We start from the raw sequence: 228,945 nt of genomic DNA, 5'->3' as shown, positions 1-228,945 counted from the left end.
TCGGCGGTGTGCCGGGTCGCCTCGCGCAGGAAACGAAGGTGTGAAATGAGCAGTATTGAATCGGATCAACTCGCGAAACAATTCGGCAAAGTAGCAGTGCTGCTCGGCGGTGATTCCGCCGAGCGTGAAGTGTCGCTCAACTCCGGCCGCCTGGTGCTGCAAGGTCTGCGCGACGCCGGCGTCGACGCGCATGCGTTCGATCCGGCCGAGCGTCCGCTCGCCGCATTGAAGGAAGAAGGTTTCGTGCGCGCGTTCAACGCGCTGCATGGCGGCTACGGCGAGAACGGCCAGATTCAGGGCGCGCTCGACTTTTACGGCATCAAGTACACGGGTAGCGGCGTGCTGGGTTCGGCGCTCGGTCTGGATAAATTCCGCACCAAGCTCGTGTGGCAGCAACTCGGCATTCCCACGCCGCCGTTCGAAGCGGTGCTGCGCGGCGACGACTATGCGGCGCGTTCGAAAGAGATCGTCGCGAAGCTCGGCTTGCCGCTCTTCGTGAAGCCGGCGAGCGAAGGTTCGAGCGTCGCGGTGATCAAGGTGAAGAGCGCCGACGCACTGCCCGCTGCGCTGATCGAAGCGGTCAAGTACGACAAGATCGTGGTGGTCGAAAAGAGCATTGAAGGCGGCGGCGAATACACCGCGTGCATCGCCGGGAATCTGGACCTGCCGGTGATCCGCATCGTGCCGGCCGGCGAGTTTTACGACTACCACGCGAAGTACATCGCGAACGACACGCAGTACCTGATCCCGTGCGGTCTGGCGGCGGACGAGGAAGCGCGACTGAAGGTGTTGGCGCGCCGTGCCTTCGACGTGCTCGGCTGCACTGACTGGGGTCGCGCGGATTTCATGCTCGACGCCGACGGCAACCCGTATTTCCTCGAAGTGAACACGGCGCCTGGCATGACCGATCACTCGCTGCCGCCGAAAGCGGCGCGCGCGGTGGGCATCAGCTATCAGGAACTGGTTGTCGGCGTGTTGGCGCTGACGCTGCAGGACTAACCGGGGCGACCCGAAAGCAACACCATGTGGAACAACGTTCGCCAGCTCAATTTCGCCGCCAACGCATTGCATGCGTTGCTGGTGCTCGTGCTGCTGGCGGCGGGCGGTTACTGGCTGATCCAGCGCCCGAATTTCGCGCTGCGCGAAATCCAGATCGACGGCGACACCGAGCACATCAATTCGCCGACAGTGCGCGCGGGTGTGGTGGGGCGCTTGAAGGGCAACTTTTTTACGGTGGATCTCGACGTGGCGCGTCAGGCGTTCGAGCAGATGCCATGGGTGCGTCATGCGAGCGTGCGGCGTGTCTGGCCGAATGCACTGGCTGTCACGCTCGAGGAGTACAAACCGCTGGGAACGTGGGGCAGCGATCAACTGGTGAGTACCGACGGCGAACTGTTCACCGCGAACCAGGGCGAGCTCGAAGAAGACCTGCCCGCGTTCGACGGTCCTGACGGTACGGCAAAAGAGGTGGTCGCGCGTTATCACGACTTCCAGAAATGGTTTGCGCCGTTGGGCGCGACGCCTGAAGAAGTGACGCTGTCGCCGCGCTACGCGTGGACGGTGAAGCTCTCGAACGGCACGCAGGTGGAACTTGGACGCGAACGCAATCAGGACACGCTGCTGGACCGGAGCAAACGTCTGAGCGCGGCGTGGAGCGCGGTGACGCAACGTTGGGGAAAGGATATCGAGTATGCGGACTTGCGCTATCCGAACGGTTTCGCGATTCGCGCGGCAGGGATGCGCTTTATCACCGAACCCGACAAGGGCAAGAAGTAAACGGACATCACACGCAATGAGCACGCTATGAGTAAAGACTATAAAGATCTGCTGGTCGCCCTCGACATTGGGACGTCGAAGGTCGTGGCCATCGTCGCCGAGTTGAAGGGCGAAGGTCACTACGAGGTGATCGGCCTCGGCCAGAGCGAATCAAAGGGGCTCAAGAAAGGCGTGGTGGTGAATATCGAGGCCACCGTGCAGTCCATTCAGCGCGCGCTCGAAGAAGCCGAACTGATGGCCGACTGCAAGATCACCAACGTATTTACCGGGATTGCCGGCAGCCATATCCGCAGCTTCAATTCAAGCGGCATGGTGGCGATCAAGGAGAAGGAAGTCACTCAGACGGACGTGGCGCGCGTGATCGAAACGGCGAAGGCAATCAACATCCCGACCGATCAGCAGGTGCTGCACATCCTGACGCAGGAATTCATCATCGACGGTCAGGAAGATGTGCGCGAGCCGATCGGCATGAGCGGCATTCGCCTCGAAGTGAAGGTGCATATCGTCACCGGCGCGGTGAGCGCGGCGCAGAACATCGTCAAGTGCGTGCGCCGCTGCGGGCTCGAAGTGAACGATCTGATCTTGCAGCCGCTGGCGTCGTCGCTGGCGGTGCTGACGGAAGATGAAAAAGAACTCGGCGTGGTGCTGGTCGATATCGGCGGCGGCACGACGGACATTGCGATTTTCAGCGAAGGCGCGATCCGCCATACGGCGGTGATTCCGATCGCCGGCGACCAGATCACGAGCGACATCGCCATGGCGCTGCGCACGCCGACGCCGGACGCGGAAGACATCAAGGTGGACTACGGCATCGCCAAGCAGGCGCTCGCCGATCCGGACGAGATGATCGAAGTGCCGGGCCTCGGCGAGCGCGGCCCGCGCACGCTGTCGCGCCAGGCGCTGGCGGCGGTGGTCGAGCCGCGTGTCGAAGAACTGTTTTCGCTCGTGCAGCAGGTGGTGCGCGAGTCGGGTTACGAGGAACTGCTGAGCTCCGGCGTGGTGCTGACAGGCGGCGCGTCGATGATGCTCGGCATGGTCGAACTGGGTGAGGACATTTTCCTGAAGCCGGTGCGCATCGGCGTGCCGGAATACGCGGGCGGTCTTGCTGATGTCGTGCGCAATCCGCGCTTCTCGACGGCGATGGGCCTGCTCGTCGAAGGACGCTCGCAGCGTATGCGCGGCCGCAAGGTCGCCGTGCAGTCGGGGTCGATGGGACAGGTGTTCACGCGCATGAAGGACTGGTTCCTCGGCAACTTCTAACGCATTCGCTGTACTGAACGGTTTTTTAAAATACGCGCCGGTGCCGGCGGCCGGCGCGCGACAGGGGGTTGCCCGATCTCCTGCCGAATAACGGCCGAGTGGCTGTAAATTTTTTATCTTGACGGAGGCATCATGGATTTCCAAATGCTGGAAACCGAAACGAACGGCACCATCATCAAGGTGGTCGGAGTAGGTGGCGCTGGCGGCAATGCTGTCCAGCACATGATCAACAAAGGCGTGCAAGGCGTCGACTTCATCGTGATGAACACGGACGCGCAGGCTTTGTCGCGTTCACGCGCCACCGCGGTGATCCAACTCGGCAACACGGGGCTGGGCGCTGGCGCCAAGCCGGAAATGGGCCGCGCCGCAGCGGAAGAAGCCCGTGAGCGTATCGCCGACGCACTGCGCGGCGCGCACATGGTCTTCATCACGGCCGGCATGGGCGGCGGCACGGGTACGGGCGCAGCACCCGTGGTCGCGCAGATCGCCAAGGAAATGGGTATCTTGACCGTTGGCGTGGTCAGCAAGCCGTTCGAATTCGAAGGCGGCAAGCGCATGCGCGTCGCCGAAGCCGGTTCGCAGCAACTGGAGGATCACGTCGACTCGCTGATCGTCGTTCTGAACGACAAGCTGTTCGAGGTGATGGGCGACGACGCCGAGATGGACAAGTGCTTCCAGTGCGCAGACGACGTTCTGAACAACGCAGTTGCCGGCATCGCGGAAATCATCAACGTCGACGGTCTGGTGAACGTCGACTTCGAAGACGTGAAGACGGTGATGGGCGAGCAGGGCAAGGCGATGATGGGCACGGCGACGGTTGCCGGCGTCGATCGCGCGCGTCTGGCCGCTGAGCAGGCTGTTGCCAGCCCGCTGCTGGAAGGAGTGGATCTGTCGGGTGCGCGTGGCGTGCTGGTCAACATCACGTCGAGCCGTTCGCTGCGTCTGTCGGAAACGCGCGAAGTGATGAACACCATCAAGAGCTACGCCGCGGAAGACGCGACCGTGATCTTCGGCGCGGTGTACGACGATGCGATGGGCGACGCGCTGCGCGTGACGGTCGTGGCAACGGGTCTGGGCCGTGCGGCGAAGAAGCAGCAATCGGCACCGATGACGCTGCTGCGCACCGGTACCGACAACCAGCCGATCAGCACGATGCAACACGTTGCTTACGCGCCGTCGCACGCCAGCACCGCCGACTACGGCGCGCTGGACACGCCGGCAGTGTGGCGCACGTCGCGCGATACGGCCGCGTCGCATGTGCAGGCGCTGCAGGAAAAGGGCGTCGACACGTACGACATTCCGGCATTCCTGCGCAAGCAGGCGGACTGAGCGTACGGGCAGGCTTTCGTTGCGGCGCTGCGAGTTGGACAGCAGTGCAGCGCTGGCGGACGAATGCACGAGCGTGGCGGGTGAACGGCAAACAAGTCGCGTATCGTCAGATCCGCGGCAAGGACAACTGCCCTCTTCGGGTTCGCGAAGCGGATTGGGCGACTGTCGCCGGGCGGCGGAGCATGTAGTGAGGCTCACGCCGGATTTTTCACTGCGACACGACGACGTGCGAGTGTGCTTCGCATCGATGCAAAGGACTGAGCATGATTCAAGCAGGTGACAAGCTGCCCGACGCAACGCTCTTCGAATTGATCGAAGACGAGCGGGCGGGCTGCACGATCGGGCCTAACAGCTTCGACGTGCGCGAGCAGACGGCGGGCAAGCGCGTGGTGATCTTCGGATTGCCGGGCGCGTTCACACCGACCTGTTCGGCCAAACATGTACCGGGCTATGTCGAGCACGCCGAGCAGTTGCGCGCTCTTGGCATCGACGAAATCTGGTGCGTGTCCGTCAACGACGCGTTCGTAATGGGCGCGTGGGGACGCGATCAGCACGCCTCGGGCAAGGTGCGCATGATGGCGGACGGCAGTGCGGCTTTCACGCGAGCGCTCGGTCTCGAGCAGGATTTGTCGGCGCGCGGCATGGGAATCCGTTCCCAGCGCTACGCGATGGTGGTCGACGACGGCGTGGTCAAGACGTTGAACGTCGAGGCTGCCGGCAAATTCGAAGTCAGCGATGCAGGGAGTATTCTCGCTACGTTGAGCTAGGCACGTGGGCGTCGTGGCCTTCGCCTCGGGCAGCGCGCGTTGTGCGTTGTGCGAGGGCAACGGTCGATAAGACGCTTTTGTGACAGGCCGTTACGCGGGCCGATGACCGGAAACGCCTCCGTTCCGGGGCATCGGCCCGTCACGCTTTCCTGACGGGCGCCCCAGGGTAATGCAGCGAAACAGATTGATACGTTCCGCGAAAAGACGCTCCTTAGGGTATTGGAGTATACTTCGTGCTATGGAATAAAAAGTCCCGATTGGGATTTTCAATCGAATAGAAGACCACCATGTTGAAGCAGCGCACTATCAAGCAAATCGTCAAGACAGTCGGCATCGGCCTGCACTCCGGCCGTAAAGTCCAACTGACGCTCCGTCCGGCCGGTCCGGACACGGGCATCGTGTTTTCGCGCGTGGATCTGGCCACGCCGGTGGACATTCCTGCGTCGGCGATGGCGATTGGCGATACGCGTCTGGCTTCCGTGTTGCAGAAAGACGGCGCGCGCGTCTCGACCATCGAGCATCTGATGTCCGCTTGCGCCGGTCTCGGCATCGACAACCTGTATGTCGACGTCACCGCCGAAGAAATCCCGATCATGGACGGCAGCGCCGGTTCATTCGTGTTTCTGATTCAGTCCGCGGGTATTGAAGAGCAGAACGCGGCGAAGAAATTCATCAAGGTCACCAAGCCGGTCGAAATTCGTGACGGCGATAAGTTCGCGCGTCTCGATCCGTATTTCGGTTTCAAGCTCAAATTTACGATCGATTTTCGTCACCCGGCTGTGGATAAGACCGGCCAGGCGCTGGAAGTGGATTTTGCCAATACGTCGTATGTGCGTGAAATCGCGCGTGCCCGCACCTTCGGTTTTGCGCATGAAGTGGAAATGATGCGCGAACTGGGTCTGGCGCGTGGCGGCAGCATGGACAACGCGATCGTGCTCGACGAGTACCGCATTCTGAACAACGACGGCCTGCGCTACGACGACGAGTTCGTGAAGCACAAAATGCTCGACGCGATCGGCGACCTGTATGTGATCGGCCATCCATTGCTGGCGGCGTACGATGCGTACAAGTCGGGCCACGGCCTGAACAATGCGCTGCTGCGCGAACTGCTGGCGCACGAAGATTCGTACGAAATCGTCACTTTCGACGACACACAGAAGGCGCCGCGCGGATTTGCCTACGAGACGCAGACGGCTTTTGCCTGACGCCTTCGGGTGAAATTTCCGAAGCAAGCGCATGAAAAGTAAGCGGCCCAGTCGGGCCGCTTTTTTTCTGCTCAGCGATTTCTCCGATGCCGGGCCGCCATTTTCGCCAGGGCTTCCTGAAGCGGCGAAGGCGCCAGCGACTCGCTCAGTGCGTGGAGGGCGTCCGCGCCAGCTGGCGTCATGCGCGCCTGTTTGACCGGCGGCGGTTCCTTGACAGCCTGCGGCCGCACGCGAATCCGCAGGGAATTCACGGGCCAGCCGCGCTGCTGCAAATCCGACAGCAGCCGAGGCTCCAGATGCCGCAGCCGCGCCGCCAGCGCGTTATGGCCGGCGAACAGGGCCAGCACGCCTTCCTTGATAAAGCTGGGCTCGACGCTCGTCGCCAGATAGTCGGGCAGCAGCGCGCGCAGATCCTTCTCCAATGCCGCAATCTGCTCGACGCCCGCGCGCAGGGCGGCGAACGCGTCCGTGCGATTGAGCACCTCGGCGACCGGCTGCGGGCGGCGCGCCTTGAACTGCTGGGGCGGCGGCCTTGAAAAGGAAGGAAAACGGCTCATGTTGGATGGGTAACGGCGTGTCCGCACCCTATGCGCGTTCACGCCGCGATTGTACCGCGCAGGACGCACGCGGGCCCGCCTCAATGCGGGCTGTCAGAGCTCGCTGCGGCGGCCTTCTGATGCCCTGCCGCCGTCTCGCTGCCGACATAAGCGTGGGCGGGGGCGCGTGCTAAAATGCGCGATTCGAATTCACTCTTGGACTAAGCCGCCGAGGCCCTTCCGACCCCGGAGCGCACGTGCACGACCTGCACGCCGCGACCCAGCCGAAGCCGCGACGCAGACACCGATCCGATGACCACCGGTTTTCTACAGAAGATTTTTGGCAGCCGCAACCAGCGGCTAGTCAAGCAATATCAAAAGACCGTCACGGCGATCAATGCGCTCGAACCGCAGATCGAGCAATTGACGGACGATCAACTGCGCGCCAAAACGGGTGAATTCCGCCAGCGCGTCGCGAGCGGCGAATCGCTCGACAAGCTCCTGCCAGAAGCCTTCGCGGTGTGCCGCGAGGCCAGCAAGCGGGTGCTGAAAATGCGCCACTTCGACGTGCAGCTGATCGGCGGCATGGTTCTGCACTACGGCAAGATCGGCGAAATGCGCACGGGCGAGGGCAAGACGCTCGTCGCTACGCTGCCGGTGTACCTGAACGCGCTGTCGGGCCGCGGCGTCCACGTGGTCACGGTCAACGACTACCTCGCCCAGCGCGACGCCGAATGGATGGCGCGCCTGTACAACTTCCTCGGTCTGTCGGTGGGCATCAACCTGTCGCAGATGGATCACGACGCGAAGCAGGAAGCCTACGCGGCGGACATCACGTACGGCACCAACAACGAATTCGGTTTCGACTACCTGCGCGACAACATGGTCTACGAGACCGACGCGCGCGTGCAGCGAGCCCTGAATTTCGCGGTGGTCGACGAGGTCGACTCGATCCTGATCGACGAAGCCCGTACGCCGCTGATCATCTCCGGCCAAGCCGAAGATCACACCGACCTGTACGTGCGCATGAATGCGCTGCCGCCGCTGCTCGAACGCCAGATCGGCGAAGAGAAAGCGGACGGCACCGGCGTCGAAAAACCGGGCGACTACACGCTGGACGAGAAGGGCCGCCAGGTGTTCCTGACGGAATCGGGCCACGAAAAGGCCGAGCGCCTGCTCGCCGAGTGGGGCCTGATCGGTGAGGGCGAAAGCCTGTACGCGCCGCAGAACATCACGCTGATGCACCACGTGTACGCCGCGCTGCGCGCGCACACGCTGTTCTTCAAGGACCAGCATTACGTCGTGCAGAACGCCGAAGTGGTGATCGTCGACGAATTCACCGGCCGTCTGATGTCGGGCCGCCGCTGGTCGGACGGTCTTCATCAGGCTGTCGAGGCGAAGGAACACGTCAAGATTCAGAGCGAGAACCAGACGCTCGCGTCGATCACGTTCCAGAACTACTTCCGCATGTACGCGAAGCTGTCCGGCATGACCGGCACGGCGGATACGGAAGCGTTCGAATTCAACGAGATCTACGGTCTCGAAACGGTCGTGATCCCGACCAACCGTCCACCCAAACGGATCGACAAGCAGGATCAGATCTACAAGACCGCCAAGGAACGTTACGACGCGGTGATCCGTGACATCCGCGATTGCTACGAGCGCGGTCAGCCGGTGCTGGTCGGCACGACGTCGATCGAAAACTCCGAGTTGCTGTCGCATCTGCTGAAGCAGACCGGCCTGCCGCACGAAGTGCTGAACGCCAAGCAGCACGCGCGTGAAGCCGAGATCGTCGCCGAAGCCGGCCGTCCGAAGCGCATCACGATCGCCACCAACATGGCCGGTCGCGGTACCGACATCGTGCTCGGCGGCAACGCGGAAAAGCAGGCGTCGTTCCTTGAACTGGACGAAACGCTGGCTGAAGACGACAAGCAGCGCCGCATCCACAAGCTGCACGACGAATGGCAAGCGCTGCACGATCAGGTGAAGGCCGCGGGCGGCCTGCACATCATCGGCACCGAGCGTCACGAATCGCGCCGGATCGACAACCAGTTGCGCGGCCGTGCCGGCCGTCAGGGTGACCCGGGTTCGTCGCGCTTCTATCTGTCGCTGGAAGACCCGCTGCTGCGCATTTTCGCCGGCGATCGCGTGCGCGCGATCATGGACCGCCTGAAGATGCCTGAAGGCGAAGCAATCGAGGCGGGCATCGTCTCGCGCTCGATCGAATCGGCGCAGCGCAAGGTGGAAGCGCGCAACTTCGACGTACGCAAGCAATTGCTCGAATACGACGATGTGTCGAACGATCAGCGCAAGGTGATCTACCAGCAGCGCAATGAATTGCTCGAAGCGAATGACATCACGGAAACGATCGGCGCGATGCGCCAGAGCGTGATCGCCGATATCGTTCACCAGTTCGTGCCGGCAGGCAGCATTGAAGAGCAGTGGGACGTGCCCGAGCTGGAAGAAGTGCTGCGCAACGAATGGCAGCTCGACCTCGCGATCCAGGAAATGATCAACGAGTCGAACTCGATCAGCGCGGACGAGATTCTCGAAGCGGTCGAAGCCGCCGCGAATGAAGCCTACGAGTCGAAGGTCGAACTGGTCGGCCGCGAATCGTTCAGCGCGTTCGAGCGCTCGATCATGCTGCAAACGCTGGATCGCAGCTGGCGCGAACATCTGGCCGCGCTCGATCACTTGCGTCAGGGCATCCATCTGCGCGGCTATGCGCAGAAGAATCCGAAGCAGGAATACAAGCGTGAGGCATTCGAACTGTTTGCCGCCATGCTCGACGCTGTGAAGCTCGAAGTCACCCGCGTGGTGATGAACGTGCAGATCCAGTCGCCGGAACAGTTGGAACAGGCTGCCGAACAGCTCGAAGAGCAGGGCGGCCACCTTGAAAACGTCGAATTCCGCCATGCCGAATTCGCCGAAGCGGCTGCCGCGGCACCTGTTGCCGCGGAAGCAGCCACCGCCGCCATGATCGGCGATGCAATGAGCCACGGCTCGTCGCATACGGCTGCAGCGAATATGAGCGCGGACAACGTGCCGAAGGTCGGCCGTAACGACCCGTGCCCGTGCGGCAGCGGCAAGAAGTACAAGCAGTGCCACGGCAAGATCGTGTAATGCCGAATGCGGCGCGCTGAGAGGCGCGCCGCGTCGTTTTACGCAGTACATTGCCTTGATTTCGCGGTGGTCCGGCAGCACGCCCGGGCCACCAGTTTCCGTTTCCCCGATGCCGGCGCCTGCCGGCATTTTCTTCGACAGGTCGCGACCATGGCTGTCAATTTCCCCTCGATCGATCCCGCTCAACTCCATCCCGTCGCCGGCGTTTCGCTCGGCTGGGCGGAGGCGAATATCCGCAAGCCGAACCGCAAGGATGTGCTCGTCATTTCCGTGGGTGAAGGCGCCACGGTGGGCGGCGTCTTCACGCAGAACCGTTTTTGCGCGGCGCCCGTCACGGTGTGCCGTGAGAATCTGGAACGTGTGCGCGCCGGCGGCAAGCCGATTCGCGCGCTGGTGATCAACACCGGCAACGCGAACGCGGGCACGGGTGAGCCGGGCCTCGTGGCGGCGCGCGAAACCTGCGCGGAACTCGCGCGTCTGGCGGACATCACGCCGGAACAGGTGCTGCCGTTTTCGACGGGCGTGATTCTGGAGCCGCTGCCGGTCGATCGGCTGAAGGCGGGTTTGCCGGCCGCTCTGGCGAACCGCAAGGAAGCGAACTGGTACGACGCCGCGCAGGCCATCATGACCACGGACACGCTGCCCAAGGCCACGTCGCGCCAGGTCACGATCGACGGCCACACGGTCACGCTGACCGGCATCAGCAAGGGCGCGGGCATGATCAAGCCGAACATGGCAACCATGCTCGGCTTCCTCGCGTTCGACGCCGCCGTCGCCCAGCCGGTGCTCGACGCGCTGGTCAAGCACGTGGCGGACCGCTCGTTCAACTGCATCACGATCGATGGCGATACGTCGACCAACGATTCCTTCATCCTGATCGCGTCGGGCAAATCGAGCCTGCCGGCGATCACGTCCACCGACTCGCCCGCTTATGTAGCGCTGCGCGACGCGGTGACCGAAGTCGCCCAGAGCCTCGCGCAACTGATCGTGCGCGACGGCGAAGGCGCGACCAAATTCATGACCGTGCAGGTGGAAGGCGGCTCGAGCGTCGGCGAATGCCGCCAGATCGCTTATGCGATCGGCCACTCGCCGCTCGTGAAGACGGCCTTCTATGCATCGGATCCGAATCTCGGCCGCATCCTCGCGGCCATCGGCTATGCCGGCGTGGACGATCTCGACGTCGGCAAGATCGATCTGTATCTGGACGACGTGCTGGTTGCGACTGCCGGCGGCCGCAATCCGGCCTACCGTGAAGAAGACGGCCAGCGCGTCATGAAAAAGAGCGAGATCGGCATTCGTGTCGTACTCGGCCGCGGCGATGCGCAAGCCACAATCTGGACTTGCGATCTGTCGCACGACTACGTGAGCATCAACGCCGACTATCGTTCGTAACCAGGTTTATTACGCGGCCTGTGGGCCGCTTACTTCCCAGCCATGGACAAACTCGAACAGTTTCTGACCCGAGCCGAAGCCGTGCTCGTCCGCCTCGAAGCGATGCTTCCGCCCGCCACGCCGAATATCGACTGGTCGGCGGCAATCGCTTTCCGCTGGCGCAAGCGCCAGGGGCGCGGCTACCTGCAGCCGGTGCCGGCCATCTCAACGATCACGCTCGACGATCTGCAAAACATCGATCGCCAAAAAGGGTTGATCGAGCAGAACACGCGTCAATTCGTGCACAAACAGCCGGCCAACAACGTGCTGCTGACGGGCGCGCGCGGCACCGGCAAGTCGTCGCTGATCAAGGCGTGCCTGAACGCGTACGCGAAAGACGGGCTGCGTCTGATCGAAGTGGATAAGGACGATCTGCACGATCTCGGCGATATCGTCGACCTGATCGCGCAGCGGCCGGAGCGCTTCGTGGTGTTCTGCGACGACCTGTCGTTCGAAGACGGCGAGTCGGGCTACAAGGCGCTGAAGGTCGCGCTCGACGGTTCGATCGCCGCGCAGTCGGACAACGTGCTGATCTACGCGACGTCGAACCGCCGCCATCTGTTGCCCGAGTACATGAGCGACAACGAGACGTACAAGCACACGTCCGACGGCGAGATTCACCCCGGCGAACTGGTCGAAGAAAAGATCTCGCTGTCCGAGCGGTTCGGCTTGTGGGTCAGCTTCTATCCGTTCAAACAGGACGACTACCTGTCGATCATCGGCCACTGGTTGCGGCATTTCGGCTGCGATGACGCCGAAGTCGAAGCGGCGCGCGGCGATGCGCTGGTATGGGCGCTGGAGCGCGGCTCGCGTTCGGGACGCGTTGCGTGGCAGTTCGCGCGCGACTGGTCCGGCCGCAAAACCTCAGCGTGAGTGACGGCATGAGCGACGACGTCGAGAAGAACGCCAACGGTCGAAAGGTGACGGAGGTTGCCGTCGGCGTGATGGTCCAGCCGGATGGACGCTATCTGCTGGCGCAGCGCCCGGCTGGCAAGCCGTACGAGGGTTATTGGGAGTTTCCCGGCGGCAAGCTGGAAGCGGGCGAGTCGGTCGAAGCCGCGCTCGCCCGTGAGTTACACGAGGAACTGGGTATCGACGTCGAGGCAAGCCATCTTTGGCATACGCTCGAGCACGATTACCCGCATGCGTATGTGCGGCTCTTTTTCTGCAAGGTGACTCAGTGGTCCGGCGAGCCGCACGGCCGCGAAGGCCAGGCTTTTGTCTGGCAGACGCTGCCCGCGGATGTCGAGCCGCTGTTGCCGGCGACCATTCCCGTGCTGGAATGGCTCGCAGCTGAAAAGAACTAAAACGGAAGAAGACGGGCGGGAGGTAGCGGGCGCTGCGTTAGCAGCGCCGGTCCGCGTGACCCGGACCGCAGGCCGCGTTTAATGCGGGGTGTAATCCCCACCGGGCGTCTCGTCCGACGACGCTTCCTGATCGGTCCCGCCGATCTTGTACTTCTCAGCGGCCCAAGCGCCGAGATCGCTCTGCTTGCAGCGATCGGAACAGAAGGGGCGGAAGCGGTTCTCAGGTGTCCAGCGGACGTCCTTACCGCAAGTGGGGCATTTGACGACGGTAGGCATACGGTCAGGCAATCAATCGCAAACGGAAGAAGTAACGAATATAGGGGCATTTCTCGCCGCTTTAAAGGCGTGCCCCTTCGCTTTGGATTTACCAGGTAAACGTGACAGGCTTACGAGCGTGGCTTAAAGGCTGCAAAGCGTAAGCTGGAAAGGCACGTCGACGTCGACGGAACGCGGACGCAGATCGCCGTCCTGCACGGTGAAGCGCACCCACAGCATGTACTTGTTCGCACTGGCTTCGGGGATCACGCGCAATTCCGGTGCCACTCGTACCTGCATCAATTGATATGAACGGCCGGACAGCATCTGCTGATAGCTGCCCTGCATGGCCATGACTTTGGACGCCTGGCCGGATTCGCGCGCGAGTCGCAAGACGATGATGGCCGCGTCGCGCAGCGGCAGCATCGGCGTCACCCACTTCGCGATGTCCTGGCGGCGCTGATCAGGATGAATCTGCTGCCACGCGTAGTAAGACGGTAAATCGAACTTGCAGGTGCCGCCTGGAATGATCGCGCGGCTGCGGATGCTAGCGAGCCATTCGTTGTCTGCAAGATGCTGGCCGGTCTTGCCCTGCATCTGCGAAAGCCCCGCGAGCGTTTGCTCGATCTCGCCGAGTACGGCCTCAAGCGCGTTCTGTTCGATTCCCGGATTGCCGCGAAACGGCGCCAGCGTTTGCCGTTGGCGTTCGAGTTCTTTCATCAGATCCGACTTCAGATCCGCGCGGCCCGCAACCTCTGAGATTTCGAACAACGTTGTCAGTGCGACGTGATGTTCCCTGGCGTCTTCCTGAGTCAGAAAGAACGTGAAGCGCTCGAACAGATCTTCGAGGCGCAATAGCGTCCGGATTCGCTCGTTGAAGGGATACTCGTAAAGGATCAAGCGGGCTCGCCTCGGGCGTGGTCGGTGACTGGAATGCAGAACATTCTAATGCCGTGAGACTACCCTAGCAATCACGCACTTTGTCAGCACGCATTTGCAACTTTTTTCACGTGTTTCGGGCCGTTTTCAACGCACTTTTGGCATGCGCATCGCTGCGAAGTTCAACCGGGATTTCCCGAGGTGCCACGTCGGCGTCATGTGCCGGCGAGCGTCAGATACACGCGATGCTGCGCGTCGACTTGCGACTTGAGCGCCTCGAGCGGCGCGTTGTCGTTGTCGATCACGTCGTCGGCCGCGGCGAGGCGCGCTTCGCGTGTGGCCTGACGAGCGATGATCGCCAGCACCTGTTCGCGACTGAAATTGTTGCGGCTCATCACGCGCGAGATCTGCATTTCGACGCTGCAGTCCACCGTCAGCACACGATTCACGCGCGTCTTCCACTTGCCGGATTCGACCAGCAGCGGCACCACGACGATCACATAAGGCCCTTGAGCCTCACGCTGCTCGCGTTCGGTCTCCGCGCGAATCAAGGGATGCGTGATGCCTTCGAGGCGTTTGCGCGCGCTGTCGTCGCTGAATACGAGCGTGCGCATGCGGGCGCGGTCGAGTGAGCCGTCAGGGGCGACGAACGCCTCGCCGAACTCTGCAGCGATTGGCGGCATGGCGATGCCGTGCGGTGCGGTGATGCGGTGCGCGATCAGGTCGGTGTCGACGAGCGGCACGCCGTGCGCGGCAAACAGGTCGGCGACAGTCGATTTGCCGCTGCCGATGCCGCCGGTCAATCCCACAGCAAACATGCGTCAGCCTCCCAAAGCCAGATAAAGCGGTGTGCCGAGAAACAGCGTCAGTGCGCCGCCTGCCGCGAGGAACGGCCCGAAGGGCAGCGGCTCTTCGAAGCGCATGCGGCCACGCCATGTTGCCAGCAGACCGACGACCGCGCCGGTCACCGCTGCAATCAGCACGATCTGCGGCAGCGCCGCCCAGCCGAGCCACGCGCCGAGCGCCGCCAGCAGTTTGAAATCACCATAACCCATGCCTTCGACGCCGCGAATGAGGAGAAATAACCAGTGCACGGCCCACAGCACCAGATAGCCGAAGATCGCGCCGAGCACCGCATCGTGCAAGTTCGTAAACATGCCGTTGAAGTTGACGATGATGCCCGCCCACAGCAACGGCAGCGTCATGGAGTCGGGCAGCAGATGCGTGTCGATGTCGATCGCGCTCATGGCGAGCAGCGCGGCGCACAGTCCGAAGGCGGCGAGCGCCGTGAAGGTCGGGCCGAACAACGCGAGTGCGCCTGCCGCGAACGCTGCACTGGCGATTTCGAGCAGCGGATAGCGCAGGCTCACACGCGCCTTGCATGCGGAGCAGCGACCGCGCAGCAATAGGTAACTCAGCACCGGCAGGTTCTCCCATGCGCTCAACACATGGCCGCAGTGAGGACACGCGCTGCGCGGCACCCACAGGTTGTAGCGTGCCGGCAGGCCGTCTTCTTCCAACGGTTGATCGGCGGCCTCGCTGACTTCCGCGCGCCAGGCGCGATCGAGCATGATCGGCAGCCGATGCACGACCACGTTCAGGAAGCTGCCGATCACGAGGCCGAACACGATGGCGAACGTCATCTGCAGGGTTGCGGGCAAGCTGCCGAACGCCTGGCCGAGACCGGTCGCGAAATGATCGGGCAGCAAGCCCGACAGCAGGCTGGAAGAAGTGTCTGGCACGAGTGGAAGAGTGGCCCGCATAGATTAAGGATGGATTCGGCTGCGATCCTACACCACGTTGCCGAGTTGAATAATGGGAAGATACATCGCGATCACGAGGCCGCCGACCAGCGCGCCGAGCACGACGATGACGAGCGGCTCGCACAGGCTCGACAGCGTGCCGATCTTTTCGTCTACCTGACGATCAGCGAGCGACGCCACGTCGATCAGCATGGTGTCGAGTGCTCCGGACTCCTCCGCAACCGCAATCGGTTGCACGACTTCGGGCGGAAAGCAGCGAGCCGCGCGCATCGCGGCGGCGAGCCGCTCCCCCCGCCGCAGACGCGCTGCGATTTCCACGGTGGCGCGGTCGAAGAAGGCGTTGCCGGTGGCGTGAGTCAGCGAATCGAACGCGTCGGCCAGCGGTGTGCCGGCCGACAGCAAGGTGCCGAGCGCGCGGCTCCAGCGCGCCGCGCACAACGTGCGCAGCAGCGGACCAGCGATCGGTATTGTCAGCGATACGCGCGCAAAGCGGATGCGCGCGGCTTCGGAGCGTCGCAGTAGAAACGTCGCTGCTGAACCGGCGGCGAAGATCAGGGCACATACCGGTATGCTCCATCGCGCCACACCGGACGACAATGCCAGCACGAACTGCGTCGGTGCGGGCAGTCTGGCGCCGAAGCCGTCGAAGATCTGTTTGAAGGTCGGTACGACCCACACGAGCAATGCCGCGGTGATTGCCATCGCCAGTACGAGGATCGCGACCGGATAGGTCAGTGCCGCGCGCACTTTGGCGCGCTGCGCGGCGGCGCGCTCGCGGTCATCGGCGATGCGGGCGAGGACGGCCGCGAGTGCGCCGGCCGCCTCGCCGACTTCGACGAGCTGGCAGTAAAGCGCGTTGAATTGCGCCGGATGCCGCTGCAGTGCCGCGGAAAAACGCAGGCCGCCGGTGATGTCGCGCGCGAGGGCGCCGACGATCCGCGGCATGCCGTGGCGGCGCGAAGTCTGGGCTTGCGCGAGCAGGTCCAGCGCGGGCGCGAGTGGGAGGCCCGCGCGCAGCAGGCTGGCCAGTTGCCGCGTGAATAGCGTGATGTCCGCGGCGCGCGTGGTGGGACGCGGTGCCGGTCCGTACGCCGTCAGTTCGAGGATGAACAGATTGTCGCGCCTGAGCACTGAGCGTGCGATGGCTGCGTCCGGCGCGATGAGTGCGCCGTTTTTCCGCTCGCCGTCGGCATCGACGCCGCGCCATTTGAAACGCATGTCGGAGGCCAGAGGTCGTCGGGTCGTGGCCGTGTTCATGCGACCTCGGTGGCGGCGAGCGCTTCGGCGAGACTGGTGGTGCCGTCGCGCACACGCGTCAACGCCGCATCGCGCAAGGTGCCCACCTGTTCAGTTTGCGAGAGCCGCGCGAGTTCATGCGTGCCGGCGCTCGCGACGATCAACTCGCGCATCGCATCGGACACGGGCATCACCTGATGAACGCCGACGCGGCCGCGATAGCCGATGCCGTGACAGGTCGCGCAACCGACGGCGGCGTAGGGCTGCCAGCCGTCGAGTTGATGCTCGCTGAAACCCGCCGCTCGGAGCGCCGCGACCGACTGCGGCGCCGACACGCGGCACGCGACACAGAGCCGCCGCACCAGCCGCTGCGCGGTGACCATCCGCAACGCGGCCGCGAGGTTATACGGCTCGACGCCGATATCGATCAAACGCGCGACGGCCGCCGGCGCGTCGTTCGTATGCAGGGTCGACAGGACGAGGTGGCCCGTTTGCGCGGCTTTCACGGCGACGTCGGCGGTCTCTTCGTCGCGAATTTCGCCGACCATGATCACGTCGGGATCCTGGCGAAGAAATGCGCGCAGCGCGACCGCGAAGGTGAGCCCGGCTTTTTCGCGCACACTGACCTGGTTGATGCCGGCCAACTGGATCTCCGCGGGATCTTCCACTGAACAGAGATTGCGCGCCTCGCCGTTGAGCAGATTGAGGAAACAGTACAGCGACAACGTCTTGCCGCTCCCGGTGGGTCCGGTGACAAGCATGAGGCCGTGCGGCGCGCGAATCGCGGCGTCCACTGTTTCGCGTTGACGCGAATCGAGGCCGAGCGAGTCGAGTGAGAGATTGGCGGGCAGCGCGTCGAGTCGGCGCAGCACGAGTTTTTCTCCGAATAGCGTGGGCAGCGAGTTGACGCGATAGTCCTCAACGCGTCCCGGCGAAGTGGAAATGCGCAACCGGCCGTCTTGCGGCACGCGACGCTCGGCGATATCCATGCGTGCCAGCACCTTCACCCGAGTAATGAATGCATCGCGCAGATGCGCGGGCGGCGGCGGGATTTCGTGCAGCACGCCGTCGATTCGCAAGCGGACGCGCCAGCCGTGTTCCATTGGCTCGATGTGAAGGTCCGACGCGTTGCGGCGGGTCGCTTCCTGCAATGTGTCGGTCAAGAGACGCACGGCGGGAGCGTTGTCGGGGTCAGTGAGATTTGCTGCGCTGACGTCGGGTGCGAATGGTTTCAGCTTCGCTTTGACGGCGCTTTGGTTGCTGTGAGCGATGGGATGCGACGATGCCGCCGCGGGTTGGAAAGAGGCTTGCATGAGAGACCGGTGACGAACCGCCTGTAGAACACGACGGCTTCATCTTCCGGTAAGGCGGCGGGCGCCGCTATTCGGCCATTCGGCTAATGGCGCGCACTGCGTCTGTGTGCGATGCTGGTGCGTGTCGTGTCGTGTCTGGCTGCAGTGCTCGGCGTTGTCGCGCGGCTGCCTCCCGTGCTTGGCAACGATGCTTGGCTGCGTCGCGCCCTGCGTGTGGTACTGACTGTGGCGCGCGGCCGCGTCGCCCAGTTGCGTGTCGAGCGTGGCTGTGGCGCACGCCGCGTCCTGCAGTTGCGTCGACTAACCTAGCCGCGCAATACCTTGCCGGCTTTCGCACGCGTCGGCGGTCTGAACAGCTTGACCGTACGAATCGCCTGATCGTCGCTGCGCATCACCTCGAGTTTGACTTCGCCGATCTGCACGCACACGTCGCCGTCGGGAATATCTTCGAGAATTTCGAGGATCAGACCGTTGAGCGTTTTCGGCCCGTCGGTGGGCAGCGTCAGATGCAGCCAGCGGTTCAACTCGCGCAGCGGCATGCTGCCGGCCACGATGCATTCGCCGTTCTCGTTCCAGCCGCCGCGCGAATTGGCGCCGCGCGGAATGGACGTGGTGAACTCGCCGATCAATTCCTCGATGATGTCTTCCGGCGTGACGAGGCCCTGCAATTCGCCGTATTCGTTGACGACCAGCGCCGTGCGGTGGCGGCTCTCCTGGAAGAATTGCAATTGCTGGAAAACCGGCGTGCCGCTCGGTACGAAGTACGGCTCGGCCAGCAGCTCGCGCAGCGTCTCGCGTTCAAGCTCCTGGTTGTGCAGCGCCGCCAGTGTCTTGCGTACGTGCAGCACACCGAGCACCCGGTCGATGTCGCCTTGATAGACGATCAGCTTGTTGTGATAGCAGGTTTCGAGTTGATGCAGGATCTGTTCGAACGGCGCGTCGAAGTCCAGCGCCTCGATGCGGCGGCGCGGGATCATCACGTCGTCGACGGAAATGTTTTCCAGGTCGAACAGGTTCAGCAGAATACTGCGGTGTTTGGTCGGCATGAAACTGCCGGACTCGAGCACGATGGTGCGCAGTTCTTCGGTCGAAAGTCGCTGATCGTGCGCGCCTTTCGTATTGATGTGCAGCACGCGCAGAATGCCGTTTGCAAAAAGATTGACGAACCACACCAGCGGTTTGGCGACGCGCATCATCGGTGCAATCAGCAGGCTGGCCGGCAGCGCGACTTTTTCAGGGAACGTAGCGCCGACGATCTTTGGCGTTATTTCCGCGAAAACGATGATCAGAAACGCGACGATACCGGTCGCGATCGACAGCACCAGGTTGTTCCGGCCGAACGTGTGCAGGGCGATAGAGGTGGTGAGCACCGGGATGATGGTGTTGAACAGGTTGTTGCCGATCAGCACGACGCTCAAAAGCTGATCCGTCTGCGCGAGGAGACCTTGAGTGGTCTTTGCGCCGAGCGCATTCTGATTGGCCAGATGTTTCAGGCGATGGCGGTTGATCGCCATCATCGCCGTTTCGGAAATCGAAAAGAAGCTCGAGCAGACAAGCAGCAGAAAGACGGCGCCAATCTGCGCCCATAAGGGAAGTTGTTCCACGCGTCGTGAAGGATAGGGCAAAGGATGAAGAGAATATAGCAGAGGGGCTTGCGCGCGCCGTTTGGGCTGGCGGCAAAAGACAGGGCGGTAATGGCGGTGCGGGGCGCGCGAGGGAAATAACACGCCGTACGTGACCCAAAAACAAAAAAACCGCCGAGCAAGCTAGGCGGTTTTTCGAGCCTTGAATTAACAAGGCAAATCTGGTCGGGGTGAGAGGATTCGAACCTCCGGCCTCTACGTCCCGAACGTCAATTCAGCGCCTTACACGAGGTTCATTAGTATAGTCACTTCATTAGAAATCAACAACTTGCGCTTGGTTTCGCTTAGTTTCGCTCGCGTGCGCACAGGGGGGAATCCGAGTCTTTTCACGCAGGTTTAACGCAGATTTTTGGGAGCCAGGCGGGGCCGAGGTCGGCCGGCGCGCCGGCTCACTCGAAATCTAACTATGCGTCGCTATACGGAGAATTCTCCCTCCAGAAGAGCTATTCAATGACCGTTGAGCCGTTTCAACCCTTGACCAAACAGGATGTTGCCCAGCTACTGCACGTTTCAGTTCGCACCGTCGAGAACCTCGTGAGCGGCGGCAGTATGCCTGCTCCCGCTCGTATTGGCGGACGGGTGTTTTGGCACCCAGATGTTCTTTATGGATGGCTTTCGGAGGCACTTCTAAAGCCGGATGAGCCGAGTGCGGGCTCACCCGGCGCGCAGATTGGCGAAGGAAACGTTGCGCCGGAGCCATCCATTTTGAGAGCGGCTCCAGTGACCGTTCGGACACCGGCGAAGTCGAGCGACGTAACGCGGGCGAAGGCCCGCCAGGCCTGCAAGCTAGCAACTTAGGTCTAACGTCAGGCCGGTCACGGCGCCGAATCATCGACTCGAAAACGCCGGAGAATTCTTTACGCCTCGGGATGTCGTGCGACTCGTGACTACCCTAGTATTTCGCCAGTGACCACAACGCCCTGACGGACGAAGGCGTCGTCCGCACCGTTTGCGATTGCGCAGCCGGAACTGGCGGCTTACGAACATGCTCGCCTGGTTGAGACTTCCGTGCAGTTCCAGCTCATGACCGGCGCACGGCGCAGTGAAACGCTTATGCTGACCTGGTCGCAATGTTGCGCCAGTTGCCTCGCAGCGGAGAACTCGTTTTTCCGATGAGCATCGACGGCCTGCGCAAGACCTGGCAGCGAATGTGTCAGCGGGCGCGTCTGACCGGCGATAGCGAATTGCACATTCACGACCTGCGGCATGAGGCCTTCCCGGGTGGCAGAAGCGAGCAGCAATACTCCGGGCGGATTTTCACTGGTGGACCTCCCGCACTTCGGCGGCCATTGCGATGTCCGCATGCTGCTGCGTTATGCCCATCTGTGCACCCAAAGCCTCGCCAGGCGCCTGGACGCAGCTTTTGCTTCCGACTCGCAGTCCGTCACTCATCACTGACGACGCGAGCTCACGGTCAGAGCGTCGATTAAGCTCAATGAGATTCTGAACGAATCGACGGGCGCGGCCGCTGGCGAACTCGCCGATAACAACGACATTGACGAGGTGCGTCCGACCACCCACGGCAACGTCGTTCACGTTAACTTCGGTCGCAAGGTTGCGTGATTGCGGTCGGCCCGCCAGCAAGGCGCGGCGACGTAAAGGGTAAAGACCGGGCATCGAGCATTGACGCTCGGTCTTGGGTTTGAAGTGCCTGCACGATGCTGCCTCGTCTCGCTGTCCGACCTGCCAAGGTCAGCGTTCGTTCTTCCCGCCATCAAGCGGGAAGAACGGCACTTCACTGCAACGGGCCGCCAAGCCCAACCACACACTTTGGCAAACGCTCCAACTTTTCGGAACACGGTGCCAGCCGTGCCGCCACGTTTGTGGCTTCCCATAGGCTCCGGTCGTATCGCCCAATGAATCAAACCCTACTCAGTCAGTCCCCCTCCCTGCCATCAACCCGTGCGGCGCCCCGCCTGAGCTGGCTAGGCTATGAAATCGTCCGCCCCGCCGCACAGGGACGCTGCCTGGACCTGGCGACGCCCCCGGCAGGAGATGGCCGACCTCCATGCCTTGCTGGCCTTTCAGGCTGGCAAGCGGCATCATACGGCCTTGGCTGAAACGCGCGAGCGTATGCCCGGCAACCGGGCTTTCACGGCGTACGGACGCAATCCTGGGCACTGTTTCAGGACACGCGCCGGCGCGGCTATGCCGGGCCGCTACCCCAGCTCCCATATTTTCAGAAAATCAGTCATGGGCAGCGACTGCTCTTAGCCCCATGAAAGAGTCTCTCTGATGGCGTGGACAGAGTTGTGGCAAAACTGAGGCTCCGTAGTTAACTGTTGTGTATCGAGTAAAGTCTCCATGAGCAATAAACTATCCCTCGAAGCGCTGGAAAGCTGGCTTTGGGAATCCGCTAACATTCTGCGCGGCTCTATCGACTCGTCCGACTTCAAAAACTACATCTTCGGCCTGCTGTTTCTGAAGCGCTTCAACGACGTGTTTGAAGAGCGCGGGGCCCAGTTGACGCAGAATGAGGGACTGAATGGCCGGGAGGCCGAGGAAGAAATCGAAGACAAGTGGGGCAAATTCCCCACCAGTGCCCGCTGGCCGACGCTGATTTCGCAAACCGAAAACATCGGCGAAGCACTGGACAAGGCTTTTGCCACCATCGAAGCCAACAACCCCGAACTGCAGCACGTGCTCACCGCCACCCAGTATGGCGACAAGCGCGTCCTGTCCGATGCCACCCTGCAGCGGCTGTTGCGCCACTTCAACCAGTACAGGCTGGGCAATGCCGACATGTACAAGGCCGACATGCTGGGCGATGCCTACGAATACCTCATCAAGCAGTTCGCCGACGATGCCGGCAAGAAGGGTGGCGAGTTCTACACCCCCAAGGCGGTGGTGCAACTGGTGGTGGAACTCATCGACCCGCAACCGGGCCACGCGGTGTACGACCCCACCTGTGGTAGCGGCGGCATGCTGGTCGAGAGCGCGCATCACGTTGCCAGACTGCCCAACGGTACTTTGCTTGGCGACAAGCCGAACGTGCTGCTCTACGGACAGGAAAAGAACCTCGGCACTTGGGCCATTGCCAAACTGAACCTCTACCTGCACAACATGCGGGCCGAGATACAACGCGGCGATACGCTGGTCGAACCCAAGCATCTCGATGGTGACTACCTCAAGACTTTCGACCGGGTGATTGCCAACCCGCCGTTCTCGGCCAAGTCATGGTGGTCGCCGCTCGAATTGGCGGCCGAGGCCGAGCAGGACAGTGACAAAAAACCCAAGGCCCCCAATTACAGACAGGTCAACGACCCCTATGGTCGCTTCGTGTACGGCATTCCGCCCCGTGGTTATGCCGACCTTGCCTTTGCCCAGCACATGCTGGCCAGCCTGAAGGCCGATGGCCGCATGGGAATTATCCTGCCGCATGGTGTGCTGTTCCGTAGCGGTGAAGAAGGCAGGATTCGTGAAGGGCTGCTGTTTGGTACCGGCGCCGCCAGTGGCAACCAGCCGGGTGACCTGATTGAAGCCGTTATCGGACTGCCCTCGGCCCTGTTCTACAATACTGGCATCCCGGCCTGCGTGCTGATACTGAACAAACAGAAACCGGCCGCCCTCAAGGGCAAAGTCGTCATCATCGATTCCAGCCGCGACTACCTAGAAGGCAAGGCCCATAACAGCCTGCGCCCCGGGGACATTGCGCGTATCGTCAACACCCACAAGGCTGCGGTCGACAAGCAGACCGAGGTGGCCAACTTCTGCCGGGTGGTGACGCTGGGCGAAATCCGCGACAACGATGGCAATCTGAACATTGCGCGGTACATCGACGACGGCGAGACAGAAGCAACCGTCGATGTGGCCGCCACCTTGTCGCGACTGAGAACGCTTGCCGATGAAGAAGCTGAGATTGATGCTCGGCTGAATGGCTATCTGGCGGAGTTGGGGCTGACCAAATGACAGCAGAGCGTATCGAAACGATTGTTGGTCGGGTACCTGTCTCTTGGAAAATCAAAACTCTCGAAGAAATTTCGAATTTCATTACGAAGGGCGGGACACCGACGACCTATGGATTTGAGTGGGCTGACGAAGGCGATGGGATTCCGTTCCTTCGAAGCGAGTGCGTAACGGATGCTGGGTTCAATCCTAAGGGGATGAACTACATTTCTGCCGAGGCACACGTTCAAATGAGCCGCTCCGAGATAAAACCCGGCGACCTGTTAATGTCCATCACGGGCAACATCGGTCGTGTGGCCAAAGCCCCAAAACAGTTTAAGACAGCCAATATTAATCAACATATCGCTCGCATCCGCATATTGGAGGAGGCAGGCGTATGCACTGAATATGTCCATCAATGTCTAAAGCATGATGGATATTCGACTTATTATCGAACCATCCTTACCGGCCAGGCTTACCCCCAAATCAGTCTTCAGCAAGTTCGAGAAACCCGTATTGCACTCCCCTTACTTCCCGAACAAAAGAAAATCGCCGCCATCCTCACGGCAGTGGACGACAAGCTGGACGTGATTGCCCGCCAGATTGAGGCCACCCAGACCCTGAAGCAAGGGTTGATGCAGACGCTGTTCAGCCAGGGGGTGGGTTCCCAACATGCAGACGGTCGCTGGCAGCCACATACTGAGTTCAAAGACAGTGAACTCGGGAAGATTCCTGTGGAGTGGCAAACTGGCACCTTGGAGCAAATATCTGAGTTCATCACGAAAGGTGGGACGCCCACCACATATGGGTTTGACTGGGCCTCTCCGGACGACGGGATTCCATTTTTTCGAAGTGAATGCGTCACTAACAATGGGTTCAATCCAAAGGGCATGAACTACATTCATGTTGAAGCCCACAATCAGATGAATCGCTCCCAGGTTGAGCCGGGCGATTTGCTCATGACCATCACGGGAAATATTGGCAGAGTGGCGCGAGCGCCAGCTGATTTCCCCACCGCAAACATTAATCAGCACATTGCGCGCATACGAATTAGAGAAGGCTGGAGCGCAGACTTTGTGTACCAAAGCTTAAGGCAAGACTTTTATGCGAAACATTACGGCTCCATTTTGACTGGGCAAGCATATCCACAAATAAGTCTCAAGCAGGTCCGAGAGACTCTCGTTGCGTTGCCGCCAAGCGCGGAGCAGCAAAGAATGGCGGAGATACTGGCAGACTTCGACGCAAAAATAGCCTCGTTATCTGCAAAGCGAAGCAATTATCGGGCCCTCAAACGCGGCCTTATGCAAAAGCTGCTGACCGGCGAATGGCGGGTTAATTTTGAAGCCACCGCAGCGGTGATAGAAATGGCAGCGATAGCATGAGTTTCGCGGCCGGCGGCGCCCTGAAATCTGCGGTCCCTGCACGAAGAGCGGGTGCTGCGCCGGAGGTAATCGCTTATATGCCGCTTAAATGCAACGTGCAATGCGCCGACCCTGATAGAGACCAAGGTGGTGCTCGACGTGGAGAATGCATGCTTGGGCGGAAGTTTTCCAGCTAGTTGTCGCCTCGACGTTTTGAATTCAGGCTGCTTTTAATTCCTGGTTACGGGGTCGTCGAATGTTGACCGTCGGCTCAGCACGATCGGGATTCAGATGCACGACATGAACGCGCTGCCAGTCCCGCGTGGCACCTTTCCATCGTAGCGGATGACGTTCGCGCGCACCCTCGTAGAGCGCCTTGCGGCGCTCGAGGATGTCCTGATCAAGATTCGCATGGCGCTGGGCCGGCGTCACGAAACGGATCGCACTGTGGCGGTGTTCGTGGTTGTACCAGCGCACCAGTTCTGCAACCCAGGTGCGGGCGGCGAACAGGGTATCGAATGCCTCTAACGGATAAGCGGGCCGGTACTTCAGCGTTTTGAACAACGATTCCGAATAGGGGTTGTCGTTGCTCACGCCGGGGCGACTCAACGACGGCATCACGCCCAAGGCCTGCAAGGTGGCAAGCATCGTGGCGCCCTTCATTGGGCCGCCGTTGTCGGAGTGCAAAATTACCTGGTTGGGCTGTATCGCCTCACGCGCGCATAGATCCTTGAGCACCTCGCTGGCCTGGGCGCTACTCTCTTCGGCGTAGACCTGCCAGCCGACGATCTTGCGGCTGAACACGTCCATAAACAGATACAGATAAAAGTACTGCCCGCGGATCGTCGCCGGCAAGTACGTGATGTCCCAACTGTAAAGCTGATTCGGCGCGTCCGCGCGAACCGCTCGTGGTTTGCCGCATGATTTGACCGGCCGTTCACTGCGCCGATGGGCAAGCTGCTTCTCGGCTTTCAGCACCCGATAGAACGTCGACTCCGAGGCGATATAGCGTTGCTGGTCAGCCAGCCGAGGCACGATCTGGCTCGGCGGCAAATGACCAAACTCGGCCGAGTTCGCAACTGCCAGCAGCTCGGTGCGTTCCTCGGCGCTCAGCTTGTGAGATGGCTCATGGTGTCGTAACGAGCGCCCGTCCACCGCGTCAGGTTCGCCACCTTGCCAACGCTGAACCGTCCGTGCGCTCAGCCCCAGCATCTCACACGCGGGCGCCTGGCGAGCCCCCGCCAGGGTCGCCTCGCTGATCAGGCCGATCAATGTCTTGCGCTCTTCAAGGGCTGTCATTCGGCCTCGCCCTCGAACAGCGCACGATACTTTTTTTGCAGCACCAACAGCGCCGCCGCCTCCGCCAGCGCTTTCTCCTTGCGGTTCAATTCGCGCTGTAATTGGACATTGGCTTGCTTCAGATCCCGTACTTCCTGGCCGTTCTCACGCCGACCGCCGGTCCCGCCGACGGCGCAAAAATCCATGCGCCACTGCGTGAGATGATGAGCGAACAGCCCCCGCTCACGACACCACGCGTTCAGTGCTTCGTCGACCAGGCCGTGGCTCTCATGCAAAGCCAGCAGCCGTTCTTCCGGCGACCAGTCTTCTGGACGTTTTGCTAGTCCGGAGCCTGAGCTCCGACCCGCAGCGGCGCTACCTCTCATCCACTTCCTTAATGTCAGTAAATTCATGTTCAATTCGTCGGCCACCGATCCAACCGTGCGGCTCCCGCGCTGCAAAACTTTCGACAGCGCTTGCTCTTTGAACTCGACAGAATACGTTTGTTTCGCCTTCAACCTGCACCTCTGACTCTTCAATTTAAGAAAATTCAGAGGCGACAACTATTGTGACACCGGGGGTGGGCGAGCATAGTGGACTGAATAACCAAAAAAGCAGACGGAAGCGTAATGCAGAGAGATGCCGAAAAGGTTGGCGTAGAGCGCCCAGCCATCGAAACACTGGTCAAGCTGGGTTACAGCTATTTACCGGGGAACATGGTGGAGGTCGAACACCGCCATCTCGCACCGGTGCTGGACAACATCCTGCGCCCAAGACTGCTGACCTTGAACCCATGGTTGGGTAATGCTCCCGGTGGTCTGGACGCTGTCTTGATTGAGTTACGGAAACGGGTGAACGACGACCTGCTGCCGGCGAACAAGGCATTCTGGGAGCAGGTGGTCCATCGTTCCGACATCCAGGTTAAGGATGTCGACGGCAAGCTGCGCAGCGTGCGTTTCTTCGATACAGTAGCACCCGCCAATAACGACTTCCATGTTGTTGACCAGTACGTCGGCAAGAACACCGACGGTGACCTGTTCCGCCCCGACCTGCTGCTGTTCGTGAATGGTCTGCCGCTGGCCATCATTGAATGCAAGGCCAGCCACCACCGGCTGGATGAAGCGTTAGCGCAACTGGACGGCTACCAAGCCAGTTTTCCGACCCAGTTCGTGTACAACCAGGTCTGTGTGGGGTTGAACAGGCGGGAGGGAATATATGCGGCCATTCTGACCGCGCCGGCTTTCTATGCGCGATTCCGGCTGCAGGAAGCCGAACTGGCGACGGTGTCCGGCTTATTGGGTGCAGACCCGAGCGACCAGGACCAGCTGTTGTGGGCGCTGTTTGAACAGGGTCGGCTTTTGGAATTTATCACCCACTTCATCCTGTTCGAAACCCGCGACGGCAAGACCGTGAAGAAACTGCCGCGTTATCAGCAGTGGCGTGCAGTGCGCAAAACCATAGCCCGTCTGACTGCCACCAAGCCCATCGGCGGCGTGGTGTGGCATACCCAGGGAAGTGGCAAATCACTGACCATGGCGCTGCTGGCCAGAATGCTGCGGGCCGATAGCACCGGCCTGAACAACCCGACCGTGCTGGTACTGACCGACCGCAAAGACCTCGACAAGCAAATCTTTGACACCTTCCACGCGGTGGGCATCAGAGCCGTTCAGGCCGTTTCGGTTGATGGTTTGATGAAGCTGCTGGGCAACGACTACGGCAGCGTGCTTACCAGCACGGTGCAGAAGTTTCAGGAAAACGAGCAGCTGGACGACGACGCCAAAACCACGCCGGATGAGGCGGACGACACCTTGCAGGCTACCCGGTATAGAAGGGTGCACGAGGGTAAGGACTTCTTCATGGTCGAAGAGCGCAATGTCCACTACAGGCAGCACGATGCCGACGGGGTATTGCTCGATGCCAGGTGGGAAGAGCTCAGTCGCGAAAAAGTCAACTTCCTGGTACTGAGCGCCAAAACGAACTTCTATGTGCTGGTCGATGAAGCTCACCGCAGCCAGTACGACTTCCTGGCCGCCTTCATGCGCGCCAGTCTGCCCAACGCGAAGTTCATCGCGTTTACCGGCACTCCGCTGCTGAACGACGACAAGCACACGCTGGCCGAGTTTGGCGGTGACACCTACATAGACGAATACCGGCTGCACGAGGCGGTGGCTGACGGCGCTACCCTGCCCATCAAGTACCAGGACGCATGGGTAGCGCTGTCGGCCGATGCCAAGCTCGACCAAGCCTTCAAAGACCAGTTCGCGAGTGAGGATGAAGCCCGGCAGCAAGCGCTGAAGAAAGAGCTACTCTCACGTTGGCGACAGGCCGGCGACCGTATGGAACAGGTGGCGGCGCATCTGGTTGAGCACTTCCTCGCGAACGTACGAGCCAAGGGCCTCAAAGCCATGCTTGTCTGCGACGGCCGTGACATGGCCGTGCGATACAAGGATTTGCTCGATGGGCTGATGCAGGAACGCCAGGCGAAGGGCCTGCATACGTTTGAAAGCCGGGTGGTCATCTCCCTGGCCAGTGCCACTGCGTCCCGTACCGGGGCGTCGGAGCAGCAAGAAGCGGCCGAGAAGAATGTCGAGAAAGACCGCATCCAGACCATCGAGGAGCGTGTCCGCGCTGAACTGAAGGCCGGAAAACAGCCTGTCGCGCTACCGTCCGAACAGATTGCCAATTTTGTCGGCAAGCTGTTTCCGCTGCCGTATGGTGATGAGGTCAAGGGCCGGGATGGTCAGCCTCATGCCAATAACGTGGGCCTCATCATCGTCTCGGACATGCTGCTGACTGGCTGGGATGCACCTATCGTCGGCACCATGTACCTTGACAAGCCGCTGAAAGAACACACGCTGTTACAGGCGATTGCGCGAGTAAACCGCGCCATGACCGGCAAGAACGCCGGTTACATCGTCGACTACCACGGCGTTGTCGAACACCTCGACCACGCCCTGAAGATTTACGGCGGCGAAGTGCAACCTGCACAGGTCTGGCAAGGTGTGGAAAGCGAACTGCCCAAACTGCAAAGCACGCTCGACCGCATCCTCAAGCTGCTGCCGAGGAAGCACGACCCGGTATCCCGGCGCGAGGATTACAAGGACGACGCTGAACGCTTCCTTGACCCGGCCAGCCGCTTGGATGCAGTGGAAGACTTCCTGGAACTGCTGAAGCAGTTCAACCGCAGTATCGACATCATCCTGCCTGATGTGCGCGGCGTGCCGTTCAAGTCTTACTTCACCCTGTTTGCAGAAATACGGCTGATGCTGCGCGACAAGCTGCCTGGCGGCACCTACCGGGAGCGCATCACCAAGCTGGAATCGGTCCTGTTGCAGCAGCTGCTGGATGAATACATCGCCGCCAGCCCGGCCAAGAGTCTGTTGGGACGCGAGGTGTCGATACTGGACGCCAGTGATATGGCCCGGCTGAAAAAGCTGGCCAGCCCCGGCAGTCAAGCGTTGGTGATGAAGAACCAACTGAAGTACACCATCGTTACCGGCCGGGACAAAGACCCCGCGTTCTTCGACAAGCTGGCCGAAGAACTGGAAAAGCTACTCGAAGAAGAGAAGGCTGGCCGCATCAGCCAAGCCCAGTTTTTAGAACAGCTCGAGTTGTTTGGGCAGCGTGTCAAGGACAAAGACAATACCGGTTTCGAACATCCGGCTCATTCAGCCGTCTACCACTACCTGGCTGCCTTGCTGGCCGAAGACACCGCCCGGGTGGCCGCCACCAAGCTGTTTGAAGACGCCGAGCTGAGCCGCACTATGGCGGCGACTAGCTGGAAGCAGATGCACGACCTGCACCCGGAAATTCGCGACCTGTTGCGCAAGCTGCTGATGCCGTTGGCGGGATGGGAACGCTCGGTGGCCCGTGACCATGCCGCCCGTATCCTGGACATCCTGCTGAAGAACTGACCATGCCCATTCTGCAGTACGGCCAAACCGCCATTGAATGGCGATTTCAGCCTGATGCCAAGCTCAGACGGCACTATGTGAGTGTGGAGCGAGGGCGGCCGGTGCTGCTGCGCGGGCCGCTGGTGAGTAAGGCCGAACAGGAAGCCTTGGTGCGCCGTCGTGCCCGCTGGATACGCGACAAGCTGGCGCTGGTCAATCAGCCGCTGCGCAATGACGCCATCGTTACCGGCAGCCGCCTACGCTATTGCGGGCGGACGTATTTCACGGAGGTGCGCCACACACCGGGCATCACGCGACCTAAGCTAGCCTTCACCGCGTCTCGCTTTATCGTCGAGCACCCTGATGGGCCGAGCATCCTGCCCGATGCGATTGCCTTGCTGTTGGAGAGCTTCTACCGGGAGCGTGCCCACGAGAAACTGCTCCAGCGCGTTCGTCACTGGGAACGCCAAACCGGACTGCAATCCAGCGGTGCTCGCATCCGCCACTTCCAGAGCCGTTGGGCCAGTTGCGATACCCACAACGTGCTGGAGTTCCACCCAAGGGTGATGGAGCTGGCGACCACCGTACAGGACTACGTCATCGTTCACGAGCTATGCCATACGGTTGAGAAGAATCATACGAAGGCATTCTGGTCCTTGGTCGCTCAACATTTGCCAGATTGGCGTCGGCAGCATGCGATGTTGGAACAGGCTGCGTTTGGAGGCGCCGTTTAGCCGCAAAACCCCGACCGCAATCTTGGTGAATGATTTACACGAGCGGGGCACGCTACCGCCGAGCAAGAACCCACTGAGCAGGCGTGACTTCCGGACTGACCCGTGCCGGATTAAGCTTCATTCATGGCACCGATGCTAGAAACGGCGAGGGGCGACGTGGAAATATCGGTCCGGCGACATCCGCTCGTCCTAGAAAGTCAAGTCCGCGACGAGCGAAGGTATCTGTCTTTGCGGCAAGCGTGTGTCAAAGGCGAGGACCGAATAATTTCCTTTGGCGATGACCTTTGTTTGCGGCCCTTCGACAGCGGCCCTGATACGTAAAAAAATCGCTAGACAAAAGAGCTTTTCAAAAGGCCTTGTCCAGCATGAAGAATCCTAATCTATCTTCCCATTTCGCTACCGACGAAGGCGCACTCGCGGCCAGACGCTTGTTCGAAGTTTGTCGTTACGACGATAGCGACGTCGAAATCATCGCCAATTTCTTGGTGAGCCTGCACAACCACCAGGTCGCCGCCCCGGACCTATATCTCATCTGCCGCAGCACCGACGACAACTGTTTCCGTGACGTTGTAAAGGTCATGAAATTGTTTCGTGAAGTTGATGAGCGATGCGACCTGCACGAAATTCTCGGTGCTGCGGGCAAAGCGGTGCTAGCGGACTTGATACTTCGTTTTGGCTTGGCAGAGCAACCGACATTTTTACCGAGCAACAAATGCGAGCGGATACCGGCCATCCGGCGAGGGCGACTGCTGCAAGAGCAGGCAGCCCAACAATTGGCCATCTTGCTTAGCTACACGTTTTGCACGCGGCCGGTGGGTGCCGAGTTCGTACCATTGACGGGAGGGCTTGTGTTTGAGATGACGTATAGCGACTGCGCTGTAGTGGTGACGCTTGTATTTTTCGCTGGCGTCGCGTTGGGACGCCTCCGGGGGTTGGTCAGGGACGGTCGGCGGTGACTATACATGAGATGCGGCCCGAAACCGTTATTCCCAAGACCATCTAACAGAGGACTATTCAAAATGAACGAGAAGCCATATCTGTTTATCACGACCCACGAAAGGCAGGAGTTCCATGTTGTCGGTGTACGGGCGCAGTATCTTGACGACGCGATTTCACGGCTTCTCGAGATACCCGAACTGGCGGGGCATCATGTGACTAAAGCCATCGTGGCGACCGATGAGGTTTTGAACGCGCTCAGGCATGTACTTGTGTCACGAGCCTGAACCGTAGGTCACATTCATAGGTTGTCGGCGGCAGCAGGACACGACAAGACAACCATAAAATGCCGGGCGGTCCATGCGCCCATGATTGCCCTCCGCTTAAACGGAGGGTTTTTTTATGGCAATTGCAGTTGCGCTTACGAAATCGCTTATTGCAGCCTCAAGCGACTGAGGAAGCGCAGATATTTACTGCAGTACTTAACATATATATAGTCGACCTGAAAACATCATGTGAGGAGGTCGTTATGCGTGCGCTAGGAATTTTTCTTCGGGTTAACGTTGCGGCCGCTTTGGTCGGTGGAGTCGTGACGCTACTCCTTGTTTGGCTCAACAACCACCCCTCAGAGCCGAGGACGTGGTATGCCGGCTTGGTCGAGTGGCAGGGGTATTTCTGGTGTTGCTTAGGTTTTGTTTGGTTCGTTATGTGTTGCGCAGCGGTCAATGGCACGAGCGTGTCAGCAGGCGACTCCTGTTCGGATGAGATGGATTTATTTGCAACGCCAACGACCCCATCGTCGTTCGGGGTGCATCCGACGACTGGCAACATAACTTGCAACGGCGTGGATTGCGACGGAAATATGTCTGGCAGCTTCCTGTCGTCGTTCGACTGATGCTTTCGCTGTTGCCGCAGAAGCCGACCGCGCGGACCACCGACTTCATTTCGCTGAACAGTCTCCCGGTGTCGGACTTCTTGCTTGCTGGAATTCGAAGCTTACTTCGGAAAAGCTAATGCAGTTTATGGGCTCGTGCCTGATGGCGCGTTGTCCGGACCATCCTGCCGGTTCTGCGCTTCACGATTTTGGCGTAATTCAATCGAAGGAGCCTGTACGTTGGAAGCGATAGTGCCTGAATAAGCCGCGTTTGGCATTGCCGCGATGAGTGCGTTCATTTGCTGTAGGCGCGCGTCATCGAACAGCAGCGCGTTATTCACGGCACCAGCCTGCGCGAGTCGCGTCTGAAGTTCAAGACCCGTGCGCGGGTCCATGCCGAGTAAAGCCATTCTTTCGAATGCCCACCTATCAGCTTCGTCAAATGCCGTTGAAGCGGCCCAGTCGAGCCCCCAGAGCTTCGCCTTGCTGGCTGCTGCCGCCACGGTCGCTTGAGCAGCAGTTTTGGCTGCTCGCTCCTCGACCATTTGAGTAGCAGCAGACCTTACGGCGGCACCGGTTACCGCGACGGCGCTGGTCGAAGCAGTGGCAACCGACGGACCCACTCCGAACGTTGCAACGCTGATGGCTTGATTCACGATAGCTTTCGCGGCAAAAATTGAATAGGAGTAGCTTTTCATTCGCGTGCCGCCTTGCTCCGAAAGGCCTTGCGTCCACAGCACCACCCATTCTGCCTCAGCCGGTGTGAGCCCAATGCGAGCGATTTCCTCCGGGTGCGCGGATGCTTCCCAATGGTAGACATGGGCGTTGGCGTATTTGCCAGGAATGGCGAAGGAGACGCGACCACGGCATATTCGTAGCGGGGTAACATTTACGACGACGCCGCTATCGAGAGTCATGTCGAACGGCGCCCCCTTGTTGGTCAGGTCGGCCAGCCTTGCAACCATTTTTCGGGCGTTATTGCTTCGATAGCCGTTTAGTTCGGCCACGATGTCTCCGGGCGCCGCAGCGAGGCCCGGAGAAGTCGCGGTAATACGTAGGTGCTCGTCGACGCCCATGCCGCGAACCCATGCAATCTTGGCTTCTGCCGATTGCCCGTCAGAGGTTCCGAATGCAAATGGGAGTTCCCACTGGGTTGAGCAATTCTTGTCGTGGAGTTCGGCGGATTTCACAATAGCCGGACGTAGCGCTCGCGTCCCCTCGCCATATGTGCGGATTTGCGCAAGCAGGGTATCGTCCACCTTTCGACCGTCATCAACTGTGTACGTTGTCGAGCAGCCGGCCAGAATCGCCAGCGTAGTGACAATAGCAGCGAGTTTGACCCTGCTGAACGCGGAATGTTCGCCCCCGTGGATGGCAGCCGGTATTTTATCGACGATAGTCATAGAAAGTTTTTAGAACGGGACGAAAAGTAACGTCATTCACCTGCACGAATTAAGGAGGTAGGTATCCTGATAAGCTATGCGCGCTCACACGGGCCGTCGCGGGAAAATGGCTGCGAAGTAGTGTCAACTGCTCCTTGGCGGCCCGACCACTTTGATTATTCGCCCAGCACGAGACGTTGGTCGAGCGTCGGTCTTTGTGCTTCTCCGTTGTAGAATGCTGCGGACGCCACGCCAGCCGGGTAGATGTATTCGATGGGTACCCACTGCTCGTTGCCGAACCCTTGGACAGCGACAGCGACTTTCACCGACGTTCCACGTACCTCGAGAACCCGTCCGAAATTTGTCTCTGAGCCGCTGCGGAGGGACCTGCGGAGAGTGTTTGCTTGCTGCTCGATGCGCGCGGTGTTTGTCCTCGTGCGAGAGAGCACAAATTCGCGAGCTTTGGCCGCATAGCCCATGGGGTCGTACGTACCAAATGAGCCGAGGCCGCCATAGGCCAATGCAAACTCGTAGTAGCACGTGATACTCGGACTGCTCGTGCACTTGGCCCAGCGCACTTCATACTCTCGTTCGGCGCGGATTTTCTGGAACGACTGGTAATTCCGAGGCGAAGTAAATAAATCGGAATGTAGAACGATTTCGCGAATGGCATTCGGGTCGATTTCATAACGCTCAAGCCCATTAGGTCCCGTTTTTGAGGCTGCACCGAGTGTAATTGCATCGGTTACGCCGTCCGCGATTTCCCCATGACGCGGCTTGACTATCCGACTAGCGCAGCCATTAGTGACCCGGATGTCACCTCTCCAAGCGGGATTGCATGAGCCAGTGCCGCTGCTGTCGAATCCGCCGCGCACTCCCGCGACGTGATAATCCCTAACGCGAGGAAATCCTCCCGATATTTGTACTGGACTGCCCGGCCCCGCTTCGGAGGCGAGGAACAAGACCTCTTGGTGGCTGTTTTGCGGATACAGCCTGTCGGTATATTCATCCACCTTCGTCCAGTCGCCGGTAGCCTGCTGTTCGAGCAATACATAGGTGCCAACGTCGGATGGTTCATACGCGACGGCGCGAAATTTCTGCGCCTTGCCCGATGTACCGACAGGAATTGAGTCGGTGACACTCACGCTCGCGCAACCGGCGAAGACTAGGGAGCCCATTGCTGCCACGATTGTTGCGCGAACAGCGAACCATGCACGAATTGACGCTGGCATATGTAGTTTTATTTTAGTTGTGTAGTTGGCCTTCCGCCGAACGCGGACACCCGAAAACCGTCGACAATTGTAGACGTAAAGTATGTAGATGTAAAAGCTGTCGATTAATTGGCTGTAGACGCTTACGCGTCAACTACGGATGCTTGCCGCACTATGGCAACTACTCCGAGCACGGCCGCCCACATCCGCCAGCGCTTGGCAGCGAACATACGTGAGCAGCGGCAGCGTCAAAAACTTTCCCAGGAAGCGCTGGCGGACTTGGCTGGATTGCATCGCACTTACGTCAGTCAGGTCGAGCGCACGGTGACGAACGTCTCGCTAGATAACATCGTCCGGCTCGCCGAGGCGTTAAATCTGGATGTGCACCTACTGCTGTTGCCCCGCAGTGATGCGCAGAGCCAATCAAACGAAGGAGTGTCGCTGGCACATGACCGGAAGGCGCGGCCGCGTAAATAAGTCATCGGCGACGGTCTAAGGACGATGCTCTACCGGGGACGAGACAACTTTCAGGCGAGCGTCGCTGAGCGGGTACAGCTACCGGACTCTGGGCAGGCGTGCCGAACCGCGCCACTCATCGAAGTTTGCATGGCGCCAAAACTTGCTCCCTCGACTACTAATCGATGTTCCTACTCGACACTCGGTTGTTGCCCAACAGAGGAATTTCGGTTTCTAGCGAGTAGCGCATTGACCACGTCAGCGGCGGTCGGGTGACCCCCCCAATCTGCGTCTTCGGCCTTCTATCTGCTTGATATCGCAAATATTTTCTGTCTCGAGCTTTTGCCGGAGTGTGCTTGGCCGCATCGTTCAAGGCACGAATTTCATTAGGTTTGACTCACGTAACGATTCGCTATTGTCTCCTTCACGCCCTTAGCGCCTCGTCGGCCGTGCCGCCAGACTCTTAACTACTGCGAGTCCGGACTTTCGATGTTCGAGCGAGCCGCTGGTTGCTGCGTGGTGCGCTAAGAACCGTCGTCAAACCTTGTGAGAAAACTACGTGACAGAAATTAACGGGCTTTACATCAAGACGCTGAATAGTCTACGGCTGTCGGCTTTACGTGCTACATGCATAAACGAATCAATTGATTGGGCAATAAGGTCTCTTGAAAGATGGATTCAGTCCACAGAGCCTGGAAAGGCGACCGAATGGACCCGTTATGGCAACCCGGACTTCCGAGGAGAGGCGAATTGAAAAAACTCTCTGTACTAACTCAGCCAGTCGATTTCATTCGAAACCTGAAGGAGCGTGAGGTCAGAAATCTCCGCCACGAGGGTGTCTCCTGCTCGACGCGGTGGGTGGTGTCTCCTGCAGGAGATGGCCATTGCGGATATCTTTTCCGACCGTGCGCAACGGGCGGTTGGAACAATGCCGATGTGTTTGCGTTTCCGGTCTGACAAAATTGCGGAGCTGATTGTCAGCTAGTTGCTGCATTCATTCGAGCGCGCTTAACTGGCGTAAATCCCGTCGGTTAGACGGCTAAACATCTCTCGCTACTCATATGTGCAAGGTCTGCCCACGCGGTATCAGTTCACCGATGGCGCGTGTTTCAAATGACAATCACATGGAGTAGCAGATGGAGTTAGTCAGTCCCGAAACCGCCCAGCCGCAGTCGTTGGCGAACGCGACATCCGACGTACAGCTGCGGTCGCCGGCGGTATTTGCGATGTATGACCCGGTGTTGGCCAGCATGCCTGTATTTCGGCCGGTCCCGAAGGGCGGGGCACGTGCCCCGCTCGAACTGAGCCGGCGTTTCGGTGCCGACGAGCGAATTCTGACAATCACGCGAGCGGTTCAGAGCGTGCAGACACAAACAACGTTGCTGACTACCTTGGCTCTCGCGCGGATGCAAGGAATCATGGTGAGTAGCAGCAAAGGGGACCGATGGTCAATCGGTCAGGAACTAAAGGCCACTGGACCTTGGGCAACCGCGCCATTCTCGGTTGTCGAAATTGACTGGACCGATTTGGCACTTGCGCATGGATACGCCCAAGCTAGCGGCAAGACTAAAAAATTGATAAGCGAGAATTTGACGCAACTGTCCGATATGTGGGTTTTCGAGACTCAAGACGAATGCATCGAATCGACGCGCCTGCTGGCCTATCAGACGCCGGACAGGCACCGCGTGGTCATCGCGTTGAACGCTAGGTTCCACCAAACGCTATTTGGCGGTCCGTATGCGTATATCTCGCTAGCTGAGCGCCGGCAACTGCCATCGGACACAGCGAAGGCTCTGCATGTCTATCTCTCTACCGGGGTTAGGAGCATCGAGCGTCGCGCGTTTCTTATCGACCGATTGGTTGAGCGGATTTATGGAGAAGGGCCGAAAGGTGGCATTGCACGCGGCCGCCGAGCGGCGGTCAAGGACGCACTTTGGGCTATCGGCAGGTTGGCGGGGTGGCGTTGCGAACTTGATGACACTCGAGTTTGGGTATCGAGGCAAACGGTCGTCGGCGCGCATGGCGGCACGAATTCATCGACTACGAGACGGGTGCCTGCAGCACCGCTCGAACTATCGGGCGCACAGAAAGAACGAACGTCAACGTTTGACGAACCATCGTCGACGCTTTGCGAACTATCGAATTCTGCCGTGCTAGAAAACCTGGGAATTTCAAAGAAAAACGAGGGAAGCGCAGCCGCCTCTATCAACTGTGCCATTAGAGAGGGTTCAATTAAAAATGCATTCTCTATTGCTAGTCAGGAAGCCACCGACGGCGGCATCGATTCGCTAACTGCGGGGCGCAGTCTAATGGACCTATTTGACCACGCGCCCCCCGTGGGGGAGAGAATCGGCGGAATGACGCAGAAACCGATGAAGCAATGCGATGCGCAGCTTGACTGGCTGCGTCGAGCCGGCATAGGAACGTTTGACTTTATGGTCCGACGTTCGACAGGGGAGGCCATACCGCGCCTGAACGTCGACGGTTCGAGTGTCGATGAACTGCTGGCGTGGTTTCGCCATGAAAATGCTGGAAATGTCGCAGACATCTACGTTCGCGCCGCGCGAGGTCATTCCTGGCCAGTGGTATTTCTCGATGACGTCCGGCCCGAAACTGCGCTCCGCATCGCAGCCAGCTACAACGCTGCCGTTGTCGAGACGTCTCTCAAGAGTTGTCATGTTTTTTTGCAGGTCGATTCAAACTTGGACGAGGATATGCGTTGCCAGGTACAAAAGCGTCTCGCCGGTCTCGTGGACGGAAACGGGGTGCTGGGCGACCCTGCTTCCGTTAGCGGGGAGCATTTTGGGCGCCTTGCCGGATTCAAAAACCGGAAGCCAAAGCGCGACAATTGGGTCAACCTCATTTGGACAAGTACGAATTTGCGTCCTCTCCCGCTCGCGGTGCTGAATTTGGAGCGCGGGACCTCTTGGGATTCGAAGCGCAGAACACCCGCCGGTTTCACTGCTACGTCCGTCCGCGAAGGCAGGGATACGAGCGCATCAGGGCAGGACTGGCGACGAACAATGTCGGACTTGGAAGCTGGGAACTCCGCTGCTGAAGCGACGGCGAAACTGGAGCGTAGCGCGGCAGTGCGAGGGAAGACTGGTGCGGCTTCTTATGCGCGCCGTACTGTGTCAAAGGCGCGGGCCAAGATTCAAGGGCGAACATCGTCGCACTGAAAAGTGATAATGCATGCTGCGCGGCGCCAGGAAAAAAGGAAGCCCCTCACGAAGAGGGGCTTGAATGTCGTTTTTTTATACCGGCTGACGTCCGGTTCCTTTAATGCCTATAACATCGCTGAGAGGTACGCGCACGGCGCTATACCTCGTTTGCCATTGACCCGCCAAGGCCACCAGCGTATGCAGCGGTTCGCCAAAACCGCTGCCATATGAGCCACCCGCAGCCAAGCGCGGTGGCCGTCCCTTCGTTTCCACTTTTCTGCTTTGTCGTCGCCACAACTCCGTCCAGGATTGACCCCGGATTTCATAGTCGAAGCGACACGCTCATACACTCTCGAGGTTATCGGGTTCGTTAGACCCGCCCCGCCATGTGCCGCATGGCGAGCTTCCGAGTGCATTTTGCTCCACTTAGTCTAAATTCTTGCGTTCATGCAGACCGCGCTTGCCTCAATCTATACAACGATGTCACGGGCTAATACCGTCTTTCGGCAGGTCGAACCGGGAGAAGCACCTTGCCTACTAGTTAGAGTCGTTTTGCGTATAAATTTTCCAGCATGTCCAGGCACTGATGGCCCTATAGCGCACTTGCACTTTCCGAATAGCACCCCGAAGGGCGCATTTACAGGTTTGAGCTCTCAGCCCGCCTGCAGGCCTCCAGGAAGCTACTCCTGGTCACCATTGGGTCGGCCGACCGGTCTATTGCACTCGCAATATCCAGCCGAGACACGCCTCGCGACGTGAGATTTCGCAGCCATCCTGTTCGGCATAGGTTGCGCGCGTTTCGCGCACCTCCCTAGTCGAGACTCGCACTCGATTATCAAATAGACAGGGTATCCGGGGCATTTCCTACCCGGGCCCGTTTCGCGTTCGCACCTGTTCACCGGCAATGAGCCGAGTGCATGGGATAAGGCGACGGGATTACTCCAACTCCGAAGAGTTGGGATTAGTCCGCCGCCTCCCCCTCGCACGTGACGAGCTCCATTACGAGCATCACGCGCCACAAAGCATATCCGGCTGGCAGGCCGAACTCGGTCACGGACCGAAGTGGATAAGGGGGCGTTGGCGCGCCCCCAATACGAAATACGTTGGGTGTTGGCGCACCTTGGCCGATGCTGACGATGCTATTCGTCATGGCCTCTGACAGAGTATAGATAGCCGAGCGGACCATCGCCGCGAACCGCCGCGTGAATGAGAATATATCGATTGTTCCGGCGTACTTGAGCTTTTCGCCAATCGAGCATTCGCGAATACGGCCACCCGCAAGCGAGCGGCGCAACTAAACAGCTTGGGGAGCGGCGAACAGTTACTAAAGTAGCGGACCGTTTCTGCCGTTATCCAAACGAGACGCGTGCTAGCGCACATTGTGCGGCCGGCTCCAGTGAGCGGAGAGAGTGCAAGGGCTTCAGCTATACTGCGCGTCCATATCACCCTGACGAGGGATATGCTTGCCGCCCTCGGTTCTGCGCGAGGCGCGAACACGGATTAGCGCCATGCCGGAGAGCGAAGTGCGAACAATCGGAATACGCGTAGCGCCGAAACGGGTCACCTTTGTTGTGTACGACACGGACGAAGCGGCAATCGTCAACATCGAAGGAATCAACGTTCCAAAAGCGATGGACACGCCTGAGCAATTGAAGTTCGTGCGCAATACCATTTTAGATGTCATTCGAGAATATGGCGCCAAGCGGGCCGGTATCAGGGTTACTGAAGGTATCGCGCGAAATCCATCAATCGAGCGATTCGAACTTGAAGGGGTCATCCAAGAGGCTTTTGCGAGTAGCGATTTGGAAGGCTACTTTTGCGGTCGAATCGCAAGCATTGCTGGCAAGCTTGGCATACCTCGTGAGCAACTGAAATTGCACCTCGACGGTGAGGTGGATTACGAGGAGGTGGAGAATTGGATGCGGCATAGCCGGGAGGAGCGCGAGGCTATCGTTACTGCGATTGGAGCGGCACATGCTTAAGCCGAATACGGAAGCAAAATTGTGTTTCGAGCTCGGCGATGAAATAGGTTCGGAGGGCAAGAACTCGAAGGTATTCCGCGCTCGCGACCTGCAATTGGACGCCGAGCTTGCGATAAAGCAGGTCAAAAAAGCATCGATTAAAGACGCAGCCGATTATTATCGTGAGGCGAGCGTTCTATATCTTGGCGACCACGCTAACGTGGTGCCGATTCACTACGCGTGTGAGGACACGGAGCACATTTATCTCGCGATGCCCTACTACCCGCGCGGGTCGCTTAATCGCGTTCTCGAGCAGCGCTTTCTGACCGTCAGGGAAATAATCCGCTATGGCATCCAGTTCCTTAGCGGACTGCACAACATCCACTCGAAGAAGTTGATTCATTTCGACATCAAGCCCGACAACATCATGTTATCGAGTCGCGACGAGGCCCTTATATCCGATTTCGGTCTTGCCCAACGAATGAGGAACGACGGTAAGGCAGAGCCGCAGGCGAGTTACTTGAAGAATATCCCGCCCGAAGCGCTAGTAGACTCGGACCATACGGTCGCTTTTGATATTTACCAGGTCGGTCTGACCTTGTACAAAATGTGCTGTGGGAACGATGCCTTCTATGACCAGTTGAAGGCATTCCAAGCGTTTCCAGAGTTCGCCACGGCGGTCGAGAAGGGCATTTTTCCGAACCGAACAGCTTTTCCCGCGCACATTCCCGCTCCGCTTCGCACACTCGTGAAGAAATGTCTGGCCGTCGATGTCGCCGACCGCTATGTCGCAGTGATTGAGGTAACAAACGCGCTGGGCAACATTGATGGCCATGAACTAGACTGGCAATACGAAGTCTTCCCCGATGGCGTCCGGGAGTGGGCCAAGGCCAGTGATGGCCGCGTGTTAACGCTTTCGGTGACGGCGGAAGGAAAATCCAGTGCGACCAAGCGCACGGACAAGACGACATCGCGAATTAGAGACTTCTGTGTGCAAGAGATTGATGAAAGAACCATACGCAACTTCTTGAAGGAGCATTGAGTGTCCGCTATCAAGAATCGTGAAACGTCGTACTTAACGCGTGCGAAGTTGGCGTCTCCAAAGCCCGCTGGCTCGGCTAAGGCTTCGGCGTCCCGCGTTCAGGACCGTCCTCGCCGTCCCATCGACTACATCGATGCTGCGGGTTATGTGCATTGGAAACTCGTGACCAAGCGCTCAGCGTAAGAAACTTGCACGACCATGCGCAGCCTGACCAAGCAATTTTAGGGGCAAGGTCAAGGTCTCATCGCTACGGAATTTGCATGAAATTACGCAGTGCCAGGCCTCACGGAAACGGTCTCGACGACAAGCTTTCACATCTCATCGTAGGCGTATGTCTGACTTACCTCGGCTGGCAGACAGCGATTGACGGATAGCGACACGCGTATGTGCGTTCTCGGTCACTTTCTGTCTTTCTTCCGGAGGCTAATGTAGGCAGCCTTCATCATTTCCTCAAGCGCGTCCTTCGAGCTTTCACTCAAGTCTGGGTCAGACCTGAGCTGAGCGGTTGCCAGTGCTAGGGGTTCACCTTTCTGCGGTTTGTTGTTTAGGCTGACAAAGTCCGACAGACTCAAGCCAGCCCATGTCGCCAAAATGGCCAAGCTCGAAGCGTCGGGCTTTCGACCCTTGGCCATCCGTGTCAACGTCGTCGCGCTGACACCGGTTTCTAGACTCGCCTGCTTCCACGTAATCTCCCGCGCTTCGACCGTAGTCGCGATGGCTCGGTAGAACGCATCGCTATCGAACACTCGCTCTATTTCATTCATGAAAATTCATCTCAAATAATTGCTAATAAGCAATTGACAGCCGAATTGGCAATGGTCTACACTTCGCAGCAAGATTGCTAAGTAGCAATTTTAACCATTCTAGCAACTTCTGACGAGGTGACCAATGAAAGTTGAAGATAACAACGGGCCGGCCTGCGAATCCCGGGAATCGCCTTCTAGCACTGACGGTCGCGGTGACGCCGTCGGAAGTCCGCCGGGATGCGAGGTCGTACGCGAAATGGAAATTCACGCTGAGATTCGCTTTCCCGACGGTCGAGACGAAATCATCGATTTGCAAATCGAGGAGTTGGGTGGGGCGAGGCCGCCCGAGCATGTTCATCACCATCACCACCATGGGGGCGGTGGGACGCATCCGCATTTGGTCGTGGTGGAAGTCGATAACCGCAAAGTGGAGGTGACGGCAGGGGACTACGTCGTTGCCGCATTCAAGGTGCAGGTCGGCGTAGCCGCCGACCGGCTGCTGGACCGCGTGCTGGGACCGGGCAAATTCGAAGAGCTGGCTGACGACCAGACCATTCAGGTGTGCGCGGGAGAAGTCTTCATTAGCCACGTTAAGCAAGGCAGTTCGTCATGAGCATCGACGCTCCTCAACTCGAGCCGCTCTTGGCCGTCTATCCCGACGCGAAGGTTGTGATAGACGGCGGACGAGGGTTCGTCGCTCTACCGTCCTTGCATATTGCGGTGGACGAACGCGTGTACGTGCTCGATGCGCTTTTGTCGCCGAAGGACGGTCCCGGATATCCAACAAGACTGTACCTCTCACAGCAAATAGCGGAGCGACAGACGATTGGCGCGATGGCGGCGAACTGGACCTGCGAAACCATCGGCGGTCGGCCGTGGCATACATGGTCGTGGAGGGATGTGCCGCAAGGCCTGCCGTTGCTCGAAATATTGTTGGCTCACATGAGAGCGTTGCGATGACGGCAAGCATAACAATCGATTCTGAGCTCTTGCGGAAAATTCACGAGGATTTGCATCGGCCTCACGCATTTGCTGCGGAGCGTGTCGGCTTCATCACGTGCAGCGCGGAACGCATCGACGCGACCTGGAGACTTGCCGCCTTGTCGTATGAGGGCGTACCCGACGCTGAATATATTGATGACCCTTCGGTGGGCGCGGCCGTTTCCGGAACGGCCTTCCGACGGCAAATGATGCGAGCACATGCCGAGCCGGTGAGCATCGTCCACGTTCATCGCCATGACCATCGAGGGCGACCTAATTTCAGTTCAGTCGACAGGCGAGAAAACCTGCGATTCATTCCTGATTTCCTTGTCGTTCGACCGGAAATTCCCCATGGAGCCATCGTGCTTAGCTATGACGAAGGGCACGCGTTGCTGTGGGACCCCTTAGTGCGCGAGCGGCCTACCGTCGCTCATATTTGCGTCGCCAGCGTGAGTCATCAACCGGAGTTGAAGCATGACCAATCGACACAGCAGACAGGGCTTTCTGGGGACGGACTCGGAGCTGAAAATTCAGTCGGCCACGGTCGCCGTCATCGGATTGTGCGGTGGTGGCTCGCATGTGTCGCAGCAATTAGCGCACATTGGCGTCGGTAATATTTTGTTGGTCGACCCGGACCACGCGGATGACACGAACATCAACCGCATGGTCGGCCTGACCCAGCACGAGGCTGCTGAGGAATCACCTAAGGCACAGGTTATTGGAGAAAAGTTGCGTTTGATTAATCCGGCAGCCAACATCGTAGCTATCCCAAAACAGTGGCAGGAAGTGCCGGATGCTTTGAAGACTTGCGCGGCAATTTTCGGATGCGTCGACTCCATCTCGGCACGTGAGCAACTGGAGCGCTTCAGCAGACGGTATGGCATTCCCTATATCGACGTGGGAATGGATGTGCATGGTGCGGACGGCCGATATTTCGTCACTGGTCAGGTAATCGCATCTTTGCCGCACCGACCCTGCATGCGCTGCATGGGATTCATCACCGACGAAAATCTGGCAGCGGAAGAGGCACGCTATGGTGCTGCAGGCGGGCGTGCGCAAGTGGTCTGGCCCAACGGCGTCCTGGCCTCGACGGCGGTCGGCATTTTCATGGCTTTGCACACTCCATGGAATACCGACCTCGACCCTACGCTCTACACCGAATACGACGGCAACCGAAACGTCCTTGCACCGAGCAATCGGCTTCAATACCTGCGAGGCGCCAAATGCCAGCACTTTGTTGGCACAGAATGCGTTGGAGATATTTTCTGACTCGTAAAGGGGTCAAGCGGCGTTTGACTCCCGGCTTCATTTTGCGTCATACGGCGTCTGCCGGAGGGGATTCGAGTAGATGTAGCTGTCGGTCTGCGTCGGAACGCAGCGCGTTGTATTTGCCGTAAATGTGCGCGTCTGGACCTCAACGAGGGGATTGCGCAAAGCTCTCGCTTATAACGGCCAGCTCAAAGTTCCGCCGTCGACCTTACCGTAGCCAAGAGCGAGCGGCAACACGAGCTGCGTTCCGCAACGGTCTTAGGACCAGTGTCCTTGTGGCAAGGCGATAAAAATCATCGCTAGACTTTTCATCTTCAACTCTCCGATGAGATGTCAGCATGAAAACTCCAGAACTTTCTCCCCGCTTCTCTGACAAACCGGGCGCTCAGGCCGCGTGGCGTCTTTTCGAGGTTTGCCGTTGCGCCAGCGGAGGCACCAAGCCAATAGCCGCATTTTTGACCAGCATGTACAACAACTGTTACGCGCAGCCCGACGCCTACCTGCTCTGCCGTCGGATTGACGATGAACATTTCGACGACGTTCTCACGGTGATGACGTGGTTCCGTGAGCAAGAGACCGGTTTTTTTGACATCCATGAAATATTCGGTCCGACCGGAGCGACTGTCATGGAGGACCTTATGTCGAGATTCGGCTTTTGGGATGCCGAGCCCTGCTGACTGAGCGCCCGGTCGGAAGGCCGGTCCTCGAGCAGACCGCCCATGCTCGGGGACACCGAGCCACAGACCGACGGCGACCATACTTCGCGATGGGACTCGGTCATTCAAGTTTCGGAAATGTGTGCCGATAATCCTAAGTGGTGTCGCATTGGCACAAGAATTTCTGAGCGAGGATGTCCGAATTGATAGCACAAGTAATATCGCTGGCCGCTTACAGGATAGAACGCCAACAACGACTCGAGCAATTGTTTGCCGCGACTCCAGGCGGTGACCGACTCGACGGTATAAGGAACAACCAGAAATCCACCTCCGCGCTTGTTCAAGCCATGTCCTTTGACTATCCGGAGGAACTTTGGCTCGCGGCTGATGGTTATCGATGGATGGGGTCTGACGATGCACAGCACGCTCAAGGGCGGGCATTCTATGAAGCGTTCGGTCTCGACTACGACCGATATGCAGCTTTTGTGAGCGAGGACGCCTTCGTCTCCAGCTTCAATGCGTTGTATGACGAAGCGGCCCTTCACGTACTCATCTATCTCGACAATCCCGCTGCATTCGAGATAGCGTCTGCGAACCGCGCGGACGCTTACCGTGAGTGGGCTCGCGCCGTCGCCAATGAGGACTTGGGCGCTGCGCGCGAGCGTGCGGATGCAGGCATGGCCGAACTGCTGAAAGGGCCGGCGACCGCACCGTCAAAACACGCAACTGAGTTGTTAGGTCGTGCTGCTCGCGTGCGAATGCATGGGGTAACGCGGCCGACGTCGCCGCGTTACCTGATTTCGAACGTTCTCAAATGGCGGCATACGCATTTTGTTGTCGACCGTTTTGGGGCGGTCTATATCCCGGACGCTGAGACGCATGCCCAGTTCGTCAGCTACCTTCAGCTATTTGGATACGAATACGCCGAAGTTAGTCACAACAAGCCGATGGTCCAAGACCTTTCAACGATTCTGCTACAAGAATTCGCGAAAGCGTTCTATGCATGCGCCTTCACGATGGAGGCGTTCGCATACAATTTTCCTGAGGCATCTCGCGACCTAGAACGTTACGTGAAAGCGTTGCTTTCGAATCGTCGCTCGACTGTTCGAAAGTTGCATAGCAAAGTCTGGCCCGAAATCGTCGCATGGGCAAAAACGCAACCTGCCAGGGAGGCTGGCTCCATGCGTTAGACAGCATCGTTTCCAAGCGTTGCAAGTTTCGATAGTCGTGACGAAAACGGCATTTTTCCAAAAGCACCGGGTGTTCAAAACTCCCGATTCATTTGTGGCGATTTTCGGGAGCAGGCACAAAAGCGCTGATGCGAGCGCGTCTAGCCCCATGCGCCGGCGATAACGAGAGGTGTGTTGTTGTTCCTGCTCTATTGACGGCTCGAAAGGCCTGCGCGGGCTCGAACTCGACGAAGGCGTTAGCATCGCCGAGCTTCTGCGCGGCCAGCGCGACTTGACCGACGAGGATGCACTTTAAACCAACGATACGGCTGTCCAGCGCTCGGTATGCTGAAATATGTGCAGACCGTTCATACGTCCGCATTCCAGGATGCTTCATTCGCGTCTAACTTCCGCGCGGTGCACAGAACGGGTGCCGCGCGGACCTGCGGTAATGCTAGCTTTGGTTCAAGATAGAAACAGAGTCATATGGCGGTACATCGAAAAGCGACTTATCTGCTGACTCGAACGTGTGTGTCAATTCTTCGTCCGTCAAATCTACGTAACGTTTGGTCCACAATTTTGGTTGGACGAATTTGGGAGCCGGTAGTGTCAATCTGGCATAAGAACAAAAAACATCATTACGTGCGAATGCAAGAAAAGATTCTAGGCCAATCGCCGCCTTAGATTCGTGAAGATAAAAATCGTAATTTGAAAGTAGAAAATCTTGTAATTGTTCCACGTTAACTAGTGCACGATAGGAATTGCAATCCTTGGTAAAGTACATTGCCAATTCATAAGCCTTTTTTGGGTTATCGAATGCTTCGCTCATCATAGATATGCCTCGACCACGCAGCACGGTCGAAGCTTCTAGAGCAAAATTCTTTAAAAAGAAAATCTCTTGAGAACGAAACACCAGGTCGGCACCATTAAGGGTGATGGTGTTTGTCGTTTTGTGTTGGTACGGTAATACATAGGTAATTGATTTCATTGTTTAATGTTTGTATCTATTTTTTGTGGAGGAAATTTTTTTAAGTGATAGGTTGACTATCTTTGATATCAGTAACTGGGTGAATCACCGCAGCAGTGTCACTCTATTCTGCCTGTCCATCGTGTATGCCCAAGATGTTCGTCAAGTTATCATTGGTCGGAGTTGAGCTTGTCTTTTCGGTTTGGATGAATTTGAGTCATTTTAAGACTGGCTTTTTTGCACTGTCAACGTATAAAATCATTGACATAGGGGTCAAGCGAGGTTTTCATAGTAAAATAAAAGCGAAATCAGTTTTTATACCGAACTAAATCTTTTTTAATGGCACGATTAACCATAACAAGATTAATGGTATAAAAATTTCAAGTGCAACGACGGGCGGTCGTCCACCCAGAGGCGATAAAAACGGCGGCTACACATTTCACCCTAATCACGTGATGAGACTGTTAGCATGAAAAAAAACAAAACCCCGCCCCTCGCTCCCGAGTTTCCCAACGCACCCGGCGCCCAGGCCGCCTGGCGTCTTTTCGAGGCATGCCAGCACATCGGCAGTACCTATCCTATAGCGAGCTTTCTTACCAGCCTCTACAACGCTCATTACGCTCGACCCGATGCGTTTCTGCTCTGTCGCCGAATCGGTGATGACGAATTTGACGACGTGATGGCCGTGATGAAGTGGTTCCGGGAGGCCCGACCCGGTGGGTTCGACTTGCATTACATCTTTGGCTCAACCGGCGACGCGGTCATGTTTGACCTGATGGACAGGTTTGGCTATTGGCCTTTGTCAAACAGTGACTAGACGGCGTAGGCCTTCGATTTCGCCGTCTCGCGACGCGGACGACCTGAAGGTCGGCGCCGAACTTCCGTCGCGCATCCTCGGGGTGCGGCTGAGACGTCATCACGCGCCCTAGGGCCGCCCATGTTTAGTTGAGACGTTACAGATGTAGCGCGCGTCACGCGTGGGACGTTGTCTCCACTCGAGCGCGCGTAAATACTCGGTGTCCTGCTGCAAACAGCAGGTTGCTCATCACCGGCAAGCGGGGTTATCACCTGGGCCCAATACAAATTTCGCTGTTCCCGTCAGCGAATCGGCGGATTTAGAATTCCCGTCTATTTACACCTAGCTTCTAACTAAGCGATTAGAAAATCTGCTCGCAATCCGAAGTTGTCGCAGGCTTAGCGTCGTTGCCCGTTCCCTTGTGGCGCATCTTCAATAGAAAAGGAAATCTCAGCCACCACGCCTGATTCATGAACTTTTGCCACGCGATTGAGAGGGAAAACTTCGTAGTGGCCTTCGAATGGGGTCTTGTCTATCGTTATTGTCTGCTGGCTAACACAGCGCTCGATTTGTCCGCTTATCCTATCGCGACTCTCCATCTCGAAACGAATTTCATACTCGTCGGCTCGCGGTAATCTGAACGACTCATGCGTTATTGGCCCGCCATTCGGGTCAACACCCATCCACTCAACACCTGCCACAGTGGGGTAGCGGAATTGCATTCCGTTCACAAACGCAGTGACGCGAACATCGGCATTTCTGAGCTCCTGAGAGAAAGGCAGAACGCCCTCAATAACCAGTAAGTACGCTTTCGTTGAAGAAATTGCAAACGCCTCAACCGGAGCATCCTCACCAGAGCGTGGAGCGTAAATCAGCGTGCCGCTGATTACGCCAATACATCCTACGATAAGCAACTTTGCCCATCGCGGATATAACGACAGGAACTTGATTATGTTTTCAACGGTTTCCATCCAGGTCTCCAGTCCCATAACCTGTCAACGGGGTTGCTCGCTGAAGTTACACGGTGAAGCGTCCTTTATCAACACCGGCTTGAAGTTGTGCCTCGCGAGCCGTCGTTGTGGACAGCAACGCTCAACCGCATGATGCGGGCGCTCAATTGCTTGCAGTGTGTCAGGTTGGTTTTGGAAACAGAAACGCATGGTCGAACTGATGACGAGCAGAACGGCTGGGGGAGATATGCTAATACCACAGCCGCCGGAGCACGAACTGCAACCGGCTACCACTGCGGGCCAATTCCTGTCTACATTGAAAGACACCTTACGGAGGAGCTAATCCGTGAGGTTTTTCTATCCAGCACAGACCTGCCCGCCTGACCAGTTAACCGGCTCGCTCACTATATGCTTCCCAAAATCTCACCGTATGGTTCCCGCTACACTGCCGCTTGGGTGACTCGCTGTGCCCGGAGGGGCGGGGGGCGGCTAATGCCTTCGCCTCGCAGTCGTGATGGTCGTTTTGCTGACGTATGCATCGAACCTTTGAGTGGTTTGCGCGCGATGCCACCGCAAAACTCCCAGTTCATTCGTGTGGTGAGGCGTTAGCCTCATCGCACACTCATCGGTTGCTATACGAGGAAATAAACTCGTGGAGCAACCGATGTCGGACCTGGATATTCTCGCCCGGATAAAAATCCCCAGAAACAATACTGCCGCGATGCAGTTGATGATGCTGTACGCGCAGTCGGGTCATTTCGCGTGGACGAGTGACACCGTGAAGCCAGACTACGTGCACAAACTTTCGCAGAAGTTTCACGACACCTTGCACATCGGCCGCGCGGCGCATCAACGCGTCTACTACAAGAAGAAGAACGAGGCCTCGGTGCATCTCGTCGCGTTGCCCGATGGCGCGTATGTACGGTGGGTGCTGATGTCGACGCGCGGTAAAGCGGGGCTGCTGGACCGCTCGATTTCGGCGCCGGGGGTAGTGCGAGACCTGCGCGCTCGAGGAGAGCACTTGCGCTGGCGGCACTACGAGATGTTCCGCATGCAGAAGCGGTTTCATATCGGGGGCTCGGATATATCGACGGATGAAACTTGGTCATGGCGGATTGTCCAGAGCGACTACCGGGCGCACGAAGCATGGCTGGTCGAACACGCGAAACGGCATGACCGTCCCGCTATCGTCAGGCAGTTGGAGGCATTGCGCGCAATGCCGATGTTTGCGGGCATCCGGACGCAGGTCGGCCGGCTGCATAGGGAGGCCGAAAAAATCTGGCGCAAGTGCAATCCCGCTGCTCAACCGCTGGAACCGCCTGGGCGTCTTCCCATCATGACCAAGTTGCCGATTTACGCGGTTCCCCCAGAAACTGTATTGACGTTCTCACGTGACTATACAAAGAAGACCGACTCGTGCAATCGGCACGAGCGGGCCATTTAACTCACTGTCGAGGACATAACAATGGGCATGAACGGCGTAGTGGAAGAACTATTGGCGATGGACTGGGTAGTAGCCGCCGAGGTCACACGGATTTCGGAGAGTTCAGAGTTCGTTCTACACGGTCTCTTTTTTCCTGTCGACTATGCGATGGGTGACGAGTGGGCGAACGACTTTGGCCTGGACGAGGTCGAGGCTGCAACTCTCGCGTCACCGGCGGACTGGATGTCGCAGCAGGAGCGTAATGGCATTTTCGTACCGGGAACCTATCCAGTCGAGCCTTGCGACCTGCGATTCTGGCGGCAAACGGCACCGGAGCGCTATTTCGTTACGCTCGAGGTCAACGCACGGGAGTTCTCCATCGTACGCCATATTGCATCTTGCGCCCGCTCACTGGGTCTGGGACGTTTAATCGGCGAAGATGGCGGCATCACGTCCGCGCAGACTGAGCATTGATTCGCAGCTCGCACCGCTGGTGCGAGCTGCTCGACTTTTACTGCGCTTCTTCAACGTTCTGTCCGTAACACTGAGAGCGGAATCGGCCCACGTCACACATTGCGGCCGCAAGTCCGGCCTCCAGTCCCTCTCGCGAGACGCCCCCTCTCTTGCGGAATGCCGAGACCTCCGCGTCAGTACCGAATCGCTCGCCGTGATAGTGACGTCGAAGCCCAAAGCGGTACGCATAAAGATATTCGGATTCTTCCGTACTTTCGCAATTATCGAGCCATAACTCGGCAGCCGACATCCGCTTGATGAACTGTTGGTTGGTAATCACTTTGCTCATGTTTTTAAATATTATAAATTTAGAAGACGTATCAATAAATCTGCCGCGTGTGTCAGCGCTTGTTTGCCAATCCACAATCCCGTGCCCGCGCCATTGGTGAGACAGAGTATTGTGCGGGGACAACGGGTGAAACGGCCTCGGTTGAAATCTGTCCGCGCAATTCCGCAAGCACGACCAGGTTATGGACCGCACTTCGTCGTGGCTTGCCCGATGCGTCATTGAGATTAATTCTAGTGCAGAAAGGACAATTTGTGGATTAATCCACGAGGTGACTAGTGGTATATAAATTTATACGTTAATTATTTATACCGTGCTTACTGGAATTTGAAATTCGGGATTAAATGAGGTGCGCAGAATTGCTCGGAAAGGACTCGCCCGCCGAAATGGCGGGCTTTAAATCAAAAAATCTACCCAAGGATTAGAACAGGAACCCGGCTTAACCCGACCAAATAATGTCCTGCAGCAACCAACTGTCCAAGCAACCGGTTGGCTGCCACTTCTGTGTCGCAGTATTCGACGTGCGACTCTGCAACATCGGTGTCCTTCGACCGGGTCTCGAGGCGCCACTGCGCGTCGATTCGAATTGACGGGACGTTGCCGCCGGGGCGTACCACCCTGACGTCGGGGTCGACGGCTTTCAAGGCATCCAGTAAATGCCCAACATGCATGACGGTTCTCCGGAAAGCAGGCGGTTTGCCTGCAGTGACGTATAGCGACGGCTCGAAGTTGGGTGCTTAACCCTTGTTCCTGGACGTCTGGTCGCCTTGTCCACGAAGAAGGGCGGGGACGCTAATGTCCTCGTCGAGTTCGGGCCAATGGAGTCCTAAGCCCGAACTGCTGATACGAACAACGCGGAGTTGCGCGGCAGTCGCATTCAGCAACACTGGGAACCAGCTTAACGGCACAGTGAGTAATCGGCCGTCCGAAAGTGTGACGGTGAAGGTATCTGCATCAACGGAAATTTCGATAGCGCTGGTCATGGGGCCTTGATGCGCTTTAACAGATGAGTGGGGCGCAGTGAGGAAGTGGTTGAGCAGGAAAGCGCCGGAAGCGGACCGGCGCTGCCCTCATCTCCCAACAATAGACGAGAGACGGGGTGCTCGGCGGCTGAGACGGCTTGTAGTGCTGCCGAGAGCGTTGGTCTCGGTACGAGGAAGCAGGACCGGTCGCAACTATGCTCTACCGTGAAACCATCTCATGGCGCGTGCGCCGCTCCGACGCGTCGGCGGGCTTACTCTCGCGTGTTCTGAACGGGATAACATTCTGGGCAGTGGGTATAGGAAGTGATACCACGTCGGCCCCAGAGTTTGCGGCGACGGCATGCGCGAGCGTTACGCCGGCCGCCGGATTCAGGCGCCGGCGTCCTCGGTGACTCAAGGTGTCAGGAGCGCCAGGGGCGCCGAGTGCCTCGTCGAGGCGCTCCGCGAGTTGTTTCGCACAAAGGTGCGCGTACCGCAGCAGCATCCGCGTATCCCGATGTCCGCTGAACGCTTGCAAATCGACTAGTGAGAACTTCCCGGTCTCTGCGACGCGCGAAATGCCTTCGTGGCGCAGGTCATGAATGTGAAGGTCGGCCAGACCGGCGCGCTCCGTCATTCGGCTCCACGCATGCTTGAGCGCATCCTCGCCGAGCGGAAACACGCGGGCGTCGTTGCGTGGCAGTGTCTTGAGGATGTTGACTAGGTCGAGGCGCAGGGGCAGCTTACGGGGTTTACCATTTTTGGTTTCCGGCAGGTACGCGGTGCGTTCGTCGAAATCGACGTTGTTCCAAAGCAGGCCGAGTGACTCTCCCCGACGGGCAGCGGTCATCAATTGGAACGACACGAATGCCTCGAAGAACGCGACGTGAGTGTAGTCCTGTTCGGCTTCAGCCCGGCAGGCCGCGAGCGCAGCCTTGATGTAGTTTTTTTTCTGATAGATGGTCGGGTGATGCGCAGCTGCGGAGCGGGCGTTGACCATCAACTCCTCGGCGCGCAACTCGATGGAACGCTGCCGGTCTTCGTCCCGCGCTGCCGCCAGCAGTCGCGCTTCTTCGCCCGCCTTCAGTCGGCGGTCGCGTTCGTTAAAGTAGCGCGGCCGACGCACGCCGGTCATCGGATTTTCGCCGACCCGATATTTCCAGACCTTTGTCGCCACACTGCAGATGGACGACAGCACGTCGATTTCGCGGTCGACGGTGGCAGGGGCGACCACGTCGAGTCGGTCGCGGATGTATTCCTCGATGTCGGTGGTCTGGACCTGCGGGAACGGCTTTAGCATCCACTGCAGGCCAGTTGCCGGCTTGCGCATTGCGCCGCGCGCGGTGGTGGCGCTCCCAGCCTGCGCGATTTCCGCATCGCGCTGCGCGAGACGCTTCACCAGTCCGCCGTTGACGTCCTCAAGCCAGCCGGAGCATTTGTACTTCTCGACTTTCTCCCAGCCTTTGTGCTTCGGGCCTTCCTCCCTCACGTAGCGCTCAATCAGGTCGACAAATGTGACCTGATGGGCCTTCGTATAGTCGATGAACAGCCCGCTCTCGCGCTCGCCCTCGACGCGGTTGACTACGCGGTCGGCTTCGGCAAACGAGGAGGCGGTATAACTGAAATTCGGGTAACCCTTCTGCAGGATGCGTACCTCTATCCTGTTCTCGTGCTGTCCGAGAAGGGGTTTGTACTTCCGGGCGACCAGTTCAGCGCAGTAAGCTTGCGCCTTGGCGAGATGGTTGTGCGGGAATTCGCGGTATAGGTCGTTTTTGTTTTTGACGCTAACGAAGAGCCGGCTGCGGTTATTGATGGTGGCCATACGGTGGAGTTCTCCTGTTGAGAGTGGAAAACTCGTATAAGGACCAGGTTTAGCCTTCACGACAGAAAGTCGCGAAAGCAGCCAACCGTAACGCAGATTTAACGCAGAATTTCCAAAAACAAAAAACCGCCGAGCAAGCTGGGCGGTTTTGACCTTGATTTACAAGGGAATTCTGGTCGGGGTGAGAGGATTCGAACCTCCGGCCTCTACGTCCCGAACGTAGCGCTCTACCAGGCTAAGCTACACCCCGATGTGTACTGCAGACTCGATTCAGACTAAGTCGGCGTTTCAGTCTCGTTCAAGACTGCCTTGCCGTCGAGTAAGAACATAATTCTAGCAGGCTCTCTTTAAAAATGGAATCGGGAAATGAAGAAATTGCTGCTGCGGCGGCCTGTGCTTCCTGTTTCGCGCATTCGAGCGTGTGATCCAGCGCGCCGGAGCGCGTGATCGCCTCGAAAATGGTGTCGAAACGGTCCGTGCCGCCTTGCTCGATCACTTCCCGCGCGAGCGCCGACTGCTCCGGCGTGCCGCGTTCAATCAGATAGATCAGCGGAAGGGTGGGTTTGCCTTCGCGAAGGTCGTCGCCGGCGTTCTTGCCCATCGATTCGGCCGTGCCCGTGTAGTCGAGCCAGTCGTCCATGATCTGGAACGCGGTGCCGATGCGCCGGCCGAATTCGGCCGCGGCGGCTTCCGTTTTCGCGTCCGAGCCGGCCAGCACCGCGCCCAATTGGGCGGCTGCTTCGAACAGCTTGGCGGTCTTGTAGCGGATCACCTGCATGTAGCGGGCTTCGTCCACGTCGGCGTCGTGCATGTTCAGGAGCTGCAGCACTTCGCCCTCGGAGATGATGTTGGTCGCCTCCGACAGAATCTCCATTACGCGCATCTTGCCCACGCCGACCATCATCTGGAACGAGCGTGAGTACAGGAAGTCGCCCACCAGCACGCTCGCGGCGTTGCCGAACAGCGCGTTGGCGGTCTGGCGGCCGCGCCGCAGGTCGGATTCGTCGACCACGTCGTCGTGCAGCAGCGTGGCCGTATGGATGAATTCGACGACCGCGGCCAGTTCATGCCGGTGCCCCGTGGTTTCGCCCAGGGCGCCCGCCACCAGCAGCAGCAGCGCGGGCCGCAGCCGCTTGCCGCCGGCGCTGATGATGTACTCGGAAATCTGATTGATCAGCATCACGTCGGACGCAAGACGGTGCCGTATGACGCGATTGACCTGCTGCATGTCTTCGGCGATCGGAGCGAGCAGGCTGGCGGCGTTGGAGGAGGGGGTGGCAGTCGACGACATGATGGCTGAATTGGGTAGTGCCGCGAATTATAAGGCGAATCGCGACAGTTCCGGGTCGCAGGCTGCGGCGCGGCTGTTCCGGGCGGCGGCAGAACCGCGCGTCAGGGCTGTGCGGCAAGGCGCCGACCGCCACGCGCGGCGCCACTCAATGAGTTTTGACCGAGTAGCTAACTCTATGTATAATCACGGGTTTCCGCGCGCGGTGCGTGGGAAAAATGAACACAGAGTGAGGTTCTCAATGTACGCGGTCATAAAAACCGGTGGCAAGCAGTATAAAGTTGCCGTCGGCGAAAAACTTAAAGTAGAACAGATACCGGCAGACATTGACGCTGAAATCACGCTCGACCAGGTTCTCGCAGTGGGCGAAGGCGAATCGATTAAGTTCGGTGCGCCGCTGGTCAGTGGGGCTTCCGTCAAGGCTACCGTCGTGTCGCAAGGTCGTCACAAGAAAGTGACCATCTTTAAAATGCGTCGCCGGAAGCACTACCAGAAGCATGGCGGCCACCGCCAGAACTATACCGAACTGCGCATCGACGCGATCAACGCGTAAGCGCACCGGTTAAGGAGCAAATCAAATGGCACACAAAAAGGCAGGCGGATCATCCCGCAACGGCCGCGACTCCGAATCGAAGCGCCTTGGCGTGAAGGTTTACGGCGGTCAGGCTATCAACGCTGGCGGCATCATCGTTCGTCAACGTGGCACGCGTATGCACCCGGGCGAAAACGTTGGCATCGGCAAGGATCACACCTTGTTCGCGCTGACGGACGGCCACGTCAATTTCTCGACGAAGGGCGCAGCGAAGAAGCACATGGTCAACGTCGTCCCGGCAGCAGTCTGAGTTTACTCAGGCACGGGCTTCAGGACCGGAAAAAGGCCCCGCGAAGTTAGCGGGGCCTTTTTTATTCCGGCGGTTTTCGCCGGATGAATGGGCAGGAATGCCCTTCATGCCGATATGCCCTATGCCGTTCGGTCGATTGATCGGCTCGCGGCGGGCGCGGCAAAATAGCAGCATCCAGTAGCATCAAATTTAGCAGCACCATCTGGCAGCACACCACGGGACGGAGTTACGCATGAAGTTCATTGACGAAGCGAGGATTGAAGTCATCGCCGGCGACGGAGGGGATGGCAGCGCGTCGATGCGCCGCGAGAAATTCGTTCCGTTCGGCGGCCCGGATGGCGGCGACGGCGGCCGGGGCGGCAGCGTGATCGCGGTCGCGGACCGCAACATCAATACGCTGATCGACTACCGCTATGCGAAGAAACACCTGGCGCGCAACGGCGAAAACGGCCGCGGCGCGGACTGCTACGGCAAGGGCGGCGACGACATCACGTTGCGCATGCCGGTCGGCACCACCATCACCGACATGGAGACCGGCGAACTGATCGCCGATCTGACCGAGCACAACCAGAGCGTGCAGATCGCTCAGGGCGGCGCGGGCGGTCTCGGTAACCTGCATTTCAAATCCAGTACGAACCGCGCGCCGCGTCAGAAAACGGACGGCAAACCGGGCGAGCGCCGCATGGTGCGCCTCGAGCTGAAGGTGCTGGCGGACGTCGGTCTGCTCGGCATGCCGAACGCCGGCAAATCGACCTTCATCTCGTCGGTATCGAACGCGAGGCCGAAGATCGCCGACTACCCGTTCACGACGCTTGCGCCGAATCTCGGTGTGGTGCGCGTCGGGCCGAGCCGCAGCTTCGTGATCGCCGACATTCCTGGCTTGATTGAAGGCGCAGCGGAAGGCGCGGGCCTTGGCCACCAGTTCCTGCGTCACTTGCAGCGCACGGGCTTGTTGCTGCATATCGTCGACCTCGCACCGTTCGACGATGCGGTCGATCCGGTCGCGGAAGCCAAGGCGATCGTCAACGAACTGCGCAAGTACGACGAGCTGTTGTATGAAAAGCCGCGCTGGCTGGTGCTGAACAAGTTGGACATGGTGCCCGAAGACGAGCGCGAAGCGCGTGTCTCGGCGTTCCTCGAAGGCTACGGCTGGGACGGTCCGGTGTTCGAAATCTCGGCGCTGACTGGCCAAGGCTGCGAAAACCTCTGCTACGCGGTGTTCGACCACATCGCCGCGCATTCGGATGCACAGCGCGCAGCGGAAGCCGAAGATCTCGCGGCGGACGTGCGTTTTCGAGAGAAGCCGGAAGCCCCGGCCGCCGCGGACGACGTCGGCATCGACCCGCAGGCATAAAAAGCTCCAGCGCCGGCGCCCGAGCGGGCTGCCGGTAAGCACACGCGTCATCTTGGGAGACCGCGCACAATGCGTTCCGTCATCGCAGATTCACGGCGATTGGTAGTGAAAGTCGGTTCGAGCCTCGTCACGAATGACGGGCGCGGCCTCGATCATGCCGCTATCGGCCGCTGGGCCGCGCAGATTGCCGCGCTGCGCGCGCAAGGCAAGGAAGTGGTGCTCGTCAGTTCGGGCGCCATTGCCGAAGGAATGCAACGGCTCGGTTGGACCAAACGGCCACGCGAGATCGACGAACTGCAAGCGGCCGCGGCCGTCGGTCAAATGGGTCTCGCGCAGGTCTACGAAAGCCGCTTTGCCGAGCATTCCATTCAGACCGCGCAGATTCTGCTGACGCACGCCGATCTGGCCGATCGCGAACGCTATCTGAATGCGCGCTCCACACTGCTCACGCTTCTGCGCTTGGGTGTGGTGCCGATCATCAACGAGAACGACACGGTCGTCACCGACGAAATCAAATTCGGCGACAACGATACGTTGGGTGCGCTCGTCGCGAACCTGATCGAAGGCGACGCACTCGTCATCCTCACTGATCAGCAAGGGCTTTTCACCGCCGACCCACGCAAGGATCCGACTGCCACGCTGGTCCAGCAAGCCGATGCCGGCGCGCCGGATCTCGAAGCGATGGCGGGCGGCGCGGGTTCGAGTCTCGGTCGTGGCGGCATGCTGACCAAGATTCTCGCCGCCAAGCGCGCGGCGCACAGTGGCGCCAATACGGTGATCGCAAGCGGGCGCGAAGCGGATGTGTTGTCGCGGCTGGCCTCGGGCGAGGCGATCGGCACGCAGTTGATCGCGCGCACGGCGCGGATGGCGGCGCGCAAGCAATGGATGGCGGATCACTTGCAGGTGCGCGGGCATGTGGTGATCGACGACGGCGCCGTCGAAAAACTGACCGAAGGCGGCAAGAGCCTGCTGCCTATCGGTATCGTCGGCGTTCAGGGTGCGTTTGCGCGCGGTGAAGTGATCGCTTGTCTGAGCGCCGCAGGGCGCGAAGTGGCGCGCGGCCTGACGAACTACAGCAGCGCGGAAACCAAGCTGATTCAGCGGCGCCCAAGTGGCGAGATTGAATCGGTGCTTGGCTATATGCTCGAACCGGAGCTGATTCACCGCGACAACCTGGTGCTGATCTAAGTCACTGATAGTCGCCAAGCGCGGGGACACGGATACGGCAAACAAAAAGCCGTTTCAGCGGGAGCTGGAACGGCTTTTTTCACGCCCGCAACCTGCGTCGATCCAAAGCTCAGTGAATCGACGAACTCGCTGTGCGCTTATAGCGGATGTTCTCCAGAATCGAGGCCGCGTTCCCCATGGGTATCTTGTTCGCGCACAGGTAGTCCTGATACAGCGCCGCCTGATAGGCGTTCAGCGCGCCATTCTCGATGCGCGTGAAGTCGTTCGCGACGGTTGTATCCCAGCCGTCGTGATCAGAATTCAGGCCCGCATACTGGCGCCATTCATACGTGTCGCAGCGAATCCCTTCATAGATTACGTTACGAGCGCCGCTCGGGCTTGCCACGACGACGGTAAAGCGAACCACTCCGTCCGTACCCACGGTCAGGGAATTCCGGTCGACCGCGAACTGCAGCGGCGTATTGCCAGACACTTCGAAGGGCAGCAGATTCGACTCTTGCGGCAGCGGCGGCAGAGTGTCGACCTTGTTCTCTACCCAGTTGCTCTGGCGGTCCAGCAAATAGGTAAACGCGCTGTCGTCTTTATTAGTAGGTTTGCCGGCACTCGAACAACCAGCCAGCAGGGCGCCGGTGGCGACGCACGCCACGACGAGAGCAAGTGCTTTCAATATGATTTCCTCGAAACACTGGCGCGGCTCGACCAGCCGCGCCAGAGAGAGGCGGCGTGGACAGCCGCACAGAGTTGTTAATTGCGCACGCCCGGGCGGAACAGCGAGCCGGCCGTTTCGCCTGCCGATTCGTCTTCGTGTTCCGGCGCGGCGTCGACTTCTGCCGTTGAGCCGGACCCCGGACCGCAATCGGCCGCGATCGTTACGTGAAGCGATGTTTCGATGCTGACGGTGGTCACAGAAGTCACCGTCATTACCGTGGAATCCGGCGGACTTTCCATTGACGACGCTATCCGGGGATAACGCGGCCCATGGTGCCCGCCAGGTTTTTCCGCACGCGGCGCAGCCCGGCGCATGAAACGGGATAGCTCCGTCAGCGCCAACTGATATACATCCCGCTTGAACTCGATCACACAGTCGAGCGGCACCCAGTACTCGTTCCAGCGCCACGCATCGAACTCAGGGTGGTCGGTGGCGCGCAAGCAGATGTCGCAATCGCGTCCAACCATCCGGAGCAAAAACCAGATTTGTTTCTGGCCGCGGTAATGACCGCGTACTTCGCGCTTGATGAACTTGTCAGGCACCTCGTAACGCAACCAGTCGCGCGTGCGACCAATCACCTTGACGTGCTCAGGAAGCAGCCCGGTTTCTTCGTGTAACTCCCGATACATCGCTTGCACGGGGGTCTCTCCGTACTTGATGCCCCCTTGCGGAAACTGCCAGGAATGTTCACGGAGCCGTTTGCCCCAAAACACCTCGTTGTGCGCGTTCAAGAGGATGATGCCGACGTTCGGGCGAAAGCCTTCACGATCCAGCATACAACCACCTTCGAATCCTTTAAAATTGCTTTGATTATAAACAGATAACGCGCCTGACGCACCGATTCGCGCCAGATTGGAACGATTCGCCGCCAAAGACCCGCGTTTGCGGTAGCCTGTCAGTCTTTCCGCGCCTTATCCCTTGTGCAAAGGCTTTGCGCGGCGGCTTCGGCGCTGCGGTCGGGTTGCGCTGTGCCGGTGTCAGTGTCATTGTCAGGCGAGCCGTGCCGGCCCAGAGCCGGATCTGTGTCGATTTCCCCACCGTTTTCACCTTTCGGGCGGTCCCTCCGGAGCCGCCGCTTTTGGATAATCTGAATGAAAGCTTCCCGTTTCTTTATCGGTACCCTCAAAGAAGCTCCCGCTGACGCAGAGATCGTCAGCCACAAGCTCATGGTGCGCGCCGGCATGATCCGGCGCGTCGCCGGCGGTATCTATAACTACCTGCCGGTCGGCCTGCGTTCGATCCGCAAGGTGGAAGCCATCGTGCGTGAAGAAATGAACCGGGCGGGCGGCATTGAGTTGCTGATGCCGGCGGTGCAGCCGGCCGAGTTGTGGCAGGAATCGGGCCGCTGGGAAAAATACGGTCCCGAGCTGCTGCGCTTCAAGGATCGCAGGCAGTCCGATTTCGTGATCGGACCGACCCACGAAGAAGTGGTTACTGATATTGCGCGCAATCAGATCAAGAGCTATCGCCAGTTGCCGGTGAACTTCTACCAGATCCAGACCAAGTTCCGCGACGAGATCCGTCCGCGTTTCGGCGTGATGCGCGGCCGCGAATTCATCATGAAAGACGCGTACTCGTTCGACAAGGATATGGATGGCCTGCGCGAGTCGTATCGCAAGATGTACGACGCGTACGTGCGCATTTTCACGCGCCTCGGTCTGGACTTCCGCGCGGTGGCGGCGGACAACGGTTCGATCGGCGGCAGCGGCTCGCACGAATTCCACGTGATCGCCGAGACCGGCGAAGACGCGATCGCCTATTGCCCGACCTCCGAGTTCGCGGCGAACGTCGAAGCGGCCGAAGCGCTGCCGCTCTACGCGGAACGCGCGGCACCCGCCGAAGAGATGAAGAAGACCGCCACGCCGGGCAAGGCGAAGTGCGAGGCGGTGGCTGAGCTGCTGAACATTCCGCTCGAGCGCACGATCAAGTCGATCATCCTCGCCACCGAAAATGAAGGCGCCGAGCCGACCATCTGGTTGCTGATGCTGCGCGGCGACCACGATCTGAACGAGATCAAGGCGAGCAAGCTGCCGGGTCTGGTCGACTTCCGCATGGCGACCGAGGCTGAAATTATCGAAACCTTCGGTACGCCGCCGGGTTACCTCGGTCCGATCGACACGAAGAAGCCGATCAAGGTGGTCGCGGATCGCACGGTCGCGAACATGAGCGACTTCGTGGTCGGCTCGAACGAGGTGGATTACCACACCACCGGTGTGAACTGGGGCCGCGATCTGCCGGAACCGGTCGTCGCCGACATTCGCAACGTGCAGAAGGGCGACCCGTCGCCGGACGGCAAGGGCGTGATCGACATCTGCCGCGGTATCGAAGTGGGCCACGTGTTCCAGCTCGGCACCAAGTATTCCGAAGCGATGAACGCAACCTGCCTCGACGAAACCGGCAAGCCGCGGCCGATGGAAATGGGCTGCTACGGGATTGGCGTCACGCGTATCCTGGGCGCCGCGATCGAACAGAATTTCGACGACAAGGGCATCATCTGGCCGGAATCGATCGCGCCGTTCGAAGTCGTGCTGTGCCCGATGGGTTACGACCGCAGCGAAGCCGTGCGCGAGCAGGCCGACAAGCTGTATGCGGCACTGGTCGAAGCCGGCATCGACGTGATCCTCGACGACCGCGGCGAGCGCCCGGGCGTGATGTTCGCCGACTGGGAGCTGATCGGCGTGCCGCATCGTCTCGTGATCGGCGACCGTGGCCTGAAGGAAGGCAAGCTCGAATACCAGGGCCGCCGCGACGCTGAAGCGACGCTGCTGCCGGTCGAAGACGCCGCGCAAACGGTGATCGGGAAAGTTCGCGCAGCGTTGGCGCGCTAAGCGGAGCGGACGGTGGAGTACACCTTCCTGTCTGCGACCGTCCTGCTGATTCTGATCACCGATCCGCTCGGCAACATTCCGCTCTTCATCAGTTGTCTGCGCGGTGTGTCGCCGAAGCGGCGCACGATCGTCATTCTCCGCGAGGTGGCGATCGCGTTTGCGATCCTGCTGATCTTCATGGTGGTCGGCGACGGTTTTCTGCGCATGATGAGCCTGACCGACCAGTCGTTGCGTATCGGCGGCGGGATCGTGCTGTTTCTCATCGCGCTCAGAATGGTGTTTCCGCATCCGGACGGTCCCTTCGGCGGCGACACGCGCGGCGGCGAACCGTTGATCGTGCCGCTCGCCATTCCGGCGCTGGCGGGTCCGTCGGCGCTGGCTACCGTGATGCTGCTGACGTCGCAGGCGCCCGGCAAGATGTTCGAGTGGATCGGCGCGCTGACTGTCACGATGGTCGTCTGCGCGATCGTGCTGATGCTGGCCGAGCGCATTCAGGCGTGGCTGGGCGAGCGCGCAATGATGGCGTTCGAACGGCTGATGGGCCTCGTGCTGGTGGCGATTTCAGTGGAGATGATGCTTGGCGGGATCAGGTCGTTCGTACATCAACTGTGAGGTCGGAGCCCGCGGCGCATCCAGGCCCGTGCAGTACCATGCAGCGCAAAAAAAGCGGCTCACAGGAGCCGCTTTTCTTATACCGATTCGCCGCCCGCAGGCGGCTGCTTCAAACAAGCATCAAGCGCCTTCAGTCAGCGCGCGAATCGTGGGCAGGTTGCGCCAGTAACCCTTCGCATCCATGCCGCAGCCGAACACGTAACGGTCCGGCACTTCGAACCCGCAATAATCCGGACGCAGCGGTTTGGCTTTCGGAATGATCTTCTCGCACAGCACCGCGCTCAGGAAGCGCTTCGCGCCCATCGCGAGAATACGGTCGCGGATCGCGGCCATCGTCTCGCCTTCGTCGAGGATATCGTCGAGCACCAGCACGACGCGATCCTTCACCGACTCCGCCGGCGCCACGCGCCACTGCATCTCGTTGCCGCCCTTGGTGGTGTTTCGGTAGCGGGTCAGGTGGATGTAGTCGAATTCGAGCGGGAAATCGAGGTGCGGCAGCAGCATGCCGGTGAACACCGCCGCGCCGCCCATGACCGACAGCACGAGCGGGAAGTCCTCGCTCATCTCATTGCGGATGGCGGTTGCCATGCCGCTGATCGACGCGTTCACGTCGTCGGCCGAAACGATTTCTTCGGAGTGGCTAAAAATGTGGAGAGCTTCTTCGCGGTTCATGACGTCTGACGGGCGGTAACTGTATACATAGTGTGGGTGAGATCGGCGGCGCGCGGTACAGAATAAACCCGCACGAATCCGGAGTCAGCCGCGTGTTCCGTGGTCCATGCGCGGAACGCGCGCGCCACCATCTTGCTAAAGCTTAGCGCATGCCGGGCAACATGCCCTTCATGCCGCGCATCATCTTTTGCAGATTGCCGCCCTTGAGCTTTTTCATCATGGTGCGCATCTGGTCGTACTGATTCAGCATGCGGTTGACTTCCTGCACCTGCACGCCCGCGCCCGCGGCAATGCGGCGCTTGCGCGTGGCCTTGATCAGATCGGGCTTGGCACGCTCCTGCGGCGTCATGGAATTGATGATGCCTTCCATGCGGCGCATCTGCTTTTCGGCTTGGCTCATGTTGGCGCCGGCAGCGGCCTGCTGGAATTGCGCGGGCAGTTTGTCCATCAGCGACGACAGGCCGCCCATGCCCTTCATTTGCGTCAGCTGCGCGCGGAAATCGTTCAGATCGAAGTCGCCGCCCTTCTTGACCTTGTCGGCGAGCTTCTGCGCGGCCTGCACGTCCACACCGCGTTGCGCTTCTTCGACGAGGGCGAGAATGTCGCCCATGCCGAGAATCCGGTTCGCCATGCGATCCGGGTAGAAGACTTCGAGGCCGTCGAGCTTTTCCGCGACGCCGACGAACTTGATCGGCTTGCCGGTGACATGACGCACGGAGAGCGCCGCGCCACCGCGCGAGTCGCCGTCGAGCTTGGTGAGGACCACGCCGGTCAGCGGCAGCGCGTCGCTAAACGCCTTGGCGGTGTTCACCGCGTCCTGGCCGAGCATCGCGTCGACCACGAACAGCGTTTCCGCCGGCTTCAGCGTGCTGTGCAGCGCGGTGATTTCCTGCATCATCACTTCGTCGATACCGAGACGACCGGCCGTGTCGACCAGCAGCACGTCGTGATAGTGGCGCTTGGCCCAATCTACGGCGGCACGCGCGATGTCGACCGGTTTCTGATCCGGTTCCGACGGGAAGAAATCCGCGCCGACCTGCTCGGTCACCGTCTTCAACTGCGCGATAGCGGCAGGGCGGTAAACGTCGCACGACACGGTCAGTACTTTTTTCTTGTACTTCTCGCGCAGCAGCTTGGCGAGCTTGCCGACGGTGGTCGTCTTACCGGCGCCCTGCAGGCCCGCCATCAGGATGACGGCCGGCGGCGTGACGGCGAGGTTGAGCTCGACCGCCTTGCCTTCGTAGTCGCCGCCGATGATCGCGGTCAGCTCGCGCTGCACCACGGCGACCAGCGCCTGGCCCGGCGAGAGGCTGCTGATGACTTCCTCGCCGAGCGCCTTTTCCTTCACCTTGGCGATGAACTCGCGCACGACGGGCAGCGCCACGTCGGCCTCGAGCAGCGCAAGACGCACCTCGCGCAGCATTTCCTGGGTGTTCGCCTCGGTGAGCCGGGCTTCGCCGCGCAGCGTCTTGACGACGCGCGCCATCCGTTGAGTCAGATTGTCGAGCATGGGGAGCGATGAACAGAGCGGCCCGGGCGGCGCGCGAAGTGGAAGACGTCGCGGAGTAGGGGCCTAGTGTAAACTTCGAATATGGATATTGTACTGTATGCCCTCACTGCGCTCCTCTACGGCGGTCTAGCCGTGGCCGGCTGGCGCTCGCACCGGCACGCCGCGCTGCGCCCTATGCTCGAGAGCGTGCCGCCCGTGCCTGCCGCCGCGGCGCCTTTGTCGACGCCGTCGGCCGCTTCGGGCATGAGCACCTCGGGACGCGCGCTGCTGTTCGTGGCGCTGCTCGCTCACGGCGTGCTGCTGCATACCACCATCTTCCCGCAGAACGCGATGGTGTTCGGTTTCGCGTTCGCGCTGTCGGCCATGTTCTGGCTTGGCGCCGGCATCTACTGGATCGAGAGCTTTTTCTTTCCGCTCGACGGTTTGCGCCTGCTGGTCTTGCCGCTCGCGTGCGTCGCCTCGTTGTTGCCGCTGGCGTTCAACGGCGTGCGCGTGCTGCCGTATTCGGCCGCGCCGATGTTCAAGCTGCACTTCCTGATCGCCAACATCGCCTACGGTCTGTTCGCGATCGCGGCGCTGCACGCCATTCTGATGCTGCTGGTCGAGCGGCGTCTGCATGCCATGCGCGGCGGCATCGCGCAGCGGCACGCGGCCGCGGCGGGCAACGGCTGGCTGTCGAGCTGGCTCGACACGCTGCCGCCGCTGCTTACGCTGGAGAAGCTGCTGTTCCGTTTGATCGGCGCGGGTTTCGTCCTGCTGACGCTAACGTTGGTGTCGGGCATTCTGTTCAGCGAGCAACTGGTCGACCGCGCGTTGCGGCTCGATCACAAGACCGTGTTTGCGATTCTTTCGTGGGTGATGTTCGGCGCGCTGCTGACCGCGCGCAAGGTTTCCGGCTGGCGCGGCCGTGCGGCATTGCGCTGGGTGCTGGCGTCGTTCGTCGCGCTGTTGCTGGCGTACGTCGGCAGCCGTTTTGTTTTCGAGGTGCTGTTGCACCGTGCTGTAGTGTGAGCGTGTCCCATGCGACAAATATTTCTGCTGATCCTGTTGTTCATCGTCGGCCAGTGGCTGGTGAAGGCGCTGCGTCGTCATGACGCGCAGGCGTCCCAACGCAACGGCACCGGCGCGAATGGCGCCGCGGGTGCGAAGGGTGCGAATGGTCCGAACGGCGGCGCGCGCGCTGCCGCGCCGGCGCAACTCGCCGAGCCGATGATCCGGTGCGTCGAATGCGGCGTGCACGCGCCGAAGAGCGATTCCGTGGTGGTGGCGGGGCAGCCGTTCTGCAGCGCCGCGCACGCGCAGCGCCACGGCGCGCGACCCACTGGCCGCGACGCTCGATGAGCGTCGCGTTCACCGTCGATGCCGACGGTTGGGTCGCGGCCGCACGCAAACTGCCATCGCCGAATTTCGAAGCGCGGCCCGAAGCGGCCGTGCCGACGCTGATCGTGGTTCACAACATCAGCCTGCCGCCCAACGAATTCGGCGGCACCGCGATCGCCGATCTGTTCCTCAACACGCTCGATTGCGACGCCCACCCATACTACGACTCGCACCTGCGCGGCGTGCGGGTGTCGGCGCATTTCGTGATCCATCGCGACGGCGCGCTCGAGCAGTTCGTGTCGTGCAACGAACGCGCGTGGCACGCCGGGCCATCGAATTTTTTCGGCCGCGAACGCTGCAATGACTTCTCGATCGGCATCGAGTTGGAGGGCAGCGACACCACGCCTTTCGAAGCGGCTCAATACCGCACGCTCAGCGCCCTGGTGAGCGCGCTCAAGGCTCGCTATCCGGTCGAAGCGCTCGCCGGTCACTCGGACATCGCCCCCGGTCGCAAGACCGATCCAGGGCCGCATTTCGAGTGGCAGCGTCTGCAGCGCGACACCTCGCTCGACGCTCAGTACTTCCCCTATCTCAAGTTTTCCAAAACGCTGTAACGACCCTTCGCGCGACTTCGCGTGATGCGAGGAAAACAAGGCGCTGCCTTGTTCTCCGGGGAGTCGGCTTCGCGCCGCGCTAAGCAAAAGTCAAGACTTCGAAAGCAAATAAATCGATTTGACCTGTCTCGAATCTCCACTATACTTGGTGCCACAAATCCAGTTGTGCACTATATCTTGTGTTGTTCTGTGTATAACCATGTGAATAACCAAGTGCACAACTGGGTGAATAAGTCAGCGGCGTCCGCTCTTCGAGCATGGCGCCGCAAGCATTTCAGGCAGCGAAAAAATATTCCTGTGGCGTGGCCGGAGAGACCACCGGCGGCATCCAGAAGCATTCAGGAAAGGGGCTTAGCAAGTGATCGCGACACACACGATGAAGACCGTTATCAATTCGAACCAGGCTTCATCGCAGTCGCATCCCGCTAACCGGCTCAGCCGGTCCCTTTCCTGCACCCCATCGCTTGCGCACGCGGCGGCGCAGCGTTCGTTTTAATCCGCGGATCTTCCCGCAACATTTCCAGGACCAGGAGCTTTGCACATGCAAACCACCGACAACGTGACGACCCGGTATGAGGGCTCACCGACTGGCCAGGCCTTCGGCCAGGCACAAGGCGCACAAGCGCTCGCGCCGCAAGCGACCTTCGCCGACTACAAGGTGATCCGTCGTAACGGCAGCGTCGTGTCGTTCGAACCGTCGAAAATCGCCATCGCCGTGACGAAGGCATTTCTGGCCGTCAACGGTGGTCAAGGCGCCGCTTCGGCGCGTGTGCGCGAACTGGTCGAGCAACTCACGCAGAACGTGGTGCGCGCACTCGTGCGCAGCCGCCCGAACGGCGGCACGTTCCATATCGAAGACATTCAGGATCAGGTCGAACTCGCGCTGATGCGCGGCGGCGAGCACAACGTGGCGCGTGCCTACGTGCTGTATCGCGAGAAGCGCACTCAGGCGCGCGGTCATGACGACCTGGTCGCCGCCAGCGCGCCCGGCCTGAACGTCACGGACAATGGCGTGACGCGTCCGCTCGATCTGGCTGCGCTGCGCGGCATCATCGAACTGGCTTGCTCGAACCTGGGCGACGCCGTGAGCGCCGATCCGATCATCGCGGAAACGGTCAAGAATCTGTACGAAGGCGTGCCGATGAGCCAGGTCTACGACTCGGCAATCCTGGCTGCCCGCACGATGATCGAAAAAGACCCGGCATACAGCCAGGCCACCGCCCGCATCCTGCTGCACACCATCCGCCGCGAGATCCTCGAAGAGGAAGTCACGCAAACGGAAATGGGTGAGCGTTACGCCGAATACTTCCCGCAGTTCATCAAGCGCGGCGTGCAAGCCGAGTTGCTCGACGACAAGCTGCTGCAGTTCGACCTGAAGCGCCTCGGCGCCGCGCTCGACAACAACCGCGACTTGCAATTCGGCTACCTCGGCCTGCAGACGCTGTACGACCGCTACTTCCTGCATCACGACGGCGTGCGCATCGAAATGCCGCAGGCATTCTTTATGCGTGTCGCGATGGGCCTGTCGTTGAACGAGATCGACCGTGAAGCGCGCGCGATCGAGTTTTACAACGTGCTGTCGAGCTTCGATTTCATGTCGTCCACGCCGACTCTGTTCAACTCGGGCACGCGCCGTTCGCAACTGTCGTCGTGCTACCTGACGACGGTCGACGACGACCTCGACGGCATCTACGAAGCACTGAAGGAAAACGCGCTGCTGTCGAAATTCGCCGGCGGCCTGGGCAACGACTGGACGCGCGTGCGTGCGCTCGGCTCGCACATCAAGGGCACCAATGGCAAGTCGCAAGGCGTCGTGCCGTTCCTGAAGGTGGTCAACGACACGGCCGTTGCTGTGAACCAGGGCGGCAAGCGCAAGGGCGCAGTGTGCGCCTACCTGGAAACGTGGCACCTGGACATCGAGGAATTCCTCGAACTGCGTAAGAACACCGGCGACGACCGCCGCCGTACCCACGACATGAACACGGCGAACTGGATTCCCGACCTGTTCATGAAGCGCGTGATGGAAGGCGGCGACTGGACGCTGTTCTCGCCGTCCACCTGCCCGGACCTGCACGACAAGTTCGGCGCCGAGTTCGAAACGGCTTACACGGCTTACGAAGACAAGGTCGCGCGCGGCGAGATCAAGCTGTTCAAGCGGATTCCGGCGGCGCAACTGTGGCGCAAGATGCTGGGCATGCTGTTCGAAACCGGTCACCCGTGGATCACGTTCAAGGATCCGTGCAATGTGCGTTCGCCGCAACAGCACGTCGGCGTCGTCCACTCATCGAACCTGTGCACGGAAATCACGCTGAACACCAGCGACGCCGAAATCGCCGTCTGCAACCTGGGCTCGGTGAACCTCGTCGCTCACCTGAAGGAACAGGCCGACGGCACCCTGGTGCTCGACCACGACAAGTTGAAGCGCACCGTCAGCGTGGCCATGCGCATGCTCGACAACGTGATCGACATCAACTACTACGCGGTCGCCAAGGCGCGTAATTCGAACCTGAAGCACCGTCCGGTCGGCATGGGCATCATGGGCTTCCAGGACTGCCTGCATCTGCTGCGCACGCCGTACGCATCGGAAGAAGCGGTCAAGTTCGCCGACACGTCGATGGAAGCGGTCTGCTACTACGCTTACTACGCGTCGACGGAACTGGCGCAGGAGCGCGGCCGCTACTCGAGCTACCGCGGCTCGCTGTGGGATCGCGGCATCCTCCCGCAAGACTCGGTGAAGCTGCTGGCCGACGCGCGCGGCGGTTACGTGGAAGTCGATTCGAGCGAGTCGATGGACTGGACCGAACTGCGTTCGCGCATCGCCACCTACGGCATGCGCAACTCGAACTGCGTCGCGATCGCGCCGACGGCGACGATCTCGAACATCATCGGCGTGTCGGCTTGCATCGAACCGACCTTCCAGAACCTGTATGTGAAGTCGAATCTGTCGGGCGAATTCACGGTGGTCAACGACTACCTGGTGCGCGACCTGAAGGCGCGCGGCCTGTGGGACGAAGTGATGGTCGCCGACCTGAAGTATTTCGACGGCACGCTGTCGCGCATCGACCGGATTCCGGCCGACCTGCGCGCGATCTACGCGACCGCGTTCGAACTCGATCCGGTGTGGCTGGTCGAGGCGGCTTCGCGTCGTCAGAAGTGGATCGACCAGGCACAGTCGCTGAACATTTACATGGGCGGCGCGTCGGGTAAGAAGCTCGACGAGATCTACAAGCTCGCCTGGGTGCGCGGTCTGAAGACGACCTACTACCTCCGCACAATGGCGGCGACCCACGTCGAGAAATCGACGGTGGCGCACGGCGCGCTGAACGCGGTGAGCTCGGGTGGCGGCGAAGGTTCGGGCGGTGCTGCGGGTGGCGCGGCCGGTGGCTTCGGCGCGAACAACAGCGCGGCTGGTGGTGCCGCAGGTGGCTTTCAGGCTGCAGCGGCCACGCCAGCAGTCGCGGTTGAAGCAGCGCCGGAAGCGGATGGTCCGGTGTGCATGATGCGTCCGGGCGACGCTGGCTTCGACGAGTGCGAGGCTTGCCAATAAGGCAGTCGGTAAGCAGCAGGATCGCTGCTTGCTGACATGTCATAGGTAATCACCCGCATGCAGCGAGCAGCGAAGCTGAAGGAAGTGAAGTAGACGTGACGTAGAAGTGAAGTCGATGAGCGGCGCGGCGAGTGAAATTCAAAGCGCGTCGTTCATCGCAACGCAGCGAAGCGACGCAGTGAAGCAGGGCAGGTCACTGACGCCGTGACGCGGTCGATCAGCAGTCAGCAGTCGGCAGCACCCGACGAAGCGCGCGACACAGTGCGCGCAGCAAACGCTTCGATCGATGGGTCGATCAACGCAGCCGACCCGATGCATCGCTCGACATGGCATTGAACTTCGCCTCGCCGGCACTGACGAACAGGCAAACGCGAGGCAACGCGAAGCACACGCAGGGCAAGCGCGGACCACCGCGACGAGCAACGCGAGTGAGCAGTCAGCAGTCGCAAGACGCTACAAGCACGCTCCGCAATACAGATAGATAGAGCAGCGAAACGTCGCATCGACACGTTGCTCTTCGGGCTCGCGAAGCACCTCGACGACACACGTTCAACACGCTTCACATGAGGTGATGCACACACTCTGTTGAACAAAGTGTTGTATGAACGTAGCAACGCGAATCGAAAACAGGATTTTTCATCAGCGAACTCTTTTATCGCTCGTGAAAAGATGGTACAAACCGTTCTAAATTGATGGTGACATTTATGCTCAACTGGGATGACGAGATCACTGCCGTAACTCCCTCGAGCGCTACGCAACAGAATGTGTTGCGCAACGCTGCGGGATCGGCTGTCGGTTCGCAAGTCGGAACGCGTTCCGCTCCTCATGCTCCCTCGGCTCAAGACGTCTTCGCGAACGACATTGCTGTCGCTCCCGTCGCTCATGTGACCCACGCTGCTGCTGAAACGGCTGCCGTTTCGGAAGCGCGGGTCAACGTCGCCGACAAGCGCATCATCAACGGCCAGACAGACGTCAATCAGTTGGTGCCGTTCAAATACAAGTGGGCGTGGGAAAAGTATCTGGCTGGTTGTGCCAACCACTGGATGCCGCAAGAAGTGAACATGTCGCGCGACATCGCCCTCTGGAAAGACCCGAACGGTCTGACCGAAGACGAGCGCCGCATCGTCAAGCGCAACCTGGGCTTCTTCGTCACGGCCGATTCCCTCGCCGCCAACAATATCGTGCTGGGTACCTACCGCCACATCACGGCGCCCGAATGCCGCCAGTTCCTGCTGCGCCAGGCGTTCGAAGAGGCGATCCACACGCACGCCTACCAGTACATCGTCGAGTCCCTGGGCCTCGACGAAGGCGAAATCTTCAACGCGTATCACGAGGTCTCCTCGATCCGCGCGAAAGACGAATTCCTGATTCCGTACATCCACGTGCTGACCGATCCGGCCTTCAAGACCGGCACGCTCGAGGCAGACCAGACGCTGCTGCGCTCGCTGATCGTGTTCGCCTGTGTGATGGAAGGGCTGTTCTTCTACGTCGGCTTTACCCAAATCCTGGCGCTGGGTCGCCAGAACAAGATGACGGGCGCGGCGGAACAGTACCAGTACATCCTGCGCGACGAGTCGATGCACTGCAATTTCGGCATCGACCTGATCAACCAGATCAAACTCGAAAACCCGCAACTCTGGACGGCTGAGTTCCGCGCGGAAATCCGTGAGATCTTCCAGCAAGCGGTCGAACTTGAATATCGTTACGCAGAAGACACGATGCCGCGCGGGGTGCTCGGCCTCAACGCGTCGATGTTCAAGAGCTATCTGCGCTTCATCTGCAACCGCCGTTGCCAGCAGATCGGTCTCGATCCGCTGTACCCGAACGAGGAAAACCCGTTCCCGTGGATGAGCGAGATGATCGACCTGAAGAAGGAACGCAACTTCTTCGAGACGCGAGTGATCGAATATCAGACTGGCGGCGCGCTGACCTGGGAGTGATCCGGGTTCGTGCTGCAGATGCATTCATCGATGGGGATGCCGTCGGCTTGGGCCGCGGCAATTTTGGCTAGGAGCAGAACCGCCTGATGCAAAGCATGCCCGGTGCGCCGCGTGCCTTCGCGGCCCACAACTATGACAGGCACTTTGTGAACCCTTCAGTGGGATGGGCAAACTTCCCCCCGGAAAAAGCCGCTGGCGTCGTTGCCGGCGGCTCGATCAAGCAATTGCCGGCGTTGAGCTTCAACGCCGATCAGATCTGGCGCGCGGTGCCTTTTGGCACGGCGCGCCTTACCGCATTCATTAGCGTAAGCGCGCAGCACCTGCGTACGCCGATGAATAGCCCGCTTCGTAGCGCGCGCCCTGAGAAGCGTCCGCGGGAAGCGGGTTTTGACGAAGGGTGTAGTTTGAACTGACTCTCATCTGAAAACCTGAAGGAGAAAATGATGGCAACTGCAAAAAAAGCCGCCGCTAAGAAACCCGCAGCCAAGAAGGTCGCAGCAAAGAAGGCTGCTCCGGCTAAGAAAGCTGCTCCGGCAAAGAAAGTCGCTGCCAAGAAAGTGGCAGTGAAGAAGGTTGCAGCGAAGAAGGCAGCACCGGCCAAGAAGGTTGCAGCGAAGAAAGCTGCTCCGGCCAAGAAGGCTGCAGCCAAGAAAGTGGCAGTGAAGAAGGTTGCGGCGAAGAAGGCTGCACCGGCTAAGAAAGCCGCTGTGAAGAAGGTTGCAGCAAAGAAGGCAGCACCGGCCAAGAAGGCTGCAGCGAAGAAGGCTGCACCGGCTAAGAAGGCTGCTGCCAAGAAGGCTGCGCCTGCGAAAAAGGCTGCTGCTAAAAAGGCTGCGCCCGCGAAAAAGGCTGCCGCTAAAAAGGCTGCGCCTGCCAAGAAGGCTGCCGCGAAGAAGGCCGCTGCTCCTGCCAAGAAGGCTGCCCCTGCGAAGAAGGCTGTCGCCAAGAAGGCGGCTCCTGCACCCGCAGCGACTTCTGTCTCGAGCGCACCGGCGGCGACGGTGAAGACCGCGCTGAACCCGGCAGCGGCATGGCCGTTCCCGACGGGCAGCCGTCCGTAACCTGGACGACAAGCGGTAGAAGCACTTCGACACGTCGCATGATGTGTTCGATGATCGAGTAGCGCTTGAGTAGCGTGGCGAGCGCTACTCGGTCAGTCCCGTTGCCGGTTTCCGGCGACGGGATTTTTTTCGCCCGGCGAAATCATCCAGCGAAAAACGGACCGGCAAAAAAAACGCATGCACAGGGGAGGGCATGCGTGTGAGGTCGTCGCGGCGGCAGACAGCCTCGCCGCGCGAGAGGGGAAACTTAGTGCGTGACGCGCGTGACGCCGCCACTGGAGAGCAACCGCACGCGCTCACCGGCACGGAAGATCTCGCCGGTGGCGCTTTGCGTGATGGCGCGCATGTCGCCGTTGTCGAGCCGCACGGTGATCTCGAGACCGTCGTGCACCGCGACGCCGTTTTCCACGGCATTGCCCGCCACCGCGCCCGCCAGACCGCCAATAATGCCCGTAATGATCGCGCCGGTGCCACCACCGATCCTGCTGCCAGCTACCGCACCCAACGCGCCACCGCCGATCGCGCCGAGACCGCTCGGCTGGCCGTTGTTCGAACTGATCTTCACGGCGCGCACGCTGTCCACCGTGCCCATGCGAACCGTTTCTTCACGCTGTGCCTGCGACGCCGTGTACACGTCTGCAGAGCTGCTGTTATACGCACACCCCGAGATGGCCAGCGAACCTGCAATCAAGGCGGCCACGACCAGACGACTCGTTATTCTCATTCCCTAAACTCCAATAGCTCTCGGTATTACGGCAGGTCGTATCCGAACGCCTGCTTGAACCGCTCGTTGATCTCGGCCCGGCTGGGCGCGTAGTTTTGCGGGCCCTGGTGTTCGATCTTCAGCGCGCCCATCAGGCTCGCCAGACGCCCGGTGGTGGCCCAGCCGAGCGTGTTCTCGATGCCGTACAGCAAGCCGCCGCGGAACGCGTCGCCGCAACCTGTCGGATCGAGCACTTGCTGTGCCTTGACCGCCGGAATCTCTTCGATGCCGCCCGCATGATGGATCTGCGCGCCTTGCTCGCCGAGCGTGACGATCAGCGCCTCGACCTTGCCGGCGATCTCTTCGGTCGACCAACCCGTTTTATTGCTCACCAGTTTGGCTTCGTAGTCATTGACCGCTACGTAAGTGGCGAGTTCAATCATGCGCCGCAGCGACGCGCCGTCGAAGAGCGGCAGGCCTTGGCCCGGATCGAAGATGAACGGCACGCCGGCAGCCGCCAGATGCTCGGAGTGCTGGATCATGCCGTCGTAACCGTCGGGCCCGACGATGCCGAGCGTGATGCCCTTGGCCTCGTCGGCGCGATTCAGATGCGACTGCATCATCGCGCCTGGATGGAATGCGGTGATCTGATTGTTTTCCAGGTCCGTGGTGATCATGGCCTGCGCCGTATAGGCGTCCTGCACCACCAGCACGCTCTCCGTCGACAGCCCGAGTTGCTTGAACCGGTCCATGTAGAGCTGCGCGTCGACCGAGCCGAGCGTGCCCATGATGCGCGCGTCGCCGCCCAGCAGATGCAGCGAATACGCGATGTTGCCCGCACAGCCGCCGAACTCGCGGCGCATGGTCGGCACGAGAAAGCTCACGTTCAGGATGTGGACCTGCTCCGGCAGGATGTGCTCCCGGAACCGGCCTTCGAAGGTCATGATGTTGTCGTAGGCGAGCGAGCCGCAAATCAGCGTAGCCAAGGCGAGCGTTCCTGTAAAAACGATAAAGAGAATGGGCGCGACGATGTGACAGCGCCGCGCATGAAGCGCGGCGCCGGGTTCGTGCGCGAAGGTGTTACTTCAGCGCGGCGAGGGCAGCGTCGTAGTTCGGTTCGTTCTTGATTTCGCCGACGAGTTCAGCGTGAACGACCTTGTCGTTCTCGTCGACCACCACCACGGCGCGTGCCGTCAGGCCGGTCAGCGGGCCGCTCGTCACGTCGACGCCGTAGGCTTGCGCGAACTCATGGCCGCGGAACGTGGACGCCGTGACGACGTTCTCGATGCCTTCGGTCGTGCAGAAGCGCGATGCGGCGAACGGCAGGTCGCCCGACACGACGATCACGGCCGTGTTGGTCAGCTTGGCAGCGGCTTCGTTGAACTTGCGGGTCGAGGTGGCGCAAGTCGGCGTGTCGAGGCTCGGGACAATGTTCAGCACTTTGCGCTTGCCGGCGAAATCGGCGAGCGACACCGGCTTCAGATCCTTGCCGACCAGCGAAAAAGCGGGAGCGGCCTGGCCCACTGACGGGAACGTGCCGGCTACTTCGATTGGGTTGCCACCCAGCGTAACTTGACTCATGTTGTCGTGCTCCGAAAATTCGTCAGGATTGACGGTGAATGCGCCCGGCCAGTGCCAGGCGCGCAAGGATGCGTTACGGATAAAAAATCTGTACGCGGAAATTGGAAGCGACCGCATTGCCCGTGTCGAGATGCACGATCATGGTCTGCGTCGTATGCGCGGGCAGGCCGGCCGCGATCTGCGTGCCGGGCGGGACGTAGTCTTGCGGCCACAGCACGCGGCGTACCGCGACGTTGTTCTGATCGTCGAGCAGCGTGAGTTCGATGGCCGGAAAGGCGAGCGCGATATTGAAGCGGTTGCGCAGCGGCATCTTCAGTTCGAGCTTGTGCGGACCGTCGATCTGCCGCAGATCGGACGGTTCGACCTGCAAGCCGTCGATGTCGTGCGGCGGCGTGACCTGGCAGCCGAGCGTCAAGCAGGCCTTCGCATAGAGCGTCTGCGAGCGCGGGAAATACACCATCACCGTTTCGCGTTGCCACCAGGCGAGTTGCGCGAGCAGCGCGATGATCAACAGCGCCGCCACCACCGAGCCGGCGATGACCCAGCCCATGCGCCGCGGTTCCGCCGGGCGGGTTTCGCGCACCACGGGGAAGGGATCGGGGCCGTCGTTGACTGGCTGCACGGAGAACGGTTCGCCACTGGCGGAGACCGGGCCGGCGGCGGCGCGGCTGGCAGCGGCAAAGCTTGCCGCGCCTGCGCCCGTAGCCGCGCCTGCTGCACCTAGTGCGGCCGTCCCTGCGCCGGCCGCGCCTAAGCTAGCCGCGCCGAAACGCGGCTCATGGTCAGGAATGCCATACAAGGTAGCCGGCTCGTCCAGAACCGGCTCTTCGAGCGGTTCGTCCAGTGCTGCGTCGGAAGCGCGCTCGGTCTTGTGCCAGACGCGCGGCGCTTCGCTTTCTTCCTCGGGCGGATCCAGGTGATACGCGAACGGGTCGAGCGGCGCGTCCGCCAGCAGCGGTTCGTCATCGGGCGGAGTCGGTGCGGTCAAGGCGCCGGGCGGCAGTTCGGGCTCCGTAGCTTGGCGCGGCGTGACCGCGACGCCCGCGCCGGTGGAGACCGGTGAGAGCGGCACATTGCCGGCGTTATGGCGCAGACGGTTGTCGATGGCGGCGTCGGGCGCCGGCGCCCACGGGTCCCATGCTTCGGCGCTGAAGTCGGGGCCCTTGGGGCGCACGCCCGAGAGCGCTTCTATCGCCGCAGCCGCGGCGACCGGTTTGGCGGTGGAAAAATCACCGCCTTCGCTGATGTCGAACAGGCTGCTCGACGCGTCGAATACTTCGTGGCAATGCCCGCAGCGCACGAGGCCGCGGCGCAGCGCAAGCTGTTCCGTTTGCAGACGAAAGACGGTTTCGCAGAAGGGGCAACGCGTTGCCAGGAGCATATTGAGCCGATGAGCCAGAAGGCCGTTGGTTGGACAATACGCCTTATTCTAATGGCTTTCGCGACGCGTTCCCGACAGGCACACCCAACCTTCGTGTTCGCGCCATACGCTGATGTCGATCCACCGTGAGTAGACCTGCGCGACCTCGTCCGCTTGCCGCGCCAGAATGCCGGACAGCGCGATCTTGCCACCCGGCTTGACCTTCGACGTGAGCATCGAGGCCATCAGCTTGAGCGGGTTGGAGAGGATATTGGCGACCACGATATCGAACTCGCCGGTGGGGCATTCGTCGGGCAAAGCGTAGGTGACTTCCGCGCGGTTGCGCTCGCTGTTGTGACGCGCCGACTCGACCGCTTGCGGGTCGATGTCGATGCCGTACACGGGATTCGCGCCACACTTTTTCGCAAGGATCGCGAGGATGCCGGAGCCGCAGCCGTAATCGAGTACGGACTGCTCGGGCTGCACCGATTGCTCCAGCCATTCCATGCAAAGCCGCGTGGTGGGATGGCTGCCGGTGCCGAAGGCGAGCCCCGGATCCAGTTCCAGCACCAGTGCTTCGGGGTCCGGCGCATCGTGCCATGACGGCACGACCCAGATGCGTTCGCCGATCTTAATCGGATCGAACTGCGACTGCGTGAGCCGCACCCAATCCTGATCCTCGACTTCACGCACGGTGAACGACGGCGCTGCCTCCAAGCCAATTTCATTGGCTGCGGCGGTGAGCAACACCGCCGGCTCATGTTCCGGCGCAAGCAGCGCGATCACGCGCGAACGCTGCCACGCCGTGCGATCCGGCGTGAGACCGGGTTCGCCGAACAGCGGCTGCTCGTCGGGCGTGTCGGCGTCCGCATCTTCAACCGACACGGACAACGCGCCCAACTCGAGCAGCGCGTCGGAGAATTCCTCCGCGTGCTCGCGTGCCAGCTCGGCGATCAGTTCCCGGTAGCTCATGAGTTACGCTTCTTCCGGCGCGGCCTGCTGCTTCGCGGCCAACCGGTTTTCGAGGTAGTGAATGCTGGTGCCGCCTTCGACGAACTTCGCGTCCAGCATCAACTCGCGGTGCAACGGGATGTTGGTCAGAATGCCTTCCACCACCATCTCCGACAACGCGATGCGCATGCGCTTGATCGCCTGTTCGCGCGTCGCGCCGTAAGCGATTAGCTTGCCGATCATCGAATCATAGTTCGGCGGCACGAAATAGCCATTGTAGGCATGCGAGTCGACGCGGATGCCGGGGCCGCCCGGCATATGCCACGACGTCAGGCGTCCCGGCGACGGAGTGAACTTGAACGGATCTTCCGCATTGATCCGGCATTCGATCGCGTGACCCTTGAACACGATATCGCGCTGACGGAAGGCGAGCTTTTCGCCAGCCGCGATACGGATCTGTTCCTGCACGATGTCGACGCCCGTGATCAGCTCGGTCACCGGATGCTCGACCTGCACGCGCGTGTTCATTTCGATGAAGTAGAACTCGCCGTTTTCGTACAGGAACTCGAATGTACCCGCGCCGAGGTAGCCCATCTTCTTGCAGGCGTCCGCGCAACGATCGCCGATGCGGTCGATCAGGCGGCGTGCGATACCCGGCGCCGGCGCTTCTTCGATCACCTTCTGGTGACGACGCTGCATCGAGCAATCACGCTCGCCCAGCCAGACTGCGTTCTTGAACGAGTCGGACAGGATCTGAATTTCGATGTGCCGCGGGTTCTCCAGGAATTTCTCCATGTAGACCTGCGGATTGCCAAACGCTCGGCCGGCTTCTTCGCGCGTCATGTTGACCGCGTTGACCAGCGCCGCTTCCGTGTGGACCACGCGCATGCCGCGGCCACCACCGCCGCCGGCGGCCTTGATGATGACCGGATAGCCGACCTGGCGAGCAATCTTCACGATCTCTTTCGGATCTTCCGGCAACGCGCCTTCTGAACCCGGCACGCAAGGCACGCCGGTCTTGATCATGGTCTGCTTGGCCATGACCTTGTCGCCCATCATCCGGATCGTTTCCGGGCGCGGGCCGATGAAGGTGAAGCCGGACTGTTCGACACGTTCGGCGAAGTCGGCGTTTTCCGAGAGGAAGCCGTAGCCGGGGTGAATCGCTTCGGCGTCGGTGACTTCCGCCGCGCTGATCAGCGCGGGCATGTTCAGATAGCTCAGATTCGAAGGCGCCGGGCCGATACAGACCGCCTCGTCGGCGAGCTTCACGTACTTGGCTTCCTTGTCGGCTTCGGAATAAACGACGACCGTCTTGACACCGAGTTCGCGGCAGGCGCGCTGGATACGAAGCGCGATCTCGCCACGATTGGCAATGAGGATTTTTTCAAACATAGCGTTTTTTCGACTCATCAATGGGCGCCGGGTTGCTCGCAACGCCGGCTGCCTCAGAGGATCGGTCGCGCGCCTTAAGACAGCGGCGCGCGGGCGGCATGCGCAAAGCGTGCCGCGTTAGCCGACCACGAACAGCGGTTGGCCGTACTCGACCGCCTGACCGTTTTCGACGAGGATTTCCTTCACCACGCCGGACTTGTCCGACTCGATTTCGTTGAGCAACTTCATCGCTTCGATGATGCAGATCGTCTGGCCTTCCTTGACCGTGTCGCCCACCTGGACGAACGGCTCGGCGCCCGGGGACGGCGCGCGGTAGAAGGTGCCGACCATCGGCGAGGTCACCACATGGCCTTGCGGCGCGACGGCGGCCGGCGTAGCCGGCGCGACTGCGGCAGCCGGCGCTTCGCCACCGATTGCCGGTGCCGGCTGCGCGTATTGCGGCGCATACGAGGCGGACGGCTGCACGTAAACCGGCGGCGCATTCTTGACGATGCGCACCTTGCCTTCGCCCTCGGTCACTTCGAGTTCGGAAATACCGGACTCCGAGACGAGGTCGATCAGAGTTTTCAGTTTACGTAAGTCCATCAGGCAGCCCCTTTAATGCGTAAAGTGCCGGCGCATACGCAGCCGGCGCAAATTAGACGTGTTTGGAATCAGCCGCGCGACGAGCCGGCGGATAGCCGGTCGAGCGCGAATTCGAGCGCGTACAGATATCCCTTCCAGCCGAGGCCGCAAATCACGCCCTCAGCCTGGTCGGAGAAATACGAGTGATGCCGGAACGGTTCGCGACGATGCACGTTCGACAGATGAATCTCGACGAACGGGATGCCGACCCCCGCCAGTGCGTCCCGAATGGCCACGCTGGTGTGCGTGTACGCGGCGGGATTGATCAGTATGAAATCGGTTTTTTCAGTCCGCGCGGATTGAATGCGGTCCACCAGAGCGCCTTCGTGATTGCTCTGGAACGACGCGAGCTCGACGCTTGCGTCCGCTGCGCGGTCCGCCAGCGCCTGATCGATCTGCGGCAAGGTCACGCGACCGTAGACCTCGGGTTCCCGGGTGCCGAGAAGGTTGAGGTTGGGTCCGTGCAGTACCAGCAGTCGCGTCATGGTCGCTTCTTTTTCCGTGGAATTGGGCGCACTTTAGCGCTGATTAGAGAAACTTGTCTAGTTTCGCGCACGTACGGATCGATGCCGGCGGCGCTTTGCCGCCGCGCCGGGCGCCCATCTTCTCTCAAATCCGCGCGATTTGCGCGTAATTTCGCGCCTTCCGCGGGTAATCGAGCGTCAAAAGAATGTGAAATTTAAAGCGCGTCGAGCGTCTGTTTCAGCGCTTGCGGGTCGATTTGTCCCAATTTTGTCGAGCGAATGTTGCCTTTTGCGTCGATTACGACGGTAAACGGCAACCCGCCCGCAGTATTGCCGAACGCACGCGCGAGGTCGGCGCCACCGAAGCCTGTGATGTAGACCGGGTACGCCACCTTCACTTTCTGCAGGAACGCCTGAACGTTTTTCTCCGAATCGACGCCAAGTCCGACGAACTGGATGCCTTTTTTCGCGTAATCGCGCTGAAGCTGCGACAAAGCCGGCATTTCTTCAACGCACGGCCCACACCACGAGGCCCAGAAGTTGACGACGATTGGGTGTCCTTTAAGCAAACTTAGCGTTTGCGGCTTGCCGTCCACCGTGGTCACGGGGGCAGTCCAGAGTTGCGCGACCGCGCTTTGGGAAGAGGCCGGTTGCGCTGCGTGCGCGACTTGTTCAACGCCGCCGTTCAGCCAATGGTTGGCCAGTACACCGCCGCCCGCGGCGACGATGGCGACACACGCGCCCGCCAGAATCCGTCTCGTATTCATCTTGGTCAGTCTAGTTGGTTGAAGGAGCGACGTCGCTGCCGTCGAGCAGCGTCTGCACGGCCTGCAGATTCGCGCGCGCCGTGCGGCCGCGCGCGTCGGCGCGTACCGCGCCGCGCAGGTCGTCCGTTTCGTAGAGCGCCACGTGCACGCCGACCGGCTCCGCTTCGCGCCCTTCATTCGTGGGGCGCCACAGGAAGCTGAGCGTCTCGACATAGCCGCGGCCGGCGAAATGCCGCGTTTCCGAGACGTCGTACTGAATGTCGGCGTTAAGAAAATAGATCGCGACTTCTTTCGGGTTGTCGCAGAACGCCTGAAGGTGAATATCCGAGTGTTCGCCGGCTGTGCCGCTCAGGACCGCGCCGGTCAAATAAGGATTGAACGGCGCGAGCCGCTCCATCCAGTCGACCGCGATACGGCGCAGCCGGCGCAGTAGCGCGGGCTGGCTGTCGCCCTGGAACAGCGACTGATACTCGCGGATTTCTTCTTCAATCTGGTCGTTATCCGGCAGCCATTCGCCGGCAACACGGCTCTCGCCGACCACTTGCCGGGCTGCTTTGCGCTTCGCCGTGGCGTAGTCCAGACCGTCTTCGGCGATCATGCGGGCAGCCGCGATGGCGATTTCCTCGCGCACGCGCTGCGGATCGAAGTGTGATTTGCGAACCATCCCTCGATCATACTAGAGAATGACGACGGCCTTTCCTGGCGGGTCGCGCAGCGCGCCGGGCGCGGCGGCGCGGGCGAGCGCGCATAGGGCGATCGAAAGGCGTCGGTTACAATAGCGTCCTTTGCAGACGGTCGTTTCGGCCGCTCTTCTGCGCTCCCATCCCTCTCAGGAAAACGCCGGGCCGCGCCCGGTTTTCTTGCCCCCTCGGGGGACTGGCGCGAAGCGCCAGATTAGTAGGGGCCCTTCCAGGAAAACGCCCGCGCGGCACGACAGGCTTATGCACATCCACATCCTCGGTATCTGCGGCACGTTCATGGGCGGTCTCGCGGTCCTCGCGCGCGGCGCGGGCCACACCGTGACGGGTTGCGACGCCGGCGTCTATCCGCCCATGAGCACGCAGCTCGAGGCACAAGGCATTGGCCTGATAGAAGGTTACGACGCGGACCAGTTGAACGGCCTGAACGCGGATCTGTTCGTGATCGGCAATGTGGTTTCGCGCGGCAACCCGCTGATGGAAGCCATTCTCGACCGCGGCCTGCCGTATGTCTCCGGCCCACAATGGCTCGGCGAGCATGTGCTGAACGGCAAATGGGTGCTGGCGGTGGCCGGCACGCACGGCAAGACGACCACGAGTTCCATGCTGACGTGGCTGCTCGAAGACGCCGGCCTCAATCCGGGCTTCCTGATCGGCGGCGTGCCGCTGAATTTCGGCGTGTCCGCGCGGCTGACCGATTCCAGCTTCTTCGTGATCGAAGCCGACGAGTACGACACGGCCTTCTTCGACAAGCGTTCGAAGTTCGTCCACTACCGGCCCAAGACCGCGGTTCTGAACAACCTGGAATTCGATCACGCGGACATTTTCCCGGACCTGGCCGCGATCGAAACGCAGTTCCATCATCTGATCCGCACCGTGCCGGGCATCGGCCGCGTGGTCACGAACGGCCGTGAAGACGCGCTCGAGCGCGTGCTGACGCGCGGTTGCTGGAGCGAAGTGGAGCGTTTCGGCGTGCAGGGCGGCTGGGAAACCTTGCCGGCGGAAGACGGCGTGCCGGTCGACGAGCGATTTGCCGCCTATCACAACAGCGAGCGCGTCGGCGTGGTCGAGTGGCAGGTGCAAGGCGAGCACAACCGCATGAACGCGCTGGCCGCGATCGCCGCCGCGCGCCATGTCGGCGTGCCGCCGGCGCAGGCCGCCCGGTCGCTGGCGAGCTTTCGCAACGTCAAGCGGCGCATGGAAGTGCGCGGCAGCGTCGACGGCGTGACCGTCTACGACGACTTCGCGCATCACCCGACCGCTATCGACACGACCGTCGCCGGCCTGCGCGCCCGGGTGGGCCGCGACAACACGCGGATTCTCGCCGTGCTGGAACCGCGCTCGAACACCATGAAGCTTGGCGTAATGAAGGCGCAATTGCCGGCCAGTCTCGCCGACGCCGACCTCGTATTCGGCTACGGCGCGCCAGCCGGCCGTGACGCGCTCGGCTGGAATCTCGGCGAGGCGCTCGCGCCGCTCGGCGGCAAAGCGCAGGCTTTCGACAATCTCGACGCGCTGGTCAAAGCGGTAGTCCACGCAGCGCGCCCCGGCGATCAGATTCTGGTGATGAGCAACGGCGGCTTCGGCGGCGTGCATCACAAACTGCTCGATGCCCTTTCCGCGCGAGGCGCTTCGTGATCCTTTATCTGCACGGTTTCCGCTCGTCACCCAATTCGTTCAAGGCGCGCGTGCTGGCGGCGCGGCTCGTCGATCTCGGCCGCAGCGACGAATGGTGCTGTCCGATGTTGCCGGTTTCGCCGTTCGAGACCGTGGCGCTCGCCGAATCGCTGGTGGCCGCGGCCCAGCCGGCAAACGTCACGCTGATTGGTAGTTCGCTCGGCGGCTATTTCGCCACCTATCTGGCCGAGAAGCACGGCTGGCCGGCGGTGCTGCTGAATCCGGCGGTCGTGCCGCAGCGCGATCTGAGCGCCTATCTCGGCGAGCAGCCGTTGTGGCACGGCGTCGGCAGCATCGTCGTCGAGCCGCATCATCTGGATGAGTTGCGCGCGCTCGGCGTCGCCTCGATCACGCAGCCCGAGCGCTATTATTTGATGGCCGCCACCGGCGACGAAGTGCTCGACTATCGCGAAATGCTCGCGCACTATCCCGGCGCACGCACTACGCTGATCGAAGGGAGCGACCACGCAATCAGCGAGTTCGCGCAATACGTCGACGACGTGCTGGCCTTTTGCGACGCCGAAGACGTCGAGCCGCCGGCGCCGCGCGAGGCTGCCTGAATGCTGGGCGTTCCAGCAGCGAGGCGATTGCCGCGCACCAGATTCATACCGCCGCCGGCGCGCGCGTATCGCGCCGCGGATCCACTACCACGAACACGTTGCCGTGCCGCGCACGCAGTGACCGATCGCTGAACCAGATCGGGCGCGCCGGCAGATGCAAGTCAGAACGAGAGTATTGAGTGAACGTTTTCTTCGAGGAATCGGGCAGTTTCAAGGCAGGCAGCGTGCTGTCGCGCCAGGGCGATGCTTTTCAGGTCGAGTTGCCGGGCGGCCGGCGCGCCAAGGTGCGCGCGAAAGATGTGCTGATCGAATTCGAAAAGCCGAGTGCGGCCGAGCTGATGCAACAGGCCGACGCCGCCGCGCAGGAGATCGATCTGGACTTCCTGTGGGAGTGCGCGCCTGAGGACGAATTTCCGTTCGCGACGCTCGGCGCCGAGTATTTCGGCGAAAGCTTCGGGTCGATCGAGCGCGCCGCGCTGGTGCTGCGCATGCATGGCTCGCCGGTGTACTTCCGCCGCAAAGGCCGTGGCATGTACCAGCGCGCGCCGCAGGAGCAACTGAAGATGGCGCTCGCCGGGCTCGAGCGTAAGCGTCAGCAAGCGCTGGTGCAGGCCGGCTACGAAGACGAGCTGAAAGCCGGCCGTCTGCCGGAAGCCTTCACCGGCAGCAACGCGCTGGGACTGTTGACCAAGCCGGACAAGAACACGATCGAATACAAGGCGCTCGAAGGCGCCGCGGCGGCGCGCGGTATTTCGCAGGCGCGTCTGATGCTGGAGAACGGCGCCATTCCGTCGGCGCGCGCGTTGCACGAAGCGAAATTCCTCTCCGAATTTTTCCCGCACGGCACCGGCTTTCCGCCGGTTACCGTCGGCACCTTGCCGGAGGATTTGCCGGAAGCGAACGTGCAGGCGTTCTCAATCGACGACATCACCACGACTGAAATCGACGATGCCTTCTCCGTCGAGCATCTGGCCGATGGCCGCGTGCGGATCGGCGTGCACATCGCCGCGCCGGCGCTCGGCATTCAGCGTGGCGACGAGGTCGATGCAATCGCGCGCACGCGTCTGTCGACCGTGTATATGCCTGGCGACAAGATCACCATGCTGCCCGACAGCGTCGTCGAAGCGTTCACGCTGGCCGAAGGCGGCTTGCGTCCGGCGCTTTCGCTGTATGTGATCATCAACCGCGAGACGCAGGAGATCGTCGCGAGCGAAACGCGCGCCGAGCGCGTGTTCGTGAAGAACAACCTGCGCCACAACACGCTCGACGAGTTGGTGACCGAAGAGGCGCTCGCCGCCGGCACTGGCGACTATCCGCACAAGGACGACATTGCCGTGCTGTGGCCGTTCGCGCAGGCGCTGTTCGAAAAGCGCCAGGCCGCGCGTGCCGGGTACGGTCTGCGTCGCGAAGTGCAGCGCAACACCGACTTCAACTTCTACGTGGAAGGCGAGCACATCACGATCACGCCGCGCCGGCGCGGTTCGCCGCTCGACACGATCGTTGCTGAACTGGCGATTCTCGCGAACTCGTCGTGGGGCGGATTCCTGCACGACCACGGCGTGCCGGGCATTTATCGCACGCAACGCGCATTCGGCGCGCCGACCGGTCCGAAGCGCACGCGCATGCAGACCAATGCCGCGCCGCACGAAGGCCTCGGCGTCACGCAATACGCGTGGAGCACGTCGCCGCTGCGCCGTTACGTCGACCTGGTGAACCAGTGGCAGTTGATCGCCTGCGTGCAGCATGGCGTGACCGCGAAGCTGGCCGCGCCGTTCAAGCCGAAGGACGCCGATCTGTTCGCCGTCGTGCAAGGTTTCGACGATACGTACACCGCGTATGCCGATCATCAGCGTCGCATGGAGTACTTCTGGTGTCTGCGCTGGCTGAAGCAGGAGAACAGGAAGCAGGTGGTGGCGTCGGTGGTGAAGGGCGATCTGGTGCGCCTCGAAGAGATTCCGCTGCTGCTGCATGTGCCGGGCCTCGGCGTGCACGCGCGTGGCACGCGTTTGCAGATGGAAGTGATGTCGATCGATGAGCTGACCGTCGAAGCGTCCGTGCGTCTCCTGCATGTGCTCGACGCGCCGACCGTGACGAGCGGCAGCGAGGCTGAAGAAGCGGACGAGGGCGAAGAGGAGATAATCGACGCCCCGGACGAGACCGCCGAAGGCGAAGCCGAGGCGCAGGCCGAAGCCGAACTCGACGGCAACGACGCGGCTGCGCCAGGCGACGCCGAAAGCAGCGATGGCGCGGGCGATGCCGCCACGCATCAGCACATTGCGGAGCCGGGACGATGAGCACCCAGGATTCACGCGACCGCTATGCGGTCATCGGCAACCCGGTCGGCCACAGCAAGTCGCCGTTCATTCATGGGCGCTTTGCCGTGCAGACCGGCGAGCCCGTCGAGTACGGCCATCTGCTCGCGCCGGTGGATGGGTTCGTGCCGCACGTGCGGGCCTTTATCGATGCCGGCGGGCGCGGGCTGAACGTGACCGTGCCGTTCAAGCTCGACGCGCATGCGTTCGCCGATACGCTCTCGCCGCGTGCGGCGGCGGCGGGCGCGGTGAATACGTTGCGCATCGACGCGAACGGTATTTACGGCGACAACACGGACGGCTTCGGTCTCGTGCGCGACATCGAGGTGAATCTCGGCGTGGCCCTGAAGGGCGCGCGCATTCTGTTGCTGGGCGCGGGCGGTGCCGCGCGCGGCGTGGTGCTGCCGCTGCTGGACCGCGCGCCGCATACGCTGACCATCGTCAATCGCACGGCGGAAAAGGCCGAGGCGCTGGTCGACCAGTTCGCGCAAGCCGCGCGCGATGCCGCTTGCCATCTGAGCGGCGGCAGCGCGCGGGCGATCGAAGCGGGCACGTACGACGTGATCGTCAACGCGACGGCGGGAAGTCTGGACGCGTCGTTGCCCGAGTGCGACGACCGCGCGTTCGGCAACGGCACGCTCGCCTACGACATGATGTACGGCGCGCATCCGACAGTCTTCATGGAGCACGCGCGGAAGCTGGGCGCGCGCGGCGCCGATGGTCTGGGCATGCTGGTCGAGCAGGCAGCCGAATCGTTCTACGTGTGGCGCGGCGTGCGGCCTGACGGCGCGCCGGTGCTGGCCGAATTGCGCGTGCTGTTGACGGCGCCGTCGCACGCCTAAGGCGGCGTTTACTTTGCAGCGGCCATTGACACGAGGATTCGACGCACGATGACAGCAACGCGGCGCGTGAGCCGGCCCGGTCCGGTGCGATGGATGGTCTATCTGGGCGCCGTGGTGGCGATTGCGTGGCTGGCGACGCAGGCGTTTTACTTCGCACAGATCGCGGTGTGGAATTACGTCAATCCGCGGAGTACCGCGTTTATGCGGTCGGACGCGTGGCGGTTGTCGCAGGATCGGCCGGATCTTTCGTTGCAGCATACGTGGGTGTCGTATGACCAGATTTCGCGGAATCTGAAGCGGGCGATTATTGCTTCTGAGGATGCGAATTTTGTTAATAACAATGGGTATGAGACTGACGCTATTTTGCAGGCCTGGGAGAGGAATAAGGCTAAGGGCAAGATTGTGCGCGGTGGGTCGACCATTACTCAGCAGTTGGCGCGGAATCTGTTTTTGTCGCGGGAGAAGAGTTATATCCGGAAGGGGCAGGAGCTCATCATTACCTGGATGCTCGAGACCTTGATGGATAAGGAACGGATCTTTGAGATTTATCTCAACTCCGTTGAGTGGGGGAATGGGGTTTATGGGGCTGAGGCGGCGGCTCATTATTATTACAAGACGTCGGCGAGTAAGTTGACTGCTGCGCAGTCGGCTCGTTTGGCCGTTATGCTGCCGCAGCCTAAGTATTTCGATGAGCATCGGGGGTCGCCGTATCTGGCGCAGCGGTCGCGGGTTATTGCTCGGAGGATGGGGGCGGCTGAGTTGCCCGATTAAGCTTTTTTTGCCTGATCGGCGGTTTGGTTGTGTGTCTTGAGGTGTTGGCCTTTCCTTGTCTTGTTAGTGGTCTATTAGCGTCGCCCCTGTGCGGGGCAGGCACCTACTTTCTTTGCCGCGGCAAAGAAAGTAGGCAAAGAAAGCCGCTTCACACCGCCAGCTTATAAGCGGGTCCATCGCGCAGTCGCGGTAGTGGTGCATCTGGAATCTGTGTCCTCGCACATTTGGCGCTCGTGACACAGCAGTCATACTTCCCGCCTCGCGCTGCGCGCTCGCCGGAAAGGTCTGCCTCCTCCGGTGGGTTTGTTTTGTGTGCGGTGGGGCCGTCGGCTTCGCCTCGGCGTTGTGCCGTAACGGCTTTCGGTCTTTGGTGCGCCTCAGTTCGACGCTTCCTCGAAGCGCCGCTATCGACGCGGCGCTTTGTCAATGCGCCGTTGCCGTCGCTCGCGTGATGGTTCTAAAGCGAGGTGGCCTGTTCTGCATCATTCTTCTTGCGCCAATACGCTCACGGTCTTCTGACGCTGTCTTCGTGGCCTTTGCCAGAAGGTCCGCTGCGTGGCGCGCTGTGATGCGGCTCTGCGGAATTCCTTTCGCGTCGAGCGCGATCACCTGGTACAACTCGCGGTCGATCTCGACTTCTTGTTGGTAATCCTCGCCCGTGTCGAGCAGCAGTTCCAGCAATTTCCGCTGGCGATGTCTCTCCTCTCGCGTCACCGACGGACTCCTAACTATTGAGGCCGCAAGTGTGACCAGCTTCTCTAGTTGACTCAATTGCCGTTCAATCAGCCCGAAAGCCGACAGGGCAAGTTTTTCGTATTGAAGTGCGTCAACGGGTGGGCGCGACGTGGTTCGTGAATGCTTGACGGATTTACTCATGGCGCGATCTCCCTGAAACTTACCTGGATCGCCCGACACTCGCTTGCAAGGTGGTGAGCGGGCACAGTGACGGGGTTAACAGACCGGAGCGTAGTACCAAAAACCGGCGAGCCGTGAGGCTCCCCCGCCAAGGCCCGCCCATTGAGAACAGACGTGCAAAGGCAGCCGCACAGTTGCTTGAGCAATCGTACGGGGTACTACGCTAATAGGCTGTTAAACCTGTATGTCGTGGAGTACACGACAAAAGAATTTTAAAACGTGTCTTCCCGCGAGCGAGCACTTGCGCAGGCTAAAAGGTGCGTGTCGCTATCAATTCCGAAATTTCGCAAGCCCGAGTTCGCGTTCTCAACGGCCGTGCTGAGAAGAGGAAGTACGGGCAACTGCTGGAGAGAAAGCGGTGTCACGCGGTTGCAAGACCTCGCGAAACTGTCGGCGATTCCATCCCCGGCGCCGCTCTTCAAACACCGGCACTTTGGCGCTGCGCCGAGGCGAAGCCGACGGCCCCACCGCGCACAGAGAAACCCACTGGTTAGAAGCAGACCCTTCCGGCGAGTGCGCAGCGCGAGGCGGGAAGTATGACGGCCTTGTCACTTGCGTCGAATGTGCGAGAGCACTGATTCCAGATGCACCACTATCTCCTCCGAGCTAGGGGCGCCGCTTATGAGTTGGCGGTGTAAAGCGGCTTTCTTTGCCTACTTTCTTTGCCGCGGCAAAGAAAGTAGGTGCCTGCCCCGCACAGGGGCGACGCCAATAGACCACTAAGAAATCAAGGAAAGGCCAAGGCCCAATGAACACCCAAAAAAACCCAGCCCACGGCAAAAAATCCCATTATATGAATCCAACACTCACATATTGGAGCTTTCTCAAAAACCGCCCTACAATCCAACCCAACACGCAAAAGCGCCGCATCGGCAAGGGACACCACCCCACCGCGAGGCGCCAAATGCGACAGCAAAAAAAACCGGAGACAACGCCCAACCATGCCTAAACCGCAAAGGCAGCAGCACCACGCCCGCGGCACCGCGGGCAACCCAGGCCTAATCTCCGGCCCCGCGCTGTAAGCGCAAAAAACCACCGAAAAGCGAATCGCCATGAACAAAGCGATGCCTACTCACGCCGCGAGCGAGTCCCAAGCCGATCTGTCGCCATCAGCCGACCACGCGACCAGCGCCACGCCGCCGCGCCCGTCGGCGCCCGCCGCCAAAGCAGCGCGCGCGAACGCCAGCATCCACCCGGCCCCGGTGGACGGAATCGCGCTACCCAGCACGCTGCTCGACATCACCCCGCAGCAAGCCGGCACCCAAACGCTCCTGCGCGGCCTGGCGATCCTCGAAGCGGCAGCAGCAGGCGTCCGCGACCTGCGCACCTTCGGCGCCGCACTCGGCACGACCCGCAGCACCACGCATCGTCTGGTGAGCAGCCTCGTGCAAGCCCGCTACCTGCGGCAAGTCCAAGGCGGCTACCTGCTCGGCCCGAAGCTGATCGAACTCGGCACCATCGCGCTCGAACAGATGCCGCTCACCGCAGTCGCCCGCCAGCATCTCGAATCGCTCGCGGAACAGACGCTCGACACGATCCACCTCGGCGTGCGCGACGGCGACGACGTCCTGTACATCGACAAAATCCCCGGCACCCGCGGCCTCGAAATGCGCTCGCGCGTTGGCCACCGCATGCCGCTGGCGTCGACGGGGATCGGCAAAGCCATGATGCTCGACCTCACGCCGGACTTCTGGCAGTCGCTTTTCGACGCATCGCGCCGCGCGCTCGCCAGCGTCAGCTTCAAGCCGGATAACCGCCCCGACGCGCAGACCTTCATGCAGCGCATGACCAACTACGCCGCCGGTGGCTACACCTTCGACCTCGAAGAAAACGAAGCGTCGATCCGCTGCGTCGCGGCGCCCGTGCGCGATGCGTCGGGCGCGGTGGTGGCGGCGCTGTCGGTGGCGAGCACGATTCCGTACATGTCGCTCGAACGCATGGACGAACTGATTCCGGTCGTGCAGCGCGAAGCGCGCGCGATCTCGGAAGAACTCGGCTGGCGCGCCCCGCAACCGGCAACCCGCAGGATCAAGCGATGAAGCGAGCGGGTTCTCCCTCCCAGGCAGCCGGCCACGCCGCAGCCGTTGCGGTCGACGCCAGCCATGAGCACGCCGCGCTGATCGCGCTCGACTGGGGCACGACGTCGCTGCGCGCCTATCTGTACGACGCGTCCGGCAACGTGCTGGCGACGCGCGCATCGACGGCGGGCATCATGAATCTGCCGCGCAGCGCCGAACAGGGCGGCTTCGACGCGGCCTTCGACGACGCCTGCGGCGCCTGGATCGAACACGCACCCACAGCGCCGGTGATCGCGGCAGGCATGGTCGGCAGCGCGCAAGGCTGGCTGGAAGCGCCGTATGTGGACACGCCGGCGAGCGCCGATGCGCTGGTGGCCGGCATCGTCCGCGTGAAGGCGGCGTGCGGCGTGACGCTGCATATCGTGCCGGGCGTCCTGCAACGCGGCGAACTGCCCAACGTGATGCGGGGCGAAGAAACGCAGATCTTCGGCGCACTCGGCGAGGAAACGAACACCGCGAACACCGTCGACAGCGGCAAGCGCTCGCTGATCGGCCTCCCCGGCACCCACGCGAAATGGGCGGTGGTGCAGGCGGACCGCATCGAACGTTTTCACACTTTCATGACCGGCGAAGTGTTCGCGGCATTGCGCGAACACACGATTCTCGGCCGCACGATGCTCACGCCCGATCTTCCGGACACCGGCGCGTTCCTGCATGGCGTGAACATCGCCCGGGAAAAAGGCCAGGCAGGTGTGCTCGCGACCGTGTTCAGTTCGCGCACGCTCGGCCTCACCGGACAACTTTCGCGCGAACAACAACCCGACTATCTGTCGGGATTGCTGATCGGACACGAACTGGCCGGTCTCGACGCGGTGCTCGCGCAGCAGCAGAGCGCGCTCGCCGGGCAGAGCCTGCGACTGATCGGCAACGAAGCGCTGTGCGAGCGCTATCGCCTCGCGCTGGCGCAATTCGGCTGCACCCAGGCGGAATTGGTCAAGCACGCTACCGAGCGCGGCCTGTGGCGCGTCGCCTCGCAGGCGGGGCTCGTCAAACCGGCCGCCAAGACGGCGCGTGCCTGACCGGCAGCGCCGCCGCCCACGAAACAAGGAACCGACATGCAACCTCACATCAATCTGCCCGCTCCGTACATGCCGCACGCGGGTTTGATCGCGGCATTCGAGGCGTGTCCGCTGATCGCGATCATGCGCGGCGTGACGCCCGCCGACGCCGCCGAGCACGGCCAGGCGCTGTACGAAGCCGGCTTCCGGATCGTCGAAGTGCCGCTGAATTCGCCGCAGCCGTTCGACAGCATCGCCGCGATCCGCAAGGTGTTGCCGGCCGATGCGATCGTCGGCGCGGGCACGGTGCTGCACCCGAGTTTCGTCAACGACGTGAAGTCGGCAGGCGGCGAACTGATCGTCATGCCGCATAGCGATCCTGAAGTCGTCAGCGCCGCGAAGGCGCAAGGCATGGCCTGCGCGCCGGGCGTCGCGACACCCAACGAAGCGTTCATTGCGTTGAAGAACGGCGCGGACGTGCTGAAGATGTTCCCCGCCGAACAACTCGGCTGCCAGGTCGTGAAGGCATGGCGCGCGGTGATCGCGGCAGAAGTGCCGCTGGTGCCGGTCGGCGGCGTCACGCCCGACAACATGGGCCCGTTTCTCAGCGCGGGCGCGAACGGCTTCGGCCTCGGCTCGGCGCTGTACAAGCCGGGTCAGAGTGCGGCCGTGACCGCTTCGCACGCGAAGGCGTTCATCAACGGTTTGCGCATCGCCCGCGCGGGTGTGAAGAAATGAAACGGCTCGCCGGTAAAGTCGCTCTCGTCACTGGCGCCGGACGCGGCATCGGCGCGGCGATCGCGCATGCGTTCGCACGCGAGGGCGCGGCGGTCGTGCTGGCCGAACTGGATATCGACACGGCGCAGCAGACGGCGGAGCACATCAAGGCGCAGACCGGCGCGCGGGTGCTCGCGGTGCACACGGACGTGACGCAATCCGCGTCGGTTCAGCACGCGGTGAGCGAAGCCGAACGCGCATTCGGCGCGCTCGACGTGTTGGTGAACAACGCCGGCATCAACGTGTTCTGCGACCCGCTCACCATGACCGACGACGACTGGCGCCGCTGCTTCGCGGTCGATCTCGACGGCGTGTGGAACGGTTGCCGCGCGGCGTTGCCGGGCATGGTCGAACGCGGCGCGGGGAGCATCGTGAATATCGCGTCGACGCATTCGTTCAAGATCATTCCGGGCTGTTTTCCGTACCCGGTAGCGAAGCACGGCGTGATCGGCCTGACGCGCGCGCTCGGCATCGAATACGCGCCGCGCAATGTGCGGGTCAACGCGATCGCGCCGGGTTACATCGAAACGCAATTGACGCATGACTGGTGGAACGAACAAGCCGATCCGGCCGCCGCGCAGCAGGCGACGCTCGATCTGCAGCCGATGAAACGCATTGGCCGCCCGGAAGAAGTGGCGATGACGGCGGTGTTTCTCGCTTCGGATGAAGCGCCGTTCATCAACGCCACCTGCATCACCGTGGATGGCGGCCGCTCGGCGCTGTATCACGACTGATTTACAGAACTCGGATTGCGCAGGGGCGCAAGGAGTACACCGGACGACGCGCTGGCCGCGTGTGTCAGACCCGGTACAAGAAGACGCGGCCGATACCTTCTCGTTATCAATTAGTCAGGAGACACGCATCATGAAACGTAGAATTTTCCTCACGCTGGCAGCAGCGGCGACGGGTGTGCTCTTCAACGCACCGGTCGCGCAAGCCGCCGATCCGGTCAAGATCGGCTTCCTCGTGAAGCAGCCGGAAGAACCGTGGTTCCAGGACGAGTGGAAGTTCGCCGAAATCGCCGCCAAGGAAAAGGGCTTCACGCTGGTGAAGATCGGCGCGCCGTCGGGCGAGAAGGTGATGAGCGCAATCGACAACCTGTCGGCGCAAAAGGCGCAAGGCTTCGTGATCTGCACGCCTGACGTCAAGCTCGGACCGGGCATCGTCGCGAAGGCAAAGGCTGACGGCCTGAAGATGATGACGGTGGACGATCGTCTGGTCGACGGCGCGGGCAAGCCGATCGCATCGGTGCCGCATATGGGCATCTCGGCGTACAACATCGGCAAGCAGGTCGGCGACGGCCTGGCCGCGGAAATCAAGAAACGCGGCTGGGACATGAAGGACGTGGGCGCGATCGACGTGACCTACGAACAACTGCCGACCGCGCATGACCGCACCAGCGGCGCAACCGATGCGCTGATCGCCGCCGGCTTCCCGAAGGCGAACATCATCGCCGCGCCGCAAGCGAAGACCGACACGGAAAACGCGTTCAACGCCGCCAACATCGCGCTGACGAAGAATCCGAATTTCAAGCACTGGGTGGCTTACGCGTTGAACGACGAAGGTGTGCTCGGTGCGGTGCGCGCAGCGGAAGGCCGCGGCTTCAAGGCGGACAACATGATCGGTATCGGCATCGGTGGCTCGGAGTCGGCACTCAACGAGTTCAAGAAGCCGTCGCCGACGGGTTTCTACGGCACGGTCATCATCAGCCCGAAGCGCCACGGCGAAGAAACCTCGACGCTGATGTACGACTGGATCACGCAAGGCAAGGCACCGCCGGCACTGACGCTGACCAGCGGTATGCTGGCCACGCGTGACAACGTCGCCGACGTGCGCCAGAAGATGGGCCTCGCGGCGAATTAAGCGGTTTGATTCAGCCCGCGGTGACATGAAGTGAACTGCCGGCGCGTCTTTCTCCACGGATTCGCGCGCCGGCGTCAGCAATAAAAGATCAGCAGTAGAGACAGGCCGTGCTTTGCGTTGCTGCCCATGAGGCAGATTGAAGCGCGGTGTACATGAAGCATTAGGAGGCGAAGTGTCAGCGACGCTACGTTTTGACAATATCGGTAAAGTCTTTCCAGGCGTGCGCGCGCTCGACGGTGTGTCCTTCGACGTCAACGTCGGCCAGGTGCACGGCCTGATGGGCGAAAACGGCGCAGGGAAATCGACCCTGCTGAAGATTCTCGGTGGTGAATATCAGCCCGACTCGGGCCGCGTGATGATCGACGGCAACGAGGTGCGCTTCTCGAGCGCGGCGTCGTCGATCGCGGCGGGCATCGCGGTGATTCACCAGGAACTGCAATACGTGCCCGATCTGACGGTCGCGGAAAACCTGCTGCTCGGCCAACTGCCGAACTCATTCGGCTGGGTCAACAAGCGCGAAGGACGGCGCTTCGTGCGTGAACGTCTCGAAGCGATGGGCGTGGCGCTCGACCCGAACGCGAAGCTGCGCAAGCTCTCGATCGCGCAACGCCAGATGGTCGAAATCTGCAAGGCACTGCTGCGCAACGCGCGCGTGATCGCACTGGACGAGCCGACCAGTTCGCTGTCGCATCGTGAGACCGAGGTGCTGTTCAAGCTGGTGCGCGACCTGCGCGCCGACAACCGCGCGATGATCTACATCTCGCACCGCATGGACGAGATCTACGAGTTGTGCGACGCCTGCACGATCTTCCGCGACGGCCGCAAGATCGCCTCGCATCCGACGCTCAAAGGCGTGTCGCGCGACACCATCGTCAGCGAGATGGTGGGGCGCGAAATCTCGGACATCTATAACTACTCGGCGCGGCCGCTCGGCGAAGTGCGCTTCGCGGCGAAAGCGATCGAGGGCCATGCGCTCACGCAACCGGCCAGCTTCGAAGTGCGGCGCGGCGAGATCGTCGGCTTTTTCGGCCTGGTGGGTGCGGGCCGCAGCGAACTGATGCATCTGGTGTACGGCGCCGATCACAAGAAGGGCGGCGAGCTGATGCTCGACGGCAAGCCGATCAAGGTGCGCAGCGCGGGCGAAGCGATTAGACACGGCATCGTGCTGTGCCCGGAAGACCGCAAGGAAGAGGGCATCGTCGCGATGGCGACCGTGTCGGAGAACATCAATATCAGTTGCCGCCGCCACTATCTGCGCGCGGGGATGTTCCTCGATCGCAAGAAAGAAGCGGCAACCGCGGACCGTTTCATCAAGCTGCTGAAGATCAAGACGCCGAGCCGTCGCCAGAAGATCCGTTTTCTGTCGGGCGGCAACCAGCAGAAGGCGATTCTGTCGCGCTGGTTGGCCGAGCCGGATCTGAAAGTCGTGATTCTCGACGAGCCGACCCGCGGTATCGACGTCGGCGCGAAGCATGAAATCTACAACGTGATCTATCAGCTTGCCGAACGCGGCTGCGCGATCGTGATGATTTCGTCGGAGTTGCCGGAAGTGCTCGGCGTGTCCGACCGGATCGTCGTGATGCGCCAGGGCCGGATTTCCGGCGAGCTGGCGCGCAAGGATGCCACGGAACAATCGGTCTTGAGCCTCGCGTTGCCGCAAAGCTCGACCGCGTTGCCCGGAACGGAAACCGCTGCCCAACAGGCGGCCTGAACATCATTCGGACGAAAGTCCGGCAACCCGTGGGGAACGGGAGGAGTCTTCAACATGCAAGCCAGAGAAAACCTCGCGCAACAGGCCGCCAAGAGCGCCGCCGATGCGCTGATTCCGCAGTCCAACGACAAGGCGAAATGGTGGCAACAGATCACCGAGTACAGCCTGATCGTGATCTTCATCTTGATGTTCGTCACGATGTCGCTAACCGTCGATCACTTCTTCTCGATCGAGAACATGCTCGGCCTCGCGCTGTCGATCTCGCAGATCGGCATGGTCTCGTGCACGATGATGTTCTGTCTGGCCTCGCGCGACTTCGACTTGTCGGTCGGCTCGACGGTCGCGTTCGCCGGCGTCCTGTGCGCGATGGTGCTCAACGCCACCGGTAACACCTTCATCGCGATCATCGCGGCGGTGGCGGCGGGCGGCGTGATCGGTTTCGTCAACGGCGCGGTGATCGCGTATCTGCGCATCAATGCGCTGATCACGACACTCGCCACGATGGAAATCGTCCGCGGTCTCGGCTTTATCGTGTCGCACGGTCAGGCGGTGGGTGTGTCGTCGGATACGTTTATCGCGCTGGGCGGGTTGAGCTTCTTCGGCGTGTCGTTGCCGATCTGGGTCACGCTGCTGTGCTTCATCGTGTTCGGCGTGATGCTCAACCAGACCGTGTATGGCCGCAATACGCTGGCGATCGGCGGCAATCCGGAAGCGTCGCGTCTAGCCGGTATCAATGTGGAACGCACGCGCGTCTACATCTTCCTGATTCAGGGCGCCGTGACCGCGCTGGCCGGTGTGATTCTGGCTTCGCGTATCACGTCGGGTCAGCCGAATGCCGCGGAAGGCTTCGAGCTGAACGTGATCTCGGCGTGCGTGCTGGGCGGCGTGTCGCTGCTCGGTGGACGTGCGACGATTTCCGGCGTCGTGATCGGCGTGCTGATCATGGGCACGGTCGAGAACGTGATGAACCTGATGAACATCGACGCGTTCTACCAGTACCTCGTGCGTGGCGCGATCCTGCTCGCCGCCGTGTTGCTCGACCAGTTGAAGAACCGCGGCTCACGGGACTAAACCCGCGACCCACTCACTTGCTCTAAAAGGAATCGAACGATGTCGTCTCCGGCCAATGCAAACGTCCGTCTCGCGGACAGCGCCTTCGCGCGCTATCCGAGCCTCGTCGACCGCACGGTGTTGATCACGGGCGGCGCGACCGGCATCGGCGCATCGTTCGTCGAGCATTTCGCGGCGCAAGGCGCGCTCGTCGCGTTCTTCGATATCGACGCAAGCGCCGGTGAAGCGCTCGCCGACGAGCTTGGCGATTCGAAACACAAGCCGCTGTTCCTGCCATGCGATCTGACCGACGTCGACGCGCTGCAAAAAACGATCGCCGACGTGAAGGCCGCGCTGGGTCCGATCCAGGTGCTGGTGAACAACGCCGCGAACGACAAGCGCCATACGATCGGCGAAGTCACGCGCGAGTCGTTCGACGCGGGCATCGCGGTGAACATCCGTCACCAGTTCTTTGCGGCGCAAGCGGTGATGGAAGACATGAAGGCGGCCAACAGCGGCTCGATCATCAACCTCGGTTCGATCAGCTGGATGCTGAAGAACGGCGGCTATCCGGTCTATGTGATGTCGAAATCCGCGGTGCAGGGTTTGACGCGCGGTCTCGCACGCGACCTCGGCCACTTCAATATCCGCGTCAATACGCTGGTGCCGGGCTGGGTGATGACCGACAAGCAGAAGCGGTTGTGGCTCGACGACGCGGGCCGTCGTTCGATCAAGGAAGGGCAGTGCATCGACGCCGAGCTGGAACCGGCCGACCTCGCCCGTATGGCGCTCTTCCTCGCCGCCGACGACAGCAAAATGATCACCGCGCAGGACCTCATCGTCGACGGAGGTTGGGCGTGAACGCGAGCGGTTCACCAGGCACGGCCGCGCTGCTGCTCGACACGAAATGCACGCTCGGCGAAGGCGCGACATGGTGCGCGCAAACCGGCCGTTTCTACTGGACGGATATCGAAGGCGCGCGCCTGTGGCGCTATGACCCGAGGGACAGTAGCAGCATGTCCTGGCGCATGCCCGAGCGTCTCGCCACGTTTGCGCTATGCGCGGACCCGCGTTACCTGTTGCTTGGTCTGGCCACGCATCTCGCGTTTTTCGAGTTGGCCACCGGCGAGACGCGGCGCATCATCGATGTCGAACCCGGCTTGAACACGCGCGTGAACGACGGCCGCTGTGACCGTCAGGGCCGCTTCGTGTTCGGCACTAAAGATGAAGGCGCGCCGTTGCAGCCAATCGGCGGCTTCTACCGGCTCAGTCACGATTTGTCGCTGGAGCGTTTGCCGTTGCCCGCGCCGGCGATCTCGAACAGCATCGCGTTCAGCCCCGACGGTGCGACGATGTATTACTGCGATTCGCCCACGCGCGAGATCCGCGCGTGCGACTATCGCGCGGACGGCGGCATCGCCAACGACCGTCTGTTCACCCGGCTCACCGACGCCACCGGTGAACCCGACGGCTCGACCGTCGATCGCGACGGCGGCCTGTGGAATGCGCAGTGGGGCGGTCGGCGAGTGGTGCGTTACGGGCCGGACGGCGTGGAAACGGAGCGCGTCGACGTGCCGACCGCGCAGCCGAGTTGCGTCGCGCTGGGCGGCGCGCAGCTCGACACGCTGTACATCACGAGCGCGCGCTGCGACCTCGATGCAGCGGCGCTTGCCGACGATATGCAGGCGGGCGGCGTGTTCGTCGCCATGCCCGGACGGCAAGGTTTGCCGGAGCCGGTGTTCCAAGGCGCGCCCGCTTAGCGCAGAATGACGCTGCCTTGCTCTCGAGGCAGCAATGAAGCAATGAAGCGCGGCCGGGCAGTAAATCTGAAAGTGAATCGCAGGTTGATGTTGCAATTTTAGTGGCAGCAAATCGGCAGCATGCAGTTCGGACCCAGAGGCGACCCGTTTTAAGAAAATCGCCCAACAGCATCCGTCAGCAATGACGGCAACGTCCCAAGCCTCTCGATGGAGCCAGATATGACTGTTGCGAATCTTGTTTCCTCCTCCCCTCAGACCTCACAGAGCCGACGCTCGCGACTCGCCGCGGCGGCCAATCCGGTGCTGCCGGGCCCCAGCACGTCGGCGGTGGCCGTCGGCGAAGACAGCGGCGGCGATGTCGCGTGCATCACGCTCGCCAATGCGCATTTGCGTCTCGACGTCGCGCCGACGCTCGGTGGCGGCGTCACGCGTTTCGACTGGCGCAACGACGGCGCGCTCACGCCGATCTTCCGCCGCTGTCGCCACGTCGCCGCCGATACGCAACCGAACCAGTTGTCCTGTTATCCGCTGCTGCCGTATTCAAACCGCATCGGCGGCGGGCAATTCAACGTGGCGGGACGGCGCGTCGAAGTGCCGCGCAATCGCGCTGACGAACCCTTGCCGATTCACGGCGACGGTTGGCAATCGGTCTGGCAGGTCGCGGAGTCGGACCGTGAAAACGTCCGCCTCTCGCTCGACCGCCGCGACGGCAAGCCGTACGCCTACCGTGCGACGCAAACTTATACGCTGGACGGTCCGACGCTCGTCGTCGCGCTCGAAATCGAGAATGCCGGCCGTGAGGCGCTGCCTTTCGGGCTGGGCGTGCATCCCTTCTTCGTGCGCGACGCGGACACCGAGTTGTCGGCCGCAGCCGGCGGCCTGTGGCTCTCTGGCGACGACTGGCTGCCGGTGCGGCATGTGCAGGCGCCACCCGCCTGGCAATTCGGCGTGGCGTATCCGCTGCCAGAAACCATCGTCAATCACGCTTTTACCGGCTGGAGCGGGCAAGCGGCGGTGGTGTGGCCGAAGCGCCGCCTGTCGCTGAACATTGCCGCCGACACCGACTACTACGTGCTGTACACGCCGCCCGGCGAAGACTTTTTCTGCTTCGAACCGGTGGATCATCCGATCAACGCGATGAACCTGGCCGGAGGCGCGAGCGAAAACGGCATGACCTTGCTGGGACGTGGCGAGCGACTGACGCGCACGTTCCGCTTCACCGTCGAACGCACGGGTTTGCGCTCGATGCCGGGCGCGCGCGGCTCGAAGCGGCGACAGTAGCGGGGGGAGGTGGCGCGGCCCGCCACGCGGGACGGGTAAAATACGCGCCTCTTCCGTTTTCCCGCTCGCCGCGAGACCCACCATGTCCAATTTCATCCAGACACTCAACGACGCCTGGCAGCGCACCAACTCGCTGCTGTGCGTCGGCCTCGATCCCGAGCCCAGCAAATTCCCGGGCGCGCTTGCGGGCCGTCCCGAGGCGATTTTCGACTTCTGCCGCACGATCGTCGACGCGACCGCGCCGTATGCGTCGTCGTTCAAACCACAGATCGCCTACTTCGCGGCGCATCGCGCGGAAGACCAGCTCGAGCAGCTGATTGCCCACATTCATGCGAACCATCCGGGCCTGCCGGTGATTCTGGACGCGAAGCGCGGCGACATCGGCAGCACCGCCGAACAATATGCGCGGGAGGCGTTCGAGCGCTATCAAGCGGACGCGGTGACGGTGAATCCGTACATGGGCTTCGACTCGATCCAGCCGTATCTGGAACATGAAGGCAAAGGTGTGATCGTGTTGTGCCGCACGTCGAACCCGGGCGGTTCCGATCTGCAATTCCTGGAGACGGGCGGCCGTCCGCTGTATCAGGTCGTCGCGCAGCTGGCGGCGGAGAAATGGAATGCGAGCGGCCAACTGAGTCTGGTGGTCGGCGCGACTTTCCCGAAAGAGATTGAAGTGGTGCGGGGGATTGTCGGCGATATGCCGCTGCTGATTCCGGGCATCGGTGCGCAAGGCGGCGACGTGCAAGCGACGGTCAACGCCGGCCGTACCGCGAACGGCACGGGCATGCTGATCAACTCATCGCGCGCGATTATTTACGCGGGCAAGGGTGACGATTTCGCCGAAGCCGCAGCGAAGGCCGCGATGGAAACGCGGGATCGGATCAACGCGTTCCGGTAATCGCGGGCTGTCGTTGTTCGGGAGCGCGTGGGGTTCAGTTCGGCCTCAGCCGCTCGATCAACGCGGCATGCTGCGGATGCCGCGCTTTCAACGCGTCGATATCCGCCAGCTCAAATTCGCTGAATTCAAAACCCGGCGCCACAGTGCAACCAACTAGCGCGAAGGTAGCCGGGTCGGCGCATTCCGCCGCGAACCATAAACCTGCCGGCACCACCGCCTGAAACACAGCATCCGTATGCATCAGCGCACTGCCGAGCTTATGCGTCACCACTGCGCCCGTTTCGTCGAGTACGTGGACGTTCAACGGTTCGCCTGCATAGAAATGCCAGACTTCGTCGGACTTGATTCGATGCCACGCCGAATGCGCGCCGTCGCACAGCAGGTAGTAGATCGCGGTCGAGGCGGAGCGCGTCTGCGCTAAATCATTTTTATCGCGGATCACCCGTTGCGCCGACCGATACGTCTCGCTGAAAAATCCGCCTTCGGGATGCGGCTTGAGATCGAGGCGGCGGATCAGTTCGTCTTTGGTTGCGTGCGAATCAGGCATGGGCTTCCCGCTTCGAACAAAGGTTAATGCTCGCGTTCGTCGAGCAAGGCGAGGACGCCGCGCAACGCATGCGCGGCAGCCTGCACGCGGATTTTCTCGCGGTCACCCTTGAAAACCTTCGTTTCCACCGACGTATGCAGCCGGTTGCTCCAGCCGAACGAGACCATGCCGACCGGCTTGGTCTCCGTGCCGCCGCCCGGTCCGGCGACGCCGGTAATCGACAGCGAGACTTGCGCGCGGCTATTGCGCAGCGCACCTTCCGCCATGGCGCGCGCCACTTGCTCGCTGACCGCGCCGTGCTTGTCGATCAGATCGGCGGGCACGCCGATCATCTCGCTCTTCGCCTGATTCGAATACGTGACGAAGCCGCGCTCGAACCAGCCGCTGCTGCCGGAAATATCGGTGATCGCAGTCGCCACCATGCCGCCCGTGCAGGACTCGGCGGTGACGAGCATGAGGCGCTCGTCGCGCAGACGGTTGCTCACGCGAATCGCAAGCTGGTGAACGACGGAATCGGTAGGCATGGCGTCAATCCGGAAAACGGGGGCTGGCGGTGAATGCCCGGCGGCGCGGCGGCCGCCGGGCAGCAATCAAACGGACATGCGCCAGAGCGCAATCACGAGCAGCGTGAAAAACGCGGCGACCAGGTCATCGAACATGATGCCAAAGCCACCTTTCAGACGACGATCGAAATAGCCGATGGGCGGCGGCTTCACCATGTCGAAGAAGCGGAACACGATAAACGCCCACAGTTGGCCGGTCAGCGTCACCGGCGTGACCATCAGCAGCACCAGCCAGAACGCGATGATTTCGTCCCACACAACCGGCGACGGATCGTCGATGCCGAGCTTCTTCGCGGTGAATCCGCAAATCGCAATGCCGCCGAGAAAGCCGGCGACGATCAGCAGGCCCCACTCGATCACAGTCAGATAGCGGCTCAGCACGGCGAACGACGCCCACGCGAACAGCGTGCCGATCGTGCCCGGCGCAACTGGCGACAAGCCGCTGCCGAACCCCAGCGACAGAATGTGCAGCGGATGAGACAGCATGAAGCGCGCGGTGGCGCGGCGCGGCTGACGGCCGGGCGGGCGCGGCGCCTGCGGCGGCTCGGCGCCGATAATTTTGTCGGCCGGGCCGAGCGGGGGATCAGTCTGCATGAAAGTGGTCGAAGCCTTGCAACGTCAGAGTGAGCGGCGCGCCGGCGGCATCGCGCCAGCCGATCGCCGGGCGGTCGGCCGCCGTTTCGAGAGCGCTTATTGTACCGATGCGGGTGAGCGGCACGCCCACCTCGCGGCCTGCCTTTTCGACTGCGGCACGCGCCGCGATCGGCGCGGTGAAGCACAACTCGTAGTCGTCGCCACCGGCGAGCGTGCAGCGTCGCTGGATTTCGAGCGCGAGGCGGCGTAGCGCGGCGGAACGCGGCACGGCGTCGACGTCGACCGTGGCCCGCAGGTTCGAGCGTTCCAGAATGTGCAGCAGATCGCCGGCAAGGCCGTCCGAGAGGTCGAGCGCCGCGTGGGCGATGCCGCGCAGCGCCAGGCCGAGCGCGACACGCGGCTCAGGGCGTTCGATGGCGCGACGAAACGTCGCAGTGTCGCTGGCATCGGCGGACCATTCGCCGCGCCGCACGCCGAGACCGGCGCGCGCGTCGCCGAGCGTGCCGGAAATCCAGATGTCGTCGCCGGGCTGCGCGGCGTCACGGCGCAGCGCCGCGTGCGGCGGCACGCTGCCGAACACGGTGATGCACAGATTCAGCGGGCCGCCGGTCGTATCGCCGCCGATCAACTCGCAGTCGTAGCGTTCGGCCAGCGCGAAGAGGCCCTCGCTGAACGCGGCGAGCCAGGCTTCCTCGGCTTTCGGCAAGGAGAACGCCAGCGTGAACGCCTGCGGTTGCGCGCCCATGGCGGCGAGGTCCGACAGATTCACCGCGAGCGCTTTGTGACCCAGGGCCTCGGGATCGACATCGGCGAAAAAGTGGCGGCCTTCGACCAGCATGTCCGTCGATATGGCCAGCATTTCACCGGCGCGGGGCGCGAGCAGCGCGCAGTCGTCGCCGATGCCGAGTGTGCCGCTCGCGGCGTTGGCCGGCCGGGCAGCGGCGCGGCGGGCAAAGAAACGATCGATCAGCGAAAACTCGGAGAGCATGGTGGCGATGGGTGGGCGCGAGGGTGAACGATTAAGTGCCGCGAAGTTCGGCTAACGGCGCACATTGTACGGAGCGAACGACGGGTAAACATTCGATCCGCCGGCAACTCCGATTCGGGTCGCGTTCCAGCCACAGCATGCCACGTCAGCCTTTCGCTATGTTTCAGTCGCGGCAGTTGTACCCGTATTGAAGGAATTGGGCCCGCAATTGGGGCTACAATGCCGTCGAACGTCTATTCTAATCCGCCCTCCGAAGCCCGCCCCATGTCGACTCCCGTCAATAGCAAACTCCGCGAAGCCGCCCTCGATTACCACGAGTTTCCCACCCCGGGGAAGATCGCGATCGCCCCGACCAAGCAGATGATCAACCAGCGCGACCTCGCGCTGGCGTACTCGCCTGGCGTCGCGTTCGCGTGCGAGGAAATCGTCGAGAACCCGTTGAACGCCGCGCGCTTCACCGCGCGTAGCAACCTGGTCGGCGTCGTCACGAACGGCACCGCGGTGCTCGGTCTCGGCAACATCGGGCCGCTCGCTTCGAAGCCGGTCATGGAAGGCAAGGCCGTCCTGTTCAAGAAGTTCGCCGGCATCGACGTGTTCGATATCGAGCTGAACGAGTCCGATCCACACAAGCTGGTCGATGTGATCTGCGCGCTCGAACCGACGTTTGGCGGCATCAACCTCGAAGACATCAAGGCGCCGGACTGCTTCATCGTCGAACGCGAATGCCGCAAGCGCATGAAGATTCCGGTCTTCCACGACGACCAGCACGGTACGGCGATCGTCGTCGCGGCGGCCATCACCAACGGTTTGAAGGTGGTCGGCAAGGACATCAAGGAGGTCAAGCTGGTGTCCTCGGGCGCGGGCGCGGCGGCGCTGGCCTGTTTGGACCTGCTGGTCGATATCGGCTTGCCGCTCGAAAACATCATCGTCACCGACCTGGCCGGCGTGGTCTACAAGGGCCGCGTCGAACTGATGGACCCGGACAAGGAACGCTTCGCGCGTGAAACCGACGCCCGCACGCTGGCCGAAGCGATCGGCGGCGCGGACGTTTTCCTCGGTCTGTCGGCTGGCGGCGTGCTCAAGCAGGACATGGTCAAGCAGATGGCGAACAAGCCGCTGATTTTGGCGCTCGCCAACCCGACGCCGGAAATCCTGCCGGAACTGGCGCTGGAAGTGCGTCCGGACGCCGTGCTGTGCACCGGCCGTACCGACTACCCGAACCAGGTGAACAACGTACTGGTGTTCCCGTTCCTGTTCCGCGGCGCGCTGGACGCGGGCGCGACGACGGTGACGCGGGAAATGGAAATCGCGGCGGTCAACGCGATCGCCGAGCTGGCGCGCCAGGAGCAGAGCGACATCGTCGCGACAGCGTATGGTATTCAGGATCTCTCGTTTGGCCCGGAATACCTGATTCCGAAGCCGTTCGACCCGCGTCTGATCGTCAAGGTCGCGCCGGCCGTGGCGAAGGCCGCCATGGATTCGGGCGTCGCCGAGCGTCCGATCGAGGACATGGAAGCCTACGAACAGCATCTGCAGCAGTTCGTGTATCACAGCGGCACGACCATGAAGCCGATTTTCCAGCTCGCGCGCGGCGTCGAGCCGGAGAAGAAGCGCATCGTGTTCGCGGAAGGCGAAGAAGAGCGCGTGTTGCGCGCGATGCAGATCATCGTCGACGAAAAACTGGCCAAGCCGATCCTGATCGGCCGTCCGGCCGTGATCGAGGAGCGCATTGCGCGCTACGGTCTGCGTCTGGTCGCGGGTCAGGACTACACGGTCGTGAACACCGACCACGACGAGCGTTATCGCGACTTCTGGCAGGAATATCACAAGATGATGTCGCGCAAGGGCATCAGCGCGCAGATGGCGAAGCTCGAAATGCGCCGCCGCACCACCCTGATCGGCGCGATGCTGGTGGAAAAGGGCGAGGCCGACGGCATGATCTGCGGCACGGTCTCGACCACGCATCGCCACCTGCACTTCATCGATCAGGTGATCGGCAAGAAGCAAGGCGCGAAGGTCTACGCGGCGATGAACGCGCTGGTGTTGCCGAATCGCCAGATTTTCCTGGTGGATACGCACGTGAACGTCGATCCGACGCCGGAGCAACTGGCCGAAATCACGATCATGGCGGCTGAAGAAGTGCGCCGTTTCGGTATCGAGCCGAAAATCGCGCTGCTGTCGCATTCGAACTTCGGCACGAGCAACGCGCCGACCGCGCAGAAGATGCGCGACACGCTGGCGATCCTGCGCGAACGCGCGCCGGACCTGCACGTGGACGGCGAAATGCACGGCGACATCGCGCTCGACGCGAATCTGCGCCGCGAAGTGATGCCCGACTCGACGCTCGAAGGCGACGCGAATCTGCTGGTGCTGCCGAACATCGACGCGGCCAACATCTCGTACAACCTGCTGAAGACGGCCGCGGGCAACAACATCGCGATTGGTCCGATGCTGCTCGGCGCGGCCAAGCCGGTGCACGTGCTGACGGCTTCGGCAACGGTGCGCCGGATCGTCAACATGACGGCGCTGCTGGTGGCGGATGTGATCGCGGCCCGTTAATCCGCGATCCAGACGAAGCATGGCGCCGGTTTGAAGACCGTGCGCCATGCAAAAAAAAAGGCGCGCCCGCAACGGGCACGCCTCAGGGTGGACAGGGGATTGCCACCCAAAAAACGGCAAGTCAGACAAAATTCCGCCTCCAGGAGCGTTCAAGGGTTCGAAACCCTTGCCACGGGGAATCAAGCGGTCTGCAGACTCATGCAAATCGGCCTGCCGTCCGCTCCGCATTTGCCCGCCTTCACCTAGATTCGCACTGTTAAGCTAAGTTTAGCTTGACTAAGCTAAACATTCTGTCAAATGTCGTCAAAGCCTCGCCGGTGGCGCTTTCGCGCCTGATGGGAGGATTTCGCCGACCCGGCGAGCGTTGATTCCGGGGGCCATTAGCGATACCCTTACGACTTTCATGGTCGTCAAACTCGTGATCTAACAGCGGGGAACCCTGATACATGGCACGCAAGTGGCAACGCATGAAAGGCGTGCTGATCGGTGCTGTTACGCTGTGCGTTTTATCCGGCCCCGTGCCTGGCGCGTTTGCGCGCGACTCCACGGCACCCGCCGACGCGCAGTTGCAGGGCACCATCGCGCTGGCGCAGTTGCCACGTGAAGCGGTCAATACATTGAACTTGATTGCCGCAGGCGGGCCTTACCCGTATGAGAAGGACGGCATCGTATTCGGCAATCGCGAACGGTTGCTGCCGGCCTATCGGCGCGGCTATTACCACGAATACACCGTTCCCACGCCTCGCTCACGTAATCGCGGGGCGCGTCGCATCGTCTGCGGAGGTCCGCTGAAGCGAACCGACAATTGTTACTACTCGGACGACCACTACACCAGTTTTAATCGTATTGTTGAATGACATCGGGATGAACGGCATGAGCGACAACGTCTACGCGCACGACTCCGGAGTCGCGACGGATCTTTTCGCGGCCGGCGACGGCAATTTGTTCCAACGCGTCATGCAGATGCGCGCCGGCGATCAGGGCCGCGAGAACCAGAGCGAAGCAGGCACTGTGGTTTCATCGAACGAGGAGCCCATGAGTCTTTTCAAGACCGTACGACCGAACATCGTACAGTCGATCCGCGCGTTCCGCGTGCAGGATCTCGCCGACGAGGCCAGCCAACTCGGCCAGCATTTTCTCTATGCGTATTGCGCCAACGCGCAGTCCAAGCAGGAAGTGCTCGAAACCATCGCGACGTCATTCCTGTTTCCGAAACACTTCGGCAAAAATTACGACGCGCTATACGACTGCCTGACCGATCTGGTTCAGAAGGCGGGTGCGCAGCCGGGCTTTGTGATCGTGCTCGAGCAGTTGCCGGTCGCCCAGAAGTTCGACAAGGAAGGACGCGAGACGCTGCTGGACGTGTTCCGCGAAGCCTCCGAGTTTTGGGCCGAGCGCAAAGTGGCGTTCCGCGTGTTTTATTCGTTCGCTTGAGTTTTTGCCTGAGCGTTGCCCGCTTAGGCTAAATGAGAAAGGCCCGCCAATCGGCGGGCCTTTTGCTTTTGGCGCCGCTGTCGACGAGGCTTGCCGCCCTTGACTAAAGCGACCGGCGCGCCACGCAAGCGGCTTACCAGCCGCCCCAGCCCGCCGCCAGCGCCGAAAGAACGGCGATGCCGGCAGTTTCGGTGCGCATCACGCGCGGGCCGAGGCCGACGGCGGTAAACCCATGAGCAGTCGCGGCCGCTTCCTCGGTCGCGGAAAAGCCGCCTTCCGGGCCCACCAGCACCGTCACGCGTCCTTTCGGCGGCTCGGCGGGCAAGGCGGAAAAGCTGATGCTGGCGCGCGGCGAGAGCAGAATGCGCAAGTCGCCTTCCTCGGGCGTGCGGGGCATCGTGCCCAGCCAGGTGGCGATCTCGCGCACCGGCATCACTTCCGGCAGGCGATTGCGCCCGCACTGTTCACACGACGCCCGCACGATGCCTTGCCAGTGCGCGTGGCGCCGCTGGGCGCGATCGCCGGAGAGACGCACGACGCTGCGCGTGGTGGTCAACGGCACGAAGCTGGAGGCGCCCAGTTCGACGGCTTTTTCGATCAGCCAGTCCATCTTGTCGCCGCCGGCAATGCCCTGCGCGAGCGTGAGGCGATAGGGCGGCTCGACCTCGATATCGCGGAATTCGCGGATTTTTACCATGGCCGAGCGCCTTTCGACTTCGACGAGTTCGGCGCTGTATTCGCCGCCTTCGCCGTTGAAAAGGACGATTGAATCGCCGGGCTGCAGGCGCAGCACGAGCACATGCCGAACGACGTCATCGGGAAGCGGCATGACCTCGTCGGGCTGGAGAGGCGTATCGACGAAAAAGCGAGGCATCAGAAAAATACTCATTGGTTCACGAAAGGTGGCGAGCGAGCGCCCAGCGGTAGCCGTCCAGATCTTCGACCTGGGCGAAGCGGTCGCCCCAGAACTGATCCTGTGGCTCGCTCAGCGATTTTGCGCCGGCGGCCAGCGCCCGCGCATAAATCGCGTCGACATCGTCGACATAGACATAGAACGATTGCGGTGCGATTGCGCCCGCGCTTTTGGGTGTTTTCGCCGCCGAGCCGAACGCGCCTTCCGGAGCGAACATCACAATCAACTGGCCTTGATAGGTCATCTCGACATGCATGACGACACCGTCGTCCTGGACACTGTCACGCACTTCAAAGCCGAACGCCGCTGTGAAGAACGCGGACGCGGCATGTGCGTCGCGCACCGTCAGATAGGGGGTCAACCAAGGCACACCGGCTGGGCGAGAGGCGGTCATGGGATTCTCCGGATCGATGGGGTTGGCGGGGCACATGCTGCAAGTTCAGGTGGACGTTTGCGTATCGATATGCCGATAGCGCAGTCCGACGGAACCGTGCATTTTGCCCACGCGTTAGCTTGCTGGCTTTAAGAATTGACTTAGTTTATCGCGCACTGAGCGGGATGCCGAGAACAGTCCGGCGTGCATGGCCGCGTCGTAGTGCATCAGGGTGTCGATTCCTCGCGCGGCGAGGCGGTCCGTGAGTGTATCGACGGTGAGGGCGGCTGGGTCGAGCGTGTCGCTGGCGGTCGCCATCATCCAGAGCGAGCCGTGCAGCGGCACGAAAGTGCTCATGGTGCGGACAACGGCGAATGCCGCGCTCAGGTCGCCGAGCAGGCGCGCGACGCGTTCGGCATGAAAATACGGCGAGCCGAGGTGCACGGAGAGTGCCGCGGTCGGGCTCATGACGCGCTTGAGCCGCTGGTAGAAGGCTTGCGTGTAAAGACCGGCGGCGGGTGAATCCGGCGGCGTCAGGTCGAACACGACGAGATCGAACTGCGCCGGCGCGGCCGCCTCGACGTATTGCGCGGCGTCGCCGATTATCAGTTCGACGCGTGGATCGTCGAATGCGCCGCCGTGCACCTCGGGCAAATGCTCGCGCGTCAGACGTACGACTTGCGCGTCCAGCTCCGCCACCACGATCCGTCCGATGCCCGCGTGCCTCAGCAATTGCCGCGCGGCGCCGCCGTCGCCGCCGCCCAGCACCAGCGCCGCTTGCGGCGACGGATGCGCTAGCGCGGCCGGATGCACCATGCATTCGTGATAGATGAACTCGTCGCTCGTGGACGTCATCGGACGGCCGTCGAGGGTGAAGAGCCGGCCGAGCTGCGGCGTGTCCCAAACCTCGATCCGCTGATAAGGCGAATCGACGCGCGCGAGGCGTTTCGCGTGCGGAAATCCGTAGACGGCGTCGGGACTCGGTCGGAACAGCAGTGGAGCGCTCACGGATGGCGGGCTCCGTCCGGAGCGCGGTGGGTTGAGGTTGAGCAATTGTAAAGGCCGAAGCGCGGCGTGGCCTCGGCGGGTGCATCGAGCCACACGGCCAGACGGCTTTCGGAGCGGGGCGCGGGCAACGTTCTGTTAGAATGTCACGCTTTCAGCCTTGTCCGTTTGCTCTGCCCGTTTCGCGTCTCCTGGCGCCGCACCGTGCGCCAAAGTGAACCGGCATTCGAGCATCCGGGCCTCAAGCGCGCACCGCTTTCTGACTCTGTCTCCGGACTCGACATGACGACCCCGTCTCCCGCACCCACCTCCTTGATGGCCAACGCAATCCGCGCGTTGTCCATGGACGCCGTTCAAAAAGCGAATTCCGGCCACCCCGGCATGCCGATGGGCATGGCCGAAATCGGCGTGGCTTTGTGGTCGCGTCATCTGCGCCACAACCCGAAGAACCCGCAGTGGGCCGATCGCGACCGTTTCGTGCTGTCGAACGGCCACGGCTCGATGCTGCTGTACTCGCTGCTGCACCTCACCGGCTACGATCTGCCGATCGACGAGCTGAAGAACTTCCGCCAGATGCATTCGAAGACGCCGGGTCACCCGGAATACGGCATTACGCCGGGCGTCGAGACGACCACCGGTCCGCTCGGCCAGGGTCTGGCGAATGCGGTCGGCATGGCGCTCGCCGAGTCGCTGCTCGCCACCGAATTCAACAAGCCTGACGCGAAGATCGTCGATCACCATACGTACGTGTTCGTCGGCGACGGCTGCCTGATGGAAGGCATCTCGCACGAAGCCAGCTCGCTGGCGGGCGTGCTGAAGCTGAACAAGCTGATCGCGTTCTACGACGACAACGGCATCTCGATCGACGGCGAAGTGCTGCACTGGTTCCACGACGACACGCCGAAGCGCTTCGAAGCGTACGGCTGGAACGTGATCCCGAACGTGGTCGGCCACGACGTCGAAGCGGTCGACGCGGCCATCAAGCAAGCCAAGCAATCCGACAAGCCCACGCTGATCTGCTGCAAGACGGTGATCGGCGAAGGCTCGCCGAATAAGGCCGGCAGCCACGATTCGCACGGCGCGGCGCTCGGCGACAAGGAAGTCGCGGCCACGCGCGAAAAAATCGGCTGGAAGTGGGAACCGTTCGTGATCCCGCAAGAAGTCTACGCAGCCTGGGATGCGAAAGAAGCCGGCGCGCGCAACGAATCCGACTGGGACAAGGCGTTTGCCGCGTACGCAGCCAAATATCCGCAGGAAGCCGCTGAATTCAAGCGTCGTGACGCGAAGCAACTGCCCGCCGACTGGAAAGAAAAGGCCAAGGCAATCATCGCCGGCGCGAACGAACGCGCGGAAACCATCGCGACGCGCAAGGCTTCGCAGCAGGCTATCGAAGCTTTGTCGGCCGTGCTGCCGGAACTGCTCGGCGGCTCCGCCGACCTGACCGGTTCGAACCTGACCAACTGGAAGGCCGCCAAGCCGGTGCGTGTGAACGCGGAAGGCCACGCTGCCGGCAACTACGTCAACTACGGCGTGCGCGAATTCGGCATGAGCGCCGCGATCAACGGCATGGCGCTGCACGGCGGCTTCAAGGCGTTCGGCGGCACGTTCCTGACGTTCTCGGATTACAGCCGCAACGCGCTGCGGGTGGCCGCGCTGATGAAAGCGCCGTCGATCTTCGTGTTTACGCACGACTCGATTGGTCTGGGCGAAGACGGCCCGACCCACCAGTCGGTCGAACACGTTGCAAGCCTGCGTCTGATTCCGCACCTGCAAGTGTGGCGCCCGGCTGATACCGTTGAGACTGCGGTGGCCTGGACCCACGCGGTCGAACATCACGGCCCGTCGTGCCTGATCTTCAGCCGTCAGAATCTGCTGTTCTCGGAGCGCACGGACGCGCAGATCGCCAACATCGAGAAGGGCGGCTACGTGCTGCGCGACTGGAACGACGAAATCGTCGCGCGCAAGATCATCCTGATCGCCACCGGTTCGGAAGTGGAACTGGCGCTGAACGCGGTCGAGCCGCTGGCGCGCGAAGGCATCGCGGCACGTGTCGTGTCGATGCCGTCGACCACCGTGTTCGACAAGCAGGACGCCGAGTACCGCGAACGCGTGCTGCCGCATGGCGTGCGCCGTGTCGCGATCGAAGCGGGCGTGACGGATTTCTGGCGCAAGTACGTGGGTCTGGAAGGCGGCGTGGTCGGCATCGACACGTTCGGCGAATCGGCCCCGGCGGGCGTGCTGTTCAAGCATTTCGGCTTCACCGTCGAGCACGTGGTAGCGACGGCAAAGGCCGCGCTCGGCTGATCCTGAACAAGCGTTGCCGCTTGCGTGCGAACGCGCGGCAACGCTGTCAGTCAGACGAACCTGGACGTATTTTTTCAGCCATCAGGAGATAGACCATGACGATTCGCGTCGCAATCAACGGCTACGGCCGGATCGGCCGCAACACGCTGCGCGCCTTCTATGAAAACGGCAAGAAGCACGATATCGAAATCGTCGCCATCAACGATCTGGGCGATGCCAAGACTAACGCTCACCTGACGCAATACGACACGGCGCACGGCAAGTTCCCGGGCGAAGTGTCGGTGGACGGCGATTACCTCGTTGTCAACGGCGACAAGATCCGCGTGCTGGCCAACCGCAACCCGGCTGAACTGCCGTGGGGCGAGCTGAATGTGGACGTCGTGCTGGAATGCACGGGCTTTTTCACGACTAAGGAAAAGGCGAGCGCGCACATCAAGGGCGGCGCGAAGAAGGTGATCATCTCGGCGCCGGGCGGTAAAGACGTCGACGCCACGATCGTCTACGGCGTGAACCACCACGTGCTGAAGGCATCGGACACGGTGATCTCGAACGCATCGTGCACGACGAACTGCCTGGCACCGCTCGTCAAGCCGCTGAACGACAAGATCGGCCTGGTGAACGGTCTGATGACCACGATCCACGCGTACACGAACGACCAGGTTCTGACGGACGTGTACCACGAAGACCTGCGCCGCGCGCGCTCGGCCACGCACAGCCAGATCCCGACCAAGACCGGCGCGGCTTCGGCTGTCGGCCTGGTGCTGCCGGAACTGAACGGCAAGCTGGACGGCTACGCGATTCGCGTCCCGACGATCAACGTGTCGGTGGTCGATCTGTCGTTCATCGCCGCGCGCGACACGACGGTCGAAGAAGTCAACGCGATCATGAAGGAAGCGTCGGAAGGCTCGCTGAAGGGCATCCTCGGTTACAACGAGGCGCCGCTGGTGTCGATCGACTTCAACCACAACCCGGCTTCGTCGACGTTCGACGCCACGCTGACCAAGGTGTCGGGCCGTCTGGTGAAGGTGTCGAGCTGGTACGACAACGAGTGGGGCTTCTCGAACCGCATGCTGGACACGGCGGTGGCGCTGGCCAACGCGAAGTAACTGACTGCGCCTCGCGCGCATTACGCCCAGCAAAGCCGGCTTCGAGCCGGCGGTCGCAGGGCAAAGAAAAACCGCTCTTCGGAGCGGTTTTTTTTCGCCTACGCCTGCGGTTACGGCGTCGGGAAATAGACGCCGGCGCGCTGCGCGGCGTTCGAGATATGCGTCTCGATGGCTTTGCCGGCCGCGGCGGAATCACGGGCCTTGAGCGCATCCAGAATCACGCGATGCTCGTTGTACGTGGACAGCACCAGTTCGCGCCGGTAGAACGGCATGCGCTGGCTTTCCTTCATGATTTCCGCGCTGCTGCTCAGAATCGATTCGATCGCCGCGTTGCCGGCAATGTTGACGATCCGCATGTGGAAGTCGTAGTCGAGGCGGGCGGCTTCGTCGAGTTCGTCGCAGGCGAGCGCCGTTTGCATGGCCGTGATGTTGTCTTCGAACCAGGCGAGGTCGGAATCGCTGACCGCAAGCGCCGCCATGCGCGCGATAAAGCCTTCCAGCGCGAAGCGCATCTGATAGGTATCCGGCAGCGACGACTGCTCCGCGAAGCGCCACGCATGCGCGGCCGAGGCCTGCGCGCTTTCCACGTAGACACCCTTACCGGGCCTGATCACCAGCAAACCGAGCGCTTCGAGCGTCGAAAGCGCTTCGCGCAACGACGCGCGGCTGATCGCGAGTTCTTCGGAAAGTTGACGCTGAGCTGGCAGCAAACTGCCCACGGGATAGACGCCCGCTTCAATCCGTTCGCGGACGGTCGCGATGGCGGCATCGGTAACGGTATGCGGGACGTTTTTCATCGTTGTCTCACTTGGAATCGCGGTCTGACCAGCATTGTAATACGTGGTCTGAACGCTCGTGCGGCTTGTTGTTCGCCGCCGCTCATCCGACCCGAAACCGCTACAACGACAGCGGGTAAACACCGCTCTATGAGTCCTTGACGTCAGTATATCGGCTTCCTACTATTCGAGATACCAGCACTGGTCGGACCAGTCTGAACAGATGTGAATCGTAACCAGGAGGAAGCCGTGTTGAAATTTTTCAATTCGCTGTTTGGCCGGGTCGTCATAGCGCTGGTGGCGGGCATTGTGGTCGGCGCCGTTTTTCCGCATTTCGCCCAATCGCTACGCCCGCTCGGCGACGGCTTTCTCAAGCTGATCAAGATGGTGATCGGGCCCATCGTCTTTTGCGTGGTGGTCAGCGGCATGGCGCATGCCGGCGACTTGCGCAAAGTCGGGCGCGTCGGCCTGAAGGCCGTGATCTACTTCGAGGTGATGACGACGATCGCGCTCGTGATCGGAGCAATTCTGGCGTATATCACGCGTCCGGGCGTCGGCATGAATATCAATCTGAGCTCGCTGGATCCCGCCTCGCTCTCGACCTACACCGAGCACGCGAAGAGCCTCAAGGACACGGCCGGCTTTCTGCTGAAGATCATCCCCGACACGGCGATCAACGCGTTCGCCACCGGCGACATTTTGCAGATTCTCGTGTTTTCCGTGCTGTTCGGCTCGGCGCTGTCGCTGCTCGGCAATAAGGCGCAGCGCGTGAGCAATCTGATCGACGAACTCTCGCAAGTGTTTTTCCGCGTGATGGGCTTCATCATCAAGCTCGCGCCGCTCGGCGTGCTCGGGGCGATTGCTTTCACCACCGGCACATACGGCGTCGATTCGCTCAAGCAGCTCGGCATGCTGGTGCTCGTGTTCTATCTGAGCTGCTTCGTGTTCGTCGCCGTCGTGCTGGGCGTCGTCATGCGGCTCGCCGGCTTCAGCATCTTCAAGCTGATTCGCTACCTGCGCGAAGAGCTGTCGATCGTGCTCGGCACCGCATCGTCGGACGCCGTGCTGCCGCAGATCATGCGCAAGCTCGAATGGATGGGTGTCAAGGATTCGACCGTCGGTCTCGTCATTCCGACCGGCTACTCGTTCAATCTCGACGGCTTCTCCATCTATCTCACGCTGGCGGTCATTTTCATCGCGCAGGCCACCAACACGCCGCTGTCCCTGCATGACCTGATCGTCGTGGTGCTGGTGTCGCTGGTAACGTCGAAGGGCGCGCACGGCATTCCCGGCTCGGCCATCGTGATTCTGGCCGCCACGTTGTCCGCGATTCCGGCGATCCCCGTGCTCGGCCTCGTGCTGATCCTGCCGGTCGACTGGTTCGTCGGCATTGCCCGCGCGCTGACCAACCTGATCGGCAACTGCGTGGCGACGGTGGTGGTCGCCGTGTGGGAAAACGATATCGACCGGGCGCGCGCGCATCGCGTGCTGAACCGCGATGCGGCTTTGCGCTACGTACCGGCCGGTGAAGATGCCGAACCCGCTGCCGCCGGCGAGCACGCTCCGGCTGTCTGAACCTGAGAAACCTTATTCGAAACCGCGCGCCATCGCAGCGCGCTTCCAGCGCCGGCAGATGCTGTGAACGCCGGCTCTCCTTCACTTTTCGCTGCCTGACCGAGACTACAGACTATGGCTAATCCGATCCTCGACCCTAACGCTCCCGCTTTCACCCGTCGCTACATGAATCTCGCCGACCCGCGTCTGGGCGCGAAGGCGCTCTTCGCCAGCGACGAATTCTTCGCGCCGAAAGAACGCATGCTGGAGCCGCAACCGGCGGTGTTCATCCCCGGCAAATACGACGACCACGGCAAGTGGATGGACGGCTGGGAAACCCGCCGCAAGCGCACCACCGGCCACGACTACTGCGTGATCCGCCTCGCGCACCCCGGTGTCGTGCACGGTGTGGATCTGGATACGAGTCACTTCACCGGCAACTTCCCGCCGGCCGCGTCGATCGACGCCTGCTACGTGGACGGCGACGTGCCTCCCGATAACGCCGACTGGCAAACGCTCGTGCCGGCCACCACGCTGCAGGGCAACCAGCACCACTACGTCGACGTGACCGACGCCCGCGCCTTCACGCATTTGCGTGTGAATCTGTACCCGGACGGCGGCCTCGCGCGTTTGCGCGTGTACGGCCAGCCCAAGCGCGATTGGGAGCGGGTTGAGCGCGGCACGCTGCTGGATCTGGCGGCGATCGAGAACGGCGCGTACCTGGTCGCGGCGAACAACCAGCACTTCGGGCCGGCCTCGCAGATGCTGATGCCGGGCCGCGGCGTCAACATGGGCGACGGCTGGGAGACCCGGCGGCGTCGCGAGCCGGGCAACGACTGGGCGATCGTCGCGTTGGCGCGGCCGGGCGTGATCCGCAAGATCGAAGTGGATACGGCGCACTTCAAGGGCAATTTCCCGGACCGCTGTTCGTTGCAAGCCGCGTCGGTGACGGGCGGCACCGACGATTCGCTCATCACGCAAGCGATGTTCTGGCCGGTGCTGCTCGGCGAACAGAAACTGCAGATGGACCACGTCCATACCTTCGCGGATAACCTCGCGTCGCTGGGCCCGGTCACGCATGTTCGTTTCAATATCTTTCCTGACGGCGGCGTGTCGCGCCTGCGCCTGTGGGGCGAAATCGCATAACGGAGTGGCGTCGATGAAGACATTGCAGATGGAACGCCTCACGCGCGCGGCCTTCGCGCCGTTCGGCGATGTGATCGAACTGGACGGCGCGCGGCATTTCGCCATCAACGGCGGCACGACCGAGCGTTATCACGACTTGGCCAACGTCGACGTGACGGAGAATGGCGGCCGGCCGCTGATCAACCTGTTTCGCGCGCAGCCGCGTGCGCTGCCGGTCGAGATCACGATGATGGAGCGGCATCCGCTCGGCAGCCAGGCTTTCATTCCCTTAACGGCGGGCCGCTATCTGGTGGTGGTCGCGCCGGCCGGCGAGTTCGATCCGGCGCAGATGCGCGCCTTCTGGACCGACGCGTGGCAGGGCGTGAACTATGCGAAAGGCGTGTGGCATCACCCGTTGCTCGCGCTCGATCGGGTGAGCGATTTCGTGGTGGTCGATCGTGGCGGCGAGCAGCCTAATTGCGACGAATTGTCATTAGCGGAGCCATGGCGGCTGACGTTCGAAGCCAGCGCCGAGCTGGTGGAATAGGTCGTAACCGTTCCCGCAAAGACACCGCCGCGGATGCAAAAAGACCCGGCCGATTCGCATCGGCTGGGTCTTTTTTTGCCCGCCTGACCGCGCACCCCAGCGCGGCCGACACCGCGTCAATGCTTGCGATGCGGGCAGTTTTCCTTGGTGCAGGCGCCGTACAGGGCCAAAGCGTGTTCCTGCAGCTTGAAGCCGCGTTCTTTCGCGATGGACTGCTGACGGCTCTCGATTTCGGAGTCGAAAAATTCTTCGACGAGCCCGCAATCGAGGCACACGAGGTGGTCGTGGTGCGACCCTTCGTTCAGTTCGAACACCGCCTTACCCGACTCGAAATTGCTGCGCGAGAGCAGGCCCGCCTGTTCGAATTGCGTCAGCACGCGATACACGGTTGCAAGACCGATATCGAGTTCTTCGTGCAGCAGGCTGCGGTACACGTCTTCGGCCGTCAGGTGGCGCACCGGGCTGTGCTGAAAAATCTCAAGGATTTTGAGGCGCGGAAGGGTCGCCTTGAGCCCGATATTCTTGAGATCGGTTGGATTGGTCATGGCAAGGGATCCCTAGAGTACAATGCTGGGCTCTCATAGTAATGTGTTTTTGCCGTTCTGGTCATCTTCGATGGAATGAAACTCGCGCGGCTCGTCAACGGGCCCGCACGGTGAGTGAAATGATTTCAAAATCTCAATTGATCTACCGGGGGAGCCGCATGCGGGGTACCTTGATCGCTGTTGCGACTGTCGCGGTTCTTGCCGGATGTTCCACTTACGACAGCCTGACGCAGCGTATTGCCCAAAGCATCACGCCGTACCGCATTACAGTGGTGCAAGGCAATTTCGTCTCGAAAGAAGCGGCTGCACAGATGCAGGTCGGCTTGTCCCGCGCGCAGGTCAAGCAGTTGCTCGGCACGCCGCTCCTGACCGACATGTTCCACGCGGATCGCTGGGACTACGTGTTCTATTTCAAGCGCGGCTCGACTAGCGTCGTGCAGCAGCGCGACTTCGTGGTCATGTTCGCGGGCGACCGCGTCGCCAGCTGGTCGGGTGGTGAAGATCTGCCGTCCAACCTCGAGTTGCTGGCAGAAATCGACGGCGACAAGCTGGGCAAGAAGAAGGCCGCAGCGGCCGTGGCGAGCGGTGCCAGTGGCGCAAGCGCGCCGGCGGCTGACGCGGCGCTGGTCGTGCCGGACACCACGCGTTCGCCGACCGTTGCCGGCGCTGCCGCAGCGGGCGTTCCGTCCACGGACGCCAACGCCGAAGCCGCGCAAGCCGCCAATCGTGCGACCAATGCCGTGCAGTTGTCGCCGAATGCGCGTCCGGCCGTGCCGAGCGCGCCGACTGCCAACGGCGGTGGCATCCCGCAGCAAGGCCCGACGGCCGCGGGTCAACCGCAGTTCCAGTTCCACCGTCCGCCGCCGCCGCAAAATCCGGGCACGGACAACACCAATCCGGTCGGACCGACGGGCCCGCAGAGCAGCAATGGCGCCCCGACGCACAATACGCCACTGACCTCTTCCGCAGCTTCGGGAACGGGCGGCTAATCTCGCTGTCCGTGTCTTAAGACGGGCGCTGCGCGCGGGCAACCGCACCGTGCAAAGCGTCCGTCCGGTTCTTCGTTTTTTCAGTCATGCGCGGCGCCCGGGTGTGCTGCCCGCCGCCGCTTTTGCCCGCCTTTGCCGGGTTTTGCCTTTCGAACCCTCGTAGCCATGAAAATTGCCATTGCTGGCGCATCGGGCCGTATGGGCCGCATGCTCATCGAAACAGTCCTCAACGATTCCGACGCCACGTTGTCCGGCGCGCTCGACCGCGCGGGCTCCCCGCAACTCGGTCAGGACGCCGGCGCGTTTCTGGGCAAACAGACGGGCGTCGTGCTGACCGACGATGTCGAGCGCGTGTTCGCCGAATCCGACTACCTGATCGACTTCACGCGCCCCGAAGGCACGCTGATGCATCTCGAAGCGGCGCAGCGTCACAACGTGAAAATGGTGATCGGCACGACCGGCTTCGACAACGAGCAGAAGGCGCAACTGCGCGCCGCGGCGGACAAGATCGCCATCATGTTCTCGGCGAACATGAGCGTGGGCGTGAACGTCACGCTGAAGCTGCTCGAATTCGCGGCCAAGCATTTCGCGACCGGCTACGACATCGAAATCATCGAGGCGCATCACCGTCACAAGGTCGACGCGCCGTCCGGCACAGCGTTGGTCATGGGTGAGGTGATCGCCGACGCACTCGGCCGCAATCTCGACGATTGCGCGGTCTACAGCCGCGAAGGCGTGACCGGCGAACGCGACCCGTCCACGATCGGGTTTTCGGCGATTCGCGGCGGCGACATCGTCGGCGACCATACGGTGCTGTTCGCGGGCATCGGCGAGCGCATCGAAATCACGCACAAATCGGCGAGCCGTCTGTCGTACGCACAAGGCGCGCTTCGTGCTGTGCGTTTCCTCGAAGGCCACGCAACCGGCTTCTTCGACATGCAGGATGTGCTCGGTCTGCGTTGAGCGTGTCCTGAGCGAACTTCAAGGGCATCGCGCCCCTGAAATCACAACTCCACGGCGAGGTCAGATGGCAGGCAGCAGCGGCATCATCCATTACCTGCAAACCAGCGATGCCATCACGCATGGCGTCGCTTATGTGCTGCTGGCCATGTCGATTGCGAGCTGGTGCTTTCTGATCGTCAAAAGCTGGGTTCTCACGCGCGCCAAACGCCAGTCCACGCGCGCGATTGCGCTGTTCTGGCAGGCGCCTACGCTGTCCGAAGGCGTCGCGGCGTTAAAGCGCGCGGACCGCGAGCGGGTCTTCACGCCGCTGGCCGAAGCGGCGCTGCATGCGTCTGAAGTGGACATTCCGGGCGCGCTGCTCGCGCGTGTCGAGCGCGGCGAGCGGGTGCTGCGGGCGTTGCGTCAGGCGCTCAGCGCGTCGCAGCAGCGGCTCGAATTCGGCCAGGTGCTGCTGGCCTCGGTGGGCAGCACGGCGCCGTTCGTCGGCCTGCTTGGCACCGTGTGGGGCATCTATCACGCGCTTGGCAGCATCGCAGCGAGCGGTCAGGCGCAGATCGAAAACGTCGCCGGGCCGGTCGGCGAGGCGCTCATCATGACCGCCTTCGGCCTCGTAGTCGCGATTCCGGCCGTACTTGCCTACAACGTGCTCGGACGGATGGTGCGGCAGTTGTCGGAGGAACTCGACGGCTTCGCGCACGACCTGCACGCCTACCTGTGCGCGCCGGCGGAGCAGGGCCACACGCAGGCGCCAGTGCGGGCCCAGCAGGCCCCGACCCACTAAGCGCGCCGCTCGGGCGGAAGGAGGCGATATGGCATTCGGCGGACTGGAGAAAAAGCAGACGGCCGCGCCCATGGCCGAGATCAATATGACGCCGCTGATCGACGTCATGCTGGTGCTGTTGGTGATTTTTATCATTACCGCGCCTTTATTCACGCACGCGATCCGGCTCGATTTGCCGAAGGTCGCGGCCGCGCCAGCGCGGCAGACGCCACAAACCATTTCCCTTTCCATCGACGCCGCCGGCAAGCTGTACTGGGACGGCAGCGTGATTACGCTCGAGCAGATGCGCGCGCGCTTCGCGCAAGCGGGCAAACAGAGCGATCAACCGGAGATCCAGCTACGCGCCGAGCGCTCCACGCGCTACGAGGTGATCGCGCAGGTCATGGGCGCGGCGCAGCAGGCCGGCCTTGAGCGGATCGGTTTCGTGACCGACCCGCCGCCGCCGGCTGCGAAGCCTTAGCGGCGCGGCCGGCTGATCACGCCGCTGCGATTCCGGATTAAGAGCGGCGTGTTGCCTTAGCGCTGCGCAACGCAAATACTTTCCAAGCCAAGCCAAGCCAAGCCAAGCCAAGCCAAGCCAAGCCAAGCCAAGCCAAGCCAAGCCAAGCCAAGCCAAGCCAAGCCAAGCCAAGCCAAGCCAAGCCAAGCCAAGCCAAGCCAAGCCAAGCCAAGCCAAGCCAAGCCAAGCCGCGAGCCCGTTCCCCGCCGTCGCGTGCAGCACGCCGCGCGGCGGACCCGTCCGCGGACGGTATAATCAGCCCTTTCCCCCGCCGACGGGGAAACGACGCCATTTCATCCAGCAGAGCACCAAAGCGGCCGGTGCGAAAGCACCGACCCAGCGACTCCATCACACCATGCACGAAAAATACGTTCCCTCCGACGTCGAAGCCGCCGCGCAAGGGCAATGGCGCGCCATCGACGCGTACAAGTCGACGGAAACCACCGACAAGCCCAAGTTCTATTGCGTCTCGATGCTGCCGTACCCGTCGGGCAAGCTGCACATGGGTCACGTGCGCAACTACACGATCAACGACGTGATGTACCGCTATCTGCGGATGAACGGCTACAACGTGCTGATGCCGATGGGTTGGGACGCGTTCGGCATGCCGGCGGAAAACGCCGCGATGGCCAACAACGTGCCGCCGGCGAAGTGGACCTACGACAACATCGCTTACATGAAGAAGCAGATGCAGTCGATGGGTCTCGCGATCGACTGGTCGCGCGAAGTCGCAACGTGCAGCCCGGACTACTACAAGTGGAACCAGTGGCTGTTCCTGAAGATGCTGGAAAAGGGCATCGCGTACAAGAAAACCGGCACCGTCAACTGGGATCCGGTCGATCAGACCGTGCTCGCCAACGAGCAGGTGATCGACGGCCGCGGCTGGCGTTCGGGCGCGCTCGTCGAAAAGCGCGAAATCCCGATGTACTACATGCGCATCACGCAGTACGCGGACGAACTGCTGAACGACCTCGAAGGCCTCGGCTGGCCCGAGCGCGTCAAGATCATGCAGCAGAACTGGATCGGCAAGAGCTTCGGCGTGAACTTCGGCTTCCCGTACGAGATCGACGGCGAACAGAAGCTGCTGCGCGTGTTCACCACGCGCGCCGACACGATCATGGGCGTCACGTTCTGCGCGATCGCCGCCGAGCATCCGCTCGCCACGCGTCTCGCGAAAGACAAGCCGGAACTGCAGGCCTTCATCGAGGAATGCAAGCGCGGCGGCGTCGCTGAAGCCGACGTCGCGACCATGGAAAAGAAGGGCATGGGCACCGGCTTCTACGTCACGCATCCGCTGACGCAGGAACAGGTCGAAGTGTGGATCGGCAACTACGTGCTGATGAGCTACGGCGAAGGCGCCGTGATGGGCGTGCCGGCGCACGACGAGCGCGACTTCGCGTTCGTGAAGAAATACGATCTGCCGATCAAGCAGGTGGTCGCGGTTGAAGGCAAGGAATTCTCGACCGATGCCTGGCAAGAATGGTACGGCGAGAAAACCGGCACGCTGGTCAACAGCGGCAAGTACGACGGCCTCGCTTACGAACAGGCGGTGGACCACATCGCCGCGGACCTGAAGGAACTCGGTCTCGGCGACAAGCAGATCACGTGGCGTCTGCGTGATTGGGGCGTGTCGCGTCAGCGTTACTGGGGCACGCCGATTCCGATCATCCACTGCCCGGCGTGCGGCGACGTGCCGGTGCCGGAAAAAGATCTGCCGGTGGTGCTGCCGGAAGACCTCGTGCCGGACGGCACGGGCAATCCGCTCGCCAAGTCCGAAGCGTTCGTGAACTGCACCTGCCCGACCTGCGGCGGCGCGGCCAAACGCGAAACCGACACGATGGACACGTTCGTCGATTCGTCGTGGTACTTCTACCGCTATGCGTCGCCGGATGCGAAGACCATGGTCGATGAGCGCACCGACTATTGGGCGCCGATGGATCAGTACATCGGCGGTATCGAGCACGCGATTCTTCACCTCTTGTACTCGCGTTTCTGGGCGAAGGTGATGCGCGACATGGGCCTCGTCAACTTCGGCGAGCCGGCGAAAAATTTGCTCACGCAGGGCATGGTGCTCAACGAAACGTATTACCGCGAAAGCGAAGCGGGCAAGAAGACCTGGTACAACCCGGGCGACGTGACCGTTTCGTTCGACGACAAGGGCCGCCCGGTCGGCGCCGTCCTGAACGCGGACGGCCAGCCGGTGGTGCTCGGCGGCGTTGAGAAGATGTCGAAGTCGAAGAACAACGGCGTCGATCCGCAATTGCTGATCGATCAACACGGCGCGGACACCGCACGTCTGTTCGTGATGTTCGCCGCCCCGCCGGAGCAGTCGCTCGAATGGTCCGGCTCGGGTGTGGAAGGCGCGAGCCGCTTCCTGCGCCGCGTGTGGAGCTTCAGTCAGGCGAACGAAGCCGCGCTGCGCCAGGGCGGCACATTCGACGCCGCTCAACTCAGCGACGTCGAGAAGACGCTGCGCCGTGAGATCTACAACGTGCTGAAGCAGGCTGACTTCGACTACCAGCGTTTGCAGTACAACACGGTGGTGTCGGCCGCCATGAAGATGCTCAACGCGCTCGACAGCGCGAAGGGCGCCCGGCCGGCGGTGCTGCGCGAAACCCACAGTGTGATGCTGCGCGTGCTGTATCCGGTCGTGCCGCATCTCACGTTCCAGTTGTGGCAGGAACTCGGTTACGCCGACGAACTCGGCTCGCTGCTCGACGCGCCGTGGCCGAAGGTCGACGAGAAAGCGCTGGAGCAGTCCGAGATCGAACTCGTGCTGCAAGTGAACGGCAAGGTACGCGGCGCGATCACGGTGGCGAAAGACGCCTCGCGTGAAGCGATCGAACAGCTCGCGGCCGCGCATGAGATGGTCGCGAAGTTCAGCGAAGGCAAGGCGCCGAAGAAGATCGTCGTAGTGCCGGGGCGCCTCGTGAACGTGGTCGTGTGAGCATCGACGAAGACATGACAGCAGGCAGGACGCCGCCGCGCATGGCGGCGCTTGTCCGCGCTGCGGAATCTACTGCGAACCAGGAGCCAATGTGACTCGCAGATCGTTTTTGACGCTGGCTTGCAGCGTATTGATGTTGTCCGCTTGCGGCTTCCAGTTGCGCGGCCAGCAGGACTACGCATTCAAACGCCTTTATATCGCCGGCGGTTCCGCGGCAGCGGGCGCACGGTTGGCGCGTATCGTGGAAGGCGGCAGCGACACGGTGGTGGTCAAATCGGTTGCGAATGCCGACGCCACGTTGCAGATCACGGAAGGCCGCGGCATCGGCACGCTGACGCTGAACTCGCTGGGTGTGGTCGAAGAGTATCAATTGAATCTCAACATGAACTATTCGCTGACGGCCAAGGACGGCACGCTGCTGATTCCGCCGAGCGTGATCGCGCTGAACCGCGCGATGACCTATAGCGATCAGTTTTCGCAAGCGAAAGCCTCCGAGAGCGACATTCTCTTCGCCGACATGGAAAAAGACGCGATCGACCAGCTCACGCGCCGTCTGGCGGTCGTGCGCTCGATGCATCCGGCGCCGGGCCAGGAAGTGCCGTCGGTTGCGCCGCGCGCGCCGTTGCCGCCGCCTCCGCTGTGAGCGTCGCGCTTTGTTCGATGTGCCGCACCTGTCCAACCTCGCCGATCGGTAACCATGCAACTGCGACTTGACGCGCTCGAAGCGCATCTCGCCAAGGGACTCGCCGGACTGTACGTCGTGTACGGCGACGAGCACCTGCTCGCGCAGGAAGCGTGCGACCGCATCCGCGCCACGGCGCGCGCGGCAGGCTTCACCGACCGCTCGGTGTTTACGGTGGAACGCGGTTTCGACTGGAGTTCGCTGCTGGGCGCAAGCCAGTCGATGTCGCTATTCGGCGACCGGCAACTGGTCGAGTTGCGCATTCCGTCGGGCAAGCCCGGCAAGGAAGGCGGGGAAGCGCTGAAGGCGCTGGCCGGTTCCGTCAATGACGATGTGCTCACCATGATCACGCTGCCGCGGCTCGACGCGGCCACGCAGAAGTCGGCGTGGTTCACGGCTTTGTCCGACGCGGGCGTCGCGTTGAAAATCGATCCGGTCGAGCGTGCGCAGTTGCCGAACTGGGTCAGCCAGCGGCTCGCAGCGCAGGGTCAGCGAGTTGCCGCTGGCGAAGAAGGGCGGCGCGCGCTGGCGTTCATCGCCGAGCGCGTGGAAGGTAATCTGCTCGCCGCGCATCAGGAAATTCAGAAGCTCGGGTTGCTGTATCCGGCTGGCTCGCTGAGCTTCGAGCAGGTTCAGGACGCCGTGCTCAACGTCGCCCGTTACGATGTTTTCAAGCTGAACGAAGCGATGCTGGCGGGCGACGTCGGCCGCTTGTCGCGCATGCTCGATGGCTTGCGTGGCGAAGGCGAGGCGGCGGTGCTGGTCCTGTGGGCTGTGGTCGAAGAAGTGCGCACCCTGCTGCGGATCAAACGCGGCGTCGCGGCCGGCAAGCCGCTTGCGATGCTGGTGCGCGAGAACCGCGTGTGGGGTCCGCGTGAGCGGCTGATCGGCCCGGCGTTGTCGCGCGTGAGCGAAGGCGCGCTGGAAAAGGCGCTCGCGTTGGCGGCGCGGCTCGATCGTCAGGTGAAGGGGTTGTCGGGCGGTACGCCGGGCAATCATCGCAACGATCCGCCGCCCGATCCGTGGGACGGTCTGTTCGAACTCGCCATGACGGTGGCTTCGCCGAAAACGGCACCCGTGCCGCCGCCACGACCTCGAAGCGGCGCGGCAGCGGCGCCGGCGCGAAGGCCTGTCTGAACCGCAACGGCTAGTTTGATGTGCCTGCGCGGAGAGCGCGGAGCCGCTGACGCTAGTGTTCCGAGTCGCGTTCAAGCGAGCGACGTTCGGCAGTTGACGGCTCAGGCTACCTGGATGCCACCGGCACTGCCGCCGCAAGCAAAGCGCCTTCACCCGACTTACAATCGCTTGATCTTTCGCTAATTCTGCCTGTCCGCTGCACGTCGACGTGCGCGGCATCACGAGACTCACCATGGATATCGACCAGTACATGACCGACCTCGGTCGCCGCGCCCGCCAAGCTTCACGGGCGATGGCACGGGCGTCGACGGCGGCGAAGAACGCCGCGCTCGCGGCCGTTGCGCAGGCTATCGAACGAGATGCCGCGCTGCTGAAAGAAGCCAACGCGCGCGACGTCGCGCGGGCTCGCGACAAGGGCCACGACGCGGCTTTTATCGATCGTCTGACGCTGTCGGATAAAGCGCTGAAGACGATGGTCGAAGGTTTGAGGCAAGTCGCCGCGCTGGCCGATCCGATCGGCGAGATCAGCAATCTGAAGTACCGGCCGAGCGGCATTCAGGTCGGCCAGATGCGCGTGCCGCTGGGCGTGATCGGCATCATCTACGAATCGCGTCCGAACGTGACGATCGACGCCGCCGCGTTGTGCTTGAAGTCGGGCAACGCGACAATTCTGCGCGGCGGTTCGGAAGCGCTCGAATGCAACACGGCGCTGGCGAAGCTGATCGGCGAAGGGCTGGAAGCAGCCGGTTTGCCGCAGGACGCCGTGCAAGTGGTGGCGACGTCGGACCGTGCGGCCGTCGGTAAGCTGATCACGATGACCGAATTCGTCGACGTGATCGTGCCGCGCGGTGGCAAGAGCCTGATCGAGCGCTTGATGAACGAAGCGCGCGTGCCGATGATCAAGCACCTCGACGGCATCTGCCACGTCTACGTGGACGACCGCGCGGATCTGGCCAAGGCGCTGACCGTCTGCGACAACGCCAAGACGCACCGCTACGGCACCTGCAATACGATGGAAACGCTGCTGGTGGCGCGCGGCATCGCCGCCGAAGTGCTGCCGCCATTGGGCAAGCTGTATCGCGACAAGCAAGTCGAACTGCGCGTGGACGCGGCGGCGCGCGCGGTGCTGGCGGACGCGGGCGTGGGACCGCTCGTCGATGCCACCGAGGAAGACTGGCGCACCGAATACCTCGCGCCTGTGCTGGCGATCAAAGTGGTCGAGAACCTCGATGCGGCGATCGATCACATCAACACGTACAGCTCGCAGCACACCGACGCGATCGTCACGGAAGACCACGATCGCGCCATGCGCTTCCTGCGCGAAGTGGATTCGGCGAGCGTGATGGTCAACGCCTCGACCCGTTTCGCGGATGGTTTCGAATTCGGCCTGGGCGCGGAAATCGGGATCTCGAACGACAAGCTGCATGCGCGTGGCCCGGTGGGTCTGGAAGGGCTGACGTCGCTCAAGTACGTCGTGCTGGGCCACGGCGAAGGCCGGCAATAAAACAAGAGGACCGCTGATGCTTTGGGTAAAAACGTTTCACATTGTTCTGATTGCTTCATGGTTCGCCGGCCTGTTCTATTTGCCGCGCATCTTCGTCAATCTGGCGATGGAAACGGAACCCGCGGCGACGGCGCGTTTGCTGACGATGGCGCGCAAGTTGTTCCGCTTTATGACGTTTATTGCGGTGCCGGCTTTGGCGTGCGGGTTGTGGTTGTGGCTGGTGATCGGCATCGGGCGTGGGCAGGGGTGGATTCACGCGAAGGTTGGCGTGGTGGTGCTGCTGATCATCTATCACGCGTATTGCGGCGTGCTGCTGCGGACCTTCGAGCGTGGGGAGAATCGTCGCTCGGATAAGTGGTATCGGATGTTTAATGAACTGCCGGTACTGGGGATGTTGGCGGCGGTGGCGTTGGTGGTGATTAAGCCGTTTTAGGTTACTTGCGGGCGTTGGTTGGGTGCAGGTTGTTGGGGGCTTCGATTTTGAAAAGGGCGGTTTGCTGGGTTCGGCAAACTGCCCTTTTTTGTTGGTGGCGCGGGTGCGGGGCGCTTTGTCCTAGGCCGAATGGCTAGGTTGGTTTTCAGCCTATATTGGGACGGCCAAGGCGCGTGCGGCCTGATTTATAATTCTTGAGCCACTGGCATCAACCGGTGGTCGGGTTTGACAGCCTGGTGCGACCTGCAAAGTCGCGTGATTCTCTGTTTCACCGAGCGCAGTAACTCTGATGAAACCGGCTGTTCCATCAGCCGTTCCCTACCCGGACATGCGAAGCTGGCAACGGCTTGGTGTGAAGCTCCGGGGACAAAGCAACTGCCGAATACCCGGTACGTCGAGCTGCGAGGCAAGACGGAATCTGCCAGCACGAAGGCGGAGAGGTGCAAGGGATGGATGGGTACGACCAACATATGTGAATGTCTGATACGTGTCGTCACAAACAACAAGCCAAACGTGCTGACAGGCTTGAACCAAAACGGTACGCGGCGAGGAATGGTCTCCTCTCAGGCTTGGGCCATCATGGACAGAACGCCGCCGGCGCAGTAGGACAGGTCCGCAGCATCCCGAGAGTCATGCGGAACAGGGTGAGCCCGTATCGCCGCCCAATGGGCAGGTCGACCGTAAGGAAAGCTTTTGGTGATGCGGGTAAAGGAGTGCGGAAAAAGCGAAAGCCTTTCTGTAATGGACAGGATACGGGCTGAAACATTGTCCGACGCGAAAGCGGGCAGACTTCCCCATGGTCATTCATGGCGAGAGAATCTTTGACTAACCGTTGTACGAGGGAAAGCAGATGACGGCGAACGGTGCGAAAGCATTGGACACTGGTGCGCCCTCGCACGCCAGAGTCATGTGGGATCAGGCGAACTGGTCACGCATCGCGGCCGACGTGAAGCGGCTTCAGATGCGTATCGCCAAGGCAGTCCGGGAAAACGGGTGGGGCAAGGCGAAGGCCTTGCAACATCTGCTGACCCGCTCGCATAACGGCAAGATGCTTGCTGTGAAGCGGGTGACGGAAAATCGCGGTAAGAGAACGCCGGGGGTGGACGGTAGGGTCTGGTCATCTCCGGCGGCCAGATGGAACGGAATGTTGTCGCTACGTCATCGGGGCTATCGCACGATGCCGCTGCGGCGCGTCTACATTCCCAAGAGTAATGGGAAAAAGCGTCCGTTAGGAATCCCGACGGTGGTTTCATAATGCACTCTCACAGTTAAGTGTTGGAATGTTGCGGCTTCAGATGCGCTGAAGTACGCACCCAGTCTCGAAGTTCTTGTTCCTTGGTGCTGTCCAGCGCAATCCACCACCCCCTCCGATCATCAAGCTTACGTGCTTCGACGATACGGCGCTCGATCCAGTAATAGACGACGTGCATGCTGACCCGCAAGCGCCCGGCGAGTTGCTGCACGGTGAGTTCGTCAGGGCGTATCAGGCAAGTCGCTGGAATGGCGTACTTGTAGCGGATCCATTTGATCATGGCGAGCGTAAAAGGCTTGCCATGGGGGCTGCGCAGCCCTTCCTGATTGAGGTGTGCGACGATTTGCAGATCGGACAGCTGCTGAGACAGTCTGCGGACCTGCTCGACGATTTCCGCCGGACAACGTATCGCTTCGGGAGCCGGCCTGGGCAGATTGACAGTGATGTCGGTGCAGGCACCGCCTTGCCAGCGCACATGCAGAACGAGCTGCCGTTGGTCGAGCAATTTCTCCACCGTGATGTCCTTGATGAGGAGTCGCAGCATACGTTTGCGCTCCTTCGCCGGGGTGGTCGGAGCTCGCCACAGGCGTGGCAGATCGCGCGCCAATGCGAGGACCTGGGCCTTCTGCTCCGCCGTGACGACGCGCGCCTTCTGGCTCTGGAATTGGGTGGCTTCCGTCCTGATCGATTCGAGACGAAGCAACGCGTCGTTCCAGCGTCGTTCGAGGGTGCCTGCGACCAACCGGTTGGCGGGGTCGCACTCCTGGTAGCGCCGTTCGGCGAGGGCAGTCTCGTATTCGGCGCGCTCGATGCGCATGTGCCACTGACGCATGATGGCGAGGTCGCGTTGCTCAAGCTCCTGCAGGGCCGTGACGGCGAGTTCGAGTTCGGCCGGGCGCAGCGCCGTGAGCACCGCTTCGCCGATCACGTTGTCGAGCAGGTCGCTGCGCACATACACGCAATCCCTGGTCGCCAAACCTTGGTGGCGCTGCTTGCTGCACAGATAGATCGGGCGGATGCCGCCGTGACCCTGGTAGCGTACCGTGATTGCCCGGCCACAGCGTGCGCACACCAGCAGTCCCTGCAGCAACGCGAGCCCTTCGCGCGCCGGGCCACTCAACAGGTACCTTCACCGTTCGTCCGGTTGCGCGCCAGGCGGGCCTGATTCTGCTCAAACTCCTCCGGGGTAATGTACCCTTCGTGGTGCCCGGGCAGATGGACGCGCCAGTCGGTCTTCGGAACCGGCTGCACGCGCTTGAGCACCTCTCCCTGTGGTGTGATGCGCTGGCGGTACTGATAGCGCCCAAAGACGTAGACGCCTGCATACGACGGATTCATGATCAATCCGAGCACACGTCCGTGACTCAGTCGTCCCCAGATGAGTTTGCCCGCCCAGGCTCCTCCGTAGGCGCGCTTCGGAAAGCGTAGCCCGTCTTCGGCAAACCGCTTGACGACAGCGTACGCACTACCGGTTTCGCGGAACAGACGGAATACCAGTTGCACGGCGCCGCGCACTTCGTCATCAGGATCCAGGACGATGCGGTCTTCACCGTCATAGCACAGGCCGACTGGTAGCGGAAAGCGCAACTCTCCCTTCTGCGCCTTGTTGAGCTTGCCGCCCTGGAGGCGCCCGCGCAGAAAATGGAGTTCGGCCTGAGCCATCGTGCCTTTGAGACCGAGAAGCAGGCCGTCGTTGAAGTCGCCCGGGTCGTACGAGGACACATCTTGGTACCCCTGTTCGGCTGCCAACAGGGCGGCTGGAACAGGTAACTGTCACTGATCCCGCCCATCCGCTGTATGGCCGCACCTTTGCTGTCGTGGCATCGGCGGCCACGGTCGGCGCATATGGTCAAGTCACCGTCGCTTATCGGGACGACGTCCTGTTAAAAATTCCGGTGGTGGCGACTTCTCTCCGTCCGACGTCTGAGCGTCTACCATCGAGCAAACTATCGGCCGATAGCGTCCGGGAACTGGTTCGTGTGGCCAGAGAGCTGGAGTCACCAGAAAATCATGGATCAGTCTTCTATTTAAATAAGGAGTGCTTGATAATAGATGGGAATTGCGATTTACAGAATACGGTTGCTGCCTCGAGGGACAAGCCATGACATCGGAACTTGTAACGGCCCGACATCTGTGCCGTAAGGCAATAATCTATATCAGGCAATCCACTCCGAACCAGGTAGTAACCAATCAGGAAAGCCTGCGATTGCAGTATGCGCTGCGCCAGCGGGCAAGCGATCTGGGCTGGGATGATGCGAATATCGAGGTGGTCGACATGGATCTTGGCCTAAGTGGCTCGACGCTTTCGCATCGTGAGGGCTTCAAGGATGTGATTGCCCGCGTGACCCTGGGCGAGGTCGGCATCATCCTCTCGTACGAAGTAACCCGGCTTGCACGTAATTGCACGGACTGGTATCCCTTGCTGGATCTGTGTGGGTTTCGCCAATGTCTTATCGGCGATCGCGATGGCGTATATGATCCGGGTTCTGCGAACGGACGCCTTTTGCTGGGTTTGAAGGGCACGATTTCCGAGGTCGAGTTGCACACCCTGCGTGGCCGCCTGACGGCCGGACTGCTGAACAAGGCAAAGCGCGGTGAACTGGCGTTGCTGCTACCCGCAGGACTCGAGCGCGACACCAACGGCATGGTGCATAAAGATCCGAACCAGGAGGTGCAGGATCGGGTATCGCTGATCTTTACGACGTTTCTGGGTCTTGGGTCGGTGGGCAAAGTAATGCGCCGCTTCCGCGATCACGCGCTGACCTTGCCGCGGCGCGACCGGTTTGGCGACATCATCTGGCGTTCACCAACGGCCAATATGCTCACGGCGATTCTGAAGAATCCTGCCTACGCGGGTGCGTTCGTCTATGGTCGAACCCGGTCGTGCCATTCGACTTATGCCAACGGCAAGCTCATCACAGAACGCTGTCCTATGTCAGAATGGAAAATCGTCGTGAAAGACCGTTATCCTGTCTACCTCGACTGGGAACGTTTCGAACAGGTCCAGGCCATGTTGCGCGATAACCATGCGGAATATCAGCGAAACCAGACGCGCGGGATACCCCGCGACGGTGCAGCCGTGCTCCAGGGCATCGTCTGGTGCGGGCAATGCGGTCACAAGATGGCGGTGCAGTACAAGAATGCGAACAGGTACGTCTGTAACTATCTGCTGCGTAGTCAGGGTGGCCAACTATGCCAGCACCTCCCTGCTGACCTTATTGATGCGCGGGTCGTGGAGGCCTTCCTCGCGGCAGTTGGACCCGCGGAGCTCGAAACGTGGGCGGGTGCAAACCATGCAAGACAGCAGACCCGTGATGCCGCCAACCGGGCAGAGGTGCAGCAGGTCGAACGGCTACGCTATCAGGCGCTCCTGGCCGAGCGCCAATACAATCGCGTCGATCCGGATAACCGTCTGATTGCTGCCGAGCTTGAACGGCGGTGGGAAACGGCGCTGCGCGAACTGCGACAGGCGGAGGATGCGCTTGCCCGTCATCAGGTTGAGGCATGCAAACCGGAGGCGCTCAGTGCTGAAGAGCAAAATGACTTTCTTGCGCTCGGTACCCAGCTACCGGAAATCTGGCAGCGACCGCAAGTCAATCGCGAGAGCAAGAAGGCCCTGCTGCGTTCCCTGATTGATAAAGTGATCCTGCACCGGGTAACGCGTGATCGGATCGCAATCCGTGTTGTCTGGCGAGGTGGTGAGATCTCCCAACTGGAGGTCGAGCCGCGTGTGCATGCCGCGCGGGCACTCACCAGGGGCGCCGAGATGGAAGCCCGCGTGCTTGAACTTGCCCGGCAGGGCATCGACGATGCCACAATAGCCGGAATACTGTCCCAGGAGGGGTATCACTCGGCCCGATGCAGCCATGTCCCGGCACGGACCGTACAGCTCATCCGGCAGCGTCATCGTGTATTGCACGACGCCAGATCAATGCGTGCGCGGCACATCTCTGGATGGTTGACCGTTGCCGATGTCGCGCAATCCCTGCAGGTTTCGACCTCGTGGATCAAGCGACGCATCCGCGACGGCGTCATCTGTGTCCAGCGCGATTCGCATGACAAACGTTTCCTGTTTCCCAATACCCCGGAGAGCATATCCGCTCTCCATGAGCTCAAATCGGGCGTGCGAAACCATCTCGTTATCGCCCCGCGAGCAAACACATGAGGGCATCAACATGACCGATCGTAGCAACCATCGGAATCGATCACGAGGGTATGAGTGAGCGCACACAGTTCGAGCAGGCGATGCCAGTCCAGGTTCGAGCGTGCCAGGCGTGACACCTCCAGGGCAAGTACTGCACCCACTTGCCCCATCGAGACATCCGCCACCAGCGTCTTGAAGTCCTCGCGGCCCGTCATCTGCGCGCCCGAGTGACCGAGGTCCCGGTCCAGCGTACGGATCGCCGTTTCGGTCCAGCCCAATGCAAGCGCCTTGTCCTTCAACGCGTACTGGCGCTCGGTGCTCTCCTGATGGTGCAGCACCTGGGCTTGCGTCGACTGGCGGATATAAATGTACGCCGGCTTGCCCAGATGTTGCGGGGTGATCTTGGGGTTCATCGACGGCCTCCTCACTCGGTTCCAGCGCGGACCCGGCGGTGAGCCAGGCCTCGAGCATGTTGGCGATGAGTACGCCGGCCAGGTGCGGATCGATGCAGTCGGTGAGCGATGGCGTCTGGCTCACCGACGTCCCTTAGATCGCCTCGCGGCGGCGCAGTAGTTCGCGGTTGATCTCGCAGATCTCCTCGATGATCTCGCGAACCCGGTGATAGTTCGCCAGGCGCTCGGTGACGTCGGCGTAATCGTCTTGCGGCACGTAGTCCATTTGTGGCCGGCGGCCGGGAAAACTCACCGACAGGTAATACTTGGGGCCATGACCGGGGCCGTCGGCACATTTGCAGCCAGGTTTGCCGCAGCGCTTGTAGCGCTCGATGAGCGAGCCCCTGAGCAGCGTGTCCAGAGCCGGCATTTGCCGCAGCAACTGGGCACGACGCCTGCGCAAAGTCGACGATGGTGTGTCTTGCATGATCAGACCACGTATCTAACTGGTCTGATACTAGGTCAAGAATATCCATTGATCAAGCTCCTTTGGTGGATGACTTCTTCGAGGCCGAAACGGCAAGCTGGTCGATCAGGTCGATCAGCTCTAGCAGCATGTCCAGATCGAAGCGGCACGCGGTGACGCCAGCACCGTCGTGAACAGAGGGCATGCCCCAGTCGGTCCATTCGCGGGCAATGCTGAAGCTGCCGCGTTCTGCATGACCCAGAAGCAGCGTATCAACCCCGCCGACGCGCCGGGTCTTCAGTACTGGAAAACGTTGACCTTTTAACGGATGGAATGGATGGCAGATCTCAGCCCATCCCAAATACTCGTTGAGCGCTGGTGCAGTTCGCGCTAACCGTCCCCGTGCATGAGGTGCCGGGCGATGCAGGCTTTATGGAAGCTCGCACTGGAACCGATCGCGGAGACTCTGGCGGATGTCAACTCCTACGGCTTCCGGGCCGAACGCTCGACTGCCGATGACATCCAGCACTGCTTCAACGCTCTGGCGAGGCGAACCTCGCCAGAGTGGATTCTGGAGGGTGATATCCGAGGCTGTTTCGACAACTTCAGTCACTCCTGGATTCTGGAGAATGCGGCGATGGACAAGGAAGTCCTGCGCAAGTGGATGCAGGCCGGATATCGATGAGGGAACCCTGTTCGAGTCACGGGCCGGCACCCCGCAAGGGGGTGTCATCTCACCCGTGATCGCGAATATGGCGTTAGACGGACTGGAAGCAGCGGTCCATGCAAGTGTAGGCGCTTCCAGACACGCTCGCAAACAGGCGAAGCTTAACGTCATCCGCTACGCCGATGATTTCGTGGTGACCGGTGCATCGAAAGAGGTACTGGAATCCCGGGTGCTTCCGGCGGTCAGGGCATTCATGGCTGTTCGGGGTCTGGAACTCTCAGAAGAAAAAACCCGGATCACGAATATGGCGGACGGTTTCGATTTCCTCGGTCAGAACGTGCGCAAGTACAGCGGCAAGTTACTGATCAAGCCAGCGAGGAAAAGCATAAAGTCGCTGCTCGACAAGGTCAGAGTGATCATCAAAGGCCATGCGAGTGGCGCACAGGAAGCGCTGATACACAGGCTTAACCCGGTCATTCGGGGATGGGCAATGCATCACCGTCATGTTGTGTCGAAAGTGACTTTCTCATGGGTAGACTCGCACATCTGGCAACTGCTCTGGCACGGGGCAAGACGCAGGCATCCCAGGAAAGGAGCACGGTGGGTGAGGAGGAAATAATACTTCCGGGTAGATGGATGGCGTTCATGGGTCTTTGCCACGGACAGTGTGGCTTACGGTATTCATGGGCTGCAACGTTTCCAGGCATCGACGGTCCCGATTACGCGGTACGTCAAGATCTGCGGCAGCGCCCATCCATTCGATCCAGCTTGGGACGACTACTTCATCCGCCGTCACACCAAAACTCGTTCCATCAAACCGCTCGGTGCCAATGCCTGGTGCTGAAGAATGGCTTGAGCCGGATGCGGGGTGACTCGCACGTCCGGTTCAAGGGGGCGGCGGCGCAGCAATGCGCCGCTGCTACCCGACCGCTTGAAACCGCACACTCGCCATGCGGGTCGTGCGTCTATCTCTGCACGTCTGTATTTTCTATGGGCGGGCTGTGGTGGAGGAGTCGCAAGGCTCGCCGGATTGTTTCAAGCCCGGTCTGTCAACTTCGCTACATGCCCGCTCACCCTCCTTGCAAGCGAGTGTCGGGCGATCCAGGTAAGTCTTAGGGAGATCGCACCATGAGCAAGTCCATCAAAAATCAACACACCTCACGCCCGCCTGTCGATGCCTTGCAGTACGAAAAGCTCGCCCTGTCGGCATTCGGTTCGTGCGAACGACAATTGACTCAACTCAACAGACTTGCCACGCTTGCGACCTCGATATATAGGAACCCCGCACTGACGAGCCACGAACGACGCAGCCGCCAAGTGCTGCTTGAGTTGCTGGTTGAAACGTGCGAGGAGTATGAGCGGGAAGTGGAATGCGACCGCGAACTGTATCAAGTGATTGCGCTCGATGCGCGTGGCATCGCTCATCGCCGGATTACGGCTAGTGCTGCGGCGAAACTTCTGGCTGAAGCGGGACAGAAAGCGAAGAAGGCTGAAGCGGAGGGTGAACCGCACGCGACAGCGCCGCGTAAATCGGCACAGGGAAAGGCAGACGCAGCGGTTGCCGCGTCAGCGCACTAAGACGAACTTCCGATACGCTCCAGCAATGAAAAGAGGCGCGAACGGAACAGATCGCGCCTCGTGGGTTTTGACTGACAGACAGCAGCACGCTATCCGAACACTTATGCGCCGGCCCCGCGCGTCGTACGTGACGACGGGGCACGCCATGCATCTCGACGGCGCACGTACACATCAGTGAAAGCGTAATCGGTTGCGTTCATGCCAGAGGCGGGCCTGTAGTGATTGACACCGGAGACCATTGCGACATTGCCAAAGACACGCACCTTCAGCTCCCCGCGCGTCGGCGCTAACAAGACGTCGGCCCTTTCGCGACGGGCCCCGTCAGGCATCGTCTTGACGAACGAGTCACCGAGCAGGCGGTCGAGCGTCACGCGGTCGTCGTGAATAGGCTTCCACCCGTGTTTGCTTTATCGCTGCAAGCGCGGCCTCGACTAGCACCTCCGTTTGAAGCCGGGTGGCCAGCAGGCAGGTCGATGGGCCTATGGCGGCCAGGAAGCCTGCGTGTTTCATCATTTCCCTTTGATGAACCGGCGCCGCGCCATGTCGGACGCGGCCACCAGACCACGTTGAGTACCCGCTATGCGACGTTACTGCACGAGCTTGCGCTCCATTTGAGACGAGATGGCACGCCAGCCATCAGGCCGTCTTGCATAGATGGCGGTAAATGTAAATTTGATCGGCACGGCGCCGGGGGGCGGGCGAATAGTAATTCACTCCGGTGACGACGGCGGTGTCCCCGCTCACATGTTCCTCGAGTTGGTCGAGCGATTGGGACGAACCCGCTGCCAGGCTTGGCGCGGCGAGCGCGTCGGCCTTGCTGCGGCGCATGCCGTTGGCCGTCACCTCGACGAACGAGTCGTCGAGCGCTTTTGTCGAGTGCAGCTTCGACGTGACTCGACGCCGCCTCGGCCTAAGAATGTTCGCGTGCGAGCAGCGCGGCTTCGTCCGGCGTAGCGGCGCACGAAATCGATGCAGCGGACGAGAGCAGCGGCCCTGCAACGGTCAGGATGGCGACGGGTTTCATCACTATTCTTTGTTGAAGATTTCTCGAACGCGGATGCCGGGCTGGTGATTCTGCCGATAGGTCACGCGCCAAGGGACAAAACCGTGCTGTTCAGGATTGGGTTGCGGGTACCGCCTGGAATAAGGTCCGCTAATGTAATCGGGCGCTTTTGGCGACTGTCCTGGCTTGGCAGATTTTTTGTCGAATCGATTGATTTCGATTTTTTGGATGGTGATCGGATTTCTCCACGGGACTATTCATAAAATTCCAACTGTTGATTAAAAAAATTCCGGACTCGGGGTCGCTTTATTAAAAAGAAAGAATTTTATGGACGACGCTAAGTCATGTCGTTTATCGCAATCAGGCTGGTCTTGGTCTTTTATTCGCGATCGGTCAATTAACAGGGCAATCGCATGAAACGTTACAGATAGTGAAGAGCCGGTTGTAAGCACGATTTAAGGCGCGTTTCCACTGCCTTTTCGGGTTCGGAAGACGTGATGCAGGAAGTGCTGAGTATTGAAAAGGCGTTTTGTGATTTGCGCCATGCGCGCAGCCGCACGCCAGTCCATGATCTGACGGAAATACTGGTGGTGGCGCTGTGCGCGATTCTCTCGGGTGCCGACAGTTGGGGGAGATTCAGGCCTGGGCCGAGGTGAAGCTCGACCGGTTGCGGCGGTACGTGCGACTGGTCAACGGTGTACCGTCTCACGACACGTTCGGGCGCAGGTTTGCCGCGCTAGATGCGCAGCAGTTCGAAGCTTGCTTCATGCGCTGGGTGGCTAATTTGCGTGGCGCTGAGCGGCGAGGTGCTCGCCGTTGACGGCAAGACGGTGCGTGACCCTCATCGCGGCGAGCAGCGGGCACTGCACCTGGTGTCTGCCTACGGCAGTGGTCTCGGTATGGTACTGGCGCATGTGCGCCCGGCGGACAGAAGCAACGAGATCACCGCGATTCCCGAGTTACTGGATGCACTGCTGCTCAAGGGCGCGACTGTGACAATTGATGCGATGGGTCGCCAGAACGCATTGCCGGCAAGATCAACCGCGCGCAGGCTGGCAATGTATGGCAGTCAAGGGGAGTCAGTCGGCGCTGGCGGGCCCGGTGAGCGGCACCTTTGATGCACTGGAGCACTGGCCCGCGAAGTACGCAGGTACGGTTTATGAATATCGCGAGATTAACAACGACTATGGCCGTATATGGACACGGCACTGCGTGAGCCGGGACATCTCCTTACGCCGGCCTGGCAAGGTCGATGGACGCTGGCCCGGCTCACGCACGCTCGCCATGGTTGAAGCCACGCGCGAGACCTGCGGTGTGGCGCCTGCCGAGCATCTCATTACTACATCAGCAGTCTGCCCGCCAACGCGTGCCGGAACGCCCATGCAATGCGTTCTTACTGGCGCGCTCAGAACGGCATGCACTGGTGGGTACTCGACATAGCTTTCGGCGAGCACTAAGTGCCGCATCCGGTTGCCGAACGCTGCGCAGAAATTCGCGATCCTGCGCCGTATCGCCATGAATCTGCTCAAACGTGATACCTCCGCCAAGCTCGGACCGAAGAGCCCCCGCCTGAAGGTCTGTGCCAACGACTCCTACGGCGCGACGCTGCTTGGCTTGGGAGCTTCATGCGATTGCCCTGGCAGATTTTTGCAATTGCGATCTAGTTTAAGACATGTCTTATTCAATGCACGGGTGACGATACCTATATTTGCGACATTGCTCCAATGAATTTCGGGGTGACTGTGGGAATTTGAGATTTTTCCTACGCCGTTTCATAGGCCTTGGTTGCCATTCGATGCCTAAGCCATTCTTCTGGGGCAGCGCAGCGTTGAACATGTCACTGCAAATTAAATAGGTAAATTTGTGAATAAATCGTATAAAACCGTTTGGAATGACGTCGCGGGTTCTTGGTCAGTAGCTTCGGAGTTAGCCAAGGGACGCACGAAGAGCGGCAAATCCGCAACGGCCATTTTGGCTGCGGGCGCGCTGCTTGGCGTGGGTGCTATTTCGAATGCGGGGGCGGCTGCCGTCAGCGGGGCTGCCGGCGTAGAGGTTTGTCAGAACGGCACTAACGCCGGCATTAACGCATCAGGCTGCGCGCTACCGTCAGACGGCGGATTTACGGACGGTGTTGGCCTGTTCACGAAATACGGTGCAGGTTTCACCCGCAGCGAACCCGCGTTCCTGACCGTCACCCAAGGTGGGCACATGACGCTGCACGCCGCCAACGGTATCTACGCCTGGGACACCTTGTACATGAACGGTGACGGCAACGTGACGGGCGGTACCGGCGCGGCGAAACAGATCAAGGGGATGGCCGCTGGTGGTCTCTCTGCTACGAGCCTCGACGCCGTAAACGGGTCCCAATTGTTCTCCGTCGGTACTACCGCAGCCACTGCGCTAGGTACGACGTTTAACGCAACTACGGGCAATATCAATGCGCCGAGTTATGCGCTGACGAACGCGAACGCGATCGATGGCACGAGCGGCGCGGCAACCGACGTGGGTTCGGCGTTCAGCACGGTGGATGCGGCGCTGGGCCGGCTTAACAGTAACATCACCAACATCAACGGCACGGTGAACAACATCACCAACGGTGGTGGCATCAAGTACTTCCATGCGAACTCGACTGGAGCCGACTCGTCGGCGACGGGGAGTAATGCGGTTGCGATTGGCATGGCAGCAACTTCCAGCGGAAGCGGTACGATCGCCATGGGATCCAATTCCCAAGCCAGCAACAACTACACAGTGGCCATCGGTAACCTTGCGTACGCCGCTAACCCCGGCGGATCTGACCTGGACGGATCTTCGACGGCAATCGGCTCATCGGCGTCGGCATCGGGTATGTATTCGACGGCTGTTGGTGCGTTATCGCAAGCGAGCGCTGGCGCGACCACTGCTTTGGGTGTGAACGCGACAGCTAGCGGTGACCGCTCCATTGCATTGGGCGCAAGCGCAATGGGTGCGGGAAGCTACTCAGCGGCACTTGGCACGCTCAGCACCGCTTCCGGTTCAAACTCTTCGGCGATCGGCACACAATCGAAGGCGATTGGCAACAACTCCGTGGCGGTCGGTAACAACGCGCAAGCGCAAAACACTGCGACCATCGCCATGGGTCAGGCGGCTACTAGCTCAGGCAGCGGATCGACCGCGATTGGCCAAGCAACAACCGCCAGCGGAAACAATTCGGTCACCCTCGGCACTTCCGCCGTCAGTAAGGGAACAAGCGCGATTGCGCTGGGCTCGAATGCGTCGGCTGCAGCTGACTATAGCTTTGCATCAGGCAACTCGGCATCGGCTGTAGCCCTTGGCGACATCGCGCTGGGCGCGTCGTCGACAGCCAGCGGCGCGGGGGGCACGTCCTTCGCCACCGCACTGGGTACCAATGCCCAGGCTATCGGAGCCAATACGGTCGCCGTCGGTGGCGGCGCCAAGGCCACGGCAGCAAACTCGGTGGCGCTGGGCGCGAATTCGACAACGACGGCGGACCTGTCGGCGGCGGGTTACAACCCGGGCACGGGTACGCTGTCGGGTGTTGCTTCGGCAGCCAATGGTGAAGTGTCGATGGGTTCGGCAGGCAAGGAGCGTCGCGTGACGAACGTGGCGGCCGGTTCGGCGGCGACGGACGCGGTGAACGTAAGCCAGTTGCAGTCGGAAGATGCGAAGGTGAACACGGTCAACAACAACGTGAACAACCTGAGCACCAGCGTCACGAACATCAACAGCACCGTCAACAACATCACCAACGGCAGTGCGGGCATCAAGTATTTCCACGTGAACTCGACTGGAGCCGATTCGTCTGCGACGGGCGCCAACGCGACGGCGATTGGCACGGCGGCTACTTCCAGCGGAAGCAGTTCGGTGGCCATCGGCAGTAGCACTGTCAGCAAGGGACAAAGCGCAATTGCGTTGGGCTCGAATGCGTCGGCTGCAGCTGACTATAGCTTTGCATCAGGCAACTCGGCATCGGCTGTGGCCCTTGGCGACATCGCGCTGGGCGCGTCGTCGACGGCCAGCGGCGCGGGGGGCACGTCCTTCGCCACCGCACTGGGTACCAATGCCCAGGCTATCGGAGCCAATACGGTCGCCGTCGGTGGCGGCGCCAAGGCCACGGCAGCAAACTCGGTGGCGCTGGGCGCGAATTCGACAACGACGGCGGACCTGTCGGCGGCGGGTTACAACCCGGGCACGGGTACGCTGTCGGGTGTTGCTTCGGCAGCCAATGGTGAAGTGTCGATGGGTTCGGCAGGCAAGGAGCGTCGCGTGACGAACGTGGCGGCCGGTTCGGCGGCGACGGACGCGGTGAACGTAAGCCAGTTGCAGTCGGAAGATGCGAAGGTGAACACGGTCAACAACAACGTGAACAACCTGAGCACCAGCGTCACGAACATCAACAGCACCGTCAACAACATCACCAACGGCAGTGCGGGCATCAAGTATTTCCACGTGAACTCGACTGGAGCCGATTCGTCTGCGACGGGCGCCAACGCGACGGCGATTGGCACGGCGGCTACTTCCAGCGGAAGCAGTTCGGTGGCCATCGGCAGTAGCACTGTCAGCAAGGGACAAAGCGCAATTGCGTTGGGCTCGAATGCGTCGGCTGCCGCTGACTATACCTTTGCGGCAGGCAACTCGGCATCGGCTGTGGCCCTTGGCGACATCGCGCTGGGCGCGTCGTCGACGGCCAGCGGCGCGGGGGGCACGTCCTTCGCCACCGCACTGGGTACCAACGCCCAGGCTATCGGAGCCAATACGGTCGCAGTCGGTGGCGGCGCCAAGGCCACGGCAGCAAACTCGGTAGCGCTGGGCGCGAATTCGACGACGACGGCGAACCTGTCGGCAGCGGGTTACAACCCGGGCACGGGTACGCTCTCGGGCAGTGCTTCGGCAGCCAACGGCGAAGTGTCGGTGGGCTCGGCAGGCAAGGAACGTCGCGTGACGAACGTGGCGGCCGGCTCGGCGGCAACGGATGCGGTGAACGTGAGCCAGTTGCAGTCGGAAGATGCGAAGGTGAACACGGTCAACAACAACATGTCGAACCTGAGCAACAACGTCAGCAACATCGCGGGCAATGTCACCAACATCAGCAACACGGTGAACAACATCACCAACGGTGGCGGCATCAAGTACTTCCACACGAACTCGACGCTGGCGGATTCGTCGGCCACCGGTACGGATGCAGTGGCGATCGGTGGTGCGGCGTTGGCGACGACGGCGAACTCGGTGGCGCTGGGCTCGAACTCGGTGGCGAACTCGGCGACGCTGACGACGGCAGGCTTCACGCCGGTTGGCGGCACGGCGATCTCGGCTGCCACGGCAGCTGGTGGCGAAGTGTCGGTTGGCAAGGCGGGTGCTGAGCGTCGCATCACGAACGTTGCAGCAGGCCTGAATGCAACGGATGCGGTGAACGTGAGCCAGTTGCAGTCGGAAGATGCGAAGGTCAATAACGTCAGCAATAACGTGTCGAACCTGAGCGGCAACGTGACGAACATCGCGGGTAATGTCACCAACATCAGCAACACGGTGAATAACATCACCAACGGTGGCGGGATCAAGTATTTCCACACGAACTCGACGCTGGCGGACTCGTCGGCGACGGGTGCGGATGCAGTGGCGATCGGTGGCAACGCAAAGGCGACGGCAGCGAACTCTGTCGCGCTGGGTTCGAACTCAGTGGCGGATCGTGCCAACACGCTGTCGGTGGGCTCGGCGGGTAACGAACGCCAGATCACCAACGTGGCGGCTGGTACGGCGGATACAGATGCGGTGAACGTCGCGCAGTTGAAGGCGTCGGGCGTGATCAATCCGGATGGCACGACCAACGCTGCCGTGACGTATGACCACAACGCGGACGGTACGACCAACTACAACAGCGTCACGATGGGCAACGGCGCTACAGGCGGTACGACGATCCACAACGTGGCAGCAGGCACGGCCGGTGACGACGCAGTCAACGTCAGCCAGATGAACGCGGTGATCTCCACCGTCACGAACATTGCCACCGCGGCGAGCAACCCGATGTTCGCAGCAGACGGCAACCGTGACACGGAGGCAGCAGTCGCCAGCGGCACGCATTCCACGGCGATGGGTGCGAACGCGAAGGCGACCGGGGCCAACTCGGTGGCACTGGGTGCGAGTTCGGTGGCGGACCGTGACAACACGGTGTCGGTGGGTTCGGCGGGCAACGAACGCCAGATCACCAACGTGGCAGCCGGTACGGCAACGACCGACGCAGTCAACGTCGGCCAGTTGAACGACGCAATCGGCTCGTCGGTCGGCAATCTGCCGGCCGGCATGACGGCGAAGGACTACACCGATAAGCAGATCAACTCGGTGCAGAACAGCGTCGACCAGGTCGCGAAGAGCGCCTACGCAGGTATCGCGGCAGCTACCGCGCTGACGATGATTCCGGACGTCGATCAAGGCAAGACGATCGCGGTCGGTATCGGCGGCGGCACGTACAAGGGTTCGCAGGCCGTGGCGCTCGGCGTCTCCGCACGTATCACCGAGAACCTGAAGATGAAGGCCGGCGCGGGTACGAGCTCGCAAGGCACGACGGTGGGTGTGGGTGCTTCGTACCAGTGGTAAGCGCCGTGACGGACGAGGCGCAAGCCTCGTCCTGTCAGCCAGGTCTGCTCTGACTTAACTGCAAGCGCGCTCTTGTCCGTGAAACACGCGGCAAGGGCGCCGCTTCAATTGACTGAATCCGTGAAAATGAACGTAACTCTTTTTAAATCCTTGCGCGCGCCGTTGCTCGGCGCGTTTGTGACATTCCTTGCTGCATGTACCACGCAGTCGGGTCCGACCTATACGCTTCTCGCGATTAGCGTGCCGAATCAGCAGGCGCCGATCTACCAGGTCAGTTGCTCGGGACTCTTCGAAAGCTCGCGGAGTTGTGTGCGGGTCGCTGAGGAAACCTGTAAGGCTCAGCCCGTGACATGGATGGAAGCAGTCGATCGCGTAGGCGACGGCGCGCCGAAGAAAGATCCGCGCGAATTGACCTTTATGTGTGGCAAGCCGGTTGTGCAACAGCCGATCCCGCAGCCGGTTGCGCAACAGCCGGCTTCGCAGGCATCTCCGCAACAACCGGCGCCGCAGTCGCAAGCAAAGCAGGTGGTGCCGCAGGTTCGCCTACTGCTGCAAGGCAACGCCAACTTCGCCACTGACAGCGCGGCGCTTAGCTCAGTTGCGAAGGAAAACCTCGACCACTTCATGATCGTGAACCAGGGCGTCAACCTGCATCGCGTGACGGTGATGGGTTATACCGACAAGACGGGTTCGGAGGCGCATAACCTGAAATTGTCGCAAGCGCGTGCTGCGGCTGTCGTGCAATATCTGCGCGACGGCGGTCTCCACGCCGATCAGTTCGTCGCGCGTGGTTTGGGAAGTGCCGATCCGGTGGCGTCGAATGCGACGGCCGAAGGCCGCATGCAGAATCGCCGCGTCGACGTCCGCGTGTTCGCCGAGTAAGCAGCAGCACGCATCGTTTGACTGTTTGACCCCGAAGGCCTGCCATCGCGCAGGCCTTTTTTATCCCCGCCGCTTCAACCCTCGCCATCAATCCTCAACCGGCCGATCACCCCTTTCGCCTGCCCCACACGCTCCACCAGTTCAGGCCCACGCTTGAGCGCGACGCCGACCGCGAGAATGTCGCCGATCGCCAGATGCGACATGCGCGAGGTCATCGGCGAAAACACGTCGTTTTCCTCGACCACGTTCGAGAACAGACAGATCGACGCGACGCGCGCAAGCGGTGAACTGCCATGCGTGATCGCGATCACCTTCGCGCCGCGAGCGAGCGCTGAGCGCGCCGCTTCGATGATGTCGCGGGTTCGGCCGGTATTCGATACCGTGACCACGACATCGCCGGGTCCGAGCAGCGCCGCCGACATCGAGTAAGTGTGCGGATCGGAGTACGCGACGCTTGGCATGCCTAGCCGGAAAAACTTGTGCTGGATATCCTGCGCGGCGATGCCCGATCCGCCCGCTCCGTAGAACTCGATGCGCGCCGCGTTCGCCAGCAGTTCGACGGCCGCCTCGACGCTATCCGGCGACAGGCTGTTGCGCACCTCGATCAGCGTGCCGATTGTCCGGTCGAATACTTTGGCGATCAGTCCGGGCGCGCCTTCATCCGGCCGCACATCCCGATAGACGGTCGGCACGCCCGACGCAATCCCCTGCGCCAGCCGGATCTTGAACTCACGGAAACCCGAAAACCCGAGCGCATGACAGAACCGCGCGATGGTCGGCTGGCTCACGCCCGCGCGGGCGGCCACTTCCGTCATCGACAGATCGAGCACTTCGCGCGGCGCCTCGATCACGTAGTCGGCGAGTTTGCGCTCGGACGGCCGCAACTGATCGCGCATCTCTTCCACCTGGGACAGCATCATTGGAAAACTCGCACTATGCTGAAGAATGCGTGGACTATATACCGATTGCCGGAAAGGTACAAAAACTACATTTGAGCCCGTAGGTGTAATCCCTAAGTTTTGGTTGGAACCCGTGAAATCTAGGCCGGATGGGCGTTTCAGGCAATTTGATTATGCGGCAGCGCAGCAGCAATGAACATTGCGATCATGTAGTTTTTCTACTAAGATGGCGTCGTCAACTGATTCGACATCCCCGCGATACCTACCTGGCAAAGTGCGCGCATGCTCGCACGTCTTCGCGCCAGCGACGAAGGAGCTCCGATGGTTTCCCCGCATTCGCAATTGTTGAAGGTCACGCAACGCGTGGTCGAGCGCAGCAAGCCGACTCGTGAGGCGTATCTCGCCCGCATCCACCACGCGCAGGGCAAGTTTCCGGCGCGCGGCGCGCTCTCCTGCGCCAATCTGGCCCACGGTTTCGCCGGCCTCGAAGGCAACGACAAGCTCGTCATCAAGCAGATCCGCGAGCCGAACATCGGCATCGTGTCCTCGTACAACGAGATGCTGTCGGCCCACGCGCCGTACAAAAACTACCCGGACATCATCAAGCAGGCCGCGCGTGAAAACGGCGGCGTCGCGCAATTCGCGGGCGGCGTGCCGGCCATGTGCGACGGCGTCACGCAAGGCAATGCCGGCATGGAACTGTCGCTGTTCTCGCGCGAAGTCATCGCGATGAGCACGGCGGTTGCGCTCACGCACAACATGTTCGACGCGGCGTTGTGCCTCGGCATCTGCGACAAGATCGTGCCGGGCCTGTTGATCGGCGCGCTGCAGTTCGGCCATATCCCGACCATCTTCGTGCCGGCCGGCCCGATGGGCAGCGGCCTGTCCAACGACGACAAAGCCAAGACGCGTCAACTCTTCGCGACCGGCGGGTGCGACCGCGGCGCGCTGCTCGAAGCGGAAGCCGCCGCGTATCACAGCCACGGCACCTGCACGTTCTACGGCACCGCGAACAGCAATCAGATGCTGATGGAAGTGATGGGCCTGCATCTGCCGAGTTCGGCTTTCGTGCACCCGCACACGCCGTTGCGCGACGCGCTGACCGCGCAAGCCGCGCGCCGCGTGCTCGATCTGACGGTGGAGCGCGGCAACTACATGCCGATCGGCCACATAGTCGACGAAAAAGCGATCATCAACGGCATCGTCGCATTGCTGGCGACGGGCGGCTCGACCAATCACACGTTGCACCTGGTCGCGATTGCACGCGCGGCCGGCATCGTGATCGATTGGGACGACTTCGACACGCTGTCGCAAGCGGTGCCGCTGCTCGCAAAGATTTATCCGAACGGCAAGGCCGACGTGAACCACTTCCACGCGGCCGGCGGCGTCGCGTTCCTGGTCCGCAATCTGCTGGAAGGCGGCTTGCTGCACGAAGACGTGAACACCGTCGCGGGCAAGGGCCTGAAGCACTACACGGAAGAACCGAAGCTGATCGACGGCAAGCTGCAATGGGTGCCGGGCGCGCAAGCCAGCGAAGACACGGCCGTGCTGCGCGGCATCAAGGAACCGTTCCAGCCGGACGGCGGTTTGCGTCTGATGCAGGGCAAGCTTGGCCGCGGCGTCATCAAGATTTCCGCAGTCGCGGCGCAGCATCGCAAGGTCAAGGCGCCAGCGATTGTGTTCGATTCGCAGGAAGCCGTGCAGGAAGCGTTCGATAAGCACGAACTGAAGCGCGACTTTATCGCCGTCGTGCGCTTCCAGGGTGCGCGCGCAAACGGCATGCCTGAACTGCATCGTTTGACGCCGCTGCTCGGTGTGTTGCAGGATCAAGGTTTCCATGTTGCACTGGTCACGGACGGCCGCATGTCCGGCGCGTCGGGCAAGGTGCCGGCGGTGATTCACCTGTCGCCGGAAGCGTTGCTGCAAGGGCCGATCGGCAAGGTGCGCACCGGCGACATGCTGGTGATCGACGCCGAAGCCGGCGTGCTCGACATCGAGATCGACGCAGCCGAATGGGCCGCGCGTGCGTGTGCCGTGCCGCAGCATCAAGCGGAAAACGAGGTCGGCTTCGGCCGCGAACTGTTCGGTGTATTCCGTGCGGCGGCGTCGCCGGCGGAGCAGGGTGCGTCGGTATTCGGCGCGATGGTGGGCGAGCGTTCGGCGCATCACGGCGAAGCAGCCAAAGCTCACACCGCAAAACACACAAGCACCACTCACGCCAGCTAAGTGCTGCAGAACAAGGAGTCTGACTATGACGTCGAAAACAGTAAGCGAGATCGTGCGCCTCGGCCCGGTGATTCCGGTGCTCGCGTTCGACTCGGCCGAACAGGGTGAAAACGTGTCGCGCGCGCTGCACGCGGGCGGCGTGAAGGTGCTGGAAATCACCTTGCGCACCGCGGCGGGCCTCGAAGCGATCGAACGCGCGAGCCAATTGGCCGAGGACATCGTGGTCGGCGTCGGCACGATTACGAAGCCCGAGCATTGCGCTCAGGCCAAGAAGGCAGGCGCACAGTTCGGCGTCTCGCCGGGTCTGACGAGAGACATGCACAAGGCCGCGCAGGATGCGGGTCTGCCGCTGCTGCCGGGCGTGATGACGCCGTCGGACATCATCGCGGCGCTCGAACTCGGCTACGAGATCGTGAAGTTTTTCCCGGCGCAGCAAGCCGGCGGCGTGCCGATGCTGCAAGCTTTTTACGGGCCGTTCCCGACTCTGAAGTTCTGCCCGACCGGCGGCATCACCGCGGAGACGGCCACGCATTTCCTGTCGCTGCCGAACGTGGTGTGCGTGGGCGGCTCGTGGCTCACGCCGAAAGCCGCGCTCGCCGCGCAAAACTGGGACGAGGTCACGCGCCTGGCGCGTGCCGCGAGCCAGCTGGCGGCACCGGCTCACTAAGTTGAAGCCGCGCGCTCGTTAACCCTTTATCAAGGTCCGACACAAAGGAGCCTCGTCGATACAGCTGCTCAGGCTGTCTTGGCGAGGCTCTTTTGCGATATGCGCGCGGAATTGGCGCACGTTTGCAGATAACAAACAGTAAAATTCAGCGTCCGCGCGGTCAGCCCGGTTTCAAGGCGCCGCACAGGTCGCCGTGAGACAAGGGTGCCGGCTGTTCTGCACTCACACAATCAATAACGCAAAAGGAGGAGCTTCATGGAAGCTGTCCACGGCAGTACGCTGCTGGTCTTCGCGGCAATCGCCATCGCATTGCTGATCCTGCTGATCACGCGCTACAAGGTCTATCCGTTCCTCGTCCTGATCATCGTGTCGCTGCTGCTGGGTCTTGCATCCGGCATGCCGATGGCGACCATCGTCAAATCGTTCGAAACGGGTAACGGCAATACGCTCGGGCACATTGCCATCGTGGTCGGCCTCGGTACGATGCTCGGCAAGATGATGGCCGAATCGGGCGGCGCCGAGCGCATCGCCACCACGTTGATCAACTTCTTTGGCGAAAAGAACATCCACTGGGCGATGATGATCGTGGCGATCATCGTCGGCTTGCCGGTGTTCTTCGAAGTCGGCTTCGTGCTGCTGATTCCGATCGCGTTCAACGTCGCGAAGCGCACCAACAAGTCACTGCTGCTGGTCGGCTTGCCGATGGTCGCGGGTCTGTCCGTCGTGCACGGGCTGCTCCCGCCGCATCCGGCCGCGATGCTCGCGGTGCAGGCGTATCACGCGGATATCGGCCGGACCATCGCCTATGGGCTGATCGTCGGTGTGCCGACGGCGATCGTCGCCGGTCCGCTGTTCGCGTTGCTGATCAGTCGCTACATCAAGCTGCCGAAAGACAACGCGCTCGCCGCGCAATTTCTCGGTCACGATGACGAAGCCAAAAACGGCGCGCAAAACGCAGCGCCGAAGCGCGAACTGCCGAGCTTCGGCATCACGCTGCTCACGATCCTGCTGCCGGTGTTTTTGATGCTGATCGGAAGCTGGGCCGATCTCTTCACCACGCCGAAAACCTTGCCGAACGATCTGCTGCACTTCGCCGGCAATTCGGACGTCGCGCTGCTGATCGCGGTGCTGGTCAGCTTCTGGACTTTCGGCGCGAGCCGCGGTTTCACTCGCGAGCAAATCCAGAAATTCTGCGGCGACTGTCTCGCGCCGATCGCGGGCATCACGCTGATCGTCGGCGCGGGCGGCGGTTTCGGGCGCGTGCTGATGGATAGCGGCATTTCGAAGGAAATCGTCAATGTGGCAACGGCCATGCATCTGTCGCCGCTGTTGTTCGGCTGGCTGGTGGCCGCATTGATTCGTCTGGCCACGGGTTCGGCGACCGTCGCGATGACCACGGCGTGCGGCATCGTCGCACCGATCGCTTCGGCTAGCGGCGTGCATGTCGAGCCGGAGCTGCTGGTGCTCGCCACCGGCTCGGGCTCGCTGATCTTCTCGCACGTGAACGACGGCGGTTTCTGGCTGATCAAGGAATACTTTGGTATGACGGTGGGGCAGACCTTCAAGACATGGTCGCTCCTCGAAACCATCATTTCGCTGATGGGCTTGGGTTTGACCTTCGCACTCGCGGCGGTCGTGTAAGGAGTTTTTGATGATTCTGATCGCAATGGGCGTGTCGGGCGCCGGCAAGACGAGAATTGGCGAAATGCTGGCGGAACGCCTGCATTGCGCGTTCACCGACGGCGACGCGTTTCACAGCGCGGCCAACAAAGAGAAAATGCACCACGGCATTCCGCTCACCGACGAAGACCGTTGGCCGTGGCTGCAAACCATCCGCGTCGCGATCGTCGAGAAGCAGAAGGCGGGCGAGACGGCGGTGTTCACGTGTTCGTCGCTGAAACGCTCGTACCGCGACGTTTTGCGCGACGGCGACAAGGACGTGTGCTTCGTGTATCTGCATGGCTCGCGCGAAGTGCTGGAGCAGCGGTTGACCACGCGGACCGGGCATTTCTTCGATCCGTCGCTGCTGCAAAGCCAGCTCGATACGCTCGAAGAACCGAGCGCGGATGAGGCGATCACGGTGAGCATCGAACTGTCGCCGGAAGAGATCGTCGACGACGTGCTGAAGCAGGTCGAAGCGCGCAAGTGAGTTTGCTTCGCTGCTGCCAATAAAAAACCGCTCCACTGAACTGCACCCCAAAAGTTGGACACCAATCCAACCTTTGGGGTGTTTTTCATGGCGAAGTACAGTGAGCAGTTAAAGCTGAAGCTGGTTAAGCAATACCTGGCTGGCGTCGCCGGTGCAGGTGTAATTGCACAGCGGTACGGTGTGGGTCCCTCTGTTTTGCGGCACTGGGTGGCGACTTACGAGCAGCATGGCCGTGATGGATTACGCAAGAAATTCAGTCACTACGACGCGCAGTTCAGGATGTCGGTCCTCACTCATATGTGGCGCAAGGATCTGTCGTGTCGGCAAGTGGCTGTGGTGTTCGACATTCGCAACCCCAGTTGTGTAGGGAAATGGGAACGCCGGTATCATGAGGGCGGTATGGATGCTCTGGCGCCCCGCCCACGAGGGCGCCCCAAAACAATGACCCACCCGACACCCGAACAGCCGACCGGAGAGAGTGCGCCGGATGAGCGCACACGTGAGCAGTTGCTCAAGGAAAACGAGTACCTGCGCGCGGAGGTGGCGTACCTAAAAAAGCTCGATGCCCTGCTTCAGGCGAAGAAGCAGGGCGCGCAAAAGAAAAAGCGCAAATAGTGCAGGAACTGCGGCAGCACCATGCGACGCTGGCCTTGCTCAAGGCTGCGGGTCTGGCGCGCAGCACGTTCTACTATCAGTTGAAGGTGATGGACGGCGTCGACCGGCACAAGGACCTCAAAGCCAGGATCAAGACGGTGTATGAGCGCCACAAGGGCCGTTATGGCTACCGGCGCATCACCCTTGAGATCCGGAAGGCGGGTCAGCTGGTCAACCACAAGACAGTGCAATGTCTGATGGGAAAACTGAACCTGAAATCGCTGGTGCGCGCGAAGAAATACCGCTCATGGCGCGGCGAAGTCGGGCGTATCGCACCGAATCTGCTGAACCGCGAGTTCAGCGCGTCGCAGCCCAATCAGAAATGGGTGACGGACGTGACGGAGTTCAACGTGCTCGGACAGAAACTGTATCTCTCGCCGATCATGGATCTGTATAACAACGAAATCGTGGCTTACCAGATGAACACGCGTCCGGTCTTTGAAATGGTGAACGGCATGCTCAGGAAAGCACTGGCGAAACTGGGAGACGAGGACAGGCCATTGCTGCATTCGGATCAGGGCTGGCAGTACCAGATGCGCGCTTATCGAAGGCTGCTGGATCAACACGGCCTGACGCAGAGTATGTCGCGCAGGGCAAACTGCTACGACAATGCGGCAATGGAAAGCTTCTTCGGCACGCTCAAATCCGAGTTCTTTCTTCTGAACAGGTTCGAGAGTATTGAGGCGTTAAAGGCGGGTATCAGACAGTACATCCGTTACTACAACCACAAACGCATCACGTTGAAACTGAACGGCCTGAGTCCTGTGATGTACAGGACCCAGGCCTGCCGGCCCTAGCCGAAAACTGTCCAACTTTGCGGGGTCAGTTCACACGGAGCGGTTTTTTTACGCCTCTAGCAACGAGGCGATGCACGACTCTAGCCGGTTAAGCGATTCGCTTCGCCAGTTCGATTGCCTTGCCGATGTACGAGGCCGGCGTCATGGCGAGCAAGCGGTCTTTCGCGTCCTGCGGAATCGCCAGGCCATTGACGAACGTTTGCAGCGCTTCACGCGTGATGCCCTTGCCGCGCGTCAGTTCCTTCAACTGCTCGTACGGATTCTCGATGCCGAAACGGCGCATCACCGTTTGCACCGGTTCGGCCAACACTTCCCAGCAGTTGTCGAGGTCTTCGTTCAGACGCTGTGCATTCACTTCGAGCTTGTCCAGACCGCGGATCAGCGAGTCGTACGCGAGCAGCGAGTAACCGAAAGCGACGCCGATGTTGCGCAGCACCGTCGAATCGGTCAGGTCGCGCTGCCAGCGCGAGACCGGCAGCTTGTCGGCGAGATGGCGCAGCGTGGCGTTCGCGAGGCCGAGGTTGCCTTCCGAGTTCTCGAAGTCGATCGGGTTGACTTTGTGCGGCATGGTCGACGAACCGATTTCGCCGGCCTTGGTGCGCTGCTTGAAGTAGCCGACCGAGATATAGCCCCACACGTCGCGGTCCAGATCCAGCAGGATCGTGTTGGCGCGCGACACCGCGTCGAACAGTTCGGCCATGTAGTCGTGCGGCTCAATCTGGATCGTGTACGGATTGAACGTGAGCTTCAGGCGCTGTTCGACCACTTCGCGCGAGAACGCTTCCCAGTCGAACTCCGGATAGGCCGAAAGATGCGCGTTGAAGTTGCCGACCGCGCCGTTCATCTTGCCCAGTAGTTCGACCTTGGCGATGCGGTCGATCGCGCGTTCCAGGCGGGCCGCGACGTTGGCGAGCTCCTTGCCGAGCGTGGTCGGGCTGGCCGGCTGGCCGTGCGTGCGCGACAGCATCGGCTGTTCGGCGTGCGCGTGGGCCAGAGCGACGAGGCGCTGATGCACCGAGCGCAGCGCCGGCAGCATCACGTGCTCACGGGCGCCCGCCAGCATCAGGCCGTGCGACGTGTTGTTGATGTCTTCCGACGTGCAGGCGAAGTGGATGAACTCGCTCGCGCGTTCCAGTTCTGCCTGACCCTTCACCGATTCCTTCAGCCAGTACTCGACCGCTTTCACGTCGTGATTCGTCACACGTTCGATTTCCTTGATGCGCGCGGCGTCGTGCGCGGTGAAGCGCTTGGCCAGTTGCAGCAGGAATTGTTCGGACGCTTCGGAAAAGCGCGGTACTTCGGCGAAACCGGCGCGCGAGAGCGCGATCAGCCAATGGATTTCGACCGTCACGCGATTGCGCATGAAAGCGGCTTCCGAGAGCCACTCGCGCAGGGCTTCGGTTTTCGACGCGTAGCGGCCGTCGAGCGGGGAGAGCGCGTTCAGCGCGAACAGGGTGTCGGGGCGGGTGTCGGACATGATGGGGGCGTGACGCAAGGATGAAAACGCGGAGGAAACTGCGGGAATCGCGAATTTTACCACCGGACGCTGATGGGCCCGATTTCGCCGCGACGCGCGCGGCACCCGTGCGGCGCCGGCATGGCGGCTGTGTTGTGGCTGTGTGACGACTGCGCGGCGGCTAGCCTGGATAGCCCTCGTAGCCGGGAAACAGGGTGGGCAGCGTGAACGGCGGCAGTGAATAGCGGGAGAAGCAGCGTGAGGTGGACGCGGGATGGACCAGATGAAGGCAACTGGCCTGTGGATCGTCGACCGCGATCACGTTGCGGCCTGCTTCGACCACGCGCCGGATGAAGCTCTCGTCGTCGCACAGATTGATATCGTCGAAAGCCGAGACCGCCGCAAGCGCTTTGTCGTACACGTACGAGAAACCATAGAAGAGGATGAAATCCGCGCCGATCTGCATCTTCTCGTGGAATTCGATGTGGCTGACCGAGCGGCCGCTCAGTTCGTAGTGCAGTCCCACCTTTGCGTTCAGGTCCATGTAGCCGAAAAATTGGGTGTGCGGCGCATACATGAAGAAGCCCGACAGCTTGATCAGATCCGCGCGGTTCTCCTGCATCATCCTGATCATGTGTGCGAGGTAGTGCGGTGTGTAGTGGTCGTCATCGTCGAAATGGGCGATTACGGAACCGCGCGATTCGGCAATCATAAAGTTGCGCTTGGCGCCGATCGACATGCCCGTTGCGGAATGAAAGTAGCGGATGCGTGCTTCCTGCGACGCCAGCGCTTGTAGATACGCGCTTGGCTCGGGGCTGTCGTCGAGGATCAGCCATTCCCAGTCTATCTGCTGGCGAAGTACGCAGCGGGCGATGGCCGGCAGCAGACGCTCGCGATTGGCCGTCGGCGTAATGATGGAGACGAGTGGGGGCATGGCGGAGTCTCGCGCGGAAAGGCGCGTTGTCGAACAGGTTGGTGGAGGACGCGGCGCGCGGGCGACGGCGTGAGCGGAGCAAGATAGCGGCTCGCCACCGGCCGGCGCCATCGGCGCAATCCGATTTCGCATTACTGGGCTATCACGCGTTCGCGCGCCCGCCCGCGACGGCCCGCTTCACGACACCCACTAGAATGCTGACTTCCTCTCTCCCCTCGGCAGCAGACCCCGCATGGAACTGAAATGGCTCGAAGACTTCGTTTCGCTCGCGGAAACGCGTAGTTTCAGCCGCTCGGCTGAATTGCGCCACGTCACGCAGCCGGCGTTCTCCCGGCGGATTCAGGCGCTCGAAGCGTGGCTCGGCACGGAGTTGATCGACCGCTCGGTCTATCCGACGCGGCTCACGGCGGCCGGCCAGGTGTTTAACGAGCAGGCGCTCGCGATGCTCTCGCAGTTCCACGAAGCGCGCGCGCTGCTGCGCGGCCATACGGCGACGCCGCAGGCGACTATCGAGTTCGCCGTGCCGCATACATTGTCGCTGACCTACTTCCCACGCTGGCTGCAGCGGATCGAAGCCCATCTGGGTCCGATCCACACGCGTCTGCGCGCCCTGAACGTGCATGACGCGGCGTTGTCGCTGGTGGAAGGCGGCTGCGATCTGATGATGGGCTATCACCATCCCAGCCATCCGGTCGCGCTCGATCCGGGCCGCTACGACATGCTGACGCTCGGCCACGAGCCGATCAGTCCGTTCTCGGTGCCGGGCCGCGCCGGCCGTCCGCGTCACACGTTGCCGGGCACGGGCGAGGCGCCCACGCCGTACTTGTCCTACACGCCGAACGCCTATCTGGGACGCATGACCGAAGTGATCCTGGCCAACGCGCCGGAGCGTTTGTACCTCGACCGCCTTTACGAAACCGACATGGCCGAAGGACTCAAGGCGATGGCGCTGGCCGGACACGGCATCGCCTTCCTGCCGCACAGCGCGGTGGAAGACGCGGTCGCCGACGGCAAGCTGATCCGCCTCGACCGCGCCACGCGCGGCACGCCGGAAGGGCAGCTCACGCTGACCATGGAGATTCGTCTCTATCGCGACAAGCTCGTGGCGAAGAGCGACGATGCGCGACAGATACTCGCGCGTCAATTGTGGGATGTGGTGTCGGAGGAACTGGCGCAAGGCACGGCCTGAAATCCTGCCTCGCTACGACGCGAATTTGCGGCTTCTCGATGGTTATGCAAAAAAAACATAATCGGATAATGAAACGGCATTGGATTTCAAAACGGCGTTTTTCCACAATGCTGTCATTCGTTCAACGCCGGAGCGTTCATGTCATCCCAGCAACAAGCAGCCCAATCCGCATCAACGTTGCAGTCGGTTCCTTCCTACCTGAATAAAGACGATCTCGGCCCGTGGGGCAACTACCTGCGTCAGGTCGATCGCGTCGCGCCGTATCTCGGCTCCCTGTCCCGCTGGCTCGAAACCTTGAAGCGCCCGAAGCGCATTCTGATCGTCGACGTGCCTATCGAACTCGATAACGGCACGGTCGCTCACTTCGAAGGCTATCGCGTGCAGCACAACGTGTCGCGCGGTCCGGGCAAGGGCGGTGTGCGTTACCACCAGGACGTGACGTTGTCGGAAGTGATGGCCTTGTCGGCGTGGATGTCGGTGAAGAACGCTGCGGTCAACGTGCCGTACGGCGGCGCGAAGGGCGGCATCCGTGTCGATCCGCGCACCTTGTCGCGTGGTGAGCTGGAGCGTGTGACGCGCCGCTACACCAGCGAAATCGGCATCATCATCGGACCGAATACCGACATTCCCGCGCCGGACGTGAACACGAACGAGCAGATCATGGCGTGGATGATGGACACGTACTCGATGAACCAGGGCCAAACGGCCACCGGCGTCGTGACGGGCAAGCCGATCACGCTGGGCGGTTCGCTCGGCCGCCGCGAGGCGACGGGCCGTGGCGTGTTCGTGACGGCTTCGGAAGCCGCACGCCGTATCGGCGTCGACATCGAAGGCGCACGTATTGCGGTTCAAGGTTTCGGCAACGTGGGCGGTATCGCGGCGCGTCTGTTCCAGGAAGCGGGTTCGAAGCTGGTCGCGGTGCAGGATCACACCGGCTCGCTGTACAAGTCGACCGGTATCGACGCCGTCGCACTGCTCGAACACGTGGCCAAGACGGGCGGCGTGGGTGGTTTCCCTGAAGCCGACGCGGTCACGAACGAAGAATTCTGGAACGTCGAATCGGACATCCTGATTCCGGCGGCGCTGGAAAACCAGATCACCGAAAAGAACGCCGGCAAGATCAAGACGAAGATCGTCGTGGAAGGCGCGAACGGCCCGACCACCACGGCGGCGGACGACATCCTGCACGATCGCGGCATCCTCGTGATTCCGGACGTGGTGGCCAATGCCGGCGGCGTGACCGTGTCGTACTTCGAATGGGTGCAGGACTTCTCGAGCTTCTTCTGGACGGAAGACGAGATCAACCAGCGCCTCGAGCGTGTGATGCGTGAAGCATTTGCCGCGGTGTGGCAAGTGTCGAGCGAGCAGAAGGTGTCCGTGCGGACGGCGGCGTTTATCGTCGCGTGTAAGCGGATCCTGGAAGCACGCGAACTGCGCGGCCTGTATCCCTGATCTTCCGCTTCTTTCCGCTTCAAACGGCGGTTCCGCTATCGCGCGGATCCGCCGCCAACCCTTGCTTCAACGCGGTCCACAAGACGGCGTGTTCGACCCGGCGGACGGCATCGTATCGATGCCGTCCGCCTTTGCATATGCGGAAAGGTTGACCGACCGGGCCGAAGCGCCGCAAACCTATAGCGGCGCACACGCAACAACATGGTTTATAGCGATACTTTCAGAATAATTACTTTGCTAAACTGGCGCCGGTTCTTGCCAAGGAGATCACACATGAAGGTTAAAAAAGCTGCGCTGCTGCTCGCGACTCTCGGACTGTTTACGGTTGGCGCGCATGCGCAAGACGCCGGTACGCTGAAAAAGATCAAGGACACGGGTGTCATTTCGCTGGGCCATCGCGAATCGTCGATCCCGTTTTCGTATTACGACGACAAGCAGAACGTCATCGGTTACTCGCAGGAATTCGCGCTGAAAGTGGTGGAGGCCGTGAAGCAGAAGCTGAACATGCCGAACCTGAAGGTGAAGCTTACGCCGGTCACGTCGCAAAACCGTATTCCGCTGGTGCAGAACGGCACCGTCGACATGGAATGCGGCTCGACCACGAACAATGCTGAACGTCAGCAACAGGCTGCCTTCTCGAACACGATCTTCGTGATCGGCACGCGCCTGATGACCAAGAAAGACTCCGGCATCAAGGACTGGGCGGACCTGAAGGGCAAGACGATCGTCACGACCGCCGGCACCACCTCCGAGCGCCTGCTTCGCAAGATGAACCAGGACAAGAGCATGGGCATGAACATCATCAGCGCGAAGGACCACGGCGAGTCGTTCCTGACGCTCTCCACGGGCCGCGCCGCTGCCTTCATGATGGACGACGCACTGCTCGCGGGCGAACGCGCGAAGTCGAACAATCCGGGCGATTTCGTGATCGTCGGCACGCCGCAATCGCATGAAGCGTATGGCTGCATGATTCGCAAGAACGATCCGGAATTCAAGAAGGTGGTCGACGACGCGATCGCCAAGGTCGAAACCTCGGGCGAAGCCGATCAGATCTACAAGAAGTGGTTCGAATCGCCGATTCCGCCGAAGGGCCTGAACCTGAACTTCCCGGAAAGCGACGACATCAAGGCGCTCTACAAGAGCCCGAATGACAAGGCAATCGATTAAACCTTAGCTGTTTTTTTGAAACGCTGAACGAAACGGAAGGGGCCACGCGCTTCTTCCGTTTCTTTTTGCTGGAGTCTTGGTCATGTCATATCACTGGAACTGGGGCATTCTGCTGAGTCCCGTCTCCACCGGCGAGCCGACCACTTATCTGGGCTGGCTGCTGTCGGGCTTCTGGGTGACGATAACGGTATCGCTGTCGGCATGGGTGATCGCGCTGATCGTCGGTTCATTGTTCGGCGTGCTGCGCACGGTGCCGAATAAATGGGCGTCGGCCATCGGTACGCTCTATGTCGCCATTTTCCGTAACATCCCGCTGATCGTGCAGTTTTTCATCTGGTATCTGGTGATACCGGAGTTGCTGCCTGCTTCAATAGGCAACTGGTTCAAGCAACTGCCGCCGGGCGCGCAGTTTTTCTCGTCGTCGATCATCTGCCTCGGGCTCTTTACGGCCGCGCGCGTGTGCGAGCAGGTGCGCTCGGGGATCAACGCGTTGCCGAAGGGCCAGCGCGCCGCAGGTCTCGCCATGGGCTTCACGCAATGGCAGACGTATCGCTATGTGCTGCTGCCGGTTGCGTACCGGATCATCGTGCCGCCGCTCACGTCCGAGTTTCTGAATATCTTCAAGAACTCGGCGGTGGCGTCGACGATCGGCCTGCTCGATCTGTCCGCCCAGGCGCGCCAACTGGTCGACTACACGTCGCAGACATATGAGTCGTTCATCGCGGTCACGATAGCGTACATGCTGATCAATCTGGTCGTGATGCAACTGATGCGCTGGGTCGAAGCCAAGACCCGGTTGCCCGGCTATATCGGAGGCAAGTAATGCACCATTTCGACTGGAGCGGTATTCCGGGCGCATTGCCTACGCTGTGGACCGGCGCCATCGTCACGCTCAAGATCACGCTGATCGCGATCGTGTTCGGCATCGTCTGGGGCACCATTCTCGCCATGATGCGGCTGTCGTCGTTCAAACCCTTCGAGTGGTTCGCGAAGGGCTACGTGACGATCTTCCGTTCCATCCCGCTGGTGATGGTGTTGCTGTGGTTCTTCCTGATCGTGCCGCAAGTGCTGCAAAACGTGCTCGGTTTGTCGCCGGATATCGACATTCGCCTCGCGTCGGCCATGGTCGCTTTCTCGCTGTTCGAGGCGGCGTACTATTCGGAAATCATCCGCGCCGGCATTCAGTCGGTGCCGCGCGGGCAGGTCAACGCGGCGTTCGCGCTCGGCATGAGCTACTCGCAGGCCATGCGTCTGATCGTGCTGCCGCAGGCGTTCCGCGCGATGGTGCCGCTGCTGCTTACGCAAGGTATCGTGCTGTTTCAGGATACGTCGCTCGTCTACGTGATCAGCCTCGCCGACTTCTTCCGCACCGCTACGAATATTGGCGACCGTGACGGTACGAATGTCGAGATGGTACTGTTCGCGGGCGCATGTTATTTCGTGATCTGTGTGGTCGCGTCGAGCCTCGTCAAAGGTCTTCAGAAAAAGGTCGCAAGATGATCTCTATCAAGAATGTTTCGAAGTGGTACGGCCAGTTTCAAGTGCTGACCGACTGCACGACGGAAGTCAAAAAGGGTGAAGTGGTGGTGGTGTGCGGGCCGTCGGGCTCGGGCAAGTCCACGCTGATCAAAACCGTCAACGGCCTCGAGCCGTTCCAGAAGGGCGAGATCGTCATCAACGGGCAGTCGCTCACCGACAAGAAAACCAATCTGTCGAAGCTGCGTGCGAAGGTCGGCATGGTGTTCCAGCACTTCGAGCTGTTTCCGCATCTGTCGATCGTCCAGAACCTCACGCTCGCGCAGGTGAAGGTGCTCGGCCGCTCGAACGATGAAGCCACTGCGAAAGGGCTGAAGCTGCTCGATCGCGTCGGCCTGCGCGCGCATGCGGACAAGTTTCCGGGCCAGTTGTCGGGCGGTCAGCAACAGCGCGTGGCGATAGCGCGCGCGTTGTCGATGGACCCGATCGCCATGCTGTTCGACGAGCCGACCTCGGCGCTTGATCCGGAAATGATCAACGAAGTACTCGACGTGATGGTCGAACTCGCGCAGGAAGGCATGACCATGATGTGCGTGACGCACGAAATGGGCTTCGCGAAGAAGGTCGCGCATCGCGTGATCTTCATGGACCAGGGCTTGATCGTGGAAGACGACCGCAAGGAAGACTTCTTCGCCAATCCGAAGTCGGATCGCGCGAAGGACTTTCTGGCGAAGATCCTGCATTGAGTTTGTCGTGGCGTCGCGCCGTTCACGCGGCGCGGCGCGGGCAGAAAAAAAGCCGTTTCGGAAGAAGCGGCTTTTTCGTTTGTAGCGATTCGATTCGAGCCGATGCCCGCGCGTTACAAGCGCTTAAAAGGCTCAGGATTCGAACGCGGCGGCATCGTCTGCGGCTTCGAGGTCGAGCTCGGCTTCTCCCGCGCTCATTGCTTCAGTCGAAGCCGCGATCGTGGTTGCCGAAGCCGACGCGTCCAGAGCCGGATTGCGCAGCTTTTCCAGCACCGAATCCGGCACCGGCACGTTGACGCGTCCGATCACTTCGCCGTGCTGGAACATCATCAGATCGCCGGGTTCGAAGGCGGTCCAGACTTCGTTGTCGGTCAGCGGCTTGGTGGCGATCACCGCGACGCGGTCTTCGGGCGTCGTGTATTTGGCGAAATCGATCGACACGTCCGCATCGACGAGATGCGCGGTGGAAAACGGCCAGCGCCGCACGATGTAGTGCAGATGCGTGGAGCAATGCGCGAATAGCGCCTGGCCATTCGACATCAGGAAATTGAACACGCCGAATTGCGTGATTTCGCGCGTGAGGGTTTCGAGCGCGGCAAACAGTTCATCGAGCGGCGGCTGCTGTGCGCCGGGAAAAGCCTTGCGCAAGCCTTCGAGCAGCGCGCAGAAAGCGAGCTCGCTGTCGGTTGTGCCGACCGGCTGATACACGCCCGTCAGCACCGGCGAATAATCCTTGAGGTCGCCGTTGTGCGCGAAGATCCAGTGGCGTCCCCACAGTTCGCGCATGAACGGATGGCAGTTTTCCAGCAGGATGTGCCCTTGCGTCGCCTTCCGAATATGCGCGATCGTATTTTTCGATTTGATCGGGTAGCGCTTGACCATTTCGGCGATCGGCGAGGTGGCCGACGATTGATGATCGATGAACAGGCGGCAGGCTTTGTCTTCGAAGAAGGCGATGCCCCAGCCGTCGGCGTGGTGATCAGTGACGCCGCCGCGCGCCGCAAAGCCGGTGAACGAGAACGTGACATCCGTTGGCGCGGCGCAGTTCATTCCGAGAAGTTGGCACATGTTGCTGGTAAGCCTGTGAACGGGGCGAGCCGTTACAATGATGATTTTCCAAGCATATCACCGAGCCAGAAACGCCAAATAGCAAAATTGACGTGTGTTTATGCCGCAACGTTGCGGTTTGACCGCATAGATTGGCTTTTGTCGTCGAATCTCGTCCCCCGCCGCCATGACCGCTTCCAACGCATCCCTCGATTCCCGCGACTCCGTTACGCTCGCCCGCCCGGACGACTGGCACCTGCACGTCCGCGACGGTGCAATGCTGGCCGCTGTGTTGCCGGACACCGCGCGCCAGTTCGCCCGCGCGATCATCATGCCGAACCTGAAGCCGCCGGTCACGACCACCGCGATGGCACAGGGGTATCGCGAGCGGATCGTCGCCGCGATCCCTGAAGGTGCGAAATTCGAACCGCTGATGACGCTGTACCTGACCGACAACACGCCGCCCGACGAAATCCGCCGCGCGTGCGAAAGCGGCTTCGTGCATGGCGTGAAGCTGTATCCGGCGGGCGCGACGACCAACTCGGACGCGGGCGTCACCGACATCATGAAGTGCGCCAAAACGCTCGAGGTGATGCAGGAAGTCGGCATGCCGCTGCTCGTGCACGGTGAAGTGACGGATTCGTCGATCGATCTGTTCGACCGCGAGAAGGTGTTCATCGACCGGGTCATGACGCCGCTGCGCCGCGCGTTTCCGGCGCTGAAAGTGGTGTTCGAGCACATCACCACGAAAGACGCGGTCGACTATATCCGCGAAGCCGGCGTCGCGCCGGAGCTGCTGGGCGCGACGATTACCGCGCATCACCTGCTGTACAACCGCAACGCGATCTTCCAGGGCGGCATTCGCCCGCATTACTACTGTCTACCGGTGTTGAAGCGCGAGACACATCGTGTGGCGCTGGTCGAGGCGGCGACCTCGGGCAATCCGCGCTTCTTCCTCGGCACGGACAGCGCGCCGCATCCGAAGGGGCTGAAAGAGCATGCGTGCGGCTGCGCGGGTTGCTACACGGCGCTGCATGCTTTGGAGCTTTACGCGGAAGCTTTCGACAACGCCGGCGCGCTCGACAAGCTCGAAGGCTTCGCGAGCTTTTTCGGCGCGGACTTCTACGGTCTGCCGCGTAGTGAAGAGAAGGTCACGCTGCGTCGTGAGGAATGGACGCTGCCGGCCGAATTGCCGGTCGGCGATACGCCGGTCGTGCCGTTGCGCGGCGGCGAGTCGATCGGCTGGCGGCTGGTTTAAGGCTCAGCCAGATGCAGGCGCATGAAGCGGAGCCGACGGGCTTCGCTGCCATAGACTGGACCAAGCCGTGGTTCGCGTCTTTCGCCGAACGCGGCAAGCGCTGGCAGCAAGCCGCGCTGACGAGCTACGCGGCGTTGCTCGCCGAAATGAACGCGGATGCCGCTGAGATGCGGCAGATCACCGGGCGCGGTCAGCGCCTCGCGTTTATCGCGCAAGACGATCTGCCTGCCGGCGCGGCGTACGAAGCGCACATCGCGTCGACCGGCTGCGTGCCGACGCGCCACAATCTGCACGACTTCTTCAATGCGTCGATATGGTTCGCCTTTCCACGCATCAAGGCGGCGCTGAACGCGCGGCAGTCGGCGGCCATCGGCGTGTTGGGCGTCGGACCGACGCGAGGCGGCGTGCGCGATACGCTAACCCTGTTCGACGAGAACGCGCTGCTGTTCGCTTGCGCGGAGCCTGCTTTGAGCGCGGCATTGCGTGGATTCGACTGGCATACGTTGCTGGTGGCCCGGCGCGACGCATGGGGGACGAGTTGCGAAGTGCGCTGCTTCGGCCATGCGTTGCTGGAGAAGCTGATTGCGCCGTTCAAGGCTTGCACGGGGCATGCGTGGATCGTCGATGTGCCGGCGGCGTATTTCGAGTGGGACGCTGTAAAGCGGGAAGCGTGGCTGGACGAGTCCGTCGCCGCCGCGCTGCTGAATACCGATGCGCTGACAAGCCGCATGTTTGCGCCGTTACCGGTGCTGGGCATTCCAGGCTGGTGGCCGGATAGCGAATCGCCCTCGTTTTACGACGATACCTTCGTGTTTCGCTCGGGGCGGCGTGCGCGTTGATCGCGCTCAAGTTCGTCACAGGATCCCCTGGCCGTTCGGCTATTTCAGCCGTTGAACCGGCTTGCCGCTGCCGCAGGTGTTAAAATCCGCTCCAGCAAAGCAGGCTAGGCAGTCGCGGCCTTTGCGGCTTCGGCCAAAGAGGGCGAGGAAAGTCCGGACTCCACAGGGCAGGGTGATGGCTAACGGCCATCCGTGGCAACACGCGGAACAGGGCAACAGAAAGCAAACCGCCGATGGCCCGGCGCAAGCCGGGATCAGGTAAGGGTGAAACGGTGCGGTAAGAGCGCACCGCGGCTGCTGCAAGGCAGACCGGCACGGTAACCTCCACCCGGAGCAATTCCAAGTAGGCAGGCTAGCATCTTCGAGATGCAGGACGGGGCCCCTGTCACGTCTGCGGGTAGGAAGCTTGAGCGCGTCAGCAATGGCGCGCCTAGAGGAATGGCTGCCACGCGCGTCGCGTCTTCGGATGTTGCGCGTGCACAGAATCCGGCTTATCGGCTTGCTTTGCCACCCAACAAAAAATGCCGGCGTCCAGATGGACGCCGGCATTTTTCTTTTGGTGCGCGCGTTCGGCGGCGAGCGCTCAGGCCCGCGCCGCAGCCGCCGCCAGGTCGCGTTCAGCCCGCGACGATGTCGAACGAGTGCGTCAACTCGGCGGTCTTGGCGATCATGATCGAGGCCGAGCAGTATTTGTCGTGCGACAGGTTGATCGCGCGTTCCACGGTGGTCGGGTTCAGATTCTTGCCCGTCACGGTGAAGTGAAAGTGGATTTTGGTGAACACTTTCGGATCTTCGCTGGCGCGTTCGGCCTTCAGCGTCACCGAGCAATCGGTGATTTCCTGACGGCTTTTCTTCAGGATCATCACGACGTCGTAGGCGGTGCAGCCGCCCGTGCCGAGCAAAACCATTTCCATCGGACGCGGCGCGAGGTTGCGGCCGCCGCCTTCAGGCGCGCCGTCCATTGCCACCAGATGGCCGCTGCCCGTCTCGGCTGCGAACGCCATCCCGTCTTGCCCCATCCAGCTCACTTTGCATTCCATGCTGTGCTCCACCGCGCTTTTGCCATATCGAGAGGGCATTGTAGCCCGGTGTTTGAGTGTCTGCCCGAGGCGACTTTTGCCTCAAGTTATGCCGGATCACGGCTTGCGTGTTGCGCTGCGGCATGTTCAGCCGATTCGGGAATGCCCTGACAGGTTTAGGGGTTTTACTCTAGATGATGTCTGATGGCGCGGCCATGCGGTCGACATTTAGTGTTTGATTTAAAAGGATATTTTTAAGATTTTAGTGGGAAGACCGCGTTGTCACATTATGAAATCGTATTTCGCAATGCAAATGTTCTTGCGTCGCACAAGGTCGGCTCATATAATCGTGTCTGTCTCCTCCACCTCCTCCTTTGGTGGATTAAACCCGAACCGCTCGTTCGGGTTTTTTTTCGCCCGCGTCCTGCCTGGCGCCCAGATGGTTCGAGCACGATAGGGCGCTAAATCACGCTTCCCACTGCCGGATTGCCGCGGAATCTCCCGCGCACTCCCGTACGTTTTGACTTGCCGTAGCAAATTCCTTTATAATTCAGGGCTTTTCCGCATCCGCGCCCGCGGAGGAAGAACCAGGGAGAGCCTGCACGCGCCTCGATGCGCACACTACAAGCAGGAAAAAACACATTGGGCGCAGCAATTTTTTTGGATCGATCATGAAGACGTTTTCCGCAAAAGCCCATGAGGTTACGCGTGAATGGTACGTGATTGACGCGACGGATAAGGTTCTCGGGCGTGTCGCCAGCGAAGTGGCACACCGTCTTCGCGGCAAGCACAAGCCTGAATTCACTCCGCACGTCGACACCGGTGATTTCATCATCGTTATCAACGCGGGCAAGTTGCGCGTCACGGGCAACAAGGCTACTGACAAGAAGTACTACCGTCACTCGGGTTACCCGGGCGGTATCTATGAAACGACGTTCGGCAAGATGCAAGAACGCTTCCCGGGCCGTGCGCTCGAGAAAGCGGTCAAGGGCATGCTGCCGAAGGGCCCGCTCGGCTACGCGATGATCAAGAAGCTGAAGGTCTACGCTGAAGCAACGCATCCGCATTCGGCACAACAGCCGAAAGCGCTCGAGATCTAAGGGGAGCCCACATGATCGGTAACTGGAATTACGGCACGGGCCGCCGCAAGAGCGCCGTCGCACGCGTCTTCATCAAGGCAGGCAAGGGCGATATCGTTGTGAACGGCAAGCCTATCGCTGATTACTTCTCGCGCGAAACGTCGTTGATGATCGTGCGTCAGCCGCTGGAACTCACGAACCACGGCGTTACGTTCGACATCAAAGTCAACGTGACGGGTGGCGGTGAAACGGGTCAAGCCGGTGCGGTTCGCCACGGCATCACCCGCGCGCTGATGGACTACGACGCAACGCTGAAGCCGGAACTGTCGAAGGCTGGCTTCGTGACGCGTGACGCGCGTGAAGTCGAACGCAAGAAGGTCGGCTTCCACAAGGCACGTCGCAGGAAGCAATTCTCGAAGCGTTAATCGCTTCGCGTGCGAGCCGGCTTTCGGGCTGGCGCGCTGCAAAAGCCGCCAACGCTTTCGCGATGGCGGCTTTTTTCATGGGTTCGCGGCTCAGTGCGTTCGGTGCTGCCGCAACGAACTCGTCGCCAAAACGGCGATATATCCCGCTTAGCCGGGCCTGTGGCGGCAGAACGCGCCGTCCGTTGATTTTCGGGAAGAACCCATTGATTTTGTGGGCTTCAGCACGATATCGAGATCAGCCCTACAATAGCGGTTAGAAGCTTTTTGGAGAGTTCGAATGAACGCAGTCACCGATACACCCGTGACCGAGATGCCCGCCCCCTTCGTTTTTACCGACGCAGCGGCTGACAAGGTCAAGCAACTGATCGAAGAAGAAGGCAATGCGGACCTCAAACTGCGCGTTTTCGTGCAGGGCGGCGGCTGCTCGGGCTTTCAGTACGGTTTTACGTTCGACGAAGCCGTCAACGAAGACGACACCGTGATGAACAAGAGCGGCGTCCAGCTGCTGATCGATTCGATGAGCTACCAGTACTTGGTGGGCGCAGAGATCGACTACAAGGACGACATCAACGGCGCGCAGTTTGTTATCAAGAACCCGAACGCTACGACCACCTGTGGTTGCGGCTCGTCGTTCTCGGTGTGATGGCTCGTTGAGCAACAGGTTGCAATAAGAAACGGGGCTTCGGCCCCGTTTCTTATTTCCTGCACTTCAATCTCTCGCGGCGCTCAGCGCGGATAGATCGCCCCGAGCACGCGCTCGGCCGACGCGCCTGTCACCGCCGGCAGATTGCCCGGCAGACGCGCCACGCAGCGCATCGCAAGCCAGGCGAACGCCAGCGGCTCGACCTGGCTCGGCGGCACGCCGAGCGCATCGGTCGTCATCACGGGAACGCCGCTGACGCCGCTGTCCTCCAGCGCCTGCTGTAGCGCCTTCAGAATCTCCGGGTTACGCGCGCCGCCGCCGCAGACGTAGACCGCTCTCGCGTCCGACGCATGCCGTTCGATTTCGCGTGCGACCGTCACCGCGGTGAGCGCAACCAGTGTCGCTTGCACGTCGGCGGGGGCGAGCCCGGCGAACGGCTGCAGCTTCGCATCGAGCCATTCCGCATTGAACAGGTCGCGGCCGGTGCTCTTCGGCGGCTGTTGGGCGAAAAACGGCTCGTCGAGCAATGCATTCAGCAGCGTGCGATCCACCTGGCCGCCCGCTGCAAAATGGCCGTTCTCGTCGAACGGTTTGCCGAGATGGCGTTGCGCCCACTCGTCGAGCAGCGCGTTGGCCGGCCCGCAGTCGAAGCCGCGCACGCTGCCGGTCGCGTTCAGAATCGTGATATTGCTGATGCCGCCAAGATTACAGACAACCCGCGTTTCGTTTTTCGCGCCAAACACCGTGGCATGAAAAGCCGGCACGAGCGGCGCGCCCTGTCCGCCGGCCGCGACGTCGCGGCTGCGGAAATCGGCGATCACGTCGATATGCATCATTTCCGCGAGCAGCGCCGGGTTGTTGATCTGCCGCGTATAACCCTTTTCCGGCCGATGCCGCACCGTCTGCCCATGCACGCCGATCGCGCGCACCTCCGCAGCGGGCGCGCGGCTGCCGTGCAGCAGTTCGTGGCAGCACACCGCGTAACGCGTGGCGAGCGCATTGGCGGCCAGCGCCTCGCGTTCGATCTCGTTGTCGCCGGGTTGCTGGAGCGCGAACAATGCGTCGCGCAGGCCCGCGGCAAAGCCGACAAACGCCTCGGCCAGCACCACCGGCGGTTTCCCTTGAGCGAACCTGACGGCCACGCCATCCACGCCGTCCATGCTGGTGCCGGACATCAATCCAAAGTAGACGCCGTCTGCGGGGTCTTGCGCCACGTTGCTGCTCCTCTCGATGGTTCGTTGCGATCCGTTGTAGCAGATTATCGGGCGAAGCGCGGTCGAATATAAAGCGTCGCGACGCCGGCGGCACGACGTCGAACGCAGAAATCGTGCGTCGGCGGGGCGCTTGTGGCTGCGTCATTGGGCGCGGCGGCGCGCATCTATGGGACAATCTCCTTTTTTCGCGACTTCACGTTTCCAGCATGAGCACCGAGTCCACCAAGCCTAATCCCGCTGCCGCCTTCCCGGTCACCGACGAAGTCCGTCACGCCCTCGCCGTCACCAAGCGAGGTGTCGACGAACTGCTGATCGAAGACGAATTCGCGCAAAAACTCGCGAAGAGCGCGGCTACGGGCAAGCCGCTGCGTATCAAGCTCGGGCTCGACCCGACCGCGCCGGACATCCACATCGGCCACACGGTCGTGTTGAACAAGATGCGTCAGTTGCAGGATCTCGGCCACACCGTGATCTTCCTGATCGGCGATTTCACGTCGCTGATCGGCGATCCGTCGGGCCGTAATGCGACGCGTCCGCCGCTCACGCGCGAGCAGATCGAATCGAATGCGAAAACGTATTTCGATCAGGCCGCGCTCGTGCTCGACCGCGAAAAGACCGAGATCCGCTACAACAGCGAATGGTCGATGCCGCTCGGCGCCGACGGCATGATCAAGCTCGCGTCGCGCTACACGGTGGCGCGGATTCTCGAACGCGAAGACTTCACCAAGCGTTTTCAGGGCGGCGTGCCGATCTCGATCCACGAGTTGCTGTACCCGCTGATGCAAGGCTACGACTCGGTCGCGCTGAACGCGGATCTCGAACTCGGCGGCACGGACCAGAAGTTCAACTTGCTGGTGGGCCGTGAGTTGCAGAAGCAATACGGCCAGGATCAGCAATGCATCTTGACGATGCCGCTGCTCGAAGGGCTGGACGGCGTCGAGAAGATGTCGAAGTCGAAGAACAACTACATCGGCATCAGCGAAAAGCCGACCGACATGTTCGGCAAGCTGATGAGCATTTCCGACGTGCTGATGTGGCGTTACTTCGAACTGCTGTCGTTCCGTCCGATGGAAGAAATCGCCGGCTTCAGGAAGGAAATCGAAGCGGGTCGCAACCCGCGCGATTTCAAGGTGCTGCTCGGCCAGGAAATCGTCGCGCGCTTCCACTCGCAAGCCGATGCCGAGCGCGCGCTCGAAGACTTCAACCATCGCGCGAAGGGTGGCGTGCCGGACGATATTCCGGCGGTGACGCTCGCGGGCGCACCGCTGGCGATCGGCCAGTTGCTCAAGCAGGCCAATCTCGTGCCTTCGACGAGCGAAGCGCTGCGCAACATCGAGCAGGGCGGCGTGAAGATCGATGGCGCCACCGTGTCCGACAAGGGCCTGAAGGTCGAAGCCGGCGAATACGTCGTGCAGGTCGGCAAGCGCCGCTTTGCGCGCGTCACGCTGACGGCCTGATGGGCCGCATGTCGCATCCGGAGTCGCATCCGGAGTCGCGCCGATGATCGCGCTGATCCAACGCGTGCGGCGTGCGGAAGTGCGCGTGGCCGACCGCGTGACGGGCGCGATCGAGGCGGGCCTGCTCGCGCTCGTGTGCGCCGAACGCGGCGACACCGAGGCGGCCGCCGACCGGTTGCTGGCCAAGGTGCTCGGCTACCGCGTCTTCAGCGATGCCGCCGGCAAGATGAATCTCTCCGTGCAAAATCTCGACGGCGCCGGGCACGCAGGTGGCTTGCTGCTCGTGTCGCAGTTCACGCTGGCCGCGGACACCAACAGCGGCCTGCGTCCGAGCTTTACGCCGGCCGCGCCGCCGGATGAAGGCAAGCGCCTCTTCGATTACTTCGTCGCGGCAGCGCGGGTGAAGCATCCGATCGTCGAGACGGGAGAGTTCGGCGCCGACATGCAGGTGTCGCTCGTCAATGACGGGCCGGTCACGTTCTGGCTGCAGACGAACGCCTGAGCTCTGTCCTTCAATGCGCACCTTGGCGTGCGCATCCATCCTCCAGCCGCTTTTGCGACAATAGCGGCTCGGCAACACCGGCTAAGGCGCCCACTTTCATCCCATGACGACGCAGATTCTGTTTATCCGGCACGGCGAGACCGACTGGAACCGCATCAAGCGCATTCAAGGTCACATCGACATTCCGCTCGCCACGACGGGGCTGGCGCAAGCGCAGCGCCTGGCGCGCCGCATGGCCGATGAGGCGAAGCAGGGCGCGCGACTCGACGCGATCTATTCCAGCGATTTGCAACGCGCGCAGCAAACCGCGCAGCCGATCGCCGATGTGCTCGGCTTGCCGCTGCAGTTGCGCGAAGGTCTGCGCGAGCGTTCATACGGCGCGTTCCAGGGCCATGATAGCGACGAGATCGCCCTGCGTTTCCCCGATGAATACGCGCACTGGCAAACGCGCGATGCGGGCTTTGCACCGCCGGACGGCGAGTCGCAACGTACGCTTTACCATCGCGTGCTGCACGCGATCGAACCGCTGGTCGCCGCACATCCGGGTGGGCGGATTGCCTGCGTCGCTCATGGCGGCGTGCTCGATTGCGTGCGACGCTTTGCCTGTGGCTTGCCGCTCGATGCACCGCGTAACTACCCGCTGCTGAACACGAGCGTGAACACGGTGGATTTCGCCAATGGCAAGGCGACGATCGTGTTGTGGGCGGACGTCTCGCATCTCGATGCGCCGAGCGCGGATGACAGTTTCAAGAAGGTGCCGAAGCCGGGGCGGTGATTGGCGCGGGCCGATAGTCGCCTCGCGTTACTCCGCTTCGTGTACGCCCGCGGCCACGCGACGGCGCGCCCGCTTCGATACGCCGTTCACCAGCGCCCAACGGATCACCGGCGCGATTAGCCGCACACCAGGCCTCGCCAGCGCACGACGAAGCGTCGCGTAGCGCTGGAATCCCAACATCGCCTGTGCCGAATCGGGCAGAAGATCGACGCCGGCGTTGAACATCAACACGCCGGCTGGACGCATCGATACGCTCGGGGCGGGCGCGTTCATCAGAACCCTCACGACTTCGAGCGTGCGCTCGCTGGCGACAAGCCCGGGCTGCATCGCGAGCAAGTAAGCGTCGATCTCGGCTCGCGAACGCGGAATGTCCGACGCGCCGAGCATCTCGGCAATGCGCGCGGTCTCCGCGAAGTACTGATCCTGCGTGGCAATCGGCAGCGACGGATTCACATAGCGCAAGTGCGCGGTCATGAAGCTCGACACTTCGGCGACATGCACCCACGTCAACAACTCGGGTTCGCTCGCGCGATAGGGCTGGCCGTCAGGCGCGACGCCGCTGACGCCAAGATGAATGCGCTTCACACGTTCGACCAGCGCCAGCGCGTCGTGCCGGCTGCCGTACGTCGTGCCCGCGATGAAAGTCGCGGTGCGGCGCAGGCGGCCGAGAATATCGGTGCGAAACGTCGAATGGTCCCACACGCCGGCGAGCGCCAGCGGGTGCAGCGCCTGGAGCAGAAGCGCGCTGATGCCGCCCGTCATCATCGATGTGAAATCGGCGTGGACTTTCCAGCACACCGAGTCCGGGCCGAACAGGCCAGGGTCGCCGGGAGGTGACAAGTAGTCGAGTGCGGGACCGCTGCCGCTTGTCAGATGCGTGACGCCGGCGGCCAGTTTTGAGCGGAGCCTGCCGGTGAGAAGTTGCGCGAGACCGTTGGACGAGTTGGGCTGACTGGTTGGGTCGGACATCCTGATTCGGTCTCGCGGGACGTGACGTGTGCCGCTCAGGTCGCGGCCGAATTCCACAGACCCGGCAGGCCGCTCGACGAATCCGGCGCGGCGAGGCCGAAATGCCGGTACGTGAGCAGCGTGGCGACGCGGCCGCGCGGCGTGCGTTGCAGGAAGCCTTGCTGGATCAGATACGGCTCGAGCACGTCTTCAATCGTGTCGCGCTCTTCGCCGATCGCCGCCGCCAGATTGTCGACGCCGACCGGGCCGCCGTCGAACTTGTGCAGAATTGCTTCGAGCAGCTTGCGGTCCATCAGGTCGAAGCCGACTGCATCCACGTCGAGCATCTTGAGCGCGGCGTCGGCCACTTGCGCGGTGATGTTGCCGTCGGCCTTCACTTCGGCGAAGTCGCGTACGCGCCGCAGCAGGCGGTTCGCGATCCGCGGCGTGCCGCGCGCGCGCTTGGCGATCTCGAACGCGCCGTCCGGGTGGATCTGCGCATGGAGCAGCGATGCCGAACGCGTGACGATGCGCGCCAGTTCCTCGGCGTTATAAAACTCGAGCCGCGCCACGATGCCGAAGCGGTCGCGCAGCGGGTTGGTCAGCATGCCCGCGCGCGTGGTCGCGCCGACCAGCGTGAACGGCTGCAGGTCCAGCTTCACGCTGCGCGCGGCCGGCCCTTCGCCGATCATGATGTCGATCTGATAATCCTCCAACGCCGGGTACAGAATTTCTTCGACGACCGGCGAGAGCCGGTGGATTTCGTCGATGAATAAAACGTCGTTGGCTTCGAGATTGGTGAGCAGCGCCGCGAGGTCGCCGGCGCGCTCGAGCACCGGTCCGGACGTTTGCCGCAGATTGACGCCCATTTCCCGCGCGATGATGTGCGCGAGCGTGGTTTTGCCGAGGCCCGGCGGCCCGAACAGCAAGACGTGGTCGAGCGATTCTGAGCGGCGCTTGGCGGCCTCGATAAAGATTTCGAGTTGGCCGCGCACTTTTTCCTGCCCGACATACTCTTCGAGTTGGCGCGGGCGCAACGCGCGCTCGAACGCTTCTTCGTTCGGCGAGACGGGCGTGGGCGCGATGATGCGCTCGGCGGCGAGTTTGTCGGTTTCGATCATGCGTTCATTGTACCGCGAGCCGCCCGCCGCGAAACTCGGCCGAATGGCCAGGGTGCGCGGCGCGCAGGCGTGTGCGAAGCTTCAGCCATCGCAGGCATGTCGAAGCGAGGGTCGAGCGTCAGCCCTTGGACAGCGCCTTCAACGCGAGCTTGATGCCCTCGGAAACGCCGGTGCCGGCCGGCACGTTTTTGACGGCGGCCAACGCTTCTTTTTCGGAGTAACCCAATGCAAGCAGTGCGTTCAGGATATCGGAGGCGTGGCCGGATGCCGACGCCGCGCCCGCCATCGCGCCCAGGTCGGCGCCGATCTTGCCCTTCAGTTCCAGGAGCAAGCGCTCGGCCGTCTTCTTGCCGATGCCCGGCACGCGCGTAAGACGCGCCGCGTCCTGCATCGTGACGGTTTGCGCGAGTTCGTGCACGCTCATGCCCGAGAGCACCGCCAACGCCATGCGCGCGCCGATGCCGGAAATTTTCAGCAGTTCGCGGAACGTCGAGCGTTCGTCGGCGGTGCCGAAGCCGTACAGCAGGTGCGCGTCTTCGCGGACGATCATCTGCGTGAGCAACACGACGCGTTCGCCGGTAGAGGGCAGGTTGTAGAACGTGCTCATCGGCACATCGACTTCGTAACCGACGCCGTTGCAGTCGATGAGCAGATGCGGCGGGTTTTTTTCCAGCAGAACGCCGGCAATGCGACCGATCATGGCGAATTCAATCTTGAGAGAAAGGGCGAGTGTAGCGCAGCGCGTGAGCGTCGAGTGGCCCGCGAGTTACGCGTAATCGCGGTTGACCCGCGCGAGGCCGCCCCATAGACTGAGATCCCTTTTGGCGGGTTCTCATCCCACTCACCCAGAAGGAGCTTTCATGCTGAGCCTCACCGCTCTCGCGCTGTTTGCCGGCGCGTGTCTCGCGTTGACCGCCACGCCCGGTCCCGACATGTTGCTGATTGCCTCGCGCAGTGTGAGCCAGGGGCGTTCCGCGGGTTTTGCGTCGCTGGCAGGCATTCTGGTCGGCACGTATTGTCATGCGTTGGCCGCGGCGTTCGGCTTGTCGCAACTCTTTCTGGCCGTTCCCATGGCATACGACGTCGTGCGATTTGCCGGCGCTGCGTATCTGCTCTATCTCGCCTGGAAAACATTCCGTGCGCAGGGCACGGTGCTCGCGCCGAATGCGTCGATGAGCCGTTATCCGGTCGGCCGCATTTTCCGCCAGGGCCTCTTCACCAATCTGCTGAATCCGAAAGTCGCGCTGTTCGTGCTCGCGCTGTTTCCGCAATTCGTGCGGCCCGAAGCGGGGTCGGTCGCGTTGCAGATCATGGTGCTGGCCACCGTGCTGAATCTGATCGGCTTCTGCGTGAATGGGGCGGTGATTTTGATGGCGAGCAAGCTGAGCCGCAAACTGTCGGCGGGGCGGCGGCCGTCGAGGGTGCCGCAGTATTTGTTGGGGACGGTGTTTGCGGGGTTGGCCTGCCGCCTTGCGCTGGCTAGCCGGAATTGAACGGAGTGGCTGCGCAGTCTAAAGGCGTTGCGTACCATCTGCGTGAGCCGTGAGCCGTGAGCCGTGAGCCGTGAGCCGTGAGCCGTGAGCCGTGAGCCGTGAGCCGTGAGCCGTGAGCCGTGAGCCGTGAGCCGTGAGCCGTGAGCCGTGAGCCGTGAGCCGTGAGCCGTGAGCCGTGAGCCGTGAGCCGTGAGCCGTGAGCCGTGAGCCACGAACCACGAACCACGAACCACGAACCACGAACCACGAACCACGAACCACGAACCACGAACCACGAGTGTGTGGCGCGAAGGCGGCGAACGGGCCGCGTGTGCCGCTCTATCCGACCAAACGTCCGCGCTTTACGCGCAGACCCTTCTTCGCCAGCGAAGGCGCGATGCCGCCCAACGTACTCAGCGTCGTGCCGCCGTGTGCGTGGCAGATTGCCATGCCGAGCGCGTCGGCGGCGTCGGTGCCGGGTACGCCGGATAGATTGAGCAGGCGCACCACCATCTGTTGCATCTGTTCCTTGGTGGCGCGACCGTAACCCACCACGGCCTGCTTCAATTGCAGGGCTGTATATTCGGCGACCGGCACGCCGCCCGCGACCAGTCCACAGATTGCCGCGCCGCGCGCCTGGCCGAGCAGCAGGGTGGATTGCGGGTTGACGTTGACGAACACTTTTTCGATCGCCGACTGATCTGGCGAATGCTGGCGAATCAATGTGGAGATGCCTTCGAAGATGGTGCCCAGACGCGACGGCAGATCGGCGTCGGCGGTTTTGATGACGCCGCTCGCGACATAGCTGAGCGTATGGCCGCTTTGGTCGATCACGCCGAAGCCGGTCACGCGCAGGCCGGGGTCGATGCCGAGAATTCTCATGAGGTGCCGCAAATGCGGTAAAAACCAGGTGCTTGCGATACTACAACACGGGCGCCACGTGGCGGCCGGCGCGCGGCGATATCGGCGGAATAAAAACTGCTGGGTGTGCTGCAAGGAGGCATTCGCACATGGAGCGCTATCGGAATCTCAGCGGCGACTCGGGCGTCGAGGCTTATGAAATCGGCGACGATTTCGTCGCCGTCCGATTCAGGCACGGTGTGGTGTATTGGTACACCGAGGCGAGCGTCGGCGCACGGCACGTTGCTGCGTTGAAGCGTCTCGCGCAACGCGGGCAGGGGCTCAGCACTTATATCAGCCAGCACGCTGATGTGAGCGGTGGCTATGCGAGAAAGAGCCCGGACGATTGAGCGGCGCGTAAAGCGCAAGGCAAGCAGGGCACAGCCGGAACACAAGCGGAACACAAGCGGAACAAGCGGAACAAGCGGAACAAGCGGAACAAGCGGAACAAGCGGAACAAGCGGAACAAGCGCCGCACCAAAGGCCGCACCAAAGAAAACGGCCCGGCGAAAAATTCCGCCAGGCCGTTTCCCTAAAGCTCAAACCTCATCAGCAACCCGGTTTCAACAAGAACCAGGCGACGCCGTCAAACCCCAAATCAATGCCGGAAGTGACGCACACCAGTCAGCACCATCGCGATATTGTGCTCATCCGCGGCGCCAACCACTTCATCATCGCGCATCGAGCCGCCCGGCTGGATCACGCAGGTTGCGCCTGCCGCCACCACCACGTCGAGGCCGTCGCGGAACGGGAAGAACGCATCCGATGCCACCGCCGAACCCGCCAGCGTCAAACCGGCGTTCTGCGCCTTGATGCTGGCGATGCGCGCCGAGTCCACGCGGCTCATCTGGCCCGCGCCAACGCCGAGCGTCATACGGTTGCCGCAGAACACGATCGCGTTCGACTTCACGTACTTCGCCACGCGCCATGCGAACAGCAGATCGTCCATTTCCTTCGGCGTCGGATGACGCTTCGTGACCACGCGCAATTCGTGTGGCTGCACGTTCTTCGAGTCGAGCGATTGCACCAGCAGGCCGCCGCCCACGCGCTTCAGATCGAACGCGTTATGGCCTTCGCCCAGCGCGATTTCCAGCAGACGCACATTCTGCTTGGCCGCGAACACCTGGCGCGCTTCGGCGCTGAACGACGGCGCGATCAGCACTTCGACGAACTGCTTGGCTACGGCTTGCGCCGCTGCTTGGTCCACTTCGCGATTGAAGGCGATGATGCCACCGAACGCCGAGGTCGGATCGGTCTGCAACGCCTTCGCGTATGCGTCGTGCGCATCTGCACCGAGCGCCACGCCGCACGGATTCGCGTGCTTGACGATCACGCAGGCCGGCACGTCGAAAGTCTTCACGCATTCCCACGCCGCGTCGGAATCCGCGATGTTGTTGTACGACAGTTCCTTGCCTTGCAACTGGTTGTAGTTCGCCAGCGCGCCGGCCGGCACCGACAGGTCGCGGTAGAACGCCGCGCTCTGATGCGGGTTTTCGCCGTAGCGCAGGTCCTGCACCTTGTCGAACGCGAGGTTGAACGTCGCCGGATAAGCATTGCGCGACGAATGTTGCAGTTCGTCGGTCAGGCTCGTCAGGTAGTTCGTGATCGCGCCGTCGTATTGCGCGGTGTGCGCGAACACCTTGGTGGCGAGACGGAAGTTCGTCTTGTACGACACGGCATTGCTGTTTGCGCGCATCTCGTCGAGCACGACCGCGTAATCGGCCGGATCGACCACTACCGTCACGTCGCGATGATTCTTCGCGGCCGAACGCAGCATGGTCGGCCCGCCAATGTCGATGTTCTCGATCGCGTCTTCCAGCGAGCATTCCTCTTTCGACACGGTCTGCACGAACGGATACAGATTCACGACCAGCAGGTCGATGGTCGGAATGTCGTGCTTTTCAAGCGCTGCCATGTGTTCCGGCAGGTCGCGGCGCGCGAGAATGCCGCCGTGCACCTTCGGATGCAGCGTTTTCACGCGCCCGTCCAGCATTTCCGGGAAGCCCGTGTAATCGGCGACTTCGGTAACGGAGAGACCCGCGTCCGCGAGCAGTTTCGCGGTGCCGCCGGTCGACAGGATCTTGACGCCGAGGTCCGACAGCGACTTGGCGAAGTCGACGATGCCGGACTTGTCGGAAACGGAGATGAGCGCTTGCTTGATCATGATGAAGACGAAAAGCCGAAGGGAAACGTGGCAGGGGCGCTAAGAAACTACAACGCGCTACAACAAACCGTGCTGTTGCAGCTTCTTGCGCAGCGTATTGCGGTTGATGCCGAGATACTCGGCGGCCAGCGACTGATTGCCGCCAGCCTGCTCGAGCACCACTTCGAGCAGAGGTTTTTCTACGCAGGAAATCACCATGTCGTAGACGTCGTGCGGATTGGAGCCGTCGAGATCCTGGAAATACATTCCCAGGCTGTCACGGACAGATTGTTCGATATTGTTCTTGCTCATGCTGCTAGTCGGTCGGTATGGTCCGGCTCGCCGTTATTGTTGAGCGTTTCGTCGACGTAGACGAGGCGGTCGGAGATCGCCTTTTGTGCGTCGAAGAACTCGTTGACGGCGAGGAGTTGTTCGCGCGTGGTGTCCAGCGTATTCATGCGATGCCGGAACACGTTGGCGCCAGAAAGGCCGCGAGTGTACCAGCCGATGTGCTTACGCGCAGTGCGGACACCGGTAAATTCCCCGTAGAACGCGTAGTGGTCTTCCAGATGCTCGTTCATCACCTGCTGGATTTCGTCGATGCGCGGTGGCGGCAGCAACTCGCCCGTTTGCAGGAAATATTCGATCTCGCGGAACAGCCACGGGCGCCCCTGCGCCGCACGGCCGATCATGATGGCGTCGGCGCCGGTGGCGGCCAGCACCTCGCGCGCCTTGTGCGGCGAGGTGATGTCGCCGTTGGCGACCACCGGAATGCGCACCGCCGCTTTCACCGCGGCGATGGTCTCGTATTCGGCGTCGCCGTGATACAGGTCGGCGCGCGTGCGGCCGTGCACGGTCAGCATCGAAATGCCAGCCGATTCGGCGAGCCGCGCGACATTCAACGCGTTCTTGTTCTCGCGATCCCAGCCCGTGCGGATCTTGAGCGTGACGGGCACGGCGTCGGGCCCGACGCCAACAGCGCCCACCACTGCCTCGACGATGCGCTGCACCAGCGGCTCGTTCTGCAGCAAAGCCGACCCCGCCGCCACGTTGCACACCTTCTTGGCCGGGCAGCCCATGTTGATGTCGATGATCTGCGCGCCATTCGCCACGTTGTAGCGGGCCGCTTCGGCCATCATGGCCGGATCGGCGCCGGCGATCTGCACGGCGATCGGCTCGACCTCGCCCGCGTGGTTGGCGCGGCGCATGGTCTTCTCGCTCTTCCACAGTTGCGCGTTCGAGGCGACCATTTCCGACACCGCATAGCCCGCGCCCAGCCGTTTGCACAGTTGCCGGAACGGCCGGTCGGTCACGCCGGCCATGGGCGCGACGAACAGGTTATTACGCAGATTGTGGGAACCGAGAGTGGGCATAACGTGAGACGCGGTGGACGCGCACGCGGCCGATTGCTGACTTTCTGTCAATCGGAGCGTTCGCGAAATGCGAGAGAAAACCGCTATTTTAGCGTTAACGGATAGCCGGCACCCGACATGTGCCTGTCGTAACCCATTAAATCTTCTATGAAAGTGCGCCGATTCATAGAACCGGCGCTGCCTGCGCCGACCCTTGCGCGCCAAGTAAAAAGGCCGTACGGCGCGAGCGGGCGGCGCGCCTACCGGCGCTGTCCGAACATCATTTGCCGTGCCAGCGCGGTTTTCACCGGCGGCAGGAATTCGAGCGCGGTAAGGGCGAGGCCACGCATGACGGCGAGCGGCGCGAAGTCGATGGTGAAGAGGCGCGCGAGCGTGTCGGTGGCGCCGATCGTCATGCGCCGGTCGAGCGCGCGGCGTTGCGCGAAGGTGGCCAGCGCGAGCGGGGTCGGACCTTCCGCCGACAAGGCGTCGGCGAGCGCGTGCGCGTCGCGTAGACCCAGATTCAGACCTTGGCCCGCGACCGGATGCAGCGTCTGCGCCGCGTTGCCGATCGCGACGACGTGGCCATTCACCAGCGTTTCCACCGCGTTCAGTCCCAACGGGAACGACGCGCGTCCCTTGATGTGCGTGAAGCGGCCCATGCGGTCGCCGAATGCGGCGCCGAGTTCGCGCAGGAAGTCTTCATCGGAGAGTTGCGCGCGGCGCGCGGCTTCTTCGGGCGCGCAGCACCAGACCAGCGCGTAGTCGGCGCCGCGCACACCGCCCATCGGCAGCAATGCGATCGGCCCTTGCGACGTGAAGCGCTCCCACGCCACGTGCGGTTGCGGCGCGGATACAGTCACCGTGCCGACCAGCGCGGTTTGTCCATAATCGCGCGAGCCGGGTTCGACGGCGCCTCTGCCGGCGCGCCGCGCGGCGTCCCGGTCCCGGCCGCTGCGCCGATCAACGCTTTTCGCCGCGCTATTCGCGGCTCGGCTGTCGGTCCTGTCGCCGCCGCCGCCACCGCCGCCACCGACGTGTTCGTCCGCACTCACGTGGGCGTCCTTCCCGGCGCGTTTGCCCACGCGTTTAGCAGACTTCTGATCGCCGAACAGACCGCCTTCGGCATTCACCAGAATGCGTGTGCGCAACTGACGCGTGATGCCGGCGGTTTCGATCGGCAGCGTGACGCCGTCGAGTTCCTGCGTCGGCGCCGCGGCGGAGGTGGAGCGGTACCAATGCACCGAGGTCGCGTGCACCGCCTCGGCAAGGCCATGCACGATCGAACCGTAGCGCAGCACGTAGCCGAGCGCCGGCAAGCCGTGCTCTCCGTGATCGATCAGCGTGCGGCCGAAGTGGCCGCGCTGCGAGACATGGATGCGCTGGATCGCGGTGGCGTCGGCGGGCCAGCGCAGCGGCTCCAGGATCATCCGGCTACCGTGCGACACGGCGATCGCGCGCGGATCGGCGATCGAATCCTCCGGCTCGCGCGCATCGACGAGCGCGATCTTCAGCGCCCGCGTCGCGCTGCGGCGCGCCAGCCAGCCGGCCAGCGCCAGCCCGACCGGACCGGCGCCGACAATCGTCACGTCGAAATCGAAGGGCTGGCTGGCCACGGCGGGCCTCAGGATCACCGTCGATTGGGAAACGTCGTTCATGGCGAGTTACTTCCTTGTTTCATGTGCCGCGCGGGCTTCCTGCATCAGCGCCTCGATCTCGTCGGCGGCGACCGGCACGTCGCGTGTCATCAGTTCGCAGCCGGTCGGCGTGACGATCGCGTCGTCCTCGATGCGGATGCCGATGTTCCAGTAGCGCTCGGGTACGCCTTCGGTCGGCCGGATATACAGGCCGGGCTCGATCGTCAGCGTCATCGAGGTTTGTAGCGTGCGCCACGGCAGCGCGCCCGCTTCGTCGCGCGGCGCGCCGCGTTCGCGGTAGTCGCCGACATCGTGCACGTCCATGCCGAGCCAGTGGCCGGTACGGTGCATATAGAAGGGCGCGTAGGCGCGTTCCGCGATCACGTCGTCGACCGAGGCGAACTTCGTGCGGTCGATGACGCCGGTGTCGAGCAAGCCCTGCGACAGCACCCGCATGGCGGCCTGGTGCGGATCGTCGAAGGTGGCGCCGGCGCGGGTGGCGTCGATCGCGGCCTGCTGCGCGGCCAGCACGATGTCGTACAACTCGCGCTGCGCCGGCGTGAAGCGGCCGCTCGCGGGGAAGGTGCGGGTGATGTCGGACGCGTAGCCGTCGAGTTCGCAGGCTGCGTCGATCAGGATCAGGTCGCCGTCCAGGGCAATCGCATTGCCGGCCGGGTAGTGCAGTACACAGGCGTTCGCGCCGGCCGCGACGATCGACGTGTAAGCCGGCGCCTGCGCGCCGAACTTGCGGAACGTATAGAGCAGTTCGGCTTCGAGTTCATATTCGCGCACGCCCGGATGGCACGCGGCCATGGCACGACGATGCGCCTGGGCGGAAATCTGCCCGGCCCGACGCATGATGGCGAGTTCGCGATCGTCCTTGATAAGCCGCATCTCGTCGAGCAACGGGACGAGATCGCGCGCGACCGCCGGCGCGGCGACGCCGCCACGGCTTTGCGCGCGCACCGCGTCGAGCCAGCCGCGCACCCGCTCGTCCAGTTGCGCCGACGCGCCGAGCGCGTAATGCAGCGACGGCTTATCGGCGAGCAGACGCGGCAGTTGCGTATCGATTTCGACGATGGCGAACGCGGCGTCGAAGCCGAAGGCCGCGCGCGCGCCGTCCGGGCCGAAGCGGAAACCTTCCCACGTTTCGCGCTCGACGTTCTTCTCGCGGCAGAACAGCACCGAAGCCGGCTCGCCGGGCGCGGCGCTGGCGTCGAGCACCAGCAGTGCCTCGGGCTCGGTGAAACCGGTCAGGTAATAGAAGTAGCTGTCGTGCCGGTAGGGATAATCGGCGTCCCGGTTGCGTAGTGCTTCCGGCGCGGTGGGGACGATGGCGACGCCGCCACCCGCTGCCCGCAGCGCGGCGAGTACGCGCTCACGGCGCGTGCGGTAGACGTCGATGGCGATGGTGGGTTCGGTCGGCTGGTTCATCGTGCGATTGTAGCGCCCACGCGCGGAGTTATTTTGCGCGGGATACTCATGGAAGCGGCGGCCAACGCGCCCGCGGCGCTGTTGCAATCCGTCCACAGCGAGTCCCCGTGCGGCTCGCGAAGCGTCGGCATGATGCTCGTGAATGCCGCCAAGCACTTATACTTTCGCCGGATTCAGGAAAAGGCAGAGGGTAATGATGAAACTCATCGGTTCGCTCGCTAGTCCCTTCGTGCGTAAAGCGCGGATCGTGCTGGCCGACAAGAAGATCGACTACGAACTGGTGCCCGAGAATGTCTGGGCGCCGGACACCCGCATTCACACTTTCAATCCGCTCGGCAAGGTGCCGTGCCTCGTGATGGAAGATGGCGAAGCGGTGTTCGACTCGCGGGTGATCTGTGAATACGTGGATACGCTTTCGCCGGTCGGCAAGCTGATTCCCCAGTCAGGACGCGAGCGCGTCGAGGTACGCTGCTGGGAAGCGCTCGCCGACGGCGTGCTGGACGCAGCGGTGCTGATTCGCCTCGAAGGCACGCAGCGCGCGCCGGAGCAACGCGTGGACGCGTGGGTCGCGCGCCAGCAACGCAAGATCGACGAAGCCCTGATCGCGATGGCGCAGGGCTTGGGCAGCAAGACGTGGTGCGCGGGCAATCACTACACGCTCGCCGATATCGCGATGGGTTGCGCATTGGGTTATCTGGATTTCCGCATGCCGGAATTGAACTGGCGCGAACCGTATCCGAATCTGGACAAACATTTCCAGAAGCTCTCGCTGCGTCAGTCGTTCATTGATACGGTGCCGGCCGACTGAATAGGCGGCTAAATGGACGCGAGGTGGAGTGTCATCAAGCTTCCAGAGGCATGAATTAAAGCTTACGTTTGTGGTAAAAATGCGCCTGCCCGTCAGGCGCATTTTTTTTGTCTGGTGCGGGGCGCAAATGGTTTATGCAATCTACAGATCCGGTTTCTTTTGCTGCCGAAATGAGACCTGTTGCGAACAGGCGGCGCATTAAAAGCTGCGCCGCAGAAATGAATAATATCGCAGAGAGACTTCCACCATGAAATCGTACCGCTTTGCCATTACCGCTTCCGACTGCGCTTTATTTGCAGCGTGCTCGAATGTCAGCAACGTCGCGCAGCCGATGATTATTCGTTCGACTTGCAGAAAAAGAAGAATCTCGATCCGTCGGGATTGGCGACGGCATTCAACAAGCTCCCAGCATTGGATGGCGGTAAATCGAGTATGTTGAGTTCGCATCCGGCATCGCCGGCGCGTGCGCAGCATGTTCAGCAGCGCATTGCTTCGAACCAGTAAAGTCTGATTTGGGATAAATCGTGCGCTCGCGGTAATCCGCGGCGCGAGTTTTATATTGCAGTGTTTTTTTGCTTGATTCGCGCGCGCCGCTTTCATAGGCGGCGCGCGGGATTGATGCGGTTTAATCGCGCGGCTTATTGCTTGCCGTTGCGCCGCCGCGTAGTGCCCGGCCCGAACGCAAAGCCGAATGCCAGCAGCAGCAACGAAACCGCCAACACGGTGTTATTGCCGCTCGTGATGTAAGGCGTGCTGCCCGCCGTGCCTTGCACGGTGACATCGAGCGAGCCGATCGTGTACGGCGTCAGGCGCCCGATTACCCTGCCGTTTGCATCGATCGCGGCGGTCATGCCCGTGTTAGTCGCGCGCAGCATCGGACGGCCGGTTTCCAGCGAGCGCATGCGCGCGATCTGCAGATGCTGATCGAGCGCGATCGTGTCGCCGAACCAGGCCAGATTGGTCGAGTTGACCAGCACGCCGGCGGGCGTATCGCTTTCGCGGATGGTCCGCGCGATCTCTTCGCCGAAAATGTCTTCGTAGCAGATGTCCACGGCGACCGGCTGGTTGTGCACGATGAACGGCTTCTGCACCGGCGCGCCACGGAAGAAATCGCCGAGCGGAATGCTCATCAGGTTGACGAACCAGCGGAAGCCCCACGGCACGAATTCGCCGAACGGCACGAGGTGATGCTTGTCGTAGCGATACACGTCGCGCGTGCCGGGCGTGACGCCGAACAGGCTGTTCGTATAGTCGATCACCTGACCTTCCGGCGTGATCGTGCCGCCGATCGCGCCGAACAGGATCGCGCTGCCGGTCGAGTCCGAGAAGTTGCGCACCGCCGAGGCGAACGGCGCCGGCAATTGCTGGGCGAGGACGGGAATAGCGGTTTCCGGCGTGACGATCAGATCGGCCGGTTTCGAGGTGATCATCTGTTGAAACTGATCGATCGCGGCGCGCATGCCGGATTCCTCGAACTTCATTTCCTGTTTGACATTGCCTTGCAGCAGACGCACGGTCAGCGGCGCGTTGGCCGGCACGGTCCATTGCACGAGCGGTAGCAGCAGGCCGGCGACGATCAGCGCCAGTGCGATCACGCCAGATACGGCGATGCGCGCCACGCCGGTTTTCGCGCCGTTGCTGCTGGCGTCGCCTGCCCGGCTCAGCTTGCATGAGGAGAGGAGCGCGAGCACCGCTTGCACAATCAACGCGGCCGCCAGCGCCAACACCCAGCCGACGCCGTACACGCCCGCGACCGGCGCAAAGCCGGCGAACGGACCGTCCACTTGAGCGTAACCGCTCGCGAGCCACGGAAAGCCCGTGAACACCGTGCCGCGTAACCATTCGCCGATCGCCCACGCGCTCGCGAACGCCAGCGCGCCATGCCAGGTCGGCGAAAACGGCGTGTCGTCCGCAGCCGCGCCGTTGCGCGCGTGACCAGCGCAGAACGACCAGACGCCGGCCGCCAGCGCCGGATAAATCGCCAGATACAGCGCGAACAGCACGACGGCCGCGCCGGCGAGCGGCGCCGCCATGCCGCCGTAGAAATGCATGCTGACGTAGAGCCACCAAACGCCGGTCACGAAATTGCCGAAGCCGAACGCGCCGCCCGTCAGCGCCGCGCTTTTCCAGCCGGTGGTGCGCGTGAGCCAGGCGAAGAAGAACGCGAAGATCGCGAGTTCGAGCCAGCCGCCATGCGGCGTCGGCGCGAACGAGAGCGTATTGGCCGCGCCCGCGGCCAGTGCGACGAGGTAGTGCCAGCGAGGCAGCGTGCGGCCACGGGTTTGCTGGGCGGCAGAAGCGCTCACGCCGCGGCGCGAACGGGAAGTCATCGGGTCGGCCATTGTTGCGCGGTCGGCGTGAAGGGTTGAAAAGCGGGTCGAAAAGCGGGTCGACGAAGCGAACAGAGAACCGGCCGGGACCGGATCAGGTCTGCACGTGCTGCGCTTCGCGCTCGCGCTGGCCGGCGAGCGGATCGCGGCGCACCAGCAGCATGTGAATCTGGCGGGCGTCGCCGCGCAGAATCTCAAAGGTCAGATCGTCGAGGCGGACTTTTTCGCCGCGATGCGGCACCCGTCCGAAGTGATGCGTGACGAGTCCGCCGATCGTGTCGACTTCATCGTCCGAGTAATGGGTACCGAAGGCTTCGTTGAACTGTTCGATTTCGGTCAGCGCGCGCACGCGGAACCGTCCATCCGGCGAGGCGATGATATTGCCGCTTTCCTCGTCGAAATCGTATTCGTCTTCGATATCGCCGACGATCTGTTCCAGCACGTCTTCGATCGTGATCAGACCGGCCACGCCGCCGTATTCGTCGACCACCACCGCGAGGTGATTGCGATTCACACGGAAGTCGTGCAGCAGCACGTTCAGGCGCTTCGATTCGGGGATGAATACGGCGGGACGCAGCATGCCGCGCACGTCGAATTCTTCTTCGGCGTAGTAGCGCAGCAGGTCTTTGGCCAGCAGCACGCCGATGATGTTGTCGCGATTGCCCTCATAGACCGGATAGCGCGAGTGCGCTTTTTCCAGCACGTAAGGGATGAATTCGGCGGGATTCTCCGCGATGTTGATCGCGTCCATTTGCGCACGCGGCACCATGATGTCGCGCGCGCTGAGTTCGGACACCTGGAACACGCCTTCGATCATCGACAGCGAGTCGGCGTCGATCAGGTTGCGCTCGTGCGCGTCCTGCAGAATTTCCAGAAGTTCGGCGCGCGAGTCAGGCTCGGGCGAGATGAAGTCGGTCAGACGCTCGAGGAGTGAGCGTTTTTCCTGCGGTTTGTCGAGTTGGCGTCGACTGGGATACGTGTCGTTCATGGTAGTGCGCCCGGCAAGACTGGGCGCGCTGTTACAGAGCATTAAGGATACACCAGGCACATGGCAGGACCGTGTCCCGCCCGGCTGGGCGATGAGTGAAGCTGGGGTGAAGCGGCACCGCCGTGGGGGCGGGCGTGGGTCAATCCTAACTGATTACGCGCGGAAAAGCGTTTCCAGGAAAAAAAGCGCCGTTCGTCACGGTTATTTCTGGTCTGCTTTCTGACCCGCTTTCACGTTTGCTTCGCGGCTTTCCTCGCGACACCGTTCGAGCAGCGCTTCGAGCGCGCGATCGGGCATGCCGCTTTCACGCAGCGCGTGGACCGTGCGGCTGACGTAGTCGAGCGTGGTGCCGTAGCGCCCGCTCGCGCAGCCGAATACGGCTTTGACGACGTCGTCGCGCAACTTGCCGGTGTAGCTCGGCACGTCGCGGCGCATCACGAAGGCCAGCGCATCGACGCGCCGGCCGTCGGCGAGCACGCACGGCAGCCACGCCGGCCGGTACGAACCCATCGCCATTTCGCGGCGCCAGAGCGCTTCGAGATGCGGCATCGAGCCTTCGGCCGCGAGCCGGAACGCGATGCCGGTGCACGAACCGCCGCGATCGAGCGCCAGCACGAGGCCCGGCTGCTCGGGTGTGCCGCGATTCACTCGCGACCACAGATAGAGGCCACGGTGATAGCCGTGGACCTTGGATCGGGTGGCTTCGACGGTGGGCAGGCCGGGATTCCAGATCAGCGAACCATAGCCGAACAGCCATAGGTCGCTCTTGCGGTCCCAGTCGCGCAACGTGCAGTCGAGCGACGCGCGCAGTTCCTCGTCCGTCAGGAGCCGCGATTCGCCGAGCGCCGGCGGATAGTCCGGGCAGGGCGTTCGGGTGTCGGCTTCAGGAGAAGAGGTGCTCACGATGGATTTTGAACGGATTGGACGTTGGCGACGCGCGGGTGATCGACGCCTACTGGTAAGGATCGGGAAAGCCGAGCTTGCCGAGGATTTCCGTTTCGATCGCTTCCATTTCCTCGGCTTCTTCCTCGACTTCGTGGTCGTAGCCCTGGGCGTGGAGCGTGCCGTGCACGAGCAGATGCGCGTAGTGCGCGATCAGCGGCTTGCCCTGTTCGGCGGCTTCTTTCTCGACCACCGGACAGCACAGGATCAGGTCGCCCGTCACCGGATCGTCTTCCGATTCGGCATAGGCGAAGGTCAGCACGTTGGTCGAATAATCCTTGCCGCGATAGGTGCGGTTCAGCGTGCGGCCTTCTTCGGCATCGACGAAACGCACCGTCAGTTCGCCGTCCGCGAAGAGCGCCGCCTTGATCCAGCCGGCCACGGTGGCGCGCGGCAGCAGCGCCTTGTGTTCCGGCCAGGTCTTGGCGGCGGGAAATTGCAGGTTCAACGTCAGTTTCGGGGCGCGGCTCATGCGGTTTCGTTGTAATGCGTTCGTTGCGTGCGTTGTGGCTGCGGGCGCTTAGCGCGAATCCGCCGGACTGGCGGTTTTCTGCGAATGCGCATCGTACGCCTCCACAATTCGCGCGACCAGCGGATGCCGCACCACGTCCACGCTGGTAAAGCGCGTGAGCGCAATGCCGCGCACGTCGGCCAGCACCTGTTGCGCTTCGATCAGCCCGCTCTTGTGGCCGCGCGGCAGGTCGACCTGAGTCGTGTCGCCGGTCACCACGGCCTTCGAGCCGAAGCCAATCCGCGTGAGGAACATCTTCATCTGTTCGGGCGTGGTGTTCTGCGCCTCGTCGAGGATGATGAACGCGTGGTTCAGCGTGCGGCCGCGCATGTAGGCGAGCGGCGCGATTTCGATCATCTGCCGCTCGAACATCTTGGCGGTTTTGTCGAAGCCGAGCAGGTCGTACAGCGCGTCGTACAAAGGACGCAGATACGGATCGACCTTTTGCGCCAGATCGCCCGGCAGGAAGCCGAGACGCTCGCCCGCTTCGACGGCCGGACGGGTCAGGACGATGCGCTTGACCTGATCGCGTTCGAGCGCGTCCACCGCGCAAGCCACCGCGAGATAGGTCTTGCCGGTGCCGGCCGGACCGATACCGAAGGTCACGTCGTGCGAAATGATCTGCTTCAGATACTCGCGCTGCGCCGGCGTACGGCCGCGCAGGTCGGCGCGCCGGGTGTAAAGCTTCGGGCCGAGTTCTTCGAGGTCGTCGTCGCCGGCGTCGGCGGGCTGGTCGAACGGATGATCGGGATTGCCGGGGAAACGCGCGTCGCCCGCCGCATCGCCATGACCATTGCCGTTGCCGTTCGTACGATGCCGCGCCGGCTGGCGCACTTCGACGAGCGCGAGCTGGATGTCGTCCATCGACAGCGGCTTCTGTGAGTTGTCGTAGAACTTTTCGAGCGCGGTGAGGGCGAGTTTCGCGCCGCGCCCGCGAATCGTGATGCGGTGGCCACGGCGTTGCAGCGTCACGTCGAGCGCTTGCTCGATCTGGCGCAGATTTTCGTCGAGCGGGCCGCAGAGGTTGGCGAGCCGCGCGTTGTCTTCACGCGGTGCGGTGAATTCCAGATGCTGCTGAGTGGTCTTCAAGGCGGTGGGTCGATCCTGTCGGTTTCGCTACGCGCGTTGGCGTCGCTTAGTGGGTCGTGGCGTTCGCGTCGTCATGAACCAGCACGAGCTCGCCACGTAGCGAATGTGGGTACGCATGGACGATTTTCACGTCGACCATCTGGCCGATCAGCCTTGCGTGCGACGCGATCGGCGCCGGGAAATTCACCACGCGGTTGTTTTCGGTGCGGCCGGCGAGTTCGTTCGGATCCTTGCGCGCCGGGCGCTCGACCAGTATGCGCTCGATCTTGCCGACCATCGAATCGCTGATGCGCTGCACGTTTTCCTCGATGGTGGCCTGCAAATGTTGCAGACGCTTGAGCTTCACTTCACGCGGCGTGTCGTCGTGCAGATTCGCGGCCGGCGTGCCGGGGCGCGGGCTGTAGATGAACGAGAAGCTGGTGTCGTACTTCATCTCGTGGATGAGCGCCATCATCTTGTCGAAGTCTTCTTCTGTCTCGCCGGGGAAGCCGACGATCATGTCGGTGGAGAGCGACAGGTCAGGGCGGATCGCGCGCAGCTTGCGGATTACGGACTTGTATTCGAGCACCGTGTAGCCGCGCTTCATGGCCATCAGAATGCGGTCGGAGCCGTGCTGCACCGGCAGATGCAGATGACTGACGAGCTTCGGCACCTTCGCGTAGGTGTCGATCAGGCGCTGCGTGAATTCCTTCGGATGCGACGTGGTGTAGCGAATCCGTTCGATGCCCGGAATGTCCGCGACGTATTCGATCAACTGAGCGAAGTCGGCGATATCGGTCGAACCCAGTGTGAGACCGGCGCGATAGGCGTTCACGTTCTGGCCGAGCAAAGTGACTTCGCGCACGCCCTGGTCGGCGAGGCCGGCGATTTCGGTCAGCACGTCGTCGAGCGGGCGCGACACTTCTTCGCCGCGCGTGTACGGCACGACGCAGTAGCTGCAGTACTTGCTGCAGCCTTCCATGATCGAGACGAACGCGCTCGGGCCGTCGACGCGCGCCGGCGGCAGGTGATCGAATTTTTCGATTTCCGGGAACGAGATGTCCACTTGCGCGCGGCCGCTTTCACGGCGCTTGTCGATCATTTGCGGCAGACGGTGCAGCGTTTGCGGACCGAACACCAGATCGACATACGGCGCGCGCGCCACGATCGCCGCGCCTTCCTGGCTCGCCACGCAACCGCCCACGCCGATGATCAGATTCGGATTCGCTTCCTTCAACTCGCGCACGCGGCCGAGGTCGGAGAACACTTTTTCCTGTGCCTTTTCGCGCACCGAGCACGTGTTGAACAGAATGACGTCCGCGTCTTCCGGCGTGTCAGTCTTGACGAGTCCTTCAGCCGCGCCGAGTACGTCGACCATTTTGTCGGAGTCGTACTCGTTCATCTGGCAGCCAAAGGTCTTTACATAAACTTTCTTGGTCATCGAATTTCGCCGGTCGCAGTGGTTAACCTGGGGGCGTCGTTTAAAAGGTGAACAGGGCGAAACGTGCGAGCGGGCCGCGGGGCGGAGCTTCAGGCCATGCGGGCAAGTTTCAGGGCACGTTTGCAGCGTAGCTCAATATTATAGCCCTTCGCGCGACGCGGTTTCCCCGGCCACCTGGCCGTGCGGCCGCTCCGGCGGCAAGCCCAGCAGACCTTCCAGTTCGTCCGACACCTGCGCGAAACGCTCGCTCAGGAAATCCAGCAGCACGCGCACGCGCGGCGCCATGAAGCGGTTGCGATGGTAAAGCGCGTGCAGCGGCGCGTCCGGATAGCGCCATTCCGGCAGCAGAATTTTGAGGCCGTCGGCGCGCAGGTCCGCTTCCACGTCCCACATCGACTTGATCACGATGCCGTAGCCGCGCAGTGCCCATTCGCGGGCGACGGCGCCGTCATTGGTCTCGCGGGCGGCTTCGAACGGCACGGTGTAGTGCTGCACCTCGTCGCCGCGCGTGAAGCGCCACTCGTTCGCCAGCCCGGTGGCAGTGGCCAGCACGATGCAGTCGAAATTGGCGAGATCGTGCGGATCCTTCGGTTCGCCCTTGCGCGCGATGTAGTCCGGCGACGCGCACAGCACGCGCCGGTTCGGCGCCAGCTTGCGGGCGACCAGCGAGCTGTCCTGCGGCACGCCGAAGCGGATCGCCAGATCGATGTCCTCCTGCACCAGATTCGCCAGCGAGTCCGACAGCGTGAGCGCGAAGGTCACTTCCGGATACAGCGCGTTGAATTCGTCGAGCCAGTGCATCAGCAGATTGCGGCCGAAGTCCGAGGTCGCCGAGACCCGCACCTTGCCACGCACGACGCCTTGGCCGGCTTGCAGGGCGGCTTCGGCGTCGTCGAGCGATTGCAGCGCCTGACGGCAGCAGTTCAGGTACAGGCGGCCTTCGTCGGTGAGCCTGAGTTGTCGGGTGGTGCGCTCGAACAGGCGCGCTTTAAGGCCGGCTTCGAGCTTGGCAAGGCGCGCGCTGGCGGCGGCGGGCGTGAGGCCCATCTTGCGGCCCGCCGCGGACAGGCTGCCCTGCTGCGCCGCTTCGACGAACAGGCGGATGTCACCGAGGTTGTCCATGGCGAATCTTTCAAATGATATTTGAAAATGCTTCAAATGCTACGCCAATTATCAAATCGACGCCCAGACCCGACAATGGCGCTCATGGAAAACCCTAAGGCTGCCCACGCCATGCAACTCGATCACGCGACCATCGTCACCGCCGACCTGGACACGGCCCGACGTTTTTTCGTCGATGTCGCCGGCCTGACCCAAGGCGCACGGCCGCCGTTTTCGATCGACGGCTACTGGCTTTACGCGAACGGCCGCCCGCTGATTCACCTGATTGACGCGACAGTCCCCGCCGTTGCCGGCCGGACGGCGCCGCGTATCGACCACATCGCGTTCCGGCTGGAGAGCGCCGCCGAATGGCAGGCGCTGCTCGGCCGCCTGCATGCGCACGGTGTCGATTATCAAACCGCGCGCGTGCCGCAGATGGGGCCGCAGGAGGCTCAGGCGCAATTGTTCGCGGCGCTCGCGCCGGGCGTCGTCATCGAATTCGTGACCGCGCTGCATCACGCTCAAATTTAAATCCTGGAGAAGAGAAATGCCCATTCCATTACTGGCGCTGGCAATTAGCGCATTCGCGATCGGCACGACGGAGTTCGTCATCATGGGCTTGCTGCCCGAGGTCGCGCACGATCTGGCGGTGTCGATTCCGTCGGCGGGTTTGCTGGTGAGCGGCTACGCGCTCGGCGTCGCCGTCGGCGCACCGCTGCTCGCGGTGGTGACCAGCAAGATGCCACGCAAGTTGGCGCTGCAGTTGCTGATGGGCGTGTTCATCGTCGGCAATACGCTGTGCGCGATCGCGTCCAGCTATTCCGTGCTGATGATCGCGCGCGTGGTGACGTCGTTCGCGCACGGTTCGTTCTTCGGCATCGGCGCGGTGGTGGCGGCTTCGCTCGTGCCGGCCGAAAAGCGTGCGAGCGCCATTGCGCTCATGTTCACGGGTCTGACGCTGGCGAATGTGCTCGGCGTGCCGTTCGGCACGTTCGTCGGCCAGCAGTTCGGCTGGCGCGCGGCGTTCTGGATCGTCAGCGCGTTCGGCGTGCTGTCGCTCGCGGGCGTCACGGCGCTGGTGCCGAATCGTCATGACGCCGGTCCGGTCGGCCTCGGTCATGAAGTGCGCGTGTTGAAGGACCCGCAAGTCTGGACCGCGCTCGCCATGACGGTGCTCGGCTTCGGCGGCGTGTTCGTCGTGTTCACCTATATCGCGCCGATTCTCGAACAGGTGAGCGGCTTCTCGCCGCGCGGCGTCACGCTGATTCTAGTGCTGTTCGGCGTGGGCCTCACGATCGGCAATACGGTCGGCGGCAAGCTGGCTGACCGTGCGTTGATGCCGTCGCTGATGGGCATTCTGGTCGCGCTCGTGGTGGTGATGGCGATCTTCGCGCGCACCAGCCATTCCCAAGTGGCCGCGGCGCTCACAGTCTTCGTGTGGGGCATTGCCGCGTTCGCCACGGTGCCGCCGTTGCAGATGCGCGTGGTCGAAAAGGCGGCCGCGGCGCCGAATCTGGCTTCGACGTTGAACATCGGTGCGTTCAACGTCGGCAATGCGGGCGGCGCGTGGCTCGGCGGTCTGGTGATCAATCACGGCCATTCGCTCGATACCTTGCCGTGGGTGGCGGCCGCGGTCAGCGTGGTGGCGTTGCTGCTGACGTGGTTCGCGGCGCGTATGGATGCGCCGGCATCGACGGTGGCGCAGCGGGCGTGAGGGCGCTTCGGTCCGTGAACTGGCCGCCCCTACGCCCTTATGAAAAATTCGCACAAGCATTGCGGAAAACGTCCTCCGCAATGCTGATAACAGTGTGAAGATAACTTCGTTGGGCGCGGCGGGGCGCGATGCTATCTTGCTTCCACTAACCGTTTGCCCGCCGTCCGGCGGCGCTCCTGGAGGCAATCATGCATTCCCCGCTTGCGCTGGTTCGCGATCCCACGGCTGACACCGATACGTCGCCGCGTCCCGCTGAACCCTTCGATGCACTAGAACATCTGGTCGGCGTGAATCTCGCCCGTTTGCGCGCCGAGCGGCAACTGTCGCTCGACGCTTTGGCCCGCGCCTCCGGCGTGTCGCGCGCCATGCTCGCGCAGATCGAGTCGGCGCGCAGCGTGCCGTCCATCAAGGTGCTGTGCAAGGTGGCCGCGGCGTTGAAGGTGTCGGTGGCGGCTTTCTTGCGGCGTCACGCGACCAACGGCTTCGAGCATTTGCCGGCGGAACGCTCGTCGCGGGTCGTCAGTTCGAACGGACGCTATTCGGCCCGGCCGCTTTATCCCGACGCCGAGCCGACCGCCGCCGAGTTTCACGAGTTGCGTATCGCGCCGTTGCACACCGAAGCCGGCACGCGCCGCGCGCCGGGCACGACGGTGAATCTGGTGGTGAGCGAAGGCACGCTGGAAGTCAGCGTCCACGATCAACGCCAGTTGCTGGCCACGGGCGACGCGATCGTGTTCGACGCCGACCAGCCGCATAGCCTGCGCAATCCTGGCGACACGGAAGCGCGCGCGTTCCGCGTGACGTTGAAGGCGGAGACGCCGCCGCGCTGGGACGTGCCCGCGCACCACGAGCCGGTACGCGAGGCCGCGCCAGTTTGATCGGCGCGCACGGACGTGAAGACCCGCAGGTAGCAATTTCCGTCTGACCAGTAGGGTTGCGCTGCACGCGCGGCGCGACTGTTGTATGCTTTGCCAGCCGGTTAATCCGGCAATCAGTGCGTCTTCAGGGCGGGGCGAAATTCCCCACCGGCGGTATGCCGGCAACGCGAAAGCGTGAGCCGGTGAGCCCGCGAGCGCCCGTGTTGTGCAGTCTTCCAAACAGGAAAGACTGGAACGGGGTCAGCAGATCTGGTGAGAAGCCAGAGCCGACGGTTAGAGTCCGGATGGAAGAAGATGTGCAGATAGTCATGTTCGTTTCCGTGGCGCCGCTTGCAGGTTGGGGTGGTGCGCGAGCGTCGCTCTGCGCGGCGTTCAACGGCGCGTCTTTGTCTGTTTGCAATGCCCTGAAACGTTTCTCGCCCAACTTTTGCGATGAGCGTTTCAATCATGACCTTTGCTACTTTCCCTGCTCCGTCGACGATTGCGGATAGCGCATTCCTCGATCTTCCGCTGCTCGACACCGAAGCCGTTCCGCCGCGCATCGCCGCCGCCTTGCAAGCCATGCGCGATGGCCGCGCCGTCGTCCTGCAAGACGACCACGATCGTGAGAACGAAGCCGATCTGATCGTGTCCGCCGAGCGTCTGTCCGTCGAAACCATGGCGTTGCTGATCCGCGAATGCAGCGGCATCGTCTGCCTGTGCCTGCCCGACGAGAAGATCCGCGCGCTCGAACTGCCGCCCATGGCCGTCAACAACGAAAGCCGTCACGGCACCGCGTTCACGGTCTCGATCGAAGCACGCGACGGCGTGACCACCGGCGTGTCCGCGCTCGATCGCGTGACGACGATTCGCGCCGCGATCGCCGACACGGCGAAGCCCGCCGATATCGTGCGTCCGGGCCATGTGTTCCCGTTGCGTGCGCAATCCGGCGGCGTGCTGGCACGTCGCGGCCACACCGAAGGCACGGTGGACCTCGCGATTCTGGCGGGTCTGAAGCCGGCCGGCGTGCTGTGCGAACTGATGAACCCGGACGGCACGATGACGCGCGGCGCCGATGTGGAGCGCTTCGCCGCGCAACACAATCTGCCGATGCTGACCATCGCCGAGTTGGTGGAGTTTCGTCAGGCGCTGGCGCAGGCGCGCGAATGCGTGGCTGACGAGGCTTGATGCCTGGGGTGTGTGCGCGTGAGATGACACGCGCACTCGCTTCCGTATAGATGCGAAAAAGCCGGCTCTCGCAGCCGGCTTTTCTATTGTTGCGAACGACTACGCGTGCATGTCGCCAAATCTGCCGCCTACACCAGCATTGCAACCGGCGTTTCGAATTGCCGCAGCGCCTACCCTACGACTGCACGTCGCCGAACTCGCCACGCACGCCGGCTTCGACCAGCGCGGGCAATTCATCCATATGCTGCATGATCCGCGTCATGCCCATCTTGCGCAGTGCGTCCGCGTAGCCATCGGGAATATGGCTCGCGCCGACGAAAGCGATCGTCTTCATCCCCGCCGCGCGCGCGGCATTCAAACCCGCCACGCTGTCTTCCACCACCACACATCGTGACGGTTCCACGCCCAGCGTCATCGCGGCGAACAGATACACATCGGGATATGGCTTCGGGCGCGCCACCTGTTCCGCGCTGAAAATGCGCTCGCCGAAAATCTGCTGCAAGCCCGCGCGCCGCACCGACGCATTCACGCGCGCCATCCGGCTGTTGGACACGACAGCGGCCGGCAACGTGACGCGTTGCAACGCGTCACGCACGCCGTTGATCGGGCTGAGCGAAGCCGCGAGTTCGTGCTCGACGTTGTGTTCGATGGTGTCGAAAAAATTCGCGGGCAGCGTGATATCGAACGACTTCTCGATACCTTCGAGAAAGCGCGACGTTTGCTGACCAAAGGCCGTCTTGACGATGGGTTCGAAGTCGAGACCGGGGAAGGTGGCGCTCAGCGTGTCGAGCATCACGCGGTCAGCGATGATTTCGCTGTCGACGAGCACGCCGTCGCAGTCACAGATGAGGTGGTCGATCATGCCTGAAAACGGAAAACGAAGCGCATAAGCAAGGCAAATGCAAGCTCATGCGCGGTAAGTGAAAGCACCATGATACGTGCTTTGGCGCCGCCTGAGCAGCGCCGCCGCTTCCCGTCACTTTGCTTAGGCGTGTCTTTGATGCACGCCTGAGGTGAGTCCTGCCTACGCGGCCAGATCAGTGCACGTGCAGGTAAAGATACAGACACGCTGCCGCCGCACCGCCCAGCAACGGACCGCAAACCGGAATCCACGCGTAGTGCCAGTCGCTGTCGCGCTTGCCCGGAATCGGCAGCAGCGCGTGCATCAAACGCGGCGACAGATCACGAGCGGGACTCATCGCGTAGCCGGTCGGGCCGCCGAGCGAGATGCCGATGCCGAGAACCAGCAGGCCGACCGGCAGCGCGTCGAGCGCGCCGAGACCGACTTGCGGCGAAGCCAGATACAGCACGCCCAGAATCAGCACGAACGTGGCGATCATTTCAGTGAGCAGATTGTGCGGCACGCTGCGAATCGCGGGCGAGGTGCAGAACACGCCGAGCTTCACGTCGGCGTCGCCTTCCTTCGCGAAGTGCTGCCGATACGCCATCCATACGAGCAGCGCGCCGGCCATGCCGCCGAGCATCTGCGCTGCGATATAGCCGGGCACTTTGGCCCAGGCGAACTTGCCGGCCAGCGCGAGGCTGATGGTCACGACGGGATTCAGATGAGCGCCGCTGAACGACGCGGTGACGTACACGGCGATGAACACGGCCATCGCCCAGCCCATGACGATCACGATCAGGTCCGCGCCTTTGCCTTTGGTGCGCGCGAGCAGCACGTTGGCGACGGCGCCGTCGCCGAGCAGCACTACGAGTGCCGTGCCGATGAATTCGGCAATGTAAGGAGACATCGTTGGTTATCCGAAATATAGTTGTCAGGGAAGCCGCCGGATAAGCGGCTTCTTTATTGTTGAAAGAGACGTGGTGAAAGACGCGCTCAGGGCGTGTCGGCCCAGGCCTTCGCGGCGCGAATTGCGCGCTGCCAGCCGTCGAGGCATTGCTTGACCTCGGCGTGCGGCAGGGCGGGCGTGAAGCGGCGGTCGAGCTTCCACTGGCTTTGCAATTCGTCGACGTCTTTCCAGTAGCCCACCGCGAGACCGGCCAGATAAGCCGCGCCCAATGCGGTCGTTTCCGCTACCTGCGGGCGCACTGCGTCGACGCCGAGAATGTCCGCCTGGAATTGCATCAGCAGATTGTTCGCGCAGGCGCCGCCATCCACCCGCAATTCGCCGATGCGAATGCCGGAGTCGGCTTCCATCGCTTTCAACACGTCGAGCGATTGATAGGCGATCGAGTCGAGCGCGGCGCGCGCGATATGCGCCGAAGACGTGCCGCGCGTCACGCCGAACAGCGTGCCGCGAGCGCGCGCATTCCAATGCGGCGCGCCGAGGCCGGCGAAGGCGGGCACCAGATACACGCCGTCGCAATGCGGCACGCTGCGTGCCAGCGTTTCGATTTCAGCGGCGTTCTTGATGATGCCGAGGCCGTCGCGCAGCCATTGCACCACGGCGCCGCCGATGAAGATGCTGCCTTCGAGCGCGTAATCGATCTGATCGCCGATCTGCCAGGCAATCGTGGTGACGAGATTGTTCTTCGATTCGATCGGCTTGTCGCCGGTGTTCATCACGAGGAAGCAGCCCGTGCCGTAGGTGTTCTTCACCATGCCCGACTCCGTGCACATCTGGCCGAAGAGGGCGGCGTGCTGATCGCCGGCAATGCCCGCGAGCGGAATCTTCGAAGCGAACACGGTGGTCTTGGTCGGCCCATACACTTCCGACGAAGCCCGCACTTCCGGCAGCATGCTGCGCGGAATGTCGAGCGCTTCGAGCAGTTCGTCGTCCCACTTCAGCGAGTGAATGTTGAAGAGCATCGTGCGCGACGCGTTGGTGACGTCGGTGACGTGCAGGCCGCCTTTGGTGAAATTCCACACCAGCCAGCTATCGACGGTTCCGAACGCGAGGCGGCCCTGTTTGGCCTTTTCGCGCGCGCCTTCGACGTTGTCGAGGATCCAGCGGATCTTGGTCGCCGAGAAGTACGAGTCGATCGGCAGGCCGGTTTTCGCGCGGACTTTTTCCTCGAGGCCTTGCTCTTTGAGTTGGTCGCAGAAGTCGGCGGTGCGGCGGTCTTGCCAGACGATCGCGTTATAGATCGGATGGCCGGTTTCGCGATCCCACACGATGGTAGTTTCGCGCTGATTGGTGATGCCGATCGCGGCAATCGAGGTGCCGTTCATGCCGGCACGCGTCACGGCTTCGGCGGCGACACCGGCCTGGGTCGACCAGATTTCCTGCGGATCGTGTTCGACCCAGCCCGGACGCGGATAGATTTGCTGGAATTCCTTCTGAGCGGTCGACACGATATTGCCGAGCCGGTCGAACAGCATCGCGCGCGAGCTGGTAGTGCCCTGGTCAAGCGCGAGGATGTACTGGTCCTGCATTGTCTCTTCTCCATGCGTTTTATGAATCGCCAAACGGATAGCCGGCGACGGGAACGGCTTGTAGTTTTAAGCGGGCTGCAACACATGTGATGGGGCGGCCCCGCCTGGTCCAGCCGAAGGGTGAATCGATGCGGTTTGTATAGATTCAGCGGGCGCGCCGCGTGGCGATGTCTGACTATGCGCTCTGTCGCTCGGGTTCGCGAGCGAACCACGCGTCGATATCGCGTGTGATCGAATCGAGCGTGCCGGGTTCGACGTGCAAGCCGAGTTTCGAACGGCGCCACAGCACATCCTGCGCGCTGCGTGCCCATTCCGTGTCGCGCAGGTACGTCAGTTCCGCTTCATAAAGACCCGGCGCGAAGGCGCGGCCGAGATCGGCCACGGAACGCGCATTGCCGACCACATGCTTGACGCGCGTGCCGTAGGCGCGGGCGAGGCGATGCGCCAGATCGGCCGGCAGCCATGCATGCTGCTGTTTGAATTCGCTGAGAAATCGCTCGAAGTTGGCGTTCGGAATGTCGCCGCCGGGCAACGGCGCGCCGGCCGTCCACGAAGACGCGCCGTTGTGCAACGCCTGCGCGAGTTTGTCGACGGCTTCTTCCGCCAGTTTGCGGAAGGTGGTGATCTTGCCGCCGAACACCGACAGCAGCGGCGCTTCGCCAGCGGGCGCGTCGAGTTCGAGCGAGTAGTCGCGCGTGACCGCGGACGGATTGTCCGCGCCTTCTTCCTCGAGCAGCGGACGCACGCCCGAATAGGTCCAGCGCACGTCGGCCGGCGAGATCTTCTGCTTGAAGTAGCGGTTGATCGAGTCGCACAGGTACTGCGTTTCGTCGGCGTTGATCGCCACTTGCGACGGGTCGCCACGATATTCGAGATCCGTCGTGCCGATCAGCGTGTAGTCGTGTTCGTACGGAATCGCGAAGATGATGCGCTTGTCCGGATTCTGGAAGATGTACGCGTGGTCGTGTTCGAACAGACGCCGCGTGACGATATGGCTGCCTTTCACGAGCCGCACGCTGCGCGACGCGGCGCGGCCGAGCGCGCCTTGCAGCAGTTCGCGGACCCATGGGCCCGCGGCGTTCGCAATCGATCCGGCGCGCACGTCCAGAATCGTGCCGTCCGCGCGCTTGAGTTGAGCACGCCATTCGCCGCCGGCGCGCACGGCGCTCAGCAGTTTCGTACGCGTGAGAATTTTCGCGCCGTGCTCCTGCGCATCCAGCGCGTTCAGCACGACGAGGCGCGCGTCGTTGACCCAGCCGTCCGAGTACACAAAACCGCGCTTGATCGAATCGATGAGCGGTGCGCCCGCCGGATGATTGCGCATCACGATGCCACGCGAGCCGGGCAGCAGTTCGCGTTTGGCGAGATGGTCGTACAGGAAGAGACCGGCGCGGATCAGCCAGGCCGGGCGCAGATCGGGCATGTGCGGCATCACGAAGCGCAGCGGCCACATGATGTGCGGCGCGGCGCGCAGCAGCGTTTCCCGCTCCTGCAGCGCTTTGCGCACCAGCCCGAACTCGCGGTACTCAAGGTAGCGCAGGCCGCCGTGAATCAGCTTCGTGCTGGCCGACGACGTATGCGCCGCCAGATCGTCCTGTTCGCAGAGCAGCACTGACAGGCCGCGGCCCGCCGCATCGCGAGCGATGCCTGCGCCGTTGATCCCGCCGCCCACGACGAGCAAATCGTATCTCGAGCCTTGCGTCACCTGCTGTGTCCCCTCCGTCGTATCTGGAAAATCGTTTGGAAAGTCTATCGAACCGCTAGCGTTCGTTTTCGAACTTTAATGAACATATTCGAAAAAGTAAAGTTCGGTTTGTCTTGACGGCCTTCTAACGGTTGTCCGGGTAGTGGCGCAACCCGCGGCCACGGACGATACTCTCGGCAGCAGCCATTTCGAGGTGAATTCATGCGTGGACTTTTGATGATCGGCGCCGCTACGCTTCTCGCGGGGTGTGTCAGCTCGCCGAGCCTGAGCGGAACGAGGGGCGCGCCGTCGTTCGTGTCGTTGCAGCAGATGTGCAGTGCCCAAACGGTCGATTACGGCAACGACGCGCAAGGCGTCTACGCGGCGATGTTCGACGCGTACGTGGCAAACCGGCGCGGCAAGCTGTCGAAGGACGATTTCTGCGCGTTCCAGACGTCGATCGCGCAGCGTCACGCGAGCCAGGGCGTGAGCACCGATCCGCAGGTGCGTAATCAGTGGGTGACGTTCTTTACTGATCAGCGGGCCAAGGCGTTGAGTTGGCGCGCGGCCGTCGATCCGACGTTGCGCAACGGTTGAGCCTGGCGCGAGCGGCGTCTTTCAGCTTGCTTATCGCCGTTCGTTGAACCGGTCCGCTTCGCACGCAGTAAGCGCTAGCCGCGCTGCGTCTGCGCGCCGCGCCACAACATCCGGCGAATTTGCGCGAACACGGCTTCGCGCGTCGGCGCATTGACGGCGCCGGCAGGTTGCTGCGACTGAGGTAACGGCAACTGATTGGCCAGCGCCAGCATGGTGAAGCCATGCAGACTCGCCCAGTACGCGTATCCGATCAACTGCGGATCGCCTTCCAGAATGCCCGCGGCGACCAGCCGCTCGAAGTGCGCGCCGAGCATCCGCCACGCGCGCTGTGAGGCGGCGGCGAGATCCGGGTAGACGCTTGCTTGCTGAGCCAGATCGAACATCAACCGATAGGCGTGCGGCTCGTCGAATGCGAACGCCACGTAGGCTTCGCTCACCGCGGAGTGATCCGTTTCCGGGGCGGTCTTCGCGGCCGCTTCCAGGCGCGCCGCGAAGCGATTGAACGCCGCGGCGCGCACCATCGCGAGAATCTCGTCCTTGTCGCGGAAGTAGCGATAGGGCGTCATGGCGCTGCAACCCAGCTCCTTGGCCAGTTCACGCATCGTCACGCCCTCGGCGCCACGCGTCGCGAACGCATTCTCGGCCACGCGCCGCATGGCCTCGCGGAATTGCTGGATGTCGTCGGGGGAGAGCGTTTTGGGCATGCGCGAGGGCAGAAAGTCCGTCGCGTCAATTTACTGTGTAAATGATTTGGATACAATAAAGCGGACGCCGGGCGGCGTCCTGCTTTTCACACGAAGAGAAAGGTTTCAAAGTAGCAAGGGCGCGCGCGATGAAAGCGCGGCGCACCCGCCGTCACAGCGCCGGACGTCGACTGCGTCGTCCGGCCGCAACCCAATGAAACCAGCAAACTAGGAAAGGCGCTTGATGGCCCGCAGAGCGCTATCGCCGCTTTCAGTCACGCGCCATTGTTCGTTGCCCGACGCGAGCCGTTCGAGTTGCACCAACTGGCGTTCCAGCAGGGCGTCGAGTTCTTCTCGCTCCATATCGACTTGGTTGGGAGCATCCTTGACGAGCAACAACGTGGCGAATTCATGCGGACTTAGCATCGTTCTCTCCATGTCAAGCAAACGCGGACGGCCTTGCCGGCGACTGGCTCACGCCAGTGAAGTCCGCAAAGGATCAGGCGGGAGGTACGCTCAAACGACAGTTTCACGCAACCGGCGCTACGCAGAATGCGGAAAGTACGCCGGGGAACTGGAGTGTAGTCAACCGCACGTTAAATACCAAATCGGCCCCAGTAAATTCTCCCTTTGACAATTGGGCGCCTCAGAGGCGGTTAGGGGCCGCGGCCAGATCCTTGATTTCACTCGAAGTTTTGCGTGCGCTGCAACATGGCGAAAAACGCCTGGCATCAGTCGGCGATATAGACCTGGCAGTTGGCGGCTGTGAGCGTCTCGGTCATCTCGGCGGGCGGTGCGATGTCGGTGAACAAGGCGTCGATCTGATCGAGATGGCCTTGGCGAACCAGCGCCGGGCGACCAAATTTCGAGTTGTCGGCGGCGAGGAAAACGGTGCGCGCATGCTGGATGATCGCCTCGGCCACCCGCACTTCGCGCGTGTCGAAATCGCGCAGCGTGCCGTCCGTTTCGATGCTCGACGTGCCGATGATCGCGAAGTCCACCTTGAACTGCCGGATGAAATCGATCGCCAGTTCGCCGACGATCCCTTTGTCCCACGGCCGCACGATGCCGCCCGTCACCAGCACCTCGCAATCCGGATAGCCGCTCATCATGATGGCGACGTTCAGGTTGTTGGTGATCACGCGCAGGCCACGGTGCCGATTGAGCGCGCGAGCCACTTCTTCGGTGGTGGTGCCGAGATTGATGAAGAGCGAGGCCTGATCGGGAATGTGAGTGGCCACTAGCGCCGCGATGCGCCGCTTCTCGTCATGGAACATGCGCTGACGCGCCGTATAGGACACGTTTTCGGAACTGGTCGGCAGACTCGCGCCGCCGTGATAGCGGCGCAGCAGGTTCATGTCGGCGAGCCAGTTGACGTCGCGGCGGATCGTCTGCGGCGTCACGTCGAAGTGGGCCGCGAGGTCGTCCACGGTCACGAAGCCGTCGCGTTGCACCCACTCCAGCAGTTCCTGTTGCCGGGCATTGAGAGTCAGGCGGGGGTCTCGGGTCATGTGTCTCGGTTCGTGGGTTTTTTGTCCGCGTTGCCCGCCGCCGGCGCGTGTCGGGAGGGGCCGGTAAGCAGGTATTGCGTGGACTGAGGTGAGCGTATTGTAAGACCATCGCGCGCCTTGTCTGCCAACTCGTGCGACATGCATAGGGTATGAGACGACCGCGCATCGATCTATTCAGCCTGTTTACGCATTTATTCATTTGATAAATGAATTTGTTTTTTGGGCCGGATCACGATGCAATCCGAGGTTCCGCGGTTGATTTCATGCTTCACCCCGTCTCACCCCGCGTTCGATCCGTTTTCCAATGGTTTCCGGCGTTTTTCCGCAAGCCGGGCCGCGCTTTCGAGAGTGTTCGACATGACTGGCTTCAACTGGCAAAACCCTTACCCGACGCCGCGTCTGCCTGTATTCGCGCGCAACATCGTTTCGACTTCGCATCCGCTCGCCGCGCAAGCCGGACTGCGCATGCTGTGGAAAGGCGGCAATGCCGTCGATGCCGCGATCGCCGCAGCGGCCGCCATCACCGTGGTCGAGCCGGTATCGTGCGGGCTGGGCGGCGACGCGTTCGCGCTGGTGTGGGACAGCAAGAAGCTGCATGGCCTGAATGCTTCGGGCGTGTCGCCGGCGGCATGGAACGTCGACTACTTCAAGCGCAAGTACGGCGAGGAAAACGGTCTCGCGAAGCAACCGAAACGCGGCTGGGACGCGGTGACGGTGCCCGGCGTGATCGCCGGCTGGGAAGCGCTGCATCAGAAATTCGGCACGCTGCCGTTCGCCGACCTGATGGAGCCGGCCATCGAGATCGCCGAGCGCGGTCACGCGGTGGCGAGCATCGTCGCCTATAAGTGGGCGGCCGCCGTGCCGGAACTGAAGGACCTGCCGGGCTTCGCGCAAACCTTCATGCCGCGTGGCCGCGCGCCGGAAGTGAGCGAACTGGTGCGCTTTCCCGGCCACGCGAAGACGCTGCGCAAGCTCGCCGAGCAGGGCCCGCGCGCGTATTACGAAGGCGAGATCGCCGAGCAGATCGCCGCGTTCGCCCGTGAAGGCGGCGGCGCGCTGACCGCCGACGATCTGCGCAACTATCGCGCGGATTGGGTCGAACCGATCGGCAAGGATTATCGCGGCTACACGGTGCACGAGATTCCGCCGAACGGGCAGGGTATCGCGGCGCTGATCGCGCTGGGCATCCTCGAAAAATTCGATGTGAAGGAATTGGCGGTCGACAACGTCGAGTCGCAACACTTGCAGATCGAAGCCATGAAGCTGGCCTTCGCCGACGTCTACCGCTACGTCGCCGATCCGCGTTCCATGGAGGTTACGCCCGAGCAGATGCTCGACGACGCCTACCTGACATCGCGCGCCAAACTGATCGATCACAAGCGCGCCACGCAGTTCGACTTCGGCATGCCGAAGGCCGGCGGCACCATCTACATGTCGGTGGCGGACGAGCGCGGCATGATGGTCAGCTTCATCCAGTCGAACTACATGGGCTTCGGCTCGGGCATCGTGGTGCCGGATAGCGGCATTGCCATGCAGAACCGCGGCTGCGGTTTTTCGATGGACCCGAAGTCGCCGAACGTGGTGGAAGGCGGCAAGCGGCCGTTCCACACCATCATTCCGTCGTTCCTCACGCAGCAGGTGAACGGCCAGCAGGAAGCAGTGATGAGCTTCGGCGTGATGGGCGGCGACATGCAGCCGCAAGGCCATCTGCAATCCATCGTGCGGATGCTCGACTACGGTCAGCAGCCGCAGGCCGCGTGCGACGCGCCGCGCTGGAAGGTCAATCGCGATTTCACGATCGACATCGAATCGACGCTCGATCCGAAGACCGCCGAGGCGTTGCAGAAGCTCGGCCACACGATCAAGTCGGTCGACGACCCGTATATGGACTTCGGCTCCGGCCAGTACATCTGGAAGCTCGATCGCAACGATCCGGAGCGCGGCTATGTCGCGGCAAGCGATAGCCGCCGCGACGGGTTGGCTGCCGGGTTCTAAGCAAACACTCGCGCGCGAGGCGCGGCGCCGCTCGACGCGGCGCTTCGCTGCGTGCGCAGGCGATGCCGCGTGCAGTGCTTGCGGCGCGCTAAAGGCGTCGCACAGATCAAACACACCGGTTGCCGGCGGCGCTTCTCGCACGCCAGGCATCAGGCATCGAGCATCGAGCATCAGACAAAGCAGGAGACATCATGCAGACCCACGCGTCGCCTTCGGCGACAGCTTCCCCTCACTCCGCGCCCGCGCCGCTCTCCAAAGCGATGGTGCGGCGGATCGTGTTTTCGTCGTCGGTCGGCAATGCGCTCGAGTGGTTCGACTTCCTGGTCTATGGCTACTTCGCGACCATCATCGCCAAACAGTTTTTCCCGATGCAGGACGAGTGGCTCTCCACGCTGCTCGCCATCGCCACCTTCGGCATCTCGTTCCTGATGCGGCCGCTCGGCGCGGTCGTGCTGGGCACCTACGGCGACCGCAAGGGTCGCAAGGCGGCACTGACGCTCGCCATCGCGCTGATGATGGTCGGCACTCTCGCGATGGCTGTGATGCCGCCGTACGCGTCGATCGGCATCGCCGCGCCGGTCCTGATTCTGCTCGCGCGACTCGTGCAAGGTTTCGCGGTGGGCGGCGAGTTCGGCAGCGCGACCGCCTTCATGGTCGAACACAGCACGTCGCGCCGCGGCTACTACGCCAGTTGGCAGTTCGCGAGCCAGGGTTTGGCCGCGATCACCGCCGCCGCATTCGGCTCGCTGCTGACCGCGTGGCTGCCACCCGCGCAATTGAATGACTGGGGCTGGCGCATTCCGTTCGTGTTCGGTTTGCTGGTCGGTCCGGTGGGCTACTACATCCGCTCGCATCTCGACGAGACGCCGGAATTCCTCGCGCTGCGCGAGGCGCGCGAGGCGGCCGGCACGCGCGCCGCGATGAACGAAGAGAACGACGCGTCATTTGCCAGTCAGTGGGTCAACTTGCTGCTCGCGGTCGGCATCGTCGCGCAATCTACGGTGGGCGTCTATGTGCTGCAGCTCTACATGCCGATGTACGCCGTCAAGCAGTTGCACATGCCGGCGGCGGCATCGTTCGGCGTGGTGGTGCTCAACGGCGGTCTGCAATTCCTGCTCTCGCCGGTGATGGGCGCGTTGTCCGATCGTATCGGCCGGATTCGCATCATGCTAACCACGTCGATTCTGATGGGTACGCTGATCTATCCGATGTTCGCGCTGCTGCAGTCTCATCCGACCATCGGCTGGCTGCTCGTGTTGCAGGGCACGGCGGGAATTTTTAAGGCGGCTTATTCCGGGCCGATGCCCGCATTGATGTCCGAGATCTTTCCGACGCAGGTGCGCTCGACGGGTCTTTCGATCGGTTACAGCATCGGCGTGACGATCTTCGGCGGCTTCGCGCCCACGATCGTCGAGACGTTCATTCATTTGACCGGGGACAAACTTGCGCCAAGTTACTACGTGCTGATTGCCGCGGTGCTGTCGGGTCTCTCGCTCGTCGTCGTGGCGTGGCGCATGCGCCGCGTGCGTCTGATGCAAGGCGTTCAGATGGCCTGATCGTAAGCCTTGCGCCGTTGAATCAAAGGTTCGCCGGCTCTGCCAAACCGGATTGACGAGGCATCGTCGTAGACTCAAGCCAGCTCGAAGAGCTGGCTTTTTTTGTGTCCCGCGCACTGCGCTTTTATCCGACCGAACATTTCGACTATCTTGCAATTGGAACTGTGGCGTGTCGGCATGGTCTGTGCTGGGTTATCTGCAGAGTTGTGAAACACCGACTAAGATGCAGGATACAAGGGGTTAACTCTAATTCAAGCGCTGTATCTGACACGGCGGACCGCCCTGGCAAGAGCGGGCGGTTTCGAGCATGCTCCGCGAGTCGATACAGCTTTCGGAGCAAGACACGATGCACATAGAGCTGAACCATGTCATGCCCTGGCGGATCGAGGATATCGACCTCACCCGCATTGATCGGCAAAAGGCCGTCGCCAACGAAGATCTGCTGCTGTTGCTGTGCGCGTCTTCGTTTATCGAAAGCGGCTCCGATCTGTACACCAGCAATCTGAGCACTTTCTTTAACGGCGATCCTGAAGTCTCGGCCTGGCTCAATCAGGAATGGGAGCCGGAAGAGCTGCAGCATGGCCGCGCGCTCAGGACGTATATCGCTTACGTGTGGCCCGAATTCGACTGGGACACGGCGTTTCGTAATTTCATGGAAGAGTATTCGCTGACCTGCTCAGTGGAGGACTTCGAAAAAACCCGCGCGCTCGAGATGGTCGCGCGCTGCGTGGTGGAAACCGGCACGGCGACCTTGTATCGCGCGATCGGCGAATGCTCGGACGAGCCGGTGCTCAAGCAGATCACCGACAACATCCGCACCGACGAAGTGCGTCACTACAAACACTTTTTCAAGTACTTCAAGAAGTACAACAAGATCGAAGGCAACGGCAGGCTCGCCGTACTCGGCGCGCTAATGCGTCGCGTCATGGAGATCAAGAACGAAGACTCGGAGATCGCCTTGCGCCACGTCTTCGCGGTTCGTTATCCGGAACGCGTACACGACTCGGCTTATAACCGTGAACGGGCGGCGCGTATCAATGCGCTGGTGCGGCGCAATCTGTCGGCCGACATGTGCGTGAAGATGCTGCTCAAGCCGCTCAATCTGCCGGCGCGGATTCAGCCGGGCGTGCATTACCCGCTCGCCAAGATCACGCAGCATGTGTTCTTTCGCTGATCGCCTGGCGTGAATGACCGGCGTCGCAAATGGCCCGCTTATGTGGGCCATTTGCTTTTCGAGGCATGATGCAGGCTGGCTCACTTCTCACCGGATCGACATCATGAGCGATTCCCCCGCACCCGAACGTCCCGTTGAACAGAACGTATTCGATGAATGGCCCGATGCCGTGCGCGCGTTGTTCGACGGTTCGTCGCTCGCGAGCAAGACGGGTTTCACCGCGTCGCTGCTGAGCGTCGATACGAATGGCCATGTGCGCACGTCGCTGCTCGGCGTCGGCGAGTTATACGCGCCTGATTCGCGCACGTTACGCATCGCGTTGTGGCCGCAAGCGAGGGCGACGCGCGCCATCGCGCAAAGCGGACGGGCAGCGCTCACCTTTGTCTGCGACGAGGCGTTCTATCAGGTGCAGTTGCTCATGACGCCGCTAGCAAGCGCCGCGGGCGATGCCAGCGGGCTCGCCTATCTGCACGGTTCGATCGACACAGCGGACGCGCAAAGCGTCCGTTATGCACGCCTGACGAGCGGCATTACGTTCGAACTGGAAGGGGAGGGAAAGGCGGTGCTCGATCGATGGGAACAGCAGATCGAGCACCTGAAGCAAGCGGCCGCCGCGGCGGGCCGGTAGTCCTCAACGCAAGACAACGGCCAGCGACGGGTGAGCGGCTTGTAGGCATAGCGGCCGCGCTGACCGCTGATGCTGGCCGGTAGTCCTTGGTGCAAGGACAGCGGCCAGCGAGTGCGTGCCTTGTAGGCTTAGCGGCCGCGCTGACCGCTGATGCCGCCCAGTCGTCCTTAGCGCAAGGACAGCGACCGGCGAGCGTGGGCTGAGCCTCGAAGCTTAACGGCCGCGTTGGCCGCTGCGCGTGGGCTGGCCACCGCGCGGCGCGTCGTTGCGCGGCTTGGCGCCGCCCAGCAACGCACCCGGATTGCCGCCTTGCGGTTTCGCGCCTTGCGGCTTGCGCGGCGCATGCTGCGCGGCGCTGCCCTCATGCGCGACGGCGCGCGGCCGGTCGTCGTGACGCTGACCGTCGCGACGCGGCTGGCCGCCATTGCCGGCCGGCTTCGCACCGTGCGGCTTCGGCTGCTGCTGACCGCTCGCCGGGCGTTGACCCGAGCGCTGCGCCGGTTTCGCCGAACCCGCGCCATCACGTTTCGGTGCGCCTTGACCTTGACGCGGCGAACGACCACCGCCGCCACCACCACCACCCTGGCCGCGACGCAGAATCGGTTCTGGCTTCGCGGTCGGGTCCGGTTCGAACCCGGCGATCACTTCCTGCGGCACCGGACGCTTGATCAGCTTCTCGATGTCCTTCAGCAACTGCAGTTCGTCGACGCACACCAGCGAGATCGCTTCGCCCGTCGCGCCCGCGCGGCCTGTGCGGCCGATGCGGTGCACGTAGTCTTCCGGCACGTTCGGCAGATCGTAGTTGACCACGTGCGGCAGTTGGTCGATATCGATACCGCGGGCGGCGATGTCGGTCGCGACCAGCACCTGCAGCGTGCCGTCCTTGAACTCGGCGAGCGCGCGCGTGCGGGCCGACTGGCTCTTGTTGCCGTGAATCGCCAGGGAACTGATGCCGTCCTTGGCCAGTTGTTCGGCAAGACGGTTGGCGCCGTGCTTGGTGCGCGTGAACACCAACACTTGGAACCAGTTGTGCTGCTTGATCAGATGCGTGAGCAACTCGCGCTTCTTGTCGCGATCCACCGGGTGAATCTTCTGCGCGACCGTTTCGGCGGTCGTATTGCGGCGCGCGACTTCGATCAGCGCCGGCGAGTCGAGCAGGTTGTCGGCGAGCGTCTTGATCTCATCGGAGAAGGTGGCCGAGAACAGCAGGTTCTGCCGTTTCGGCGGCAGCTTCGCCAGCACGCGCTTGATGTCGTGGATGAAGCCCATGTCGAGCATGCGGTCAGCTTCGTCGAGCACGAGAATCTCGAGATGCGACAGGTCGATGGTCTTCTGCTGCATGTGGTCGAGCAAACGGCCCGGCGTCGCGACGACGATATCCACGCCGCTGCGCAGTGCGCCGATCTGCGGATTGATGCCGACGCCGCCGAACATCACGGTCGACTTCAGCTTCAGATACTTGCCGTACGCGCGCACGCTTTCTTCGACCTGCGCGGCCAGTTCACGCGTGGGCGTGAGGATCAGCGCGCGCACCGCGCGCTTGCCCGAGCCGGTCGTCACGGCGGGCATGGTGTTCAGACGTTGCAGGATCGGCAACGTAAAGCCGGCGGTCTTGCCGGTGCCGGTTTGCGCGCCGGCCAGCAGGTCGCCGCCGTTGAGCACGGCGGGAATCGCTTGCGTCTGGATCGGAGTCGGCGTGGTGTAGCCGAGTTCGTGTACAGCGCGGACCAACGGTTCGGACAAGCCGAGGGAATCAAAAGACATAAAAGCTCTTTGCAATGCAGTTTCGCGAACGGCACACATGGGCTCAGGCAGGCATAAATGCCGCATGAACACACCCGCTTGGCGTGTTCGAAGCCGAAGCCCAGTTCCGGTCGCAGAGAAATCGGCGGCACGCGGGAAACGCGTGCCGAATGCTTCAACGCGCTATGCAGACACGTTGACTGGCCTTAAGTTGCATTTCGCCGCCGTGGGGTGTCATGCGACATAGCGCGCGACACTGACGAATTGACACAGACTGCCCGCCAGTACGAACAGGTGCCAGATACCATGTCCATGCCGGATGCGCTCGTCGTTGATGAAGAAGTAGATGCCGACGCTGTAGATGACTCCGCCGGCCACGAGCCAGGCGGTACCCGCTGCCGGTAAGGCTTCAACCAGCGGGCGGACGGCAACGAGCGCGAGCCATCCCATCAGGACATACAGCACCATCGAAACGCTGCGGGTGCGTCGCCCCAGCGTCAATTCCTGCACGATGCCGAGAGCGGCAAGCCCCCAGCTTACGCCGAATAGCGACCAGCCCCACGGTCCGCGCAATGTGACGAGCGTGAACGGGGTGTAGCTGCCGGCGATCAGCAGGTAGATCGCCGAATGGTCGCATTTCTGCAGAACCGCCTTCGCGCGCGGATTGCGCACGCTGTGGTAAAGCGTCGAGATAGCATACAGCACGAACAGCATCGCACCGTACACACTGAAGCTGACCACCTTGTACGCGTCGCCGTCGAGCGCGCCCATTGTCACGAGCGTTGCAAGACCCGCCACCGACAGTACGGCGCCGACGAGGTGGGTAATGCTGTTGAAACGCTCCCCGACATGCACGATTCTTATCTCCTGCCCGATTTCATAAGGGTAAGTACTCCCCCCATGATACCGGTCCTTCAAAAACGAAGGGCGCGGCCGCGAATTTCGCAGGCCGCGCCCCGGGTGCAACGAACGCCGCTTAGTCGAGCGGCGCCGAACGCAGATCGGACACTTGCTGCGGCGACACGGCCGTACCGTGGTTGCCCCACGACATACGGATGTACGTCACAACTGCCGCGACTTCCTGATTCGACAGTGCTTGTGCGAACGGCGGCATGCCGTACGGATGCGGGTTGGCATCCGTGCTCGGCGGGTATCCGCCGTTCAGCACCATACGGATCGGGTTGACCGCCGACGGCATCTGAATCGACTGGTTGTTCGCGAGCGGCGGGAAAGCCTGCGGCATGCCGAGGCCATTTTCCGCGTGGCACTTCGCGCAGTTGTCAGCGTAGATCTTCTGACCTTGCTTCAACAGTTCGCCGCCGAACTTTTCCGACGTTTCGAGCTGCAGCGGCTCAGGCGCTTCGCTCTTCTGCGGAATCGTCTTCAGGTACGTGGCCATCGCGTTGATGTCCGTGTCCGACATGTACTGCAGGCTGTTGTGAACCACTTCAGCCATTGGACCGAATACGGCGCCGCGGTTCGATACGCCGGTCTTCAGCAGATCGGCGATGTCTTTGGTTTCCCAGTCACCGAGGCCGGCTTCCTTGTTCGACGTGAGCGACGGTGCGTACCAGTTCTGCAGCGGAATCAGGCCGCCGGCAAACGCCGCCGAGCTCACCGGGCCGCCCATGGCGTTGATCGACGTGTGGCACATGCCGCAGTGGCCGAGGCCTTCGATCAGGTACGCGCCGCGGTTCCATTCGACCGACTTGGTCGGATCCGGCTTGTACTCGCCTTCACGGAAGAACAGCGTGCGCCAGCCGATCAGCATGTTGCGCTGGTTGAACGGGAATTTCAGTTCGTGCGGACGGCTCGGCACGTTGACCGGCGTGACCGAACGCAGGTACGCGTAGATCGCGTCCGAGTCGGCGCGCGTGACCTTCGTGTAGCTGGTGAACGGGAAGCCCGGATACAGCAGACTGCCGTCTTTCGAACGGCCGGTGTGCATGGCGCGGTAGAAGTCGTCCTGCGTCCACTTGCCGATGCCGTACTGGTCGTCAGGCGTGATGTTCGGCGTGAACATCGTGCCGAACGGCGTGGCCATGGGCAGACCGCCGGCGAACTGCTTGCCGCCGCGCACCGTGTGGCAGGCGATACAGTCGCCGGCGCGGGCGAGATACTCGCCTTGCTTGATCAGCGCGGCCTGGTCGGCGGGTGTGGCCGCCATGGCCGTGCCGTTATGCAGGTGGTCGCCGCCCGACCACAGGACGGGAACGAGTGCGGCAGCCGCAACGACGACGACTGCCGAGAGGGCGAACAAAGACTTGCGTTTCATTTGAGTGTCTCTCCCGGTGCCTTATTGCGGTTCGCTGCCGCAGGCAAGCGGAGTCTTCATCGAGCGGGCCGGAGCCGGCACGGGGTTTTGTGGGGCCTGTTGCGTGGAAAGCCAGGCGGCAACGGCGTTCACGTCTTCGTCGGTCAGACGGGTGGCGATGGTGTGCATGCAATCAGGCGCGATGGCATGGCGCGAGCCCGAGCGCCATGCGCCGAGTTGCGCGCTGATGTAGTCGGAGTGCAGGCCGACCAGACCCGGGATAGCGGGTTGCATACCGGTCAACGTCTTGCCGTGGCAGGCCGCGCAAGCCGGAATCTGCTTCGAGGCGTCGCCGTTCAGCACGATTTGCTGGCCGCGCGCGAGCGTGCTCGACGACACCGTCGGCTTGGCCGGCGGCGGATACGGAGGACGCTGTTGCGAGAAATACGTGGCGATCTGATGAAGGTAGTCGTCCGAGAGGTACGTGACGAGGTAGTTCATGGGCGGGTACTTGCGGCGCCCTTCGCGGAAATTCTGCAACTGGTTGTACAGATAGTCGGCCGGCTTGCCCGCGAGGCGAGGGAAGTAGTCGTTGTCCGTGCCTTGGCCGTGCGAGCCGTGGCAAGCCGTGCAGCCTTGCACGCGCGCTTCCATCGTATCGGGGGCTTTCGGTTGAGTCTGCGCTTTCGCAGCGCTATAAACGCCCGCGGAGCCGATCAGCAGAAGGGCGAGCAACGGGCGGAAAATGCGTCTTGAAGACACGCGTAACTCCATCAAAATCGGGGACCTGACCGAACTTCGAGCGGCTCGGTGTGAAGGGCAGCCGGCGCTGCGGCGACGCAGCATTCTATCATCGAAGGGTGATGATGACTATTTGGCACATTAGAGAAGGTTCCGGCTGTCACAGCCATGCGACAGTTTGACGCGGACAACCGTTTCACGCTGCCTAACTGTTATCCCAAATTTGTCTGCGCGATCAAGGGCGCAAGGCTTAGGGGCGCGCGAACTATCCATAAACCAGGTTGAACCGACGCCCGCGCGAACCATCGAAGCGTACACTTCCGGGCGCGCGGGACTTTGTCCAGCCGCGACGTGGCTGGGTCCGGCGCCCGCTGTTTTCCTGATCATCCGCTATCGGCCTTACATGAAGCTACTTAATTTTTCCCGTCCGGCGTTGCGAGCGTCGATGCTCGGCGCCGCGGCGCTGCTTGTAACGTCCACGGCATTCGCCCATGCGCATCTGGCGTCGAGCGAGCCGGCGGCCAACGCCGAAGTCGCTGCGCCCACCGAGGTGACGATCCATTTCACCGAGCCGCTCGAACCGGCTTTCAGCAAGATCGCGCTTGCCGATAAGAGCGGCAAGGCGGCCGCGCCGGCGGAGTCGCAGGTCGACAAGGACGACGCCAAGGTCATGCATCTGCCGCTGCCGCAATTGAGCGCCGGCCGCTACGCGGTGCACTGGATCGCGGTAGCCACGGACGGCCACCGTACCCAGGGCGACTTTGCGTTTATCGTCAAATGAGCATCGACGGACTGTGGATCGGGCAGGTCGCCATGGCCGCGCTCATGAACGTCGCGTTTGCGTTTGCCGTCGGTTCGGCGTTGCTCGGCGCGTGGCTCGCGAAGGACGCCCAGCAGAAAATCTCGCCCGCGCGCCCCGCCTGGTTGCGCGCGCAACGCTCGATGCTGACGGCCACCGTCGTGCTGGTGCTCGCGGATCTCGGCTGGCTGCTGTATCAGGCGGCGTCGATGAGTGGTGTCGGGTTGCCGGCCGCCATCGGCGTGGTGCCGACCGTACTGGCGCAAACCCATGTCGGTTACGGCTGGAGCCTTGCGTTTGCCGGCGCGCTGGTGCTGCTCGGCACGGCCATGGCCAGTCATACGGGCACGCTGCGCAATGCGCTGCTGTGGCTCGCGGTGGTCGCGATCGCAGCGGGCAAGGCGTCGCTGGGTCACGCGGCCGATGCCGGGCCGGCCTCGGCCGCGATCGCCATGCAAACGCTGCATGTGCTCGTCACCAGCGTGTGGGGCGGTCTGGCGATGGCGGCGGGGCTCGCGGTTCTGCCGGCACTCGGCGCCTCGACTGCGCGCGGTATGTTGATCCGCACGGCGACTCAGGTGTCGAATGTATCGGTGGTGGCGGTTGCGCTCGTGCTGCTCTCCGGCATCTTCAACGTAGTGCGGGGTTCGGGTGGCTCGTTCGAGGCGGTTGAACTCAGCGCGTGGGGACATGTGCTGATGCTCAAGCTTGCGCTGGTCGCGCTCGCGCTCGTGCTCGGCGGACTCAACCGCTTTCTGGCGCTGCCGCGTCTGCGCCGCACGGCCTCGACAATGGATGCCCACACCTTCGTCAACGTGCTGTATCTGGAAGCGCTGGCGATGATCGGCGTGTTCGTCGCGGCGGCCGCGTTATCGCATAGCGTGCCGGCGTTCGCCGCGCTCAGCTGATGCGGTGGCGCGAGGTCGTCGGCGAGTCGAGCAACATGGCGAACGGCACCTGAACCGCAATCGCGTCGGCAAAGGTTCAGGTCCGCAACGTCTCGCAAACGCGACATCAGCCGCATAAAAAAGCGCCGCACAGCAAAAGCGTGCGGCGCAATACACACGGTCGCCTGGCGGTGGCCAGCAATCCGTTACTACACTTTTCAGGCGGCGAGCACGTGGCTCGTCCGCTCCAAGGTCTCCTCCGGAAACATCTCCTGCTGCAACTCGCCGGCATCGCTAAACCACTGGCAGATCAGCCAATTGCCCGGCGCGAACAGCACCGGCCCGCTCCAGGCGACGGTCATCGGGCGGCCGCCTGACTCGAGTTTCAGGACATCGCCCGCGCGAAATGCGGGTTTTGGCCGCCTCATGAGCCGCTTGGCCAGCCGCATGGCGAGGCTCCGCTTATTCGAGACCGAGCCGATGGCCGAGGATCGGCGCGCAAAACAGCGCAATGGCGCAGCCCGCGGCTTTGCCTTCCAGTTCGGCGCCCGCGGCGCGCGAGCCGTACATATGCGTCAGCAGATCGAACAGTTGCGGCAGGCAGTACACCACCGCGGCGCCGATGAAGCATTTCTCGACGACCGAGATGCGCCAGCCGCGTTCGAATGCGAGTGCCGCGCCGATGATGCGCAGCACGCCAAACACCACCAACGCGCCGACGGCGGCCTGTTCGCGGAGCAGATAGTCTGGAAGGAATTCGCCCATGATTTTCCCCGATGCATTTGTCGTTTGAATGCATTTGAGCAAGGAGCGGGCCATGTGTATGTCTGATGCCGAACGGACGGCTTGAAAGCCTTTCTGGATAGGGCTTTGCGGGGATACGTGCGGGTTTTTGGGCGGCGCGGAAAACGCCTGTTCAAGCCGGTTCGGTCCGGGATGTTACGTTACTGCGACGGCCCACGCGTCACGTCACCGTAACGCGCGGGCCGCATCGCGAAGCGGCCGTCGACGCAAAACAGGAACGCCGCCCACGGGCGGCGTTCCTTCACGCAATTACCATTCGGCGACGCTGCCATCCTCGTGGCGCCACACCGGATTACGCCAGCGATGGCCGACCTTGGCCATCTCCCGCACTTTCTCCTCGTTGACCTCGATGCCGAGGCCCGGGCCTTGCGGAATCGACACGAAGCCGTCTTCGTATTTGAAGACTTCGGGGTTTCTGATGTAGTCGAGCAGGTCGTTGCCCTGGTTGTAGTGGATGCCGAGGCTCTGTTCCTGGATGAACGCGTTGTAGCTCACCGCGTCGATCTGCAGACAGGTCGCCAAAGCGATCGGCCCAAGCGGGCAATGCAGCGCGAGCGCGACGTCGTAGGCTTCCGCCATCGACGCGATCTTGCGGCACTCGGTAATGCCGCCCGCGTGCGATGCATCCGGCTGAATGATGTCGACGTAGCCGCCCGACAAGATGTGCTTGAAGTCCCAGCGCGAATACAGACGCTCGCCCAACGCGATCGGCGTGTTGGTCTGATTGACGATATCGCGCAACGCTTCCGCGTTCTCCGACAGCACCGGCTCTTCGATGAAGAGCAACTTGTACGGGTCGAGTTCTTTCGCCAGCACCTTGGCCATCGGCTTGTGCACGCGGCCGTGGAAATCCACGCCGATGCCGATGTTCGGTCCGACGGCCTCGCGCACGGCCGCGACGTTGTTGATGACGCCTTGCACCTTGTCGAAGGTGTCGATGATCTGCAACTCTTCCGAGCCGTTCATCTTCACGGCCTTGAAGCCGCGCTCCACCACGTCGCGCGCGTTATTGGCCACGTCGCTCGGACGGTCGCCGCCGATCCACGAATACACCTTGATCTTGTCGCGCACCTGGCCGCCGAGCAGCGCATGAATCGGCACGCCATGATGCTTGCCCTTGATGTCCCACAGCGCCTGGTCGACGCCGGCGATCGCGCTCATGGTGATCGGGCCGCCGCGATAAAAGCCCGAGCGGTACATGACCTGCCAGTGGTCTTCGATCAGAAGCGGGTCTTTGCCGATCAGATAGTCGGACAGTTCTTCCACGGCGGCCGCCACCGTGTGCGCGCGGCCTTCGACCACCGGCTCGCCCCAGCCGACGATGCCTTCGTTGGTTTCGATTTTCAGGAAGCACCAGCGCGGCGGAACGATGAAGGTTTCGAGCTTGGTGATTTTCATGGTGTGCGTCTCCTTGCGGCTTGGGTGCCTGCGAACTATTTCGAGGATTCACATGCTACAACAAAAGCGCGTTTAAGTACTATTAATAGTACTATTGGCCAGATAGTGGCAAGACCCGCGGCTCGGCATGGCGTTGTCGAAGCAGTGATCTCACGGTTGAGATGCCGGATAATCGCGCTCGTTCCGGCCTCGGTTCCCATATCAATAGCGCCGCAAGGCCGCTAGGAGAAAGCTATTCAGCACGATCTGCATGGGCGTGTCGCCCATCGGCTGGCGACCGCGATTCTGCGCGGCGACTACGCGCCTGATTCGATCCTGCCGCGCGAAGCGGAGTTGATGGAGACGTTCGGCGTGAGCCGCACGGTGTTGCGCGAGGCGTTGCGCACGTTGACTTCGAAAGGCTTGATCGAATCGCGTCCGCGCGTGGGCACGCGCGTGCGGCCGAAACGCGCGTGGAATCTGCTCGATGTCGACGTGCTCGACTGGTACTCGCGGGTCGCCGAGCCGATGGCTTTCGCGCTCAAGCTGCAGGAAATGCGCGAGATGATCGAGCCGTATGCCGCGAGTCTGGCGGCGGCGTCACATACGGACGACACCTTCTACGCGCTCGCCGCGTCCCATGCGGCGATGGTGGCGGCGCGCAATGTCGATGAATGGGTGCGTGCCGATCTGCAGTTTCATTTGAGCGTGCTGACCGCGTGCAGCAACGAATTGCTGATTCCGCTCGGCACGCTGATCGAGCGCACGCTCGAAGCGCAACTGCGCTTGAATGCGAAACGCGCGGACGTGTTCAATGCGTCGCTGGCCGAGCATACGGTGGTGTTCGAAGCGATTCGCGATCGCGACGCTGCGGCGGCGCGCACGGCGATGGCGGGGCTGTTGGGTGTGACGCGCGGGCGGATCGAAGGCTAGGGCGAGCGTCGCGTGCAGTCCACTGCGACGGCGACGATCCGGTTCAGCGCCGCGTCTCAATCCATCGCGGCATGCGCCACCGACGCATCCGCCGCCTTGTGTGCAGGGCGGATCAACAGCAGAAGTGGAATGACGAGCAGCGTCGCCATGAACATCAGCTTGAAGTCGTTCAGATAGGCGATCATCGACGCCTGCTGGGTGATCGACGCGTTCAGTGCGGCCATGTCGTAATTCGAGCCGTTATTGAGCATCGGCTGGACGGCGGGATTGAAGGGCGTGATATTTGCCACGAGGTCCGCATGCGAGACCTGCGTGTTGCGCGTCATCAGCGTTTGCACGATCGAAATGCCGATACTGCTGCCGATATTGCGCATCAGACTGTACGTCGCAGTGCCGTCCGCGCGCAGTTCCGGCGTGAGCGTCGAGAAGGTCAGCGCGCTCAGCGGCACGAACACGAGCCCGAGTCCGAAGCCCTGAATCACCCCAGGCCAGACGATGTCCGACGCCGACAGCACGATCGTGTACTGCATCATCTGCCAGAGCGCGAACGCCGAGATCAGGAAGCCCGTGAGGAGCAGAAGCCGTGCGTCGATCCGCTTCAGCAGGCGCCCGGCGAACAGCATGGCGACCATCGTGCCCGCACCGCTCGGCGCAGTGACGAGGCCGGTGGTCGCCACCGGATAGTTCATCAGGTTCTGCAGCATGGGCGGCAGCAACGCGCGCGTCGCGTACATCACCGCGCCGATCACGAAGATGAAAAACGTCCCCGTGGCAAAGTTCGGGTCCTTCAGCAACTCGTATTTGAAGAACGATTTCTTGCCGACCGTGGCCGTGTGCACGAGGAAAAACGAAAAACTGATGGCCGCGAGCAGCGCCTCGATGACGATTTCGTTCGAGCCGAACCAGTCGAGTTGCTCGCCGCGATCAAGCATGGCCTGCAAAGCGCCGATGGCGAGACCCAGCGTGGCGAAGCCGAACGCGTCGAACTTCGCGTCGTGTTTCGGCTCGCGCGAAGGCAGGAAGGTCGCCACGCCGAACAGCGCGAACGCGCCGATCGGCACGTTGATGAAAAACACCCAGCGCCAGTTGTAGCTGTCGGTGAGCCAGCCGCCGAGTGTCGGCCCGAGAATCGGTCCAACCATCACGCCCATGCCCCACACGGCCATGGCCTGCCCCTGCTTTTCGCGCGGGTTGATGTCGAGCAGGATGGACTGCGACAGCGGCACCAGCGACGCACCGAAAATCCCTTGCAGCAAACGCGAGGCGACGATCTGCGTGAGCGTCTCCGACAAACCGCACAGCGCCGAGGAAACCGTGAAGCCGCCGATCGCGAAGATCAGCAGGCGCTTGACGCTCAGCCGGTCGGACAGCCAGCCCGTGAGCGGCGTGGCGATCGCGGCGGCGACGATGTACGAGGTCAGCACCCACGTGATCTCATCCTGCGACGCGGACAGCGTGCCCTGCATATGCGGCAGCGCCACGTTGGCGATCGTGCTGTCGAGCGTTTGCATCAACGTCGCCAGCATGATCGAGACGGTGATCATTGGGCGGTTGAGCGGCGCGGCGGCGCTGGCCGCCGGGGTGTCGGAAGACATGAATGAGCGGGGTCGTCGATATAGTAAGCATGCTTAGTATATCGGTTGCGTGCGTAGCTGCCATCGGGAATTATGCGGAGCCTGAATTGCACCCGTTTCAACCCTGAAAAACGAAGGCCTTTCGTATAATCCACGCATGAAAACCCAACTCGATGAGCGCTTCGGCTTTCTGATTTCCGACGTCGGCCGCCTGACAGGCAAGCGTTTCGACGACCTCGCGAAGTCGTCGGTCGACTTGACGCGCGCGCAGTGCCGCGTGCTGGCCTATCTTGCACATTACGGCGACACCAATCAGGCGCGGCTCGCGGACCTGCTCGAGGTCGCGCCGATTTCGGCGGGCCGCTTGCTCGATCGGATGGAAGAGGGGGGCTGGATCGAGCGGACGGCCAATCCGCAGGACCGCCGCGAGCGCCAGGTGCACATGACGCCGAAGGCCGAGCGCACGCTCGGCAAGGCGCGCAAGGTCGGCGACGAAGTCGCGCTCGAAGCGCTGAACGGCTTCACCGATGAGGATGCGAAGCAGTTGATCGCGTTGTTGCAGCGGGTGCGCGGTAATCTGAGCCGGTTGGTGGATCGGTGATAGGCGGCACGCGATTGGGCTGAGTGACGTGGTTACAGCGCATGCGCCGGCCTCGAGCCGTGAAGCAGCTGGGCTGGTAGCTTTACAGTCTGAAGGTCGGCGCAGTGCGTTCGGTTGACGGCGCGCTCCGGCACGCCGTGCGCCGGCTACTTCGACTCGGGCGTCCCCGACGCTCCCGACGGCGGCACCAGCTCGAAACATGCCGGCGGGGCCACCGATGTTCTCGTTTTCGCGTCGATCTGCTGCGGGTCGATACATTTGAACGCGCTCTGATCGCGCTGGACGAAAATCGTGTCGGCCGGGCCCGCGCTGCTATGGGCGCCATTCACGACAGCGACGATCTTGTAGCCGTCCTGCAGCAGCGTGGACAGCGTGGTTGCGCTGCTGCGCCACTGACTGTCGGGCGGTGTCTGAGCCTGAGCGGCGAATGCGGCAGTGCCGCTGAGAAACGCGATGGATGCGGTAGCCACGGCAAGCGCGGCGGTGCGGAACGTCATCAAGAAACCTCCTTGAAGTTGCTGTAGTTGCAATTCGGAAAGCCAAAACAAAAAAGCCGCTGAACCTTGCGGATCAGCGGCTTTTCCTTGCAACTGGTGGCGAATCAGGGACTCGAACCCCGGACCTGCGGATTATGATTCCGTCGCTCTAACCAACTGAGCTAATTCGCCGAAAGAAGCGAGATTATGCGGATGGCGCCGGAGGCTGTCAACCCCCGGCGCACAACTTTTTCAAGTTGTCCCGGCCATCAGACGTTTCAGTCCTGTGCGTAGATGTCCGAGTCCTTGGTTTCCCGGACAAACAGCATGCCGATCACGAAGGTGACGAGCGCGATCACGATCGGATACCACAGCCCCGAAAAGATATTGCCCTTCGCCGCCACGATCGCGAAGGCGGTGGCCGGCAGGAAGCCGCCGAACCAGCCATTGCCGATGTGATACGGCAGCGACATCGACGTGTAACGGATGCGCGTCGGGAACATCTCCACCAGCATCGCCGCGATCGGGCCGTAGACCATCGTCACGTAGATCATCATGATCGTCAGGATCACCACGGTCATCGGCCAGTTGATCTGCGTTGGATCGGCCTTCGGCGCATAACCGGCGGTCTTCAGCGTCGTCGCGAGGGTCTTGTCGAACGTCTTGCCTTGATCCTTGGCGTCCGCAGCCTTGCCGTCATACGTGTTGACCACCGTATCGCCGACCTTGATCTCCGCCAGCGTGCCCGCCGGCGCGGCGACGTTCTCGTAGTTCAAGCCAGCCTTCGAGAGCGCGCTCTTGGCGATGTCGCAGGAAGTCGTGAACTTCGAAGTGCCGACCGGGTTGAACTGGAACGAGCACTCGTCCGGATTCGCGATCACGACGATCGGCGCCTTCGCGGTCGCTGTTTCCAGCGCCGGGTTGGTGTAGTGCGCCAGCGCCTTGAACAGCGGGAAGTACGTACACGCGGCGATCAGCAGGCCGGCCATGATGATCGGCTTGCGGCCGATGCGATCCGACAGCGAGCCGAAGAACAGGAAGAACGGCGTGCCGATCAGAAGCGCGATCGCGATCATGATGTTGGCGCTGCTGCCATCCACCTTCAGCGTCTGGGTCAGGAAGAACAGCGTGTAGAACTGGCCCGTGTACCAGACCACGGCCTGGCCGGCGGTGAGGCCGATCAGCGCGAGAATCACGATCTTCAGGTTCTTCCACTGGCCGAAGGCTTCGGTCAACGGCGCCTTGGAGGTCTTGCCTTCGGCCTTGATGCGCTCGAACACCGGCGATTCGTGCAGTTGCAGACGAATCCACACCGACACGGCCAGCAAAAGGATCGAGACGATGAACGGAATGCGCCAGCCCCAGGCGCCGAATGCATCCTCACCCATTGCCGTGCGCACGCCGAGAATCACCAGCAGCGACAGGAACAGGCCGAGCGTGGCGGTCGTCTGGATCCAGGCCGTGTAGAAGCCGCGGCGTCCCGGCGGCGCATGTTCGGCCACGTAGGTGGCGGCGCCGCCGTACTCGCCGCCGAGCGCGAGGCCTTGCAGCATCCGCATCGCGATAAAGATCACTGGCGAAGCAAAGCCGATCGACGCGTACCCCGGCAGGAAGCCGACGAGGAACGTCGACAGGCCCATGATCACGATCGTCACGAGGAACGTGTGTTTGCGCCCGACCATATCGCCCAGCCGCCCGAACACGATCGCGCCGAATGGCCGGACCGCGAAGCCGGCCGCGAAGCTGAGCAGCGTGAAGATGAAGGCGGCTGTCGGATTGACGCCGGAGAAGAAGCTCTTGCTGATGAAGGCCGCCAGCGAGCCGGCCAGATAGAAGTCGTACCACTCGAAAACCGTACCCAGCGACGATGCGAAGATCACCCGCTTCTCTTCGCGCGTCATCGGCACGTGCGAGATTTGCCCGCCAACGGTAGCCATATGTCGTCTCCAATATTGATATGCACGCGGTCCGCCGGTAACGGCGTTCCCGTGGAACCGATTATTGGAGTGGAAACTTACGGCGTACTGACGTGGCGGGGTGAAATTACAGCTTGGCGCGTGTTGTGGGTTTTCGCCCAACACGCGCCTATTTGGCGTCAAGCCCGCCTAATTTGCTCTCAAATTATCTCAATATCGTTCCGGTAAATTAGCGCGTTTAAGCCGCGTTAGGGTAAGTCCCGGCCCGTTCGTGCACATGCAAGCTGACGCGTACGAGCGTGCCGGCAAGCCGCGGCGAGGTTTGGTAGACGTTGTCGTCGATCGTCAGCTCGCCGCCGTGCATGGTCGTGATCTCGCGGACGATCGCGAGTCCAAGGCCGCTGCCGTCGCCTTCGCGGCCGAGAATCCGGTAGAAGCGCTCGATCACCCGCGAACGCTCGGCGACCGGAATGCCGAGCCCGGTATCCTCGACTTCCAGATGCACGAGCCGCGCCGGCGCATCATGCCGCACCCTGACGGTGATGCGCCCGCCCGGCGGCGTATAGCGGATGGCGTTGTCGATCAGATTCGACAGCATTTCGCGCAACATGACCGGATTGCCGTCCACTTCGACGGGTTCTTCAGGCGCTTCGTAGCCCAGATCCATCTGTTTGGCGAACGCCGCCTGAACCCAGTCGCGCACCGCGTTGCGCGCGACCTCCGTCACCTCGACCGGCGTGAAAATCTGACCCGACATGCGGTTCTCCGCGCGCGCCAGCGCCAGCAGTTGCGTGACGAGCCGCGCGGCATGCTCCGAGCTGGTGGCGATCTGCTCGAGCGAGCGATGCACTTCCTCGGAGGCGTCCTGACGCAGCGCGAGTTCGGCCTGCGTGCGCAGGCCGGCAAGCGGCGTTTTCATCTGATGCGCGGCGTCGGCGATAAAGCGCTTTTGCAGCTCCATGTTCTGTTCGAGACGCGTCAGCAGATCGTTGAACGAGGTCACGAGCGGCTCGATTTCCGGCGGCGCGCGGCGCGCCTCGAGCGGCGACAGGTCATCCGGGCGGCGCGCGCGGATATGCGCTTGCAGCGCGTGCAGCGGCGCGAGGCCGCGCGAGAGCCCGAACCACACCAGCAGGATCGCGAGCGGCAGGATCACGAACTGCGGCAGGATCACGCCTTTGATGATGTCGTTGGCGAGCTGGCTGCGTTTGTCGAGCGTTTCGGCGACCTGCACCAGCACGGGTTGCGCGCCGGGCGTCTGCGGAAATTCGACAGTCGTGTAGGCGACGCGGATATCGTTGCCGCGCAGCACGTCGTCACGAAATTCGACGAGACCCGGCTGCGGGCGGTCTTCCTCGTGCGGCAGCGGCATGTCGCGTTCGCCGCCCACCAGTTCGCCGCGCGTGCCGAGCACCTGGTAGAACACGCTGTCGACGTTGTCCGCACGCAGAAAGTCGCGCGTGGAGTCGGGCAGCGTCAGTTCCGCCACGCCATTCGCCGGATGAATCTGGCGGGCGAGCACGTAGGCGTCGGTTTCCAGTGCGCGGTCGAACGGACTATTCGCGATCGACTTGGCGACCAGATAGGTGACCGCGAGACTCATCGGCCAAAGCAGCAGCAGCGGCGCCAGCATCCAGTCGAGAATCTCGCCGAACAGCGAGCGCGGGCGTGCCTCCGCGGCGGCTTCGGTTTCGTCGGGCGGGGCGAACGGGTTGGCGTAGCGCTCGTCGCGCGCCTCGTCGAGGTCCGCCGCGTGCGCCGTAGCGCGGTCTGCGCGCACGGACATGGGCGTCCTCTATTTGTAGTGATGGCTCGCCGGCATCGCGCCGGACGGCGGCGAGGCGGGCGTTTCGGGCTCGGCGGGCGGGGGCGTCGTCATGGCGTTCGCGTTCGCGCTAGTCGGCGACGCCGCTTTCTCGAGGCAGTAGCCGAGACCGCGCACGGTGATGATGCGCACGCCGCTCGGTTCGATTTTCTTGCGCAGGCGATGCACGTAGACCTCGATCGCGTTGTTGCTGACTTCCTCGCCCCATTCGCACAGGTGATCGACGAGCTGTTCCTTCGAAACAAGCCGGCCGATCCGTTGCAGCAGCACTTCGAGCAAACCCAGCTCGCGCGCGGACAGGTCGATCACCTGCTCGTTGACATAGGCGATCCGGCCGACCTGGTCGAACGACAGCGAGCCGTGCCGCACCACCGTCGGGCCGCCGCCGGCGCCGCGCCGGGTCAAGGCGCGCACGCGTGCTTCGAGTTCGTTCAGCGCGAAGGGTTTGGCCATGTAGTCGTCGGCGCCGAGGTCGAGACCCTTGACGCGCTCGTCGACGCTATCCGCGGCGGTCAGGATCAGCACCGGCAGGTTGGAATTGCGTGCGCGCAGGCGGCGCAGCACCTCGAGGCCGGACATGCGCGGCAGGCCCAGATCGAGAATCAGCAGGTCGAAAGATTGCATCGACAGCGCGGTATCAGCCTCGACGCCGCTCTTCACGTGATCGACGGCATAGGCCGATTGGCGGAGTGATCGAACCAGACCGTCCGCGAGTATGCTGTCGTCTTCGGCAATCAGAATTCGCATGGTGCGCCAGCCTGCCTTGCCGGCACCGCGGGGTGTCCCCCGGCGCACAGCGGTCTCCGAAAATTATTGTGGGTAGTTGGGCAGCGCGACGGTAAAAATGCGCGTTCGCATGAGAATCGTGCTTGCCAAAACTACTGTTTTTTTATACAGTGTCTGGGTTTCGTGTGCTGTCCTTCCAACGTGGGCTGCACATCTGCCTCAGACGCCGTTCATCATAGCAAAGGACGATTCATGGAAGAAAGCAAGAAAGGCTCGGCTGGACTGACGGCTGAAAAGAGCAAGGCACTCGCTGCCGCGCTCGCGCAGATCGAAAAGCAGTTCGGCAAAGGGTCGGTCATGCGACTCGGCGCAGGTGAGGCGGTCGAAGATATCCAGGTGGTCTCAACCGGATCGCTCGGCCTCGACATCGCGCTGGGCGTCGGCGGTTTGCCGCGCGGCCGTGTGGTCGAAATTTATGGCCCGGAGTCGTCCGGTAAAACCACGCTGACGTTGCAGGTCGTCGCCGAAATGCAGAAGCTCGGTGGCACGGCGGCGTTTATCGACGCGGAACACGCGCTGGACATCCAGTACGCGCGCAAGCTCGGCGTGAACGTGAACGAGTTGCTGGTTTCGCAGCCGGATACCGGTGAACAGGCGCTCGAAATCGCTGATGCACTGGTGCGTTCGGGCTCGATCGACATGATCGTGATCGACTCGGTCGCGGCACTCGTGCCGAAGGCTGAAATCGAAGGCGAAATGGGCGACTCGCTGCCGGGTCTGCAAGCGCGTCTGATGTCGCAAGCGCTGCGTAAGCTCACCGGCACGATCAAGCGCACGAACTGCCTCGTGATCTTCATCAACCAGATCCGCATGAAGATCGGCGTGATGTTCGGCAACCCGGAAACCACCACGGGTGGTAACGCGCTGAAGTTCTACGCGTCGGTGCGTCTGGACATTCGCCGTATCGGTTCGATCAAGAAGAACGACGAAGTGATCGGCAACGAAACGCGCGTGAAGGTGGTGAAGAACAAGGTTGCGCCTCCGTTCCGCGAAGCGATTTTCGACATTCTGTACGGCGAAGGAATTTCGCGTCAGGGCGAAGTCATCGACCTGGGCGTGCAGGCCAAGATCGTCGACAAAGCCGGTGCGTGGTACAGCTACAACGGCGAACGTATCGGTCAGGGCAAGGACAACGCGCGTGAATTCCTGCGCGAAAATCCGGATATCGCTCGCGAGATCGAAAACCGTATCCGTGAATCGCTGGGCGTGAATGCCATGGCCGAAGCCACGACCGGCGCAAGCGCTGAAGTCGCGGGCGAAGAAGAGTAACCATCACGTGATACGCAAGGGCCGGCCGTTGTCCGATTCCGGACGCCACGCGGGCGGCCCGCGTGATGAAGACGACGAGTCGTTCGAATCGTTCGACGCACACGACCGCGCTGCGGGCCGCAATCCGCAGCGCGCGCAGTTTGAAAGCTCCCCGCCCGTAGACTCGGATCCTTCCGAAACCACCTACACCCGCTCGCGTCGCGTTCCTGGTGAAGCGAAACCCGGACAAGACGAAGCCAAAAAATCCCTGCGTCCGGCGCGGTCGCTGAAGGGGCGCGCACTCGGCTATTTGTCCCGCCGCGAATACAGCCGCACCGAACTCGCGCGCAAGCTGAAGCCGTTCGTCGAGGAAACCGATTCGCTCGACATCGTGCTCGACTCGCTCGAAGCCGAAAACTGGCTGTCCGATTCGCGCTTCGCCGAAAGCCTGATTCACCGCCGCTCGTCGCGATTGGGCGCGAGCCGGATCGTCGGCGAATTGAAGCAGCATTCGGTCGACCAGACGCTCGTCGAAGAGGCTAGCGCGCAATTGCGCGAAACCGAACTCGCCCGTGCGTATACCGTCTGGCAAAAGAAGTTCGGCCAGCTTCCCGAAACGCCCGCCGAACGGGCGAAGCAGCAGCGCTTTCTGGCCTCGCGCGGATTTTCGGGCGCCACGATCGGCAAAATCCTCAAGGGATTGGACGAGGAGTGGAGCGGCGAGTAGCCGCACCGTCCGTCGTTCGCATACAAACCCTCTGGGACAGTGCGTTCCGCTCTCAGCCACGCACGGCGCGGCCGTGCGCAATCGGACCTGTCCCAAATACCCAGTATGCTAAAATTCATGGGTTTTCCAATCCGGCCTTTCCTTCCCGCATGCCGCTCTCCCAGCCCGTGTCCCGTCAGTTGCGCCATCGTCGCGCAATCAGAGCGGAAGCCTATGAGCGAGCCGATGGCCTGTGGGATGTGGAAGCGTGCTTGACTGACGAAAAACCGCGCGACGTGGTGCTTGCGTCGGGCGTCCGGCCCAATGGTCAGCCGATCCATGAACTCTGGCTTCGCATCACCATCGATCGCAAGCTCAATGTCGTCGACGCCGAGGCGTCGTCCGACTGGGTGCCCTATCCTGGTTTGTGCCAAGCCAGCAATCCCGCCTACCGTGCCCTCATCGGGCTCAATCTCCGTCAAAACTTCCGTCGTGAGTCTGCCCGTTTGCTGGGCGGCACGGCGGGTTGCACGCATCTCACCGAGCTGTGCGCGATCCTGCCGACCGCCGCCATTCAGGCATTCGCCGGCGAAGTGTGGAACACCGGTGACGGCGCGTCGGGCGCGAACGCAGGTTCAGGAGACGGATCGTCTAACAGCACAAGCGAGCATTCCAACGATAAACCGCCATTCCAGCTGGGACGCTGCCACGCGCTGCGTTTCGACGGCGAGGCGGTGCAGCAGTTTTATCCGCGCTGGTATGGCCGCGCTCCGTATACAGCGGATCGCGCGGCATCGTCAGGCGACGGGGCAGTCCGCCAGACAGGCGAGGGCGGCAACGCGTCCGGCATGAACGACGGCAGCGGAAACGAAGTTCAATCCAACTCTCAGACTGAAGGGAATCACGCATGAAGATTCACGAGTACCAGGGTAAGGAAATCCTGCGGAAATTCGGCGTCGCGGTACCGCGCGGCAAGCCGGTCTTCTCGGTGGATGATGCGGTCAAGGCCGCGGAAGAGCTCGGCGGCCCGGTATGGGTCGTGAAGGCTCAGATCCACGCGGGTGGCCGTGGCAAGGGCGGCGGCGTGAAGGTCGCCAAGTCGCTGGATCAGGTTCGCGAGTACTCGGAACAGATCCTCGGCATGCAGCTCGTCACGCACCAGACCGGCCCGGAAGGCCAGAAGGTGAATC

213 protein-coding genes, 2 tRNA genes, 1 other RNA gene, 3 pseudogenes and 1 riboswitch (2 of these 220 only partly in view) are annotated in these 228,945 nt (G+C 61.8%); of the genes and pseudogenes, 128 read left to right on the top strand and 91 right to left on the bottom strand.

Features of this window, described 5'->3' with window-relative positions:
* The 7 genes from murC to lpxC all read left to right on the top strand — a co-directional run.
* On the top strand, positions 1-44 hold the end of the coding sequence (gene murC, locus HF916_RS46560; protein WP_168795308.1) for a UDP-N-acetylmuramate--L-alanine ligase. 1,360 nt of this gene lie to the left of the window's left edge; the window shows 44 of its 1,404 coding nt (coding positions 1,361-1,404); its start codon lies beyond the left edge, outside the window; it ends in the stop codon at positions 42-44.
* 1 nt (position 45) lies between these two features.
* Positions 46-999: a D-alanine--D-alanine ligase gene (locus HF916_RS46555; protein ID WP_168795307.1), complete on the top strand. Its 954-nt coding sequence runs from the start codon at positions 46-48 to the stop codon at positions 997-999.
* Positions 1,000-1,023: 24 nt separating this feature from the next.
* The gene (locus HF916_RS46550; protein ID WP_168795306.1) at positions 1,024-1,776 is read left to right on the top strand and encodes a cell division protein FtsQ/DivIB; all 753 of its coding nucleotides are present in this window, start codon (positions 1,024-1,026) and stop codon (positions 1,774-1,776) included.
* A 27-nt stretch (positions 1,777-1,803) separates the two neighbouring features.
* Positions 1,804-3,036: a cell division protein FtsA gene (gene ftsA / locus HF916_RS46545; RefSeq protein ID WP_168795305.1), complete on the top strand. Its 1,233-nt coding sequence runs from the start codon at positions 1,804-1,806 to the stop codon at positions 3,034-3,036.
* Positions 3,037-3,168: 132 nt separating this feature from the next.
* The gene (gene ftsZ / locus HF916_RS46540; RefSeq protein WP_168795304.1) at positions 3,169-4,365 is read left to right on the top strand and encodes a cell division protein FtsZ; all 1,197 of its coding nucleotides are present in this window, start codon (positions 3,169-3,171) and stop codon (positions 4,363-4,365) included.
* Positions 4,366-4,628: 263 nt separating this feature from the next.
* Complete coding sequence (locus HF916_RS46535; protein WP_012434415.1) at positions 4,629-5,132, top strand: peroxiredoxin; 504 nt, start codon at positions 4,629-4,631, stop codon at positions 5,130-5,132.
* A 287-nt stretch (positions 5,133-5,419) separates the two neighbouring features.
* The gene (gene lpxC, locus HF916_RS46530; protein WP_168795303.1) at positions 5,420-6,337 is read left to right on the top strand and encodes a UDP-3-O-acyl-N-acetylglucosamine deacetylase; all 918 of its coding nucleotides are present in this window, start codon (positions 5,420-5,422) and stop codon (positions 6,335-6,337) included.
* Between the two features lie 71 nt (positions 6,338-6,408).
* Here the strand turns inward: lpxC and HF916_RS46525 are convergent, their stop codons facing one another.
* On the bottom strand, positions 6,409-6,894 hold the full coding sequence (locus tag HF916_RS46525; RefSeq protein ID WP_168795302.1) for a DciA family protein: 486 nt from the start codon (positions 6,892-6,894) through the stop codon (positions 6,409-6,411).
* A gap of 291 nt (positions 6,895-7,185) precedes the next feature.
* Between HF916_RS46525 and secA the strand changes: the two genes are divergently transcribed.
* The 4 genes from secA (at position 7,186) to HF916_RS46505 (ending at position 12,734) form a co-directional block, all read left to right on the top strand.
* Positions 7,186-9,996, top strand: a complete 2,811-nt coding sequence (gene secA / locus HF916_RS46520) for a preprotein translocase subunit SecA (RefSeq protein WP_168795301.1) — start codon at positions 7,186-7,188, stop codon at positions 9,994-9,996.
* Between the two features lie 150 nt (positions 9,997-10,146).
* Positions 10,147-11,388 carry a bifunctional glutamate N-acetyltransferase/amino-acid acetyltransferase ArgJ gene (gene argJ, locus HF916_RS46515; RefSeq protein WP_168795300.1) on the top strand — a complete coding sequence of 414 codons (1,242 nt, stop codon included), beginning with the start codon at positions 10,147-10,149 and terminating at the stop codon, positions 11,386-11,388.
* Positions 11,389-11,430: 42 nt separating this feature from the next.
* Positions 11,431-12,300, top strand: coding sequence for an ATP-binding protein (locus HF916_RS46510; RefSeq protein WP_168795299.1), 870 nt, complete (start codon positions 11,431-11,433; stop codon positions 12,298-12,300).
* An 8-nt stretch (positions 12,301-12,308) separates the two neighbouring features.
* Positions 12,309-12,734: an NUDIX domain-containing protein gene (locus HF916_RS46505; protein ID WP_168795298.1), complete on the top strand. Its 426-nt coding sequence runs from the start codon at positions 12,309-12,311 to the stop codon at positions 12,732-12,734.
* Between the two features lie 78 nt (positions 12,735-12,812).
* On the opposite strand, the gene HF916_RS46500 is transcribed toward HF916_RS46505, so the two are convergent.
* The 7 genes from HF916_RS46500 to HF916_RS46470 all read right to left on the bottom strand — a co-directional run bounded on the left by HF916_RS46500 (position 12,813) and on the right by HF916_RS46470 (position 19,784).
* Complete coding sequence (locus HF916_RS46500) at positions 12,813-13,010, bottom strand: DNA gyrase inhibitor YacG (RefSeq protein WP_168795297.1); 198 nt, start codon at positions 13,008-13,010, stop codon at positions 12,813-12,815.
* A 123-nt stretch (positions 13,011-13,133) separates the two neighbouring features.
* The gene (gene zapD / locus HF916_RS46495) at positions 13,134-13,889 is read right to left on the bottom strand and encodes a cell division protein ZapD (RefSeq protein ID WP_168795296.1); all 756 of its coding nucleotides are present in this window, start codon (positions 13,887-13,889) and stop codon (positions 13,134-13,136) included.
* A gap of 194 nt (positions 13,890-14,083) precedes the next feature.
* Entirely contained in the window at positions 14,084-14,686 is a 603-nt protein-coding gene (gene coaE, locus HF916_RS46490) for a dephospho-CoA kinase (protein ID WP_168795295.1), read from the bottom strand.
* A 3-nt stretch (positions 14,687-14,689) separates the two neighbouring features.
* Entirely contained in the window at positions 14,690-15,631 is a 942-nt protein-coding gene (locus HF916_RS46485) for a prepilin peptidase (RefSeq protein WP_168795294.1), read from the bottom strand.
* Between the two features lie 27 nt (positions 15,632-15,658).
* Positions 15,659-16,888 carry a type II secretion system F family protein gene (locus tag HF916_RS46480; RefSeq protein WP_168795293.1) on the bottom strand — a complete coding sequence of 410 codons (1,230 nt, stop codon included), beginning with the start codon at positions 16,886-16,888 and terminating at the stop codon, positions 15,659-15,661.
* Complete coding sequence (locus HF916_RS46475) at positions 16,885-18,180, bottom strand: GspE/PulE family protein (protein ID WP_168795292.1); 1,296 nt, start codon at positions 18,178-18,180, stop codon at positions 16,885-16,887. Before HF916_RS46475 ends, HF916_RS46480 begins: the two co-directional genes overlap by 4 nt.
* A gap of 305 nt (positions 18,181-18,485) precedes the next feature.
* Entirely contained in the window at positions 18,486-19,784 is a 1,299-nt protein-coding gene (locus HF916_RS46470; protein WP_206001989.1) for an HlyC/CorC family transporter, read from the bottom strand.
* 489 nt (positions 19,785-20,273) lie between these two features.
* Here HF916_RS46470 and HF916_RS52185 point away from each other — a divergent pair, with 489 nt between their 5' ends.
* Complete coding sequence (locus tag HF916_RS52185; RefSeq protein WP_431311444.1) at positions 20,274-20,621, top strand: helix-turn-helix transcriptional regulator; 348 nt, start codon at positions 20,274-20,276, stop codon at positions 20,619-20,621.
* Positions 20,622-21,080: 459 nt separating this feature from the next.
* Here HF916_RS52185 and HF916_RS46460 read toward each other — a convergent pair whose 3' ends face one another.
* Positions 21,081-21,359, bottom strand: coding sequence for a hypothetical protein (locus tag HF916_RS46460; RefSeq protein ID WP_168795290.1), 279 nt, complete (start codon positions 21,357-21,359; stop codon positions 21,081-21,083).
* A gap of 768 nt (positions 21,360-22,127) precedes the next feature.
* Between HF916_RS46460 and HF916_RS46455 the strand changes: the two genes are divergently transcribed.
* Entirely contained in the window at positions 22,128-23,732 is a 1,605-nt protein-coding gene (locus HF916_RS46455; protein WP_168795289.1) for a type I restriction-modification system subunit M, read from the top strand.
* Positions 23,729-25,090, top strand: a complete 1,362-nt coding sequence (locus HF916_RS46450; RefSeq protein ID WP_168795288.1) for a restriction endonuclease subunit S — start codon at positions 23,729-23,731, stop codon at positions 25,088-25,090. The genes HF916_RS46455 and HF916_RS46450 overlap by 4 nt, the downstream gene beginning before the upstream one ends.
* A 198-nt stretch (positions 25,091-25,288) precedes the next feature.
* Here HF916_RS46450 and HF916_RS46445 read toward each other — a convergent pair.
* Positions 25,289-26,865, bottom strand: a pseudogene (locus tag HF916_RS46445) (IS3 family transposase).
* A 111-nt stretch (positions 26,866-26,976) separates the two neighbouring features.
* Here HF916_RS46445 and HF916_RS46440 point away from each other — a divergent pair.
* The 4 genes from HF916_RS46440 to HF916_RS46425 all read left to right on the top strand — a co-directional run bounded on the left by HF916_RS46440 (position 26,977) and on the right by HF916_RS46425 (position 32,197).
* Positions 26,977-30,261: a type I restriction endonuclease subunit R gene (locus tag HF916_RS46440; RefSeq protein WP_168795287.1), complete on the top strand. Its 3,285-nt coding sequence runs from the start codon at positions 26,977-26,979 to the stop codon at positions 30,259-30,261.
* A 2-nt stretch (positions 30,262-30,263) separates the two neighbouring features.
* Positions 30,264-30,974 carry a SprT family zinc-dependent metalloprotease gene (locus HF916_RS46435; protein ID WP_168795286.1) on the top strand — a complete coding sequence of 237 codons (711 nt, stop codon included), beginning with the start codon at positions 30,264-30,266 and terminating at the stop codon, positions 30,972-30,974.
* 365 nt (positions 30,975-31,339) lie between these two features.
* Positions 31,340-31,930 carry a hypothetical protein gene (locus tag HF916_RS46430; RefSeq protein ID WP_168795285.1) on the top strand — a complete coding sequence of 197 codons (591 nt, stop codon included), beginning with the start codon at positions 31,340-31,342 and terminating at the stop codon, positions 31,928-31,930.
* A gap of 63 nt (positions 31,931-31,993) precedes the next feature.
* A complete protein-coding gene (locus HF916_RS46425) occupies positions 31,994-32,197 on the top strand; it encodes a hypothetical protein (RefSeq protein WP_168795284.1) in 204 nt (67 codons plus the stop codon).
* Positions 32,198-32,930: 733 nt separating this feature from the next.
* Here the strand turns inward: HF916_RS46425 and HF916_RS46420 are convergent.
* Positions 32,931-34,187 (bottom strand): hypothetical protein, encoded by a 1,257-nt coding sequence (locus HF916_RS46420; protein WP_168795283.1) that lies wholly within the window; start codon positions 34,185-34,187, stop codon positions 32,931-32,933.
* 155 nt (positions 34,188-34,342) lie between these two features.
* Positions 34,343-35,311 (bottom strand): hypothetical protein, encoded by a 969-nt coding sequence (locus HF916_RS46415; RefSeq protein ID WP_168795282.1) that lies wholly within the window; start codon positions 35,309-35,311, stop codon positions 34,343-34,345.
* 240 nt (positions 35,312-35,551) lie between these two features.
* Here HF916_RS46415 and HF916_RS46410 point away from each other — a divergent pair, with 240 nt between their 5' ends.
* From HF916_RS46410 to HF916_RS46395, 4 genes are all read left to right on the top strand, one after another.
* On the top strand, positions 35,552-35,854 hold the full coding sequence (locus HF916_RS46410) for a helix-turn-helix domain-containing protein (protein WP_168795281.1): 303 nt from the start codon (positions 35,552-35,554) through the stop codon (positions 35,852-35,854).
* 1,115 nt (positions 35,855-36,969) lie between these two features.
* Positions 36,970-39,012 (top strand): replication protein C, IncQ-type, encoded by a 2,043-nt coding sequence (gene repC, locus HF916_RS46405; RefSeq protein WP_168795280.1) that lies wholly within the window; start codon positions 36,970-36,972, stop codon positions 39,010-39,012.
* A gap of 1,490 nt (positions 39,013-40,502) precedes the next feature.
* Positions 40,503-40,976, top strand: a complete 474-nt coding sequence (locus tag HF916_RS46400; protein WP_240975731.1) for a hypothetical protein — start codon at positions 40,503-40,505, stop codon at positions 40,974-40,976.
* Positions 40,969-41,997, top strand: a complete 1,029-nt coding sequence (locus HF916_RS46395; RefSeq protein ID WP_168795279.1) for a serine/threonine-protein kinase — start codon at positions 40,969-40,971, stop codon at positions 41,995-41,997. Before HF916_RS46400 ends, HF916_RS46395 begins: the two co-directional genes overlap by 8 nt.
* A gap of 398 nt (positions 41,998-42,395) precedes the next feature.
* Here HF916_RS46395 and HF916_RS46390 read toward each other — a convergent pair whose 3' ends face one another.
* The gene (locus HF916_RS46390) at positions 42,396-42,761 is read right to left on the bottom strand and encodes a hypothetical protein (RefSeq protein ID WP_168795278.1); all 366 of its coding nucleotides are present in this window, start codon (positions 42,759-42,761) and stop codon (positions 42,396-42,398) included.
* A 124-nt stretch (positions 42,762-42,885) separates the two neighbouring features.
* Between HF916_RS46390 and HF916_RS46385 the strand changes: the two genes are divergently transcribed.
* From HF916_RS46385 to HF916_RS46365, 5 genes are all read left to right on the top strand, one after another.
* On the top strand, positions 42,886-43,356 hold the full coding sequence (locus HF916_RS46385) for a hypothetical protein (protein ID WP_168795277.1): 471 nt from the start codon (positions 42,886-42,888) through the stop codon (positions 43,354-43,356).
* Positions 43,353-43,703: a hypothetical protein gene (locus tag HF916_RS46380; RefSeq protein ID WP_168795276.1), complete on the top strand. Its 351-nt coding sequence runs from the start codon at positions 43,353-43,355 to the stop codon at positions 43,701-43,703. The genes HF916_RS46385 and HF916_RS46380 overlap by 4 nt, the downstream gene beginning before the upstream one ends.
* 495 nt (positions 43,704-44,198) lie before the next feature.
* Complete coding sequence (locus HF916_RS46375; protein ID WP_168795275.1) at positions 44,199-44,993, top strand: HesA/MoeB/ThiF family protein; 795 nt, start codon at positions 44,199-44,201, stop codon at positions 44,991-44,993.
* Between the two features lie 338 nt (positions 44,994-45,331).
* Positions 45,332-45,670, top strand: a complete 339-nt coding sequence (locus tag HF916_RS46370; protein ID WP_168795274.1) for a DUF7673 family protein — start codon at positions 45,332-45,334, stop codon at positions 45,668-45,670.
* 173 nt (positions 45,671-45,843) lie between these two features.
* The gene (locus tag HF916_RS46365) at positions 45,844-46,839 is read left to right on the top strand and encodes a hypothetical protein (RefSeq protein ID WP_168795273.1); all 996 of its coding nucleotides are present in this window, start codon (positions 45,844-45,846) and stop codon (positions 46,837-46,839) included.
* A 433-nt stretch (positions 46,840-47,272) separates the two neighbouring features.
* Here HF916_RS46365 and HF916_RS46360 read toward each other — a convergent pair whose 3' ends face one another.
* Positions 47,273-47,806 (bottom strand): hypothetical protein, encoded by a 534-nt coding sequence (locus tag HF916_RS46360; RefSeq protein WP_168795272.1) that lies wholly within the window; start codon positions 47,804-47,806, stop codon positions 47,273-47,275.
* Positions 47,807-48,254: 448 nt separating this feature from the next.
* On the opposite strand from HF916_RS46360, the gene HF916_RS46355 reads away from it, so the two are divergent.
* Positions 48,255-48,602 (top strand): hypothetical protein, encoded by a 348-nt coding sequence (locus tag HF916_RS46355; protein WP_168795271.1) that lies wholly within the window; start codon positions 48,255-48,257, stop codon positions 48,600-48,602.
* 377 nt (positions 48,603-48,979) lie between these two features.
* Here the strand turns inward: HF916_RS46355 and HF916_RS46350 are convergent, their stop codons facing one another.
* Positions 48,980-49,552, bottom strand: coding sequence for a hypothetical protein (locus HF916_RS46350; RefSeq protein ID WP_168795270.1), 573 nt, complete (start codon positions 49,550-49,552; stop codon positions 48,980-48,982).
* Positions 49,553-50,195: 643 nt separating this feature from the next.
* Between HF916_RS46350 and HF916_RS46345 the strand changes: the two genes are divergently transcribed.
* Positions 50,196-50,975 (top strand): hypothetical protein, encoded by a 780-nt coding sequence (locus HF916_RS46345; RefSeq protein WP_168795269.1) that lies wholly within the window; start codon positions 50,196-50,198, stop codon positions 50,973-50,975.
* 21 nt (positions 50,976-50,996) lie between these two features.
* Positions 50,997-51,428, top strand: coding sequence for a hypothetical protein (locus tag HF916_RS46340; RefSeq protein WP_168795268.1), 432 nt, complete (start codon positions 50,997-50,999; stop codon positions 51,426-51,428).
* A gap of 1,062 nt (positions 51,429-52,490) precedes the next feature.
* Here the strand turns inward: HF916_RS46340 and HF916_RS46325 are convergent.
* The 4 genes from HF916_RS46325 to HF916_RS46310 all read right to left on the bottom strand — a co-directional run bounded on the left by HF916_RS46325 (position 52,491) and on the right by HF916_RS46310 (position 55,828).
* Positions 52,491-52,736, bottom strand: coding sequence for a DUF2442 domain-containing protein (locus HF916_RS46325; RefSeq protein WP_168795265.1), 246 nt, complete (start codon positions 52,734-52,736; stop codon positions 52,491-52,493).
* Positions 52,737-52,935: 199 nt separating this feature from the next.
* Positions 52,936-54,537, bottom strand: a complete 1,602-nt coding sequence (locus HF916_RS46320; RefSeq protein WP_168795264.1) for a site-specific integrase — start codon at positions 54,535-54,537, stop codon at positions 52,936-52,938.
* 173 nt (positions 54,538-54,710) lie between these two features.
* A tRNA-Pro gene (locus HF916_RS46315) sits at positions 54,711-54,787 on the bottom strand.
* A 48-nt stretch (positions 54,788-54,835) separates the two neighbouring features.
* Complete coding sequence (locus HF916_RS46310; RefSeq protein WP_168795263.1) at positions 54,836-55,828, bottom strand: polyprenyl synthetase family protein; 993 nt, start codon at positions 55,826-55,828, stop codon at positions 54,836-54,838.
* Between the two features lie 238 nt (positions 55,829-56,066).
* On the opposite strand from HF916_RS46310, the gene rplU reads away from it, so the two are divergent.
* The 4 genes from rplU to proB all read left to right on the top strand — a co-directional run bounded on the left by rplU (position 56,067) and on the right by proB (position 59,209).
* A complete protein-coding gene (rplU, locus tag HF916_RS46305) occupies positions 56,067-56,378 on the top strand; it encodes a 50S ribosomal protein L21 (protein WP_006051835.1) in 312 nt (103 codons plus the stop codon).
* A gap of 25 nt (positions 56,379-56,403) precedes the next feature.
* Positions 56,404-56,667: a 50S ribosomal protein L27 gene (gene rpmA, locus HF916_RS46300; RefSeq protein WP_007180330.1), complete on the top strand. Its 264-nt coding sequence runs from the start codon at positions 56,404-56,406 to the stop codon at positions 56,665-56,667.
* Positions 56,668-56,899: 232 nt separating this feature from the next.
* Positions 56,900-58,021 (top strand): Obg family GTPase CgtA, encoded by a 1,122-nt coding sequence (gene cgtA / locus HF916_RS46295; RefSeq protein ID WP_168795262.1) that lies wholly within the window; start codon positions 56,900-56,902, stop codon positions 58,019-58,021.
* Positions 58,022-58,090: 69 nt separating this feature from the next.
* Positions 58,091-59,209, top strand: a complete 1,119-nt coding sequence (gene proB, locus HF916_RS46290; protein WP_168795261.1) for a glutamate 5-kinase — start codon at positions 58,091-58,093, stop codon at positions 59,207-59,209.
* 109 nt (positions 59,210-59,318) lie between these two features.
* Here the strand turns inward: proB and HF916_RS46285 are convergent, their stop codons facing one another.
* Both HF916_RS46285 and HF916_RS46280 read right to left on the bottom strand, forming a co-directional pair.
* The gene (locus HF916_RS46285) at positions 59,319-59,876 is read right to left on the bottom strand and encodes a CNP1-like family protein (RefSeq protein ID WP_168795260.1); all 558 of its coding nucleotides are present in this window, start codon (positions 59,874-59,876) and stop codon (positions 59,319-59,321) included.
* A 77-nt stretch (positions 59,877-59,953) separates the two neighbouring features.
* On the bottom strand, positions 59,954-60,694 hold the full coding sequence (locus HF916_RS46280; protein ID WP_168795866.1) for an RNA pyrophosphohydrolase: 741 nt from the start codon (positions 60,692-60,694) through the stop codon (positions 59,954-59,956).
* A gap of 315 nt (positions 60,695-61,009) precedes the next feature.
* Between HF916_RS46280 and HF916_RS46275 the strand changes: the two genes are divergently transcribed.
* Both HF916_RS46275 and HF916_RS46270 read left to right on the top strand, forming a co-directional pair.
* Positions 61,010-62,746 (top strand): proline--tRNA ligase, encoded by a 1,737-nt coding sequence (locus HF916_RS46275; RefSeq protein WP_168795259.1) that lies wholly within the window; start codon positions 61,010-61,012, stop codon positions 62,744-62,746.
* 12 nt (positions 62,747-62,758) lie between these two features.
* Positions 62,759-63,358: a MarC family protein gene (locus tag HF916_RS46270; protein WP_091798969.1), complete on the top strand. Its 600-nt coding sequence runs from the start codon at positions 62,759-62,761 to the stop codon at positions 63,356-63,358.
* 120 nt (positions 63,359-63,478) lie between these two features.
* Here the strand turns inward: HF916_RS46270 and HF916_RS46265 are convergent, their stop codons facing one another.
* A complete protein-coding gene (locus tag HF916_RS46265) occupies positions 63,479-64,030 on the bottom strand; it encodes a hypoxanthine-guanine phosphoribosyltransferase (protein ID WP_120347512.1) in 552 nt (183 codons plus the stop codon).
* Between the two features lie 142 nt (positions 64,031-64,172).
* Positions 64,173-65,540, bottom strand: coding sequence for a signal recognition particle protein (gene ffh, locus HF916_RS46260; RefSeq protein WP_168795258.1), 1,368 nt, complete (start codon positions 65,538-65,540; stop codon positions 64,173-64,175).
* A gap of 81 nt (positions 65,541-65,621) precedes the next feature.
* Here ffh and HF916_RS46255 point away from each other — a divergent pair, with 81 nt between their 5' ends.
* The 7 genes from HF916_RS46255 (at position 65,622) to HF916_RS46225 (ending at position 74,022) form a co-directional block, all read left to right on the top strand.
* Positions 65,622-66,551: a cytochrome C assembly family protein gene (locus HF916_RS46255; protein WP_168795257.1), complete on the top strand. Its 930-nt coding sequence runs from the start codon at positions 65,622-65,624 to the stop codon at positions 66,549-66,551.
* A gap of 9 nt (positions 66,552-66,560) precedes the next feature.
* Positions 66,561-66,881, top strand: a complete 321-nt coding sequence (locus tag HF916_RS46250; RefSeq protein ID WP_168795256.1) for a PP0621 family protein — start codon at positions 66,561-66,563, stop codon at positions 66,879-66,881.
* The gene (ampD, locus tag HF916_RS46245; RefSeq protein WP_168795255.1) at positions 66,878-67,474 is read left to right on the top strand and encodes a 1,6-anhydro-N-acetylmuramyl-L-alanine amidase AmpD; all 597 of its coding nucleotides are present in this window, start codon (positions 66,878-66,880) and stop codon (positions 67,472-67,474) included. Before HF916_RS46250 ends, ampD begins: the two co-directional genes overlap by 4 nt.
* A 541-nt stretch (positions 67,475-68,015) precedes the next feature.
* Positions 68,016-71,021, top strand: coding sequence for a ribonucleoside-diphosphate reductase subunit alpha (locus tag HF916_RS46240; protein WP_168795254.1), 3,006 nt, complete (start codon positions 68,016-68,018; stop codon positions 71,019-71,021).
* 704 nt (positions 71,022-71,725) lie between these two features.
* Positions 71,726-72,961, top strand: a complete 1,236-nt coding sequence (locus tag HF916_RS46235; protein WP_106310951.1) for a ribonucleotide-diphosphate reductase subunit beta — start codon at positions 71,726-71,728, stop codon at positions 72,959-72,961.
* Between the two features lie 86 nt (positions 72,962-73,047).
* The gene (locus tag HF916_RS46230) at positions 73,048-73,374 is read left to right on the top strand and encodes a hypothetical protein (protein WP_168795253.1); all 327 of its coding nucleotides are present in this window, start codon (positions 73,048-73,050) and stop codon (positions 73,372-73,374) included.
* Positions 73,375-73,404: 30 nt separating this feature from the next.
* Positions 73,405-74,022, top strand: coding sequence for a histone H1-like DNA-binding protein (locus HF916_RS46225; RefSeq protein WP_012434386.1), 618 nt, complete (start codon positions 73,405-73,407; stop codon positions 74,020-74,022).
* Between the two features lie 247 nt (positions 74,023-74,269).
* On the opposite strand, the gene HF916_RS46220 is transcribed toward HF916_RS46225, so the two are convergent.
* From HF916_RS46220 to HF916_RS46175, 10 genes are all read right to left on the bottom strand, one after another.
* Positions 74,270-74,746 carry a glycine zipper 2TM domain-containing protein gene (locus tag HF916_RS46220; protein WP_168795252.1) on the bottom strand — a complete coding sequence of 159 codons (477 nt, stop codon included), beginning with the start codon at positions 74,744-74,746 and terminating at the stop codon, positions 74,270-74,272.
* Positions 74,747-74,772: 26 nt separating this feature from the next.
* Positions 74,773-75,711, bottom strand: a complete 939-nt coding sequence (locus HF916_RS46215; protein WP_168795251.1) for a carbohydrate kinase family protein — start codon at positions 75,709-75,711, stop codon at positions 74,773-74,775.
* Between the two features lie 94 nt (positions 75,712-75,805).
* Entirely contained in the window at positions 75,806-76,306 is a 501-nt protein-coding gene (gene tpx / locus HF916_RS46210) for a thiol peroxidase (RefSeq protein WP_134457779.1), read from the bottom strand.
* A 73-nt stretch (positions 76,307-76,379) separates the two neighbouring features.
* Positions 76,380-77,687, bottom strand: coding sequence for a zinc-ribbon and DUF3426 domain-containing protein (locus HF916_RS46205; protein WP_168795250.1), 1,308 nt, complete (start codon positions 77,685-77,687; stop codon positions 76,380-76,382).
* Positions 77,688-77,735: 48 nt separating this feature from the next.
* On the bottom strand, positions 77,736-78,638 hold the full coding sequence (prmA, locus tag HF916_RS46200; protein ID WP_168795249.1) for a 50S ribosomal protein L11 methyltransferase: 903 nt from the start codon (positions 78,636-78,638) through the stop codon (positions 77,736-77,738).
* A 3-nt stretch (positions 78,639-78,641) separates the two neighbouring features.
* Positions 78,642-80,009, bottom strand: a complete 1,368-nt coding sequence (gene accC / locus HF916_RS46195; protein WP_168795248.1) for an acetyl-CoA carboxylase biotin carboxylase subunit — start codon at positions 80,007-80,009, stop codon at positions 78,642-78,644.
* Positions 80,010-80,126: 117 nt separating this feature from the next.
* The gene (accB, locus tag HF916_RS46190; protein WP_168795247.1) at positions 80,127-80,594 is read right to left on the bottom strand and encodes an acetyl-CoA carboxylase biotin carboxyl carrier protein; all 468 of its coding nucleotides are present in this window, start codon (positions 80,592-80,594) and stop codon (positions 80,127-80,129) included.
* A gap of 68 nt (positions 80,595-80,662) precedes the next feature.
* Entirely contained in the window at positions 80,663-81,118 is a 456-nt protein-coding gene (gene aroQ / locus HF916_RS46185; protein ID WP_168795246.1) for a type II 3-dehydroquinate dehydratase, read from the bottom strand.
* A gap of 194 nt (positions 81,119-81,312) precedes the next feature.
* On the bottom strand, positions 81,313-81,864 hold the full coding sequence (locus HF916_RS46180) for a TlpA family protein disulfide reductase (protein WP_168795245.1): 552 nt from the start codon (positions 81,862-81,864) through the stop codon (positions 81,313-81,315).
* A gap of 10 nt (positions 81,865-81,874) precedes the next feature.
* A complete protein-coding gene (locus HF916_RS46175) occupies positions 81,875-82,528 on the bottom strand; it encodes a UDP-N-acetylmuramate--alanine ligase (RefSeq protein WP_168795244.1) in 654 nt (217 codons plus the stop codon).
* 277 nt (positions 82,529-82,805) lie between these two features.
* Between HF916_RS46175 and mpl the strand changes: the two genes are divergently transcribed.
* From mpl to mtgA, 5 genes are all read left to right on the top strand, one after another.
* Positions 82,806-84,200 (top strand): UDP-N-acetylmuramate:L-alanyl-gamma-D-glutamyl-meso-diaminopimelate ligase, encoded by a 1,395-nt coding sequence (mpl, locus tag HF916_RS46170; RefSeq protein WP_168795243.1) that lies wholly within the window; start codon positions 82,806-82,808, stop codon positions 84,198-84,200.
* On the top strand, positions 84,197-84,799 hold the full coding sequence (locus HF916_RS46165) for a YqiA/YcfP family alpha/beta fold hydrolase (RefSeq protein ID WP_168795242.1): 603 nt from the start codon (positions 84,197-84,199) through the stop codon (positions 84,797-84,799). Before mpl ends, HF916_RS46165 begins: the two co-directional genes overlap by 4 nt.
* Before the next feature lie 179 nt (positions 84,800-84,978).
* Positions 84,979-87,093, top strand: coding sequence for a ribonuclease catalytic domain-containing protein (locus HF916_RS46160; RefSeq protein WP_168795241.1), 2,115 nt, complete (start codon positions 84,979-84,981; stop codon positions 87,091-87,093).
* Positions 87,090-87,953, top strand: a complete 864-nt coding sequence (aroE, locus tag HF916_RS46155; RefSeq protein WP_168795240.1) for a shikimate dehydrogenase — start codon at positions 87,090-87,092, stop codon at positions 87,951-87,953. The genes HF916_RS46160 and aroE overlap by 4 nt, the downstream gene beginning before the upstream one ends.
* 48 nt (positions 87,954-88,001) lie before the next feature.
* On the top strand, positions 88,002-88,724 hold the full coding sequence (gene mtgA / locus HF916_RS46150; protein ID WP_168795239.1) for a monofunctional biosynthetic peptidoglycan transglycosylase: 723 nt from the start codon (positions 88,002-88,004) through the stop codon (positions 88,722-88,724).
* 423 nt (positions 88,725-89,147) lie between these two features.
* Here mtgA and HF916_RS46145 read toward each other — a convergent pair whose 3' ends face one another.
* Complete coding sequence (locus HF916_RS46145; RefSeq protein WP_168795238.1) at positions 89,148-89,600, bottom strand: hypothetical protein; 453 nt, start codon at positions 89,598-89,600, stop codon at positions 89,148-89,150.
* A 1,091-nt stretch (positions 89,601-90,691) separates the two neighbouring features.
* Here HF916_RS46145 and HF916_RS46140 point away from each other — a divergent pair.
* From HF916_RS46140 to pyrF, 11 genes are all read left to right on the top strand, one after another.
* Positions 90,692-91,678: an IclR family transcriptional regulator gene (locus tag HF916_RS46140; RefSeq protein ID WP_168795237.1), complete on the top strand. Its 987-nt coding sequence runs from the start codon at positions 90,692-90,694 to the stop codon at positions 91,676-91,678.
* Positions 91,675-92,736 carry a 2-dehydro-3-deoxygalactonokinase gene (locus HF916_RS46135; protein ID WP_168795236.1) on the top strand — a complete coding sequence of 354 codons (1,062 nt, stop codon included), beginning with the start codon at positions 91,675-91,677 and terminating at the stop codon, positions 92,734-92,736. The genes HF916_RS46140 and HF916_RS46135 overlap by 4 nt, the downstream gene beginning before the upstream one ends.
* 36 nt (positions 92,737-92,772) lie before the next feature.
* Positions 92,773-93,453 carry a 2-dehydro-3-deoxy-6-phosphogalactonate aldolase gene (locus HF916_RS46130; protein WP_168795235.1) on the top strand — a complete coding sequence of 227 codons (681 nt, stop codon included), beginning with the start codon at positions 92,773-92,775 and terminating at the stop codon, positions 93,451-93,453.
* Positions 93,450-94,226 (top strand): SDR family oxidoreductase, encoded by a 777-nt coding sequence (locus HF916_RS46125; RefSeq protein WP_168795234.1) that lies wholly within the window; start codon positions 93,450-93,452, stop codon positions 94,224-94,226. The genes HF916_RS46130 and HF916_RS46125 overlap by 4 nt, the downstream gene beginning before the upstream one ends.
* 130 nt (positions 94,227-94,356) lie before the next feature.
* Positions 94,357-95,355 carry an arabinose ABC transporter substrate-binding protein gene (locus tag HF916_RS46120; RefSeq protein ID WP_091799055.1) on the top strand — a complete coding sequence of 333 codons (999 nt, stop codon included), beginning with the start codon at positions 94,357-94,359 and terminating at the stop codon, positions 95,353-95,355.
* Positions 95,356-95,527: 172 nt separating this feature from the next.
* Complete coding sequence (araG, locus tag HF916_RS46115) at positions 95,528-97,066, top strand: L-arabinose ABC transporter ATP-binding protein AraG (RefSeq protein WP_168795233.1); 1,539 nt, start codon at positions 95,528-95,530, stop codon at positions 97,064-97,066.
* A 54-nt stretch (positions 97,067-97,120) separates the two neighbouring features.
* Complete coding sequence (araH, locus tag HF916_RS46110; RefSeq protein WP_168795232.1) at positions 97,121-98,137, top strand: L-arabinose ABC transporter permease AraH; 1,017 nt, start codon at positions 97,121-97,123, stop codon at positions 98,135-98,137.
* A 39-nt stretch (positions 98,138-98,176) separates the two neighbouring features.
* Positions 98,177-98,977, top strand: coding sequence for an SDR family NAD(P)-dependent oxidoreductase (locus HF916_RS46105; RefSeq protein ID WP_168795231.1), 801 nt, complete (start codon positions 98,177-98,179; stop codon positions 98,975-98,977).
* Positions 98,974-99,876 (top strand): SMP-30/gluconolactonase/LRE family protein, encoded by a 903-nt coding sequence (locus tag HF916_RS46100; protein ID WP_168795230.1) that lies wholly within the window; start codon positions 98,974-98,976, stop codon positions 99,874-99,876. The genes HF916_RS46105 and HF916_RS46100 overlap by 4 nt, the downstream gene beginning before the upstream one ends.
* A gap of 219 nt (positions 99,877-100,095) precedes the next feature.
* Positions 100,096-101,157, top strand: a complete 1,062-nt coding sequence (locus HF916_RS46095; protein WP_168795229.1) for an aldose 1-epimerase — start codon at positions 100,096-100,098, stop codon at positions 101,155-101,157.
* A gap of 82 nt (positions 101,158-101,239) precedes the next feature.
* Positions 101,240-102,055 carry an orotidine-5'-phosphate decarboxylase gene (gene pyrF, locus HF916_RS46090; RefSeq protein ID WP_168795228.1) on the top strand — a complete coding sequence of 272 codons (816 nt, stop codon included), beginning with the start codon at positions 101,240-101,242 and terminating at the stop codon, positions 102,053-102,055.
* 34 nt (positions 102,056-102,089) lie between these two features.
* Here the strand turns inward: pyrF and HF916_RS46085 are convergent, their stop codons facing one another.
* The 4 genes from HF916_RS46085 to thiL all read right to left on the bottom strand — a co-directional run bounded on the left by HF916_RS46085 (position 102,090) and on the right by thiL (position 104,747).
* Entirely contained in the window at positions 102,090-102,602 is a 513-nt protein-coding gene (locus HF916_RS46085; protein WP_168795227.1) for a cupin domain-containing protein, read from the bottom strand.
* A 23-nt stretch (positions 102,603-102,625) separates the two neighbouring features.
* Positions 102,626-103,126: a CinA family protein gene (locus tag HF916_RS46080; protein WP_168795226.1), complete on the bottom strand. Its 501-nt coding sequence runs from the start codon at positions 103,124-103,126 to the stop codon at positions 102,626-102,628.
* 66 nt (positions 103,127-103,192) lie between these two features.
* The gene (locus HF916_RS46075) at positions 103,193-103,759 is read right to left on the bottom strand and encodes a phosphatidylglycerophosphatase A family protein (protein WP_206001988.1); all 567 of its coding nucleotides are present in this window, start codon (positions 103,757-103,759) and stop codon (positions 103,193-103,195) included.
* Positions 103,749-104,747 (bottom strand): thiamine-phosphate kinase, encoded by a 999-nt coding sequence (gene thiL / locus HF916_RS46070; RefSeq protein WP_168795225.1) that lies wholly within the window; start codon positions 104,745-104,747, stop codon positions 103,749-103,751. The genes HF916_RS46075 and thiL overlap by 11 nt, the downstream gene beginning before the upstream one ends.
* Before the next feature lie 219 nt (positions 104,748-104,966).
* Between thiL and HF916_RS46065 the strand changes: the two genes are divergently transcribed.
* From HF916_RS46065 to HF916_RS46055, 3 genes are all read left to right on the top strand, one after another.
* A complete protein-coding gene (locus HF916_RS46065; RefSeq protein WP_168795224.1) occupies positions 104,967-107,306 on the top strand; it encodes an NADP-dependent malic enzyme in 2,340 nt (779 codons plus the stop codon).
* Between the two features lie 446 nt (positions 107,307-107,752).
* Positions 107,753-108,163 (top strand): ribonuclease, encoded by a 411-nt coding sequence (locus tag HF916_RS46060; RefSeq protein ID WP_168795223.1) that lies wholly within the window; start codon positions 107,753-107,755, stop codon positions 108,161-108,163.
* Between the two features lie 7 nt (positions 108,164-108,170).
* Positions 108,171-108,740 carry a barstar family protein gene (locus tag HF916_RS46055; RefSeq protein ID WP_168795222.1) on the top strand — a complete coding sequence of 190 codons (570 nt, stop codon included), beginning with the start codon at positions 108,171-108,173 and terminating at the stop codon, positions 108,738-108,740.
* 133 nt (positions 108,741-108,873) lie between these two features.
* Here HF916_RS46055 and HF916_RS46050 read toward each other — a convergent pair whose 3' ends face one another.
* From HF916_RS46050 to speE, 3 genes are all read right to left on the bottom strand, one after another.
* Positions 108,874-109,614 carry a 16S rRNA (uracil(1498)-N(3))-methyltransferase gene (locus HF916_RS46050; RefSeq protein WP_168795221.1) on the bottom strand — a complete coding sequence of 247 codons (741 nt, stop codon included), beginning with the start codon at positions 109,612-109,614 and terminating at the stop codon, positions 108,874-108,876.
* A 19-nt stretch (positions 109,615-109,633) separates the two neighbouring features.
* Positions 109,634-110,047, bottom strand: coding sequence for a VOC family protein (locus HF916_RS46045; RefSeq protein ID WP_106285247.1), 414 nt, complete (start codon positions 110,045-110,047; stop codon positions 109,634-109,636).
* 114 nt (positions 110,048-110,161) lie between these two features.
* Positions 110,162-111,034, bottom strand: a complete 873-nt coding sequence (speE, locus tag HF916_RS46040) for a polyamine aminopropyltransferase (protein WP_168795220.1) — start codon at positions 111,032-111,034, stop codon at positions 110,162-110,164.
* 279 nt (positions 111,035-111,313) lie between these two features.
* On the opposite strand from speE, the gene tkt reads away from it, so the two are divergent.
* Positions 111,314-113,335: a transketolase gene (tkt, locus tag HF916_RS46035; RefSeq protein ID WP_168795219.1), complete on the top strand. Its 2,022-nt coding sequence runs from the start codon at positions 111,314-111,316 to the stop codon at positions 113,333-113,335.
* 95 nt (positions 113,336-113,430) lie between these two features.
* A complete protein-coding gene (gene gap / locus HF916_RS46030; RefSeq protein ID WP_035548635.1) occupies positions 113,431-114,441 on the top strand; it encodes a type I glyceraldehyde-3-phosphate dehydrogenase in 1,011 nt (336 codons plus the stop codon).
* Positions 114,442-114,551: 110 nt separating this feature from the next.
* Here the strand turns inward: gap and HF916_RS46025 are convergent, their stop codons facing one another.
* A complete protein-coding gene (locus HF916_RS46025) occupies positions 114,552-115,238 on the bottom strand; it encodes a FadR/GntR family transcriptional regulator (protein ID WP_168795218.1) in 687 nt (228 codons plus the stop codon).
* A gap of 228 nt (positions 115,239-115,466) precedes the next feature.
* Here HF916_RS46025 and HF916_RS46020 point away from each other — a divergent pair, with 228 nt between their 5' ends.
* From HF916_RS46020 to HF916_RS46010, 3 genes are all read left to right on the top strand, one after another.
* The gene (locus HF916_RS46020) at positions 115,467-116,792 is read left to right on the top strand and encodes a C4-dicarboxylate transporter DctA (RefSeq protein WP_168795217.1); all 1,326 of its coding nucleotides are present in this window, start codon (positions 115,467-115,469) and stop codon (positions 116,790-116,792) included.
* Positions 116,793-116,906: 114 nt separating this feature from the next.
* Entirely contained in the window at positions 116,907-117,917 is a 1,011-nt protein-coding gene (gene alc, locus HF916_RS46015; protein ID WP_168795216.1) for an allantoicase, read from the top strand.
* A 13-nt stretch (positions 117,918-117,930) separates the two neighbouring features.
* On the top strand, positions 117,931-118,443 hold the full coding sequence (locus HF916_RS46010) for an ureidoglycolate lyase (RefSeq protein ID WP_168795215.1): 513 nt from the start codon (positions 117,931-117,933) through the stop codon (positions 118,441-118,443).
* Positions 118,444-118,559: 116 nt separating this feature from the next.
* On the opposite strand, the gene fur is transcribed toward HF916_RS46010, so the two are convergent.
* Positions 118,560-118,988 (bottom strand): ferric iron uptake transcriptional regulator, encoded by a 429-nt coding sequence (gene fur / locus HF916_RS46005; protein ID WP_168795214.1) that lies wholly within the window; start codon positions 118,986-118,988, stop codon positions 118,560-118,562.
* A gap of 158 nt (positions 118,989-119,146) precedes the next feature.
* Between fur and HF916_RS46000 the strand changes: the two genes are divergently transcribed.
* From HF916_RS46000 to HF916_RS45955, 10 genes are all read left to right on the top strand, one after another.
* Positions 119,147-119,977 (top strand): outer membrane protein assembly factor BamE, encoded by an 831-nt coding sequence (locus tag HF916_RS46000; protein WP_168795864.1) that lies wholly within the window; start codon positions 119,147-119,149, stop codon positions 119,975-119,977.
* 165 nt (positions 119,978-120,142) lie between these two features.
* Positions 120,143-120,940 (top strand): 4-hydroxy-tetrahydrodipicolinate reductase, encoded by a 798-nt coding sequence (dapB, locus tag HF916_RS45995; RefSeq protein ID WP_168795213.1) that lies wholly within the window; start codon positions 120,143-120,145, stop codon positions 120,938-120,940.
* A gap of 64 nt (positions 120,941-121,004) precedes the next feature.
* Entirely contained in the window at positions 121,005-121,721 is a 717-nt protein-coding gene (locus HF916_RS45990; RefSeq protein WP_168795212.1) for a MotA/TolQ/ExbB proton channel family protein, read from the top strand.
* Between the two features lie 28 nt (positions 121,722-121,749).
* Entirely contained in the window at positions 121,750-122,181 is a 432-nt protein-coding gene (locus HF916_RS45985) for an ExbD/TolR family protein (protein WP_106285233.1), read from the top strand.
* Between the two features lie 394 nt (positions 122,182-122,575).
* Entirely contained in the window at positions 122,576-125,167 is a 2,592-nt protein-coding gene (gene leuS, locus HF916_RS45980) for a leucine--tRNA ligase (RefSeq protein ID WP_168795211.1), read from the top strand.
* 91 nt (positions 125,168-125,258) lie between these two features.
* Positions 125,259-125,810 carry an LPS assembly lipoprotein LptE gene (gene lptE / locus HF916_RS45975; RefSeq protein ID WP_168795210.1) on the top strand — a complete coding sequence of 184 codons (552 nt, stop codon included), beginning with the start codon at positions 125,259-125,261 and terminating at the stop codon, positions 125,808-125,810.
* Between the two features lie 54 nt (positions 125,811-125,864).
* Positions 125,865-126,986 carry a DNA polymerase III subunit delta gene (holA, locus tag HF916_RS45970; RefSeq protein ID WP_168795209.1) on the top strand — a complete coding sequence of 374 codons (1,122 nt, stop codon included), beginning with the start codon at positions 125,865-125,867 and terminating at the stop codon, positions 126,984-126,986.
* A gap of 232 nt (positions 126,987-127,218) precedes the next feature.
* Positions 127,219-128,490 carry a glutamate-5-semialdehyde dehydrogenase gene (locus tag HF916_RS45965; RefSeq protein WP_168795208.1) on the top strand — a complete coding sequence of 424 codons (1,272 nt, stop codon included), beginning with the start codon at positions 127,219-127,221 and terminating at the stop codon, positions 128,488-128,490.
* A gap of 16 nt (positions 128,491-128,506) precedes the next feature.
* Complete coding sequence (locus tag HF916_RS45960) at positions 128,507-128,923, top strand: CopD family protein (protein WP_168795207.1); 417 nt, start codon at positions 128,507-128,509, stop codon at positions 128,921-128,923.
* 850 nt (positions 128,924-129,773) lie between these two features.
* Positions 129,774-130,178, top strand: a complete 405-nt coding sequence (locus tag HF916_RS45955) for a reverse transcriptase N-terminal domain-containing protein (protein WP_168795206.1) — start codon at positions 129,774-129,776, stop codon at positions 130,176-130,178.
* Positions 130,179-130,191: 13 nt separating this feature from the next.
* On the opposite strand, the gene HF916_RS45950 is transcribed toward HF916_RS45955, so the two are convergent.
* Both HF916_RS45950 and HF916_RS51310 read right to left on the bottom strand, forming a co-directional pair.
* Positions 130,192-131,295 carry a zinc ribbon domain-containing protein gene (locus HF916_RS45950; protein WP_240975132.1) on the bottom strand — a complete coding sequence of 368 codons (1,104 nt, stop codon included), beginning with the start codon at positions 131,293-131,295 and terminating at the stop codon, positions 130,192-130,194.
* Positions 131,292-131,897, bottom strand: a complete 606-nt coding sequence (locus tag HF916_RS51310; protein ID WP_240975131.1) for a recombinase family protein — start codon at positions 131,895-131,897, stop codon at positions 131,292-131,294. The genes HF916_RS45950 and HF916_RS51310 overlap by 4 nt, the downstream gene beginning before the upstream one ends.
* A 379-nt stretch (positions 131,898-132,276) precedes the next feature.
* Between HF916_RS51310 and HF916_RS45945 the strand changes: the two genes are divergently transcribed.
* Positions 132,277-134,340, top strand: coding sequence for a recombinase family protein (locus HF916_RS45945; RefSeq protein WP_168787656.1), 2,064 nt, complete (start codon positions 132,277-132,279; stop codon positions 134,338-134,340).
* 5 nt (positions 134,341-134,345) lie between these two features.
* Here the strand turns inward: HF916_RS45945 and HF916_RS45940 are convergent, their stop codons facing one another.
* The 3 genes from HF916_RS45940 to HF916_RS45930 form a co-directional block, all read right to left on the bottom strand.
* A complete protein-coding gene (locus HF916_RS45940) occupies positions 134,346-134,732 on the bottom strand; it encodes a recombinase family protein (protein ID WP_240975130.1) in 387 nt (128 codons plus the stop codon).
* A gap of 133 nt (positions 134,733-134,865) precedes the next feature.
* Positions 134,866-135,141, bottom strand: a complete 276-nt coding sequence (locus HF916_RS45935; RefSeq protein WP_240975129.1) for a DUF6788 family protein — start codon at positions 135,139-135,141, stop codon at positions 134,866-134,868.
* Between the two features lie 109 nt (positions 135,142-135,250).
* Positions 135,251-135,538, bottom strand: coding sequence for a Y4bD/Y4pK family protein (locus HF916_RS45930; RefSeq protein WP_168788185.1), 288 nt, complete (start codon positions 135,536-135,538; stop codon positions 135,251-135,253).
* A gap of 60 nt (positions 135,539-135,598) precedes the next feature.
* Here HF916_RS45930 and HF916_RS51600 point away from each other — a divergent pair, with 60 nt between their 5' ends.
* The 3 genes from HF916_RS51600 to HF916_RS45920 all read left to right on the top strand — a co-directional run bounded on the left by HF916_RS51600 (position 135,599) and on the right by HF916_RS45920 (position 137,422).
* Positions 135,599-135,862: a reverse transcriptase domain-containing protein gene (locus HF916_RS51600; protein ID WP_277352298.1), complete on the top strand. Its 264-nt coding sequence runs from the start codon at positions 135,599-135,601 to the stop codon at positions 135,860-135,862.
* Entirely contained in the window at positions 135,807-136,463 is a 657-nt protein-coding gene (locus HF916_RS51595) for a group II intron maturase-specific domain-containing protein (RefSeq protein WP_346777742.1), read from the top strand. The genes HF916_RS51600 and HF916_RS51595 overlap by 56 nt, the downstream gene beginning before the upstream one ends.
* Before the next feature lie 509 nt (positions 136,464-136,972).
* On the top strand, positions 136,973-137,422 hold the full coding sequence (locus tag HF916_RS45920; RefSeq protein WP_168795205.1) for a hypothetical protein: 450 nt from the start codon (positions 136,973-136,975) through the stop codon (positions 137,420-137,422).
* A 101-nt stretch (positions 137,423-137,523) separates the two neighbouring features.
* Here the strand turns inward: HF916_RS45920 and HF916_RS52180 are convergent, their stop codons facing one another.
* Positions 137,524-137,751 (bottom strand): hypothetical protein, encoded by a 228-nt coding sequence (locus HF916_RS52180; protein WP_431311473.1) that lies wholly within the window; start codon positions 137,749-137,751, stop codon positions 137,524-137,526.
* 1,171 nt (positions 137,752-138,922) lie between these two features.
* On the opposite strand from HF916_RS52180, the gene HF916_RS51295 reads away from it, so the two are divergent.
* The 6 genes and pseudogenes from HF916_RS51295 (at position 138,923) to HF916_RS45900 (ending at position 145,895) form a co-directional block, all read left to right on the top strand.
* Positions 138,923-139,081 (top strand): transposase family protein, encoded by a 159-nt coding sequence (locus tag HF916_RS51295; protein WP_240975884.1) that lies wholly within the window; start codon positions 138,923-138,925, stop codon positions 139,079-139,081.
* Entirely contained in the window at positions 139,024-139,245 is a 222-nt protein-coding gene (locus tag HF916_RS51290; RefSeq protein ID WP_346777741.1) for a transposase family protein, read from the top strand. The genes HF916_RS51295 and HF916_RS51290 overlap by 58 nt, the downstream gene beginning before the upstream one ends.
* Positions 139,166-139,543, top strand: coding sequence for an ISAs1 family transposase (locus HF916_RS51285; RefSeq protein WP_240975730.1), 378 nt, complete (start codon positions 139,166-139,168; stop codon positions 139,541-139,543). Before HF916_RS51290 ends, HF916_RS51285 begins: the two co-directional genes overlap by 80 nt.
* Positions 139,544-140,288: 745 nt before the next feature.
* A pseudogene (locus tag HF916_RS52175) lies at positions 140,289-140,366 on the top strand (ESPR-type extended signal peptide-containing protein); the annotation flags it as partial.
* 267 nt (positions 140,367-140,633) lie between these two features.
* Positions 140,634-145,013, top strand: coding sequence for a YadA-like family protein (locus tag HF916_RS45905; RefSeq protein WP_240975729.1), 4,380 nt, complete (start codon positions 140,634-140,636; stop codon positions 145,011-145,013).
* Between the two features lie 126 nt (positions 145,014-145,139).
* A complete protein-coding gene (locus HF916_RS45900; RefSeq protein WP_168795202.1) occupies positions 145,140-145,895 on the top strand; it encodes an OmpA family protein in 756 nt (251 codons plus the stop codon).
* Positions 145,896-145,969: 74 nt separating this feature from the next.
* Here the strand turns inward: HF916_RS45900 and HF916_RS45895 are convergent, their stop codons facing one another.
* The gene (locus tag HF916_RS45895) at positions 145,970-146,815 is read right to left on the bottom strand and encodes a MurR/RpiR family transcriptional regulator (protein WP_168795201.1); all 846 of its coding nucleotides are present in this window, start codon (positions 146,813-146,815) and stop codon (positions 145,970-145,972) included.
* Between the two features lie 300 nt (positions 146,816-147,115).
* Between HF916_RS45895 and edd the strand changes: the two genes are divergently transcribed.
* The 5 genes from edd (at position 147,116) to HF916_RS45870 (ending at position 153,287) form a co-directional block, all read left to right on the top strand.
* On the top strand, positions 147,116-149,020 hold the full coding sequence (gene edd, locus HF916_RS45890; RefSeq protein WP_168795200.1) for a phosphogluconate dehydratase: 1,905 nt from the start codon (positions 147,116-147,118) through the stop codon (positions 149,018-149,020).
* 25 nt (positions 149,021-149,045) lie between these two features.
* Complete coding sequence (gene eda, locus HF916_RS45885) at positions 149,046-149,687, top strand: bifunctional 4-hydroxy-2-oxoglutarate aldolase/2-dehydro-3-deoxy-phosphogluconate aldolase (RefSeq protein WP_168795199.1); 642 nt, start codon at positions 149,046-149,048, stop codon at positions 149,685-149,687.
* Positions 149,688-149,942: 255 nt separating this feature from the next.
* Positions 149,943-151,328, top strand: a complete 1,386-nt coding sequence (locus tag HF916_RS45880; protein WP_168795198.1) for a GntP family permease — start codon at positions 149,943-149,945, stop codon at positions 151,326-151,328.
* A gap of 10 nt (positions 151,329-151,338) precedes the next feature.
* Positions 151,339-151,836, top strand: coding sequence for a gluconokinase (locus tag HF916_RS45875; RefSeq protein ID WP_168795197.1), 498 nt, complete (start codon positions 151,339-151,341; stop codon positions 151,834-151,836).
* An 87-nt stretch (positions 151,837-151,923) separates the two neighbouring features.
* A protein-coding gene (locus HF916_RS45870) for an IS3 family transposase (RefSeq protein ID WP_168789116.1) occupies positions 151,924-153,287 on the top strand; the annotation gives its coding sequence in 2 pieces (ribosomal slippage) (positions 151,924-152,386 and positions 152,386-153,287; 1,365 coding nt in all).
* Between the two features lie 88 nt (positions 153,288-153,375).
* Here the strand turns inward: HF916_RS45870 and purB are convergent.
* Positions 153,376-154,764 carry an adenylosuccinate lyase gene (gene purB / locus HF916_RS45865; protein ID WP_168795196.1) on the bottom strand — a complete coding sequence of 463 codons (1,389 nt, stop codon included), beginning with the start codon at positions 154,762-154,764 and terminating at the stop codon, positions 153,376-153,378.
* 160 nt (positions 154,765-154,924) lie between these two features.
* A complete protein-coding gene (locus HF916_RS45860) occupies positions 154,925-155,677 on the bottom strand; it encodes a glycosyltransferase family 2 protein (RefSeq protein WP_168795195.1) in 753 nt (250 codons plus the stop codon).
* Between the two features lie 232 nt (positions 155,678-155,909).
* On the opposite strand from HF916_RS45860, the gene HF916_RS45855 reads away from it, so the two are divergent.
* From HF916_RS45855 to HF916_RS45830, 6 genes are all read left to right on the top strand, one after another.
* Entirely contained in the window at positions 155,910-156,866 is a 957-nt protein-coding gene (locus HF916_RS45855) for a LysR family transcriptional regulator (RefSeq protein ID WP_168795194.1), read from the top strand.
* A 138-nt stretch (positions 156,867-157,004) separates the two neighbouring features.
* On the top strand, positions 157,005-158,318 hold the full coding sequence (locus HF916_RS45850; RefSeq protein ID WP_168795193.1) for a Glu/Leu/Phe/Val family dehydrogenase: 1,314 nt from the start codon (positions 157,005-157,007) through the stop codon (positions 158,316-158,318).
* A 273-nt stretch (positions 158,319-158,591) separates the two neighbouring features.
* Positions 158,592-159,485 carry a glutamate/aspartate ABC transporter substrate-binding protein gene (locus HF916_RS45845; protein ID WP_168795192.1) on the top strand — a complete coding sequence of 298 codons (894 nt, stop codon included), beginning with the start codon at positions 158,592-158,594 and terminating at the stop codon, positions 159,483-159,485.
* Positions 159,486-159,567: 82 nt separating this feature from the next.
* Positions 159,568-160,308: an amino acid ABC transporter permease gene (locus HF916_RS45840; RefSeq protein WP_168795191.1), complete on the top strand. Its 741-nt coding sequence runs from the start codon at positions 159,568-159,570 to the stop codon at positions 160,306-160,308.
* Complete coding sequence (gene gltK / locus HF916_RS45835; protein ID WP_168795190.1) at positions 160,308-160,985, top strand: glutamate/aspartate ABC transporter permease GltK; 678 nt, start codon at positions 160,308-160,310, stop codon at positions 160,983-160,985. Before HF916_RS45840 ends, gltK begins: the two co-directional genes overlap by 1 nt.
* Complete coding sequence (locus HF916_RS45830; RefSeq protein ID WP_168795189.1) at positions 160,982-161,707, top strand: amino acid ABC transporter ATP-binding protein; 726 nt, start codon at positions 160,982-160,984, stop codon at positions 161,705-161,707. The genes gltK and HF916_RS45830 overlap by 4 nt, the downstream gene beginning before the upstream one ends.
* A gap of 132 nt (positions 161,708-161,839) precedes the next feature.
* Here HF916_RS45830 and HF916_RS45825 read toward each other — a convergent pair whose 3' ends face one another.
* Entirely contained in the window at positions 161,840-162,775 is a 936-nt protein-coding gene (locus HF916_RS45825; RefSeq protein ID WP_168795188.1) for a class II glutamine amidotransferase, read from the bottom strand.
* A gap of 166 nt (positions 162,776-162,941) precedes the next feature.
* Between HF916_RS45825 and pyrC the strand changes: the two genes are divergently transcribed.
* From pyrC to rnpB, 3 genes are all read left to right on the top strand, one after another.
* Positions 162,942-164,012, top strand: coding sequence for a dihydroorotase (gene pyrC / locus HF916_RS45820; RefSeq protein WP_168795187.1), 1,071 nt, complete (start codon positions 162,942-162,944; stop codon positions 164,010-164,012).
* 11 nt (positions 164,013-164,023) lie between these two features.
* Entirely contained in the window at positions 164,024-164,851 is an 828-nt protein-coding gene (locus tag HF916_RS45815; RefSeq protein WP_168795186.1) for a DUF3025 domain-containing protein, read from the top strand.
* Positions 164,852-164,947: 96 nt separating this feature from the next.
* An RNA gene (gene rnpB, locus HF916_RS45810) (RNase P RNA component class A) lies at positions 164,948-165,361 on the top strand.
* A 107-nt stretch (positions 165,362-165,468) separates the two neighbouring features.
* Here rnpB and HF916_RS45805 read toward each other — a convergent pair.
* Positions 165,469-165,891, bottom strand: a complete 423-nt coding sequence (locus HF916_RS45805) for an OsmC family protein (protein WP_168795185.1) — start codon at positions 165,889-165,891, stop codon at positions 165,469-165,471.
* Between the two features lie 650 nt (positions 165,892-166,541).
* On the opposite strand from HF916_RS45805, the gene rplM reads away from it, so the two are divergent.
* The 3 genes from rplM (at position 166,542) to erpA (ending at position 168,017) form a co-directional block, all read left to right on the top strand.
* Positions 166,542-166,970, top strand: coding sequence for a 50S ribosomal protein L13 (gene rplM / locus HF916_RS45800; protein ID WP_007180422.1), 429 nt, complete (start codon positions 166,542-166,544; stop codon positions 166,968-166,970).
* Positions 166,971-166,981: 11 nt separating this feature from the next.
* Positions 166,982-167,374: a 30S ribosomal protein S9 gene (rpsI, locus tag HF916_RS45795; protein ID WP_011489810.1), complete on the top strand. Its 393-nt coding sequence runs from the start codon at positions 166,982-166,984 to the stop codon at positions 167,372-167,374.
* Between the two features lie 277 nt (positions 167,375-167,651).
* Complete coding sequence (gene erpA / locus HF916_RS45790) at positions 167,652-168,017, top strand: iron-sulfur cluster insertion protein ErpA (protein ID WP_007180424.1); 366 nt, start codon at positions 167,652-167,654, stop codon at positions 168,015-168,017.
* An 83-nt stretch (positions 168,018-168,100) separates the two neighbouring features.
* On the opposite strand, the gene HF916_RS45785 is transcribed toward erpA, so the two are convergent.
* On the bottom strand, positions 168,101-169,231 hold the full coding sequence (locus tag HF916_RS45785) for an anhydro-N-acetylmuramic acid kinase (RefSeq protein WP_168795184.1): 1,131 nt from the start codon (positions 169,229-169,231) through the stop codon (positions 168,101-168,103).
* Positions 169,232-169,437: 206 nt separating this feature from the next.
* On the opposite strand from HF916_RS45785, the gene tyrS reads away from it, so the two are divergent.
* From tyrS to HF916_RS45770, 3 genes are all read left to right on the top strand, one after another.
* Positions 169,438-170,688 (top strand): tyrosine--tRNA ligase, encoded by a 1,251-nt coding sequence (gene tyrS, locus HF916_RS45780; RefSeq protein ID WP_168795183.1) that lies wholly within the window; start codon positions 169,438-169,440, stop codon positions 170,686-170,688.
* A 43-nt stretch (positions 170,689-170,731) separates the two neighbouring features.
* Positions 170,732-171,190 carry a D-aminoacyl-tRNA deacylase gene (gene dtd, locus HF916_RS45775; RefSeq protein ID WP_168795182.1) on the top strand — a complete coding sequence of 153 codons (459 nt, stop codon included), beginning with the start codon at positions 170,732-170,734 and terminating at the stop codon, positions 171,188-171,190.
* Between the two features lie 103 nt (positions 171,191-171,293).
* Positions 171,294-171,965, top strand: coding sequence for a histidine phosphatase family protein (locus HF916_RS45770; protein ID WP_168795181.1), 672 nt, complete (start codon positions 171,294-171,296; stop codon positions 171,963-171,965).
* Positions 171,966-171,992: 27 nt separating this feature from the next.
* Here the strand turns inward: HF916_RS45770 and HF916_RS45765 are convergent, their stop codons facing one another.
* From HF916_RS45765 to ruvA, 3 genes are all read right to left on the bottom strand, one after another.
* Positions 171,993-172,934: an oxygenase MpaB family protein gene (locus HF916_RS45765; protein WP_168795180.1), complete on the bottom strand. Its 942-nt coding sequence runs from the start codon at positions 172,932-172,934 to the stop codon at positions 171,993-171,995.
* Positions 172,935-172,969: 35 nt separating this feature from the next.
* Positions 172,970-174,034, bottom strand: a complete 1,065-nt coding sequence (gene ruvB / locus HF916_RS45760) for a Holliday junction branch migration DNA helicase RuvB (RefSeq protein ID WP_168795179.1) — start codon at positions 174,032-174,034, stop codon at positions 172,970-172,972.
* A 118-nt stretch (positions 174,035-174,152) separates the two neighbouring features.
* A complete protein-coding gene (gene ruvA, locus HF916_RS45755; RefSeq protein WP_168795178.1) occupies positions 174,153-174,734 on the bottom strand; it encodes a Holliday junction branch migration protein RuvA in 582 nt (193 codons plus the stop codon).
* 160 nt (positions 174,735-174,894) lie between these two features.
* On the opposite strand from ruvA, the gene HF916_RS45750 reads away from it, so the two are divergent.
* Entirely contained in the window at positions 174,895-175,527 is a 633-nt protein-coding gene (locus HF916_RS45750; protein WP_168795177.1) for a LysE family translocator, read from the top strand.
* A 318-nt stretch (positions 175,528-175,845) separates the two neighbouring features.
* Here the strand turns inward: HF916_RS45750 and ruvC are convergent, their stop codons facing one another.
* Positions 175,846-176,388 carry a crossover junction endodeoxyribonuclease RuvC gene (gene ruvC / locus HF916_RS45745; RefSeq protein WP_168795176.1) on the bottom strand — a complete coding sequence of 181 codons (543 nt, stop codon included), beginning with the start codon at positions 176,386-176,388 and terminating at the stop codon, positions 175,846-175,848.
* Positions 176,389-176,516: 128 nt separating this feature from the next.
* Between ruvC and HF916_RS45740 the strand changes: the two genes are divergently transcribed.
* Positions 176,517-176,756, top strand: a complete 240-nt coding sequence (locus tag HF916_RS45740) for a hypothetical protein (RefSeq protein WP_168795175.1) — start codon at positions 176,517-176,519, stop codon at positions 176,754-176,756.
* A 248-nt stretch (positions 176,757-177,004) separates the two neighbouring features.
* Here HF916_RS45740 and purH read toward each other — a convergent pair whose 3' ends face one another.
* The 5 genes from purH to HF916_RS45715 all read right to left on the bottom strand — a co-directional run bounded on the left by purH (position 177,005) and on the right by HF916_RS45715 (position 182,972).
* Entirely contained in the window at positions 177,005-178,570 is a 1,566-nt protein-coding gene (gene purH / locus HF916_RS45735; protein WP_168795174.1) for a bifunctional phosphoribosylaminoimidazolecarboxamide formyltransferase/IMP cyclohydrolase, read from the bottom strand.
* A gap of 57 nt (positions 178,571-178,627) precedes the next feature.
* Positions 178,628-178,861, bottom strand: a complete 234-nt coding sequence (locus tag HF916_RS45730; RefSeq protein WP_007180440.1) for a Fis family transcriptional regulator — start codon at positions 178,859-178,861, stop codon at positions 178,628-178,630.
* Entirely contained in the window at positions 178,858-179,922 is a 1,065-nt protein-coding gene (gene dusB, locus HF916_RS45725; RefSeq protein ID WP_168795173.1) for a tRNA dihydrouridine synthase DusB, read from the bottom strand. The genes HF916_RS45730 and dusB overlap by 4 nt, the downstream gene beginning before the upstream one ends.
* Positions 179,923-180,161: 239 nt before the next feature.
* On the bottom strand, positions 180,162-181,559 hold the full coding sequence (locus tag HF916_RS45720; RefSeq protein ID WP_168795172.1) for a UbiH/UbiF/VisC/COQ6 family ubiquinone biosynthesis hydroxylase: 1,398 nt from the start codon (positions 181,557-181,559) through the stop codon (positions 180,162-180,164).
* Between the two features lie 6 nt (positions 181,560-181,565).
* Positions 181,566-182,972: an aminopeptidase P N-terminal domain-containing protein gene (locus HF916_RS45715; RefSeq protein WP_168795171.1), complete on the bottom strand. Its 1,407-nt coding sequence runs from the start codon at positions 182,970-182,972 to the stop codon at positions 181,566-181,568.
* Positions 182,973-183,165: 193 nt separating this feature from the next.
* Here HF916_RS45715 and HF916_RS45710 point away from each other — a divergent pair, with 193 nt between their 5' ends.
* Both HF916_RS45710 and HF916_RS51280 read left to right on the top strand, forming a co-directional pair.
* Entirely contained in the window at positions 183,166-183,780 is a 615-nt protein-coding gene (locus tag HF916_RS45710) for a glutathione S-transferase C-terminal domain-containing protein (RefSeq protein ID WP_168795170.1), read from the top strand.
* A 315-nt stretch (positions 183,781-184,095) separates the two neighbouring features.
* Positions 184,096-184,284: pseudogene (locus HF916_RS51280) on the top strand (M48 family metalloprotease); the annotation flags it as partial.
* Between the two features lie 134 nt (positions 184,285-184,418).
* Here the strand turns inward: HF916_RS51280 and lnt are convergent.
* The 7 genes from lnt to HF916_RS45670 all read right to left on the bottom strand — a co-directional run bounded on the left by lnt (position 184,419) and on the right by HF916_RS45670 (position 192,182).
* Positions 184,419-186,122: an apolipoprotein N-acyltransferase gene (gene lnt, locus HF916_RS45700; RefSeq protein ID WP_168795169.1), complete on the bottom strand. Its 1,704-nt coding sequence runs from the start codon at positions 186,120-186,122 to the stop codon at positions 184,419-184,421.
* A gap of 82 nt (positions 186,123-186,204) precedes the next feature.
* Positions 186,205-187,098, bottom strand: a complete 894-nt coding sequence (locus HF916_RS45695) for an HlyC/CorC family transporter (RefSeq protein WP_168795168.1) — start codon at positions 187,096-187,098, stop codon at positions 186,205-186,207.
* A gap of 201 nt (positions 187,099-187,299) precedes the next feature.
* Positions 187,300-188,001 (bottom strand): gamma-glutamylcyclotransferase, encoded by a 702-nt coding sequence (locus HF916_RS45690; RefSeq protein WP_168795167.1) that lies wholly within the window; start codon positions 187,999-188,001, stop codon positions 187,300-187,302.
* Positions 188,002-188,050: 49 nt separating this feature from the next.
* Positions 188,051-188,512, bottom strand: a complete 462-nt coding sequence (gene ybeY / locus HF916_RS45685; RefSeq protein ID WP_054034485.1) for an rRNA maturation RNase YbeY — start codon at positions 188,510-188,512, stop codon at positions 188,051-188,053.
* A 48-nt stretch (positions 188,513-188,560) separates the two neighbouring features.
* Entirely contained in the window at positions 188,561-189,640 is a 1,080-nt protein-coding gene (locus HF916_RS45680; RefSeq protein WP_168795166.1) for a PhoH family protein, read from the bottom strand.
* A gap of 46 nt (positions 189,641-189,686) precedes the next feature.
* Positions 189,687-191,060 carry a tRNA (N6-isopentenyl adenosine(37)-C2)-methylthiotransferase MiaB gene (gene miaB, locus HF916_RS45675; protein WP_168795165.1) on the bottom strand — a complete coding sequence of 458 codons (1,374 nt, stop codon included), beginning with the start codon at positions 191,058-191,060 and terminating at the stop codon, positions 189,687-189,689.
* Between the two features lie 138 nt (positions 191,061-191,198).
* Positions 191,199-192,182: a LysR family transcriptional regulator gene (locus tag HF916_RS45670; RefSeq protein WP_168795164.1), complete on the bottom strand. Its 984-nt coding sequence runs from the start codon at positions 192,180-192,182 to the stop codon at positions 191,199-191,201.
* Positions 192,183-192,293: 111 nt separating this feature from the next.
* On the opposite strand from HF916_RS45670, the gene HF916_RS45665 reads away from it, so the two are divergent.
* The 4 genes from HF916_RS45665 (at position 192,294) to ribB (ending at position 195,920) form a co-directional block, all read left to right on the top strand.
* Positions 192,294-192,692 (top strand): VOC family protein, encoded by a 399-nt coding sequence (locus HF916_RS45665; protein ID WP_168795863.1) that lies wholly within the window; start codon positions 192,294-192,296, stop codon positions 192,690-192,692.
* 16 nt (positions 192,693-192,708) lie between these two features.
* Positions 192,709-193,875, top strand: coding sequence for an MFS transporter (locus HF916_RS45660; RefSeq protein WP_168795163.1), 1,167 nt, complete (start codon positions 192,709-192,711; stop codon positions 193,873-193,875).
* Between the two features lie 188 nt (positions 193,876-194,063).
* Complete coding sequence (locus HF916_RS45655) at positions 194,064-194,753, top strand: helix-turn-helix domain-containing protein (protein WP_168795162.1); 690 nt, start codon at positions 194,064-194,066, stop codon at positions 194,751-194,753.
* Between the two features lie 116 nt (positions 194,754-194,869).
* Positions 194,870-195,053: riboswitch (FMN riboswitch) on the top strand.
* A gap of 147 nt (positions 195,054-195,200) precedes the next feature.
* Positions 195,201-195,920 (top strand): 3,4-dihydroxy-2-butanone-4-phosphate synthase, encoded by a 720-nt coding sequence (gene ribB, locus HF916_RS45650; RefSeq protein ID WP_168795161.1) that lies wholly within the window; start codon positions 195,201-195,203, stop codon positions 195,918-195,920.
* A gap of 175 nt (positions 195,921-196,095) precedes the next feature.
* On the opposite strand, the gene HF916_RS45645 is transcribed toward ribB, so the two are convergent.
* The 4 genes from HF916_RS45645 to glpD form a co-directional block, all read right to left on the bottom strand.
* On the bottom strand, positions 196,096-196,782 hold the full coding sequence (locus HF916_RS45645; RefSeq protein WP_168795160.1) for an HAD family hydrolase: 687 nt from the start codon (positions 196,780-196,782) through the stop codon (positions 196,096-196,098).
* 175 nt (positions 196,783-196,957) lie between these two features.
* Positions 196,958-197,671 (bottom strand): MIP/aquaporin family protein, encoded by a 714-nt coding sequence (locus HF916_RS45640; protein WP_132373170.1) that lies wholly within the window; start codon positions 197,669-197,671, stop codon positions 196,958-196,960.
* 86 nt (positions 197,672-197,757) lie between these two features.
* Complete coding sequence (gene glpK, locus HF916_RS45635) at positions 197,758-199,257, bottom strand: glycerol kinase GlpK (protein ID WP_168795159.1); 1,500 nt, start codon at positions 199,255-199,257, stop codon at positions 197,758-197,760.
* A gap of 175 nt (positions 199,258-199,432) precedes the next feature.
* Positions 199,433-200,962, bottom strand: coding sequence for a glycerol-3-phosphate dehydrogenase (gene glpD, locus HF916_RS45630; protein ID WP_168795158.1), 1,530 nt, complete (start codon positions 200,960-200,962; stop codon positions 199,433-199,435).
* Between the two features lie 201 nt (positions 200,963-201,163).
* Here glpD and HF916_RS45625 point away from each other — a divergent pair, with 201 nt between their 5' ends.
* Positions 201,164-201,538, top strand: a complete 375-nt coding sequence (locus tag HF916_RS45625) for a hypothetical protein (protein ID WP_206001986.1) — start codon at positions 201,164-201,166, stop codon at positions 201,536-201,538.
* A gap of 74 nt (positions 201,539-201,612) precedes the next feature.
* Here HF916_RS45625 and HF916_RS45620 read toward each other — a convergent pair whose 3' ends face one another.
* The 3 genes from HF916_RS45620 to HF916_RS45610 form a co-directional block, all read right to left on the bottom strand.
* A complete protein-coding gene (locus HF916_RS45620; RefSeq protein ID WP_168795157.1) occupies positions 201,613-202,242 on the bottom strand; it encodes a TetR/AcrR family transcriptional regulator in 630 nt (209 codons plus the stop codon).
* A gap of 207 nt (positions 202,243-202,449) precedes the next feature.
* A complete protein-coding gene (locus tag HF916_RS45615) occupies positions 202,450-202,647 on the bottom strand; it encodes a hypothetical protein (protein ID WP_006049938.1) in 198 nt (65 codons plus the stop codon).
* A 305-nt stretch (positions 202,648-202,952) separates the two neighbouring features.
* Positions 202,953-203,732 carry a DeoR/GlpR family DNA-binding transcription regulator gene (locus HF916_RS45610; protein ID WP_168795156.1) on the bottom strand — a complete coding sequence of 260 codons (780 nt, stop codon included), beginning with the start codon at positions 203,730-203,732 and terminating at the stop codon, positions 202,953-202,955.
* Between the two features lie 357 nt (positions 203,733-204,089).
* On the opposite strand from HF916_RS45610, the gene ggt reads away from it, so the two are divergent.
* The 4 genes from ggt (at position 204,090) to HF916_RS45590 (ending at position 209,085) form a co-directional block, all read left to right on the top strand.
* Entirely contained in the window at positions 204,090-205,727 is a 1,638-nt protein-coding gene (gene ggt, locus HF916_RS45605) for a gamma-glutamyltransferase (protein WP_168795155.1), read from the top strand.
* Between the two features lie 191 nt (positions 205,728-205,918).
* Entirely contained in the window at positions 205,919-207,283 is a 1,365-nt protein-coding gene (locus tag HF916_RS45600) for an MFS transporter (RefSeq protein WP_168795154.1), read from the top strand.
* 346 nt (positions 207,284-207,629) lie between these two features.
* Positions 207,630-208,457, top strand: a complete 828-nt coding sequence (locus tag HF916_RS45595; RefSeq protein ID WP_168795153.1) for a ferritin-like domain-containing protein — start codon at positions 207,630-207,632, stop codon at positions 208,455-208,457.
* Positions 208,458-208,560: 103 nt separating this feature from the next.
* Positions 208,561-209,085, top strand: a complete 525-nt coding sequence (locus tag HF916_RS45590) for a hypothetical protein (RefSeq protein ID WP_168795152.1) — start codon at positions 208,561-208,563, stop codon at positions 209,083-209,085.
* A 213-nt stretch (positions 209,086-209,298) separates the two neighbouring features.
* On the opposite strand, the gene HF916_RS45585 is transcribed toward HF916_RS45590, so the two are convergent.
* The 4 genes from HF916_RS45585 to HF916_RS45570 all read right to left on the bottom strand — a co-directional run bounded on the left by HF916_RS45585 (position 209,299) and on the right by HF916_RS45570 (position 213,856).
* Positions 209,299-210,849: a DEAD/DEAH box helicase gene (locus HF916_RS45585; protein ID WP_168795151.1), complete on the bottom strand. Its 1,551-nt coding sequence runs from the start codon at positions 210,847-210,849 to the stop codon at positions 209,299-209,301.
* A gap of 213 nt (positions 210,850-211,062) precedes the next feature.
* Positions 211,063-211,683, bottom strand: a complete 621-nt coding sequence (trhA, locus tag HF916_RS45580; RefSeq protein WP_012434269.1) for a PAQR family membrane homeostasis protein TrhA — start codon at positions 211,681-211,683, stop codon at positions 211,063-211,065.
* Between the two features lie 121 nt (positions 211,684-211,804).
* Entirely contained in the window at positions 211,805-213,103 is a 1,299-nt protein-coding gene (locus tag HF916_RS45575) for a c-type cytochrome (RefSeq protein ID WP_168795150.1), read from the bottom strand.
* Between the two features lie 21 nt (positions 213,104-213,124).
* Positions 213,125-213,856, bottom strand: a complete 732-nt coding sequence (locus HF916_RS45570; RefSeq protein WP_168795149.1) for a c-type cytochrome — start codon at positions 213,854-213,856, stop codon at positions 213,125-213,127.
* A gap of 370 nt (positions 213,857-214,226) precedes the next feature.
* On the opposite strand from HF916_RS45570, the gene copC reads away from it, so the two are divergent.
* Positions 214,227-214,604, top strand: a complete 378-nt coding sequence (gene copC, locus HF916_RS45565; RefSeq protein ID WP_168795148.1) for a copper homeostasis periplasmic binding protein CopC — start codon at positions 214,227-214,229, stop codon at positions 214,602-214,604.
* Positions 214,601-215,530, top strand: coding sequence for a CopD family protein (locus HF916_RS45560; protein ID WP_168795147.1), 930 nt, complete (start codon positions 214,601-214,603; stop codon positions 215,528-215,530). Before copC ends, HF916_RS45560 begins: the two co-directional genes overlap by 4 nt.
* Before the next feature lie 197 nt (positions 215,531-215,727).
* Here HF916_RS45560 and HF916_RS45555 read toward each other — a convergent pair whose 3' ends face one another.
* From HF916_RS45555 to dgoD, 3 genes are all read right to left on the bottom strand, one after another.
* Positions 215,728-215,958: a YodC family protein gene (locus tag HF916_RS45555; protein ID WP_168795146.1), complete on the bottom strand. Its 231-nt coding sequence runs from the start codon at positions 215,956-215,958 to the stop codon at positions 215,728-215,730.
* A 13-nt stretch (positions 215,959-215,971) separates the two neighbouring features.
* The gene (locus HF916_RS45550) at positions 215,972-216,274 is read right to left on the bottom strand and encodes a hypothetical protein (RefSeq protein WP_168795145.1); all 303 of its coding nucleotides are present in this window, start codon (positions 216,272-216,274) and stop codon (positions 215,972-215,974) included.
* A gap of 288 nt (positions 216,275-216,562) precedes the next feature.
* Positions 216,563-217,711, bottom strand: a complete 1,149-nt coding sequence (gene dgoD / locus HF916_RS45545) for a galactonate dehydratase (protein WP_168795144.1) — start codon at positions 217,709-217,711, stop codon at positions 216,563-216,565.
* A 234-nt stretch (positions 217,712-217,945) separates the two neighbouring features.
* Here dgoD and HF916_RS45540 point away from each other — a divergent pair, with 234 nt between their 5' ends.
* Complete coding sequence (locus HF916_RS45540; protein ID WP_168795861.1) at positions 217,946-218,623, top strand: FadR/GntR family transcriptional regulator; 678 nt, start codon at positions 217,946-217,948, stop codon at positions 218,621-218,623.
* Between the two features lie 56 nt (positions 218,624-218,679).
* On the opposite strand, the gene HF916_RS45535 is transcribed toward HF916_RS45540, so the two are convergent.
* Positions 218,680-220,218 carry a DHA2 family efflux MFS transporter permease subunit gene (locus HF916_RS45535; protein ID WP_168795143.1) on the bottom strand — a complete coding sequence of 513 codons (1,539 nt, stop codon included), beginning with the start codon at positions 220,216-220,218 and terminating at the stop codon, positions 218,680-218,682.
* Between the two features lie 136 nt (positions 220,219-220,354).
* Here HF916_RS45535 and HF916_RS45530 point away from each other — a divergent pair, with 136 nt between their 5' ends.
* A complete protein-coding gene (locus HF916_RS45530; protein WP_168795142.1) occupies positions 220,355-220,798 on the top strand; it encodes a MarR family winged helix-turn-helix transcriptional regulator in 444 nt (147 codons plus the stop codon).
* A gap of 146 nt (positions 220,799-220,944) precedes the next feature.
* On the opposite strand, the gene HF916_RS45525 is transcribed toward HF916_RS45530, so the two are convergent.
* The 5 genes from HF916_RS45525 to HF916_RS45505 all read right to left on the bottom strand — a co-directional run bounded on the left by HF916_RS45525 (position 220,945) and on the right by HF916_RS45505 (position 225,762).
* Positions 220,945-221,295: a hypothetical protein gene (locus HF916_RS45525; RefSeq protein WP_168795141.1), complete on the bottom strand. Its 351-nt coding sequence runs from the start codon at positions 221,293-221,295 to the stop codon at positions 220,945-220,947.
* A 94-nt stretch (positions 221,296-221,389) separates the two neighbouring features.
* Positions 221,390-221,466, bottom strand: a tRNA-Met gene (locus HF916_RS45520).
* A gap of 86 nt (positions 221,467-221,552) precedes the next feature.
* Positions 221,553-223,211, bottom strand: coding sequence for an MFS transporter (locus HF916_RS45515; protein ID WP_168795140.1), 1,659 nt, complete (start codon positions 223,209-223,211; stop codon positions 221,553-221,555).
* Positions 223,212-223,428: 217 nt separating this feature from the next.
* The gene (locus HF916_RS45510) at positions 223,429-224,976 is read right to left on the bottom strand and encodes a sensor histidine kinase (protein WP_168795139.1); all 1,548 of its coding nucleotides are present in this window, start codon (positions 224,974-224,976) and stop codon (positions 223,429-223,431) included.
* Between the two features lie 9 nt (positions 224,977-224,985).
* Positions 224,986-225,762: a response regulator transcription factor gene (locus HF916_RS45505; protein ID WP_168795138.1), complete on the bottom strand. Its 777-nt coding sequence runs from the start codon at positions 225,760-225,762 to the stop codon at positions 224,986-224,988.
* Positions 225,763-225,993: 231 nt separating this feature from the next.
* On the opposite strand from HF916_RS45505, the gene recA reads away from it, so the two are divergent.
* The 4 genes from recA to sucC all read left to right on the top strand — a co-directional run.
* Complete coding sequence (gene recA, locus HF916_RS45500; RefSeq protein WP_168795137.1) at positions 225,994-227,070, top strand: recombinase RecA; 1,077 nt, start codon at positions 225,994-225,996, stop codon at positions 227,068-227,070.
* A 7-nt stretch (positions 227,071-227,077) separates the two neighbouring features.
* Positions 227,078-227,776 carry a recombination regulator RecX gene (gene recX / locus HF916_RS45495; protein ID WP_168795136.1) on the top strand — a complete coding sequence of 233 codons (699 nt, stop codon included), beginning with the start codon at positions 227,078-227,080 and terminating at the stop codon, positions 227,774-227,776.
* A gap of 149 nt (positions 227,777-227,925) precedes the next feature.
* Entirely contained in the window at positions 227,926-228,666 is a 741-nt protein-coding gene (locus HF916_RS45490; RefSeq protein WP_168795135.1) for a DUF2889 domain-containing protein, read from the top strand.
* A protein-coding gene (sucC, locus tag HF916_RS45485; protein ID WP_168795134.1) for an ADP-forming succinate--CoA ligase subunit beta crosses the window boundary here: on the top strand, positions 228,663-228,945 show its beginning. It continues 887 nt past the right edge of the window; 283 of the gene's 1,170 nt are visible here — the first part of the coding sequence; it begins with the start codon at positions 228,663-228,665; its stop codon lies off the right edge, out of view. Before HF916_RS45490 ends, sucC begins: the two co-directional genes overlap by 4 nt.

Source organism: Paraburkholderia aromaticivorans, assembly GCF_012689525.1.
Classification (GTDB): domain Bacteria; phylum Pseudomonadota; class Gammaproteobacteria; order Burkholderiales; family Burkholderiaceae; genus Paraburkholderia; species Paraburkholderia aromaticivorans_A.
This window is presented reverse-complemented; position numbering and strand designations above follow the sequence as displayed.

Bases quoted from the DNA above. Each gene is read 5' to 3' on its own strand.
- HF916_RS46555 (WP_168795307.1), top strand. From the start codon at position 46: ATGAGCAGTATTGAATCGGATCAACTCGCGAAACAATTCGGCAAAGTA.
- HF916_RS46550 (WP_168795306.1), top strand. From the start codon at position 1,024: ATGTGGAACAACGTTCGCCAGCTCAATTTCGCCGCCAACGCATTGCAT.
- ftsA (WP_168795305.1), top strand. From the start codon at position 1,804: ATGAGTAAAGACTATAAAGATCTGCTGGTCGCCCTCGACATTGGGACG.
- ftsZ (WP_168795304.1), top strand. From the start codon at position 3,169: ATGGATTTCCAAATGCTGGAAACCGAAACGAACGGCACCATCATCAAG.
- HF916_RS46535 (WP_012434415.1), top strand. From the start codon at position 4,629: ATGATTCAAGCAGGTGACAAGCTGCCCGACGCAACGCTCTTCGAATTG.
- lpxC (WP_168795303.1), top strand. From the start codon at position 5,420: ATGTTGAAGCAGCGCACTATCAAGCAAATCGTCAAGACAGTCGGCATC.
- HF916_RS46525 (WP_168795302.1), bottom strand. From the start codon at position 6,894: ATGAGCCGTTTTCCTTCCTTTTCAAGGCCGCCGCCCCAGCAGTTCAAG.
- secA (WP_168795301.1), top strand. From the start codon at position 7,186: ATGACCACCGGTTTTCTACAGAAGATTTTTGGCAGCCGCAACCAGCGG.
- argJ (WP_168795300.1), top strand. From the start codon at position 10,147: ATGGCTGTCAATTTCCCCTCGATCGATCCCGCTCAACTCCATCCCGTC.
- HF916_RS46510 (WP_168795299.1), top strand. From the start codon at position 11,431: ATGGACAAACTCGAACAGTTTCTGACCCGAGCCGAAGCCGTGCTCGTC.
- HF916_RS46505 (WP_168795298.1), top strand. From the start codon at position 12,309: ATGAGCGACGACGTCGAGAAGAACGCCAACGGTCGAAAGGTGACGGAG.
- HF916_RS46500 (WP_168795297.1), bottom strand. From the start codon at position 13,010: ATGCCTACCGTCGTCAAATGCCCCACTTGCGGTAAGGACGTCCGCTGG.
- coaE (WP_168795295.1), bottom strand. From the start codon at position 14,686: ATGTTTGCTGTGGGATTGACCGGCGGCATCGGCAGCGGCAAATCGACT.
- HF916_RS46485 (WP_168795294.1), bottom strand. From the start codon at position 15,631: ATGCGGGCCACTCTTCCACTCGTGCCAGACACTTCTTCCAGCCTGCTG.
- HF916_RS46480 (WP_168795293.1), bottom strand. From the start codon at position 16,888: ATGAACACGGCCACGACCCGACGACCTCTGGCCTCCGACATGCGTTTC.
- HF916_RS46475 (WP_168795292.1), bottom strand. From the start codon at position 18,180: ATGCAAGCCTCTTTCCAACCCGCGGCGGCATCGTCGCATCCCATCGCT.
- HF916_RS52185 (WP_431311444.1), top strand. From the start codon at position 20,274: ATGACCGTTGAGCCGTTTCAACCCTTGACCAAACAGGATGTTGCCCAG.
- HF916_RS46455 (WP_168795289.1), top strand. From the start codon at position 22,128: ATGAGCAATAAACTATCCCTCGAAGCGCTGGAAAGCTGGCTTTGGGAA.
- HF916_RS46450 (WP_168795288.1), top strand. From the start codon at position 23,729: ATGACAGCAGAGCGTATCGAAACGATTGTTGGTCGGGTACCTGTCTCT.
- HF916_RS46440 (WP_168795287.1), top strand. From the start codon at position 26,977: ATGCAGAGAGATGCCGAAAAGGTTGGCGTAGAGCGCCCAGCCATCGAA.
- HF916_RS46435 (WP_168795286.1), top strand. From the start codon at position 30,264: ATGCCCATTCTGCAGTACGGCCAAACCGCCATTGAATGGCGATTTCAG.
- HF916_RS46430 (WP_168795285.1), top strand. From the start codon at position 31,340: ATGAAGAATCCTAATCTATCTTCCCATTTCGCTACCGACGAAGGCGCA.
- HF916_RS46425 (WP_168795284.1), top strand. From the start codon at position 31,994: ATGAACGAGAAGCCATATCTGTTTATCACGACCCACGAAAGGCAGGAG.
- HF916_RS46420 (WP_168795283.1), bottom strand. From the start codon at position 34,187: ATGACTATCGTCGATAAAATACCGGCTGCCATCCACGGGGGCGAACAT.
- HF916_RS46410 (WP_168795281.1), top strand. From the start codon at position 35,552: ATGGCAACTACTCCGAGCACGGCCGCCCACATCCGCCAGCGCTTGGCA.
- repC (WP_168795280.1), top strand. From the start codon at position 36,970: ATGGAGTTAGTCAGTCCCGAAACCGCCCAGCCGCAGTCGTTGGCGAAC.
- HF916_RS46400 (WP_240975731.1), top strand. From the start codon at position 40,503: ATGCCGGAGAGCGAAGTGCGAACAATCGGAATACGCGTAGCGCCGAAA.
- HF916_RS46395 (WP_168795279.1), top strand. From the start codon at position 40,969: ATGCTTAAGCCGAATACGGAAGCAAAATTGTGTTTCGAGCTCGGCGAT.
- HF916_RS46390 (WP_168795278.1), bottom strand. From the start codon at position 42,761: ATGAATGAAATAGAGCGAGTGTTCGATAGCGATGCGTTCTACCGAGCC.
- HF916_RS46385 (WP_168795277.1), top strand. From the start codon at position 42,886: ATGAAAGTTGAAGATAACAACGGGCCGGCCTGCGAATCCCGGGAATCG.
- HF916_RS46380 (WP_168795276.1), top strand. From the start codon at position 43,353: ATGAGCATCGACGCTCCTCAACTCGAGCCGCTCTTGGCCGTCTATCCC.
- HF916_RS46375 (WP_168795275.1), top strand. From the start codon at position 44,199: ATGACCAATCGACACAGCAGACAGGGCTTTCTGGGGACGGACTCGGAG.
- HF916_RS46370 (WP_168795274.1), top strand. From the start codon at position 45,332: ATGAAAACTCCAGAACTTTCTCCCCGCTTCTCTGACAAACCGGGCGCT.
- HF916_RS46365 (WP_168795273.1), top strand. From the start codon at position 45,844: ATGTCCGAATTGATAGCACAAGTAATATCGCTGGCCGCTTACAGGATA.
- HF916_RS46360 (WP_168795272.1), bottom strand. From the start codon at position 47,806: ATGAAATCAATTACCTATGTATTACCGTACCAACACAAAACGACAAAC.
- HF916_RS46355 (WP_168795271.1), top strand. From the start codon at position 48,255: ATGAAAAAAAACAAAACCCCGCCCCTCGCTCCCGAGTTTCCCAACGCA.
- HF916_RS46350 (WP_168795270.1), bottom strand. From the start codon at position 49,552: ATGGAAACCGTTGAAAACATAATCAAGTTCCTGTCGTTATATCCGCGA.
- HF916_RS46345 (WP_168795269.1), top strand. From the start codon at position 50,196: ATGTCGGACCTGGATATTCTCGCCCGGATAAAAATCCCCAGAAACAAT.
- HF916_RS46340 (WP_168795268.1), top strand. From the start codon at position 50,997: ATGGGCATGAACGGCGTAGTGGAAGAACTATTGGCGATGGACTGGGTA.
- HF916_RS46325 (WP_168795265.1), bottom strand. From the start codon at position 52,736: ATGACCAGCGCTATCGAAATTTCCGTTGATGCAGATACCTTCACCGTC.
- HF916_RS46320 (WP_168795264.1), bottom strand. From the start codon at position 54,537: ATGGCCACCATCAATAACCGCAGCCGGCTCTTCGTTAGCGTCAAAAAC.
- HF916_RS46310 (WP_168795263.1), bottom strand. From the start codon at position 55,828: ATGTCGTCGACTGCCACCCCCTCCTCCAACGCCGCCAGCCTGCTCGCT.
- rplU (WP_006051835.1), top strand. From the start codon at position 56,067: ATGTACGCGGTCATAAAAACCGGTGGCAAGCAGTATAAAGTTGCCGTC.
- rpmA (WP_007180330.1), top strand. From the start codon at position 56,404: ATGGCACACAAAAAGGCAGGCGGATCATCCCGCAACGGCCGCGACTCC.
- cgtA (WP_168795262.1), top strand. From the start codon at position 56,900: ATGAAGTTCATTGACGAAGCGAGGATTGAAGTCATCGCCGGCGACGGA.
- proB (WP_168795261.1), top strand. From the start codon at position 58,091: ATGCGTTCCGTCATCGCAGATTCACGGCGATTGGTAGTGAAAGTCGGT.
- HF916_RS46280 (WP_168795866.1), bottom strand. From the start codon at position 60,694: ATGCTGGATCGTGAAGGCTTTCGCCCGAACGTCGGCATCATCCTCTTG.
- HF916_RS46275 (WP_168795259.1), top strand. From the start codon at position 61,010: ATGAAAGCTTCCCGTTTCTTTATCGGTACCCTCAAAGAAGCTCCCGCT.
- HF916_RS46265 (WP_120347512.1), bottom strand. From the start codon at position 64,030: ATGAACCGCGAAGAAGCTCTCCACATTTTTAGCCACTCCGAAGAAATC.
- ffh (WP_168795258.1), bottom strand. From the start codon at position 65,540: ATGCTCGACAATCTGACTCAACGGATGGCGCGCGTCGTCAAGACGCTG.
- HF916_RS46255 (WP_168795257.1), top strand. From the start codon at position 65,622: ATGGATATTGTACTGTATGCCCTCACTGCGCTCCTCTACGGCGGTCTA.
- HF916_RS46250 (WP_168795256.1), top strand. From the start codon at position 66,561: ATGCGACAAATATTTCTGCTGATCCTGTTGTTCATCGTCGGCCAGTGG.
- ampD (WP_168795255.1), top strand. From the start codon at position 66,878: ATGAGCGTCGCGTTCACCGTCGATGCCGACGGTTGGGTCGCGGCCGCA.
- HF916_RS46240 (WP_168795254.1), top strand. From the start codon at position 68,016: ATGCAAACCACCGACAACGTGACGACCCGGTATGAGGGCTCACCGACT.
- HF916_RS46235 (WP_106310951.1), top strand. From the start codon at position 71,726: ATGCTCAACTGGGATGACGAGATCACTGCCGTAACTCCCTCGAGCGCT.
- HF916_RS46230 (WP_168795253.1), top strand. From the start codon at position 73,048: ATGCAAAGCATGCCCGGTGCGCCGCGTGCCTTCGCGGCCCACAACTAT.
- HF916_RS46225 (WP_012434386.1), top strand. From the start codon at position 73,405: ATGGCAACTGCAAAAAAAGCCGCCGCTAAGAAACCCGCAGCCAAGAAG.
- HF916_RS46220 (WP_168795252.1), bottom strand. From the start codon at position 74,746: ATGAGAATAACGAGTCGTCTGGTCGTGGCCGCCTTGATTGCAGGTTCG.
- tpx (WP_134457779.1), bottom strand. From the start codon at position 76,306: ATGAGTCAAGTTACGCTGGGTGGCAACCCAATCGAAGTAGCCGGCACG.
- HF916_RS46205 (WP_168795250.1), bottom strand. From the start codon at position 77,687: ATGCTCCTGGCAACGCGTTGCCCCTTCTGCGAAACCGTCTTTCGTCTG.
- prmA (WP_168795249.1), bottom strand. From the start codon at position 78,638: ATGAGCTACCGGGAACTGATCGCCGAGCTGGCACGCGAGCACGCGGAG.
- accC (WP_168795248.1), bottom strand. From the start codon at position 80,009: ATGTTTGAAAAAATCCTCATTGCCAATCGTGGCGAGATCGCGCTTCGT.
- accB (WP_168795247.1), bottom strand. From the start codon at position 80,594: ATGGACTTACGTAAACTGAAAACTCTGATCGACCTCGTCTCGGAGTCC.
- aroQ (WP_168795246.1), bottom strand. From the start codon at position 81,118: ATGACGCGACTGCTGGTACTGCACGGACCCAACCTCAACCTTCTCGGC.
- HF916_RS46180 (WP_168795245.1), bottom strand. From the start codon at position 81,864: ATGAATACGAGACGGATTCTGGCGGGCGCGTGTGTCGCCATCGTCGCC.
- HF916_RS46175 (WP_168795244.1), bottom strand. From the start codon at position 82,528: ATGGTTCGCAAATCACACTTCGATCCGCAGCGCGTGCGCGAGGAAATC.
- mpl (WP_168795243.1), top strand. From the start codon at position 82,806: ATGCACATCCACATCCTCGGTATCTGCGGCACGTTCATGGGCGGTCTC.
- aroE (WP_168795240.1), top strand. From the start codon at position 87,090: ATGAGCACCCAGGATTCACGCGACCGCTATGCGGTCATCGGCAACCCG.
- mtgA (WP_168795239.1), top strand. From the start codon at position 88,002: ATGACAGCAACGCGGCGCGTGAGCCGGCCCGGTCCGGTGCGATGGATG.
- HF916_RS46145 (WP_168795238.1), bottom strand. From the start codon at position 89,600: ATGAGTAAATCCGTCAAGCATTCACGAACCACGTCGCGCCCACCCGTT.
- HF916_RS46140 (WP_168795237.1), top strand. From the start codon at position 90,692: ATGAACAAAGCGATGCCTACTCACGCCGCGAGCGAGTCCCAAGCCGAT.
- HF916_RS46135 (WP_168795236.1), top strand. From the start codon at position 91,675: ATGAAGCGAGCGGGTTCTCCCTCCCAGGCAGCCGGCCACGCCGCAGCC.
- HF916_RS46130 (WP_168795235.1), top strand. From the start codon at position 92,773: ATGCAACCTCACATCAATCTGCCCGCTCCGTACATGCCGCACGCGGGT.
- HF916_RS46125 (WP_168795234.1), top strand. From the start codon at position 93,450: ATGAAACGGCTCGCCGGTAAAGTCGCTCTCGTCACTGGCGCCGGACGC.
- HF916_RS46120 (WP_091799055.1), top strand. From the start codon at position 94,357: ATGAAACGTAGAATTTTCCTCACGCTGGCAGCAGCGGCGACGGGTGTG.
- araH (WP_168795232.1), top strand. From the start codon at position 97,121: ATGCAAGCCAGAGAAAACCTCGCGCAACAGGCCGCCAAGAGCGCCGCC.
- HF916_RS46105 (WP_168795231.1), top strand. From the start codon at position 98,177: ATGTCGTCTCCGGCCAATGCAAACGTCCGTCTCGCGGACAGCGCCTTC.
- HF916_RS46095 (WP_168795229.1), top strand. From the start codon at position 100,096: ATGACTGTTGCGAATCTTGTTTCCTCCTCCCCTCAGACCTCACAGAGC.
- pyrF (WP_168795228.1), top strand. From the start codon at position 101,240: ATGTCCAATTTCATCCAGACACTCAACGACGCCTGGCAGCGCACCAAC.
- HF916_RS46085 (WP_168795227.1), bottom strand. From the start codon at position 102,602: ATGCCTGATTCGCACGCAACCAAAGACGAACTGATCCGCCGCCTCGAT.
- HF916_RS46080 (WP_168795226.1), bottom strand. From the start codon at position 103,126: ATGCCTACCGATTCCGTCGTTCACCAGCTTGCGATTCGCGTGAGCAAC.
- HF916_RS46075 (WP_206001988.1), bottom strand. From the start codon at position 103,759: ATGCAGACTGATCCCCCGCTCGGCCCGGCCGACAAAATTATCGGCGCC.
- thiL (WP_168795225.1), bottom strand. From the start codon at position 104,747: ATGCTCTCCGAGTTTTCGCTGATCGATCGTTTCTTTGCCCGCCGCGCC.
- HF916_RS46065 (WP_168795224.1), top strand. From the start codon at position 104,967: ATGCCGTCGAACGTCTATTCTAATCCGCCCTCCGAAGCCCGCCCCATG.
- HF916_RS46060 (WP_168795223.1), top strand. From the start codon at position 107,753: ATGGCACGCAAGTGGCAACGCATGAAAGGCGTGCTGATCGGTGCTGTT.
- HF916_RS46055 (WP_168795222.1), top strand. From the start codon at position 108,171: ATGAACGGCATGAGCGACAACGTCTACGCGCACGACTCCGGAGTCGCG.
- HF916_RS46050 (WP_168795221.1), bottom strand. From the start codon at position 109,614: ATGCCTCGCTTTTTCGTCGATACGCCTCTCCAGCCCGACGAGGTCATG.
- HF916_RS46045 (WP_106285247.1), bottom strand. From the start codon at position 110,047: ATGACCGCCTCTCGCCCAGCCGGTGTGCCTTGGTTGACCCCCTATCTG.
- tkt (WP_168795219.1), top strand. From the start codon at position 111,314: ATGACGACCCCGTCTCCCGCACCCACCTCCTTGATGGCCAACGCAATC.
- gap (WP_035548635.1), top strand. From the start codon at position 113,431: ATGACGATTCGCGTCGCAATCAACGGCTACGGCCGGATCGGCCGCAAC.
- HF916_RS46025 (WP_168795218.1), bottom strand. From the start codon at position 115,238: ATGAAAAACGTCCCGCATACCGTTACCGATGCCGCCATCGCGACCGTC.
- alc (WP_168795216.1), top strand. From the start codon at position 116,907: ATGGCTAATCCGATCCTCGACCCTAACGCTCCCGCTTTCACCCGTCGC.
- HF916_RS46010 (WP_168795215.1), top strand. From the start codon at position 117,931: ATGAAGACATTGCAGATGGAACGCCTCACGCGCGCGGCCTTCGCGCCG.
- fur (WP_168795214.1), bottom strand. From the start codon at position 118,988: ATGACCAATCCAACCGATCTCAAGAATATCGGGCTCAAGGCGACCCTT.
- HF916_RS46000 (WP_168795864.1), top strand. From the start codon at position 119,147: ATGCGGGGTACCTTGATCGCTGTTGCGACTGTCGCGGTTCTTGCCGGA.
- dapB (WP_168795213.1), top strand. From the start codon at position 120,143: ATGAAAATTGCCATTGCTGGCGCATCGGGCCGTATGGGCCGCATGCTC.
- HF916_RS45990 (WP_168795212.1), top strand. From the start codon at position 121,005: ATGGCAGGCAGCAGCGGCATCATCCATTACCTGCAAACCAGCGATGCC.
- HF916_RS45985 (WP_106285233.1), top strand. From the start codon at position 121,750: ATGGCATTCGGCGGACTGGAGAAAAAGCAGACGGCCGCGCCCATGGCC.
- leuS (WP_168795211.1), top strand. From the start codon at position 122,576: ATGCACGAAAAATACGTTCCCTCCGACGTCGAAGCCGCCGCGCAAGGG.
- holA (WP_168795209.1), top strand. From the start codon at position 125,865: ATGCAACTGCGACTTGACGCGCTCGAAGCGCATCTCGCCAAGGGACTC.
- HF916_RS45965 (WP_168795208.1), top strand. From the start codon at position 127,219: ATGGATATCGACCAGTACATGACCGACCTCGGTCGCCGCGCCCGCCAA.
- HF916_RS45960 (WP_168795207.1), top strand. From the start codon at position 128,507: ATGCTTTGGGTAAAAACGTTTCACATTGTTCTGATTGCTTCATGGTTC.
- HF916_RS45955 (WP_168795206.1), top strand. From the start codon at position 129,774: ATGACGGCGAACGGTGCGAAAGCATTGGACACTGGTGCGCCCTCGCAC.
- HF916_RS45945 (WP_168787656.1), top strand. From the start codon at position 132,277: ATGACATCGGAACTTGTAACGGCCCGACATCTGTGCCGTAAGGCAATA.
- HF916_RS45940 (WP_240975130.1), bottom strand. From the start codon at position 134,732: ATGAACCCCAAGATCACCCCGCAACATCTGGGCAAGCCGGCGTACATT.
- HF916_RS45935 (WP_240975129.1), bottom strand. From the start codon at position 135,141: ATGCCGGCTCTGGACACGCTGCTCAGGGGCTCGCTCATCGAGCGCTAC.
- HF916_RS51600 (WP_277352298.1), top strand. From the start codon at position 135,599: ATGCAGGCTTTATGGAAGCTCGCACTGGAACCGATCGCGGAGACTCTG.
- HF916_RS51595 (WP_346777742.1), top strand. From the start codon at position 135,807: ATGCGGCGATGGACAAGGAAGTCCTGCGCAAGTGGATGCAGGCCGGAT.
- HF916_RS45920 (WP_168795205.1), top strand. From the start codon at position 136,973: ATGAGCAAGTCCATCAAAAATCAACACACCTCACGCCCGCCTGTCGAT.
- HF916_RS52180 (WP_431311473.1), bottom strand. From the start codon at position 137,751: ATGCCTGACGGGGCCCGTCGCGAAAGGGCCGACGTCTTGTTAGCGCCG.
- HF916_RS51295 (WP_240975884.1), top strand. From the start codon at position 138,923: ATGCAGGAAGTGCTGAGTATTGAAAAGGCGTTTTGTGATTTGCGCCAT.
- HF916_RS51285 (WP_240975730.1), top strand. From the start codon at position 139,166: ATGCGCAGCAGTTCGAAGCTTGCTTCATGCGCTGGGTGGCTAATTTGC.
- HF916_RS45905 (WP_240975729.1), top strand. From the start codon at position 140,634: ATGACGCTGCACGCCGCCAACGGTATCTACGCCTGGGACACCTTGTAC.
- HF916_RS45900 (WP_168795202.1), top strand. From the start codon at position 145,140: ATGAACGTAACTCTTTTTAAATCCTTGCGCGCGCCGTTGCTCGGCGCG.
- HF916_RS45895 (WP_168795201.1), bottom strand. From the start codon at position 146,815: ATGATGCTGTCCCAGGTGGAAGAGATGCGCGATCAGTTGCGGCCGTCC.
- edd (WP_168795200.1), top strand. From the start codon at position 147,116: ATGGTTTCCCCGCATTCGCAATTGTTGAAGGTCACGCAACGCGTGGTC.
- eda (WP_168795199.1), top strand. From the start codon at position 149,046: ATGACGTCGAAAACAGTAAGCGAGATCGTGCGCCTCGGCCCGGTGATT.
- HF916_RS45880 (WP_168795198.1), top strand. From the start codon at position 149,943: ATGGAAGCTGTCCACGGCAGTACGCTGCTGGTCTTCGCGGCAATCGCC.
- HF916_RS45875 (WP_168795197.1), top strand. From the start codon at position 151,339: ATGATTCTGATCGCAATGGGCGTGTCGGGCGCCGGCAAGACGAGAATT.
- purB (WP_168795196.1), bottom strand. From the start codon at position 154,764: ATGTCCGACACCCGCCCCGACACCCTGTTCGCGCTGAACGCGCTCTCC.
- HF916_RS45860 (WP_168795195.1), bottom strand. From the start codon at position 155,677: ATGCCCCCACTCGTCTCCATCATTACGCCGACGGCCAATCGCGAGCGT.
- HF916_RS45855 (WP_168795194.1), top strand. From the start codon at position 155,910: ATGGAACTGAAATGGCTCGAAGACTTCGTTTCGCTCGCGGAAACGCGT.
- HF916_RS45850 (WP_168795193.1), top strand. From the start codon at position 157,005: ATGTCATCCCAGCAACAAGCAGCCCAATCCGCATCAACGTTGCAGTCG.
- HF916_RS45845 (WP_168795192.1), top strand. From the start codon at position 158,592: ATGAAGGTTAAAAAAGCTGCGCTGCTGCTCGCGACTCTCGGACTGTTT.
- HF916_RS45840 (WP_168795191.1), top strand. From the start codon at position 159,568: ATGTCATATCACTGGAACTGGGGCATTCTGCTGAGTCCCGTCTCCACC.
- gltK (WP_168795190.1), top strand. From the start codon at position 160,308: ATGCACCATTTCGACTGGAGCGGTATTCCGGGCGCATTGCCTACGCTG.
- HF916_RS45830 (WP_168795189.1), top strand. From the start codon at position 160,982: ATGATCTCTATCAAGAATGTTTCGAAGTGGTACGGCCAGTTTCAAGTG.
- HF916_RS45825 (WP_168795188.1), bottom strand. From the start codon at position 162,775: ATGTGCCAACTTCTCGGAATGAACTGCGCCGCGCCAACGGATGTCACG.
- pyrC (WP_168795187.1), top strand. From the start codon at position 162,942: ATGACCGCTTCCAACGCATCCCTCGATTCCCGCGACTCCGTTACGCTC.
- HF916_RS45815 (WP_168795186.1), top strand. From the start codon at position 164,024: ATGCAGGCGCATGAAGCGGAGCCGACGGGCTTCGCTGCCATAGACTGG.
- HF916_RS45805 (WP_168795185.1), bottom strand. From the start codon at position 165,891: ATGGAATGCAAAGTGAGCTGGATGGGGCAAGACGGGATGGCGTTCGCA.
- rplM (WP_007180422.1), top strand. From the start codon at position 166,542: ATGAAGACGTTTTCCGCAAAAGCCCATGAGGTTACGCGTGAATGGTAC.
- rpsI (WP_011489810.1), top strand. From the start codon at position 166,982: ATGATCGGTAACTGGAATTACGGCACGGGCCGCCGCAAGAGCGCCGTC.
- erpA (WP_007180424.1), top strand. From the start codon at position 167,652: ATGAACGCAGTCACCGATACACCCGTGACCGAGATGCCCGCCCCCTTC.
- tyrS (WP_168795183.1), top strand. From the start codon at position 169,438: ATGAGCACCGAGTCCACCAAGCCTAATCCCGCTGCCGCCTTCCCGGTC.
- dtd (WP_168795182.1), top strand. From the start codon at position 170,732: ATGATCGCGCTGATCCAACGCGTGCGGCGTGCGGAAGTGCGCGTGGCC.
- HF916_RS45770 (WP_168795181.1), top strand. From the start codon at position 171,294: ATGACGACGCAGATTCTGTTTATCCGGCACGGCGAGACCGACTGGAAC.
- HF916_RS45765 (WP_168795180.1), bottom strand. From the start codon at position 172,934: ATGTCCGACCCAACCAGTCAGCCCAACTCGTCCAACGGTCTCGCGCAA.
- ruvB (WP_168795179.1), bottom strand. From the start codon at position 174,034: ATGATCGAAACCGACAAACTCGCCGCCGAGCGCATCATCGCGCCCACG.
- ruvA (WP_168795178.1), bottom strand. From the start codon at position 174,734: ATGATCGGTCGCATTGCCGGCGTTCTGCTGGAAAAAAACCCGCCGCAT.
- HF916_RS45750 (WP_168795177.1), top strand. From the start codon at position 174,895: ATGCTGAGCCTCACCGCTCTCGCGCTGTTTGCCGGCGCGTGTCTCGCG.
- ruvC (WP_168795176.1), bottom strand. From the start codon at position 176,388: ATGAGAATTCTCGGCATCGACCCCGGCCTGCGCGTGACCGGCTTCGGC.
- HF916_RS45740 (WP_168795175.1), top strand. From the start codon at position 176,517: ATGGAGCGCTATCGGAATCTCAGCGGCGACTCGGGCGTCGAGGCTTAT.
- purH (WP_168795174.1), bottom strand. From the start codon at position 178,570: ATGATCAAGCAAGCGCTCATCTCCGTTTCCGACAAGTCCGGCATCGTC.
- HF916_RS45730 (WP_007180440.1), bottom strand. From the start codon at position 178,861: ATGAGCAAGAACAATATCGAACAATCTGTCCGTGACAGCCTGGGAATG.
- dusB (WP_168795173.1), bottom strand. From the start codon at position 179,922: ATGCCCACTCTCGGTTCCCACAATCTGCGTAATAACCTGTTCGTCGCG.
- HF916_RS45720 (WP_168795172.1), bottom strand. From the start codon at position 181,559: ATGAACGACGTTTCCCAATCGACGGTGATCCTGAGGCCCGCCGTGGCC.
- HF916_RS45715 (WP_168795171.1), bottom strand. From the start codon at position 182,972: ATGAACCAGCCGACCGAACCCACCATCGCCATCGACGTCTACCGCACG.
- HF916_RS45710 (WP_168795170.1), top strand. From the start codon at position 183,166: ATGATGAAACTCATCGGTTCGCTCGCTAGTCCCTTCGTGCGTAAAGCG.
- lnt (WP_168795169.1), bottom strand. From the start codon at position 186,122: ATGGCCGACCCGATGACTTCCCGTTCGCGCCGCGGCGTGAGCGCTTCT.
- HF916_RS45695 (WP_168795168.1), bottom strand. From the start codon at position 187,098: ATGAACGACACGTATCCCAGTCGACGCCAACTCGACAAACCGCAGGAA.
- ybeY (WP_054034485.1), bottom strand. From the start codon at position 188,512: ATGAGCCGCGCCCCGAAACTGACGTTGAACCTGCAATTTCCCGCCGCC.
- miaB (WP_168795165.1), bottom strand. From the start codon at position 191,060: ATGACCAAGAAAGTTTATGTAAAGACCTTTGGCTGCCAGATGAACGAG.
- HF916_RS45670 (WP_168795164.1), bottom strand. From the start codon at position 192,182: ATGGACAACCTCGGTGACATCCGCCTGTTCGTCGAAGCGGCGCAGCAG.
- HF916_RS45665 (WP_168795863.1), top strand. From the start codon at position 192,294: ATGCAACTCGATCACGCGACCATCGTCACCGCCGACCTGGACACGGCC.
- HF916_RS45660 (WP_168795163.1), top strand. From the start codon at position 192,709: ATGCCCATTCCATTACTGGCGCTGGCAATTAGCGCATTCGCGATCGGC.
- HF916_RS45655 (WP_168795162.1), top strand. From the start codon at position 194,064: ATGCATTCCCCGCTTGCGCTGGTTCGCGATCCCACGGCTGACACCGAT.
- ribB (WP_168795161.1), top strand. From the start codon at position 195,201: ATGACCTTTGCTACTTTCCCTGCTCCGTCGACGATTGCGGATAGCGCA.
- HF916_RS45645 (WP_168795160.1), bottom strand. From the start codon at position 196,782: ATGATCGACCACCTCATCTGTGACTGCGACGGCGTGCTCGTCGACAGC.
- HF916_RS45640 (WP_132373170.1), bottom strand. From the start codon at position 197,671: ATGTCTCCTTACATTGCCGAATTCATCGGCACGGCACTCGTAGTGCTG.
- glpK (WP_168795159.1), bottom strand. From the start codon at position 199,257: ATGCAGGACCAGTACATCCTCGCGCTTGACCAGGGCACTACCAGCTCG.
- HF916_RS45625 (WP_206001986.1), top strand. From the start codon at position 201,164: ATGCGTGGACTTTTGATGATCGGCGCCGCTACGCTTCTCGCGGGGTGT.
- HF916_RS45620 (WP_168795157.1), bottom strand. From the start codon at position 202,242: ATGCCCAAAACGCTCTCCCCCGACGACATCCAGCAATTCCGCGAGGCC.
- HF916_RS45615 (WP_006049938.1), bottom strand. From the start codon at position 202,647: ATGCTAAGTCCGCATGAATTCGCCACGTTGTTGCTCGTCAAGGATGCT.
- HF916_RS45610 (WP_168795156.1), bottom strand. From the start codon at position 203,732: ATGACCCGAGACCCCCGCCTGACTCTCAATGCCCGGCAACAGGAACTG.
- ggt (WP_168795155.1), top strand. From the start codon at position 204,090: ATGACTGGCTTCAACTGGCAAAACCCTTACCCGACGCCGCGTCTGCCT.
- HF916_RS45600 (WP_168795154.1), top strand. From the start codon at position 205,919: ATGCAGACCCACGCGTCGCCTTCGGCGACAGCTTCCCCTCACTCCGCG.
- HF916_RS45595 (WP_168795153.1), top strand. From the start codon at position 207,630: ATGCACATAGAGCTGAACCATGTCATGCCCTGGCGGATCGAGGATATC.
- HF916_RS45590 (WP_168795152.1), top strand. From the start codon at position 208,561: ATGAGCGATTCCCCCGCACCCGAACGTCCCGTTGAACAGAACGTATTC.
- HF916_RS45585 (WP_168795151.1), bottom strand. From the start codon at position 210,849: ATGTCTTTTGATTCCCTCGGCTTGTCCGAACCGTTGGTCCGCGCTGTA.
- HF916_RS45575 (WP_168795150.1), bottom strand. From the start codon at position 213,103: ATGAAACGCAAGTCTTTGTTCGCCCTCTCGGCAGTCGTCGTCGTTGCG.
- HF916_RS45570 (WP_168795149.1), bottom strand. From the start codon at position 213,856: ATGGAGTTACGCGTGTCTTCAAGACGCATTTTCCGCCCGTTGCTCGCC.
- copC (WP_168795148.1), top strand. From the start codon at position 214,227: ATGAAGCTACTTAATTTTTCCCGTCCGGCGTTGCGAGCGTCGATGCTC.
- HF916_RS45560 (WP_168795147.1), top strand. From the start codon at position 214,601: ATGAGCATCGACGGACTGTGGATCGGGCAGGTCGCCATGGCCGCGCTC.
- HF916_RS45555 (WP_168795146.1), bottom strand. From the start codon at position 215,958: ATGCGGCTGGCCAAGCGGCTCATGAGGCGGCCAAAACCCGCATTTCGC.
- HF916_RS45550 (WP_168795145.1), bottom strand. From the start codon at position 216,274: ATGGGCGAATTCCTTCCAGACTATCTGCTCCGCGAACAGGCCGCCGTC.
- dgoD (WP_168795144.1), bottom strand. From the start codon at position 217,711: ATGAAAATCACCAAGCTCGAAACCTTCATCGTTCCGCCGCGCTGGTGC.
- HF916_RS45535 (WP_168795143.1), bottom strand. From the start codon at position 220,218: ATGTCTTCCGACACCCCGGCGGCCAGCGCCGCCGCGCCGCTCAACCGC.
- HF916_RS45530 (WP_168795142.1), top strand. From the start codon at position 220,355: ATGAAAACCCAACTCGATGAGCGCTTCGGCTTTCTGATTTCCGACGTC.
- HF916_RS45525 (WP_168795141.1), bottom strand. From the start codon at position 221,295: ATGACGTTCCGCACCGCCGCGCTTGCCGTGGCTACCGCATCCATCGCG.
- HF916_RS45515 (WP_168795140.1), bottom strand. From the start codon at position 223,211: ATGGCTACCGTTGGCGGGCAAATCTCGCACGTGCCGATGACGCGCGAA.
- HF916_RS45510 (WP_168795139.1), bottom strand. From the start codon at position 224,976: ATGTCCGTGCGCGCAGACCGCGCTACGGCGCACGCGGCGGACCTCGAC.
- HF916_RS45505 (WP_168795138.1), bottom strand. From the start codon at position 225,762: ATGCGAATTCTGATTGCCGAAGACGACAGCATACTCGCGGACGGTCTG.
- recA (WP_168795137.1), top strand. From the start codon at position 225,994: ATGGAAGAAAGCAAGAAAGGCTCGGCTGGACTGACGGCTGAAAAGAGC.
- HF916_RS45490 (WP_168795135.1), top strand. From the start codon at position 227,926: ATGCCGCTCTCCCAGCCCGTGTCCCGTCAGTTGCGCCATCGTCGCGCA.